Origin of the sequence: Faecalibacterium prausnitzii, from assembly GCF_049532945.1 — a bacterium.
GTDB classification, from domain to species: Bacteria; Bacillota; Clostridia; order Oscillospirales; family Ruminococcaceae; genus Faecalibacterium; species Faecalibacterium prausnitzii_N.
In genome coordinates this window covers 1,824,670-2,055,355 of record NZ_CP186691.1, presented here as the reverse complement: position 1 = coordinate 2,055,355, position 230,686 = coordinate 1,824,670, and the positions used below count along the sequence as shown (strand labels likewise).

189 protein-coding genes, 9 tRNA genes, 7 pseudogenes and 1 riboswitch (2 of these 206 running past the window's edge) are annotated in these 230,686 nt (G+C 59.8%); of the genes and pseudogenes, 58 read left to right on the top strand and 147 right to left on the bottom strand.

The annotated features are described in order from the left end of the window. On the bottom strand, nt 1–143 hold the 5' portion of the coding sequence (locus tag ACNQFG_RS10120) for a DUF951 domain-containing protein (RefSeq protein ID WP_097792148.1). 49 nt of this gene lie to the left of the window's left edge; the window shows 143 of its 192 coding nt (coding positions 1–143); it begins with the start codon at nt 141–143; its stop codon lies beyond the left edge, outside the window. Nucleotides 144–342: 199 nt separating this feature from the next. Between ACNQFG_RS10120 and ACNQFG_RS10115 the strand changes: the two genes are divergently transcribed. Further along, entirely contained in the window at nt 343–1,278 is a 936-nt protein-coding gene (locus ACNQFG_RS10115; protein ID WP_423404804.1) for a S1 RNA-binding domain-containing protein, read from the top strand. Nucleotides 1,279–1,345: 67 nt separating this feature from the next. After that, nucleotides 1,346–1,897 (top strand): DUF4364 family protein, encoded by a 552-nt coding sequence (locus tag ACNQFG_RS10110; protein WP_423404803.1) that lies wholly within the window; start codon nt 1,346–1,348, stop codon nt 1,895–1,897. A gap of 74 nt (nt 1,898–1,971) precedes the next feature. On the opposite strand, the gene yqeB is transcribed toward ACNQFG_RS10110, so the two are convergent. From yqeB to ACNQFG_RS10060, 10 genes and pseudogenes are all read right to left on the bottom strand, one after another. Continuing rightward, nucleotides 1,972–2,787, bottom strand: a complete 816-nt coding sequence (yqeB, locus tag ACNQFG_RS10105) for a selenium-dependent molybdenum cofactor biosynthesis protein YqeB (protein WP_118553070.1) — start codon at nt 2,785–2,787, stop codon at nt 1,972–1,974. 3 nt (nt 2,788–2,790) lie between these two features. Further along, a complete protein-coding gene (locus ACNQFG_RS10100) occupies nt 2,791–3,822 on the bottom strand; it encodes an XdhC family protein (protein WP_423404802.1) in 1,032 nt (343 codons plus the stop codon). Between the two features lie 23 nt (nt 3,823–3,845). Then, nucleotides 3,846–4,076, bottom strand: a complete 231-nt coding sequence (locus tag ACNQFG_RS10095) for a DUF3343 domain-containing protein (protein ID WP_423404801.1) — start codon at nt 4,074–4,076, stop codon at nt 3,846–3,848. A gap of 1 nt (nt 4,077) precedes the next feature. Beyond that, on the bottom strand, nt 4,078–5,214 hold the full coding sequence (locus ACNQFG_RS10090) for an aminotransferase class V-fold PLP-dependent enzyme (RefSeq protein ID WP_423404800.1): 1,137 nt from the start codon (nt 5,212–5,214) through the stop codon (nt 4,078–4,080). Beyond that, on the bottom strand, nt 5,211–5,813 hold the full coding sequence (yedF, locus tag ACNQFG_RS10085) for a sulfurtransferase-like selenium metabolism protein YedF (RefSeq protein ID WP_423406581.1): 603 nt from the start codon (nt 5,811–5,813) through the stop codon (nt 5,211–5,213). The genes ACNQFG_RS10090 and yedF overlap by 4 nt, the downstream gene beginning before the upstream one ends. 15 nt (nt 5,814–5,828) lie before the next feature. Next, nucleotides 5,829–6,859: pseudogene (selD, locus tag ACNQFG_RS10080) on the bottom strand (selenide, water dikinase SelD). Next, nucleotides 6,856–7,563, bottom strand: a complete 708-nt coding sequence (gene yqeC, locus ACNQFG_RS10075; protein WP_423404799.1) for a selenium cofactor biosynthesis protein YqeC — start codon at nt 7,561–7,563, stop codon at nt 6,856–6,858. The pseudogene selD and the gene yqeC overlap by 4 nt, the downstream one beginning before the upstream one ends. Beyond that, nucleotides 7,564–9,852: a xanthine dehydrogenase family protein molybdopterin-binding subunit gene (locus ACNQFG_RS10070; protein ID WP_423404798.1), complete on the bottom strand. Its 2,289-nt coding sequence runs from the start codon at nt 9,850–9,852 to the stop codon at nt 7,564–7,566. Further along, nucleotides 9,849–10,319 (bottom strand): (2Fe-2S)-binding protein, encoded by a 471-nt coding sequence (locus ACNQFG_RS10065; RefSeq protein ID WP_097792138.1) that lies wholly within the window; start codon nt 10,317–10,319, stop codon nt 9,849–9,851. The genes ACNQFG_RS10070 and ACNQFG_RS10065 overlap by 4 nt, the downstream gene beginning before the upstream one ends. A gap of 16 nt (nt 10,320–10,335) precedes the next feature. Next, nucleotides 10,336–11,115: an FAD binding domain-containing protein gene (locus ACNQFG_RS10060; protein ID WP_423404797.1), complete on the bottom strand. Its 780-nt coding sequence runs from the start codon at nt 11,113–11,115 to the stop codon at nt 10,336–10,338. Between the two features lie 144 nt (nt 11,116–11,259). On the opposite strand from ACNQFG_RS10060, the gene ACNQFG_RS10055 reads away from it, so the two are divergent. Continuing rightward, nucleotides 11,260–11,901, top strand: a complete 642-nt coding sequence (locus ACNQFG_RS10055) for a nucleotidyltransferase family protein (RefSeq protein ID WP_423404796.1) — start codon at nt 11,260–11,262, stop codon at nt 11,899–11,901. Between the two features lie 9 nt (nt 11,902–11,910). Here the strand turns inward: ACNQFG_RS10055 and ACNQFG_RS10050 are convergent, their stop codons facing one another. The 10 genes and pseudogenes from ACNQFG_RS10050 to coaD form a co-directional block, all read right to left on the bottom strand. Further along, nucleotides 11,911–13,311, bottom strand: a complete 1,401-nt coding sequence (locus tag ACNQFG_RS10050; RefSeq protein WP_423404795.1) for a uracil-xanthine permease family protein — start codon at nt 13,309–13,311, stop codon at nt 11,911–11,913. A 170-nt stretch (nt 13,312–13,481) separates the two neighbouring features. Next, complete coding sequence (locus ACNQFG_RS10045; RefSeq protein ID WP_423404794.1) at nt 13,482–15,002, bottom strand: DUF3794 and LysM peptidoglycan-binding domain-containing protein; 1,521 nt, start codon at nt 15,000–15,002, stop codon at nt 13,482–13,484. A gap of 122 nt (nt 15,003–15,124) precedes the next feature. Further along, a complete protein-coding gene (locus ACNQFG_RS10040; protein WP_423404793.1) occupies nt 15,125–16,243 on the bottom strand; it encodes a CAP domain-containing protein in 1,119 nt (372 codons plus the stop codon). A 162-nt stretch (nt 16,244–16,405) separates the two neighbouring features. Next, the gene (gene acrA, locus ACNQFG_RS10035; protein WP_423404792.1) at nt 16,406–17,500 is read right to left on the bottom strand and encodes an acryloyl-CoA reductase electron transfer subunit beta; all 1,095 of its coding nucleotides are present in this window, start codon (nt 17,498–17,500) and stop codon (nt 16,406–16,408) included. Nucleotides 17,501–17,521: 21 nt separating this feature from the next. Continuing rightward, complete coding sequence (gene acrB, locus ACNQFG_RS10030) at nt 17,522–18,316, bottom strand: acryloyl-CoA reductase electron transfer subunit gamma (RefSeq protein WP_005940175.1); 795 nt, start codon at nt 18,314–18,316, stop codon at nt 17,522–17,524. A 17-nt stretch (nt 18,317–18,333) separates the two neighbouring features. Further along, complete coding sequence (locus ACNQFG_RS10025; RefSeq protein ID WP_005940174.1) at nt 18,334–19,509, bottom strand: acyl-CoA dehydrogenase family protein; 1,176 nt, start codon at nt 19,507–19,509, stop codon at nt 18,334–18,336. Nucleotides 19,510–19,613: 104 nt separating this feature from the next. Next, nucleotides 19,614–20,486, bottom strand: coding sequence for a 3-hydroxyacyl-CoA dehydrogenase family protein (locus tag ACNQFG_RS10020; protein WP_005940172.1), 873 nt, complete (start codon nt 20,484–20,486; stop codon nt 19,614–19,616). Between the two features lie 42 nt (nt 20,487–20,528). Continuing rightward, the gene (locus tag ACNQFG_RS10015; RefSeq protein WP_097774828.1) at nt 20,529–21,314 is read right to left on the bottom strand and encodes an enoyl-CoA hydratase-related protein; all 786 of its coding nucleotides are present in this window, start codon (nt 21,312–21,314) and stop codon (nt 20,529–20,531) included. Nucleotides 21,315–21,436: 122 nt separating this feature from the next. Next, nucleotides 21,437–22,656, bottom strand: a pseudogene (locus ACNQFG_RS10010) (acetyl-CoA C-acetyltransferase). A 79-nt stretch (nt 22,657–22,735) separates the two neighbouring features. Further along, nucleotides 22,736–23,242 carry a pantetheine-phosphate adenylyltransferase gene (coaD, locus tag ACNQFG_RS10005; protein WP_044953444.1) on the bottom strand — a complete coding sequence of 169 codons (507 nt, stop codon included), beginning with the start codon at nt 23,240–23,242 and terminating at the stop codon, nt 22,736–22,738. A 396-nt stretch (nt 23,243–23,638) separates the two neighbouring features. Here coaD and ACNQFG_RS10000 point away from each other — a divergent pair, with 396 nt between their 5' ends. After that, nucleotides 23,639–24,985 carry a butyryl-CoA:acetate CoA-transferase gene (locus tag ACNQFG_RS10000; protein WP_423404791.1) on the top strand — a complete coding sequence of 449 codons (1,347 nt, stop codon included), beginning with the start codon at nt 23,639–23,641 and terminating at the stop codon, nt 24,983–24,985. Between the two features lie 36 nt (nt 24,986–25,021). Further along, complete coding sequence (locus tag ACNQFG_RS09995) at nt 25,022–26,245, top strand: AI-2E family transporter (protein WP_423404790.1); 1,224 nt, start codon at nt 25,022–25,024, stop codon at nt 26,243–26,245. Between the two features lie 169 nt (nt 26,246–26,414). On the opposite strand, the gene ACNQFG_RS09990 is transcribed toward ACNQFG_RS09995, so the two are convergent. From ACNQFG_RS09990 to ACNQFG_RS09980, 3 genes and pseudogenes are all read right to left on the bottom strand, one after another. Next, entirely contained in the window at nt 26,415–27,839 is a 1,425-nt protein-coding gene (locus ACNQFG_RS09990; protein ID WP_423404789.1) for a radical SAM protein, read from the bottom strand. Nucleotides 27,840–27,907: 68 nt separating this feature from the next. Further along, nucleotides 27,908–29,683, bottom strand: coding sequence for an oleate hydratase (locus tag ACNQFG_RS09985; RefSeq protein WP_423404788.1), 1,776 nt, complete (start codon nt 29,681–29,683; stop codon nt 27,908–27,910). Between the two features lie 144 nt (nt 29,684–29,827). Beyond that, a pseudogene (locus tag ACNQFG_RS09980) lies at nt 29,828–30,408 on the bottom strand (TetR/AcrR family transcriptional regulator C-terminal domain-containing protein). Nucleotides 30,409–30,761: 353 nt separating this feature from the next. Here ACNQFG_RS09980 and proC point away from each other — a divergent pair. From proC to ACNQFG_RS09960, 4 genes are all read left to right on the top strand, one after another. After that, complete coding sequence (gene proC, locus ACNQFG_RS09975) at nt 30,762–31,568, top strand: pyrroline-5-carboxylate reductase (protein WP_423406580.1); 807 nt, start codon at nt 30,762–30,764, stop codon at nt 31,566–31,568. 7 nt (nt 31,569–31,575) lie between these two features. Then, nucleotides 31,576–32,352 (top strand): glutamate 5-kinase, encoded by a 777-nt coding sequence (proB, locus tag ACNQFG_RS09970; RefSeq protein ID WP_423404787.1) that lies wholly within the window; start codon nt 31,576–31,578, stop codon nt 32,350–32,352. Between the two features lie 4 nt (nt 32,353–32,356). Beyond that, entirely contained in the window at nt 32,357–33,619 is a 1,263-nt protein-coding gene (locus ACNQFG_RS09965; protein ID WP_423404786.1) for a glutamate-5-semialdehyde dehydrogenase, read from the top strand. A 364-nt stretch (nt 33,620–33,983) separates the two neighbouring features. Continuing rightward, on the top strand, nt 33,984–34,424 hold the full coding sequence (locus ACNQFG_RS09960) for a methylglyoxal synthase (protein ID WP_423404785.1): 441 nt from the start codon (nt 33,984–33,986) through the stop codon (nt 34,422–34,424). Between the two features lie 107 nt (nt 34,425–34,531). Here the strand turns inward: ACNQFG_RS09960 and ACNQFG_RS09955 are convergent, their stop codons facing one another. Beyond that, nucleotides 34,532–36,562, bottom strand: coding sequence for an FAD-binding protein (locus tag ACNQFG_RS09955; RefSeq protein ID WP_423404784.1), 2,031 nt, complete (start codon nt 36,560–36,562; stop codon nt 34,532–34,534). Nucleotides 36,563–36,857: 295 nt separating this feature from the next. Continuing rightward, nucleotides 36,858–37,559 carry a response regulator transcription factor gene (locus ACNQFG_RS09950; RefSeq protein ID WP_097792118.1) on the bottom strand — a complete coding sequence of 234 codons (702 nt, stop codon included), beginning with the start codon at nt 37,557–37,559 and terminating at the stop codon, nt 36,858–36,860. Between the two features lie 117 nt (nt 37,560–37,676). On the opposite strand from ACNQFG_RS09950, the gene ACNQFG_RS09945 reads away from it, so the two are divergent. Beyond that, nucleotides 37,677–39,218 (top strand): sensor histidine kinase, encoded by a 1,542-nt coding sequence (locus ACNQFG_RS09945; RefSeq protein ID WP_423404783.1) that lies wholly within the window; start codon nt 37,677–37,679, stop codon nt 39,216–39,218. Between the two features lie 50 nt (nt 39,219–39,268). Here ACNQFG_RS09945 and ACNQFG_RS09940 read toward each other — a convergent pair whose 3' ends face one another. From ACNQFG_RS09940 to murD, 4 genes are all read right to left on the bottom strand, one after another. Continuing rightward, a complete protein-coding gene (locus ACNQFG_RS09940) occupies nt 39,269–40,585 on the bottom strand; it encodes an aminopeptidase C (RefSeq protein ID WP_423404782.1) in 1,317 nt (438 codons plus the stop codon). 72 nt (nt 40,586–40,657) lie between these two features. Then, nucleotides 40,658–41,923 (bottom strand): aminotransferase class I/II-fold pyridoxal phosphate-dependent enzyme, encoded by a 1,266-nt coding sequence (locus ACNQFG_RS09935; RefSeq protein ID WP_423404781.1) that lies wholly within the window; start codon nt 41,921–41,923, stop codon nt 40,658–40,660. Between the two features lie 61 nt (nt 41,924–41,984). Continuing rightward, the gene (locus ACNQFG_RS09930; RefSeq protein ID WP_423404780.1) at nt 41,985–42,749 is read right to left on the bottom strand and encodes a GNAT family N-acetyltransferase; all 765 of its coding nucleotides are present in this window, start codon (nt 42,747–42,749) and stop codon (nt 41,985–41,987) included. Continuing rightward, nucleotides 42,746–44,146, bottom strand: coding sequence for a UDP-N-acetylmuramoyl-L-alanine--D-glutamate ligase (gene murD / locus ACNQFG_RS09925; protein ID WP_423404779.1), 1,401 nt, complete (start codon nt 44,144–44,146; stop codon nt 42,746–42,748). The genes ACNQFG_RS09930 and murD overlap by 4 nt, the downstream gene beginning before the upstream one ends. Nucleotides 44,147–44,356: 210 nt before the next feature. Here murD and ACNQFG_RS09920 point away from each other — a divergent pair, with 210 nt between their 5' ends. Continuing rightward, on the top strand, nt 44,357–45,916 hold the full coding sequence (locus tag ACNQFG_RS09920) for a peptide ABC transporter substrate-binding protein (RefSeq protein WP_423404778.1): 1,560 nt from the start codon (nt 44,357–44,359) through the stop codon (nt 45,914–45,916). A gap of 188 nt (nt 45,917–46,104) precedes the next feature. Here ACNQFG_RS09920 and ACNQFG_RS09915 read toward each other — a convergent pair whose 3' ends face one another. From ACNQFG_RS09915 to ACNQFG_RS09815, 21 genes and pseudogenes are all read right to left on the bottom strand, one after another. Then, the gene (locus tag ACNQFG_RS09915) at nt 46,105–46,755 is read right to left on the bottom strand and encodes a thiamine diphosphokinase (RefSeq protein ID WP_423404777.1); all 651 of its coding nucleotides are present in this window, start codon (nt 46,753–46,755) and stop codon (nt 46,105–46,107) included. Nucleotides 46,756–46,825: 70 nt separating this feature from the next. Further along, nucleotides 46,826–47,704, bottom strand: coding sequence for a ribosome small subunit-dependent GTPase A (rsgA, locus tag ACNQFG_RS09910; protein WP_423404776.1), 879 nt, complete (start codon nt 47,702–47,704; stop codon nt 46,826–46,828). Between the two features lie 10 nt (nt 47,705–47,714). Beyond that, nucleotides 47,715–49,601: a Stk1 family PASTA domain-containing Ser/Thr kinase gene (gene pknB, locus ACNQFG_RS09905; protein ID WP_423404775.1), complete on the bottom strand. Its 1,887-nt coding sequence runs from the start codon at nt 49,599–49,601 to the stop codon at nt 47,715–47,717. Next, entirely contained in the window at nt 49,594–50,343 is a 750-nt protein-coding gene (locus tag ACNQFG_RS09900) for a Stp1/IreP family PP2C-type Ser/Thr phosphatase (RefSeq protein ID WP_423404774.1), read from the bottom strand. The genes pknB and ACNQFG_RS09900 overlap by 8 nt, the downstream gene beginning before the upstream one ends. 19 nt (nt 50,344–50,362) lie before the next feature. Then, nucleotides 50,363–51,403, bottom strand: coding sequence for a 23S rRNA (adenine(2503)-C(2))-methyltransferase RlmN (gene rlmN / locus ACNQFG_RS09895; protein WP_423404773.1), 1,041 nt, complete (start codon nt 51,401–51,403; stop codon nt 50,363–50,365). A gap of 35 nt (nt 51,404–51,438) precedes the next feature. Beyond that, complete coding sequence (rsmB, locus tag ACNQFG_RS09890; protein WP_423404772.1) at nt 51,439–52,761, bottom strand: 16S rRNA (cytosine(967)-C(5))-methyltransferase RsmB; 1,323 nt, start codon at nt 52,759–52,761, stop codon at nt 51,439–51,441. Beyond that, entirely contained in the window at nt 52,758–53,678 is a 921-nt protein-coding gene (gene fmt / locus ACNQFG_RS09885) for a methionyl-tRNA formyltransferase (protein ID WP_423404771.1), read from the bottom strand. The genes rsmB and fmt overlap by 4 nt, the downstream gene beginning before the upstream one ends. Further along, entirely contained in the window at nt 53,678–54,214 is a 537-nt protein-coding gene (def, locus tag ACNQFG_RS09880; RefSeq protein ID WP_291018674.1) for a peptide deformylase, read from the bottom strand. Before def ends, fmt begins: the two co-directional genes overlap by 1 nt. Before the next feature lie 16 nt (nt 54,215–54,230). Continuing rightward, a complete protein-coding gene (gene priA, locus ACNQFG_RS09875) occupies nt 54,231–56,489 on the bottom strand; it encodes a replication restart helicase PriA (protein ID WP_423404770.1) in 2,259 nt (752 codons plus the stop codon). A gap of 22 nt (nt 56,490–56,511) precedes the next feature. Then, the gene (gene gmk, locus ACNQFG_RS09870; protein ID WP_423404769.1) at nt 56,512–57,084 is read right to left on the bottom strand and encodes a guanylate kinase; all 573 of its coding nucleotides are present in this window, start codon (nt 57,082–57,084) and stop codon (nt 56,512–56,514) included. Between the two features lie 2 nt (nt 57,085–57,086). Then, nucleotides 57,087–57,356: an extracellular matrix/biofilm regulator RemA gene (gene remA, locus ACNQFG_RS09865; RefSeq protein ID WP_423404768.1), complete on the bottom strand. Its 270-nt coding sequence runs from the start codon at nt 57,354–57,356 to the stop codon at nt 57,087–57,089. Between the two features lie 30 nt (nt 57,357–57,386). Continuing rightward, complete coding sequence (locus tag ACNQFG_RS09860) at nt 57,387–58,265, bottom strand: YicC/YloC family endoribonuclease (protein ID WP_423406579.1); 879 nt, start codon at nt 58,263–58,265, stop codon at nt 57,387–57,389. 241 nt (nt 58,266–58,506) lie between these two features. Beyond that, nucleotides 58,507–59,912 (bottom strand): annotated as a pseudogene (locus ACNQFG_RS09855) (oxaloacetate decarboxylase subunit alpha). A gap of 16 nt (nt 59,913–59,928) precedes the next feature. Next, nucleotides 59,929–60,300 (bottom strand): biotin/lipoyl-containing protein, encoded by a 372-nt coding sequence (locus ACNQFG_RS09850; RefSeq protein WP_423404767.1) that lies wholly within the window; start codon nt 60,298–60,300, stop codon nt 59,929–59,931. Nucleotides 60,301–60,356: 56 nt separating this feature from the next. Further along, complete coding sequence (locus ACNQFG_RS09845) at nt 60,357–61,676, bottom strand: carboxyl transferase domain-containing protein (RefSeq protein ID WP_423404766.1); 1,320 nt, start codon at nt 61,674–61,676, stop codon at nt 60,357–60,359. A 170-nt stretch (nt 61,677–61,846) separates the two neighbouring features. Then, nucleotides 61,847–62,698 carry a pseudouridine synthase gene (locus ACNQFG_RS09840; RefSeq protein WP_423404765.1) on the bottom strand — a complete coding sequence of 284 codons (852 nt, stop codon included), beginning with the start codon at nt 62,696–62,698 and terminating at the stop codon, nt 61,847–61,849. A 174-nt stretch (nt 62,699–62,872) separates the two neighbouring features. Further along, nucleotides 62,873–63,292 carry a GerW family sporulation protein gene (gene ytfJ / locus ACNQFG_RS09835; RefSeq protein WP_423404764.1) on the bottom strand — a complete coding sequence of 140 codons (420 nt, stop codon included), beginning with the start codon at nt 63,290–63,292 and terminating at the stop codon, nt 62,873–62,875. Between the two features lie 112 nt (nt 63,293–63,404). Continuing rightward, nucleotides 63,405–64,064 carry a DUF2953 domain-containing protein gene (locus ACNQFG_RS09830; RefSeq protein ID WP_423404763.1) on the bottom strand — a complete coding sequence of 220 codons (660 nt, stop codon included), beginning with the start codon at nt 64,062–64,064 and terminating at the stop codon, nt 63,405–63,407. Next, a complete protein-coding gene (gene scpB, locus ACNQFG_RS09825) occupies nt 64,061–64,594 on the bottom strand; it encodes an SMC-Scp complex subunit ScpB (protein ID WP_423404762.1) in 534 nt (177 codons plus the stop codon). The genes ACNQFG_RS09830 and scpB overlap by 4 nt, the downstream gene beginning before the upstream one ends. Next, nucleotides 64,591–65,319, bottom strand: coding sequence for a segregation and condensation protein A (locus ACNQFG_RS09820; protein WP_423404761.1), 729 nt, complete (start codon nt 65,317–65,319; stop codon nt 64,591–64,593). Before ACNQFG_RS09820 ends, scpB begins: the two co-directional genes overlap by 4 nt. Continuing rightward, nucleotides 65,320–65,994, bottom strand: a complete 675-nt coding sequence (locus ACNQFG_RS09815) for a site-2 protease family protein (RefSeq protein ID WP_423404760.1) — start codon at nt 65,992–65,994, stop codon at nt 65,320–65,322. Nucleotides 65,995–66,184: 190 nt separating this feature from the next. On the opposite strand from ACNQFG_RS09815, the gene rpmB reads away from it, so the two are divergent. The 6 genes from rpmB to ACNQFG_RS09785 all read left to right on the top strand — a co-directional run bounded on the left by rpmB (nt 66,185) and on the right by ACNQFG_RS09785 (nt 71,525). Continuing rightward, entirely contained in the window at nt 66,185–66,373 is a 189-nt protein-coding gene (gene rpmB, locus ACNQFG_RS09810) for a 50S ribosomal protein L28 (RefSeq protein WP_082210844.1), read from the top strand. 69 nt (nt 66,374–66,442) lie between these two features. Continuing rightward, on the top strand, nt 66,443–66,619 hold the full coding sequence (locus tag ACNQFG_RS09805) for a DUF4250 domain-containing protein (protein ID WP_423404759.1): 177 nt from the start codon (nt 66,443–66,445) through the stop codon (nt 66,617–66,619). Between the two features lie 18 nt (nt 66,620–66,637). Next, entirely contained in the window at nt 66,638–67,408 is a 771-nt protein-coding gene (locus ACNQFG_RS09800; protein WP_423404758.1) for an esterase family protein, read from the top strand. Beyond that, nucleotides 67,401–68,237, top strand: coding sequence for a sugar phosphate isomerase/epimerase family protein (locus ACNQFG_RS09795; RefSeq protein WP_423404757.1), 837 nt, complete (start codon nt 67,401–67,403; stop codon nt 68,235–68,237). Before ACNQFG_RS09800 ends, ACNQFG_RS09795 begins: the two co-directional genes overlap by 8 nt. A gap of 483 nt (nt 68,238–68,720) precedes the next feature. Beyond that, a complete protein-coding gene (locus ACNQFG_RS09790; RefSeq protein ID WP_423404756.1) occupies nt 68,721–68,909 on the top strand; it encodes a metal-sensing transcriptional repressor in 189 nt (62 codons plus the stop codon). 42 nt (nt 68,910–68,951) lie between these two features. Beyond that, a complete protein-coding gene (locus ACNQFG_RS09785) occupies nt 68,952–71,525 on the top strand; it encodes a heavy metal translocating P-type ATPase (protein WP_423404755.1) in 2,574 nt (857 codons plus the stop codon). A gap of 63 nt (nt 71,526–71,588) precedes the next feature. On the opposite strand, the gene ACNQFG_RS09780 is transcribed toward ACNQFG_RS09785, so the two are convergent. The 6 genes from ACNQFG_RS09780 to ACNQFG_RS09755 form a co-directional block, all read right to left on the bottom strand. Continuing rightward, nucleotides 71,589–73,193, bottom strand: a complete 1,605-nt coding sequence (locus ACNQFG_RS09780; protein ID WP_423404754.1) for a hypothetical protein — start codon at nt 73,191–73,193, stop codon at nt 71,589–71,591. Next, nucleotides 73,183–73,902, bottom strand: a complete 720-nt coding sequence (locus ACNQFG_RS09775) for an ABC transporter ATP-binding protein (RefSeq protein WP_423404753.1) — start codon at nt 73,900–73,902, stop codon at nt 73,183–73,185. The genes ACNQFG_RS09780 and ACNQFG_RS09775 overlap by 11 nt, the downstream gene beginning before the upstream one ends. Before the next feature lie 156 nt (nt 73,903–74,058). Then, nucleotides 74,059–75,477: an amino acid decarboxylase gene (locus ACNQFG_RS09770; RefSeq protein ID WP_423404752.1), complete on the bottom strand. Its 1,419-nt coding sequence runs from the start codon at nt 75,475–75,477 to the stop codon at nt 74,059–74,061. After that, nucleotides 75,474–76,925 (bottom strand): thioether cross-link-forming SCIFF peptide maturase, encoded by a 1,452-nt coding sequence (gene scfB, locus ACNQFG_RS09765; protein WP_423404751.1) that lies wholly within the window; start codon nt 76,923–76,925, stop codon nt 75,474–75,476. The genes ACNQFG_RS09770 and scfB overlap by 4 nt, the downstream gene beginning before the upstream one ends. A gap of 65 nt (nt 76,926–76,990) precedes the next feature. Further along, nucleotides 76,991–77,137: a six-cysteine ranthipeptide SCIFF gene (gene scfA, locus ACNQFG_RS09760; protein ID WP_005926683.1), complete on the bottom strand. Its 147-nt coding sequence runs from the start codon at nt 77,135–77,137 to the stop codon at nt 76,991–76,993. A 222-nt stretch (nt 77,138–77,359) separates the two neighbouring features. Continuing rightward, nucleotides 77,360–77,644 carry a DUF2508 family protein gene (locus ACNQFG_RS09755; RefSeq protein WP_118552849.1) on the bottom strand — a complete coding sequence of 95 codons (285 nt, stop codon included), beginning with the start codon at nt 77,642–77,644 and terminating at the stop codon, nt 77,360–77,362. A 281-nt stretch (nt 77,645–77,925) separates the two neighbouring features. On the opposite strand from ACNQFG_RS09755, the gene ACNQFG_RS09750 reads away from it, so the two are divergent. Next, a tRNA-Gln gene (locus ACNQFG_RS09750) sits at nt 77,926–77,999 on the top strand. A 232-nt stretch (nt 78,000–78,231) separates the two neighbouring features. Here the strand turns inward: ACNQFG_RS09750 and ACNQFG_RS09745 are convergent. The 16 genes from ACNQFG_RS09745 to ACNQFG_RS09670 form a co-directional block, all read right to left on the bottom strand. Beyond that, nucleotides 78,232–80,586 (bottom strand): glycoside hydrolase family 3 protein, encoded by a 2,355-nt coding sequence (locus ACNQFG_RS09745; protein WP_423404750.1) that lies wholly within the window; start codon nt 80,584–80,586, stop codon nt 78,232–78,234. A 271-nt stretch (nt 80,587–80,857) separates the two neighbouring features. Beyond that, nucleotides 80,858–82,633: a bifunctional metallophosphatase/5'-nucleotidase gene (locus ACNQFG_RS09740; RefSeq protein ID WP_423404749.1), complete on the bottom strand. Its 1,776-nt coding sequence runs from the start codon at nt 82,631–82,633 to the stop codon at nt 80,858–80,860. A gap of 333 nt (nt 82,634–82,966) precedes the next feature. Then, entirely contained in the window at nt 82,967–84,739 is a 1,773-nt protein-coding gene (locus ACNQFG_RS09735) for an oleate hydratase (RefSeq protein WP_423404748.1), read from the bottom strand. Nucleotides 84,740–84,967: 228 nt separating this feature from the next. Continuing rightward, nucleotides 84,968–87,088, bottom strand: coding sequence for a ribonuclease R (gene rnr / locus ACNQFG_RS09730; RefSeq protein ID WP_423404747.1), 2,121 nt, complete (start codon nt 87,086–87,088; stop codon nt 84,968–84,970). A gap of 235 nt (nt 87,089–87,323) precedes the next feature. Continuing rightward, entirely contained in the window at nt 87,324–87,572 is a 249-nt protein-coding gene (secG, locus tag ACNQFG_RS09725) for a preprotein translocase subunit SecG (RefSeq protein ID WP_097792492.1), read from the bottom strand. A 99-nt stretch (nt 87,573–87,671) separates the two neighbouring features. Further along, nucleotides 87,672–89,057 (bottom strand): penicillin-binding transpeptidase domain-containing protein, encoded by a 1,386-nt coding sequence (locus ACNQFG_RS09720; RefSeq protein WP_423404746.1) that lies wholly within the window; start codon nt 89,055–89,057, stop codon nt 87,672–87,674. Between the two features lie 262 nt (nt 89,058–89,319). Then, entirely contained in the window at nt 89,320–90,525 is a 1,206-nt protein-coding gene (locus tag ACNQFG_RS09715; RefSeq protein ID WP_423404745.1) for a hypothetical protein, read from the bottom strand. After that, complete coding sequence (locus tag ACNQFG_RS09710; RefSeq protein ID WP_423404744.1) at nt 90,522–91,634, bottom strand: DUF58 domain-containing protein; 1,113 nt, start codon at nt 91,632–91,634, stop codon at nt 90,522–90,524. Before ACNQFG_RS09710 ends, ACNQFG_RS09715 begins: the two co-directional genes overlap by 4 nt. Beyond that, complete coding sequence (locus ACNQFG_RS09705) at nt 91,634–92,578, bottom strand: AAA family ATPase (RefSeq protein ID WP_207685401.1); 945 nt, start codon at nt 92,576–92,578, stop codon at nt 91,634–91,636. The genes ACNQFG_RS09710 and ACNQFG_RS09705 overlap by 1 nt, the downstream gene beginning before the upstream one ends. Before the next feature lie 371 nt (nt 92,579–92,949). After that, complete coding sequence (locus tag ACNQFG_RS09700; protein ID WP_423404743.1) at nt 92,950–94,104, bottom strand: tyrosine-type recombinase/integrase; 1,155 nt, start codon at nt 94,102–94,104, stop codon at nt 92,950–92,952. A 106-nt stretch (nt 94,105–94,210) separates the two neighbouring features. Next, a complete protein-coding gene (locus tag ACNQFG_RS09695) occupies nt 94,211–94,498 on the bottom strand; it encodes an excisionase (protein WP_005932579.1) in 288 nt (95 codons plus the stop codon). A gap of 212 nt (nt 94,499–94,710) precedes the next feature. Beyond that, nucleotides 94,711–95,826, bottom strand: coding sequence for a VapE domain-containing protein (locus ACNQFG_RS09690; protein ID WP_423406578.1), 1,116 nt, complete (start codon nt 95,824–95,826; stop codon nt 94,711–94,713). 111 nt (nt 95,827–95,937) lie between these two features. After that, on the bottom strand, nt 95,938–96,060 hold the full coding sequence (locus tag ACNQFG_RS09685) for a hypothetical protein (protein ID WP_423404742.1): 123 nt from the start codon (nt 96,058–96,060) through the stop codon (nt 95,938–95,940). A 19-nt stretch (nt 96,061–96,079) separates the two neighbouring features. Further along, nucleotides 96,080–97,105, bottom strand: coding sequence for a hypothetical protein (locus ACNQFG_RS09680; RefSeq protein WP_423404741.1), 1,026 nt, complete (start codon nt 97,103–97,105; stop codon nt 96,080–96,082). 1,121 nt (nt 97,106–98,226) lie between these two features. Then, the gene (locus ACNQFG_RS09675; protein WP_423404740.1) at nt 98,227–101,535 is read right to left on the bottom strand and encodes a DEAD/DEAH box helicase family protein; all 3,309 of its coding nucleotides are present in this window, start codon (nt 101,533–101,535) and stop codon (nt 98,227–98,229) included. Continuing rightward, nucleotides 101,535–103,550, bottom strand: a complete 2,016-nt coding sequence (locus ACNQFG_RS09670; protein WP_423404739.1) for an Eco57I restriction-modification methylase domain-containing protein — start codon at nt 103,548–103,550, stop codon at nt 101,535–101,537. Before ACNQFG_RS09670 ends, ACNQFG_RS09675 begins: the two co-directional genes overlap by 1 nt. A gap of 174 nt (nt 103,551–103,724) precedes the next feature. Between ACNQFG_RS09670 and ACNQFG_RS09665 the strand changes: the two genes are divergently transcribed. The 3 genes from ACNQFG_RS09665 to ACNQFG_RS09655 all read left to right on the top strand — a co-directional run bounded on the left by ACNQFG_RS09665 (nt 103,725) and on the right by ACNQFG_RS09655 (nt 104,849). Next, nucleotides 103,725–104,027: a helix-turn-helix domain-containing protein gene (locus ACNQFG_RS09665; RefSeq protein WP_118657350.1), complete on the top strand. Its 303-nt coding sequence runs from the start codon at nt 103,725–103,727 to the stop codon at nt 104,025–104,027. 112 nt (nt 104,028–104,139) lie between these two features. Continuing rightward, nucleotides 104,140–104,331 carry a type II toxin-antitoxin system HicA family toxin gene (locus tag ACNQFG_RS09660; protein WP_112114942.1) on the top strand — a complete coding sequence of 64 codons (192 nt, stop codon included), beginning with the start codon at nt 104,140–104,142 and terminating at the stop codon, nt 104,329–104,331. 140 nt (nt 104,332–104,471) lie between these two features. Next, complete coding sequence (locus ACNQFG_RS09655) at nt 104,472–104,849, top strand: type II toxin-antitoxin system HicB family antitoxin (protein WP_112114943.1); 378 nt, start codon at nt 104,472–104,474, stop codon at nt 104,847–104,849. Nucleotides 104,850–104,902: 53 nt separating this feature from the next. Here ACNQFG_RS09655 and ACNQFG_RS09650 read toward each other — a convergent pair whose 3' ends face one another. From ACNQFG_RS09650 to ACNQFG_RS09580, 15 genes are all read right to left on the bottom strand, one after another. Continuing rightward, entirely contained in the window at nt 104,903–105,082 is a 180-nt protein-coding gene (locus ACNQFG_RS09650; protein ID WP_423404738.1) for a hypothetical protein, read from the bottom strand. Nucleotides 105,083–105,228: 146 nt separating this feature from the next. Next, a complete protein-coding gene (locus ACNQFG_RS09645; RefSeq protein ID WP_423404737.1) occupies nt 105,229–105,744 on the bottom strand; it encodes an ImmA/IrrE family metallo-endopeptidase in 516 nt (171 codons plus the stop codon). Nucleotide 105,745: 1 nt separating this feature from the next. Beyond that, nucleotides 105,746–106,105: a helix-turn-helix domain-containing protein gene (locus ACNQFG_RS09640; RefSeq protein WP_423404736.1), complete on the bottom strand. Its 360-nt coding sequence runs from the start codon at nt 106,103–106,105 to the stop codon at nt 105,746–105,748. A gap of 273 nt (nt 106,106–106,378) precedes the next feature. Further along, nucleotides 106,379–108,022, bottom strand: coding sequence for a chaperonin GroEL (groL, locus tag ACNQFG_RS09635; RefSeq protein ID WP_005937290.1), 1,644 nt, complete (start codon nt 108,020–108,022; stop codon nt 106,379–106,381). 52 nt (nt 108,023–108,074) lie between these two features. Beyond that, entirely contained in the window at nt 108,075–108,362 is a 288-nt protein-coding gene (locus ACNQFG_RS09630) for a co-chaperone GroES (protein WP_005937287.1), read from the bottom strand. Nucleotides 108,363–108,608: 246 nt separating this feature from the next. Next, nucleotides 108,609–109,604, bottom strand: coding sequence for a diacylglycerol/lipid kinase family protein (locus ACNQFG_RS09625; RefSeq protein WP_423404735.1), 996 nt, complete (start codon nt 109,602–109,604; stop codon nt 108,609–108,611). An 85-nt stretch (nt 109,605–109,689) separates the two neighbouring features. After that, nucleotides 109,690–112,002: an ATP-dependent Clp protease ATP-binding subunit gene (locus ACNQFG_RS09620; RefSeq protein ID WP_423404734.1), complete on the bottom strand. Its 2,313-nt coding sequence runs from the start codon at nt 112,000–112,002 to the stop codon at nt 109,690–109,692. A gap of 121 nt (nt 112,003–112,123) precedes the next feature. Continuing rightward, nucleotides 112,124–112,384 (bottom strand): TIGR03905 family TSCPD domain-containing protein, encoded by a 261-nt coding sequence (locus ACNQFG_RS09615; RefSeq protein WP_097792504.1) that lies wholly within the window; start codon nt 112,382–112,384, stop codon nt 112,124–112,126. Nucleotides 112,385–112,431: 47 nt separating this feature from the next. Beyond that, the gene (locus ACNQFG_RS09610; protein WP_423404733.1) at nt 112,432–113,277 is read right to left on the bottom strand and encodes a PHP domain-containing protein; all 846 of its coding nucleotides are present in this window, start codon (nt 113,275–113,277) and stop codon (nt 112,432–112,434) included. A gap of 75 nt (nt 113,278–113,352) precedes the next feature. Continuing rightward, nucleotides 113,353–115,629, bottom strand: coding sequence for a hydratase (locus tag ACNQFG_RS09605; RefSeq protein ID WP_423404732.1), 2,277 nt, complete (start codon nt 115,627–115,629; stop codon nt 113,353–113,355). Between the two features lie 103 nt (nt 115,630–115,732). Then, nucleotides 115,733–116,932: an aspartate kinase gene (locus tag ACNQFG_RS09600; RefSeq protein ID WP_423404731.1), complete on the bottom strand. Its 1,200-nt coding sequence runs from the start codon at nt 116,930–116,932 to the stop codon at nt 115,733–115,735. 58 nt (nt 116,933–116,990) lie between these two features. Next, nucleotides 116,991–117,896 carry a homoserine kinase gene (gene thrB, locus ACNQFG_RS09595; protein WP_423404730.1) on the bottom strand — a complete coding sequence of 302 codons (906 nt, stop codon included), beginning with the start codon at nt 117,894–117,896 and terminating at the stop codon, nt 116,991–116,993. A gap of 19 nt (nt 117,897–117,915) precedes the next feature. Next, a complete protein-coding gene (locus tag ACNQFG_RS09590) occupies nt 117,916–119,151 on the bottom strand; it encodes a homoserine dehydrogenase (protein ID WP_423404729.1) in 1,236 nt (411 codons plus the stop codon). 30 nt (nt 119,152–119,181) lie between these two features. Beyond that, on the bottom strand, nt 119,182–119,622 hold the full coding sequence (locus tag ACNQFG_RS09585) for an ACT domain-containing protein (protein ID WP_005945891.1): 441 nt from the start codon (nt 119,620–119,622) through the stop codon (nt 119,182–119,184). 165 nt (nt 119,623–119,787) lie between these two features. Further along, nucleotides 119,788–122,241 carry a transglycosylase domain-containing protein gene (locus ACNQFG_RS09580; protein WP_423404728.1) on the bottom strand — a complete coding sequence of 818 codons (2,454 nt, stop codon included), beginning with the start codon at nt 122,239–122,241 and terminating at the stop codon, nt 119,788–119,790. Nucleotides 122,242–122,529: 288 nt separating this feature from the next. On the opposite strand from ACNQFG_RS09580, the gene ACNQFG_RS09575 reads away from it, so the two are divergent. Beyond that, nucleotides 122,530–122,901 (top strand): hypothetical protein, encoded by a 372-nt coding sequence (locus tag ACNQFG_RS09575; RefSeq protein ID WP_423404727.1) that lies wholly within the window; start codon nt 122,530–122,532, stop codon nt 122,899–122,901. A 41-nt stretch (nt 122,902–122,942) separates the two neighbouring features. Here the strand turns inward: ACNQFG_RS09575 and ACNQFG_RS09570 are convergent, their stop codons facing one another. Then, nucleotides 122,943–124,721, bottom strand: a complete 1,779-nt coding sequence (locus ACNQFG_RS09570; protein WP_423404726.1) for a Na/Pi cotransporter family protein — start codon at nt 124,719–124,721, stop codon at nt 122,943–122,945. Between the two features lie 222 nt (nt 124,722–124,943). Beyond that, nucleotides 124,944–125,405, bottom strand: a complete 462-nt coding sequence (locus ACNQFG_RS09565) for a CBS domain-containing protein (RefSeq protein WP_423406577.1) — start codon at nt 125,403–125,405, stop codon at nt 124,944–124,946. Between the two features lie 416 nt (nt 125,406–125,821). On the opposite strand from ACNQFG_RS09565, the gene ACNQFG_RS09560 reads away from it, so the two are divergent. Then, nucleotides 125,822–126,172 carry an Asp23/Gls24 family envelope stress response protein gene (locus ACNQFG_RS09560; protein ID WP_423404725.1) on the top strand — a complete coding sequence of 117 codons (351 nt, stop codon included), beginning with the start codon at nt 125,822–125,824 and terminating at the stop codon, nt 126,170–126,172. Nucleotides 126,173–126,201: 29 nt separating this feature from the next. Continuing rightward, on the top strand, nt 126,202–127,896 hold the full coding sequence (locus ACNQFG_RS09555) for a DAK2 domain-containing protein (RefSeq protein WP_207698984.1): 1,695 nt from the start codon (nt 126,202–126,204) through the stop codon (nt 127,894–127,896). 116 nt (nt 127,897–128,012) lie between these two features. Here ACNQFG_RS09555 and ACNQFG_RS09550 read toward each other — a convergent pair whose 3' ends face one another. The 8 genes from ACNQFG_RS09550 to pyrH form a co-directional block, all read right to left on the bottom strand. Continuing rightward, entirely contained in the window at nt 128,013–132,266 is a 4,254-nt protein-coding gene (locus tag ACNQFG_RS09550; protein WP_423406576.1) for a PolC-type DNA polymerase III, read from the bottom strand. 113 nt (nt 132,267–132,379) lie between these two features. After that, nucleotides 132,380–133,432, bottom strand: a complete 1,053-nt coding sequence (ispG, locus tag ACNQFG_RS09545) for a flavodoxin-dependent (E)-4-hydroxy-3-methylbut-2-enyl-diphosphate synthase (protein WP_423404724.1) — start codon at nt 133,430–133,432, stop codon at nt 132,380–132,382. A gap of 10 nt (nt 133,433–133,442) precedes the next feature. Further along, complete coding sequence (locus ACNQFG_RS09540; protein WP_423404723.1) at nt 133,443–134,603, bottom strand: M50 family metallopeptidase; 1,161 nt, start codon at nt 134,601–134,603, stop codon at nt 133,443–133,445. A 36-nt stretch (nt 134,604–134,639) separates the two neighbouring features. Next, nucleotides 134,640–135,791, bottom strand: a complete 1,152-nt coding sequence (gene dxr / locus ACNQFG_RS09535) for a 1-deoxy-D-xylulose-5-phosphate reductoisomerase (RefSeq protein ID WP_423404722.1) — start codon at nt 135,789–135,791, stop codon at nt 134,640–134,642. 25 nt (nt 135,792–135,816) lie between these two features. Next, nucleotides 135,817–136,677: a phosphatidate cytidylyltransferase gene (locus ACNQFG_RS09530; RefSeq protein WP_423404721.1), complete on the bottom strand. Its 861-nt coding sequence runs from the start codon at nt 136,675–136,677 to the stop codon at nt 135,817–135,819. A 50-nt stretch (nt 136,678–136,727) separates the two neighbouring features. Further along, nucleotides 136,728–137,441: a polyprenyl diphosphate synthase gene (gene uppS / locus ACNQFG_RS09525; RefSeq protein ID WP_423404720.1), complete on the bottom strand. Its 714-nt coding sequence runs from the start codon at nt 137,439–137,441 to the stop codon at nt 136,728–136,730. 110 nt (nt 137,442–137,551) lie between these two features. Continuing rightward, nucleotides 137,552–138,106 (bottom strand): ribosome recycling factor, encoded by a 555-nt coding sequence (gene frr / locus ACNQFG_RS09520; RefSeq protein ID WP_005945866.1) that lies wholly within the window; start codon nt 138,104–138,106, stop codon nt 137,552–137,554. Nucleotides 138,107–138,187: 81 nt separating this feature from the next. Further along, complete coding sequence (gene pyrH, locus ACNQFG_RS09515; protein WP_423404719.1) at nt 138,188–138,898, bottom strand: UMP kinase; 711 nt, start codon at nt 138,896–138,898, stop codon at nt 138,188–138,190. A gap of 181 nt (nt 138,899–139,079) precedes the next feature. On the opposite strand from pyrH, the gene ACNQFG_RS09510 reads away from it, so the two are divergent. Beyond that, nucleotides 139,080–139,154, top strand: a tRNA-Gly gene (locus tag ACNQFG_RS09510). A gap of 113 nt (nt 139,155–139,267) precedes the next feature. Here the strand turns inward: ACNQFG_RS09510 and ACNQFG_RS09505 are convergent. Beyond that, nucleotides 139,268–139,693, bottom strand: a complete 426-nt coding sequence (locus ACNQFG_RS09505; protein WP_423404718.1) for a hypothetical protein — start codon at nt 139,691–139,693, stop codon at nt 139,268–139,270. A 338-nt stretch (nt 139,694–140,031) separates the two neighbouring features. Here ACNQFG_RS09505 and ACNQFG_RS09500 point away from each other — a divergent pair, with 338 nt between their 5' ends. Further along, nucleotides 140,032–140,964 (top strand): AEC family transporter, encoded by a 933-nt coding sequence (locus ACNQFG_RS09500; RefSeq protein ID WP_423404717.1) that lies wholly within the window; start codon nt 140,032–140,034, stop codon nt 140,962–140,964. A gap of 62 nt (nt 140,965–141,026) precedes the next feature. Here ACNQFG_RS09500 and ACNQFG_RS09495 read toward each other — a convergent pair whose 3' ends face one another. From ACNQFG_RS09495 to ACNQFG_RS09425, 15 genes are all read right to left on the bottom strand, one after another. Beyond that, on the bottom strand, nt 141,027–142,073 hold the full coding sequence (locus ACNQFG_RS09495) for a sulfate/molybdate ABC transporter ATP-binding protein (protein ID WP_423404716.1): 1,047 nt from the start codon (nt 142,071–142,073) through the stop codon (nt 141,027–141,029). Beyond that, on the bottom strand, nt 142,070–142,744 hold the full coding sequence (gene modB / locus ACNQFG_RS09490; protein WP_423404715.1) for a molybdate ABC transporter permease subunit: 675 nt from the start codon (nt 142,742–142,744) through the stop codon (nt 142,070–142,072). The genes ACNQFG_RS09495 and modB overlap by 4 nt, the downstream gene beginning before the upstream one ends. Before the next feature lie 60 nt (nt 142,745–142,804). After that, nucleotides 142,805–143,689, bottom strand: coding sequence for a molybdate ABC transporter substrate-binding protein (gene modA, locus ACNQFG_RS09485; protein ID WP_423404714.1), 885 nt, complete (start codon nt 143,687–143,689; stop codon nt 142,805–142,807). Nucleotides 143,690–143,766: 77 nt separating this feature from the next. Next, nucleotides 143,767–144,699, bottom strand: a complete 933-nt coding sequence (locus ACNQFG_RS09480; protein WP_423404713.1) for a molybdopterin-binding protein — start codon at nt 144,697–144,699, stop codon at nt 143,767–143,769. 1 nt (nt 144,700) lies between these two features. Next, nucleotides 144,701–145,681, bottom strand: a complete 981-nt coding sequence (moaA, locus tag ACNQFG_RS09475) for a GTP 3',8-cyclase MoaA (protein ID WP_423404712.1) — start codon at nt 145,679–145,681, stop codon at nt 144,701–144,703. Then, nucleotides 145,674–146,177 carry a cyclic pyranopterin monophosphate synthase MoaC gene (gene moaC, locus ACNQFG_RS09470; protein WP_423404711.1) on the bottom strand — a complete coding sequence of 168 codons (504 nt, stop codon included), beginning with the start codon at nt 146,175–146,177 and terminating at the stop codon, nt 145,674–145,676. The genes moaA and moaC overlap by 8 nt, the downstream gene beginning before the upstream one ends. Nucleotides 146,178–146,222: 45 nt before the next feature. Beyond that, on the bottom strand, nt 146,223–147,242 hold the full coding sequence (locus tag ACNQFG_RS09465) for a molybdopterin-binding protein (RefSeq protein WP_423404710.1): 1,020 nt from the start codon (nt 147,240–147,242) through the stop codon (nt 146,223–146,225). 19 nt (nt 147,243–147,261) lie between these two features. After that, a complete protein-coding gene (mobB, locus tag ACNQFG_RS09460) occupies nt 147,262–147,780 on the bottom strand; it encodes a molybdopterin-guanine dinucleotide biosynthesis protein B (protein ID WP_423404709.1) in 519 nt (172 codons plus the stop codon). Beyond that, nucleotides 147,770–149,008: a gephyrin-like molybdotransferase Glp gene (gene glp, locus ACNQFG_RS09455; protein ID WP_423404708.1), complete on the bottom strand. Its 1,239-nt coding sequence runs from the start codon at nt 149,006–149,008 to the stop codon at nt 147,770–147,772. The genes mobB and glp overlap by 11 nt, the downstream gene beginning before the upstream one ends. A gap of 448 nt (nt 149,009–149,456) precedes the next feature. Beyond that, entirely contained in the window at nt 149,457–150,395 is a 939-nt protein-coding gene (locus ACNQFG_RS09450; RefSeq protein WP_423404707.1) for a hypothetical protein, read from the bottom strand. A gap of 27 nt (nt 150,396–150,422) precedes the next feature. Then, nucleotides 150,423–152,579, bottom strand: coding sequence for an aldehyde ferredoxin oxidoreductase N-terminal domain-containing protein (locus ACNQFG_RS09445; RefSeq protein WP_423404706.1), 2,157 nt, complete (start codon nt 152,577–152,579; stop codon nt 150,423–150,425). A gap of 12 nt (nt 152,580–152,591) precedes the next feature. Continuing rightward, nucleotides 152,592–153,236: a ferredoxin-like protein gene (locus tag ACNQFG_RS09440; protein ID WP_118552836.1), complete on the bottom strand. Its 645-nt coding sequence runs from the start codon at nt 153,234–153,236 to the stop codon at nt 152,592–152,594. 21 nt (nt 153,237–153,257) lie between these two features. Continuing rightward, nucleotides 153,258–154,166 carry an FMN-binding protein gene (locus tag ACNQFG_RS09435; RefSeq protein ID WP_423404705.1) on the bottom strand — a complete coding sequence of 303 codons (909 nt, stop codon included), beginning with the start codon at nt 154,164–154,166 and terminating at the stop codon, nt 153,258–153,260. Nucleotides 154,167–154,336: 170 nt separating this feature from the next. Continuing rightward, nucleotides 154,337–155,095, bottom strand: coding sequence for a formate dehydrogenase accessory sulfurtransferase FdhD (locus ACNQFG_RS09430; protein WP_423404704.1), 759 nt, complete (start codon nt 155,093–155,095; stop codon nt 154,337–154,339). A gap of 4 nt (nt 155,096–155,099) precedes the next feature. Beyond that, on the bottom strand, nt 155,100–155,324 hold the full coding sequence (locus ACNQFG_RS09425) for a DUF1653 domain-containing protein (RefSeq protein ID WP_423404703.1): 225 nt from the start codon (nt 155,322–155,324) through the stop codon (nt 155,100–155,102). Between the two features lie 333 nt (nt 155,325–155,657). Here ACNQFG_RS09425 and ACNQFG_RS09420 point away from each other — a divergent pair. The 4 genes and pseudogenes from ACNQFG_RS09420 to ACNQFG_RS09405 all read left to right on the top strand — a co-directional run. Beyond that, a pseudogene (locus ACNQFG_RS09420) lies at nt 155,658–155,792 on the top strand (hypothetical protein); the annotation flags it as partial. A 122-nt stretch (nt 155,793–155,914) separates the two neighbouring features. Then, complete coding sequence (locus ACNQFG_RS09415) at nt 155,915–157,471, top strand: glycerophosphodiester phosphodiesterase family protein (RefSeq protein WP_423404702.1); 1,557 nt, start codon at nt 155,915–155,917, stop codon at nt 157,469–157,471. Between the two features lie 23 nt (nt 157,472–157,494). Beyond that, a complete protein-coding gene (locus ACNQFG_RS09410; protein WP_179859500.1) occupies nt 157,495–158,679 on the top strand; it encodes an HD-GYP domain-containing protein in 1,185 nt (394 codons plus the stop codon). Nucleotides 158,680–158,944: 265 nt separating this feature from the next. Then, on the top strand, nt 158,945–159,829 hold the full coding sequence (locus tag ACNQFG_RS09405) for an HD-GYP domain-containing protein (RefSeq protein WP_423404701.1): 885 nt from the start codon (nt 158,945–158,947) through the stop codon (nt 159,827–159,829). 80 nt (nt 159,830–159,909) lie between these two features. On the opposite strand, the gene ACNQFG_RS09400 is transcribed toward ACNQFG_RS09405, so the two are convergent. The 7 genes from ACNQFG_RS09400 to ACNQFG_RS09370 form a co-directional block, all read right to left on the bottom strand. Further along, nucleotides 159,910–161,793, bottom strand: a complete 1,884-nt coding sequence (locus tag ACNQFG_RS09400) for an ABC transporter ATP-binding protein (RefSeq protein WP_423404700.1) — start codon at nt 161,791–161,793, stop codon at nt 159,910–159,912. After that, nucleotides 161,790–163,571, bottom strand: a complete 1,782-nt coding sequence (locus ACNQFG_RS09395) for an ABC transporter ATP-binding protein (protein ID WP_423404699.1) — start codon at nt 163,569–163,571, stop codon at nt 161,790–161,792. The genes ACNQFG_RS09400 and ACNQFG_RS09395 overlap by 4 nt, the downstream gene beginning before the upstream one ends. Before the next feature lie 96 nt (nt 163,572–163,667). Continuing rightward, nucleotides 163,668–163,743: transfer RNA gene (locus tag ACNQFG_RS09390), tRNA-Gly, on the bottom strand. A 30-nt stretch (nt 163,744–163,773) separates the two neighbouring features. Beyond that, a tRNA-Phe gene (locus ACNQFG_RS09385) sits at nt 163,774–163,849 on the bottom strand. 7 nt (nt 163,850–163,856) lie between these two features. Continuing rightward, a tRNA-Asp gene (locus ACNQFG_RS09380) sits at nt 163,857–163,930 on the bottom strand. A 3-nt stretch (nt 163,931–163,933) separates the two neighbouring features. Then, nucleotides 163,934–164,009: transfer RNA gene (locus ACNQFG_RS09375), tRNA-Val, on the bottom strand. Nucleotides 164,010–164,015: 6 nt separating this feature from the next. Beyond that, nucleotides 164,016–164,091 (bottom strand) — tRNA-Gly (locus ACNQFG_RS09370). 338 nt (nt 164,092–164,429) lie between these two features. Here ACNQFG_RS09370 and ACNQFG_RS09365 point away from each other — a divergent pair. Next, a complete protein-coding gene (locus tag ACNQFG_RS09365) occupies nt 164,430–165,272 on the top strand; it encodes a sulfide/dihydroorotate dehydrogenase-like FAD/NAD-binding protein (protein WP_044954207.1) in 843 nt (280 codons plus the stop codon). Between the two features lies 1 nt (nt 165,273). After that, on the top strand, nt 165,274–166,668 hold the full coding sequence (gene gltA, locus ACNQFG_RS09360; protein WP_423404698.1) for an NADPH-dependent glutamate synthase: 1,395 nt from the start codon (nt 165,274–165,276) through the stop codon (nt 166,666–166,668). A 51-nt stretch (nt 166,669–166,719) separates the two neighbouring features. On the opposite strand, the gene ACNQFG_RS09355 is transcribed toward gltA, so the two are convergent. Continuing rightward, nucleotides 166,720–167,490 carry an HAD family hydrolase gene (locus ACNQFG_RS09355; RefSeq protein ID WP_423404697.1) on the bottom strand — a complete coding sequence of 257 codons (771 nt, stop codon included), beginning with the start codon at nt 167,488–167,490 and terminating at the stop codon, nt 166,720–166,722. A 356-nt stretch (nt 167,491–167,846) separates the two neighbouring features. Here ACNQFG_RS09355 and ACNQFG_RS09350 point away from each other — a divergent pair, with 356 nt between their 5' ends. Genes ACNQFG_RS09350 through ACNQFG_RS09340 form a run of 3 tightly spaced genes read left to right on the top strand, consistent with a single transcriptional unit; the run spans nt 167,847 to nt 171,458 of the window. Beyond that, nucleotides 167,847–168,602, top strand: coding sequence for a DeoR/GlpR family DNA-binding transcription regulator (locus tag ACNQFG_RS09350; RefSeq protein WP_423404696.1), 756 nt, complete (start codon nt 167,847–167,849; stop codon nt 168,600–168,602). Next, nucleotides 168,599–169,504: a 1-phosphofructokinase gene (gene pfkB / locus ACNQFG_RS09345; protein ID WP_423404695.1), complete on the top strand. Its 906-nt coding sequence runs from the start codon at nt 168,599–168,601 to the stop codon at nt 169,502–169,504. Before ACNQFG_RS09350 ends, pfkB begins: the two co-directional genes overlap by 4 nt. A gap of 37 nt (nt 169,505–169,541) precedes the next feature. After that, nucleotides 169,542–171,458, top strand: a complete 1,917-nt coding sequence (locus ACNQFG_RS09340; protein WP_423404694.1) for a PTS fructose transporter subunit IIABC — start codon at nt 169,542–169,544, stop codon at nt 171,456–171,458. Between the two features lie 78 nt (nt 171,459–171,536). Here ACNQFG_RS09340 and bilS read toward each other — a convergent pair whose 3' ends face one another. The 4 genes from bilS to ACNQFG_RS09320 all read right to left on the bottom strand — a co-directional run bounded on the left by bilS (nt 171,537) and on the right by ACNQFG_RS09320 (nt 175,639). Then, the gene (bilS, locus tag ACNQFG_RS09335) at nt 171,537–172,028 is read right to left on the bottom strand and encodes a flavodoxin family protein BilS (RefSeq protein WP_423404693.1); all 492 of its coding nucleotides are present in this window, start codon (nt 172,026–172,028) and stop codon (nt 171,537–171,539) included. Between the two features lie 28 nt (nt 172,029–172,056). Continuing rightward, the gene (bilR, locus tag ACNQFG_RS09330; protein ID WP_097792375.1) at nt 172,057–173,172 is read right to left on the bottom strand and encodes a bilirubin reductase; all 1,116 of its coding nucleotides are present in this window, start codon (nt 173,170–173,172) and stop codon (nt 172,057–172,059) included. A gap of 2 nt (nt 173,173–173,174) precedes the next feature. Further along, nucleotides 173,175–173,585, bottom strand: coding sequence for a bilirubin utilization transcriptional regulator BilQ (gene bilQ, locus ACNQFG_RS09325; protein WP_097792376.1), 411 nt, complete (start codon nt 173,583–173,585; stop codon nt 173,175–173,177). 116 nt (nt 173,586–173,701) lie between these two features. After that, nucleotides 173,702–175,639 (bottom strand): diguanylate cyclase, encoded by a 1,938-nt coding sequence (locus tag ACNQFG_RS09320; RefSeq protein ID WP_423404692.1) that lies wholly within the window; start codon nt 175,637–175,639, stop codon nt 173,702–173,704. 252 nt (nt 175,640–175,891) lie between these two features. Here ACNQFG_RS09320 and ACNQFG_RS09315 point away from each other — a divergent pair, with 252 nt between their 5' ends. The 3 genes from ACNQFG_RS09315 (at nt 175,892) to ACNQFG_RS09305 (ending at nt 180,913) form a co-directional block, all read left to right on the top strand. Then, nucleotides 175,892–176,239, top strand: a complete 348-nt coding sequence (locus ACNQFG_RS09315) for an Hpt domain-containing protein (protein WP_097792378.1) — start codon at nt 175,892–175,894, stop codon at nt 176,237–176,239. A 69-nt stretch (nt 176,240–176,308) separates the two neighbouring features. Then, nucleotides 176,309–177,736: an extracellular solute-binding protein gene (locus tag ACNQFG_RS09310; protein ID WP_423404691.1), complete on the top strand. Its 1,428-nt coding sequence runs from the start codon at nt 176,309–176,311 to the stop codon at nt 177,734–177,736. A 42-nt stretch (nt 177,737–177,778) separates the two neighbouring features. Beyond that, on the top strand, nt 177,779–180,913 hold the full coding sequence (locus ACNQFG_RS09305) for an EAL domain-containing protein (protein WP_423404690.1): 3,135 nt from the start codon (nt 177,779–177,781) through the stop codon (nt 180,911–180,913). Here the strand turns inward: ACNQFG_RS09305 and ACNQFG_RS09300 are convergent. Continuing rightward, complete coding sequence (locus tag ACNQFG_RS09300; protein ID WP_423404689.1) at nt 180,840–181,664, bottom strand: TrmH family RNA methyltransferase; 825 nt, start codon at nt 181,662–181,664, stop codon at nt 180,840–180,842. The two genes, ACNQFG_RS09305 and ACNQFG_RS09300, sit on opposite strands and share 74 nt — an antisense overlap. 219 nt (nt 181,665–181,883) lie before the next feature. Here ACNQFG_RS09300 and ACNQFG_RS09295 point away from each other — a divergent pair, with 219 nt between their 5' ends. From ACNQFG_RS09295 to ACNQFG_RS09280, 4 genes are all read left to right on the top strand, one after another. Further along, nucleotides 181,884–182,570, top strand: a complete 687-nt coding sequence (locus ACNQFG_RS09295) for a YoaK family protein (RefSeq protein WP_302277315.1) — start codon at nt 181,884–181,886, stop codon at nt 182,568–182,570. A gap of 211 nt (nt 182,571–182,781) precedes the next feature. Further along, nucleotides 182,782–183,267, top strand: coding sequence for an RNA polymerase sigma factor (locus ACNQFG_RS09290; RefSeq protein WP_423404688.1), 486 nt, complete (start codon nt 182,782–182,784; stop codon nt 183,265–183,267). A gap of 3 nt (nt 183,268–183,270) precedes the next feature. Beyond that, a complete protein-coding gene (locus ACNQFG_RS09285) occupies nt 183,271–184,473 on the top strand; it encodes a hypothetical protein (RefSeq protein WP_423404687.1) in 1,203 nt (400 codons plus the stop codon). Nucleotides 184,474–184,693: 220 nt separating this feature from the next. Then, a complete protein-coding gene (locus ACNQFG_RS09280; RefSeq protein WP_423404686.1) occupies nt 184,694–186,184 on the top strand; it encodes a DUF1846 domain-containing protein in 1,491 nt (496 codons plus the stop codon). Nucleotides 186,185–186,227: 43 nt separating this feature from the next. Here the strand turns inward: ACNQFG_RS09280 and ACNQFG_RS09275 are convergent, their stop codons facing one another. After that, nucleotides 186,228–186,731, bottom strand: coding sequence for a CYTH domain-containing protein (locus ACNQFG_RS09275; RefSeq protein WP_423404685.1), 504 nt, complete (start codon nt 186,729–186,731; stop codon nt 186,228–186,230). Nucleotides 186,732–186,930: 199 nt separating this feature from the next. Here ACNQFG_RS09275 and ACNQFG_RS09270 point away from each other — a divergent pair, with 199 nt between their 5' ends. The 5 genes and pseudogenes from ACNQFG_RS09270 to ACNQFG_RS09250 all read left to right on the top strand — a co-directional run bounded on the left by ACNQFG_RS09270 (nt 186,931) and on the right by ACNQFG_RS09250 (nt 194,358). Beyond that, on the top strand, nt 186,931–188,160 hold the full coding sequence (locus tag ACNQFG_RS09270) for a class I SAM-dependent rRNA methyltransferase (RefSeq protein ID WP_423404684.1): 1,230 nt from the start codon (nt 186,931–186,933) through the stop codon (nt 188,158–188,160). Between the two features lie 246 nt (nt 188,161–188,406). Continuing rightward, nucleotides 188,407–190,494 (top strand): glutamine synthetase III, encoded by a 2,088-nt coding sequence (locus tag ACNQFG_RS09265; RefSeq protein WP_423404683.1) that lies wholly within the window; start codon nt 188,407–188,409, stop codon nt 190,492–190,494. Between the two features lie 145 nt (nt 190,495–190,639). Beyond that, on the top strand, nt 190,640–191,959 hold the full coding sequence (locus ACNQFG_RS09260) for a glutamine synthetase family protein (protein WP_423404682.1): 1,320 nt from the start codon (nt 190,640–190,642) through the stop codon (nt 191,957–191,959). A gap of 49 nt (nt 191,960–192,008) precedes the next feature. Further along, a complete protein-coding gene (locus tag ACNQFG_RS09255; protein ID WP_423404681.1) occupies nt 192,009–192,578 on the top strand; it encodes an ANTAR domain-containing response regulator in 570 nt (189 codons plus the stop codon). 149 nt (nt 192,579–192,727) lie between these two features. Next, nucleotides 192,728–194,358 (top strand): annotated as a pseudogene (locus ACNQFG_RS09250) (CTP synthase). A 201-nt stretch (nt 194,359–194,559) separates the two neighbouring features. Here the strand turns inward: ACNQFG_RS09250 and ACNQFG_RS09245 are convergent. Further along, complete coding sequence (locus ACNQFG_RS09245) at nt 194,560–195,462, bottom strand: RICIN domain-containing protein (RefSeq protein ID WP_423404680.1); 903 nt, start codon at nt 195,460–195,462, stop codon at nt 194,560–194,562. Between the two features lie 290 nt (nt 195,463–195,752). On the opposite strand from ACNQFG_RS09245, the gene ACNQFG_RS09240 reads away from it, so the two are divergent. From ACNQFG_RS09240 to ACNQFG_RS09230, 3 genes are all read left to right on the top strand, one after another. After that, nucleotides 195,753–197,372 carry a DUF5046 domain-containing protein gene (locus ACNQFG_RS09240; protein ID WP_423404679.1) on the top strand — a complete coding sequence of 540 codons (1,620 nt, stop codon included), beginning with the start codon at nt 195,753–195,755 and terminating at the stop codon, nt 197,370–197,372. 14 nt (nt 197,373–197,386) lie between these two features. Continuing rightward, complete coding sequence (locus ACNQFG_RS09235; protein WP_423404678.1) at nt 197,387–198,361, top strand: substrate-binding domain-containing protein; 975 nt, start codon at nt 197,387–197,389, stop codon at nt 198,359–198,361. Nucleotides 198,362–198,480: 119 nt separating this feature from the next. Next, nucleotides 198,481–199,041 (top strand): transporter, encoded by a 561-nt coding sequence (locus ACNQFG_RS09230; protein ID WP_423404677.1) that lies wholly within the window; start codon nt 198,481–198,483, stop codon nt 199,039–199,041. Nucleotides 199,042–199,105: 64 nt separating this feature from the next. Here the strand turns inward: ACNQFG_RS09230 and ACNQFG_RS09225 are convergent. The 6 genes and pseudogenes from ACNQFG_RS09225 to pheS all read right to left on the bottom strand — a co-directional run bounded on the left by ACNQFG_RS09225 (nt 199,106) and on the right by pheS (nt 205,903). After that, nucleotides 199,106–200,013, bottom strand: a pseudogene (locus tag ACNQFG_RS09225) (transporter substrate-binding domain-containing protein). A gap of 108 nt (nt 200,014–200,121) precedes the next feature. Beyond that, nucleotides 200,122–200,874: an amino acid ABC transporter ATP-binding protein gene (locus ACNQFG_RS09220; RefSeq protein WP_423404676.1), complete on the bottom strand. Its 753-nt coding sequence runs from the start codon at nt 200,872–200,874 to the stop codon at nt 200,122–200,124. 7 nt (nt 200,875–200,881) lie between these two features. Next, nucleotides 200,882–201,556: an amino acid ABC transporter permease gene (locus tag ACNQFG_RS09215; RefSeq protein WP_423404675.1), complete on the bottom strand. Its 675-nt coding sequence runs from the start codon at nt 201,554–201,556 to the stop codon at nt 200,882–200,884. Next, entirely contained in the window at nt 201,537–202,196 is a 660-nt protein-coding gene (locus ACNQFG_RS09210) for an amino acid ABC transporter permease (RefSeq protein ID WP_423404674.1), read from the bottom strand. The genes ACNQFG_RS09215 and ACNQFG_RS09210 overlap by 20 nt, the downstream gene beginning before the upstream one ends. A gap of 254 nt (nt 202,197–202,450) precedes the next feature. Then, nucleotides 202,451–204,862: a phenylalanine--tRNA ligase subunit beta gene (pheT, locus tag ACNQFG_RS09205; RefSeq protein WP_423404673.1), complete on the bottom strand. Its 2,412-nt coding sequence runs from the start codon at nt 204,860–204,862 to the stop codon at nt 202,451–202,453. An 18-nt stretch (nt 204,863–204,880) separates the two neighbouring features. Further along, a complete protein-coding gene (pheS, locus tag ACNQFG_RS09200; RefSeq protein ID WP_423404672.1) occupies nt 204,881–205,903 on the bottom strand; it encodes a phenylalanine--tRNA ligase subunit alpha in 1,023 nt (340 codons plus the stop codon). 735 nt (nt 205,904–206,638) lie between these two features. On the opposite strand from pheS, the gene ACNQFG_RS09195 reads away from it, so the two are divergent. Further along, nucleotides 206,639–207,850: an MFS transporter gene (locus tag ACNQFG_RS09195; RefSeq protein WP_423404671.1), complete on the top strand. Its 1,212-nt coding sequence runs from the start codon at nt 206,639–206,641 to the stop codon at nt 207,848–207,850. A 67-nt stretch (nt 207,851–207,917) separates the two neighbouring features. Here ACNQFG_RS09195 and ACNQFG_RS09190 read toward each other — a convergent pair whose 3' ends face one another. The 4 genes from ACNQFG_RS09190 to ACNQFG_RS09175 form a co-directional block, all read right to left on the bottom strand. Further along, nucleotides 207,918–209,099: an FprA family A-type flavoprotein gene (locus tag ACNQFG_RS09190; protein WP_423404670.1), complete on the bottom strand. Its 1,182-nt coding sequence runs from the start codon at nt 209,097–209,099 to the stop codon at nt 207,918–207,920. 140 nt (nt 209,100–209,239) lie between these two features. Next, nucleotides 209,240–210,595, bottom strand: a complete 1,356-nt coding sequence (gene rmuC / locus ACNQFG_RS09185; protein WP_423404669.1) for a DNA recombination protein RmuC — start codon at nt 210,593–210,595, stop codon at nt 209,240–209,242. A 60-nt stretch (nt 210,596–210,655) separates the two neighbouring features. Beyond that, nucleotides 210,656–212,137: a transglutaminase-like domain-containing protein gene (locus ACNQFG_RS09180; protein ID WP_423404668.1), complete on the bottom strand. Its 1,482-nt coding sequence runs from the start codon at nt 212,135–212,137 to the stop codon at nt 210,656–210,658. Between the two features lie 25 nt (nt 212,138–212,162). Further along, on the bottom strand, nt 212,163–213,263 hold the full coding sequence (locus ACNQFG_RS09175; protein ID WP_423406575.1) for an alpha/beta hydrolase: 1,101 nt from the start codon (nt 213,261–213,263) through the stop codon (nt 212,163–212,165). A 312-nt stretch (nt 213,264–213,575) separates the two neighbouring features. On the opposite strand from ACNQFG_RS09175, the gene ACNQFG_RS09170 reads away from it, so the two are divergent. Further along, the gene (locus tag ACNQFG_RS09170; RefSeq protein WP_097793414.1) at nt 213,576–214,094 is read left to right on the top strand and encodes a GNAT family N-acetyltransferase; all 519 of its coding nucleotides are present in this window, start codon (nt 213,576–213,578) and stop codon (nt 214,092–214,094) included. A gap of 82 nt (nt 214,095–214,176) precedes the next feature. Here the strand turns inward: ACNQFG_RS09170 and ACNQFG_RS09165 are convergent, their stop codons facing one another. The 6 genes from ACNQFG_RS09165 to ACNQFG_RS09140 all read right to left on the bottom strand — a co-directional run bounded on the left by ACNQFG_RS09165 (nt 214,177) and on the right by ACNQFG_RS09140 (nt 221,125). Further along, a complete protein-coding gene (locus tag ACNQFG_RS09165; protein ID WP_423404667.1) occupies nt 214,177–215,670 on the bottom strand; it encodes an Ig-like domain-containing protein in 1,494 nt (497 codons plus the stop codon). A 40-nt stretch (nt 215,671–215,710) separates the two neighbouring features. After that, nucleotides 215,711–216,823, bottom strand: coding sequence for an HlyD family secretion protein (locus ACNQFG_RS09160; RefSeq protein WP_423404666.1), 1,113 nt, complete (start codon nt 216,821–216,823; stop codon nt 215,711–215,713). Nucleotides 216,824–216,825: 2 nt separating this feature from the next. Next, a complete protein-coding gene (locus ACNQFG_RS09155) occupies nt 216,826–217,281 on the bottom strand; it encodes a hypothetical protein (RefSeq protein WP_423404665.1) in 456 nt (151 codons plus the stop codon). 353 nt (nt 217,282–217,634) lie between these two features. Further along, nucleotides 217,635–218,078 (bottom strand): hypothetical protein, encoded by a 444-nt coding sequence (locus tag ACNQFG_RS09150; protein ID WP_423404664.1) that lies wholly within the window; start codon nt 218,076–218,078, stop codon nt 217,635–217,637. 105 nt (nt 218,079–218,183) lie between these two features. Next, on the bottom strand, nt 218,184–220,574 hold the full coding sequence (locus ACNQFG_RS09145) for a peptidase domain-containing ABC transporter (RefSeq protein WP_423404663.1): 2,391 nt from the start codon (nt 220,572–220,574) through the stop codon (nt 218,184–218,186). A 474-nt stretch (nt 220,575–221,048) separates the two neighbouring features. Next, nucleotides 221,049–221,125 (bottom strand) — tRNA-Asn (locus ACNQFG_RS09140). Between the two features lie 213 nt (nt 221,126–221,338). Here ACNQFG_RS09140 and ACNQFG_RS09135 point away from each other — a divergent pair. The 3 genes from ACNQFG_RS09135 (at nt 221,339) to sigG (ending at nt 223,784) form a co-directional block, all read left to right on the top strand. Then, nucleotides 221,339–222,166, top strand: a complete 828-nt coding sequence (locus ACNQFG_RS09135; protein WP_423404662.1) for a sigma-E processing peptidase SpoIIGA — start codon at nt 221,339–221,341, stop codon at nt 222,164–222,166. Nucleotides 222,167–222,247: 81 nt separating this feature from the next. Continuing rightward, complete coding sequence (gene sigK / locus ACNQFG_RS09130) at nt 222,248–222,937, top strand: RNA polymerase sporulation sigma factor SigK (RefSeq protein ID WP_423406574.1); 690 nt, start codon at nt 222,248–222,250, stop codon at nt 222,935–222,937. 82 nt (nt 222,938–223,019) lie between these two features. Beyond that, entirely contained in the window at nt 223,020–223,784 is a 765-nt protein-coding gene (gene sigG / locus ACNQFG_RS09125; RefSeq protein ID WP_423404661.1) for an RNA polymerase sporulation sigma factor SigG, read from the top strand. A 54-nt stretch (nt 223,785–223,838) separates the two neighbouring features. On the opposite strand, the gene ACNQFG_RS09120 is transcribed toward sigG, so the two are convergent. Further along, nucleotides 223,839–224,087 carry a sporulation transcriptional regulator SpoIIID gene (locus ACNQFG_RS09120; protein WP_097793406.1) on the bottom strand — a complete coding sequence of 83 codons (249 nt, stop codon included), beginning with the start codon at nt 224,085–224,087 and terminating at the stop codon, nt 223,839–223,841. Between the two features lie 110 nt (nt 224,088–224,197). Then, a riboswitch (TPP riboswitch) is annotated at nt 224,198–224,299 on the top strand. Nucleotides 224,300–224,385: 86 nt separating this feature from the next. Between ACNQFG_RS09120 and thiT the strand changes: the two genes are divergently transcribed. After that, nucleotides 224,386–224,958, top strand: a complete 573-nt coding sequence (thiT, locus tag ACNQFG_RS09115) for an energy-coupled thiamine transporter ThiT (protein ID WP_423404660.1) — start codon at nt 224,386–224,388, stop codon at nt 224,956–224,958. A 151-nt stretch (nt 224,959–225,109) separates the two neighbouring features. Continuing rightward, nucleotides 225,110–225,185, top strand: a tRNA-Ala gene (locus tag ACNQFG_RS09110). A 242-nt stretch (nt 225,186–225,427) separates the two neighbouring features. On the opposite strand, the gene ACNQFG_RS09105 is transcribed toward ACNQFG_RS09110, so the two are convergent. Then, nucleotides 225,428–228,640 carry a response regulator gene (locus tag ACNQFG_RS09105; RefSeq protein ID WP_423404659.1) on the bottom strand — a complete coding sequence of 1,071 codons (3,213 nt, stop codon included), beginning with the start codon at nt 228,638–228,640 and terminating at the stop codon, nt 225,428–225,430. 464 nt (nt 228,641–229,104) lie between these two features. On the opposite strand from ACNQFG_RS09105, the gene ACNQFG_RS09100 reads away from it, so the two are divergent. Next, nucleotides 229,105–230,686 carry the 5' portion of an extracellular solute-binding protein gene (locus ACNQFG_RS09100; RefSeq protein WP_423404658.1) on the top strand. The gene runs 281 nt beyond the window's last position, so only the first 1,582 of its 1,863 coding nucleotides appear in the window; its start codon is at nt 229,105–229,107; the stop codon falls past the right edge of the window.

The following is a 230,686-nucleotide window of genomic DNA, read 5'->3' as shown; positions in this document are numbered from 1 at the left end:
TTAGCACGCGGCAGCATCACCTCGCGCCCACAGCCGGTACACCGGATCTTAAAATCCATGCCGACGCGCAGCACCTCGAAGCTGGACGCTCCGCAGGGGTGCTTTTTGCGGGTGAGGATGGTATCTCCAACTGCGATATCCATGAACAGCTCTCCCTCCTGCCTGTGCCCTCCGGCACAGGCCCGTATCGCGGCCCGCACCGATTTCGCATCGGCCGCCGCATACAGATATAGTATAATCCAAACTCGTATAAAATGCAATTGTCAGCGCATATGGTTTTACTGCCGCCGGGCAAAACGGCGGGTGCGCAAGACAAAAACAGCACAGAAAGAGGAATGAAGAATGATGCAGACTTATCGTACCGAAGGAAATTACCGCAGTGCAGACCGGCTTTCGGCTGCGGAGCTGCGGGCGGCCATGGCCAGCCGCGAAATATTGCAGAGCACTGCACTGGCGTTCGACACAGCCCGCCAGCTGCGGTTCGAGATCGGCGGGGTGAGGGCCGTGATGCCCTTTGAGCAGTGTGCCGACGGAGCCGAGACGGGCAGTGTGCGGGACATTGCGGTGCTGACGAGGGTGGGCCGCCCCACCTGCTTTGTGATCGAAGCGCTGGACACCGACGAGAACGGTCAGCCCTTCTACCGGCTCTCCCGCGCGCTGGCGCAGCAGATGTGCAAGGCCGACTATCTGGACACCCTGCAGCCCGGCGATATCCTGCCCTGCACCGTGACCCATATCGAGCCGTTTGGCGCGTTCTGTGATGTGGGCTGCGGCATCAGTGCCCTGCTGCCCATCGACTGCATGTCGGTGAGCCGCATCTCCTCCCCCGCCGACCGGGTGAGCGTGGGCCAGCAGATCTTGTGCGCCGTCAAGAACCGGGATGTACAGGGCCGCTTTGTGCTGACCATCCGGGAACTGCTGGGCACATGGGAGGAAAATGCGGCCGGGTTCACCGTGGGTGAGACCGTGGTGGGCATCGTGCGCAGCGTGGAGGAATACGGCACCTTTATCGAGATCGCGCCCAACCTCGCGGGCCTTGCCGAGAGCTGCACCGACCTTGTGCCCGGGCAGGCGGTGAGCGTCTACATCAAGAACATCCTGCCGGAAAAAATGAAGATCAAGCTGGTGATCGTGAACCACGCCCTGAGCCAGCGCCACCGGTTCGAGCTGAAGTATTTCATCACCGAGGGCCATCTGGACCACTGGGTGTACTCCACGCCGGAAAGCCCCAAGCGCATTGAGACAGATTTTGCCGCTGCGGCTTGCAATCCGGCGTGAAAGCCTTTATACTATAAAGAGAAGATGATTTTTCGCAATCTGAAACTTGAGGGGGATGTGCAGAACGATGGCCGCCAATGATGCTTTTACTGCCGGTGTACGTCCCGGCGGGTTGACCAGCAGCACCGAGATCCGGCTGCTGCTGTGCTATCTGGTCAAAAATGCCGGACCCATTACCCGGCAGGAGATCGAAAACGCCCTGATGGAAGAAGCGCTGGTGAACTATTTCGAGATCGGCTCCTGCCTGGATGACATCACCCAGCAAAAGCTGGTCACGCTGGCCGATGGGCGCTATACCATTACCGAGAAGGGCCGCAAAGTGGCGCAGGAGCTTGCCTACGACCTGCCCCGCAGTGTGCGGGAGCGCGCTGTGGCCGCTGTGCTGCGCTGCCAGACATGGGCCCGCAAGGAGGCACAGTATGCGGCCCGCATCACCGAAAAGCAGGATGGGCACTGCACCATCCGCTGCACCATCAAAGCGCTGGATCAGGAGCTGTTCTGCCTGAACATCGGCACCCCCGACCGGCTCAGCGCTGCCCTCGTGAAAAAGCAGTTCATCCTCAAGGGCAACGAGATCTACCAAATGCTCATCAATAAGCTGACCGAAGAGACGAACTGACCCCTGCAAGCAAAAATCGCCGCTGTTCCGGGAAGACCGGAAGGCGGCGGTTTTTCTTTTGCTCGTTTTTTTCGTTATTTCCAAAGCTCAGCAGCCACCAGCTCCAGCACACTGCCCGCGATGCAGCGGGCCTTGTCGGAGATGAGGAAGCAGTTTTCCAGCTCCTCGCGGCGGGGGTCTACATCGGCCACCTTGAAGCCCTTCGGCACCGGGTAGCCATCCCGCAGAAGGCCCCGCAGGATGCCGGAGATCTGCGTCGTGACGGGGACGGTCTCCCCTTCCGGCGTTTCGAGCAGGGCGATGGTCTCGCCAGCCTCCACAAAGTCCGCAATGGCACGGCGATTCCGGAACACACCGGCGGCAGGCGAATGGATGACCCGCTCGGCCCCATAACCGCCGATGACGCCTGGCACACCGGAGTTCGGCGCAGCAGAGCCTGCCCGGATGATGCGGCCCAGTTTGTGGCCGCGCTTGGTCTCCACCACCACGTCCACATCCTGCCCGGCCACAAAGCCGGGGCCGAGGGCAATGGTCAGCGGAGCCATATCCCGCGTGGTTCCGAGATTTTTCTTGGCAATGATGGCATCCACCAGCACGGCAGGCTTTGCCGCAGCCAGGCAGCTGCCCTTCGGGTCCACCAAAACCGGGACGGCGTTCTGCGCCCAGACGGCGTCGGCTTCGGCCAGTGAAGCCACCCGCACGGCCCGCAGGCCCTCCACAGTGGTCTCGCCCTCATAGACCGCCTCGCACAGGGACACCTGACGGCGGATGGCGGCGGGGTGCTCTGCTTCCAGCACCAGCACCCGCAGCCCGGCAGACCAGAGCCGGTGGATGGTGCCGGTAGCAAGGTCGCCGCCGCCGCGCACCACGATCCGTTTTTCCTGTTTCATCGTTCATTCCTCCGGTTCGATCCGCTGTAAAAAGACCTGCATGGAGCCGCCGCAGGCCGCAATGGCTACATCATCGCCTGTACCGTCGGTGGTGAGATCGACCAATTGGGCGGGCGCTGCCGCCCCGGCCAGCATCTTCCCGGCCAGCTGCTGGATGCGGTATTCCATAATGCCGCCGCCCACGCTGCCCACGGCCCTGCCATCCGGCAGGACCAGCATTTTGGAGCCGACTTCCCGTGGCGTGGAGCCGTGGCGGGATACGATGGTCGCCAGCACCGCAGGCGTTTGCAGCGCCCGGAATGCTTCCAGAATGGCGGTCGGGAAGCCCTCGGTCAGCGAGCGGGTACTCTTGACCTGCACGATCTGTGCCAGAATGGAAAGCGCGATCTCCTCCGCCGTTTTGGCCCCGATGGCAAGGCCGATGGGCGCATGGAGCTGCTCCACCCGCGCCGGGTCCAGCCCGGCTTCGGTCAGCTGACGGCGCACCAGAGCCACGCGGCCCCGGCTGCCCATCATACCGACATAGGCGGCGGGCTTTTGCAGAATGGCCGTCAAACACTGGACATCGCAGCTGTGGGCGCGGGTAACGACCACAAAATAGCACTCTGCTCCGCCGGAAACTGCTGCAAGGCCCTCTTCAAAGGGCAGGCAGAGCACCGGGTCGGCCCCGGCCTGCCGCAGCTGCTCGGCAAATTCCGGGCGGTCCTCTAAGGCGCAGACAGGCAGACCCAGCAGCTTTGCCAGCCGCACCACCGATGCCCCCACATGACCGCCGCCGCAGACCACCAGACGCGGGGCTGCACCGAACCGCTCGGCAAAAACACGAAGCGCCCCAAATGTCTGCACTCCGCTGGCAGTCACCTGCTGCAGCGCAGGCAGCTGTGCTTCCAGACACGCCGCCGGATGTTCCGGCCAGACGGGCACACCGCCGCACAACAGCAGCTGCGCCCCTTGCGCCGCGCCCTCCAGCACCGTAGCCAATAGGTAATCGCCCGCCTCACGGTTCAAAGCATCACAAAAAGTTCGGGGTTCCATGCAAGGGTCTCCTTTTTTTCAAATCATTGTTCCACCTGCGCAACGGCATCGTAGGCGGCAGGGTCAAAGCGCTCCCGCCAGCACTGCCAATCCTCCGGCAGCATCCGCCACGCCAGACCGCACCCGGCGGAAAGCTCCCGCGGCAGCGGAATGAGCCGGCCGGGGATGTGCTCAGCAAGGCAATGCTTTTCCCACGCCATGGCATCCACCGTGGCGCGGAACGAAAGCACGATATACGGTCGTTTTGCTCGCATTTTATTCCTCCAATGCCAGCGCGCGGACCGCCTTTACGGCGCACTGCACCTCGGCTTCGGTGTTCTGGTGCGAAAAGCTGAACCGCACCACGCCCTGCTCCACGGTGCCCAGCGCCCGGTGCATCTGCGGGGCACAGTGAGCACCGGCCCGCACACAGATGCCGTATTCCTCCCAGAGCGCATCCGCCACACGGGCGGAGTCCTCCCCGGCAAGGTTCAGCGAGACGATCGGCGCACGGGGGACTGCCAGCGTTCCGTACAGAACGACACCGGGGACCTCCCGGACGCCCTCCCAGAACGACCGGGTCAGCGCCATTTCTCTGGTGTGCAGCGCCTCGACCCCCTGTTCCAGCAGCCAGCGCACCCCGGCCCCCAGCCCGGCAAAGCCGGGGACATTCAGCGTACCGGCTTCCAGCGCCGTGGGCATCTCCGCAGGGTGGGCTTCGGCAAAGCTGTGCACCCCGCTGCCGCCCACAACGAGCGGCGCGACCCGCAGCCCCGGCCGGACATACAGCCCGCCGGTGCCCTGCGGGCCCATCAGCCCCTTGTGCCCGGTGAAGCACAGCACGTCGATGCCGAGGGCCTGCACGTCGATGGGCAGGCTCCCCGCCGTCTGGGCAGCGTCTACGATCAGCAGAAGACCGTGCTTTTTTGCCACCTGCGCCACAAAGGGCAGGTCGGTGGCATGGCCGGTCACATTCGATGCCCCGGTGACAACGATTGCTCTGGTATTGGGCCGGACCAGCTGCTCGAACTGCTCATACCGCAGAACGGCGCGGTCATCCACCCCCACAAAGCTGAGCTGTACCCCCTGTTCCCGCAGGCGGTAGAGGGGCCGCAGCACCGAATTGTGCTCGCAGACCGTTGCAATGACATGGTCGCCGGGCGAAAGCAGCCCGCCGATGGCGGTGTTGAGCGCCTGGGTGGCGTTGGCCGCAAAGGCGATGCAGGCCGGGTTCTCTGCGTGGAAGAGTTCTGCCAGCGCCGTGCGCGTGTCGTAAACGATGCGGGCCGCGTGAAGGGTCGGTTCATGCGCCCCGCGTCCGGGGTTGCCCGCCGTTTGCAAAGCCGCGAGCATCGCCTGCCCCACCACCGGCGGCTTTTGCAGCGTGGTGGCGGCATGATCGAGGTAGATCACGGCTTGACCACGTTCCCGGCATTCAGCATTTTTTCCGCAATGACGTACATATTCGTCACGGTGCCGATGCGCAGTTTCTCGGTCAGGCCATAGAAATTCAGGCAGGTGCCGCAGGTCATGATCTCCACGCCCTGTGCTTCCAGTGCCTTCAGGTCATCCAGCATGGGCGAACCATCACAGGTCAGGGACGCGCCGCCGTTGTAAAACAAAATGGTCCTGGGCAGCTTCTCCTGCTGGGTCAGCGAGAAGACGAACGCCTTGAGCAGGGTCTTGCCCAGCTCCTCGGCCCCCTCGCCCATCGTATCCGCTGCGATGGCCACCACGGTATCGGTGCGGGCATCGGGTGTGCAGACGGCAGGCTCTTCGGCCGCAGCGGAGGCATCGCCCAGCGTGAACCGGACACGGTACTCCCGTTCGGCCAGCTTCTCCGCGCTGGAGCCATAGCCCTTCTGCTGCGCCATCTTGGTCAGGTTCTGGACGGCGATCTCATTGTCCACCAAAACCTCCACCTCGCCTGCACCGTTCAGCGCAGCGATGGCCTTTTTTGCCTTGACAACGGGAAGCGGGCAGGCATCCCCGCGTGCATCTACGTTCAACATCATCGTTCTATCCTCTCAATACTTCACTGTGATCTCCGTGGGCTGTGCGTCCCGGATCTCGCCCACGATGGCGGCAGGCAGGCCCGCCGCACACAGTTCCCGCGCCAGTGCCTCCGCCTTCTGCGGGGCCGCCGCCAGCAGCAGCCCGCCGGACGTCTGCGGGTCGAACAGGATCTCTTCCATCGGGAAAGGCACGTTCTCAAACCGGACGAACGGGCCGGTATGGTTGCGGTTGCGCTGTCCGGCAGCGGTGTACAGGCAGGCGTCCGCCGCCTCCCATGCGCCGGGCAGCACCGGCACAGCTCTGGCATCCACGACGCAGGAGAGCCGCCCGCCCATCATCTCGTGCAGATGGCCCAGAAAACTGAAACCGGTCACATCGGTTGCCGCGTGGACCTCATACTTCCGCGCGATCTCTGCCGCTGTTTTGTTCAGCGTCGTCATGGAGCGGATGGCGGCTTCCATCTGTTCCGGCGCGGCTTCGCCCACACGGTTTGCCGTGCAGATGAGCCCAACGCCCAGCGCCTTGGTCAGGATGAGCTGGTCGCCGGGGCGGCCGGTGTCGTTGGCGGTCAGGCGGTGCGGGTCCACAAGACCCGTCACCGAGAGGCCGTATTTGACGCCGGTGTCCGCGATGGAGTGCCCGCCCGCGAGGATGCCCCCGCTTCGGCCACCTTCTTGGCTCCGCCGCGCAGAATCTCGCCCAGAATGTTCAGATCCATGCTCTCCGGGAAGCAGACAAGGTTCAGTGCAGTCTTAACCTCGCCACCCATGGCATAGACATCACTCAGGGCGTTGGCCGCTGCGATCTGCCCGAAGGTATAGGGGTCGTCCACCATCGGCGGAAAAAAGTCCACCGTCTGCACCAGCGCAAGGTCATCGGTGATGCGGTAGACCGCCGCGTCGTCTTTGCTGTCATAGCCGACCAGCAGGTTTGGGTCCTGCTCGCCGCGCGGCAGCTTTTCCAGAATACGGCTCAGCACCCCCGCGCCGAGTTTGGCGGTGCAGCCGCCGCCTGTACAGAACACGATCTTTTCTTCGCTCATTCGGCTCGTTCTCCTTTTGCAAAATGCGTCAGAACGCTTTGCACATGATATCGTTCCCACAGGATGGTCCGGGTCTTCTCGCCCAACGCCCGCCGGGCGGGGTCGTCCGCCTGGTTGAGCACCGCATAAAACGCCCGTTCTCCCACCAGCTTCCGCCCACCGGCTTCGCTGGCCAGCAGTGCAGCCAGAAGCTCCGGCGTCAGGGGGGCGTCCGGTGCGGTGTGCAGCAGTGCACAGGCTTCGTCCAGCCGGAAGCAAACCTCCCGCAAAGGGCGGCCCAGAGCTGAAAGCCCGGCCACGGCCAGCACGGTGTCGCATTCCGGCAGCAGCACTGGTTCCCGCGACGCCGGGGCCTTGCAGGGCATCCGTTTTGCGCCGTCCGCTTCCAGAAAAACGGCGTCGGCCTGCCGCATCCAGCGGTGCAGCAGGTCCGGCGGCGGGGCGGTCAGCTTGCCGCAGCCGTCCGGTGTGCCCAGGACAGCATACTCCCCCGCAGCCCAGAGGGCGCTGCATTCGGCTTCTGTATGGGCCATGTTGTGGTCCGGCTGCCGGATGTGGGTGGTGGTAGCGGCCAATACCCGCCAGCCCTTGCGGGCGCAGTGGGCCGACAGCTGATAGAGCAGCGTCGTTTTTCCGCCGCCGCCCACCAGCGAGACGACATGGCCCTTTTCAGCCAGAAATGGGAACTGTGCTTCGGACAGCATTCAGCGGGTTTCCTCCACGGCCATAGCGATCTGTTCCGGGGTAATGGGCAGCTCATAGAAACGGGTGCCAATGGCGTTGTACACTGCATCTGCAATGGCAGGCAGCGGTGTATTGATGACGACCTCGCCGATGGACTTTGCGCCAAAGGGTCCGTTGGGTTCATAGCTGCTCTCAAACTCCACCCGGATGCGGCCAATGTCCACACGGGCGGGGATCTTATACTGCATGAACGAGTTTTCCATCGGCCAGCCTCTGCTGTCGTAGGTGATGTTTTCGGTCAGAGTCATGCCGATGCCCTGCAGCAGACCGCCCTCAGCCTGCACACGGGTCAGGTTCGGGTTGATGGGCGTGCCGCAGTCCACACAGGCGGCATAATCCACGACCTTGACTTCGCCGGTCTCTTTGTCCAGCTCGATCTCGGCAGCACCAACCATGAACGGCGGCGGCGACAAAGGCGAAGTATGTGTTTCGGTGGCTTCCAGCGGAACCATGTGGCCGAACTGAGAGGCGAACGCCACCTCGCTCAGGGAGACCTTTTTCGTCGGGTCGGCGTCCACAGAGAGGGTCTTGCCGTCAAAGACCACTTCGCTCTCCTCGCAGTGGAGCAGCTCTGCGCCCAGCTTGCAGATCTGGCCGCGCAGCTTCATGGCACACTTTTCGGTGGCCTTGCCGGTAACGTAAGTGGTACTGGACGCATAGGAGCCGGAGTCATAGGGCGAGGTATCCGTATCAGCTCCGAAGACCGTGATATTGTCCAGCGGGCAGTCCAGCACTTCGGCGGCGATCTGCGCCAGTGTAGTGTCACAGCCGGTGCCCATGTCGGCCGCACCGATCATCAGGGTGTAGAAGCCGTCGTCATTCAGTTTCAGGGTGGCACTGCCCACATCCATGCCGGAAATGCCAGAGCCCTGCATCGCCATGCCCATACCGACAGCGCGCACCTTTCCGTTGCCGAGGTCGCGGACGGGATACTTGTTGTCCCAGTCGATCATGTCGTGGACTTTTTTCAGGCAGCGGTCCAGCGCGCAGCTGGTGTTGACAGCCCCATAGTAGGCGGGCATCACATCGCCTTCCCGGACGATGTTCATCTCGCGGATCTTGAACGGATCCATGTGGAGTTTTGCCGCCAGCTCGTTGACGGCAGACTCCACGGCAAACAGGCCCTGCGTTGCGCCGTAACCGCGGTAAGCACCGGCAGACATGTGGTTCGTATACACCACATCACTGATAAAGCGGAAGGCTTCTGCCTTGCCGTACAGCGGGATGGACTTGTGACCGGAAAGGCCCACGGTCGTAGGGCCATGCTCGCCGTAAGCGCCTGTGTTCGAGAGGGTGTACAGGTCGATGCCGCGCACGAGGCCCTCTTTGGTGGCACCGAGGCGGACGTGCATCTCCATCTCGTGGCGGGGCGAGGAAGCGGTCTGGCTCTCCTCGCGGGTGAAGATGAGCTTGCTGGGCTTTTTGGTCTTCCAGGTGACGAAGGCCGGGTAGATGGCCGAGACCGCCGTCTGCTTGGCACCAAATCCGCCGCCGATGCGGGGCTTGATGACGCGGATCATGGATTTGGGGATGTGGAGCGCGTTGGCCACGTTGCGGCGGGTATGGAAGACGATCTGGGTCGAGCTGAGGATGTTCAGACGGCCGTAGAGGTCCATATAGCAGTAGGTGCGGAAGGTCTCCATCATGGCCTGCTGGCAAGCCTTGGTGTGATACACATGGTCGATGACCACGTCGCAGTCGGCCAGCACGGCGTCGATATCGCCGCTTCCGCACTCATCGTGGGCGCAGAGGTTGCGTTTGTTGTCGGCTCCCACCGGGCACAGACTGGCCCAGTTGTCCTCCGGATGCACCAGAATGGGGTTGTCCTTGGCAGTGTGATAGTCCAGCACTGCTTCCAAAACCTCATATTCCACCTTGATGAGCTTGAGAGCCTTATCCACGCACTTTTCGTCCTTACCGGCCACAATGGCCACCACATCGCCCACAAAGCGGACGTGCCGGTCGATGACCAGACGGTCGTAGGGGCTGGCCTCCGGGTAGGTCTGGCCGGCCTGGGTGTAGCGGCGGGCGTTCTGGTCCACATCCTCCCATGTAAAGATTGCTTCGATCCCGGGCACCTTTTTGGCCACCGTGGTGTTGATGGTCTTGACGATGGCGTTGGGGTGGGGCGAGCGCAGCAGCTTGACGATGAGGCAGTCGGCAGGAGCGAGATCGTCCATGTACACCGGCTTACCGGTCACAAGCTGCATCGCGTCCTTTTTCCGGAACGGTTTGTTGACGTTTTTCATTCGGCGGCCTCCTTCGATCGTTTCCATGCGAGAAATGCCTGAATGCCCCGCAGCTGGCCCTCGTAGCCGGAACAGCGGCAGAGGTTGCCCGCAAGGTATTCTTTGATCTCGTCCTCGGTGGGGTACTCCTTCTCGCGGAAAAGGGCCAAGGCGTTCATGATGAAGCCGGGGTTGCAGAAGCCGCACTGTTCCGCTCCCTGATCGGCGATGAACGCGCCGAACTCTGCGGCTTCGTCCTGCAGGCCCTCCAGTGTGGTGACGCGGTGGCCGTCGGCACGGGCTGCCAGCACCGAGCAGGACAGCACCGGCTTGTCGTCCAGAAAGACGGTGCACAGGCCGCAGTTGGCAGTCTCGCAGCCGCGCTTGACGCTGTAGCAGCCGTGGCTGCGGACAAAGTCAATGAGCAGAGTATCCGGGGCGGCCTCGGCGGAAACTCTGGTTCCGTTCAGAATGATGGTGATTTGCATCGTGGTCTCCTTTCCGTTACCCTTCCAGCTGGCGGACCGCACGCTTGACCAGAACTCCGGCCAGATGGTTGCGGTATTCGGCGCTGCCGCGCAGATTGCTCTCGGTCTTGATCGCTGCCCGCACTTCTGCGGCAAAGCGGTCTGCCAGCAGCTCCGGCGTCTCGGCCGCGTTGGGCGTCAGGTCAAACCGCACTGCCTTGCCCGGCCGGGCACCGATGGCGAAGCGATAGCCCTCGGCCGTTTTGGCGGCGGCGCAGGTCAGCACCGGGAAATCGGTCTGGCTGTTCCGCACCGACTGGTAACAGAACGCAGCCGGTTCCTTCGGCACGATCACCCGCACGAGGAGATCCCGGTCGTAGGGGCGGGTGGCGTACTCGGCCAGCGGCACGATGCCGCCCTTGTACAGCTCCACCGAGGCGTTCAGTGCCAGGAACAGGGTCAGCACATCCGAGAACCCGAAGCGGCTGTAAATGCTGCCGCCCACGGTGGCAAGGTTGCGCAGCTGCACGCCCACGATATGCCGCACGGACTCCCGCACCGCTCCGTTCGTGTATGCGGCCAGCCCGGCGTCCAGCTCCAGCTGCCGCAGGGTGACCATGGCCCCGATGGAGAACTGCTCCTCCGTCTCCTCTATGGTGTCCAGTTCCAGACCGGACAGGTCGATGGCTGTACCGACATTGATGTTCTCCATTTTGAGCCAGATCATGCCGCCGATGATCCGATTGTTCTTCTTCTGGTTCAGCTGCCACGCTTCTTCCAGACTTTCGGCCTGCTTATATTCTCGGATCGTCATCATACGCAGTACCTCTCTTTTTTGCTGTTTGCTTTTATTTTAACACATTTTTCGCTATAATACCACTAGAATTATCGGTTCCGTCCACCCTGCGCTGCCGCCGTGTTCCCAGGGGAGAAGCGGAACCGTCAACGCGGAGGGATCCACATGTCTGAAACTTCTCATCCGATCGGGTGTGTCATCATGGCGTCCGGGCTGGCCCGGCGGTTTGGCTCCAACAAGCTGCTGGCCGATTTCGGCGGGCGGCCGCTGCTCTGCCGGGCACTGGACGCCACCGATACCCCGCAGCTGGCCTGCCGCATCGTCGTGACGCGGTCAGCAGAGGTGGAAACGCTCTGCCAAACGCTGGGGGTAGCCTGCCTGCGCCACGCACTACCGGGCCGGAACGATACCGTCCGGCTGGGGCTGGAAGCACTGCTCACTCTTCAGCCCGGCCTTGCAGGCTGCATCTTCCTGCCCGGCGACCAGCCCCTGCTGCGGCGGGAGACGGTCGAGGCGCTGGTGTGCGCCTTTGTGGCCGACACCCGGACACAAAAAGAAACAGAGCGGGCAATCTTCCGGCTGGCGTTCCAGGCCGAAAACGACCCGGAACCGCTTGTCGGAAGCCCCGTTCTGTTTGGATGCGGTTATTTTTCCGCCCTGCGCACCTTACCTGAAGGCAAAGGCGGCAGTGTGCTGCTCCGGCGTTACCCGGAGCGGGTCTGCAATGTGTTCACCGCAGACCGTGCAGAGCTTCTGGACGCAGACACGCCGGAGGCCCTGCGGGAACTAAAACAGTTTTTGATCTGAAGAGGAAGCTCAGGCGTTCTCTTCGTCCTTGGGCAGCAGAACGTTGAGCACGATGGCCACGAAGGCTGCGGGGACGATGCCGGACTCGCCGCAGATCAGCTGTAAAGCGTGCGGAGCCTGTGCCAGAATGCCGCTGTTGGCACCCATGCCGTAGCCAACACCCAGAGCCACCGAGACGATGGTAAGCTGACGCGGGGTCATCTTTTCCTTGGTGATGAGCTGGATGCCGCTGACCACGATGGAAGAGAACATCATAACGGCAGCACCGCCCAGAACGGCCTGCGGCATAATGGAGATCAGTGCGCCGAGCTTGGGGATCAGGCCGCACAGGATCAGGAAGATGGCACCGGAGGCCAGAGCCATGCGGTTGACCACTTTGGTCATGGCCACCAGACCCACGTTCTGGCTGAAGGAAGTGTTGGGCAGTACACCGAACAGAGCCGCAAAGGAGGAGCCCAGACCGTCACAGATCACACCGCCGGACAGCTCTTTATCGGTGGGCTCACGATTCACGCCGCCCTCCATGACACCGGAGATATCACCCACGGTCTCAACAGCGGTAACAACGAACATGATCATCACCGGCATAATAGCGCGCATATCAAACACGATCTTGACCGGCATCAGCTTGGGAATGGCAAACCAAGAGGCCTGTGCCACCTTATTCCAGTTGAGCACCCATGCCTTGGTGAACTCCACACCGTCGGCGGTGACACCGGTGGTGGGCAGGATAAAGCCCATGACAAAGGCCGCAACGTAACCGGCCAGAATGCCGATCAGGATCGCGGAAGAGCTGAGGAAGCCCGTGGTCCAGTGCTTGAAGATCAGAATGACCACCAGCACGAAGACGGCCAGCAGCAGGTTCTCCATGGAGCCGAAGTCCTTGGCTGCGTTGCCGCCGCCAAAGGAATTGATGCCCACCGAGATCAGCGAAAGACCGATGGAAAGTACAACCGTACCGGTGACGACCGGCGGGAAGAACTTGCGCAGGGGCTTGAGGAAGAAGCCCAGCACGCTTTCAAAAATGCCACCGATGATGGATGCACCCATAATGGCACCATAGGCCAGCACACCGCCGCCCATGGAAGCCGCGACGCTGTTGAACACGCCGATAAAACCGGAACTGGTGCCCATGATGATGGGCACGCTACCGCCCACGGGGCCGATGGTGAACAGCTGCACCAGTGTGACCACACCGGCCACGAACATGGCACTCTGCAGCAGCGTGACCTGCAGATCTGCGAACTCACCACCCGCAATGCCGCAGGCACTGGTGATGATCAGCAGCGGGGTCAGGTTGCCCACAAACATAGCGCAGACATGCTGCAGACCCAGCGGGATCGCCTGGCGAAGGGGCATCTTGGCTTTGAAGTCGTAAGCCGCCTTCTCCAACTCAATATTCTTGATCATAAACTTCTCCTTTGAACAAACCGGTTTTCAAACGACAGAAATTATTATAACAAAGCCTGTGTCGAATTGGGAGAGGGCTTGTTGTCTTTTTGTTCACTTTTTGTTCATAAGTCATACTTTACCAGAAAAAATGTCCGCACATGAGATACAAGTGCGGACATTTTTAATGGTCATACACCGGGAATCAGAAGCCGCTGTGCTTTTTCGATGGCCGTTGTGCCCTCAGCGAGGTCATTTGCGGCAAGCATCTGCCCCGGCGAAACATGGTAGCGTTTTGCAATGGCAAACAGTGCTTCCCCGGCCTGTGCGTAATAGATGCGGAGGGAGATCTCCGGGTCGGCAGGGGCCAGCTTCTCCCCCAGCGCAATGCTGCCCACGCAGGAAGCCTGCCTGCGGCTGAGGATGGCACCCTCCACCCGGACCGTCACCGAGACATCCAGCGCACCGCCCGTGCAGCTGCATTGCAGATCCTCGACGCTGAGCCAGCACTCCGGATAGAGCGCTGCGGTCTCGGCGGCTTCGGCCGGGATGGGCAGGGCCAGCTCCAGCGGCTTTTCGTAGCTTTCCAGCTCGGCAAGGCTGTTCTCGCCAAACGCCGTCACAAGGATCCGCGTCGCCACCACCCAGCCGGTTTCCTGCCAGACCAGCTGCGCCGGGCCGATGGCCGCAAAGCAGGCCAGGATCTTTGCCCCGGCATCCGGCAGCGGACCGGACCCGGTCAGGGTGGCCGTCTCGTTCAGGGCACAGAGCAGCGCTTCGGTGCGGAGATTCTGCATCACAGGCTCCGTCTCAAACTGCGTCGAGAAGGCATCGGCCACACATTGCAGCTGGTAGGGCCGCCATGCCCGCAGCCGCAGCATCACGGTGGCGCTGAGGGAGCCGGGGGCTTCCCCCTCCCCCTGTGTGGCCGTGAACCCGACCGGCTCGGCCACGCAGAGGCAGCGGCAGTCTTCGCTGAGGCCCTCCACATCCAACACCTGATTGAAGGGAAGGTCCAGGCTCTGGCTCTGCAGGGCGCTTTCCCCTTCTGCCCGCCAGGCGCAGAGAACGTGCAGCGTCCCCTTGGCCACAGCCTTGGCATTCAGGACCTTGAGGTCGTGGAGGGAGGCTGTCCCGGCAATGTCCAGGATGGCGGCAGGCGGCGACGGAAAGGCCAGCTCGCCTTCCACCGTGATGAGCTTGTCGAGCACGGCCGCGCGGCGGACGCCCTCCAGTGTGGTCAGCTGCTGCTCGATGCCGCCGTCGGCCAGCGCCGTGAGCACCTCGGTCTTCTGCTGGGTGTAGACCGACGCCACCAGACCAAAGGCTCCCCGCACCTCAATGCGGCGGGGCGTGACCGAGCGGCAGTTCAGGTATTCGGTCTGGCCCTCCACCTGAGCCGTCCATGCAGTAAAGGCAAACTCCGGCAGTTCCAGCACCTTGTTGAAGGGCAGCTTCTGCTCGGTCTGGCAAAGCCCGGCCCCATCCTCGCCCTGATAAAACACAGTGCAGCGCAGATAGCCTTCCAATGTAAGCCGCCCGGGCTGCAGCTGCTTTTGCAGCACCACCGGTTTTGCAAAGCATTTGACCAGCTTGAACACCGGCGGAAGATAATCTGAAATCAGGATCTCGGTTTCCAGCGGAAGTTCTGCCTTGACGGTGCAGCTCGTGCCTGCCTGCGGCAGCGTATCCCGAAAGATCTTCAGTTCCATGCAGTGTGCTCCTTTCCTGTCCGTTTGGCATGGCACATACCAGACTGTATGCACCGCGGCGGGCAGATATGCGCAAAAAACACCGCCGCACAGCGTTTCCACTGTGCGGCGGTGAAATCTTGTTAATTTGTAAAGATCTGGATCCAATAGTGGCCGTAATCCGTCCCATAACGATAGGCATAGCCAATGCCGATCTGATTGAAATCCTCACGCAGGATGTTGGCGCGATGGCCCGGCGAGTTCATCCAGCCTTCCACAACTTCCGCAGGCGTTTGATACCCCGCCGCCATATTCTCTCCTGTAGCACGCCAAAAGACATTGTATTCCGCAAGGACCGTGCTCCACCTCCGGCCATCCAGGCGGGTATGGGGCGGATTATACCGAACAGCGATCTCATTTGCACGGCGCTGGGCAGCCTTGAGCAGATTTGTGTTGGTCATCGTCAGCTCGTTCAAGCCTGCTTTTTTGCGCTCGATGTTCACCAAACGCAGGACTTCGTTCCGGTAGGCCACTGTATTCGGACTGAGCTGGTCAAGGGAAGCCGTATTTTCTTCGTCTTTGTCATCCGGTGCATCGGTATTTCCGGCGTTATCCGAATCGTTGTTTTCTCCGCTATTGCCCGAACCGTTTGTATTGTCATTCTGATTCGAGTCATCATTTTCATCGGTTCCTGGATCAGGAGTGTTCGACGACTTCTCAAAGTAGAGGTCCCAGTAATAGCCATACTCCGAATCTTTGCTGTAATAGAAACCCACACCCAGTTTGGTATAGCTTTCCCTGAGCAGGTACGAACCACCTTCACTCAAAAGTCCGCTTACAAGACATTCCGGCGTCTGATACCCTGCTGCGACCTGTTCCGTACAATAGTGATACGTAAAATTTCCCGGCAGTTTCTCCGCCAGTTTTTGCGCTTTCTCCGTTAACGCCGCATCGTCGTCCTTCAAAAGTACGATTCCCCGCTCCGCACGAGCCTGATTGATGAGCCGCAGGACTTCTGCACGGTAAGCTTCCAAGTTCGGGTTCGGGTCTTTTACCACGTTATTATTTCCAGTGCAATTTCCCGTTCCATTGGAACCGTTCCCGTTTGGCGTTGTTCCGTTAAACGTTCCGCCCGTCCAATTGCCGGAGCTGTTCCAACCCGGATATACACCGGGATACTCCATCCCGCTGCACGATGTCAACAGACTCAGCGCCAGCGCACCGGCCGCAAGACTGACGAAAAGCGTTTTTGCACGTTTCATTTGAGATTCCTCCTTTTTACAGCGATACCAATTTCATAGTAGCATGATTCTATCCCTCTGTCAAGCAGGAACAGCTGCTGTTTATCCCGCGCAAAAAACACCGCCGCACAGCGTTTCCACTGTGCGGCGGTGTTCCACAAATCAGGATCTCAGAAGATCAAATTATTCAGCGGCCTTTGCTGCCTCGATCTGCTTGATCAGCTCGGGCACGACCTTGAACAGATCGCCCACGATGCCGTAGTCAGCCACGCCGAAGATGGGTGCGCCCTCGTTCTTGTTGACAGCGATGATGCACTCGGAGTCCTGCATACCAGCAGTGTGCTGGATAGCGCCGGAAATGCCCAGAGCAACATAGATCTTGGGGTGCACGGTTTTGCCGGTCTGACCAACCTGATGGTCAGCGGTCATCCAGCCTGCATCGGTGACGGCACGGGAAGCACCCACAACGCCGCCGCCCAGAGCAGCTGCCAGCTGCTCAGCCAGCTCAATGCCCTTCTGGACATCCTTGCTGATGCCGCGGCCGACAGAGACGATCACGTCTGCGCCGATCAGATCGACCAGCTTTTCAGCGGCCTTCTCAACGCTCAGGACCTCGGTCTTGATGTCCTCAGCAGCCAGAGCGAATGCGGGCTTCACGATCTGGCAGGCATCAGCCTTGGCCTGATCGAAGGGAGCCTTCTTCATAACGCCGGGGCGCACGGTGGACATCTGCGGACGGAAGCGGGGGCAGATGATGGTAGCCATCAGATGGCCGCCGAATGCGGGACGGGTCATCTTCAGGTTGCGGTCTTCCATATCGAACTTCTGCTTGGACAGGTCGATGGTGGAGCTCTCCTTCAGGAAATCGATGTACTTTGCAGTGTCGATGTCCAGATGGGTAGCATCAGCGGTCAGGCCGGTGTGCAGACGAGCTGCGCAGCGGGGGCCCAGATCGCGGCCGATGTTGGTTGCACCGATCAGCAGGACTTCGGGCTTGTACTCGTTGACCATGTCGCACACGACCTTAGCGTATGCATCGGTGGTGTAATCCTTCAGCAGGGGGCTGTCGCAGACCATGACCTTATCGGCACCATAGCCACCCAGCTCCTTGGCAATGCCTTCCACGTTGTCGCCCAGCAGCAGACCGGTGACCTCGCAGCCCAGCTCATCAGCCAGCTTGCGGGCCTCGCTCACCAGCTCGAAATCAGTGGGCATCAATGCGCCCTGGCGCTGCTCGCAGAAGACCCATACGCCTTTGTATTCGTTAAAATCAGCCATTGTAATCCTATGCTCCTTTCATCAGATCAGGTGCTTCTTGGCCAGGATACCAGCCAGCTGTGCGGCAGTATCGTCGCCCTTGAGCATGGTGCCTGCGCCCTTCTGCGGAGGAGTGAAGGACTTAAAGACGTTCGTCGGAGAACCCTTCAGACCAATGGTATCGACCTCGATCAGCGGATCGTCCTTCAGTGCGTTGTAATCGAACACTTCCATCGGCTTGTCGTAGCAGGTGAAGATGCCGTTCACGCTCATGTAACGGGGCTGGTTCAGCTCCTTGATGCAGGTCAGCAGGCAGGGAGTCTGCACCTTGACCATCATGTAGCCGTCCTCCAGCATACGCTTCACGGTCAGGGTGTTGCCATCCTTCTGGATGTCAGCCACATAGGTGACCTGAGGCAGGTGCAGCTTCTCAGCGATCTGAGGACCGACCTGAGCGGTATCACCATCAATTGCCTGACGGCCGCAGAACACAACGTCCTCGGGGCCGACACCGATCTTGTTGACGGCAGCAGCCAGGATCTGGCTGGTTGCGAAGGTATCGGAACCGCCGAACTCACGGCCGGAGACCAGAACAGCCTTATCTGCACCGCGGGCCAGCAGCTCACGCAGCATGCCTTCTGCCGGCGGGGGACCCATGGTAACAACAACGACTTCGCAGCCGGTAGCGTCCTTGAGCTTCAGAGCAGCCTCCAGAGCGTTCAGGTCATCAGGGTTGGTGATGGTAGCCATCGAAGCACGGTCCAGAGTGCCATCGGGCTTGACGGACACCTTGCCGGAGGTATCAGGAACCTGCTTTACACAAACAATTGCTTTCATTGTAACTCTTGCCTCCCTTACTTCAGCAGCGCGCCGGAAATGACCATCATCTGCACTTCGCTGGTGCCCTCGTAGATCTCAGTGATCTTGGCATCACGCATCATGCGCTCGATGGGATAGTCACGGGTGTAGCCGTAACCGCCGAACAGCTGCAGGCAGCGGCGGGTCACATCGCTTGCGGTGCGGGCTGCGATCAGCTTTGCCTGAGCAGCCTCGACGCTGTAACGAACCTTCTTGCCGTCCATTGCTTCCTGCTTCTTCAGAGCAGCAGCGTAGACCAGATACTTTGCAGCCTCAACGCGTGCCTTCATCTCAGCCAGCTCGAACTGGGTGTTCTGGAATGCGGAAATGCTGCGGCCGAACTGCTTGCGCTCCTTGACGTAAGCAACGGTCTCTTCCAGAGCGCCCTCGGCAATGCCCAGAGCCTGAGATGCGATACCGATACGGCCGCCGTCCAGAGTAGCCATAGCCAGCTGGAAGCCGCGGCCACGCACACCCAGCATACGGTCAGCAGGGATGCGGCAGTCCTCAAAGATCAGCTCGCAGGTGGAAGAACCGCGGATGCCCATCTTGTCCTCAGCCTTACCGACGGAGAAGCCCGGGTCGGTGCGCTCCACGATAAAGGCGGAGCACTGCTTGGTGGGACGGCCCTTCTTGTCGGGCACGATATCGGTGACAGCAATAACGATAAAGACGTTTGCGTAGCCGGCGTTGGTGATGAAGATCTTGGAACCGTTCAGGATCCAATCACCGGTCTCGGGGTCCTGCTTTGCAAAGGTCTGCTGACCCTGTGCATCGGTGCCGGCACCCGGCTCAGTCAGGCCGAAAGCACCCAGCCACTCACCGCTGCACAGCTTGGGCAGATACTTTGCCTTCTGCTCGGGAGTACCATTTTCATAAATAGGAGCAGCACACAGGCTGGTGTGAGCAGAGACGATGACACCGGTGGTGCCGCAGACCTTGCTCAGCTCTTCCACTGCCATGACGTAGGACAGCACATCGCCGCCTGCACCGCCGACCTCAGTCGGGAAATAAATGCCCATCATGCCGAGCTTGCCCATCTTTTCGACGGTCTCTTTGGGGAAGTACTCTTCCGCATCAACCTTCTTTGCCAGGGGCTTGACTTCGTTCTCAGCAAACTCGCGGTACATTTTCTGTACCATCTGCTGCTGCTTGGACAGAGTAAAATCCATCGCTATATCCTCCTAACGGGTCTTTTTCATTTACCGGAATTGCCCGGTGCAAACAAATTCCTCCCGGCCGCTTTTCCACGGTCGGGAGAAACGTTTATCAGAATTTACAGCTGGTCAACAGGGGTCTTGGTGCGGTCTGCGTTGTAAACGTAGAAGCCCTTGCCGCTCTTGCAGCCCAGGTTGCCGCCACGGACCATCTTACGGATCAGCGGGCAGGCACGGTACTTGCTGTCGCCGGTCTCCTTGTACAGCACATCCATGATGGCCAGGCAGATATCCAGGCCGATGAAGTCGCCCAGCTCCAGGGGACCCATGGGGTGGTTGGCACCCAGCTTCATAGCGGTGTCGATGCCGGCGATATCGGAAACGCCTTCCATCTTGATGAAAGCAGCTTCGTTGATCATGGGGATCAGGATGCGGTTGACGACGAAGCCTGCAGCCTCATTGACCTGAACCGGCTGCTTGCCGATGGCAACAGAGATCTCCTTGATCTTCTCAACGGTCTCAGCGGGAGTGTTGCAGCCTGCGATGACCTCGATCAGCTTCATGCGGTCTGCGGGGTTAAAGAAGTGCATGCCGACCAGCGGACGGCTAACGCCCTTGCCGATCTCGGTGATGGACAGAGAAGAAGTGTTGGAAGCGAAGATGCACTCGGGCTTGCAGATCTTATCCAGCTCGCCGAAGGTGGTCTGCTTGACCTTCATATCCTCAAAAGCAGCCTCAACGACCAGATCGCAGTCAGCGCACAGGTCTTCCTTCAGGCCCGGGGTGATGGCAGCAACGATAGCGTCTGCCTTTTCCTGCGTCATCTTTCCCTTGGCAACCAGCTTCTCGTAGCCCTTCTTGATCTTTGCCAGACCATTCTCGGCCCACTCCTGCTTGATGTCGCACAGAGCAACGGTGTTGCCCTCAACCTGTGCAAATGCCTTTGCGATGCCCTGGCCCATGGTGCCAGCGCCGATAACACCGATCTTCATAGGAAACCTCTCCTTTAATATCAAAAATTATGTAGTGATGGATTAGTTGTTGGTGAACACTGCCTTGGGCTTCGGCTTCTCACGGCTCAGGAAGCAGGCCATGCCTTCCTTCTGGTCGTGGGTCTCGAAGCAGCTGCCGAACAGCTTTTCCTCGACCTCAACAGCCTTCTCGATGGGCAGGCTGATGCCGCCGTTGATTGCCTTCTTGCAGTTGCGTACAGCGATGGGTGCATTCTTTGCGATCTTGCCGGCCAGCTTCAGCACGTTCTCCATCAGTTCAGCCTGAGGATACACAGCGTTCACCAGACCAATGCGCAGAGCCTCGTCCGCCTTGATGTTCAGTGCAGAGTAGACCAGCTGCTTTGCCATACCCATGCCGACCAGACGTGCCAGACGCTGGGTGCCGCCGAAGCCCGGGGTGATGCCCAGACCCACTTCCGGCTGGCCGAACACAGCGTTGTCAGAGCAGATGCGGATGTCGCAGCTCATAGCCAGCTCGTTGCCGCCGCCCAGTGCAAAGCCGTTCACGGCTGCAATAACGGGGATGGGGAAGCTCTCGATCATCAGGAACACATCATTGCCCAGCTTACCGAAGGCCTCGCCCTCTGCCTTGGTCATGGTGCTCATGGAACCGATATCTGCGCCTGCCACGAAGCTCTTGTCGCCTTCGCCGGTCAGAACGATGCAGCGGACAGTCTCCTGATCCACAGCCTCAAAAGCTGCCTTCAGGTCTGCCAGAACTTCGGGGTTCAGGGCATTCAGTGCCTTGGGGCGGTCGATGGTAATGATCTCAACTGCACCCTGCACCTCGGTTTTTACAAATGCCATTGTGAAAACCTCCTATTCAAATCTTATCAATTATCACAAACAGCCCCCGGACGGAGGAAAGGCTCTCCGGTTCCCTTCCCCGTCCGGGTCTGTCATTCAGTCAGGATTCCAAGAGGTGGAGCTTAGTCCATCTCAACGATGGTAGCGCAGCCCATGCCGCCGCCGATGCACAGGGTAGCCAGACCCTTGTGAGCACCACGGTGCTTCATAGCATACAGCAGGGTGACCAGGATACGAGCGCCGGAAGCGCCGACCGGGTGGCCCAGAGCAATTGCGCCGCCGTTGACGTTCACCTTGCTCATATCAAAGTTCAGAGCCTGGCTGACAGCCACAGACTGAGCAGCAAATGCCTCGTTGGCCTCGATCAGATCCATGTCAGCAACAGTCAGGCCGGTCTTTGCCATGACCTTCTTGGTAGCGGCGATGGGGCCCAGGCCCATGACTTCGGGCTCAACGCCTGCCAGAGCACCGGCGACCCAGGTAGCCAGAGGCTTCACGCCCAGCTCCTTAGCCTTCTCCTCGCTCATGATGACCAGAGCAGCAGCGCCGTCATTGATGGCGGAAGAGTTGCCGGCGGTCACGATGCCGTCCTTAGTGAAAGCGGGCTTCAGCTTTGCCAGCACACTTCAGGAGCGCTCAGACGGGGGCCTTCATCAGTATCGAACACGGTGTCGCCCTTCTTGCCCTTGATCACAACGGGAACGATCTCGTCCTTGAAAGCGCCGTCCTTGATAGCCTTGTCAGCCTTCAGCTGGCTGTTGTATGAGAACTCGTCCAGCATCTCACGGGTGATGGGGCTGTAGCCGTACTTCTTCTGATAAGTCTCGTTGGTGCAGACATTCTCAGCGGTCATGCCCATGTGCTTGTTGAAGCCGCAGGCATCCCACAGAGCATCGTTGACCATGGTATCCACGATCTCGCTCTTGCCCATGGGTGCGCCCATGCGGTAGCCGTAACGAGCCTTCTGCAGTGCGAAGGGAGCCATGTCCATGTTCTCCATGCCGCCTGCGACCACGATGTCAGCATCGCCAGCCTCGATCATCTGAGCAGCCATATTGACGCAGTTCAGACCGGAGCCACACACCACGTTGACGGTGACAGCCGGGGTCTCGATGGGCAGACCAGCCTTCAGAGCAGCCTGACGAGCGACATTCTGGCCCAGACCGGCCTGAATGACGCAGCCCATGTAGACATGATCGACCTGCTCGGGAGCGACGTTTGCACGGCTCAGAGCTTCCTTGATGACGATGGAGCCCAGCTCAACTGCGGGAACGTTTGCCAGAGTGCCGCCGAACTTGCCAATAGCGGTACGGCATGCAGATGCGATAACGATCTTTTTCATGTGAATAGCCTCCTGAATTGTGTATGTGTTACTTTTCGTAAGCCATTTTTATCAAAACGCCCGTAAGCGCTTTTACAAATTAGGTCTCGGGGTCTTTTTTCTGCCGGATCAGCGCATACTTTTCGTTGACCGCCTTTTCCACATTGGGTGTGACGAACTTACCGATGTCGCTGCCGTAGTAAGCTGCCTCTTTTACAATGGTGGAAGAAAGGTAGCTCCACTTGATGCTCGTTGCCAGAAACATGGTCTCGATGCCGGGCATCAGTGCGTGATTGGTCTGCGCAAGCTGGATCTCGTTTTCAAAATCCGTCACCGCCCGCAGGCCCCGCACCATCACCGAAGCGTGCCGTTTCTTGGCGAACTCCACGGTCAGGCCGTCGAAGCTCTCCACCGAAACATTCTGGATGCCTTTGCAGCACTCCTTGAGCAGCTCTACGCGCTCCTCCACGGTGAACAGCGGATTCTTTGCGCTGTTGTTGAGCACCGCCACGATCAGATGATCGTTGATCTTTGCTGCGCGCTTGATGATATCGAGATGCCCTTTTGTGACCGGATCGAACGAACCGGGATAAACTGCTGTTGCCATCGTCTGGTGTCCTCCTTGAGCGCTGTGAAAAGCGCGTTCTGGTTCTGCCATGATAGCACTTTCCAGTTCGGGTTGCAAGACGTTGTTTGCAGCGCTGCGTCTCATCGCTATTTTTTTAACGATTCATGACGCACTGCTCCACACCGCCCTGCTACGCTATAAGTAAACCATATCGTCAAAATTTTATCAAGTCCTTTTTCGAAAAATTTTGTTTTTATCAGACCAAAGAATTCGGTTGAATCGCTAAGAATTTTAGTCATATTGCCATCCAGCCACTTTTTTGCCCCGATTTGCTCCGAAAGTATTGATTCCTTCCTTTGTTAATGTTATAACTAAGTTATCGGGTTGTAAGAATTTACAATTCCTTTATGTTATTATAGGAGAGGATGGTTTATAATGGATTTTACGGAACTGTATGCTCAGAAGAAAATGACCGCCGCTCAGGCTGCCGCACTGGTCAAAAGCGGTGACTGGGTGGATTACGGCTGGGCTGTGAACACCCCTGTGGCGGTGGATGCCGAGATTGCAAAGCGTCTGCCTGAGCTGGAAGGTGTCAACTTCCGCGGCGGCATCCTGATGTGGGTGCCCGCGATCTTCCAGATCGACGATCCCGCTGCACACATGACATGGAACAGCTGGCATATGGGCGGCATTGAGCGCAAGGCCATTGCACAGGGCTTCTCCTTCTACTCCCCCATCCGTTATTCCGAGCTGCCCCGCTACTACCGCGAAAGCCCGGATCCGCTGGATGTGGCGGTGTTCCAGGTGACCCCCATGGACGAGCACGGCTACTTCAACTTCGGCCCCAGTGCATCTCATCTGGGTGCTGTGTGCGAAAAAGCCAAGAAGATCATCGTTGAGGTCAACAAGAACATGCCCCGCTGCCTTGGCGGCATGGAGAACTGCATCCACATTTCTCAGGTCACCGGCATCGTGGAAGGCGAGAACCCGCCCATCGGCCAGATGGCCGCTCCCGGTGCTGCTACCGAAGTGGATCTGAAGGTTGCCAACCTGATCGTTCCGCAGATCCCCAACGGTGCCTGCCTGCAGCTGGGCATCGGCGGTATGCCCAATGCCATCGGCAGCCTGATCGCACAGAGCGATTTGAAGGATCTGGGCGTGCACACCGAAATGTATGTGGATGCCTTTGTGGATATCGCCAAGGCCGGCAAGATCACCGGTGCACGCAAGCAGCTGGACAAGGGCCGTCAGGTCTACGCCTTCGGTGCCGGCACCCAGAAAATGTACGATTACCTGAACGATAACCCGGAGTGCATGTCTGCACCCGTGGACTACACCAACGATATCCGCAGCATCTCCGCACTGGATAACTTTATTTCCATCAACAACGCTGTGGACATCGACCTGTTCGGTCAGGTGAACGCCGAGACTGCAGGCCTCAAGCAAATCTCCGGTGCCGGCGGTCAGCTGGACTTCGTTCTGGGCGCATACCTTTCCAAGGGTGGCAAGAGCTTTATCTGCCTGTCCTCTACCTTCTTTAATAAGAAGACCGGCCAGCTGGAGAGCCGCATCCGTCCCACTCTGGAAAACGGCAGCATCGTCACCGATACCCGTGCCAACATCCACTACCTGTGCACCGAGTACGGCTGCGTGAACCTGAAGGGCCTGACCACCTGGGAAAAGGCCGAAGCTCTGATCAGCGTAGCACATCCCGACTTCCGTGAAGACCTGATCAAGGAAGCCGAAAAAATGCACATCTGGCGCAGGAGCAACAAGCGCTAAACAATGCTGCGGGCGTTCCTGCTGTCCGCGGCTGAAATGGAGTCTATCATGATGGACAAAAAGCCGCACATCAAGCCTTATCTCTACGGGATGTTGGCAGGATTTGGAGCGATCTCCCTGAGCATCATCTTCTTTTTCCTGATCTACCGCTTCGATGGTTTTGGCGATGCCATCTCCACGCTGACCGGCATTCTGATGCCGTTCATCTACGGTGCCGTCATCGCCTACCTGCTCAAGCCTGTGTGCAACTGCGTGGAGGATTTTCTCCGCCGCCTTCTGCCCGAAAAGATGGGAACTGTGGCCAACATGCTGGCAGTCACCATCTCGCTGCTGTTCGGCATCCTGGTGGTGTATGCGCTGATCATGATGATCATTCCGCAGCTCATTACCAGCGTGACCACCCTGTACTACACGGCGCGGAACAACCTGAACGACTTTGTGGACTGGGCTTCCCATCAGGAGATCATCGCCAGCAACCAGAAGCTGCTGGATTTCATCGAGACGTCCTATGACAACCTGCAGGACACGCTGGACAACATCGTCCGGACGAAGCTGGTCCCCTCCATGCAGAGCCTCCTGAGCGGTGCAGCGCTGGGCGTGATGAGCTTCGTGACCTTCCTGAAGAACATCATCATCGGCGTCATCGTTTCGGTGTATCTGCTGGCCAGCCGGAAGAAGTTCGGCCAGCAGGGCAAGATGATCCTGTACAGCCTCATCAAGCCCCGCTGGGCGGATATCATTCTGGAAGAGATCCTCTATGCCGATAAGATGTTCGGCGGCTTCATCAACGGCAAGATCATGGATTCCGCCATCATCGGCGTGCTGTGCTATATCGGCTGCCTGATCTTCAAGTTCCCCAGTGCCCTTCTGGTTTCCGTGATCATCGGCGTGACCAATGTGATCCCCTTCTTCGGCCCGTTCATCGGTGCCGTGCCCGCCACCCTGCTGATCCTCATTCAGAGCCCCATCAAGGCGCTGTGGTTCGTCCTGTTCGTTCTGGTGCTGCAGCAGCTGGACGGAAACGTGATCGGCCCCAAGATCCTGGGCAACACCACCGGTCTTTCCAGTTTCTGGGTACTGTTCGCCATCCTGCTGTTCGGCGGTCTGTGGGGTTTTGTGGGCATGATCGTAGGTGTGCCGCTGTTTGCAGTCATCTATGATGTGATCAAAAAGCTGGTCGTCCACGGCCTGCGCCGCAACGAGGAGATGGAACTGGTCACGACCTACCACGACAATTTCGGCGACCCCGACGACGAATAAGTTCAGCCCTCTATATCAAATGCCCCGGCCCTGTCTCCTGCGGGAGATGGGGCCCATTTTATCGCGCAAAAAAACCTCCCGCTTCCCGGCGCTGTCGCAGCGCTCTGAGAAGCGGGAGGTTTTGGTTCAGGACGGCTGCACCCGATGCAGACCCAGCGCTTCTGCGTGCTTACTGCTGGCCTGGCTTCCAGTCCTTGTAGTTCTCGTAGCGGCTCTCGCGGATCTTGGTGTGGGACCAGATCTCGTCCGCCGTGGGCTGCCAGTTGGCCGCATAGTTCTTGCACTTCTCGCACAGGTGCTCCACGCTCTCCGGCGACTGCAGGTCGGTGCTGTGGGCACCGGTCTCGTGCACCATCTTCTGCAGCAGTTCGGGGTTTTCCAGCATCGGGCAGGGACGCAGATGGTTCTTGTTGAAGGGCTGGCCGTTGTGATAAGCCATGAACAGCGGGCTGTGCAGAATTTCCAGAATGCTCTGGTCGTGGATGTTTGCATTGGAGTAGTGGATGAACACGCACGGCTCTGCGTCACCGGCAGAGTTGATGTGGAAGTAGTTGCGTCCGCCGGCAATGCAGCCGCCCACGAACTCGCCATCGTTCTGGAAATCCATCGGGTAGAATGGGATATCGCACTCTTCCGAGCGCAGATAGCGGATGCGGTCGATCATATATTTGCGCTGCTCCGGGGTAGGCATCAGTTCCGGTGCTGCCTCGTTGCCCACGGGCATGTAGTGGAAGTAGAAGCCGAAGTGTGCGCCCTTCTCACACAGGAAACGCATGAACTCATCGTTGGTGACAGCTTCGATATTATCGCGGGTGTAGCAGATGGACGTGCCGAACACGATGCCGTGCTCCTTGAGCAGATCCATAGCATGCATAACAGCGGCATAGTGCCCCTTACCGCGGCGGGCATCGTTGGTCTCCGGGGTGCCCTCGATGGACAGCATGAAGGCAATGTTGCCCAGACGCACCACCTCTTTGCAGAAGGGCTCATCGATGAGGGTGGAGTTGGTGTAGATGGCAAACTGCACATCGTTGTGCTTCTCGGCCAGCTTCAGGATATCAGCCTTACGCACCAGCGGCTCGCCGCCGGTCAGCATGTACAGGTACACGCCCAGCTCCTTGCCCTCGGTAACGATCTTGTCCATATCCTCAAAGCTGAGGTTATTCTTGTGACCGTATTCACCGGCCCAGCAGCCCACGCAGTGCATATTGCAGGCGGAAGTGGGGTCGAACAGGATCAGCCAGGGGATGTTGCACTGATACTTCACGCGGTTCTCGCGGATGGTCTTGGTGCCGCGGAAGAAAGCCTCGTAGCCCAGATTCAGCGCCATAGTGCGGGCCACGTTGGGGTCGGTCTGATCCAGCACACAGTTGATGAGCTTGGACCACTTGCTGTCCGGGTTTGAGAGAGTCTGGCGGGCATGATTGTAAGTTTCCTCGCTGAAGGAATCGCCATAGAAGGTCTTGGCGACATCCACCAGCTGGATCACGGCCTTTTCGCGGTCCTTGTTGACGTGGGACAGCACGATATCCGCCGTCTTGCCCAGTGCGGCGCGCTGCATCTTATGAGTCAGAGAATCAAATGTGGTATTCATTCCAATTTCCTCCAATGCGTTGTCTGATGTGGGGAGCATCCTCCCCCGCCGGGATCAGGACCCGGCGTTCAGATGATTTTATATTCTTGCAGCAGGCGGCCGAGGTCGGTCTCCTGCACCCTGTCGATGACTTTGCCGAGCGCGAACCGCTCGATCCATCGCATCTTGAGGTCGCTCAGCGGGCGTCCATCCCGCAGCTGCACGGCTGCGTTCAGCAGGTCGCGGACGTCGTAGGTGCTGCCCCAGACCTCCGGTACGCCCCGGTCGATGTCCAGCAGGGTATACACCGCCTCCATGCCGGTGCGCATGGAGTATTCGGTGGTGAAGATGGTGTCACGCGGGGTCTCTGCGAACTGCCCCAGAAACGCGAAGTTCACCGCGCCCTCCGGCACCACAGCGGGCCGGTCGCCTGCTGCGCGGGGCATGAAGAAGGCCGTGATGTACGGCATCATGACGGGCACCGTGTTGGCGCTGTGTTCGGCCAGATCTTCGATCTCCGGTTCCGGCACACCAAGGTGATACAGCCACTCCATGCAGATCTCCTTGCCGGTGCAGTCCCGCATGGACTTCTTCACGTAGTTGCCAGGCGTGTTGCTGAACAGGCCGTAGAGCCAGCCCACGAGCTGGCCTTTGGGCTGATTCCGGAACTGCGGCTGGCGGTTGAAGGTCCAGCTCAGCAGCCAGTTGGAGTCCCGGACGGTCACGATGCCGCCGGTGACGACCCCGCCGCTGAAGGGGTCCCGCTTGCAGATGTTCTGGATGTAGGGCACGATCCGCTCGTCCAGCGTGGTCACGGTGGCGCTCATCCAGTTGGTCTGCTCCGGGTCAGAGCAGAATTTCTCCGGGTGGCCGAAGGCGGGGTCCTGCGCGGCGATCTTCTTCCACAGATCCCAGCCATTGCCGGGGTGGAGCACCGTGTCCAGCGCAGCGGGCTGGTCCTGCGCACCGATGGAGCTGTTCTCGACGCAGCCGCCGTTGGTGATGAAGACCAGATCGTTCTCGGTCAGGTCCACCCGCTCCTCGTGGTCGTCCACCAGAAGGCAGATGGTGCGGGCCTGCTTTTTGCCGTCCGCACAGTCGAACTCGATGTTCGTCACCTTCGTGTTGTAGTGGAACCGGACCCCGTAGCCTTCCAGATAGCGGATCATGGGCAGGATCATCGACTCATACTGGTTGTACTTCGTGAACCGGAGCGCCCGGAGATCCGGCAGTCCGCCCACATGGTGGACGTAGCGCTTGAGGTAGAGCTTCATCTCCAATGCGCTGTGCCAGTTCTCAAAGGCGAACATCGTCCGCCAGTAGAGCCAGAAATTCGAGCCGAGGACTTCTGCGTCGAACACGTCGGTGATCCGCTTGTCGTACAGCTGCTCGTCCGGGGTGAAGAAGAGCTTCAGGATCTCCATGCAGCCCTTGTCCGACAGGCCGAACCGGCCGTCGGTGTGGGCATCCTGGCCCTGTTGTTCGGTCGCACGGCAGAGCGAGACGTTCGGGTCTTTTTTGTTCAGCCAGTAGTACTCATCCAGCACACTGACGCCCTCGGTCTCGATCGATGGAATGGAGCGGAACAGGTCCCACATGACCTCGAAATGATCGTCCATTTCGCGCCCGCCCCGCATCACGTAGCCGATGCCGGGGTATTGATAACCATCGCATGCGCCGCCGGGGATGGCCCCTTTTTCAAAGAGGTGGACATGTTCGCCCTTCATCTGGCCATCCCGCACCAGATAGCAGGCCGCCGTGAGGGCAGCCAGCCCGGTGCCGACGAGGTAGGCCGACTTGCGGTCTACGTCCTTTGGTTTCCGCGGCCGCGCAAATGCTTCATAGTTACCACTGGAATAATACATGTTATTCCCTCCGTTTGTTGTGGTTTCTTTCGTCTTATAGTTTGCGCTGATGGTACTGTACCATGTTGTCAAAAAAGGTTCCATAAACAGAAAAAGCACCGTGATGGAAAACCCATCACAATGCTTCTTCTGTCTAAATTTTCATCAATCATCCAGTTCCGAGGGGCTGCGGTCGGTGCGGAACCGGTTCAGCGCACGCTGGAAATCGCCACGGATCAGGAGATTCAGCCGTTCCGTCATCCGGACGGGTCCTCTTTCATATCCTTGCGGATCCATTCCAGCGCCATGCCCACCAGCGCATACTTGTAGAAATCCACGATGAACTGTAGATCGTCATCCTGCACGGTGATCTCCTGCATCCCGCGTTCCATGAATTCCCGCAGCATGGGGTCCAGCAGCTTATATAAGTACTGTTCCACCTGCTCCCGGCTGATCGAGCGGTAGACGTTCATCACCAGCACCTTGTTCTCCTGCACCTGGTGCAGGAGGTCCAGAAACGCCTCCGTCCAGGTATCGAACGTGGGCTTGTTTTCCAGCGCCTTTGCGGCGTCTTCGACCATAATCCAGTCCACCAGATCGTAAATATCCTTAAAGTGGTAGTAGAAGGTCATGCGGTTCACGCCGCAGTCCTCGGTGATATCGTTGATTGTGATTTTATTGAGGGGCTTTTCCAGCAGCAACTTTTTCAGCGATGCTTCCAGTGCCCGCTTCGTTGTTTGTGACACAACCTCCATCCTTTCCCAGCCGCGCCGCGCGCACTGCTGTTTGTGGTGGCCGGCCTCCCAGCCGGAGAAGTGAGAACACTTCCTTTTATAATATACCTCTTTCCGAGGACGATTTGCAAGCAAAAATTCCAAATTCAGGGTAAATTTTCTGTTACTACGGCTCCGTATTGCGAAATTTTGTACCGTTTGTACCCCCATTCCAGCCCATTTTTTGAAACATTCTTTTTCAGCAGGCCCTTCCCCTCTTGATTTTCAGCCCCCGTCTGCTTACAATGGAGGCGGAGATGAAACGGCATCTCCCCTGCCCCAATGCGGGGCAGGCCGGGTGGAATTCAAGAAAGAAGGTTTTTGTTATGCTCAAGACCATTGGATTTTTAGGCTGCGGCAACATGGGCGGAGCCATCGCCCGCGCGGTGTGCAAAGCAGCAGACCCGCAGAACGTGTATCTGGCCAACCGCACCGCTGCCAAGGCGGAGAAGCTGGCCGCCGAACTGGGCTGCAATACCACGATCAACGACGAGGTGGCAGGCCGGTGCGACCTCATCTTCCTCGCTGTCAAGCCGCAGATGATGGAGGCCCTGCTGACCCCGCTGAAGTTCACGCTGGCCGAGCGGCCGGGCCGGTTCGTCCTGTGCAGCATGGCAGCGGGCCTTTCGATTGCCCGTATTCAGGAGATGGCCGGTGAGGACTTTCCTGTGATCCGCATCATGCCCAACACCCCGGCTTCGGTGGGCGAGGGTATGATCCAGTACTGTTCCAGCAATGTCACCGCCGAAGAAGAGGCCGAATTCTGCAAGCTGATGGCCCCCGCCGGGCGGCTCGACCCGGTGCCGGAAAGTCTGATCGATGCCGCCAGCTGCGTTTCCGGCTGCGGCCCGGCATGGGTGTACCAGTTTATTGAGGCTCTGGCTGATGGCGGCGTGGCCTGCGGCCTGCCCCGCGCCAAAGCGCAGGAATATGCCGCGCAGATGGTTCTGGGCAGCGCAAAGCTGGTGCTGGAAAGCGGAAAGCATCCCGGCGAACTCAAGGATGCTGTGTGCAGCCCCGGCGGCAGCACCATTCAGGGCGTCCGTGTATTGGAAGAGCAGGGGTTCCGTGGTGCCGTGATGGACGCCGTCCTCGCCGCTTACGATCGGACAAAAGAGATGGGAAAGGGTTAAGGATATCATGCGCATCGTTGTAAAAGTAGGCACTTCTACTCTGGCATACGCCACCGGACGGCTGAACATCCGCCACACGGAACAGCTGGTCAAGGTGCTCAGCGACCTGAAAAACGAGGGCCATGAGGTCATTCTGGTGTCCTCCGGTGCCATTGGCATGGGCGTGGGCAAGCTCTCACTGCCAACCCGCCCAAAGGACACCACCACCAAGCAGGCCTGCGCCGCTGTGGGCCAGTGTGAGCTGATGTACACCTACGACCGGCTGTTCAACGCCTACAATCACACCGTGGCGCAGATCCTGCTCACCGGTGTGGACGTTGAGGATGCCGACCGGCGGCAGAACGTGGAAAACACCCTGAATCGCCTGCTGGAGCTGGGTGCCCTGCCCATCATCAACGAAAACGACACCGTTGCCACCGATGAGATCACCTCTATTGGCGACAACGACACGCTGGCGGCCATCGTGGCCTGCTGCGCCAAGGCTGACCTGTTGGTGCTGCTGAGTGACATCGACGGCCTGTACACCGCCAATCCCCACACCCATCCGGAGGCAAGGCTGCTCCCGCTGGTGGAGCGCATCACGCCGGAGATCCTGGCGCTGGCCGACGGGGTCGGTTCATCGCTGGGGACCGGCGGCATGGCCACCAAGCTGCGCGCCGCCCAACTGGTGACGGAACTTGGCGCAGACATGGTCATTGCCAACGGCGCACACCCGGAGCTTTTGTACGACATTGCCGCAGGCAGATCCGCAGGCACCCGCTTTGCGGCCCGCAAGGAGGACTGAACACATGACCACACAGGAAATTCTGGAAGCTGCACGCGCCGCGAAGTCTGTACTGGCGCTGGCGGATGAACAGACCCGTAAACAGGCGCTCTGGGGCATGGCAGACTGGCTGTGCCACCCCGACCAGATGCAGGCCATTCTGGCCGCCAACGCTGAGGACATGGCTGCGGCCAAGGGGCACATCAGCGATGTGATGCTGGACCGTCTGGCCCTGACGCCGGAGCGCATCGGTGCCATGGCGCGGGGCATTCTGGAAGTGGCCAATCTGCCCGACCCGGTAGGCGCTGTGCTCAAGCGCATCGAGCGCCCCAACGGGCTTGTCATTGAAAAGACGGCTGTGCCCATGGGCGTGATCGCCATTATCTACGAGAGCCGCCCCAATGTGACCAGCGATGCCGCTGCCCTTGCCATCAAGAGCGGCAATGCCTGTATCCTGCGCTGCGGCCGGGAGGCCTGGCGTTCGGCCCACGCCATCGTGGAGGCTCTGCGCCGCGGCCTGAAGGAAAACGGTCTGCCGGAAGCCGCCGTCTCCCTCATCGAGGACACCACCCACGCTTCTGCCAACGCTCTGATGACCGCTGTAGGCTATGTGGATCTGCTGATCCCGCGCGGCGGTGCCGGGCTGATCCGTGCCTGCGTTCAGAACGCCAAGGTCCCCTGCATCCAGACCGGCACCGGCATCTGCCATGTGTACGTAGACGACACCGCCGATCTGGACAAAGCTCTGGACATCATCGAGAACGCCAAGGCCAGCCGCCCCAGCGTGTGCAACGCCGAGGAAGTGTGCCTTGTGCACTCTTCCATTGCGGCGGAGTTTCTGCCCAAGCTGGCCCGGCGTCTTGGCCCGGCCCGCGTGGCACGAGGCCTGCACCCGGTCGAACTGCGGCTGGATGAGCGGGCGGCAGCTGTCATTGACGGCACCCCCGCCGGGCCGAAGGATTTCGATACCGAATTTCTGGACTACATCCTCGCGGTCAAGGTCGTGGACAGCGTAGAGGAGGCCATCGGGCATATTGCTGAGCACTCCACCGGCCACAGCGAAGCCATCCTGACCCGGAACGAGGCCCATGCCGCCCTCTTCACAGCAGCCGTGGACAGTGCGGCGGTCTATGTCAACTGCTCCACCCGCTTCACCGACGGCGGCGAGTTCGGTCTGGGCTGTGAGATGGGCATTTCCACCCAGAAACTCCACGCCCGCGGCCCCATGGGACTGGCCGAGCTGTGCAGCTACAAGTATATCATCCATGGAGATGGGCAGGTGCGGTGAGGGAAATAAACCTCTCAGGCGCTTTGCACTCCCATTTGTACATTTGTTTTCTCCCATGGACTGTTTTTTCGTCGAAAACAGTTTCGTTCGATGGTTCGAATGTGTCTTTCGTCTTTGTCGATGGTTGCATCCAAGTTTTCGCTGTTCTCCACAAAACAAAAGTCGTACTTCCGGGTGGAAAATCGTAGAAAAAGACGATTTTTCTCTTGACAAGGCCCATTTTGGCGCGGTACAACTATAGTGGAAAGTTTGGAATAAATGTTGTGGGTTGAATGTTTCAAATTTGAAATTGTACGCTCAGTGAATCCAATCCAAAAAAGTGTTCGTCCGCAACCAGACATTGAGACAAAGGAGAGTGTGAATTATGACCATCGCAATCCTCGCACATGATTCCCGCAAAGAGCTCGCGCTTCAGTTCTGCACCGCGTACAGCGGCATTCTTTCCCGCAACACGGTCATCGCCACCGGCACCACCGGTCGTATGCTGAACCAGGCCACCGGCCTGCCAGTCCATTGCTACCTCTCCGGGCGGCTGGGCGGCATCCAGCAGATCACGGCGCGCGTCGCCTGCGACGAAGTGGATCTGGTGTTGTTCTTCCGTGACCCGCTCAAGACGGACAGCGGTAACTTCATCGAGCAGAATCTGCTCCGCCTGTGCGATATGCACAGCGTACCCATTGCCACCAACATTGCCACCGCCGAGGTCTTGCTGCGCGGTATGGATCAGGGCGACCTGGACTACCGCGAGGGGATGCATCCCGCTCTTGTGGAGCCGGTCGTTCCGGTCTCCCGCGCCGTGTGCTGAGGCAGACCGGCTTTTTGATTTGTGTATAGAGGGAAAAACAGCGCCGCAGAGGGCTTCGAACCTTCTGCGGCGCTGCTTTTTGAATTTGATTTCCGGGGAGATCCGCCTTACTCCAGACCTGCCATCTGCTTGACAGCCTTCATGGCGAAGGTCAGGGTGCGGCCCATGGCTACACCGGCCATCAGGCAGGGATAGTTGTTGGCAAAAAAGCTGCCGGACATATCACCGGTGATGTACAGGCCCTCCATGGGCTGGTTGTTGTTGTCCAGCGCCTGACCCTTTTCGTTGATGGCAATGCCCTGCTCGGTGGTCAGCAGAGAGGCACCCAGCCAGCAGCCATAGAAGGGCGCAGTGCGGATGGCACTCAGGCGGTAAGCGGGCTTGCCGAAATCCTCGTCGTTCTGCTTGTCGTACAGCTCATTGTAGCGCTCCACAGTAGCAAGGAAGGTGTCCTTGGCAGCGCCGGTAAAGCCCATCTTGTCGGCCAGCTCGTCGAGGGTATCAGCCTTGAAGAAGCAGCCCTCCTTCTCGCAGTTCTCGACCTGCTGGGCAAAGAAGTCCTCGCCGAGGTTGCGGGTCATGGCAGAGCAGCCGATGGTGTGAAAACGCTTTGCATCCTCGATAAAGTTTGCATCGCTGATCTGTGCGTACACACGACCCGGCTGGTGGGCAGCGGCGTAAACGATATCGTTGTAGGGGCTGCTCTCGTTGGCAAAGCGCTCGCCGTTGCGGTTCACCTTCAGGAAGGGCTGGGTGCCAGGGTTGAACTGGCGGATCTTGCCGGGGAAGGCCTTGCCGCCAAAGGCGCTCTCGCTGTCCACATAACCGGCATCCACACCGGGGGCAACGATGCCGCGGTCAAACAGCATGGGAGCGGCTTCCTTGTCCAGATTAGCGCCTGCCCACACTGCGGCACGGATGCCGTAGCCCTTGTCGGCGGGGGAGTAGGAGCAGGCGGTGGTCACGCTGGTGCCCAGCGGGTCCAGCTGCTCCATCATGTAGGGGTTGCCGGGGAAGCCGCCGCAAGCCAGCAGCACGCCCTTGTTGGCGTTGTAGCGGATAAAGTGGTCATCCTCGGTGCTCTGGGCGATGATGCCGGTAATGCGGCCCTCGCTGTTCTTTTCCAGCTTGGCCAGACTGGTCTTGAAGTCCACATCGTAGCCCAGCTCCTGAATGTACTGCAGCAGCAGCTCATTACGGGGCAGGCCGGATGCGCTCTCGCTGGCCATGTAGTTGTGCTCCTGCACAGGGTAGAGGTAGTCGGTGTTGTGCTCGGCATTCTCTGCAGGCCATGCAGCCTCGCTGCCGGAGGTGAAATCGCATACCCAGCCGTACTTATCTTCCAGAATGCTGCGCATGAAGTCGTGCATGGCGGCAGACTCGTTGATCCAGGTCTTGACAACGCGCTGATCGCACTTGCCGGAGGCGTAGCGGGAGATCTCGCTCAGCAGCTTTGCCTTATCGGTGGCGGGTTCGCCAGCCTCCTTAGCGGCAGCAGAATCAACAGCGCCGTACCAGTGACGGGTGTCCTGCACGTTGGCGTTCTGCTCGATAACACGGAAGTTCAGGCCGTTGGCAGCAGCATAGGCGGCAGCGAACATACCGCCGTTGCCTGCACCCACAATGAGAATGTCGGTGTCCACGGTCTCAGTGATGGCAGTCTCGTCGATATCAGGCTCTTTGCCCAGCCAGTCGTTTGCGTCGCCTGTGGGCAGCTGCACGCTGGACACCACGGCCTCACCCTTTGCCTGTGCGTAGCAGCTCTTGGCAGCCTTCATCACGGCATCGGAGGTGATGGTAGAGCCGGAAACGCCGTCGATCTCGGCAGAACCGGCAGCCATCAGCTGCTCACGCAGCTCATCGGCAGCGGCAGCGCCGAAAGAAGCGGTCTCGCCGGAGGTGTCCACCACCACGTCGGTGACAGTGCTGTCAGAGAAGGTCATGGTGACCTTGACGGTGGAGGAGATGCCCTCGGCGGTGCCCTCGTAGGTGCCGGGGATGTAGGTGCCGGATGCGGCAGAAGCGGCGGTGGAGGAGGAGCTTGCAGAGTTGCAGGCAGCCAGAGCACCGGCCGTGACGCCGGACATGGCAGCAGCGGCAGCGATCTTCAAAAAGCCTTTACGCGAGATCTTGTTCATTGCGGTGTTCCTTTCTTCTTTTCTTCGTGTGTTCTTCATTTGCCTTCCAATGCTTCTTCGGTCTGTGCAGTGTGTGCCTGCGCAGACTTCGTTCGATAATAATTTAACACAAAGTTTTGCCCCTGTCTTTTAAGATTTGTTAAGCGTCTCCGCCGTTTCTCTGCTTTGGAACGTCGTTTTTGTACTTTGTTTGTCAAATAACGGTCAAATTCAGGCAAAAAAATGCGCCCACCGCTTAAGTTTCCTTAAACAATGGGCGCATTCTGCTTAACGATCCTTCAGGTTTGGGCGCGAGTCAAAGCTCCGGCTGGCCATCCGGCCGGAACACATACCCCTTCCCCCAGACATTTTTCAGGTAGATGGGCTTTGCCGGGTCCGGCTCGATCTTGCTGCGCAGATTGTGGATGTGCACCTGCACCGTGCGCACATCGCCAAGGCTTTCCTTGCCCCAGATCTTCTGATACAGCTCGTTGGCCGTGAAGAACGTGTTGGGGTAGCGGACGAAAAGGGAGAGGATGCGGAACTCCATGTCGGCCAGATGGATGCTCCGGCCGTCCTTCTCGACGCAGTGGCTGTTGGAGTCCAGCGTAAAGGCCGCGCAGTGGTAGCCGTTGACGCTGGGCTCGGCGGCGTCCATCTGCACCCGGCGGATGTTCGCCATGATGCGGGCCAGCAGCACCTTGTGGTTGTAAGGCTTGGCCAGAAAGTCGTCGCCGCCCAGCTCCAGCGCCCGGACCACCGTGTCGGTATCATCCAGACAGGATGTGAAGATGATGGGGCAGTGATGCCAGCTCCGCAGCCGCTGGCACAGGTCCATGCCGTTGGTGTCCGGCAGAAGGATGTCCATCAGGATGACATCGAAGTTCTCGCGGGCATGGCTCAGCGCCTCGCCGCCGGTCTCCGCACAGACCACTTCATAATTCTGCTGGCTGTTCAAAAAGTAACGGGTCGTGTCCCGGATCACGGGATCGTCCTCCACCAGAAGCACACGGATCATCCCTGTTTGCTCTCCCCTTTTTCGCAAAACTTTGCTATACTAGAGTTAGTATACCTTATTTTACGGGCTTTCTCAACTGTTTTTCCGGAAGATCCGTTCGTTCGGGGGAGGTCAACTATGAAAACCAAACATCTTCTCACTGCACTGAGCGCGGTGGTGCTGGCGCTGGGCATCGCGCTGGCCGGTATCTGGTACAACGCCCAGCTTCCGCCGCTGGATCCGGGCACCGCCGCCAGCGGACAGGATGCCGAAGTCCTGTTTCAGGAATGGGCCGAGGCCTTCCCGGACGAAGGCTCCGATGTGCGCACCATCCGCACGACCTTGCAGTGGATGGCCATTACGGTCTTCTGCACGCTGGCGGCGACCGTGCTGGCACTGCACCACTACAAGCCTCAGCGGGAGCTTGGATATTTCCTGCTCTATCTCGTCATCCTCATTGCATGGTCGGCTGCGGTCATCCGCTCGCCGGAGCGAGGCAGCGGTATGGTGCTGTTTCTGCGGCAGGGGTATTTTTCCCTCACGGTGCTGGCCCCCATCTGGCTTAGCGCGGCGCTGACCGGCATAGCCCCCAGGACCAGACAGCAGAAGTCCCTCTCGCTGGCACTGACGGCCGGGTATGTTCTGCTCTCCCTCAGCACCTGCCCGCCGGTGCGGGCCATCGGGCTGCTGGGCGGCATGGCCTACTGCATCGGGCTGCTCATCGCGGCCTACTGGCGGGGAGACCGCGCGGTGCTGCTGCTCCTCTTCCCCTGTGCGGCAACGGTCGGCCTGCGGGTGCTGGTCATTCTGCCGGGGCTGGAGCTTCCCTTTTTCTCGGAGAGCATCCGCTTCTATGTGATGCGGTGTGCCCGCATCTACGATATCCCCTTCACCTTGGGCTGCATGACCTTTGTCTGCCGCCGGTTCGCGCTGCAATTCGACCGCACCGAGCAGCTGGCGCGGGAGTTGGACCAGCGCGTGGCCGACCGCACCCGCGCCCTGACCGAGGAGACCGAGGCCCGCAAGAGCATGATGCTGAACATCTTCCACGACCTGCGCAGCCCGCTGTTCGCGGTATCCAGTGGGCTGGACACGCTGGAAGCGGCCCCGGAGGCCCTGCCTGCCCTCCTGCCCGCTTTGCAGCAGCGGATGCGCTTTCTGCGGCGGCTGACCGAAGAACTCTTCCTGGCGGCCAAGCTGGAACAGAAACAGGTCCTGCTGAACGAAGACCGCGTTTCCCTGAGCGAGGCCGCGCAGGCGGTCTGCGAGAACTGCCGGAGCGAAGCGGAGAACAAGGGCGTTGCCCTTTGCGCACAATTCGACGCCGAACTGCCCGTCTGGGGCGATGCGGTGCGGCTGCAGCAGATCTTGCAGAATCTCGTGACCAACGCCATCCACTACACCCCTTCGGGCGGTACCATCACCGTCCACAGCTGGGAGGCGGAGGGCTCTGCTCTCGTCTGTGTGCAGGACACCGGCTGCGGCATTGCCCCGGAAGACCAGGCCGCCGTATTTGACCGCTACTTCCACACCACAGCCAACACCAAGCACGACTCCACCGGCCTCGGCCTGACCATTGCGCAGGAGCTGGCCCGCTTACATCATGGCGAGATCCTGCTGGAAAGCGAAGTGGGCAAAGGCAGCTGCTTCACGTTAAAGCTGCCCCTGCTCACGGATTGAAAAAAATGCTCTGCCGGAAAAGGCAGAGCATTTTGCGGTTAAAGATCAGTTTATGCCAGCGGGTCCCACAGCTTCATGGGCAGAGGTTCCTGCGCCAGCAGGGCGCGCTGGGCATCGCTCAGCAGGCTCTTGCGAACGGTGACCTGATAGACGTTGGCCTGGAACCACTTCTCGCTGCCGATGTAGTAGCCTTTCTGGCCGGACTCCTCGCCCCAGCTGTTCTCGATCTTCCAGCGGTTGGCGGTGCCGTTCTCGTCCAGATTGACGCCGCAGAACATCATGCAGTGGTTCATGGTGCTGTCGCGGGTGAGCAGACGCTCCGACTTGGTCATGCCAAAGGTCAGACCGCCCAGCACCTCGCCGTACTGGAAGCAGTCGGGGTCCCAGTAGCCGTTGGCGCGGTCGCCATCCGGGTGGCAGTCGCAGCTGAACATGACGCCCTCCCCGGCCTGCAGCTGGCGGATGGTCAGGTCTTCCAGCTCCTCCTGCGAGAGGTTGAGCCAGAACATGCCGTCCTCGACCACATCCCCCATAAACGGCTGGCAGTAGGTGCGGTTGACTGCATGGATGGGCGAAGCGATGATGACGGCATAGTCGTCGAAGTCGCTGCCGACGTACTTGTCGAGGAACTGCTTCGGGGTCAGGCCGCGGTCGCAGTGGTAGACCTTGTCGGTATCGGTGTACTCAAAATCGAAGGTCTTGGGCGGCTGGCCGTAGAGGATGCGCAGGGCATTGTAGACCTCTGCCAGCATCTCCTCGCGGCGGGCCGAGGGGTCCTTGCCTTCGCGGACAAGGGCGCGAAGCTCCAGCGCATCCTCGCGCAGCTTGCGGTTCAGGATGGGCAGGTACTTGGCCGTGCCGGTGGAGTGCACCGTCTCCGGCATCACCCAGGAGGGCACGACACCGTACTTTTTGATGAGGCTGACCGCCATATCCCACTGGCCGCCATCGGGCAGCGGGTTTCCCAGCAGGGTGAAAGTCTCGCGGTCGTCCAGTTCCTGCGCGGCAAAGTGAAGGATGTTCTCAAAGAAGAGGTTTGCCTTTTCCAGCTTGTCGTAGAAGGCCAGATAGGTGGGCGAGATGGAGAAATCCTCCAGTTTGCACTGCCGGATGACCCGCTCGCGCAGGACGTTCAGGGTGGAGAACATCCAGCAGCGGCCGCTCTGCTTCTGGTTGGTGATGTTGCTGGTCTGGACCAGAACGGAGAAATCCATCTGCAATTTGGCGGCGGCAGCGGGCACAAAGGCGGCATCCGGCAGAGCCGTGCGGGAGATGGCATTGGACATCACCTGCAGCTCCGGGCGGGCCGCATAGCCCTGCTCAAAACGTGCCAGCATTTCAGCGTCAATGGGAGTTACCTTGTTCATTGGTTTCACACTTTCTTCTTTTACTGCCCGGCCCGCTGCGCCCATGGAACGAAGCAGGCCGGGATCGTTACGTCAACGTTCTCCAAAGTAAGCGTTCTGCACGGCCAGCAGCACGCCTGCACGGCTGGCAGCAAAGTTCAGACCGCCCTGCAGGTAGCAGGTGTACGGCTCACGCAGCGGGCCGTCGCAGGAAAGCTCGATGGTGCTGCCCTGTGTAAAGCTGCCGCTTGCCATGACCACCTCATCAGTATAGCCCGGCTCCGGAGAAGGTTCCGGGGCGGCATAGCTGTCCACGGGACTTGCAGCCTGAATGCCCTGACAGAAGCCGATGAGCGCATCCGCAGTGCCTGCATCAAAGCAGGTGACGATGTCGTTGTGGTCGTCGCAGTAGCGCGGCACTGGATTCTTGCCCAGCAGCTCCAGCATACACTGGGCGTAAATGGCGGTCTTGATGGCCTCGCACACCACGCCGGGCGCATAGTAGAAGCCCAGATACATATCACGGGGCGTTTCCAGCGTGCAGCCCAGATCCTTGCCGAGACCGGGCGCATTCAGGCGGTAAGCGCACAGCTCCACAAGGTCTTTGCGGCCCGCAATGTAGCCGCCGGTGGGAGCGATGCCGCCGCCGGGGTTCTTGATCAGGCTGCCCACCACAAGGTCTGCGCCCATCTGACAGGGTTCCTGCGTCTGGGTGAACTCGCCGTAGCAGTTATCCACAAAAATAATGATGTCCGGGTTTGCGGCGCGGGCGGTATCCGCAATTTTTCGGATCGTTTCCAGATCAAAGGCATTGCGCTGCAGATAGCCGCGGCTGCGCTGGATGTGGCACACCTTTGCACCGGGGGCCTTTTGGGCGATCAGGTCATAATCCGGGGTGAAGTCGGCTTTCAGCGGAGCTTCATCGTACCGGATGCCGTAATCCATCAGGGTGCCGGTGCCCTTGCCCTTGCCGTCCAGACCAATCACACCTTCCAGCGTATCGTAGGGGCGGCCGGTGGCAGCCAGCAGGGTGTCCCCTGCCCGCAGCAGGCCGAACAGCGCCACAGCCAGCGTGTGGGTGCCGCTCTGGAACTGGCTGCGCACGAGGGCATCCTCTGCGCCCATCACCTCGGCAAAAATCTGCTCCAGCTTTGCGCGGCCGGTATCCCACAGGCCGTAGCCGGTGGTGCCCAGCATATCGGTGGAGGACATCTGGGTATCCGCAAAGGCTTTCAGCATTTTGAGCTGGTTAAAATCGCGGATCTCCTCCATATGGCGGAAGTAGGGCTGGCACAGCTCCATAGCCTTTTCGTCCAGCGCCAGAACTTCGGGTTTGAAATCAAAAAAATGGCTTAACATTGACATATTAGATCCTTTGGGTTTCTTATTATTTTTTACGTAGAGATATCCCCCGCCGATTTTACTTTGCGGGCGCTTCATAGCGCGCATACTCGCCCAGTTTTTCGAAGCCGAGGCGGGTATAGAAGTGCACCCGTTCGGGGGCGCAGAGGAAAACAGGCTGGAAGCCTTCTGCCGAGAGTTCGTTCGCCAGCCGGACAATGAGCCGCCCGCCGATGCCCTTGCCCCGCAAAGGCTGGGCTGTCTGCCCGCAGGCCATGTAGGCCTGCCTGTTCGCAAGGGTATAGGCCCCGACGGTGCAGGCAAGCGTCTCCCCCTGCCACAGCACCCAGACGCGGGCCCTGCCCCGGCTGCGCTTTGTGCAAAGCTCGGAGTAAAAGTCATCCCGCCGGGCAGGCCGGGCCGGAAAAAGCGCCTCTGCCACCGGGCGGGCCGGAGGGTCCCGGTCAAAGGTCAGCGAGGCCCAGAGCGCTTTGTCGGCCTCTGGCTCCGGAAGCTGCCGCCCCGGCGTCAGGCCGAAGATGGTGTGGGATCTTGCACGGGTCCACCCGGCGGGCGGGGCCGCCTCGGCTTCGTCCAGCACAACGGCGCCGCACCCGCAGAAGGTCAGGAACCCGGCCAGCTCTTCGGGGTTGGCGTGGCCTGCCATCCAGGCCGTGCTGCCGCCGACGTCCAGCGCCAGCGTAGGCCCGGCAAAAAAGCGGCCCGGCTGGCTCTTGCCCAGCAGCTCCAGCGCCAGCGGCATCGTGGCCCCCAGGCAGAGTTTGCCCCGGCAGGCGTTGTAAAAGCGCAGTTTTGCACGGGGTGTCGTGGCCTGCCGGATCACTTCAGCTCGTTGACGATCTTCTTGAACTCGCGGCCGCGCACCTCAAAGTTGGGGTACAGGTCAAACGATGCGCTGGCCGGGGACAGGATGATGATGTCACCGGGCTTTGCGCAGGCACGGGCCAGCTCCACAGCGTGCTGCATGTTGTCGGCATGCTGGATGGTCAGGCCGGACGCTGCAAAATCCGGATGCTCACAGACGGCCTTTTCGATGCGGGGGCCGGTGGCACCCATCAGCACAAGGTTCTTCACGTGGGCCACCACTTCCGGTGCCAGCGGCTCATAGGGAATGTGCTTGTCGTAGCCGCCAGCGATCAGAATGACCTTCTGGTTAAAGCTGCGCAGACCGGCAATGGTGCGCGTCGGGCTGGTGCCGATGGAGTCGTTGTAGTACAGCACGCCGTCCAGCGTGCGCACCGGCTCAATGCGGTGCTCCACACCGGTAAAGGTGCTGCCCACCTTCTGGATGGCTTCTACGGGCACCTCGCCCCACACGGCAGCGGCAGCAGCCAGCAGGTTTTCAATGTTGTGCAGGCCGCGCAGCTTCACGTCCTTCTGGGCCAGGAAGGGGGTCACAACGCCATCCTCGGCCATGCAGAGCATGTTGTCCTCCTTGCGCAGGAAGGCACCGTTGTCGGTATCGTGCAGGCGGGTGAACCACACCTGCTTGCCCTTGCAGTCGGACTGCATGGAGCGGCTGATCTCATTCTCATAGCCCAGCACAGCGCGGCAGGGCTGCTTCTGGTACAGCAGGATGTTGCGCTTGGCATCAATGTACTCCTGCATGTCCTTGTGGTGGTCCAGATGGTTGGGGGTCACGTTGGTGACGACCGCGATCTTCGGGCTCTTGCGCATACTGATGAGCTGGAAGCTGGAAAGCTCCACCACAGCCACATCCTCGGGAGCCACCTCGGGCAGCATGGGCAGCAGAGCTGCGCCGATGTTGCCGCCCAGATGCACCTTGCGGCCTGCGGCCTCGTAGAACTTGGAGATCAGGGTGGTGGTGGTGGTCTTGCCGTCGGAGCCGGTCACGGCTACGATCTCGCAGGGGCAGAAGTCGAAGAACAGCTCCACCTCACTGGTGACCATGGTGCCTGCGGCCATGGCATCCTGCAGGGGCTTCTGGTAATATTCAAAGCCGGGGGTGCGCAGGATGATGTCCTGGCCCCGGAAGCCGTCCATGTAATGCTCACCCAGGCTCAGGTCGATGCCCAGGCGGCGGATGGTCTCGGCGTAGCTGCCAAAGTCGTCCACGCTGTTCTTTTTATCGCACAGGGTCACATGGGCACCCAGCTCCACAAACTCCTTGATCAGGGTCTTGTGGCTGACGCCCGCACCGATGAATGCGACCTTTTTGCCCTTGACCAGCTCTGCGAGCTGCTGCTGTTCTTTCTGCATAAAAACAGAACCTCCTCTATAAAGTGTTTCTGTAACAAGCTCTTGCTGTTCTTCATTCTACACCTTTTCCGCACAATACGCAACGCCCAACCCGCACAGGCCGCAAAAATGCACTGAAAGGTCATCGAAATTCACAAAAAGATAATTGTCTTTTTCGACGCTTTCCGTTATACTGGACGTATCCATCATCATCTGCAAGGAGCGCTTTTTTTGAAACACCGTTTCCGCCTGGCCGCCGCGGTTCTGACGGCCCTTCTAATCCTGACCCTGACCGGCTGCGGTTCAGGCTCCAACAGCTTTACATGGTTCGTGGATACCATTCCCGCAAACCTCGACCCGCAGGTGGCTTCTGCTGCCCCGGACGTGATCGCCTGCGAGAACCTTTACAGCGGGCTTGTCCGCAAAGACCCGGACGGCCAGCTGGAACCTGCCCTGTGCGAACGGTGGGAGGTCTCCGCCGACCGGAAGACCTATACCTTTTATCTGAAGGACGGCCTGACCTACACGGCTGCCAAGGGCACGGCTGCTGACTGCGCCATCACGGCGGAGGATTTCGTCTTCGCCTTCCGGCGGATGTTCCGCGCTGCCACGAACTCTCCCTACGCCGTGGAGTTTGCCGCCCTTGAGAACAGCGCCGAAGTATTGGCCGGGCAATTGCCGGAGAGTGCCCTCGGTGTTTCGGCCAGCGGGCCGCTGACGCTGGTGTTCCGCCTGAGCAGCCCGGACGAGAATTTTCTCTCCAAGCTGACGCTGCCCGGCGCGATGCCCTGCGACGAGGAGTTTTTCAACTCCACCCGCGGCACCTACGGCCTGACCGCCAAGACCACCCTTTCCAGCGGCAGCTTCTATCTTTACAACTGGACGGCCAGCGGCCTGTTCCTGCGGCGGGAGCCTTCCGGCACCCGCATCGACAGCCTGCGCCTGGTCCAGAACACCAACAACGCCGACCAGTCGGCCATTGAGCTCATCAACAGCGAAAAGTGCTCGGCAGCGGTGGACGCCACCGGCAGCACCACCTCGCTGTCCTCCATCTCCTACTCCGACACCACCTGGAGTCTGCTGTTCAACTGCAATACGATCTTTTCCTCCACCGAGCTGCGGCAGGCGCTGGCCGGGGTGGCGCGGGACGCCGCTGAGGTCCCCTCCACCGAGTTGTTTGCCGCAGCGGACAACCTCATCCCCGCCGGGCTGAACGTAGACGGCATGAACTACCGCGACACCGTGGGGGAGGTCTCCCCTGCCGCTGTGGATGTCAAGGCGCTCTACCTTGCCGCGCGGCAGGGCATGGCAAACTCCGACTTCAATAAGATCACCCTGATGCTCCCCGCCGGGTGCGGCCTGAACGAGGCCGCCGAGACCATCAACGGGGCCTGGCAGAAGGAGCTTTCCCTCTTCTTCTCCATTGAGGAGGTGGACGAGGAGACCTTCTGCAAGCGCCTGGCCGAGGGAGATTATACCATCGCGCTGGCCCCCGTCAGCGCTGAGAGCGGCAGCGTGTACAACACGCTGGCCCAGTTCACCCCCGCAGGCGGCGGGCTGACCGGCTATTCCAATGCCCTGTACGCCACCCAGCTGGAAGCCAGCACCCACGCCAACGGTTCCACCCGCTGCCGCCTGCTGGGCGAATGCGAACGCCAGCTGCTCAGCGACTGCGTCGTGGTCCCCCTCTTCTCCCAGCAGAAGCGTCTGCTGATCGCTTCGGGCATCAAAAACCTCATCTTTGACCCCTTCGGCCCGGTGCTCGACCTGACGTATGCCACAAAGGAATGAAAACGCAAGACCCCCTGTGCGAACGGCACAGAGGGTCTTGTTGTTTCTTCAGGTTTTGATGCCGAACAACCGGCGCAGGATCCCGCGCAGACACTTCGGGCTTTTGATGACGACGACCTGCATCCAACTCCCGCCTTTCGTTGTGTGATACCACAGTATAAGCGGCAGCGGCGCAAAACGTGCATCGCTCAGCGCAGAATGGGCGTATCCGGCAGGGTCTCCACCACCACCAGCGCACCGCTGCGGGTGGAGATGGTGATGCAGTCCGACCCGGCAGCGTACTCGTTGCTGACGCCCAGCGGGTAGCTGGCGGTCAGCTCCGCATCGGTCAGCTCATAGTAGGAGCCGCGCTCACAGACGCCCTCGGCCCGGCCCTCCAGCGGGAAGACGGAAACGTAGAAGAACTCCGCCTTCGGGTAGGTGCGCTCCTCGCCGGCGCGGACGAAGGTGATGCGGCTGCGCTCATCCAGCAGGGTGGTGCGCACACCGCGCTGTTCCAGCCCAAGGCCGGTGCACAGGTTTGCAAGGGTGTGCTCCACCCGTCTGCCGCCAAGGCCGCCCAGCAGCAGCACCTCGTCAAAGCCCTTTTCCGAGACCAGCTTTGCGGCATACTCGGTGTCGGTATCGTCCTTCACATGGGGCAGCACGATGATATCGTCGTCCTGCTGTTCCGGGCAGGGGGCGGTGTCAAAATCGCCCACGATGATGTCCGGTTTGCAGCCCAGCGGCGCACAGTTGCGGTAACCCGCGTCGCAGGCGATGATGAGGTCATCGGGCCGCAGCAGGCGCTTCAGCTCCGGAGAAACCGGGCAGGCCGAAATGATCACACAGCGTGACATAAGTTTCCTCTCTTCACTCGAAGAAAGCTCCCCCGGCCGGAGGAGCTTTCTCTGGTTTGCAATGCAGCGGTCAGAACTTCGGGCGCTGCCAATCCTTCACGTCCTTGACTTCCTCGTACATGGCGCAGTAGCTGTCGTACCGGGTCTGGGAGAGCCTGCCCTCGGCCAGTGCGGCGCGCACGGCACAGCCTTTTTCGCTGCGGTGGGAGCAGCCGGTGAACTGGCACTGGCCCAGATAAGGCCCGAACTCCGGGAACGCATGCTCCAGATTTTCCTTGGGGATGAACCCGGCGCGGTTCGCTTCCAGACTGGCAAAGCCCGGCGTATCCGCAATGCGCCCGCCAAAGGCTTCAAAGATCGTCACCTCACGGGTGGTGTGGCGGCCGCGGCCCAGCTTCTGGCTGATGGCGCTGGTCTCCCGCTCTGCTTCCGGCAGCAGGTGGTTCAAAAGGGTGGATTTTCCCACGCCGGAGTTGCCGCAGAACGCACACAGCCTGCCGCCGATCCACTGCTTCACCTCGTCCAGCCCGCCGCCGGTGTCGTAGTGGATGGCGATGAAGGGCAGGGTCGAACGCTCGTATGCCTTGCGGAGGAACTCCGCCTCGCCGAGATCTGCCTTGGTGCACACGATCACCGGCTGCACGCCCTTGTCCACCGCAATGGCGGCAAGCTTATCCAGCACCAGCGTGCTGGGCGTGGGCTGGGTGGTGCTGGCCACAAGGAACAGCACATCCAGATTTGCCATCGGAGGCCGCACGAACACATTTTTGCGCGGTGCGATCTCGGCAATGACGGCTGCACCGTTCTCGGTCTCCAGCGTCACCTCATCGCCCGCCACCGGCGTGATCTTCTGTTTGCGGAAAATGCCGCGGGGCTTGCACTCGATGATGCCCGCTTCGGTCCGGACATAGTAGAAGCCGCCGATGCCTTTTACAATATAACCGTTCATGGCTCCTCCGTTACGACAGCAGCGAGCTCCACCAGTCGCTCAGGCTGGTGCCGGAGCTGGAACCGGAAGAGTCGCTGGAGGAGGAAGAGCTGCCGCCGCCCACAAGGCCGCTCCACCAGTCGCCGCTGGAGCTGCTGGCGCTGGAACTGCCGCTCTCCGAGGTGCTGCCGGGCTCCTCGGCCGGGGTCTCCGGCACAGGTTCGGGCCCTGCGCTGACGGTCACGCTGACGCGGCTGTTCACCTTGACGGTGGAACCGGCGGCAGGGTTCTGCCCGATGATGGTACCGGCAGGCTTGTCGCTGTACTGCTCGGTCTGGCTGCCAAGGCCCAGATGGTTCTGCACCAGCAGGGTGCGGGCATCGTTCACGTTGGACAGACCCACCAGAGACGGCACCTTGGCCGTGGTGCTGACCTGCGGGCGGCTCACATAGACCACAACGGTGGAGCCCACCGCCACCTGGCTGCCGGCGGCAGGGTCGGTGCGGATGATGGAGCCTGCCGCCACGGTGTCGTCCACGGCCTGGGTGATCAGCACCGAGACGCCGAGGCTCTTGAGCTGCTGCTCTGCATCGGCCTGCACATAGTTGGTCAGGTCCGGCACGGTAACGTACTGGGTGCCAAGGCTGATGGTCAGGGTCACGCTCTGACCCTCGCGGACGGTGCGGCCCGCCACCGGCGACTGCCGGTAGACATAACCGGCGGCATAGTCGTTGCTGTACGACTGCTCCCAGTTGACGGTGATCTGGCCGGAGGAGACCTGCGGCTGGGCGTTCACCTCATCCTGGGTCATGCCGCTGTAATCGGCCAGCACGATGTCGGCCTTTTCGCTCATTAGGGTGCTGGAATCGTTGAGGATGGTCCAGCACAGCGCCATGCAGGCCAGCGCGAACGCAACGGTGATGCCGAACAGCACCGGCAGGAAGATGGGCTTTTTCTTTTTGCTTTTGCGGGTCTTTTTCGGTTCCGGGGCTTCTTTTTTGGTTTTCACGGGGTGCTCCACCACCTTTTCAGGAATTTCATCGGGGAGATAGGTGTAATTGAACACGATGGACGGATCTTCCACGTAGGCGTTCAGTGCCCCCAGCATCTCGGCGGCGCTGGCGTAGCGGTTTTCGGGCCGCTTTGCCATGGCGCGTTCGGTGATCTCCACCAGGCCGTGGGGCACGGTGGGGGCCAGCTCCTGCAGGCTCTTTGGCTTGTCGGTGATCTGCTTGATGGCCACCTCCACCACATCGTCGGCGTCAAACGGCAGATGCCCCGAAAGCATCTCGTACATCATCACGCCCACCGAGTAGATATCGCTGGTGCAGTCGGTCTCATCGCCCTTGGCCTGCTCCGGGCTGATATAGTGCACGCTGCCCATGGCCTTGCCGCTCAGCAGCTGGTTCTCGGCACGGGAGATGCGCGCAATACCAAAATCCATCATGCGCAGCTGGCCGTTGTCCAAAAGCATGATGTTCTGGGGCTTGATGTCCCGGTGCACCACACCGTTGGCGTGGGCATGTTCCAGCGCCTTTAAGATCTGGGAGATGAAGTGCACGGTCTCCCGGTTGGTCAGCCTGCCGCCGCGCTGGTTAAGGTACTCGCGCAATGTCATGCCGTCCACATATTCCATCACGATATACTGCAGATCATCATTCACCGATACATCGTACACTTTTACGATGTTGGGGTGGTTCAGCAGCGAGATGGCCTTGGATTCATTTTTAAAGCGGCGCACAAGGTCCGGGTCGTGCATATACTCCTGCCGCAGCACCTTGACGGCTACGACCGTGCCCTCCGGCACCGGCCCGCCCGGCCCCACGACCGCCTTGTAGACGTTTGCCATGCCGCCGGAACCGATCAGCTCCCGGACGGTGTACAGGCCATCGAGGGTCTTGCCGATCAGATTATCCATGCTCCACCTCCGTCGGCTCCACGGCCAGCAGCAGCGCGGTGATGTTATCCGGGCCGCCGTGGGCGTTGGCTGCCTCGATGAGGCGGTCGGGCAGGTCGTAGAACGTACCCTGCGCCAGCAGCTCTTCCATCTCCTCCACCGGCACCATGTTGGTCAGGCCGTCGGTGCAGAGCAGCAGCCGGTCTTCCCGCTTGAGCTTCGCGGCGGTGAACTCCGAGTCCAGCCGGTAGTCCACGCCCAGCGCCTTGGTGATGATGTTCTTCTGAGGGTGGTGCTCGGCCTCCTCCACGGTAATGGTGCCGCAGTCCACCAGCTCCTGCACATAGGAGTGGTCGTGGGTGAGCTGGGTCAGCTTCCCATCCCGGATGAGGTAGGCGCGGGAGTCACCTGCATGGCAGAGGTAGACATTGCCGCCGCGCACCAGTGCGCACACAGCCGTGGTGCCCATGCCCGCCAGCGATTCCTCACGCAGGGCCTTCTGGAACACAAAGCGGTTGGCGTAGAGGAGCGCTTTTTTCAGAAATGGCTCCTCCTGCCCTGCCCCGCACTGGGCGTATTGCTCCTGAAAGAAATTCTCGATGACATTGCACGCCCCCTGCGAGGCTTCACGGCCGCCCTTTGCGCCGCCCATGCCGTCGCATACCAGCGCCCACACCGCGCCGCCGGGCAGCTCCCCGGCCCGATAATCGTCCTGATTATCCTGCCGGACCCTGCCGACATCCGTTTTTCCTGCAAGTTTCATAGGCTTCTCCCTTTGATATTTACGCTTTCCCGTTCATTTCGTCACGGCGCAGCTGGCCGCATGCGGCGCTGATCTCGCTGCCAAGGCGGCGGCGCACCGTAGCGTTCACGCCAAGGCTCTCCAGCTTCTGCTGGAAGCGGTGCACGTTGGCTGCATCGGTGGCCGAGTACGGGCTGCCGTCCACCGGGTTGATGGGGATCAGGTTCACATGGGCACCCATGCCCCGGATCAGGTTTGCCAGCTGTCTGGCGCAGGCATCGGAATCATTGACACCGCGCACCATGGAATATTCAAAGCTCACGCGGCGGCCGGTGGTGTCCTGATAGCGGCGCACGGCCTGCATCAGCACTTCCACGGGATAGGCATCGTTCACCGGCATCATGCCGCTGCGAATTTCATTGTTGGGTGCGTGCAGCGACACCGAGAGGGTCAGCTGCAGCTTTTTCTCGGCCAGCTGGTCGATCTTGGGCACCAGACCGCAGGTAGAAAGGCTGATGTTGCGCATCCCGATGTTCACGCCCTCGGGCGAGGTGATGTTCTCCAGAAACTTCATCACTTCGTCAAAGTTATCCAGCGGTTCGCCAATGCCCATGAGCACGATGTGGGAAATGCGCTCCCCGATATCCTTCTGGGCGGTGTAGATCTCAGAGCAGATCTCGCCTGCTTCCAGATCGCGCACGCGGCCCGCCTGGGTGGACGCGCAGAAGCGGCAGCCCATGCGGCAGCCCACCTGCGTGGACACACACACCGTGTTGCCGTAGTGGTAGCGCATCACGACGGTCTCGATGCAGTTGCCGTCCGCCATGCGCAGCAGATATTTTACCGTGCCGTCCTTTGCTTCCTGCCTGCGCTCGATCTTGGGCGCGGCAATGTAGAAGCTTTCTTCCAGCTTTGCCAGCAGGGTCTTGGGCTGGTCGGTCATGGCAGAAAACTCGGTGACCAGCTTCTGGTGCACCCAGTGGAAGATCTGCTTTGCCCGGAAGCCGGGCTGGCCCAGCGCCTTGAGCTCTGCGGCCAGTTGTTCCAGCGTCAGGGAGGAAATGCAGCGTTTTTGTTCCATTGTGTTCTCCTATTGATACGATTCAGGCGGCTGCCTCATTGCGCTTTTTGCATCGCACAGAGGAAAAAGCCGTCCATGCCGGTACGGGTGGGCACCGAAAGCGCGCCGTGCTCCCCTGCCGTCATCCCGGCAGGGAACGGCACCTCGGACGTCACGACGGAAAATTCCGGGTGACGAGCAAGGAAGGCCGCCACCTGCTCTTCGTTTTCTGCCGGGTCGATGGTGCAGGTGGAGTACACCAGCCGCCCGCCCGCCTTGAGCAGAGAGGACGCTGTGTCCAGAATGGCCGACTGCGTGGCCAATAATTCAGCTTCGCGGGCCGGTTCCAGCTTTTTGTAGCGCAGATCCGGCTTTTTTGCCAGAATGCCAAGGCCGCTGCAGGGGGCGTCCACAAGGATGCGGTCGGCCTGGGGCAGGCTGGGGTTCTGCCGGGTTGCATCGTTGCACAGGGCTTCCACATTGGTCAAGCCCATGCGCTGCACTGCCGTGCGGATCAGGCCCACGCGGTTCTCGGCGGCATCGCAGCTGACGAGACGGCCGGTCCCCTGCATTTCCTCGGCCAGCAGAATGGTCTTGCCGCCGGGCGCGGCGCACAGGTCGATGACTGTTTCTCCGGGCTGTGCGTCCACGCAGAGCGCCGCCAGCTGGCTGGCCTGCCCTTCCACATGGAAGTACCCCTGCCGGAACCACACGTTCTCGGCAGGGCTTCCCTCAAATGCGGCCAGCACACTGCCCGGCACAAGGCCCGGCTCGGCCGCTGCGCCCAGCGCCGCCAGCTTTTCGCAGAGGGTGGCGGCATCGGCCTTGAGCGGGTTGACCCGCAGGCTGGTCATGCCGCCGTCGGCCGCATAGGTCAGGATGCCCAGCGCCTCGTCCGGGTAATGGATGCGGAGGAAATCCGCCACATCCCGCCCGGCAGAGCCAAGCACCATCAGCCGCTCGGTCTCATTCCGGAACCGGGCGGTGCTCAGGTCGTAGCTGCACGCCTTGCGCAGCACGGCGTTGACCAGACCGGATGCGCTGGATTTTTTGAAGGCACGGGTCAGCTTGACGGCCTCGTTCACCGCAGCGGACACCGGCACCTGCATATAGCGGGCCTGCGCCAGAGCGGAGCGTAAAATCTCCCGGACGGGAGCGTCCAGCTTGGCAAGGCCCTTGGGCAGGAACTGGCACAGGATGTAGTCCAGCGTGCCCCGGTGTTCCAGCACCGTGTAAAAGATGGCGCTGGCAAAAGCTTTATCGCGGCCTTCCAGCTGCTGGCGCTTGAGTTCGGCATCCAGAACAAGGTTGGAAAAACCATCCTGCTCCTGCCGCACCAGCGCCGCCACTGCCGCCGCGCGGGGATTCGGCCCGCTCACAGGCAGTCCCCCGCTTTGAGCCGCAGACCTGCTGCAAACGAGGTGCCGTCCATGGGCTTTTTGCCTTCCGGCACCACATTCAGCAGCTGGACGGCCCCCTCACCGCAAGCCACCGTGAGCGGCTTTGTGGCCAGCACGGTGCCGGGCGCTTCGCCGTGAGCTTCCACGGCACGGCACTCCATCACCTTGAGCTTTTTGCCGCCGGAGGTGACGAACCATGCACCGGGCCACGGGTTCATGCCGCGCACCCAGTTGTGGATGTGGGCAGCCGATTCGGTCAGGCGGAACTCTGCCATCTCCTTGTCGAGCATGGGCGCGAGGGTCGCATGGGCGTGATCCTGCGGCTGGGGCCGGAGGGTGCCTGCCGCGATCTGCGGGATGGTCTCGCAGAGGACGCGGGCACCGACTGCCGTCACCCGGTCGAACAGTTCGCCGCTGGTCTCTTCGGGGCCGATGGCCATCTTCTCGCAGCAGAGCACATCGCCGGTGTCAAGGCCCTCGTCCATCTGCATGATGGAAACGCCGGTCTCGGCATCGCCGTTCAGCACGGCCCACTGCACCGGGGCGCTGCCGCGGTACTTGGGCAGCAGGGAGACATGCAGGTTGATGCAGCCATACCTGGGGGCTTGAAGCACGCTGGCGGGCAGGATGCAGCCGTAAGCCACCACCACGATCAGTTCCGGGGCCAGTGCGCGGATGTTCTCGTCCTCGCTGCCGTCCCGCAGGGTGCGTGGCTGGAACACCGGCGTGCCGTGGGCAAGGGCCACTTCCTTGACCGGGGGTGCGGTAAGCACCTGCTTGCGGCCAACCGGCTTGTCCCGCCGGGTGTACACCGCGCAGATATCATGCCCGGCGGCATACAGGGCTTTGAGGCACTCTGCGGCAATATCCGGCGTGCCCATGAACAAAATGCGCATTACTTGTTTCCTTTCGCTTCGCGGGCAGCTTTTTTGCCCTCTTCGGTATCCTCATAGAAATACTCGCTGGACTGCATGATGGTAATGCCGTCCAGATGGTCGTTCTCGTGCTGGATGCAGCGGCCCAGCAGATCCTCAGCTTCCAACTCGAACCACTCACCATGGCGGTCCTGTGCGCGCACCTTGACAGCAACAGGGCGGGTCACGGCGCCGTTGTGGCCCGGGAAGGACAGACAGCCCTCGTAGGCGGTCTCCTCTTCCTCGGATACAGCCAGAATTTCCGGGTTGACGAAGTCGATGAACTTATATTCGTAATCTTCGGGGATCTCCTCGGGCGCGTCGGTGGTGTCCCACACCACGAACAGACGGCGCAGCATGCCCACCTGCGGGCCGGCCAGACCCACGCCGTCGGCGGCGATCATGGTCTCGTGCATGTCGTCCAGCAGGGTAGCCAGACGGTCATCAAAGGTGGTGACGGGGCGGCAGACCTTGTTCAGGATGGGATCGCCCTCTTTTACAATATTGCGGATTGCCATTTATGGTACCTCCAAATCAGATGTCACCGTCCGAGTGCAGGTCCACCGCAACGGTGGCCTTGGACGGAAGTTTTTCCTGTTCATACAATTCCAGTGCGCTGCGCACGAGGTCGCGGAAGCGGCGGTCGTTGCGGCACTTGATGGTAAGTTTGTAGCGGTAGGTGTCGTTGATCTTTTCAATGCTGCCGGGCGTGGGGCCAAGCACCCGCAGCGGCAGGTCCGGCTGTTTTGCCGCCTGCTGGCCCAGCAGGGCCGCAAAGCGCGCCGCCGCCCGTGCTACCTCGATCTCCTTTGCGCCTGCAAAGCCAATGACGCACAGCCCGCAGAAGGGCGGGTACAGGCCCAGCTTGCGGTAGGCGATCTCCTGCTCAAAAAAGGCATCGTAGTCCTGCGCGGCGGCAAGGTTCAGCACCGGGTTATCGGGGTCGGTGGTCTGGATGATGGCAAAGCCGGGGTCTCTGGCCCGTCCGCTGCGGCCCACCACCTGCGTGATGAGGCTGAACACGTTCTCATACGCGCGGAAGCCCTGCGCAAATAGCAGCGAGTCGATGCCCAGCACGCCCACAAGGGTCACATCCTCAAAATCCAGTCCCTTGGCCACCATCTGGGTGCCCACCATGATGTCATATTCGTGGTTCGCAAACCTTGCCAGCAGCTTTTCGTGGGCATCCTTTGCGGCAGTGGAATCCTGATCCATGCGCAGCACCCGCGCATCCGGAAACAGCTTTGCCAGCTCTTCCTCCGCTTTCTGGGTGCCGAAGCCCCGGTACTGCAGCTTGCCGCCGCAGGCGGGGCACACAGTGGGCGGTTCCATCTGGCTGCCGCAGTAGTGGCACAATACCTTGTGCGCCGCTTTGTGGTACACCATCGGCACGCTGCACTTTGTGCACTTGAGCACCTCGCGGCAGTCCTCGCACTGGGCCATGGTCTGGTAGCCCCGGCGGTTCAGCAGCAAAATGGTCTGCTTGCCTGCATCCAGATTGCGGCGGATGGCATCTTCCAGCGACAGACTGATCTCCCGCGGGTTGCCTGCCGCCAGCTCTGCGCGCATATCCACGATCTGCACCGTGGGCAGCGGGTTGCCGCCGTAGCGCTGGGTCAGCCGCACCAGCTGGGTGCGGCCATGCTGGGCCGCGTAAAAGCTCTCGGTGCTGGGGGTGGCGCTTGCCAGCAGCAGCAATGCACCGCTTTCCGCCGCGCGCTGCCGGGCCACCTCGTGGGCAGAATAGCGGGGCGCGGATTCCGAGCGGTAGGTGTGCTCCTGCTCCTCATCGATGATGATGAGCCCGATGTTTTCTAGCGGCGAAAAGATGGCGCTGCGGGTGCCCACCACGATGTCTGCGCCGCCGTCCTGGATCATCTGCCACTGCAAAAGGCGTTCGGTGTGGTTGAGGGCAGAGTGCTGCACCGCCACCCGGCGGCCAAACTGACTCTTGAGCCGCAGGATCATCTGCGGGGTCAGGCTGATCTCCGGCACCAGCACCAGCGCACGCCTGCCCTGCTCCAGACAGCGGGCAATGAGTTTTAAGAACACCAGCGTCTTGCCGCTGCCGGTCACGCCGTAGAGCAGCGCCGAGTGGGGTTCGGCATCTTCGAGGTGCGGCAGCAGGGCATCGTATGCGGCCTGCTGTTCGCTCGTCAGAAGGATGGGGTCATTTTTCAGCGGGATGCTCGCATACAGGTCGATGGATTTATTCACCTTGCTGCATTCCAGCACGCCTTTGGCGCACAGGTTATCCAGCACGGCACGGCTGATGCCCTTGTCTTCCAGCTCGTTCAGGGTGTGCGGCCCACCGCCCAGCAGCGCCACTGCCGCCAATTGCTTGGCTGTCGGCTTCGGCTTTGGCGGCAGCCCGCCCACAAGGCGGTAGGAGTTCTCGGTGTGGCGGGTGAGCTGCTTTTGCAGCACCGGCGTTACGCCGTCTGCCGCCACGGCAGGCTTGTACTGTGCACCATAGGGAATGACCGCCTTGACCGCCTCGTAATAGGTGCAGAAGGTTCGTTCCTTCAGAAAATGCACCAGCCGCAGCAGTTCCGGGGTCAGGCAGGCGGATGCCGGGGCCACGTCGAAAAGATATTTCAGCTTTGCACTTTCCGGTTCGGCATCGCAGGCCAGCACCACGCCCATGCGGGCGCGGCTGCCGCGGCCAAAGGGCACCAGCACCATGCTGCCCAGCCGGACGGCGTCCTGCTGGTCCGGCATGACGGCATAGGTATAAAGCTTATCAAAGTGGAAGGTCGCATTGCTGACGGCAACGCCTACCGTTTTGGGCATTCAGCTTCCTCCGGGTTTGGTTTCAGTGTGCGAGGCCCGCCCGCTGGCAGATGGCCTGATACAGTGCATCGGCGCAGGTATCGACCTGGTCGTTGACCAGCTTCAGAGTGAATTTATCCTGCTGGGCCAGCTCCTGCCGGGCGGTGGCAAGACGTTCCTGAATGCTGTCCTCGGTCTCGGTGCCGCGGCCCCGCAGACGGCGCTCCAGCTCCTCCACCGACGGCGGCAGCAGGAACACGGTGGTCGCGCCCGGGAACATGCGGCGGATGTTCGCTGCGCCGTGCACATCGATGACCAGAACGACCAGCTTGCCGGCTTCCAGCCGCTTGTGGATCTCCTCTTTCAGGGTACCGTAGTAGTTGCCGTTGTAGAAGTTGTGCTCCACCACCTGATCGTTCTCGATCAGCTGCTGGAACTGCTCCCGGGTGCGGTAATAATAATCCACGCCCTCCTGCTCACCGGGACGCGGTGCGCGGGTGGTGGCGGAAACAGTCTTTTCGATCTCCGGGTGTGCTTCGCGCAGTGCCTTCACCACGCTGTCCTTGCCGGTACCGGCCGCGCCGGAGACCACAAACAGATACTTTTCATTTTCCATCTTTATTTCTGTTCCTCCTCTGAGCCTTTGCCCTCAGCTTGCCCGGCGGCGCGGCTGGCCACCGTTTCCGGCTGAAGCGCCGAGAGCACCACATGATCGGAGTCCATGATAAGCACTGCACGGGTGCTGCGGCCATAGGATGCATCGATCAGCATTCCGCGCTCCCGCGCTTCCTTTACAAGGCGCTTGACCGGGGCGGAATCCGGGCTGACCACTGCCACCACACGGCCTGCACTGACCATATTGCCAAACCCGATGTTGATGAGCTTCATCTTCTCCTCCGATCCGAATGTATCAATACGTTACTCCAGATTCTGGATCTGTTCGCGGATCTTTTCGATCTCCGCCTTCATATCCACCACGATGCGGGTGATATCCAGATCCTGACACTTGGAGCCGATGGTATTGGTCTCGCGGTTCAGCTCCTGCGTCAAAAAGTCCAACTTGCGGCCCACCGGCTCGTCCAGCTTGAGGATATCGCGGTACTGCGCAATGTGGCTGCGCAGGCGCACCGTCTCTTCATCCACAGCGGTCTTATCGCCAAAAATAGCGGCCTCGGTCAGCACGCGGGCATCGTCGATATCGCGGTCCTCCAGAATGACCTTGAGCTTCTCGTACAGGCGGTTGGTGTAGGCTTCCACGCGGCCTGCGCTCAAAGTCTCCACCCTGCCCACGCACTCCTCGAGGAAGTTCAGGCGGTTTTCCACGTCTGCCTTCATCTTGGCACCCTCGGCGGCGCGCATCTCCACAAAGCGGTCCAGCGCCTGTGCGGTAACGGCAGAAACATCTTCCCACAGCTGTTCCTCGTCCACATCCGCGTGGCGGGTGGTGAGCACATCCGGGAAGCGGGCAATGAGGCTGGCGGAGATGTCGTTCTTGATGCAGAGTTCCTCGGACAGGTCCCGCAGGGCCTGCTGGTAGCTTCTGGCCAGCTCCCGGTTCACGGTGACGACGGTGTCGGCAGCGTCCACATTCTGCACGGTCATGCTCAGCTCCACCTTGCCGCGGGAAATGCGCTCGTTGAGCTGCTTTTTCAGGCGGCTGTCCAGATAGCTGCAGGTGCGCGGGATGCGCGAAGAATACTCAAAGTAGCGGGAATTCACGCTGCGCAGCTCCACCGTGATCTCACGGCCATTGCGCACAGCAGTCCCCCGGCCAAAGCCGGTCATGCTTAAGATCATGGTCAAATTTCCTCTTCTGACATAGGTTTTTTGCGGACAAATTCCAGTATATGTATCCGCTTTTGGGCACACCCGCCCATGTTACGATACATATGCTATCATTTTACTCTGCTGGCCCCGTTTTTGCAAGCAATGCGGCGAAAAAATCAGCTTTTGCCACGAAAAAGTCACACAAACGGCACCGCTGCTCCGCAGACACAAAAAGCCCCCCGCAAAACTGCGAGGGGCCAGAGGGATTCAATTAGACAGGATGAGACTGATTGGTGTAGTCCACATGGTCGCCGTCCACGCCCTGCTTCTTGGCATTGCGCTTTTCAAAGAACTTGGGTGCCACCTGCGGGAACATTGCGTAGGTCAGCACATCCTCTTCCTGCGTTGCCCACTTGGCAGCCTCTGCCTTCAGCTTGTCCATCTCAGGAGCCAGAGTATCAGCAAAGCGGCAGGTAATGGGCTGCTCGTCGCCCAGGATCTTCTTGGTAAACTCGGGCTTGATGGGAGCGGGAGTCTTGCCGTAATCACCGTGGACCAGACCCTTGAACTCCTTGGTGACCATCTTGTAGCGCTCGCCCAGGATCACGTTGAACACAGCCTGCGTACCAACGATCTGGCTGGTGGGGGTGACCAGCGGCGGATAGCCTGCATCCTCGCGGACGCGGGGGATCTCTGCCAGCACTTCGTCCAGCTTATCTTCCTTGCCGGCATCCTTCAGCTGTTTGAGCATGTTGGAGAACATGCCGCCCGGCACCTGATACAGCAGGGTGTTTGCATCCACGCCGAGGCTCTTCGGGCTGATCTGGCCGTTGGCAATGTACTTCTCGCGCAGCTTTGCAAAGTATGCGCGCACAACGTTCAGCTGCTTCAGATCCAGACCGGTGTCGTAATCGGTGCCCTGCAGGGCAGCGACCAGACTCTCGGTGGGCATGTGGCTGGTGCCCAGGCTCAGGGGGCTCATGGCGGTATCGATGATGTCGGCACCTGCCTCGATGCCCTTCAGGATGGACATGGAAGCCAGACCTGCGGTGTAGTGGCTGTGGATGTCAACAGGGATGCTCTGACGGTCTCCTTCAGCTTCTTCACCAGATCGTAGCAGGTATAGGGGGTCAGCAGACCGGCCATATCCTTGATGCAGATGGAGTTTGCGCCCATCTCCTCCAGGGTCTTGGCGTAGGCTGCAAAGTACTCGTTGTTGTGCACGGGGCTGAGGGTGTAGCTGATGCAGCCCTGCACATGAGCGCCTTCCTTGTTGGCTGCCTTGATGGCGGTCTGCAGGTTGCGCGGATCGTTCAGTGCATCGAAAATACGGATCACGTCGATGCCGTTTGCAACAGACTTCTGCACAAAGTACTCAACGGCATCGTCTGCGTAAGGGCGGTAGCCCAGCATGTTCTGGCCGCGGAACAGCATCTGCAGCTTCTGGTGGGGCAGCTCCTTGCGCAGGATGCGCAGGCGCTCCCACGGGTCTTCGTCCAGAAAGCGGATGCAGCTGTCGAACGTAGCGCCGCCCCAGCACTCCACGGAGAAGTAGTTGATCTTATCCATTTCCGGCAGGATGGGACGCATCTCATCCATGGTCATGCGGGTGGCCAGCAGAGACTGGTGGGCATCGCGCAGGACGACCTCAGTAACCTTGATCGGCTTTTTGGCCATGATTGTCACCTCTCCCTTAGTTCATGGAAACCAGAACGTCACCGGAGTTGACGGTGTCGCCCTTGTTGACGTTGATGGAAGCCACAGTGCCATCCTGCGGAGCAACGATCTCGTTCTCCATCTTCATGGCCTCCAGGATCACCAGCACGTCGCCAGCCTTCACGGATGCACCGGCCTTGACCTTGACATCCAGAATGTTGCCGGGCATGGGAGCCTTGACGGCAACGGCACCAGCAGCGCCTGCAGCAGCCTTGGGAGCAGCAGCGGGAGCCGGAGCAGCCTTAGGAGCAGCGGGAGCGGCAGCAGCAACCGGAGCAGCACCAGCGGCAGTCTCCTCCACGGAGACGCTGTAAGCAACGCCATTGACGGTAATATTGTAGTACTTCATGGAAGGATCCTCCTGAATCAATCATTTATCCTATGTACGTTTTACGATCGGAACGCTTACAGAGCCATGTTGCCGTGCTTCTTGGGCAGGCGGGCAGCACGCTTGGTGCTCAGCAGCTCAAACGCAGCCACAACGCTTGCGCGTGCGTTGGCAGCGTCGCAGGTCATATCGGCAGCGCCGCAGGCCACAGCGTTGGCGGCACTGCACACCTCGGCGGTGTAAGCAGCAGCCTTTGCGTTGGTGGCTGCAATGATGTTGTCGGAAGCATCGATCTCTTCCTTGTACAGAACGGAGACGGCAGCGTTGGGCTCCAGAGCGCTGACCACGCAGCCGTTGACGGCGATCTTCAGGTCGGCATTGGCCAGAGCGGTGTAAACAGGGCCGACGGCCTTGCCAGCCAGCACAGCCACCTTTGCGGTGGTAGCGTCGGCATAGGTAGCAGCCAGACGGGCAGCCTCACGGATGCCGCCTGCAATGTCGTCGGTCGCGCTGGGCACAAAGCCTTCGGTATCCACAATGGTGATCACCGGCACGCTGAAGGCATCGCACAGGCGCACAAAGCGGGAAGCCTTGGCCACGCAGTTGTGGCACAGGGTCTTGCCGGTGGCCACAACGCCCACGGCGTTGCCGCCCACGGTGGCAAATGCGGTGTAAACAGACTTGCCAAAGCCTGCATACAGCTCCACAGCGCTGTCCTTATCGACCACGGCAGCAGCAGCCTTCTCCGGAGCGGCACCAGCGGCCAGGACCGCGGTGGGCTGCTCGAACTCAAAGATCGCAGGGCCGGTCAGGTTGTTGGCCGGCAGCAGGCCCACGATGTGAGCAGCCTTCTCGGCAGCCTCGGCAGCGCTCTCGGCCACGATGGCAGCAACGCCGGCCTTGGCAGCAGCCTCAGCGGAGCCTGCATCTGCCACCTTGTCGCCCTTGGCAGCAGAGGTGAACGGAGCGGTGAAGAACAGCTCTGCGCCCTCAGCCATGATGCAGACATCTGCATTGGCAGCGCTCAGTGCGCTGGTACCGCCGCACACGCCGGTGACGACTGCCACCTGGGGCACGACGCCGGACACCTTGGCGATGGCAGCATTCAGCTTTGCGCTGGCGGTCAGCACGTCCAGACCCTCAGCCAGCTTTGCGCCGACGGAGTTGTAGAAGGTGACGACCGGGCAGCCAGTCTGAGCTGCCATCTCCAGAACCTTGATGTTCTTTTCAACATCCTTTACGGTAACAGCTTCGCCGTTCTGGTAAACAGCGTAAGCCTGCTGACCTGCCGCATAGCCGCAGGCAGCGCTCACTGCACCGTCAGCAAACAGTGCAGTGTATTCCCCGTCATCAAAAAACTTGGCGAGGATTTCTCCCTTATTGATCTTTGAAGCCATGGTAAGACCTCCTGGTTGTCTGTGTGAGCTTTCAAAATTAGTTTTATTATACTATATTTTGTCAGGATTCTCAAGTGCCGAACGCCCCATTTTTGAGGGAAAATCTCACAATCTTTTCCATCTCAGGCCCGGCCGCCTTGGTCTGCCCGACAAAGATGCTGTGGGGACCATCATTTTCTCCGTTTTGCGGGTGCATTGCGCTCGCCGCGCTTTGCGCCCTGCCCCACCGGGCCGCGGGGGCGGCGCTCGGCAGCCTTGGACTGCACTGCGGCGCTGCGGGTCTGGGCGCGGCCCTTGGCGGCAGCGGCACGCAGACCGTTGATCTCTGCCTTGGTCAGCTCACGGTAGGTACCGGGCTTGAGCATTCCCAGCTTCACCACGCCCTCGGCGTTGCGCTTCAGGCGCACCACCTCAAGGCCCACGGTCTCGCACATGCGGCGGATCTCGCGGTTCTTGCCCTCTTTCAGGGTCATTTCCATCACGGTGCGGCCCGGCTCGTCGGTGACAACGTTGATGGCGCAGGGCATGGTCTTGGTGCCGTCGTCCAGCACAACGCCGCTGCTCAGCTTCAGGATCTGGCTTTCATCGGCGCGGGGCTGCACGGTGACGCGGTACAGCTTGGAGATGCCGCCCGACGGATGGGTGACGGCCTGCGCAAACGCGCCGTCGTTGGTCATGAGCAGCAGGCCCTCGCTGTCCTTATCCAGACGGCCCACCGGGTACAGGCGGGCGGGGATATCGCTCACCAGCTCCATCACGGTCTTGCGGCCCAGCTCGTCGCTGGCGGTGGTCACATAGCCGCGGGGCTTGTACAGGGCCAGATAGTACATCTGCTGATCCTTGCGGATATAGATGCGCTCGTCGTCCACGTGCAGCACATCGCGGTTGGGGTCCATCTTGTCGCCCACCTTGACGGGGTGGCCGTTGACCTTCACGCGGCCCTCGGCAATGATCTGTTCTGCCGCACGGCGGGAGCACAGACCCTGTTCAGCCATGATCTTTTGAATACGTTCTTCTGCCATAATAAAACTCCTTGTGCGCCTCCCGGCGCTCAAAATGCACCGCGCTGAAGAGCCCTGCCCTTGCGGGAAAGGATGCACGCAGTGCCGAATGAGGGTGCGCATTTTCGCGCGTTTGCCTCATCCATCTTGCTTCATTCGGCTGCTCCCCTCAAGGGGAAGCTCATGCGCCTTTTCTTACGCGTTGGGCGCTTCGGGGCTGGGCTCCGCAGGGGCCGCCTTGCCGCCCTTCCTGTCGATGAGGACGCTGACCTTCTCCACCAGTTCGGGGATCATGGTCAGGGCGCGGTCCACGGTGTTGGCCCCGTCGGACAGCTGGATGGTGCGCACGCAGCCGTCCTTTACCACAAGGAAGGCCACCGGCTGGATGTTCACACCCGCACCGGAGCCGCCGCCGAACAGGTCCTTGTTGGCGGCGTTCTTGCCGTCAAAGTCGGTGCCGCCGGAGGCAAAGCCAAAGCTCACCTTGGAAACCGGCAGGATGGTGGTGCCGTCCTCGGTGATGATGGGCTTGCCAATGATGGTGTTGGAGTCCACCATCTGGTGGATCTTCTCCATGGTAACGTTCATCAGGCCCTGAATGGGATGCTCAGCCATAAAATCGGCCTCCTTATTTCAATGAGTGGGAAAAAGCGGGAACACTTTCTCCGGAATTGCCCCCGCCGCAGCGGACAGGCAGAACACACCATACAGTTATATTATAACCAAATTATAGGAAGATGTCCAATACTTTTTTGCGCCAGAACTCGTACAGCACCCGCACTGCCGTGAAGACGATGGCATACGCCTGTGCCGACACCCGGAAAGACACCCGGTCCTGCACCGTCGGCTGGGCCGAGCCGAAATCCGGAAGCAGCCGCAGCTGCTCAAAATCGAGATAGACGAACCGGTCGAGGAAGCCCAATGCCGGATAGAGCCAGGCGTTCAGCCTGCCATAGCTGCGGGCAGCTTCGGCGGGGTCCTCGCCTCGGACGCCCAGCACGACGTCGATCTTCGTGATGCGCAGCGACCCGATGATGGCTCTGGTCAGCCGGCCCGCCCCCCGCAGGATGGTGCAGAGGATGTTCAGGGTCAGCCGGGCCTTTTTGCGGGGCGGGGTCTCCGGCCTGGGCTTCTGGTCCGCTTTCTGTCCGGCCGGTTTTTTCTTCTTTTTCTTTTTCGGCTTTTCCGGTGCAGGATACTGGAACACCGGCAGGGTCAGTCCCAGCGCACCGGCCCGGATGGTCAGCACATCGTTCTCCCACTGCACGTCCGCACAGAAGGGGCAGAACAGCAGCACCACCGCCAGGGTCAGGACCACCAGCAGCAGGATGCCGATCCCTTTCAAGAGAACGAGCAGCACCGCTCCCAAAACGCTCAGAACACTCATACCTCTCCCCCGCTTTCTTCACTGCTGTGGATGGGCGGCAGGTCATCCAGGCTGGACAGGCCAAAGCACCGCAGAAACACATCCGTCGTCCGGAACGCCACCGGCCGTCCGGGCAGGTCCAGGCGTCCGGCTTCCTCAATGAGGCCCTTTTCCAGCAGGCCCGACACGCTGGACGAGGAATCCACGCCGCGCACCTGCTCGATGAAGGCGCGGGACACCGGCTGGTTGTAGGCGATCACGGTCAGGGTCTCCATCGCCGCCGGGCCCAGCGGCACCGAGCGCCGGGTATCCAGCACCCGGCGGACCGGTTCGGCAAAGTCGGCCTTGGTGGCAAGCTGCCAGCGGGTGTTCAGGTGCAGCAGGCACAGGCCGCTGTCCTCCCGGGCGTAGCGGGTACGCAGTTCTTCCAGCACCGGCTCCACGCTGGAGACCGGCATCTGAAGCGCCTGAGCCAGTTTGTCGGCTCCGATGGGTTCCGCATAGGCAAAGAGCATCGCCTCCACGGCGGCTCGCAGTTTTTTCTGGTTCATTCGTTCTCCTTTGTGCGGTCCAGCCGCCCGCGGCGCATGGTCATCGCACCGTCCGGGCCGAGGGTGACACGCCCGCCGCGCACCAGCTCCAGCAAGGCCAGAAAGGTGGCCACATGGGTGCTCCGGCTCTGGCGGCGGGAAAACAGCTGCCCCAGCTTCCGGGCACTGCCCCCGATGAGCTGGCGCAGGATATAGACCACCCGGCTCGTCACCGACACCATGGGCGCTGTGACCAGCGGCTCGAACTGCTGCTGGGTGGGCTGCCGGACGACGGCCGCTTTCCGGCCCGCCAGCGCCTGCCAGCAGTCCGCCAGCACCTGCGGCGAGTGGAAGAGGTCGTAGGTGTTGTCCTGCTCCACTTCCAGCGGTCTCCGGACGAAGACCGGGGCCTGCTCCCCTTTTGCGCGCAATGCCCCGGCCATGCGGCGGCACTGGTCGTACTCGATCAGCTGGCCGGTGAACTCCTGCTTGAGCCGCTCGCCCTCTTCGCTGCGGGGCAAAAGCAGGTAGCTTTTCATCTCCACCAGCCGCGCGGCCATCTCGATGAAGGCGCTGGCCGTCTCCGGGTCGGCTCCGGCGTCCGCCGCCACAGTGCGGGTGTACTGGTCGATCAGCTCCAGAATGGGGATGTTATGCAGGTCCATCTTATGCTTCTGCACCAGCGTCAGCAGCAGTTCCAGCGGGCCCTCGAAGTCCGCCAGATGGAAGGTCAGTTCTTCTGCCACTCAGATCACCGTCCCGATGGATGCGTAATACATGGAATAGGCGATCTGGTCGATGTAGCCGGTGCCCAGATCCAGCAGGTCCCACACGGCATCGTTCAGCAGGGTGAGCGGGCCGTCCAGAAAGCCGCTCCAGACCACCGCCAGCATGACGATGAGGATCACCCGCTCATATTTCATGATGCCGAAGTAGATGCGCCGGGGCAGCAGCACCAGCAGGATGCGGCTGCCGTCCAGCGGCGGCACCGGGATCAAGTTGAACACTGCCAAACTGACGTCCATCATGACCAGATATTGCAGGAAGCGGGCTGCAAACACGGTTCCGACCGTGACCGGGGCCCAGTAATACAGCAGCTTCCAGACCACCATCGCGAGGTAGGCCAGGAGCAGGTTCGCCACCGGGCCAGCCAGCGCGGTGAGGGCCATGCCCCACTTGGGGTTTTTAAAATTACGGGGGTCGGTGGAGACGGGCTTTGCCCAGCCCACGCCCGCAAACACCATGCACAGCGTGCCCAGCAGGTCAAAGTGGGCAAAGGGGTTCAGCGAAAGCCGCCCCTCCCGCTTGGCCGTAGGGTCGCCCAGCAGCCAGGCTGCGAGGGCGTGGCCCGCTTCGTGGAAGGGGATGGCCACCAGCGCCACCAGCGCGCGGATAAAATAGTACAGTCCGCGTGAGGTCATCGTATTCTCCTAACAGTGGATTATTTTGTCTTATTGTACTATGTTTTTTGATTTCAGACAAGGGTTTGGCCCACAGATAAAAAAGGTTACAGAAATTTCAAAAAAATGCTTGCAATTTCTGCCCGACTCTGGTACAATAGTCAAGCTGATTATTTTGATTCCTTACTTCACTGCAGGAGGTGCAAGTACCATGGCTAAATGTGAATGCTGCGGCAAGGGTGTTGCCTTTGGTATCAAGGTTTCTCACTCTCATCGTCGTTCCAACCGTACCTGGAAGCCGAATGTCCGTCGTGTCAAGGCGGTCGTTGAGGGTTCTCCCAAGTACGTCTACGCATGCTCCCGTTGCCTGCGCGCTGGCAAAGTTACCCGCGCTGTCTAATTTGGTGTATGTGGCCGGTCACTTTGTCGAGTGGCCGGCTTTTTTGTTTTCCAGGAGGAGGTTTTTCAGATGGCTCTGCCCAACGATCCCATCATGCTGCTGAGCGTGGTGAACCTGAAGCTGCGCGACTTCTACCCCAGCCTCGACGCACTGTGCGACGACCTGGACGAGGACAAGGCCGCGCTGTGCGCAACGCTCGCTGCCGCCGGGTACGGATACGACCCGGTGCGGAATCAATTCGTATAAATTCAGGAGGATGCTTTCATGATGCAAGGTACCTATTACAAAGAGTGGAGCAGCGTGCTGAACCGCGAGATGGAGTTCAAGGTATACGGCAGCGCCGGTGTGCCGGTGCTGGCTCTGCCTGCCCGCGGCGGCCGCTTTTATGATTGGGAGAACAACGGTATGCCCGAAGCGGTGGCTTCCCTGCTGAGCAGCGGCAAGCTCCAGCTCTTCACCGCCGACGGCATCGACGCCGAGAGCCTGCTGGCCGGGGATGCTGCGCCCCGCCGCCGCGCCGAGATGGAGGAAAAGTATTTCAACTACCTGTCCACCGAGCTGGCCGCCCGCATCCGGGAACTGAACCGGACCGAGAAAGGCCAGCTCATCTGGTGCGTCGGCGTGGACACCGGTGCCTGTCAGGCCATCAACTGCCGCCTGCGCCGCCCGGAGGTGTTCGGCGGTGCCATCGGTCTGTCCGGCCTGTACGACATGAGCCGCTTTCTGGGCAGCGCCGAGGACGACCTCGTGCTCCGCAATGCCCCCCTCGCCTACCTGACCGAGACCGGCCTTGTGGACAAAAAGGCCTTTGCCAAGGCGGAGGAGAACGACCTCATCCTCTGCGCCGGGCAGGGCAGCTACGAGGAAGAGGCACAGGCCGACACCCGCGCCCTCTCCGAGGCCCTGACCGCCGCCGGTCTGCCCGCCCACTGCGAGTTCTGGGGCAGTGATGTCTCCCACGACTGGTACTGGTGGGGCAAGGAGCTGCACCTGTTCGCAGAACGCCTCTTTGGAGAAGGAGGAAGCCATGCCTGAATTTGTGATCGGTGCCCGCGGGCATGATTTTGGCCGTCACACCCCGGATGAGCTGTTCGCTTCCATCGGCAAGGCGGGCTTTGCCTGCACCCAGCTGGCCTACACCAAGGCCATTGAGGGCGTGAAGAGCTATGCCGATGTCACCCCGGAACTGATCGAGGCCACCCGCGCCGCTGCCGCCGCTGCCGGTGTTTCCATCGCGGTGAACGGCACCTATGTCGAGCTGAGCTATGCCGACGAGGACAAGCGCCGCGCCGAGGTCGCCAAGGTTCTGAGCCAGATCCCGGTCGCCAAAGTGCTGCACGCCGGCTGCATGGGCAGCGAGACCACCAACATGGCCAAGCAGCCCGGTGTCACCCGCAAGGAAGCGCAGGAAGCCCTTCTCCGCAGCCTGGGCGAGATCCTGCCCGTCTGTGAGGAGCAGGGGGTGCTGTTCGCCGTGGAGTGCGTCTACTACCACGCCATGAACACCCCGGAGGCCGTCAAGATGGTGCTGGACACCATCGCCAGCCCCAACCTGCGCGTCCTCTGCGATTTTGCCAACTACGTCAGCCCGGAGGACGCTTCGCTGGACGCGCAGCGCCGCATCTGGGACAAGGTGGGCAGCTGGTACGGCGACAAGATCACCGCCGTCCACTTCAAAGGCCAGAACTTCCGGCCGGACGGCACCCTGTACTCCACCAGCCTGGAGGATTCCTGCGTGGACTATGCAGGCGGCTTCGCCATGCTGAAGCAGATGCCGCAGGCCGCCTTCCCGGTCCTGCGTGAGGAAGCCGTCCCCGCCCGCGCTGCCAGCGATATCGCCTTTATGCGGAAATTCTGCGAATAAGCTTTTGTGTTTCAGGAGCTGAAGAAACTCCTTCCGTCATCGCTGATGCGATGCCACCTCCCTCAAGGAGGGAGGCAAGGCTCCCTCTCCGAGGGGGCTGTCGCCGCAGGTGACTGGGGGAGTCTCTTCAGCTCCTTCTTTTTTATCTTCTGTGTTCACGAAAAATTCACAATTGAAATTTCATTTCCTACTTGTTCTGTAGGACAAGCTGTGCTACAATGCCTTTGTACGAAAGATACCCCCAAGGGGTAATTTGAAAGGAGTTGTTCCCATGAGCAGCGAGATGGAACCCTGCCCCCGCTGTGCCCTGCACGAAGCGTCCCCTGCCCCTGCTGCGAAGATGCAGCCGCCGAAACAGCGCAGGCCGAAGCAGAGACCCTGCACGCCTGCTGCTGCCGCCACAAAAAGCGGAGCGAAGAGGAGTACAAGAGCCTCATCCACCGGCTGAACCGCATCGAGGGCCAGATCCGGGGCATCCGCGGCATGGTCGAAAAAGACGTCTATTGTGCCGACATCCTTGTGCAGGTGGCGGCGGCGAACTCGGCGCTGAACAGCTTTTCCAAAGAGCTGCTGGCACAGCACATCTCCACCTGCGTGGCGGACGACCTGCGCGCGGGCAGCGAGGCAAAGCTGGACGAGCTGGTGAATCTGCTGCCCAAGCTCATGAAATGACCCTTTTTCGGACAAGCTGACCCATCGCAAGGAGTGAAGACTATGGAACAATACAACGTTACCGGCATGAGCTGCGCAGCCTGCTCCGCCCGGGTGGAGAAGGCCGTGAGCAAGGTGCCCGGCGTTGCCAGCTGTTCGGTGAGCCTGCTGACCAACTCCATGGGCGTGGAGGGCACCGCGAGTGCCGCCGCCATCGTCAAGGCGGTGCAGGATGCAGGCTATGGCGCCAGCCCCAAGGCAGGCGGGCCCACCGCTGCCCCGGACCCCAGCGCCGACCTTGACGCGCTGGCCGACCACGAGACCCCCAAGCTCAAGCGGCGGCTCATTGCGTCGCTGGGCTTTCTGCTGGTGCTGATGTACTTCTCCATGGGCCACATGATGTGGGGCTGGCCCCTGCCCCGCTGGTTCGACGGCAACCACATCGCCATGGGCCTTGTGCAGCTGCTGCTGGCGGGCATCGTCATGGTCATCAACCAGAAGTTCTTCATCAACGGCTTCAAGGGCCTCCTCCACGGCTCGCCCAACATGGACACGCTGGTGGCCATGGGTTCCATGGCAAGCTTTGTGTGGAGCACCTACGCCCTGTTCGCCATGACCCGCGCGCAGGTGGACGGCAACAGTGAGCTGGTCATGCATTATATGATGGAGTTCTACTTTGAGTCCGCTGCCATGATCTTGACCCTCATCACGGTGGGCAAGATGCTGGAGGCCCGCTCCAAGGGCAAGACCACCGACGCGCTCAAGAGCCTGATGAAGCTTGCCCCCAAGACCGCCACCCTGCTGCGGGGCGGCACCGAAGTCAGCGTCCCCATCGCGGAAGTACGCAAGGGCGATGTTTTTGTCGTCCGCCCCGGTGAGAACATCCCCGTGGACGGCATCGTGCTGGAAGGCACCAGCGCCGTGAACGAGAGCGCCCTGACCGGCGAGAGCATCCCCGTGGACAAGGCTGCGGGCGATAAGGTGAGCGCTGCCACCACCAACCAGTCCGGTTTCCTGCAGTGCCGGGCCACCCGCGTGGGCGAGGACACCACCCTTGCCCAGATCATCCGGATGGTTAGCGATGCCGCCGCCACCAAGGCTCCCATTGCAAAAATCGCCGATACAGTGTCCGGTTTCTTCGTGCCTGCGGTCATTACCATTGCGGTGGTCACCACCATCGTGTGGCTGCTGCTGGGCCGGGAGCTGGGCTATGCGCTGGCCCGCGGCATCTCCGTGCTGGTCATCAGCTGCCCCTGTGCGCTGGGTCTGGCAACGCCGGTGGCCATCATGGTGGGCAACGGTCTGGGTGCAAAGAACGGCATCCTGTTCAAGACCGCCGCTTCGCTGGAAGCTGCAGGCCGCACCCAGATCGTGGCGCTGGACAAGACCGGCACCATCACCAGCGGTGAACCAAAAGTGACTGACATTCTGCCCACCGAGGGCGTTTCCGAGGCGGAGCTGCTCACCCTTGCCGCCGCACTGGAGCGCAAGAGCGAGCACCCGCTGGCAAAGGCCATTCTCGCTTACACCGAGGCCCATGCCATCGAGGCCCCGGAAGTCTCCGACTTTGCAGCCCTGCCCGGCAACGGCCTGACTGCAAAGTTGGACGGCAAAGAAATTTACGCAGGCCATGCGTCCTTCCTTGCGACAAAGGCCGCTGTGCCGGAAAGCCTGAAGGCAAAAGCCGCCGCGCTGGCAAGCGAGGGCAAAACGCCCCTGTTCTTCGGCGGAGCAGGCCGTCTGCTGGGCATCATCGCGGTGGCCGATACCATCAAGGAGGACAGCCCCCGCGCCATCCGGGAACTGCAGGCCATGGGCATCCGCGTGGTCATGCTCACCGGTGACAACCAGCGCACTGCCGACGCCATTGGCAGGCAGGCCGGTGTGGACGAGGTGATCGCAGGCGTGCTGCCCGACGGCAAGGAAGCGGTCATTCGCCAGCTGCAGGCATCCGGCAAGGTGGCCATGGTGGGCGACGGCATCAACGATGCCCCGGCCCTGACCCGTGCCGACACCGGCATCGCCATCGGCGCAGGCACCGACGTTGCCATCGACGCGGCGGACGTGGTGCTGATGAACTCCAAGCTGTCGGACGTGCCCGCCGCTATCCGCCTGAGCCGCGCTGCCCTGCGCAACATCCACGAAAACCTGTTCTGGGCGTTCATCTACAACATCATCGGCATCCCGCTGGCCGCAGGCGTGTTCATCCCCTTCGGCCTGACGCTGAACCCCATGTTCGGTGCTGCTGCCATGAGCCTTTCCAGCTTCTGCGTGGTAAGCAACGCCCTGCGCCTGAACCTGTTCGACGTGCACAGCACCAAACACGACCACAAGATCAAGACTTCCGCCCTGCCCGCTGCCGCGCAGCCGCAGGCTGAAGATACGACCGAACCCGTTTCGGAATCCACTGTCAAGGAGGAACGTTTTATGAAAAAGACCCTGAAAGTGGAAGGCATGATGTGCGGCCACTGCGAAGCCCGCGTGAAGAAGGCTCTGGAAGCCCTGCCCGAGGTGGACGAGGCCGTGGTCAGCCACGAGACCGGCACTGCCGTCGTCACCCTGAGCGCCGATGTCGCCAACGAGACCCTGAAGAAGGCCGTTGAAGACCAGGACTACAAAGTGACCGGCATCGAATAAGCCGCACCTGCCAAAAAGACCCTCTCCGGACATTGCAGTAAAGCAAGGTCGGAGAGGGTCTTTTTATAATCTCTGCAATCGTTCTGCGCCCTTCGTCTTCAGCCAGCGGAGCGCAGCCCCATCGGCCAGGGCAAGGATGCCCAATGCTGCCATCCATGCGGCCTCGACCGGCACGAACTGCGCCAGCACCAGCACCCCCACGCCCAGCACAAAGCCAGCGGCCCAGTTGACAAGCAGTGCCAGCAGAACACTGGGGTTCTGCTTGATGACGGCCATCTCGCTCGTCCAGTGAAAGCGCGGCATCGTCACGCCGAACATCAGCCCGGCGGCAGCTGTGAAAACAACATCCAATGCCACCAGCAGACCCGCCAGCAGGGCCGAAGTCCACGGCACGCGCAGAAGCACCAGCCCGCAAGCCAGGCAGAGCAGCGCGGGCGGCAGGGTGACCAGCAGATGCAGGTCCAGTTTCGCCCGCAGCACCTGCCATGGTGTCACCGGCAGACTTTGCAGCTGCCACAGCTGTTCCCCTTCCAGTGAGACGGACGGCACGGTGAGGAGGTTCATCCCGGCCACCAGCACTACCGTGAAGGTCAGAAGCACCGCGCCCAGCTCCTGCGTGGGCAGCCGCGCCGCCAACGCCCGCAGTGCGTCCGCCTTGTATCCCATTGCGCCGCTGAGAAGCAGCAGCGCCAGCGAACCCATGGCACAGTTGAGCAGATAGGACGCGCTGCTGCCCAGATGGAGCAGTTCCCGGCGCAGCAGCGTCCGCCGCAGCGAGGAACGGCGGGCCAGCCGCGCCCGCGTCCGTTTCACAGCCCCGCGCCGGGTCGTCATCAAGGTCAGATACGGCCCGGAAAGCGCCCTGCCCAGCGCGGCGCAGAGCAGCACGATGCCAACGGCCAGCACCAGCAGCGGAAGCGGTTCCCCGCAGGCCGCACGTCCCAAAAAGTGCCCCGCACCCGTTAGGGCCGTGTTGTTTTCTCCCAGCGCCGCCTGCCCCAGCACCTGTTCAAGGAGAGCCATTCCCCGTTGGTAGACGAGACCATACACCACCGCAAGCCCCAGTGTTGCCGCAATCGTGACCAGCGTTTTGTGTGCGGCCCGCGCAGTGCAGAGAGCGACCACCCACCCCAGCAGCGCCGCCAGAAGGGTCGCTGCCCCGGCCAGCACCAGCGCCATGGGGACTGCACTCAGCAGCCCGCCCAGCGGAGAAGCTGCATACAGCCCATACACCACCTCTGCCGGGACCCAGAGCAGCAGCAGATAGAACAGGCACATCGCGTACAGCCCGCTCATCCGGACGGCAAAGATCATCCACGGCGGGATGGGCATCGCCAGCAGCAGGTCGTTGTCCCTGGCCTGAAACAGGCTCCCATAGCTGGAAAATGCCCCGGCAAACACGCCGACAGCCAGCGCCAGAAGCTCCATCGTCAGGAAGTACAGTGCCTCCTGCCCGGCGGGCAGCAGCAGCTCCCCCAGCGGCCACGCCAGCGAGAAGAAACTGCCCATCACCAGCAGCACGATGCCCCCATACAGCGCTCCGAACGCCAGTCGGCCCGCTCTGGTGCGGTGTCTGCCGGTGCTGGCGCTCCGGACAAGGAAGGCCCCCTGCTCCCGCAGCTGTTTCCGGAACAGAGCGCGGAACAGACATCTGGTCTCAGTGTCCATCCTGCACCCCTTCCAGCTCCAGAAAGACCGATTCCAGCGAAGCATCGCCCCGCACCTCGGCCATGGAGCCAGCCCGCACGAGCCGCCCCTGCCGGAGGATGGCCACCTGGTCGCAGAGCTTTTCGGCCACTTCCAGCACATGGGTGGAAAAGAAGATGGCCCCGCCTGCATCGCAGAAGGCCCGCATGGTCTGCTTGAGCTGGCGGGAGGCCAGCGGGTCCAGCCCCACGAACGGCTCATCCATCAGGATGAGTTTGGGCGCGTGGAGCAGTGCCGCCAGAATGGCCAGCTTCTGCTTCATGCCGTGGGAGTAGGAACTGATGGGCTGGCCCAGTGCTTCGGTCAGCGCAAAGCGCTCGCCGTACACCCGCACCCGCTCGGCGCGGGCAGCCTCGCGGACGCCGAACACGTCCGCAATGAAATCCAGATATTGGATACCGGTCATGTAGCCATAAAGAGCCGGGTCATCCGGCAGATAGGCCAGCTGACGCTTGGCCGCAAGCGGGTCGTCCCGCATGGAACAGCCGTTCACCCGCACCTCGCCGCGATCCGGCTGCAAGATGCCGCAGCAGCATTTCAGGGTGGTGGTCTTGCCCGCCCCGTTCGGCCCGATGAAGCCGAAGATCTCTCCCGGCCGGATGGTCAGTGTGAGGTCATCCACCGCCGTTTTCTCGCCGTACTGTTTGGTCAGATGCCGGATCTCCAGCATTCGGATCTCTCCTTTCGGTCTTGACGCGCTCCTGTTTGATAGCCAAATCGTATCATCCGCGGAAGTGCCTGTCAAGCATTTCGGCGCAAGTCGGGATGCAAAAGCGGCACCAGCCCGCAAAGCAGTTTTGCTTTACAGACCGGTGCCGCTTTCTATTCATTTCAGGACTGCGACATTTTTGATGCCGTATCGTGCAAAAAGTTTCAGTGCTGCCGGGCCGATGCGTTCCCCGCTCACCACGATGGGGATCGCCGGCGGGCAGGAGACGGTGGGCATCGCGCAGATGCGGCCCAGCGCCGTTTCGGCGGGGATCAGCTCCTGCGGGGCGAACACCGCCTGCCGCACGGTGCAGACCGGCGCAGCCTCCGCCGCCAGTTCCGTGAAGACATCCGCTTCCGGTTCCGGCAGAGCCGGGGCCGACGGCAGAGCCGCGCAGAGCCGTGCCACTGCCGCTTCCAGCCGCTCATAATCCTGCGCCGGGTTTTCGGGGGTGAACATCAGCACAACATAGCGCGGGTCGGCATATTCGCACTCGATGCGTTCCTGCCGCAGAGCCTCGGCCAGCGCGGTGCCGGTCATGCCCAGTGTAGCAGCATCCAGCGTGAGTTTGAGCGGCTCACGGGCGGGGTCGTCCACCGCCAGCGGGAACGGACAGCCTGCCGCAGCGGCCTGCTCGTTCAGCACCCGGCGCATCCTGGTCAGCTGCCCGCAGCAGGAGTAGAGCCGCAGCGGATACCCCTCCGAAAGATACCGGTTGCACCGGTCGAGGGATTGCAGGATCAGATAAGACGGGCTTGTGGATCCGAACAGCGCCAGTGCATTGCGGACTGCCGTTTCCTCCTGCACGGGCGCTTTCGGCCCCAGATGCAGGTAGGCGCCGCCGGTGAGGACAGGCAGGGTCTTGTGCCCGGAATCGCAGCACATCGCCGCCCCCAATGCAATGGGGTGGCGGCTGCCGCCCACCAGAAAGTTCAGGTAGGCACCGTGGGCATTGTCCACCAGCAGCGGCACACCGTGCGCATCGCAGACCCTTGCAAGGGCCGCGATGTCCTGCATCCCGCCGAGGTAGTCCGGGCTGGTGAGGTAGACGCCGAAGGGGGGCTTCCCCTGCCCGGCCAGCCGGTCCAGCGCAGCGGCAAGCTGAGCTTCGGTCACGGGGCAGCTGTACAGCGCCCCGGCCGCGTCCGGCGCGGGCCAGAGCCACTGGATGTCAAGATCCAGCAGCGCGGCTGCATAGAGCAGCGCTTTGTGGGCGTTGCGGGCCGCCAGCAGCACCGGGCGCTGCCCGGCGGGGGCCGCCTGCATCGCCAGGCAGAGCATGGCCCGGATGCACTGGGACGAGCCCTCTGTGCTGTAATAGGTATGCACCGTGCCGAACAGCCGGGTAGCGTTGGCTTCGCTCTGGGCAATGATGCCATCGGCCTCGTACAACTCATCCGCGCCCCGGATCTCGGTGATGTCCAGCCCTTCAAACCCCAGCAGGGCCTGCCCCTTATGGCCGGGCATGTGAAGGCGGGAAGTCCCTGACTTTGCGTAGTTCTGCACAAAATCCACAATAGGCGTGGTCGTGCTCATTCGCAGGCTTCGCCGTCGGCGCAGGCGTTGCAGGTAGAGCCCAGCTCAATAGGCACCTCGATGCCCTTGGCGGCAAGTTCCTGATTCTCGGCTACTTTGATCATGATGGCGCACTCCATACGCTTTTTGAACAGCTCGCAGCCGTACTCGTACACGCCGGTAATGCTGCCGGTGGCATGGTAGGAGTTGGCAGCGCAGCCGCCGGAGCAATACAGCTTTGCCCAGCAGTCCTGACACTCCTTGCGGGCGTAGGCGTTGCAATGCTTGAACTCATCGCGCACGGCAGTGTTCGTAACGCCCTTCCAGATATCGCCCATCAGGTACTTGGGGTCGCCCACAAACTGGTGGCAGGGGTACAGATCGCCCCAAGGAGTAACAGCCATGTACTCCGTGCCGGAGCCACAGCCGGAAATGCGCTTGTAGATGCAGGGGCCGCCGGTGAGGTCGATCATGTAGTGGTAGAAGGTAAAGCCGCGGCCCTCGCGGTTGCGCTTGATCATTTCCTTGGCAAGGATCTCGTACTGTTCCTTCAGGATGGGCAGATCTTCCTCGGTCAGGGCACTGGGGTCGCCAGGCTTAGACACCACAGGCTCCATGCTCAGCTCAGTAAAGCCGAGGTCGGCCATGTGGAAGATATCGTTGGTGAAGTCGGTGTTGTAGTGGGTGTAGGTGCCGCGCATGTAGTAGTTCTTGTCGCCGCGCTTCTTCACGAACTCCTGGAACTTGGGCACGATGGTATCGTAGCTGCCATGGCCTGCATAGTCCTTGCGGAAGCGGTCGTTGACCTCTTTGCGGCCATCCAGACTCAGAACGACGTTGTGGCACTCCTTGTTGCAGAAATCGATCACATCGTCATCGATCAGCATACCGTTGGTGGTCATGGTAAAGCGGAAGTTCTTGTTGTGGATCTTCTCCTGCTCACGGCAGTAAGCCACCAGCTTTTTGACCATGTCAAAATTCATCAGCGGTTCGCCGCCAAAAAAGTCCACCTCAAGGTTGCGGCGGGTGCCGGAGTTTTCGATCAGGAAGTCCATGGCACGCTTGCCCACTTCAAAGCTCATCAGCGCACGGTCGCCCTGATAGCGGCCCTGCGAAGCAAAGCAGTAGGAGCAGTTCAGGTTGCAGGTGTGTGCAACATGCAGGCACAAGGCCTTGACCACGGTGTTGCGGTTTTTAAAGTCGAAAGCCATGTCGGCGTAGGTATCGGGGCTCCACAGCTTGCCCGCCTGTTCCAGCGCGGCCACATCCTCCAGGCACTGGCGCAGGTCGGCCTCGGTCACGTCGGGGCGGTCGCCGTACTTTTCGAGCATGGCCGCTACGATTGCATCGGCGGAGCGCTCCTTGTACAGAGCGATGACGTCATACGCCACATCGTCCACTACATGCACCGAGCCGCTGCAGGTGTCCAGCACGATGTTATAGCCGTTCAATTGATACTGGTGTACCATTTTACTCTCCATTCCAATTATACAAAAAAATGCCGCCCGGCAAAGGCGGCAGGGGGTTGCAAAAATTACTTGTTGCTGTTCTCGCACTGCTGGTTAGCCACGCCGCAGGAGGTCTTGCAAGCGGACTGGCAGGAAGTCTGGCACTCGCCGCAGCCGCCGGTCTTAACGCTCTTGGTCAGGTCACGAGTAGCAATGGTCTTAATACGTTCCATAATAGAAAACCTCTCTAGCTCAAAAGATTTGATGCGCAGAACCACCCACGCACGATATTACCTTTGTGTATAATACCACGGGCCGGGCTGGATGTCAAGATTTTTGTCACAGTTTGGCGGGAAGCGTCATCCTTCGTACAACTTCTCCGTCACCTTCGGTGACACCTCTCCTTGTAGGAGAGGCTTTGGCATTCCGCAGACTTCGCCTCTTCGGGAGAGGGTTCATCCTCCCATCGGCTGATATTTCTGCAAAATAGTATGCAGGCCAAGCTCCCGCGCCTGAGCCAGCAGATAGCGGTAGCGGCACAGCAGAGCCTGCCGCTCGTAGATGTGCTGTTCGATGAGGTCGGTGTCCACCTCCAGGTCGAACATCATCTCGTTCTGGCGCAGGCAGAACAGGCACTCTTTCAGCTCCTCTTCCAGTTCTGGGTGATAGCGTTCGTGCTCCGTATCCCGCGGGATGCGGTCGGACAACAAGGTTTTTTCTTTTTGCGCAGACTGTGCCATCGTAGTTCCTCCTCTTTGTGCATCTTTGCTTCTACTGATTTCCAGTATATGCAAAGAGAGTGAGAAGGATGACGGTTGATGGAGTCCTACCATAAGAAATCGTCTACCTCCCCGATGACTCTGCCCCATTGCTCTGACATTTCAATTCAAAATGTTCCGCGAAAGACCGTCTCTTTTCAAGATTTTGCAAAAAAGTTTGAAAAAGCGCTTGACAACTCCGGGCTTTTCCCGTATAATAGCACACGTTGAGCGGCTCACAAGCCAAACAGCAAAGCAGATCTTGGGGATTTGCATAGTGGTAGTGCGGTAGACTCTGACTCTACTTGTGGGAGTTCGATTCTCTCATCCCCAACCAAAAAGAACCAGTCGAACATGTTCGGCTGGTTCTTTTTCTCTTTGTTTCCCCTATGAACAGAAGTGCTCCGCTTTCAAGATTTACAGCATCTGTACAGAAGCCGCAAATCGAGACAGCGGAGCACTTTATTTTATGGTTTTGTGAAACGTTGTTCGAACAGCAGAATCAAGACCATCCTGCCAATTCCTCACCCTTTGGGAGAGGTGGCATTGCGAAGCAATGACGGAGAGGGTCAGTAGTTCAGACCGAACCCGCTGCGGTAATAGTTGCCGTCGGCGTCACAGTAAGCATAGCTGCCGCCGCGCACCCCGGCGAGGATGGCCGGGTCGATATACAGGTCCTTATCGTAGCCGGGCACATCGTTAGGCGAAGCGCAGATCTCACGCACCACACCGTCGATCTCCTGCTCGGTGATGGCGATGACGGCGGGGTCGGACACCATGGTCAGGCTCAGCTTGCCGGTGGGGGCAAAGTCGCCGCTGATGACGTCCACCTGTGCGTTCAGGGCGTTGTTCAGCGCCACCGTGCTGACGGTGTACTGGATGGTCAGCGCGTCGCAGTAGGGTTCCAGCTTGTCCAGCAGCCAGGGGTTGTTCACCACGCAGGTGCCCACGACCTTGCCGCCGCGCGCATGGATGGCATCGGCCAGCTCCCGGATCTTCTCGACGTCCTTCAGGGTGGTCACCGTGACCTGCTTGCCGGTCTTCTTCTGGCTCTTGTTGGTCTCGCGCTCGTCGGTGACGATCTCACCCATCTCAATGACGGGCATGGCGAACTGGTAGAACACCACGCCGTTGCTGATGGGCCACACGTGGAGGTACAGCACATCGGCCTCCTCCGGGGTGGCGACGACGGTGTAGCCCTTTTTCTCGAAGGCCTCCGCCAGTGTCTTGCGCAGCGCCTCGTCGGCATTGGCAGAGCCCAGACCGGCACCCATGGCCTGTGCCATTTTGGCAAAGCCGGAGTCCACGCCCTTGAAGGTGACGATGCAGACTTTCTTCTCTTTGGCCAGCGGCAGAACACCGCCGTGGTTTTTGACCAGAACGACGGCCTTCTGGTTGGCTTCGTAGGCCTTCTTCTTGGCACCATCGAAGTTGTCCTGCCGGGCCTGGTCGGCCTGGTCGGGGTCCAGATAGGGGTTGTCCACACGCTTGGTGCGGAACAGGCTCAGCAGACGATTGTAGCTAGCGCGGTCGAGGTCGGCCTTGGGCAGCAGACCGTCCTCCACTGCCTTGATGATGTTCTCCGGGTCGGTGTTGCCGCCGATGACATCGGTACCGGCGGAAATGGCCTTGGCGTAGCGCTGGGGCACCGTCAGGTCCTCCACGCCGTAGATCTGCACACTGGTGATGCCGGAGTCGGAGTTGATGTAGCCGTCAAAGCCCATCTTTTTGCGGGCCAGGTCGGTGAGCAGCTCCTTGCTGTATGCGCTGGGCACCGCCTCGGTGCTGGTCACCTCTCCCCGGTAGGTCTGGGGCACGGCGCGGCCATCAGCGGCGATGCGGGAGTAGTCGGGCATGATGGAAGATGCCTTGTGGTCGAAGGCGCGCTGGAACGGGGGCAGATGGTACTTTTCCATCGAGCCGGGGGTGCGGTAGATACGCCACTGACCGATGGGCACATGCGGCTCGAAGCCGTTCTCGGAGGGGGCATCGCCGGGGAAGTGCTTGACCGTCAGGACGACCGAACCCTCGTTCAGGCCGTCGTCGCCGTTCTGGTAGCCCTTGATGAGGGCTTCGGTGATGTCGCTTGTCACATCGGTGCGCTCGCCGTAGGTGCCGTTGGTGCGGGGCCAGCGGGGGTCGGTGGCCACGTCCACCTGCGGGCCGTACATGATGTGCAGGCCCTCGGCCTTCATCATCTTCCGGTCCGTGTCGGCCATTTCATAGACGAAATCTGCGTTGCCGTCTCCCAGCACCGCTGCACCGATGCCCAGAGAGTCCGGGTAGCCGATGTTGATGGGGTTGGTGTGCAGAGAGTACGGAATCGCCACGCCTCCCTTGCAGGCTTCGTATTCCAGCATCTGGGTGCCCGCATTGTGGTACAGTGCCACCATACCGGCCTCGCAGTGCATATCGCCGCGGTAAACGCCCGCCGTGATGTGCTTGTCCAGCACATCAGCGTCATCAATGCTCATGGTCATGCCGGGCAGCGGGCCGGGGATGGGCTTTTCGTCCGGGTCGTGGTGCTTGTAGATCTTGGACATTTCCAGCTTGCCATCGGCCCCAGTGGCCGCAGCGCGGGTGGGGGCCACCGGGGTGTTGAACAGGGTGTTCAGCACAAGGCCAGCCTGCTGGTCCAGGCGCAGATGGGCCACCATATCCTTTGCGCGCTCTTCGGGGCTGAGCCGCCAGTCCTTATAAGGGGCCAGCTCGCCGCTGTTGTCCATATCCTTGAAGTACAGGCCGTCCCTGACGATGACGCCGCAGGTGGTCACACCGATGTCGGGGCCATTTTCGTTGTGGAAGACCACCGGCTCCAGGTAACGGTCGGTGATGCTCTCCCCCGCTTCCAGAGCATAGGGTGCCGGAATGACGCCGTCGCGGGCGTCGGCCCACTGGGCAGCGCTGGTGTATCGAATCTCCATCTTGTTTCTCCTTTTTCGTGCGCGGGAATGCGCAGCTGATATATCACTTGTTCTTTTTTATTATACCCCACGGCCCAATCGTTCGCAAGCGAACAACCCGTGCTTTTTCTGAATTTCAGCATTGCTCACAAGGAACGTTCCAGGAATCTATGCAATTCCCCGAACCAGCGCAGCGTGTCCCCGCGCTCGGTCCGCTCCGCCGGGCACAAAAAGAGACCGCTGGCTCCGTCAATAACGGAAGGAGCACAGCGGTCTCTCTCGGTTCAGGGCATTACCAGATCATCTGGATGCGGCCTGCGCCGTAGGGATTCTCGTAATCCAGCAGATAGCCCGGGTAATCGGCCAGCGGGCTGTTGGCACTGGAAAGGTGCGGCAGACCGTTTGCATCCACGCCGCCGAACATGGCTGCGTAGCTGGACATGACGAGGTAATCCTCAGACACATAGTCCTTGATCAGCTCTGCGCCATCAAACATGGCAAAGCCATCGCCCAGATTGCGCAGAGTGTAATTCATACCGGCCAGCGCATAGGTGGCGTTCGGGTCCAGAGGCTTGTATGTGCCGGTGGTCTTGTCGTAGATCTCCACATTCGAAACACGCGGGGTCGTAGCACTGCCAATCCAGACATTCTTCTCGTCGGTCTGCACGGTGTTGGGGACCATGACGTGGATCTCATACTTGGCACCGGCAACCTGCAGGAAACCGCCGTTCTCCTTGCCCTCGGCACCGGCGAAGCGGGCACCAAATTCGAGGGCGTCCAGGATCTGCTTGCCGGTGACAGACATCAGACAGGCCACATTGCCAAACGGGCTGACCTGCTTGCAGGTCTTGAAGGTCCAGTAGCCGGCTTTCTCATCGGCGCGGATGCCGCCGCCGTTCATGATAGCGATGTCACAATGCAGCTGTTCCACCTCATTGAAGTAGGAGTAAATGCCGTCGGCCACGAAGTCGCCGAGATTCGTCTCTGCCATGCGGATGCGGCGCTTGCCAGTCTCGGGGTCGGAGATGTAGAAGTTCGTATCGGCAACAGCGATCTTCTCACCCAGCATGTCGTCCACTGCGCTCACCCACTCGCTGGTGGCAGCGGCCACAGCGGCGTCTGCGCCATCGTAGCTGGGCAGCAGCTCGGTGGTGATGGAGCCATCGGCACCGATGGTCATCTTGCCGACATTCTTGAAGTAGGAGCCGGTCTGGGTCAGGGCGACAGCCTTGCCGGAAGCATCGGTCACCTGCTTATTCTCCATCACGGTGTGCGAATGGCCGTCGATGAATGCATCGAAGCCGGAGGTGTGCTCGATGACTTCCTTGCTGGTCCAGGGCGAAGAGGAAGGATCAACGCCCAGATGGCCCAGACCAATGATAGTTGTTGCACCCAGCAGCTTTGCCTTGTCGATGGCCTTCTGGACAGCCTTGTACAGCTTCTGGCCATCATCGCCGCCGAGGATGTCATAGATGTACTTGGTCTGGCTGGCGTTCATGAAGTAAGCCGGAGTAGACTTGGTGAAGGTCTCGGGCGTGGTGATGCCCACAAATGCGATGACGCGGCCGCCGATGGTGAAGATCTTGATGCTGGGCAGCACCTTCAGGCCGGTGCGCAGGTCCACCCAGTTGCAGGAAACATAGGGGAAAGCGGCTTCCTTCATGGCTGCCTTTGCACGGGCCATGCCGTAGTCGAATTCATGGTTGCCGGGCGTAGCCAGGTCGTAACCGGCCTCGCTCATCAGCTTGATGATGGTCTCGCCGTCATCCATGGAGCCATAGGCCGTGCCCTGGATGTGGTCGCCGGCGTCCACCAGCAGAACGTTCTGGCCAGCGTCCACATAGCTCTGCTTCAGTGCAGCGATGCCGGCATAGGTCAGTTCGGGGGATTTCTTGTCGATGTAGGTGTGCACATCGTTGGTGTAGAGGATGGTAACAGCCGACTTTTCGCCCAGGAAGCAATTGGTCTCTTCGGCCGATGCGGCGGGTGCGCCGAGGGAGACTGCGGTCAGTGCAGTGGCAGCTCCGGCAGCCTTGAGGAAGCTGCGGCGGGAAATGAACTGTTTCACAGGAAATGACCTCCTTCAATTTACGGTACTCTCTTTTTGCGGCCTCTCTGCCGCCGCCCGCACAAAAGCTCCCCAACGGGGAGCCGTGGTGTGCAGCGCAGCCGCAGCGAGGTCTGCATTTCTGGATTAAGCATATCACAGAATGCCGCTCCGGGCAAGAGAAAACTGTAAAATCCGCGCAAATCCTTTTCACGAAAGTCGTACTATTTTGGAAATTTTCCGTAAAATCATACGAAAAAGGGCCGGGCCCTGCATCCTGTCTCAGGGTGCAGAGCCCGGCCGCATTCAGGGGGAGGTCCAAACTGGATCGGAGGAGACGTTTGAGAAAACGCCTTAAATGGCGTTGTATTCCTTGAGGAATTTCTCAAGGTCGGTACCCTCGATCTTCTTGAGCACTTCCTTGAGGGCCACCCTCTGGATGAAGGGCAGGTCCATATCGGTGATCTTCTTGCCGTCGCGCAGCTTGACCGTTGCATCGATCAGGGCACGTACATCATAGGTGCTGCCCCAGACCTCAGGCACACCACGGTCGATGTCCAGCAGGGTGTACACAGCTTCCATACCGGTGCGCATGGAGTATTCGGTGGTGAAGATGGTGTCACGGCCGGTCTCGGCGAACTGACCCAGGAAGGCAAAGTTGACAGCACCCTCCGGCACGATATCAGGACGGTCGCCCATCGCACGCGGCATAAAGAATGCATCGATATACGGCATCATGACCGGGATGGTGTTGGCACTGTGCTCGGCCAGCTCGGCGATGTCCTCAGTGGGAACGCCCAGATGGTACAGCCACTCCATGCAGATCTCACGGCCGGTGCAGTCGCGCATGGCCTTTTTGACGTAGTTGCCGGGCTTATCACTGAACAGGCCGTAGACCCAGACGCACAGCTGGTTCTTGGGCTGGTCTCGGAACTGCTGCTGACGGTTCAGCGTCCAGCTGAGCAGCCAGTTGGAGTCCTTAACGGTGACGATGCCGCCGGTGACGGTGTGGCCACTGAACGGGTCACGCTTGCAGATCTTCTGGATATACTGTGGGATTTTGTCGTCCAGCGTAGTGATGGTGGCGCTTTCCCAGTTGGAATGTTCGGGGTCGGAGCAGAACTTTTCAGGATTGCCGAATGCAGGGTCCTGTGCAGCGATCTTCTTCCACAGATCCCAGCCGTTGCCCGGCTTGATGGTGGGATCAAAGCCTGCTGCCTTGTCCTGTGCGCCCATCGTGCAGCTTTCCACGCAGCCGCCGTTGGTGATGAACAGCAGATCATTTTCGGTCAGGTCAATGGTGCTGATCTCACCTGCGTGCTCCACAACCACGCTGCTTGCCTGCTTGCGCTTGCCATTGATCTCAAATTTCACGTCCACGACCTTGGTCTCATAGTGGAACTGCACGCCGTGGTCCTTCAGGTAAGTGACCATGGGCAGGATGATAGATTCATACTGGTTGTAGCGGGTAAAGCGCAGGGCAGTGAAGTCCGGCAGACCGCCGATGTGGTGGATATAACGCTTGAGGTAGAGCTTCATTTCCAGAGCACTGTGCCAGTTCTCAAAAGCAAACATGGTGCGCCAGTACAGCCAGAAGTTGGAGTTCAGCACTTCATCATCAAAGAAATCGGTGATCTTCTTATCCTGCAGCTGCTCGTTGGGGGTGAAGAAGAGCTTCATGATCTCCATAGCACCCTTATCAGACAGGCCAAACTTGCCATCGGTGTGGGCATCCTCGCCGCGGTTGACGGTAGCACGGCACAGTGAATAGTTGGGGTCTTCCTTGTTCAGCCAGTAGTACTCATCCAGCACACTGGCACCCTCGGTCTCCAGAGACGGAATGGAGCGCAGCAGATCCCACATGACCTCGAAGTGGTTATCCATCTCGCGGCCACCGCGCATCACGTAACCGATATCGTATTTGTAGCCGTCGCAGGCACCGCCGGGGATGGGGTCTTTCTCAAACACATGCACATGCTCGCCCTTCATCTGGCCGTCACGCACCAGATAACATGCAGCTGTCAGTGCGGCCAGACCGGAACCAATGATATATGCAGATTTATGATCGACACCCTCCGGCTTTTTAGGAGTTGCAAATGCTTCATAGTTGCCACTGGAATAGTACATAACGCAAACCTCCTGAAGTTTTGGTTCTTTCCGGGCGGCATTCCCGCTCGCCCTTTCGTTGTGCTTAGTATAACCCATCCCCTGTGACAGAACAACATACAAAAGATGACCAGTGTATAAATTTTATACAAAAACCAACCTTTGTCGGAAATATGGCGAAAGTGTGAAGCGCAAAAAAGCTCCCGCCTTCCTGTGACAGAAGACGGGAGCGGATGAAATCCGTTTGGGTTACTGTTTTGCCTCCGGGGCGACCTCAAAGTCGATCTTGCCCAGGTTCACATCCGCACGCACAATGGTGATCATCATGGTGTCGCCCAGACTCCAGTTCTTGCCGGAGACGGGGTCGGACAGGCGGATGCCCTCGGTGAGCATGGTACCGGAGGGGATCAGGCTGGAAGCCGGCACAAAGCCCTCCACGCCATTGTCCAGCTCAATGAACAGGCCGCGCTGGGTCACGCCGGAAATGCGGCCCTCGTAGCACTCGCCCAGATGGCGGCGGGCATACTCGGCCTTGTAGCAGTCCTCAGCCTTGCGCTCGATCTGCATTGCAATGATCTCGCGCTCACTGGACTGCTTGCTTGCCTTCTCGGCAAAGTCGCTGTAGCGCAGCACCATGGTATCCTTATCCATGCCCTTGAGCTGGGCGGTCATGATGCGATGGATGGCCAGATCCGGATAGCGGCGGATGGGGCTGGTGAAGTGAGCGTAGTCCTTCAGCACCAGACCGTAGTGGCCCTTGGGTTTTTCCTCATACACAGCCTTGGACATGCAGCGCAGCATACCGGTATTGATGATCTGCTCATACGGGCCGCCGCGCACACCTTCCAGAATGGCGCTCAGCTCCTTGGGGGTGGGCACATCCTTGGCAAAGTGATCATTGATGCCGCAGGCCTGCAGCAGAGTGTGCAGACGCTCCAGCTTTTCAGCATTGGGTTCCTCGTGCACACGGTACACGAAGGGGATCTGCTTCACGCGGGCAAAGTGGGCAGCGCACTGGTTGGCCAGCAGCATGAACTCTTCGATCATAGCTTCGCTCTCGCCGGAGGTGCGCTTTTTCACATCGATGCAGTGGCCGTCCTCGTCGAGGATCAGCTTCACCTCGCCGCTCTCGATATCCATGCAGCCGCGCTCCTTGCGCAGGCGGGCGCGGTGGCCGTACAGCTCCTTCATGGCGGGCAGCTGGCTGAGCACTTCATGGTACTTGCCCTTCAGCTCGTCGTCAGCACTGCCGGCCAGCAAGGCATTGATCTCGGAGTAAACACCCTTGACGCGGCTGCGGATGACCGACTTGACAAAGCGGTAATCGATCAGGTTGCCATCCTTATCCAGATGCATCAGGCAGGAGAAGGCCAGACGCAGCACGCCCTCATTCAGGCTGCAGATGCCGTTGGAAAGCTGCTTGGGCAGCATGGGCACCACCTGATCGGCATAGTAGACGCTGGTTGCGCGGTTAAACGCTTCGTTGTCCAGTTCGCTGCCGGGCTTGACATAGTTGGAAACATCTGCAATGTGGACACCCAGCTCAAAGCCGCCCTCCGGGGTCTTGGTCAGGCTGATGGCATCATCGATGTCCTTGGTCTCAGCACTGTCAATGGTGAAGATGGGCAGGGCGCGCAGATCCATGCGGCCCTCGGTGTCCTTTTCAGAGACCTCAGCGTTCTCCAGCTTCTTGGCTTCCTCACGAACCTTATCCGGGAAGCGGCTGCGGATATCCTGCGCATAGAGCAGGGCCTTTGCGCAGCGCTTTGCTTCGTCCGAGCTGCCAAACCGCATGGCAACGCCCACGCGGTGATCTTCCTGCCGATTGCCGCGCTGCAGGATCTCCACGGCCACCTTGTCGCCGTCCTTTGCGCCGCCCTCGCAGTCACGCATCAACTGCATGGAGATGGCCGGGCAGTCGTCCGGCACGAACTTCAAGCGGCCCTCAATGCGGCGGGCAGTGCCCACCAGATCGTTCTTTTCGGTAAGCACCGCGAGGATGGCGCCCTCGTCGCTGCCCTCCACACGGGGGTGCTCAAACTTTTCCACAAGCACCATGTCGCCGGGCATGGCACCGCGGGTAAAACGGCCCGGGATAAAGATATCGCTGGTGCCGTCCTCCAGCATGACAAAGGCAAAATTCTTGCCCAGTTTTACCACCTTGCACAGCAGAGCCTTGTCTGCACGGCCGGAGCGCACCGTAAAGAACACGCCCTGACGCTGGCAGATGACCGCCTCGTGCACCAGCTGATCCACAGCCTCCATCACCTTGCGGTCCGAGCCGCGGTCCCCGCCGAAGCGGGCCTTCAGGTCCTTGACGGTGCAGGGCTGGTTCTGGATGGCATGCTCGATCTTATCGCGTAATGACATAGATTTTACTCCTTAACAACATTCTCAAAATTCTCCAGCGGAATCCTGAGTTTCCCACCTTCTGCCGGAGGCATCCGCACCCGGCAGTGTTTGCCCATCGGGCTTTTCTCATCCGATGCAGACCCACCCGGCCTGTCAGAGGCTCCCCTCAGAAGAAGAGCTGTCCGCAGCGCAGACAGAGAAATTTCAGACAGAAAAACAGCCCCGTCCTTTACACGGGGCTGTGCGCGGGTCCTCAAGCCAGACGGCTGGCGAACACACAGGCCAGGACGGCCACCACGAAGAAGACGACACCGGCGATGCGGGTCACCTTGGCCAGCATCTGGTCGGCAGGGGTCAGCCGTGCGTTGTTTGCGCCGTATGCGCCGCCGTTGATGGCACCGGAAAGGCCCTGACCGTGGGTGTGCTGCATCAGGGTAAGGACGATGATGACGACCGAGGCAGCAAGCAGGATGGCGCCGCCGACGATTTCAATAGCAGACATGGATGGAACGCTCCTTTTATTGTAAATTTGATTGAGACTGCATACAAATACAAGAATATGATAGCATACAACCGCGCAAATTGCAAGATGGACTCTGCCTCATCGGGCCAAATTTTCCAGCATTTCGGCCAGAGCGGCAAAGACTGCGGCGCTGGAATGGGCAGGTTCTGTCTGGGCGTCCTGCAGGACCACGATGGTATACCGGGGCTGTTCCGCCGGAAAAACGCCCGCAAACCAGCTGTTTTTCAGCTCTTCACCCGCCCGGAACTGGCCGGTCTGGGCCGTCCCGGTCTTCCCGGCGGCGGTGGTCTCCGGCAGGGCCGCCTCGCGGCCGGTGCCGTTTGCCACCACGCCCGCCAGCAGACCGCGCAGCGTTTGCGCCGTCTGTTCCGAGACGACCGGCTCCGCCCGCCGGTGGGCCAGCGTTTCCAGCGGCTCCCCGGTCGCCTCGTCCAGCGTGTTCCGCAAAAAGAGCGGCATCCGCCAGGTGCCGGTGACCAGCGCGTTCAGCATCCCGGCCACCTGCACCGGCGTTGCCAGCAGCTCCCCCTGCCCGAAGCAGAAATTTGCATAGGCCCCGGACGAGGTCAGGGCTTCCGCCGTTGACAGGATGCCCGCCGCCGTGCGGAAGCGGTCCGTCAGTTCCGCGGCCTGCCCAAAGCCCACCCGCTCAGCCAGCGCACGGACCCGCTCGGCCCCCAGCTGCTGCCCCAGCCGGATAAAATAGCCGTTGCAGCTTTTTTCCAGTGCGGCGGCAAGGTCTACCTCCCCATGCGGGATGCCGCCCGCACAGCGGAACACCTGCCCGTCCACCTCGCACCAGCCGGGGCAGGTGTAGACCAGACCGGTCTCCCCTGCTTCCAGCGCGGCGGCGGCCAGCACCGGCTTGAACACCAACCCCACTGTGTAGCTCTGGAAGGCCCGGTTCAGCATCGGGCTGTCCGCCGCATTCAGGCTGGCAGCCGGGTCTGCCGGGTCATACCCCGGCACACTGACGCAGGCGCGGACTTCGGCGTTTGCGGCATCCAGCACCACGATGCAGCCGGTGGTCATCATCCGACCCGCAACGGCTTCCGCCGCCCGCTGGACCGGCCGGGAAAGGGTCAGCTGGACCCCCACGGCCCCGCTGTCGGTGTGGGTCTGTTCCGGCTCGCTCCGCAGACGCCCCTGCGCATTGACAAGGCAGGTCAGTGTGTCGCCCTCCCCGGTGCCGGAAAGTGCCGCATCAAACGCGGCTTCCAGCCCGGCGGCTCCCCTGCCGTCGCCGTCCACATACCCGATGAGCTGCACAGCCAGCGGCGCGGCTGCATAGCGCACGGCCACCGGCCAGCAGGAAATGCCCAGCGGCGAAACATCACGGTCCACCGTGAGCAGGAACGGAGAGACTGCGTTTCGTTTCTGGTACAGCAGCGCCTGCCCAGCCGCATCGGTACAGGAAAAGAGCCGGGTATAGTTTCCCCGCCGGGCACACAGAGCGCCATCCACTTTGTGCCAAAGCCCGTCAGAAGATGGCCCTCGCAGTCGTAGAAATTGCCCCGCCGTGCCGGGAGCGCCAGCGTCACCACGCTCTGCGCCGCCGCGCGGGCTGCATAGTCCGCGTGGGAGCACAGCCAGTACAACCGGCAGACCACCGCCGCAAAACACCCCACCAGCAGCGCATACAGCGCCAGCACCCGCCGTCCGGACATAAAAACGCCCCCTTTGGCCTTTTGAAACAGTGTGGGCCAGACAGGGGGCGTTGATGCGGTCATTCGCAGATCTTTTTCACGAGCTCTGCCGCGCGGGCAGCGTCCTCGGCGGTAGCTGTTTCCGCATAGCGGGCGCGGAGGTAAATTTCGCGCAGTTCGGCCTCGGCAACGTAGTCCATGCCGGAGGCACGGCCCATGATGTCCAGGCTGGTATCTCCGCGCAGGATGGTCAGGCCGTGGGCCTCGCAGTAGTCGAGATAGGCCCGGTATTCCCGCCGGACACGGGCGTTCGGGCTAAGGAAGAGCCCCGGCCACCGACGGCGGGTGCGCAGGGAGGTCCGGCGTTTCGTCATCGGGGCAGCACCGGTCGGTTCCGCCGCGCGGCCCCGGCGCAGGATGTGCCGCACCGCTAAAATCAGCAGCACCGCCGCAAAGAGCACCGCCACTCCGGCCAGCACCCGTGGGCCGTCCATCAGCAGGCCGCTCTCCTCGCCGATGGCGTCCCGGACATCGCCCGCTCTGGATTCATACAAATCGCCCATTGCGACCTGCCGGTTTGCGAACAAGGCCAGCACCCACGCAATGGCATACCACAGCTTTTGGAACACCACGACGATGCCGTAGGCCACCACATTGTTCAGCACCAGTTGCAACACCGGCACCAGCAGCTTGAAATACACCGCTGCGGCCAGAGCTTTCACCCCGTTCATCACGGCGCTGCGGCTGAGCAGAAAGGCCGCGCCGCTCAGCGCCGCCAGAAGCCCGCCGGATATCAGCAGGTAGGATGGCGCACTATACACCTCCGGGTCCTGCCGGGTCGTCCGAGTAAACCAGACCAGCGCAAGCGCCGCCGTGATCGCCATGGGCAAGGCTGTGGTCAGCACCGCGTCTGCGTTCCACAGCAGCATCGCCGCACCGAACAGCGGCCAGATGCGCAGCAGCCAGCGGAACCGCTCCCCCTGCTGCACTGCGGAAAGGCCGAACTCTTCCCGCACCGCCAGCAGCGTCACATAGCACACCGCCGGGAGATAGACGAGCTGATCCGCCCGTGCAGGCAGAAACGGCAGCGCCGCCGCACTGGCCAGCGCCAGCACGGTGCGCAGGGAGGGATTTCCCCGGAAACAGGCCGCCGCCGCAAAACAGACAGCGGGCCAGAGAAGCGCCCAAATTGTGGGATGCCCGCCGAAGCCTGCCGCAAAAAAGCCTGCAAAGGCGTAGTAGAACGCGAGGTCGCCCAGGATGCGGAGTCCATGCAGTGCTATCATACCGGTCCCTCCTCTCCGCGTTGTTGCACACATTCCGGCGTGAGGACCAACAACTGGACCCCTGGCATCGGGTTCAGGCAGGCGCGGGCCTCTGCTTCCGGCTCTGTGGTCAGGAAGATGCAGCTCGTCTGCTCCTGCGCGTGATAATACCGGGCGCAGAACTCCCGGCAGGGCTGGGCGGTCTGCCCGGTGGCGCGGCCCAGCATTTCCAGCATGCGGCGGAAATGTTCTGGTCCGTACCCCTGCGGCACTTCCAGCGGCTTTTTCCACTCGTCGCCCGCCGTCACGGTCGCGTTCATCAGCAGGTCGAACGTTGCATTCAGCGCAAAGCGGTAGGACACCGCCTTTTCTTCCAGCATCCGGCAGACCGTCCGGGCCATGGAGTAGCACCGCTCCACCCGCTCCGGCTGGGTATAGCGCGACGAATCCGCATGGACCAGCACCACGACCCGTGGTTCGGTCGTGTAATCAAACTTTTTCACCATCAAGCCCCGCCCACGGACGCTCTGCTTCCAGGAGATGGCCCGCATCGGGTCGCCGCTGGTGTACTCGCGATAGCCTGCCGTCAGGATGGGGTCTTCGTAGAGGTAGCGGTTCACCGAGATGCCGCCCAGAAAGCCGCCCATCAGGCCGTCCAGTTCCGGCAGGTCGCACTCCCTGGGTGGAACGACGAGCTCATGGAAGCCCCTCTCTGTGCGGGATTGCGTCTTCAGGCCCAGCAGGTCGCCGCCGATCAGCTGTAGCGGCTCCAATACATAGCGGCCCCGCTGCCCGACGCGGACCGCGACTTTGAACGAAGCCTCCTGCTGCGGACGCAGCCAGGCCGTGCACCGCACAGTGTGCCCCTGCCCGGCGCAGTCTCTGGTCAGGTGGTCCATGCTGCACGGGGTGAGCTCCCGCCCCAGATGGAGCCGCAGGGCTGCAAATGACTTCCAGTGGGGGCCGCTGTTCCGTACGGTCAGCCGCAGGTTCACCGGCTGGTCTGCCTCGGCAAGGAAGTCCTCCGTTTCCAGCAGCCCCTGCAAATCGTCCAGACTGTGGACACAAGACTCCTGTTCCAGCCAGAAGAGTAGCCCCGCCAGCACCAGCGCAAATACGACCGCCGCCATCAGTGGTTCTCCAGCGGAACTTCAACATCGGATAGCAGCTTCCGCAGCCGCTGGGTTGCAGCTTCCGTGTTCATGCTGCCGCCCAGGACCACACGATGGCAGAGCACCGCCGGGGCCAGCCCCTTGACGTCCTCCGGAACAACGTAGTCCCGGCCCTGCAGAGCCGCGTAGGCTTGCGCCGCCTGATACAGCGCCAGCGCACCACGGGTGGACACCCCGCTCACGAAACCGCCCTGCATGCGGGTGGCCTCCACGATGTCCATCAGGTAGTTCTTCACATCGTCGGAGACCTTCACCTCACGGTAAGCCGTGCGGACATAGGCCGTTTCCTCCGGCGTGACCACCGGGTTCAACTGGCTAAGCACCGCCTGCGCCGACGGGCGGGACAGCACTTCCATCTCCTGCTCCCGGTTCATGTACCCCAGTGACAACCGCATGAAAAAGCGGTCCATCTGGGCATCCGGCAGCGGGAAAGTGCCAAAGGATTCCAGCGGGTTCTGGGTCGCCAGCACCATGAACGGCTCAGCCAGGCGGCTCGTCACGCCGTCCACCGTGATCTGCTTTTCCTCCATGGCTTCCAGCAAGGCCGACTGGGTGCGTGGCGTGGCGCGGTTGATCTCGTCCGCCAGCACAAAGTTGGTGAAGAGCGGGCCGGGCCGGAACTCGAACTCGCCGGTCTTCTGGTTGTAGAAGTTGATGCCCGTCAGGTCCGACGGGAGCAGGTCGGGCGTGAACTGTACCCGCCGGAAATCCCCGCCCACAGTCCGGGCAAAAGCGCGCAGAAGCATGGTCTTGCCGGTGCCGGGCTTGTCTTCCAGCAGGACATGGCCTCCGCACAAGAAGCTGACGAGGACTTTTTCAATGATGTCGTCCTTGCCCACGATGACCCTGGCACAGTTGGTGACGACCTTGTCCCGATAGGCGGTAAAAGCTGTTCGTTCCATAACGATACCCCTCTTTATTTTGATGAAACAGGTCTATTATATCACATTTTGCATCAGAGGGGCAGTGATTTGAAAAAAGGAGGCGGAGCCTCCCACATGGGAAACTCCGCCTCCTGCGGTGTATAAATTTGATTGCGCGCGAAGCGGCTTAGTACATGCCGCCCTTCCAAACCACACTTTTGGAGCCGAATCACGCATATCCGGAAACGTAGACTTTTGTAGAATTATCAAGGCCACAAGCCGATTTTTCCAGATTCTCCGTTTTTGCACGATCCACGCTTTTCTACGCAAATCTACGCCACTTACCGGGTGATTGGCGTAAGTTTTGGCGTAAGTTTCGGCGTAAGCAATTCCGCTTCATACGTCGAAAATCACAGGTTGCCGACAATCTGTTCAAAGGCCTTCTCAACTGATTCAAAGCTGCTGTGCGTGTAGACATCCAACGTCACACTGGCATTGGAGTGTCCCATCAGGTATTGCAGGCTTTTTACATCCAGCCCGGCCTGCTGAACATTGGTGCAGAAGGTGTGTCGCAGCACATGAGATGTAATGCGCGGAACAGGTTTGCCGTACGCCTTCTCAAACTTTCCCTGTACGCCACGCATATAGTTTTCCAAGTGCATTGCCACCTTTGGCATCCCGGACTTGTCCAGAAAGAGAAATCCGCTGCAACCATCTACCAACGCTTCCACTTTCGTGGACGCTCTGGCTTTTACTACACGCCGCAGCGCTGCACAAACGGTATCTGTCATGGGAACATTGCGGATACCGCTTTTTGTTTTCGGCGGTGTGACAAAGTAGGGCTTTTCAGCCGTCCGGCAAAGCTGCCGCCGGACATGGATACAGTGCCGTTCAAAGTCGATATCTGCTCGTGTCAGGCCATACAACTCGCTCACGCGCAAGCCGGTTCCCATAAGAATGACGATATCATCATAATAGTTGCCGCCATAGTCTTGAACGAATTGCAGATATTTCTCCTGCTGTTCTCTGGTCAGGGCATTGCGCACATAAGCGTCCTTCGGCACAACATCCGACAGCTTGAACTTGAATGGATTCTTGCGGATGATGTCATCCTCCACCGCCATCTCAAACGCCGGTCTGACAACGCTTTGCAGGATTCCTATGGTGTTTTGCTTGAAACCGCTGTCATGCAGAAACACGAACCAGCCTTTCGCATCGGACAATTTTACCGTTTTGATGGCTTTTTGCCCGAAAGGGTCAGCATGAATCCGCTTGACCGCTGTGTTGTACGACCGAAGTGAATTGGGTTTCAACCCACGTTTCAGGTTCATATAGCGGTCAACCAGATCAGCCACCGTCATCTCTCCGGCGGCGTAGTCGATGCCGTCTGCCAGATCGCGCCACAGTTCTTCCTCTTTTTTCCGCAGCTCTGTCAGGGATTTAGCGTAAATACAACGCCGTTTCTTGTGGATATCGGTATAACGATAGTCGTAGGTGCCGTTTGCTCTCTGGCTTTCGCCATCCTTCAAAACACGGCCCTTGCTATCCTTGCGCTTTTCAGACATTTAGAAACTCCTTTCTGTGAAAAGCGCATATAGGGGTTAATTTTAGTATACCATACCGACCATGCGATTTCCACCGATATCGAATAGAAAAGACGTTGCATCATTCTCAAATAGAATACGCCTGCTCGATAAAGCAATCAAACAGACGGCGCTTGATCAAACGCTTGTTGCCCACCCAAAGGACAAATTTGCACTTATCCTCGTTGGTAATCTCGCGCAGTTTATTGATGCCAATGCCGGAGTAAGCCGCAGCTTCCTCCAGCGTCAAATTGCTCTTTTCCCAGATCGGAACTTGTCGGGACTTGGTCCCTCCATCTTGCTGATGCAAGACCGTTCCGTCGCTTGAAGTCTCCACCGGGGACTTCATTGCTTCGCAAACGCGAACTTCCTTCATAGGCAGACCTCCAATTCCTTGTAACCGAACGCCTGTAACCGGGCAGGAAAACTCTCTTTTTCTGTACGCAGGACATTCGGTGGACTTTATACTTTTTCTTATCTTTTTAAGGTTACATGGTTACAGAAAGAGGAAAACGCAGCAGTCATGCGGCTTTTCCGCCGTAACTAAGGTGTAACCGAACCTGTAACCAGACGTGTAACCGCCATTCATCAGAAGGGAAAGCCCAGCTGCTTAGCTTCTGCATCCGTTATTTCGGAGAAATCTTCAGCCCCGGTTTCGGGGCTGGTTACGCGCTCCCAGCCTTTCTGAACGCCGTACTTCGGGTAACGCTTGGCGGTCTTGTGCGCCTGCCAGCCTTGGATATCGCCGCGCGAAATGCCGGTGTTCATGATCTCGCAGATAGCGCGGGTCTCCCACTCTGCCGGGATATTGGTGTTGCCCAGTGCTTCCGCATAGAGCTGCTTGGAACACACCCTGTCACCCGTGTAGTCCTCCAGAAAGGCATAGATCATGCCAGCCTGTGCATCCTCCTGCATGAAGTCCTGCTGATGGGCTTGCAGCGTTTCCTGCATGGCAGGGCTGAACGCCAGCTTGTAATTACCGCTGTTGTAAATCGTCATGGCTTCTGCCCAGAGCTGGTCGATATAGGTGCGAGATTCCTCCTCATTGTCCAGAATGTGGACTTCGGCCAGTTCCGCATCCACTGGGACAGGGATAAAGCGGCGGTTGCCCGTGCGGTCACGGGGCAAAAAATCCTGCCGATTGGTCGTACCAGCAAAGACGCACTGGCGCAGACGGTCGGCAGGATGGGTCTCGTAGGGGACTTTATAGGTTTCTTTCTGTTTGCTGAGAAAGCTCTTGATTTCCTCGATGCTCTTGGCATTGGCGGTGGCGATCATCTCCGACATTTCGATAATCCAGTGACCTTGCAGCTTGCGGTACACGTTGTCGTCGTCCAGCCGCCGCAGGTCATCCGAGAACCACTCGTCCTTAACGGCCAGCAGCCGAAAAAAGCTGGACTTCCCCGCACCCTGACCTCCCACCAGACAGAGCATGGTCTCAAATTTGCATCCCGGCTGGAACACCCGCTTGATGGCTCCCAGCAGGAAAATTTTCATAGCTTCGCAAGTGTACTCGTCCTCCGCAGCACCGAGGAAATGGTGCAGGACGTGGGCTATCCGTTCCGTACCGTCCCACTTTAGGCCATTCAGGTAATCCCGGATGGGGTGGTAGCGGTTCTCGTTGGCAATGATGCGGATGGCGGATTCAATCTTCTTTTCGCTGAAAATGCCGTACTTCTCCATTTGCCGCAGGATATACTTCATATCGGTGTCGTTCAGCGTCTTACCAGATCTCGGCCAGCCCACAGGCTTTACGATGTCGATGCGCTCACTCAACAGGTTCAGCCGGATGGCATCGGCCAGCACATGGTCGTTCTACAAAATCGTGATGCAGTTCTGGATCGTCCGCTGGATTTCGCCATTGGAGTGCTTGGACAGCATTTCCTTCACATCGGTAATGGTTCGGGGAGCGCGTTCTTCGTTGACTTCTTTGCTCAATAAACATCACCTCGTACTATTATTGAAAACGATTTTTTGACTTCTCGGCGGTAGGCGGTGCAGATGGATTCCGCTGCGCCTGTTCTGCCTGCAAGCGGCTCAGCAGTTGCAGAACGGAATCCCGTGCTTTCTCCTTGACCTGTTCCTTGCCTTTCTGCCGGGCCTCCGGCTTCAGCAGCTTCTCCTGCAAGCGGGCAGCGGTGGTCTGCATGGTCTTGAGAAACTTGTCCAGCACGGTGTCCAACCGATGGGCGGCGTATTCTCTCGTGGTCTGCGGAGCCTTACGTTCCGGGGACAGCACCCACTTCTTCGTGTCCTCGATCATCCGCATATCTTCCTTGCGGGTCTCGGTGCGCACCACGTCGGTCACGACCTCCACCGCCTTGTCATAGGCCGCAGCCGAAACATCTTCCAGCAGGGTCTCCATGTCCGAAACTTTCAGGGTCAGCTTGTCCAGCTTGTTCTGCTGGGCGGCAAGCTGCTCCTTCTGCTTGGCAAGAATGAAGTCCTGCTTTTCCAGATATTTGCGGTTTCCGTACTCCGCTTCTTCCTCCAATTCCAGCCCGTGCCGCTTGGCGATTTCAAATAGCATCTTCCGGCAGGCGGCATCAAAGGTGATCTTGCGGTTGTTGCGGCGGCTGAGGGGCTTGTCCGGGTCGGGCAGCTCGAAGCTCAGTGCTTCCAATGCCTTTTCCTGCTGGGGTGCCACCTCGCCGTACTTGTTTTCGCAGTCGAACACATGACGCTCATGGATGTGGGGAGTGCTTTCATCCAGATGCAATGCCCAGTCCAGCACATGAACATGGTCGCCATACTTGGCTTTGAACGCCTCGATGAACTCGGTGACGATGTTCAGCAAATCCTCCGCCGAAGCGTGTTCATCCAACGTTCCAAGTTGGTAGATGCTCTCCTCCGGGCAGGTCTTGCGGCTGGACAACAGGTCGGGAATGGAGCGGTTGCGCTCTGTGTGCCGGATCTTGGCGTTACGCTCATTCTGGCTTTCGACAAAGGCAGTGTAGTGGGTCTCATAGAATTGCCGTTCCACATCTGAAAAGGTCGCCGCCAGATCATCCGGGTCGGGTGGAGCGAGAGCCGAATGGAAGCCGTGGAAGCAGTCCCAGTAGATGTTGCCCTTGGCTCGTTCCGGGTCGATGTGCTCACTGTTAGCAAGGTTGAAACTGCGGTCATTGTGCTTGGGGTTGTAAGTGCCGTGTGCTCCGGCTCGTCCGTTGTGTCGTGTTAATTTCAGATAGACATCCCTCTTTTCCTATATTTTTTGTACGGTCACTCGTGCGATCAAATCACAGGAGTGATACAGTTCTTCTAAGCAACGGTTCTCGCATTTCAAGACCGTGTCTTGAAATCTTCTCTCGGAATCGAGAGGTAGTCCTTTCAGAAAAGGATTTATGTGTTTGTTATACTGCAAAGAAAGTGACCTACCGCTCCTTCCCTCAGTGGGAGATCATGGCGTTTGTCGCTTTCCGCTTAGAAGAGTTTGCTTTCGCTCTGCAAGAAAAGTATAGCAAAGAAACTCATACTCGAACAGGAACCGAGAGTTCCTAATTTTCGGTGAAAGTAGGAAGCATCGTTCCCATTTCTTGTTGCATCGTTATTCTTTCTTTGCAGAAAATCACTAAGATGCTGCATCTCTGCAATTATTATAGCACCTGAAATCACTAAATTCGTGGGCCTCGTAGGCCTATTATTGGCTCCCTAAGTGAACCTGTTTTGGTTACTTTTTCCTGATTTTGGTATAAGGTTTAGCGGAGGCTTCTTTCATTTCAACAGCTTGCCGGGAGAGTGCGCAGCAGCGGAGCTGCTGGATCTGCCGCCATTTTGCGCCAGATAATACCCAGTAGGATATGACGCACAGCATCATATCACTGGGCAAGGCGTTCCCCCTTGACTCCCTTCAAAGGGCAGCGGTCTCGCCTGTCGGCTCGGTCGGTGCTTCAAAAGGCCGGTGGCCTTTTGAGGTCGCCGCAGGCGACCCGCACCTCTCTGCACTCTTGCTCCGAGCAAGCTGTCCTGAACGGACAGCTCGTCCGGCTCCGATGTAACGAGAACTGACAAATTCGTCCGTTTTCGTAATCGTATAGCACAAAAAAGGCGGCCATCTGCACCCATGCAGACAGCCGCCTTTGGTTTTATGCCGTATTCTATTGGTCAATCTCTGAAAATCTTATCCAGTTCCCTTTCCATGGTGCCCGCCTTGGCAAATTCCAGCGTATCGGCCTGACGGATATGGTGGGCAGTGATGCCGTGATCCTTTGCAAAGCCCAGAATGTAGCTGATGGCAATGCGGTAGATGATCTCGGTCGGGGCAAGCCCATAGACCTGCTTGGCAAAGATATGTTCCAGCCGGGCGTTATCGTCCGGGAAGGCTTGCCGCATCTTCTCGCTGCGGTAAAGGCGCTTGACGATTTCCGTAATGTACAGGCCGGACTTCATGTAGGGGTCTAGGAAGGTCTTGCCGGGGTCATCGAAGCAGCCGGGGTTTTCCTGCTCCAGCAGGTCCACCATCTTTTTCACCACCCACTTTGGGGTGAAGATCTGGTTAGTCTTCTGAGGCGGGATGTAATCGAAGATATCCTCGGTGCGGCTCTCATCAAAGTAATCCGCCAGCCTGACCTTCAGGCTCAGGAATTCCTTCACCGAATCGTCAAACACCACCGGGTCGAACAGGTGGCCTGCAAAGTGTTCCTCCTGTCCGGTAGTCTGGTTGATGTACGGTCCGCCGTCCCGCAAAAAGCGGAACTGTTCCAACGTGATGCTGGTGACCTCCTGAAAGACCTTGTCCGGGATGATTTGGTCAAAATTTGCCAGCGTCACAGTCTCGTCGCCGTAGGCCATGAGGAAGGACGGGATGGTGCGGGAAAAGCCCCGCAGATGGTCACGGACGGTGTCCTCGTAGCCCTTTTTCTCCTGCTCCTTCTGGTTGGTCTCCACGGTGCGCACGATGGTCTGCTGCATTTCCTGCGCCGTCTGCTGGATGGTGGATTGCAACGTCTCCATCAGGGCGGCGGTGCTCTGCTGCTGCTTTGCATCAAATTCCCGGTTCACCTGCTGGCGCTGCTGGGCAGTGGTGCAGCTTTGCAGTTGCTGGGTGCGCTGGGTCTCCAACTGGCTCTGGTCGATGCGGTAGTTGTCCACCACCTTGTTCACCGCCACGTCCATTTTTGCTTTGGCGGCGCTCTCAAACCGCTTCTGGTCAGACAGCTTCAGATCCCGCCCATACTCCTGCTTTGCCTGCTCCACCATGGGGGTGATGATCTCCTTGGTGATGCTCTTTTTCAGGGGTTCCAGATGCTCTTCTTTGGTAAGAGCCGGAGCATCTGTCAGGTCTTGCAGGGCGGTGTCCAGTGCGGGGGTGCTCTCGTAAATTTTCGCCCCGAATACATCCGCTGCCTTGCCGATAACGTAACCCTCGTCCAGGTCTACCTCGCCCTTGTCGTTCAAGGAGAGGTCTGCGCCGGTGTCCGGGGTGATCTGGATGGGCTTTGCCTTAGCCTCGCTGACGGGCTGGAAGTTTTGCAGAATGTCCAGCACCTCCTGCGGCGCACTGAACACGTTGGAAATGTTCTGGAACAGGAAGTTGCTCTGGAAGCCCATCCGCACCACTTCCTTGGACTTGATCTTCCGGGGGATGCTGAGGACTTTTTCTGCATCCAGCGGGATCATCTCCCCTTCCTCGTCCTCGCCGATGACCGGGAAGAAGTTGAGCAGATTCTGAATGTGCGCCTTGCGCTCCTCGGTGTCGCCCTTGCCGCTGGCGGTGTCCTGTGAAAGATCGTTGGCGAACTGCTCGTAGATCAGCAGAGTGCGGGCGGGGTCAAAATCGAACACATAGGCGTTCTCTTTGCGGCGGAAGGTGCCGTTTTCGTGGAAAAGGCAGGGGTTCTGGGCACGGAACGCTGCCTGCATATACAGCGCCGGGCTTTTCAGGTTGGAGAGCATCAGCACTGCCGACCACTCCGGGATGGTGACACCGGTGGTCAGCTGCCCCACCGACAGGGTGATGGTCTTTTCGTGGTGGGCGATGGCGGCTTTTACCCGGTCAAAGCTCTTCTGGTTCTCGTCCGTGTCGTCCAGCTTGCCGTCACCGGCGGCAAGGATCACCTCGTAGTCCCGGAATACCGGGTGCGCCTGCAGCTTTTTCGCCAGCGCTCTGGCGCTGTCCACCCGGTTCAGCAGCCAGAAGGTGTGCTTCAGTTCGGCACGCAGTTCCGGGGTGGAAAACGGAAATTTGTTCTGAGTGGTCATGGCATCCAGAAAGCGGTCCACCTCGGCTTCGTGCTCAAAGCTGCCGCTGGGCTTTACCTTAAAGAACTCGTTCAGGTCAAAGGCAAATTCCTGCGTTTCGCCGTCGATCTCCACGCCCTGCTGAATTTCGTCCCGGATGATCTCGGACATCTGGTAGGTGTAGAGGTTGAGCATGGGGAGGTTTGCATAGGGGTTCTGCTGCCCCGGTGCGCCCTGCCAGTTCCGCTTGGCGGCCTGCTCGTCGGCATAGGTCCAGTTGAAGATGGCATTCCCGGCAAACTTATCGTTTGCCAGTGCCTTGAAGGGCGTGCCGGACAGGTGCAGCGTGAACTTGCGGCGAATACGGTCAAAGGCAAGGTCGGTCTTGTAGGTGTCCACGCCCTCATGGGCTTCGTCGATGACCAGCACATCCCAGTTCAGCTCGGTCAGGTGGCGCAGCTTGTCGTACTCGCCGCCGAAATACTTGGAGCCTTTCATGTCCTGCAGGCTGACAAACTCGATGCGCTTATACAGTTCCTCGCCCTGTGCGGCGGCATCCAGATAGCCCTGCTCGTCCAGCACATGGGGCTGCCCGGCAAGGGCATCCACATGGCTGACGAACAGATAGCCGGACTCCCTGCCCAGAAAGCGCACATAGTCGCTGTACCAGCTATTGGCGATGGCTGGGCGATTGGTGACGATGAGCACCGTCTGTGCATCGACCTGCTTGCAGAAATCGTAGACGGAGAGGGTCTTGCCAAAGCGGGGCTTGGCGTTCCAGAGATATTCTCCGCCGGGGTGGCTCTGGTAATAGGTCTTGGTGTCATGGACAGCCCTTGCCTGCTCCTCCCGCAGGGTGTAAGCGATGGCAGCATCCAGCTGCACCCGGCCCCGGTTCATGCGGAAATCCTGAAAATACCGCCGGGACTGCTGCCCATCCAGATGGAACCACTCGTTTTTACGGTCGTTCTCCACGTTCAGCTTGCGGAGGTAGGCGTGGAAATCGTGGTCGGTGAACACCTCGCCGCTGCCGTCATCGTAGACGGCATTGCCCCGCCACTCCTCGTGGAACAGCACATCGGCGGTGTGGGTCTGCTGTTTCAGGCGTTTGTCCACCGACTGCTCGGTGTAGCCGATCTTCGTCCAGCCGTTGTGCCGGGCAATTTCCGGGGTGGTATAGGCGTAGATCATGGGCACCACCTGCCGGGCAGTGCGCAGGGTTATGCCAGCCATTATGCCATCTCCTTTACATGGGTCTCGATAAATTCGATTTCGTCGGCGGTCAGGTCATACTTGCGGTAAAGCTGCCGGTCAATTTCCGCCACCGACTTGCTCCAATCAATGTCGGAATGGGCGGTAAAGTCTTGAAGGGGGACGTATTTCCATTTTGGTGCCGGACAGTCCTGCGTAATTTTTAGTACCCCAAGCATTGCCCTTGCAAATTTTGTTTTTACATACTTTGTTATTGCGATAGCTTCTTGTTCACTTTCGCATTTTCCAATAGACATAAATGTCTGCGTATGTCCTATGCCCGGTTCAGCAATTATCGGTGCTGAGAGAGTTTCGCCAAAAGCACCACTACCGTTTGCTTTGGAGATAAAAACCTTATAACTCTCAAAATTTTCAGGGACACGAACGTAATCTTTTCTAATCCATTTCTCTGTGCGCTTGCTTCCGTCCAGACCCAAAATTTTTATATAAGAACTTCCGTCCTTCGGCATTTCAGAGAAGAACACAATATTATTGAGTTTACTTAAAACATTCGACTTGAAGTCGTATTTATGACCTTTACTTAGCAGAGACTCCACGCTTGAGTTCTCTTTGTGCATCGTTTCTGTGAAACGATACGATTCTGCGGCATAAATCACCTTACTTAACGGTACATAGTCTGTTTTTCCAATTTTACGAGCAATACTTCTTAGTTCATCGAACACAATAAAATGCTCAATCGCACCGTAATTCTTCACTTTGTCGCGGTATGTAATTACAACACCGCCCTTAATATCTGTGTTTGCAAAGATTTTTGAACTATCAGATTCATAATGCAAGACTGTCAAGTGCGGATCACTCAGCATCTTCTCATTCCATGCCTTCGGCGTAGAGCCAGCATTGAACAAAAACCGTGCAGGGTGAATCATTTCCACCTTATCTGCAATTTCATAAGACGCATCCAGAAATTTGTTATATACTGGCGGTGCAAAGCCTTTGTTATCGCCAAGGGTTTCATCCTGATACGGCGGGTTTCCGATGACATAATCAAACTTCATGCTGGTACTCCCTTCCTGAATGGTTTCAAAGTTCTGGGTCGTTCCATGGCTGCCCTTGCGCCAGTTTTTCACTTTGCAGGATACCGTGGGCGGCTGCGGCTCTGCCGCCCCGAACATGGAAAAGAGGTCAAGCTGTTCTGTCTCCGGTTGAGGCTTGCCGCCGGGCACGGACAGGCGCAGGCCGTCCATCTGCCACAGGTTCCAGCTGATAATGTTTGCGATAGGTTGCAGTTCCTCTTTTGTGGGTTTGCGCTGCCACCGGGCTTGCAAGTGCTCTGCATAGGTCAGCAGCAGGTTGACCCGTGCCAGCAAAAGGTTATCGCCCTGATACTCATAGCCGTAGGTGGACTGCACCGCATGGGTGGCATATTTGCGCCACTCTTCCTCTGTGGCGGCGTTCTCGCTTACCACCCGCAGCTTGCGGTCCAGAATGCCAATGCGCCGGGCTACCGGGATCATCTCGCCGGTGGCGGCATCGTACCGGGATGCCAGAAAGGGTGCTTCGCCGCAGGTCACCTCCAAGCGGCGGCTCTGCACATACTGCACCCATGCCGGGGTCCTGCCCTTGCAAACCGGGAACTGCACCGGCGTTTCCACCGTCTGCCAGCCTTGGGGCAGTTCCACCGTGAACTGCCCGGCGGTCTCTCCTGCCCCCAGCCCACCGAACCAGTCGGCGTCCAGTGCGTTGTTCATCTTGTTGCAGACCCATGCGGGGCTGAACACCTCGCCTTTTTTGCGGGTGCGTTGCTGCTGGGTGTCGGTCTGCTTCATCATCCGGGGCAGCACCACCTCGTAGTGGGTCAGCCCAAGCTGCTGGGTGGTGATCTGAGATCTATCCGTCACCGGATCGTACATCACCGTTTGCAGTTCTTCCGGCGGGTCGGTTGCCCAGATGATGTTTTTACCGGTGGATTTATCTTTTAGTAGCGTATCCAGCACCGCCTGCACTTCCGGTGCGTGAAAGTCGATCAGTTGTTCCAACGGGGATTCCCTCGCTTTGCCTTAGCGTTGCAGCGGAAGTAGTATCATTTCACTAGTTTCGCCCTATACTAGTATTATACTGCTACTTTTGTTCATGTCTAGCATATTTACACCACTTTTTATAGAAAGTAGTAGTGCCACATATACTAGTAGGTAAAGAAGGGTGGGAAAACTATGTTCGGGGAACGGCTGGCTGAACTTCGCAAGTTAAATGATGACACACAACAAATCCTTGCAGATAAGATTGGCTTTTCAGTCTGGGCTGTTCGTGCATGGGAGCAAGAAAAGAACTTGCCGCCAAGTGACGCGCTGCTTGCCATCTGCAAGCTCTACGGCACCTCCGCCGACTACCTGCTGGGTCTGACCGACATCGACCCCTCGGACGAGGCCCGCAAACAGCGCCAGCGCCTGACCGAAGAAGAACAAAACGAGATGCACCGCTACGAAGAATATTTGCTCTGGAAACGCAAAAAATAAGCCGCCCAGCGAGACCGTAAGGTCGCTGGGCGGCTGTTTTTGCCTCTTGACAAATACGTAAAATACGTATACAATAAAACTGTAATCCTGAAAGAAAGGAGGGGCACCCGCCATGCCGATGACTCCCAAGCAAATGATTCGCTTGCTGGAGCAGAACGGCTTTGTTTTAGTCAGTGCAAATGGGTCACACTATAAGTACCATAACCCAACTACCAACAAAACCACTGTCGTTCCATTTCACGCAAAGGATCTAAAGCCCGGTACCGAGAAAAACATTCTCAAATTAGCCGGACTCAAAAAGTAAGAATATGATGATTGTAGACTTCATATTCTGAAACTGCGAAGCACTGCATAGGCTATTCTACAATTTCCAACCAATAATGTAGGCCTGTTATGTGAAGGTACATTGATTGTTTGTTGAATTATAAAAGGTGAGGTCACATTATGAACGCTATTTTCTATCCTGCAATTTTTCACCCGGAAGAAAGCGGGTACTCTGTTGAGATTCCCGATATTGAGGGCTGCTTCACCCAAGGCGATACCATGGACGAAGCCGTCCGCATGGCACAGGATGCCATCGGCCTTATGCTGGAAGATTGCAAAGTCTGCCCGGAGCCTTCTGTCCCTTCTGCGCTCCATGTTGACCCGGAAGATTTTGTGGTTATGGTACCTTTCGATATGGAAGAGTACGAAAAGCGGTACAGACCCGTAAAGAAAACCCTTTCTATTCCCGGCTGGCTCAACGATGCCGCCGAATCGGCACACATCAACTTTTCCGGCGTCCTTCAGGATGCGCTGAAAGAGAAACTCCATCTGGCGTAAACAGTAGAAAAGCAACGATGGAATCTCGACTGATTCCACCGCTGCTTTTTTAATTATTCTTTATCCTTTTCTGCGTCTTTATCAGACTCTTTCTTAGAATCATCATCAACCCAAATAGGAAATGCTTTTAGCCCATAGGTCTTAGCATAGATGCGTTTTCCGTCCTTGGTTGTCTTCCACGCTCTAAAAATCAACATTAAAATCCCTCCTTTGCAAGAAATATAGGTAGACATCTATATAAACATCTTGCAAAGGTTCTGAAAACGTGCTAGAATATGAGTGCTTACAAACATTCTAGGCCGACCGCGTTTCCTAGCCTTTGCAGAGGATGGGAACTTCGGTCAAAGAAGAGAGCCATTGCAGTGGCTCTCTTTTTTGTTTACATTTTTCCGTACTGATAACGGGCTGCTGACAATGAGACCCCACATTGCTCTGCAATGATTTCCGGGGGAACTCCCTTCATCAGATTTGCGGCTACTAGCAGTTCTCCTGCAAACGCATCCGCCTGCCACTCCGGATTCATGTACTCTGGTACACTCGTGCCTTGCTCCAGCTTCGCCAGCACTATTCTCGCAGGGGTATGCAAGAAATAATGTCCAACCTCATGAGCAACCGTGAAACGGTCACGTCCCTTACTATCACAAGCACCGTCATATACATCACGTCGAAGGCGTATAACGTGCTGTTCTGGATAAGTCAAGCCATGTGCATCCCCCATCTCCTGCTCCGAATAAATCTGTAGTTCAAACTTTTCGTCAAGCTGAGGGAGCAACAGCTCCAAAAATCTCATGATGGGGAAATATGGTTTGTCCTCGACACCTATCGCCTTACGAAGATTATACGTAAAGTCACGGATGTCATTGCGGGATAAAGGTTGTGCGATCTGTGAAGTCAAATTAGGGCCTCCCGTCTTTTAACAAGGATAAAATTTCTTTTTGATCTTTGGGGGTAAGATCGTTGAATCTTCTTGCGAATGCTACAGCAAGTTCCCTCGATTCATGGGTAGCGTCAGACAAATCCAATTTTATTTGAGAGGCAGAGGCTGTTGCAGCAGCTTCCAGATTCTCAATTTCTTCATCAGACAGGTCATACATCTTCCCAATTTTCCGAGGCCATTCTTCCGGAACGTTGCGCTTTCCAACCTCAACAGCTGACAGGTAGGACGATGTCACATCCAAATCCTGCGCCATATCCTTCAGAAGCATTCCACGATCCATCCTGATGTTTCGCAGACTCTTTCCGAACGGCGTAATCATATGGGCTTCCTCCAATTCTCCTTACGCGAGTGGGTACCTCCTCCTCGTTGATACCATTATAACACATGGTAGTTCATAGGTCAACTATTTTTGTTGATTTATCTTCTTATTTTTTGCGATTATAACACAAAAATCGGCACCCGCTTTTCAGCGAGTGCCGATTTTGTTACCCTATAGTGCGCTTTGATTTTTGGCGTAAGTGGCGTAAGTTTGGCGTAAAGCCGCCTTTGCACGCTCCAAAAATCAAGGATTCATGCGGTTTTTTGGCAGCCATTAGTACATGCCGCCCATACCGCCCATGTCACCGCCTGCAGCAGCGGGTGCAGCAGGGGGTTCCGGCAGATCAGCGACCAGGCTTTCGGTGGTCAGCACCATCTCAGCGACGGAGGCTGCGTTCTCCAGAGCGGAACGGGTGACCTTGGTGGGGTCAACGATGCCAGCAGCGATCATATCGTCCACAAAGACCTCGTTCTGAGCATCAAAGCCGTAGTTGGGCTTGTTGGCAGAGATGATCTTGTCGATGATGACACTGCCTTCCAGACCGGCATTCTTAGCGATCTGGCGCAGAGGAGCTTCCAGAGCCTTCAGAACGATCTTGGCACCGGTGCGCTCGTCGCCTTCCAGCGTGTCGCACAGCTCGCGCACAGCGGGGATCGCATTGATAGGAGCAGTGCCGCCGCCGGCAACAACGCCTTCCTGAACAGCAGCCTTGGTTGCGTTCAGAGCATCCTCGATGCGCAGCTTCTTGTCCTTCATCTCAACTTCGGTAGCAGCGCCGACCTTGATGACGGCCACGCCGCCAGCCAGCTTTGCCAGACGCTCCTGCAGCTTTTCACGGTCGAAATCGCTGGTAGCGGCCTCGATCTGGCTGCGGATCTGAGCGATGCGGGCTGCGATGGCATCCTTATCGCCTGCACCGCCAACGATGGTGGTGTTCTCCTTGGAGACCTTCACCTGACGGGCATGGCCCAGCATCTGGACGGTAGCATCCTTCAGCTCATAGCCCAGATCGGAGGAGATCACGGTGCCGCCGGTCAGGGTTGCGATATCCTGCAGCATTTCCTTGCGGCGGTCGCCAAAGCCGGGAGCCTTGACAGCGCAGACGTTCAGGGTGCCGCGCAGGCGGTTGACGATCAGAGTGGACAGAGCCTCGCCCTCGATATCCTCAGCCACGATCAGCAGCTTCATACCATTCTGCATGACCTGCTCCAGCAGGGGAACCAGATCCTGAATCACGCTGATCTTCTTATCGGTGATCAGGATAGCGGCGTTGTCCAGATCAGCCACCATCTTGTCGGTATCGGTGACCATATACGGGGTGAGGTAGCCGCGGTCGAACTGCATGCCTTCCACGATCTCGTTGTAGGTCTCAGCGGTAGTCTTATTCTCCTCAATGGTGATAACGCCATCGGAGGTGACCTTCTCCATAGCCTCGGCGATCAGACGGCCGATCTCGGGGTCGCCTGCAGAAATAGTGCCGACGCGGGCGATATCGTTGCTGTCCTTCACCTTCTGGCTGTGAGCCTTGATGGTCTCAACAGCCTTGGCAACAGCCTTGCTCATGCCGCGGCGGATATCCATGGGGTTTGCACCGGCGGTGACATTCTTCATGCCCTCGGTGACCATGGCCTGTGCCAGAACGGTTGCGGTGGTGGTGCCGTCGCCTGCTGCGTCGTTGGTCTTGGTAGCGACTTCACGCACCAGCTGTGCGCCCATGTTCTCGAACTCGTCCTTCAGCTCGATCTCCTTGGCAATGGTCACGCCATCGTTGGTGATGACCGGTGCACCGAACTTTTTGCTCAGCACCACATTGCGGCCCTTGGGGCCCAGGGTGATCTTAACGGTGTTTGCCAGGGTATCGATACCGGCACACAGTGCCTTGCGGGCATCCTCGCCCTGCTTGATCTGCTTAGCCATAATCAAATCGCTCCTTTAAAGCTCAATTTTCAAATATCAAAGGGGAAACCGCTCAGTCCTCAACGACTGCCAGGATATCGCCCTGACGGACGATGGTGCACTCTTCGCCGTCTACTTTGACCTCGGTACCGGAGTACTTGCTGGTGAGGACCTTGTCGCCGACCTTCACAGTCATCTTGACTTCCTTGCCGTCCACAACGCCGCCGGGGCCGACAGCGATGACCTCAGCCACCTGGGGCTTTTCCTTAGCACTGCCGGTCAGGATCAGACCGCCCTTGGTGGTCTCCTCAACCTCAACAGCCTTAATGACAACACGGTCTGCAAGAGGAATGATCTTCATAGTTCTTGCCCTCCTATTATAAAAATAAAATGAAAACATCGTTGTGCCCGGAGGCTCTGGTTTACCGGCCTCCGGTTGTTTAGCACTCCATTTCTCTGAGTGCTAAGTGTATTGTACTCATCTTGACCCAAAAAATCAAGAGGTTTCGGAACTTTTTTTGTTAAATATTTATGACGATTCCAAAATTCCTCCGCACCACGTAAAAATCCCTGTACGGAATGGACTCCCGCACAGGGATCTCTGCAGTCATTCTGTCACATCAGCCGGAGTGCTGCGCGCCGCACAGAATCGCTCATAGGCAGGCTTTGGCAGAAGGATGCGCCCTGCCAGCGGCTGAAGCACTGCCGTCACTTCGCTACAAGGGGCGCACTCGCCGTCCGCCGTGGCCACGATGGGCCCGCGCCCGTCTGCCGAGCGGAGCGACACACGCTTTGCGCGGCGGTAAATGAAATACGGTTTTGCCGCCTCAGTCAGCTGGCCATTCACGAAGTGGCGTCCGTTTTTGTACATGCTCAGCAGCTTGGCAATGGTCAGCCGCCCGACCTTGCGGACGATGAAGACATCCAGCCAGCCGTCGTCGGGCACTGCCTCCGGCCCGGCCAGGAAGCCGCCGCCATACGCCTTGCCGTTGCAGATGGCACACATCAGGCAGTCCACGGTCAGGGTTTCCTCGTCGATGGTGAAGGTCAGCGTCCGGCCGATGTGTCCGCACAGCTGTTCCACAATGGAAAGCACATAGGCCATCTCGCCGCCGCACAGCGGGATGCGCCGGAACTTCGGGATGCCGTAGGCAACCTGCGCATCCAGACCGGCAGCGCAGATGGTGGCGGACAGACCCAGATTCGTCTGGAGCAGGTCGATGGCCACTTCCCCGCCTGCCAGCTGCGCGTCCAGGTCTGCAAACTCTTCCTTTGTACCAAAGGTGCGCAGAAAATCGTTGCCGCTGCCGTAAGGCAGGCATCCGACCGCCGCACCGGAGATGCCCTGCACCCCGGTCATCGCCTCCATAAAGGTGCCGTCGCCTCCGGCGGTATAGATGCGGAGGGGCACGCCCTCCGCTGCGGCCTGCTGTGCTGCTGCGCGGGCCAGTTTCCGCGCGTGCCCGGCGTATTCGGTGACATGGATCGTGACCTCTTCCGGGGCAAGGCCCGCCCGCCGGGCAGCGGCTTCGATCTGCGGAATGAGCCGAGCCGTACAGTCCTGCTTGCCCGCAGCGGGGTTCAGTAAAAATAAGGTGCGCATGGCGTCCTCCTGCAATTTCGATTACCTCTATGATAACAGAAATCGCAGAAGTTTCAAGGGGGTCTTTCAGCAGAACATCGGGTCGTCAGCCGGTGGTCTGCCCCATGGCTGCTGTTTCCGTTTGGAGCAGCGTCACCTGCCCATCGGCCGTGCAGTCCGCCGTCCAGTGCTGGCCGGTGTGGGCGGCACCGGCGGCGATCTGGTCGGCCAGTGCCTGTTCGACGGCGCGGTCCACCTGCCGCCGCAGTTCGCGTGCCCCATAGGGCGAACGCGCCCGCGCCGCCAGCGCCGGGCCTACGCGGGACGTATGGCTCAGCTGATAGCCGCTGTGAGCCGCCCGCTCTTCCAGCTGGCACAGCATTTTTTCGGCAATGGCGCACAGGCTGTCGTCGGCCAGCGGACGGAATACGATCATCTCGTCCAGACGGCCTGCCAGCTCCGGCCGGAACCACTTTTTTGCCTCCTCAATGGCCTGTGCAGACTGCTTTTCAAACACGGCTTCGCTGCCCGCCGCAAAACCCAGCGGCGTGCTCTGACCCGCCAAAAAACGTGCGCCGAGGTTTGAGGTGAGCAGTACGATGGTGTTGCGGAAATCCGCCTTGCGGCCCATGGCATCGGTCAGCTGGCCATCTTCCAGTATCTGCAAAAGGATGTTCTGAATGTCCGGGTGTGCCTTTTCGATCTCGTCAAACAGCACCACACTGTAAGGGCGGCGGCGCACTGCTTCGGTCAGCTGTCCGCCCTCGTCATGGCCCAGATAGCCCGGCGGCGCACCCAGCAGCCGGGCAGCGGTGTGCTGCTCCTGATACTCCGACATATCAAATTTGAGCAGGGCCTTTTCGCTGCCGAACCAGCTGCGGGCCAGCGCCTTGGCAAGGGCCGTCTTCCCCACGCCGGTGGGTCCCAGAAAGAGCAGCGCCCCGATGGGACGCCCCGGCTCGCCAAGACCGGTGCGGCTGCGCCGGATGGCACCTGCCACTGCAGCCACCGCTTTCTGCTGGCCGACGATCTCCGCGTTGAGGCGTTCTTCCAGCCGGTCAAGCCGCTCCCGCTCTTTCTCCCCCACCCGCTCGGCGGGGACCCCGCTGGCCTGCGCCACCACGCGGGCGATCTCCTCCCGCGTCAGTTCCGGGTCCCGGATGCCCTCCCGCTCGGCCCGGATGCGTGCCGCCGCACAGGCTTCGTCCACAAGGTCGATGGCCTTATCCGGCAGAAAGCGCCCCGGCAGATACCGCACCGAAAGCTCCACGGCCTCCTGCAGGGTCTCCAGCGGCAGGCGCACATTGTGGTAGCGCTCGTAGCGGGGGGCCAGCCCTTCGAGGATGGCCACTGCCTGCTCCGGCGCAGGCTCCTCGATCTGCACCCGGCCAAAGCGGCGTTCCAGTGCGGCATCCTTCTGGATGTGGGTGCGGAACTCCTGATTCGTGGTCGCACCGATGAGCTGCAGCTCCCCGCGGGCCAGCACCGGTTTTAAGATGCTGGCAGCATCGATGGCACCCTCCGCTGCACCGGCACCCACGATGGTGTGGAACTCGTCCACGAACAGGATGGAGCTGCCGTCCCGCACCAGCTCTTCCAGCAGGTTCTTGAACCGCTCCTCAAAGTCACCGCGGTATTTGGTGCCCGCCACAAGGCTGGCCATATCCAGTGCCAGCAGACGGCGGCCCTTGAGCGCACGGGGCACACGATCCGTGGCAATGCGCTGGGCCAGCCCTTCGGCAAGGGCGGTCTTGCCCACGCCCGGCTCCCCCACAAGGCAGGGGTTGTTCTTCTGACGGCGGCATAAGATCTCCACCATGCGGTCCAGCTCTGCTTCCCGGCAGAACACCGGGTCCAGTTCCCGTTCCGCAGCACGGCGGGTCAGATCCCGGCAGTACTTATCACTGGCGCGGCTGCCGCGCGGCATGGCCGAGGCGCGGGGCTGGCTGGGCAGGATGAACTGCCCGGACAGCTGGCGGCACTCCCGCACGGCATCTGTGAGCTGCACGCCCATGGATGCCAGCAGGATGCCTGCTGTGCAGCCGTCATCCTCCAGCATGGCGCAGAGCAGATGTTCCGGCTCAGCGCGGGGCTGGTGGGCATTCTGCGCCCCGATGAGGGCATAATCCATGGCCCGGCGGAGGTCCGGTGCCAGCGCGCGGCGGTCCAGATGCTGCACCGGGCCGGGGCGGTCCTCGGCCAGCTGCCGCCGGACGGCCAGCTCGGTGATGTTCTTTCCGGCCAGGAACCGCCCTGCCGCGCCCCGGTCTGTCTGGAGCATGGCGAGGAGAAGGTGGCCGGTATCTGCCTTTTTGCAGCCAAAGCCGCCCGCCAACTCCACTGCCTCGTCCAGCAGCAGCCCCGCCTCCCGCGAAAAGCCCTTGTATCTGCCCATGCCGAATGCTTCCCAAATGCTCATTTGCCTGCTCCCTGTCGTTTGATATGACTCAGCAGAAGTATAGCCCCATCGGGCCGGAAAAAATCAGCAAAAAAGGCCGAACCGCACAAAACATGCAGTTCGGCCTTTGGAACACGGCAGATTACAGCTCTGCCAGTGCCTTTTTCAGGTTCTTTGCGATCTGGTCGGGGCAGCTGGTGGGGCGGGGGCCGCAGGTGGTGCCCTCCATCCGCTCAATGGCGTCCTCTGCCTTCATGCCCTTCAGCAGGCGGCTGATGCCCTTCAGGTTGCCGTTGCAGCCACCGACGACCTCGATGGACTCGATGGTGTGGTCGTCGTTCAGGACGATCTTGGTCAGCTTGGAGCAGGTGCCCACATTGGGGAACTCGAACGATTTGCTCATATCGGAAACATCCTCTCTTTTTACATTTTGGTGTTTTTATTATACTATTATTTCCGCTTCTGCGCAAGCGCTTCGATCCGGGCGATCTGGTCGTCCGGGGTCGTGCAGGTGCCGACCGGGTGGGGGTGCTTGTGGTTCGAGCCGTGAAAATCCGTGCCGCCGGTGCGGATCAGGCCGTACTGCGCACACAGGGCGATGCACTCGGCGCGGTCTTCCGGGCTGTTGCGGGGGTGCTCCACCTCAATGCCATCGATGATGCCCTCTTTGGCCAGCTGACGCACCAGCGGCATGCTCTTGTAAACGGTCGGGTGTGCAAACACCACGACGGCTCCCGCCGCTTTGGCCGTGGCCAGCACCTCCTGCACCGGCGGATACTCCGGCGAGTGCAGCACCACGCCGCGCGGCTCCCAGCCGAACAGACGGTGGTACTCCTCGCCGTAGATGCCCTCGGCCAGACCCAGCTCACACAGCGCCTGCATGATGCCGCTCTTGAACAGCACCCCGCTGTCCTTTGCATATTCCAGCGCCTGCTCGGTGCGGAACTGCGGGTAGATCTGCTCGATCTCCCGCGCACTTTGCAGGCAGCACTCGTTCCGGCGCTGGCGCATGATGTCGCAGTGGCGGATGAGCTCTGGGCTTTCCGGGTCGGGCCAGAAGGTCAGCAGGTGCACCCGGTGGTGCCGCTCGTAGTCGTAACCGGTCAGCTCGGTGGCCGGGATGAGCCGGACGCCGTCCTGAGTGGGGTGTTCGTAACAGTACCGGACGCTCAGGAGCGTGTCGTGGTCAGAAATGGCCATGGTGTCCAGCCCCGCACGCGCCGCCATGAGCGGCAGGCGGTGGATGGGCACAGAGCCATCGGAACAGGTGGAATGGTTGTGAAGATCGCCGGGCATTGTGTTTCCTCCCATGAAAGCCCAAAAAGCACCCGTCCCAAAAGGGCGAATGCTTTTTCGGCATCGTATCAATGCTTAGTGCTTATAGAAATTGATCAGGCAGCCGTCGGCCAGGATCTTGCGCTCGTCGGCGGTCAGCGGGGCCATGTACAGGCTGAACTCCTTTGCGGTGTCGCCCAGCACATAGGCCTTGATGTCCTGCAGGTCGCCCTTGAGGGCCTCGCGGACATTCGGGATAAAGACATAGTCGCCCAGACCGAACGGCGTTGCGCCCACCAGCTGCAGCGGCAGCATACCCCAGTTGATGAGGTTGGAGCGGTAGCGCTTGGTGGCGTACTCGGCAACGATGTTGGCACCGGCCCCCAGCACACGCTGGCAGCTGGCCGCCTGCTCACGGGCAGAACCATCGCCGGGCTTGACGGCAAAGATGGTAGACGAGAGCTGCACATCCTCCCAGGTCAGCTGCTCACAGCCGGGCACGGTGCGGATCTGTTCCAGCAGGGCCGCATCCCCCTGCCCGGCGCGGCGGGCGGCTTCTTCGGCCTGCACGGCCTTGGCACGGCCCACATACTCCGGGTCCTTGCGGCTGAGGGTGAACTCGGCCAGACCCAGAGGATTGGAACGGTAAGACGAAGTCTCACCGGAGGGGATCAGCTCGTCGGTGGTGGTGACAGGGTCGGTGATGTAAGATGCCACCTTCAGCAGCAGGTTATCGCCCAGCGGTGCAATTTCGGGCCAGTCCTTGATGTTGGGGCCAAGCTTGAGCAGGGCATCGTAATCGCCCTTGCCAAAGCCCTGATACACGCGGGTATCGTAGCTGGAAGGATCGTACTGATACTCCGGCACGGTGGGATCATAGTCGATATCGGTAGCCGGGGTCAGAATTCCGCCGTTGGCCGTGGTGGCCGCAATGCTGCGGGCATCCATCAGTGCCACTCCGGAAAGCTGGCCGTTGCCGGGCTTGGAGCCTTCGCGGCTGGGGAAGTTGCGGGTGGTATGGCGGATAGACAGCGCGCCGTTGGCAGGCACGTCGCCTGCGCCGAAGCAGGGGCCGCAGAACGCAGTGCGGACGGTGGCACCGCTGGCCATCAGGTCGTGGATGACTCCGGTGCGCACCAGTTCCATCATGATGGGCTGGCTGCCGGGATACACGCTCAGGGCGTAGTCACCGCAGCCGCCGGTGTGGCCCTTGAGGATGGAGGCAGCTTCATAAATGCTGTCGTACAGACCGCCTGCGCAGCCTGCGATCACGCCCTGATCCACACGCAGTTTACCGTTCTCGATCTTGCTGCACAGGTCAAGGCTGACATCCTTACGGCCGATCAGCTTCTGCACATCCTGCTCGCAGGCATGGAGAATATCCTCAAGGTTTGCGTTCAGCTCTTCAATGGTAAATGCATTGGAGGGATGCATGGGCAGTGCGATCATGGGGCGGATGGCAGAAAGGTCTACCTCTACCACACCGTCGTAATAAGCAAGGTCGGCCGGAGCCAGCTTCTTATAGTCGGCGGCACGGCCATGCACCGCAAGGAATTTCTGCGTCGTTTCGTCGGTTTCCCAGATGGAGGACAGGCAGGTGGTCTCGGTGGTCATGGCATCGATGGCGTTGCGGGTATCCTGACGCAGAGACGCAACGCCGGGGCCGACAAACTCCATCACCTTGTTCTTGACATAGCCGCTCTTGAACAGCTTGCCCACCAGCGCAATGGCCACATCGTGCGGGCCGCAGCCTGCAGGCAGAGAACCGGTGAGATAAATTGCAACAACACCCGGACGGGCCACATCGTAGGTGCGGCCCAGCAGCTGCTTTGCCAGCTCGCCGCCGCCCTCACCAATGGCCATAGTGCCCAGAGCACCGTAGCGGGTGTGGGAGTCCGAGCCAAGGATCATCTTGCCGCAGCCCGCAAACTTTTCGCGCATGTACTGGTGGATGACCGCCAGATGCGGGGGCACAAAAATGCCGCCGTATTTTTTGGCGGCGGACAGGCCGAAGCGGTGGTCGTCCTCATTAATGGTGCCGCCCACGGCGCAAAGGCTGTTGTGGCAGTTGGTGAGCACATACGGAATGGGGAATTTCTCCAGACCGGACGCACGGGCCGTCTGGATGATGCCCACAAAGGTGATGTCATGGCTGGCCATGGCATCGAACTTGATCTTCAGGTTTTCGGCATCGCCGCTGGTGTTGTGGGCCTGCAGAATGCTGTAGGCCATGGTGCCCTTGGGGGCATCCGCCACAGCGGCGGCATCAAAACCCTGCGCAGCCAGTGCCGCCGGGGCGTCTGCATCTGCGTTGACCCATGCGCCGCGCACATAGTACGCGCCGCCCGTGCTGCATTTGATGGATTCCAACATTTTCCTTCGCCTCTCTCTATCAGACCGGGGCTTTTCCCGCCTTTCCCTGCGGACGCCCTGGAGCCGGAGCCCTTACACCGCGGCTCCGCACTTCCGATGGTTCTTAGTCGAACAGCATCTCGTGGATGGCGCTGACGGCCTTGTCGGCATCGTCGCGGTTGATGATGCAGGAGATCTTGATCTCGCTGGTGGAGATCATCTTGATGTTGATGTTGTTGTTGGACAGTGCCTCAAACATCTTGGAAGCAACGCCGCTGTGGCTCTGCATACCGGCACCCACAATGGAGACCTTGGCGCAGGTCTCGTCACAGGTGGCGTTTTGGAACTTGCCGCTGTCCTTCAGCACACGCAGTGCGGTGTCTGCTTCGCCCTCAGAGCAGGTAAAGCTGATATCCTTCTTGCCGTCACGGCCGGTGGACTGCAGGATGATGTCCACGTTGATGTTCTTCTGGGCCAGCAGACCGAAGATCTTGAAGCTCATGCCCGGCTCATCGGGAACGTTCAGAATCGTGATAACAGCAACATCAGTGTCCTTTGCGACACCCTTGATCAGCATACCTTCCATGTCTTTTGTAACCTCCTTGACCACCGTACCGGGCACGGGATTCAGGCTGGAGAGCACCTCCAGCTCCACATTATACTTTTTGGCCAGCTCCACGCTGCGGTTGTTCAGCACCTGTGCACCCAGAGATGCCAGCTCCAGCATCTCGTCAAAGGTGATCTCATCCAGCTTGCGGGTGTTGCGCACCTTGCGCGGGTCGGCCGTGTAAACGCCTTCCACATCGGTAAAGATCTGGCAGCGGTCTGCGTGCAGGGCTGCTGCAATGGCAACAGCGCTGGTGTCGGAGCCGCCGCGGCCCAGAGTGGTGATGTCATCCATCTTGTTCAGGCCCTGGAAGCCCGCCACAACGACCACACGGTTGCGCTCCAGCTCAGAAGAGATGCGCTCTGTCTCCAAGCGGGTGATGCGCGCCTTGGTATAGGCGCGGTCGGTGCGGAAGCCAGCCTGCCAGCCGGTCAGGCTGATGGCATGGCAGCCCAGCTCATTCAGTGCCATGGCCAGCAGCGAAATGCTGATCTGCTCGCCGCTAGCCAGCAGCATATCCATTTCACGGGCCGAAGGGTTGTGGGTGATCTCCCCAGCCTTGGCGATCAGGTCATCGGTGGTATCGCCCTGAGCGGACACCACCACAACTACGTCATTGCCCGCGTTGTGGGTGTTTGCCACAATGCGCGCCACGTTGAAGATACGGTCACGGTCCTTCACCGAAGAACCGCCGAACTTCTGTACGATCAACGCCATATCTTGTCACTCTCCTCTTCTTCTGCCCTGCTTTTCTGCGCAGGGCGTACGCCTAATATCATTCCACCGTTGCGCCGGTGTTATCGGCATCCAAACGCAGCAATGTAAATGCTTCACATCCGTCCAGACCTTCCAGCTGTTCGAGGCCTGCCTCCAGGCCCTTGTAAAATTTCTCTGCGTCGGCGCGCTCGGCCACCGCCATCACGGTGGAACCGGCACCGGACACATACACGGCCTTTGCCCCGCACTGCTTTGCCAGCGCGAAGGCTTCCTTGGATCCGGGCATCAGCGGCATACGGTAGGGCTGGTGCAGCTTATCCTCGGTGGCAATGGCCAGCAGGTCGTGTCTGCCCTCGCAGAAGGCGGCGGGCACCAGCGCAGCGCGCGAAAGGTTATATACTGCGTCCTTGTGGGAGACCTCTTTGGGCAGGGCCGCACGAGCGGCTTCCGTCAGCAGCTTGTAGTCCGGCACGATGGCCGCGAAGCAGAGGCTCTGGTCCACATCCCGCTTGACGGAGTAGACCACACCGTCCTCGTAGACGCTGCTGGTCAGACCGCCCAGAAGAGCCGGGGCCACGTTATCCGGGTGGCCCTCAATGGAGGTGGCCAGCGTGAGCAGCTCCTGCGTGTTGAGCACATCGCCCAGCATCCGGTTTGCACCCAGCAGTCCCGCGATGATGCAGGCCGAGGAAGAACCAAGGCCGCGCGCCATGGGGATGGGGTTGGTCTGCACGATGCGGAGCGGCGGGATCTTCTTTCCCACCTTGTCGAACAGGCCCTTGGCCGAGCGGTAGACCAGGTTGGACTCGTTGCGGGGGATGCGAGTCCCGTCCGCTGCCGAGATGTCCAGCTTCTCGCTCTCTTCAAAGGTGACCGTATTATACAGCGTCACCGCCAGACCCAGCGCATCAAAGCCGGAGCCGATGTTTGCACTGGTGGCCGGGACAGAAACCTTGATCTTCATGATGGCTGCACCTTCCCTTTTATGCTTCCTCCGGCAGACGCTTGAGCACCAGCTTCACGCTGCCGCCCACGGCTTCCACCTTGCGGGCTGCTTCGGCCAGCGCTCTGGCGTCGGCCTTCTCGACAAAGTACGAGCAGCCGTCGAACCGCTCCTCCACGACTTTTCCGGTGCCGTAGATGGCTTCCACCACCGCCGGAGCAATGCCTGCTACACGCACATAATATGCAGCAGGAGCCGGGTCGGTGAGCATTCCCTCCACCGGCTCAGCAGGCTGCCAGAACAGGCTGTCGTGCACCTTGGAGCCATGCTTCAGGGCATCCACAACGTCGGCCACCACGGCGCTGGCGGTAGGCAGCTTGCCTGCGCCCTTGCCGTAGAACACCACGTCGCCCAGCATATCGCCCTTGACCAGCACTGCATTGAACACATCGTCCACGCTGGCCAGCTGGTTTGCCTTGGGCACCAGACACGGCTCCACACCGGCAGCCACGCTGCCGTCGCCACCCCGCTTCATCCATGCGATCAGCTTGATCACACAGCCCAGCTTTTCCGCCGCTTCCACATCTGCCGTGGTAATGGCACGGATGCCGCGGGTGGGAATGTTCTGGGGGTAGATCTGATGGCCGCACACCAGCGAGGACAGAATGGCGATCTTGCGGCAGGCATCACGGCCGTCCACATCGTCGCTGGGGTCCTTCGTCTCGGCGTAGCCCAGCTCTTGCGCGATCTTCAGCGCATCGTCAAAGCCCAGATTTTCGCGCACCATCTTGGTGAGCATGAAGTTGGTGGTGCCATTCACGATGCCCTCCACCTCGGTGATGACGTTTGCCGCCAGACACTGGTGCATCGGGGTAATGATGGGCGTACCGCCGCCCACAGAAGCCTCGAACAGGAAGGCACAGCCGTGCTCTTTGGCAAGGCCCAGCAGCTCTGCGCCGTAGGTGGCCACCATCTCCTTGTTGGAAGTGCATACGCTGCGGCCGCTCTCAAGGCAGGCCTTTACATACGGATACGCAAAGCGGGTGCCGCCGATGGTCTCCACCACCACCTTGATCTCCGGGTCTTCCAGAATGGTATCGAAGTTCTTGATGAAGAGATGCGCGGCCGGGTGGCCGGAGAAATCCTTCGGGTCAAGGATGTACTTGACCTCCACCGGCTCACCTGCACGGCGGGAGACACCCGCAGCGTTGCGGCACAGTACCTCGTACACGCCGCTGCCCACCGTGCCAAAACCTAAGATCGCGATTTTTGCCATGGTAAACCCTCGTTCCTCTCTCTTAGTTGTTTACAGATTGTACCCGCAGTGCACGCCTACCACCATACGCTGACGCGAAAGTTTTTCGGTCAGCTCTTCGGGGGTCATCTGCATGGTATCGGTGCGGATGGTGACTGCCACCAGTGCGGCACCGTTTTCCGGTGTGGACTGGTTGATGGTCACAATGCTTGCACCTGCGGCGCTGATGCCGGCCAGCAGGCTCTGCAGTGCACCGGTCTCGTCCCGCAGAGTAGCCATGACGGTGATCACCTCACGGCCATTCTCGGAGTCAAAAATGCAGTCCTTATACTTATAAAAAGCGCTGCGCGAAAGATCGACTGCGCGGGTGGCAGCGGAAATGCTGCGTGCCTCCCCGCTGGCCAGAAGTTCCTTGGCGCGCACCACCTTGAGAAAAACCTCAGGCAGCACCTGCGCATCTACCAGATAAAAGCGGCGTTCCAACTTGTTCACCTCACAAACACAAGTGTTCTTGCAGTGAATATAATAGCATCCGGCCCCCTGCAATGCAAGAGGTCGGATGCGTTTTTGTCAGATTATCCAGTTTTGATGCGTGAAGTGGCGCATCGCCTTGCCGGAATGGCACCCATCCCATGGGAAAAAGTATGAGTTTTGCGCTCAGTCGGTGTCGAGACCGGAAGTGTCCGCCGGGATGGTGGTCTGGTCGGCTGCGGGCTGGGCCGCCTGCGTCACGCCCGAAGAGTGGGAGTAATTGCAGGTATCGGGCAGGTCGTCCGCACGGTAATAACCAGTAGCGCGGCTGGGGCAGTTGGGGCCTGCCAGCAGACCGCTCTGGGTGCAGTAGCGGCGCTCCACCACGCCGTCTGCCGCCGGGAACGCCTTATAGGGCAGGTTCTTCTGGACCTCTTCCATATAGGCCTTCCACGCCATAACACAGGTACGGGTCTTGGCCTGCTGCTTACCCAGCGTCTTGGTCATATCATAGGGTGCATCGTAGCCCCACCACACGGCGGTAACGTAGTACGGCGTGCCGCCCACGAACCACAGATCCTTTTCGTCGCTGGCGGTACCGGTCTTGCCAAAGGCTTCCATGCCGTTGGAGTTGGGGTAGCGGCCGCCGGCGGTGCCCACGCTGGAGTACAGAACGTTCTTCAGCAGGCGGTTCATCACATAAGCGGTATCCGGGGTCAGGGCCTGATAGCTGGTGGAGTTGTTCTCCAGATAGATATTGCCGTCACGGTCCAGCACGCGGGTATACAGGTGCGGGGTGGTGTACTGGCCATCGTAGAAGATCTGGAACGCAGCTGCCAGCGCCGTGGGCGTAACGCCATGAGTCTGACTGCCCATGACCATCTGCGCCAGACCCACATCGTTTACCGGGTCCAGCGTGTTCAGCTGCAGGGTGTTGTACACAAAATTGAAGATGTTGCTTGCGCCCACCAGATCACCCACACGCACCGCAATGGTGTTCAGCGAGCGGGCCAGACCGTTCCACAGCGGCACATCACTGTTGTCGCCGTAGTTGCCGCCATAGTTGCGGGGCCAGCTGCGCCATGCGTTGGGATAAGCGCGCAGCTGCTTGTCGGAAAGGCCCATCAGGCCGTTCTTGCGGCAGTAATCCTCATCGCGGATCACCATATCCTGCTTCTGATACAAGGGCGAGTTGTTGAGCATGGTGGACCAGTTCACCAGACCATACTCTACACCCAGTGCATACGCACCGATAGGCTTGATGGTAGAACCCGTCTGACGATTGACACTGTAGGCACGGTTCAGCGAGAGGCTCTTGTTCTTTTCGCCCAGACCACCCACAATGGCGATCACATTGCCGTCATAGTCCAGCGTGACCATGGCTGCCTGAGTACGCACATTGCGGTAATAGTAAACGGTACCGTCGTCGCCGGTGCGGGTCTTGGGCGTACCGTCCTCGTTCATCACCTGTACATCGTCGTCCGAGATGGAGGTCACCTCTTCCTCATGCCAGCCGGCCGGGAAGTAGGCATCATCCGTGTTGAGCATCAGGTTTTCCATGGCAGTCTGCATCTTGGGGTTGACCGTGGCTTCGATGGTGTAGCCGCCGGTGTAGAGCATGTTCTGGGCCGTGGCTTCGTCCACGCCCTCCTTCTCCATGATGTCGCCGACCACCTCGTTGAACAGGGCATCGGTGAAGTAGCTGGTCACGGAGGAGGTGTTCTTCTTGCTGGTATCCTCGGCCAGTACCAGCGGCTGGGCCGCTGCGTTGCGGTAGTCCTCTTCGCTGATCACGCCCTGCTGCCACATGTTGTACATGAGGAAGTTACGGCGGTTGATCAGGTTTTCGGGGTTAGTGTAGGGGTTATAGTTGGTGGGGTTTTTGGTGATGGACGCAATGGTCGCACACTCCCACAGGGTCAGCTGACTGACATCCTTATTAAAGTATTCGTTGGCCGCAGTCTGCACGCCCTGAATGGTGCCGGTAAAGCTGATGGTGTTCAGGTACGCTTCCAGAATGGTCTCCTTGGAATAGCTGCGGCTCAGGCAGAGGGCGCGGTAGATCTCGCGCAGCTTGCGCAGTGCGCCTTCAATGCCGCTGGCGCTCTTGTCGTCGGTCAGGTTCTTGATCAGCTGCTGCTCCAGCGTGGATGCACCCTGCTTGGAGCTGTAGATGGGCAGCAGGTATTCGTTGACCATTGCGCCGATGGTGCGCTTGAAGTTGACGCCGGGCTCGTTGTAAAAGTCCTTATCCTCGGTGCAGATGAACGCATACTGCAGGTTCGTGGGGATCTGCTCCAGATCCGCCCACACGCGGTGGCTGTTGGAAGAGCGCAGCGTGGCATACTCCACCTGTGCACCGGTGTCCGGGTCGGTGGCCATCACCACACTGGACTGGCTCAGCTCAATGTTGTCCAGATCCAGCAGGTCGCCGTCGTTGGCGGTAGCCTGCACCACGTAATAGACCATACCCACCATCAGCAGGCTGCCCGCCATAATGCCCAGACAGATCAGCGTCGCGAGGGTGCGGCCCAGGAACCGCAGCAGGGGGTGCCTGCTCTTCTCCTTCGGCTCCTTGGGGGGCTTCCCGCTGGGAGCCGGGTCCCGGCGGCTGTTGTTCACATTGACTTGACGTCCCACGGAAGGCTGGGGTACTCTCTTCGCCCCGCTCTGGTGGATCTTTCTTGGTTCGATAAGGATCGCCTCCTGACCGGCCACTGGGCCGATGATTCGCTGGTAATACGACAAACTGCCCCGCCCGGTCCGACCGGCAAAAGGACAGGATTTTCCCCGGATAAGGGTAGTATAGCACATTTTGCCCTGCAAAGTACAGCATTCTGCTGTGAAAATTCTGTTCTTCTGTCTGGAAAACTTTCTTTTTGCGCATACTACCGTTTGAAACTTTCCCTGCAAAGGAGTGATTTCCCTGTGCGCAAGCTCGTTCTCTGCCTGTTTTATGCGCTCTGCGCCTTTGCCATCGTGTTCAGCCTGTTCTGGATGGCCCTCCCCCGGCTGACGCTGCCCTCCCCTGCCCCGCAGGACGAAGCGCCGGACTCGGTGCCGCTGAGTCTGGCGGCGCAGGCTCTGCCGGAGCGGACAGCCCTCTACTATCTCTGCGACGAGGGCGGGATGCTGACGGTCTATGCCTGCGGGGCCGACGGGGAACCCGCCGACCGGTTGGAGGAGACCGGCATCTACGTCAACCTTCTGCCCGAAAACGACGCCCTCCGCATCAAGCAGGGCCTTGCGGTCTACAGCGAGACCGAGCTGCGGACCGTGCTGGAGGACCTGGGAGAATGACAGAGACCCTCCCGCCGGGGAGGGTCTCTGTCATCGGTGCATTACGCTTCCATGGCTTCCAGCGGCACAAGGTAGTCCTTGCAGCACTGTTCGTAATGGAGCGAGTATTCCTTGGTGGGGTTGTGGTGCATGATGCTCTTGAGGGTGTGGGAGTCGTAGTCCTCGCCGGCATCCATGCCGATCAGGCGGGCAGCAACGTTGGAGCAGTGATCCGAGATGCGCTCTGCATTGTTCAGCACATCCAGGAACACGACGCCGGTGTCGATGGAACAGATGCCATTCTTCAGGCGCTTGATGTGCTGATCGCGCAGCTTTTCGACCATGATGTCGATGACCTCTTCCAGCGGCTCCACCTGGCGGGCCAATGCGACGTCAGTGTTCTCAAAGGCGTCGTTCGTCAGGTCCAGCACACGCTCCATCGCGCCGGTGAGGAGCTTGAGCTCCTCCTTTGCATGGTCGCTGAAGGACGCTTCCTTCTCATAAAGCTCCTCGGATTTTTCCATAATGTTCACCGCATAGTCGCCGATGCGCTCGAACTCGGTAACAAAATTCAGCAGTTCGGTCACAGTGTGGCTCTCATCGTCGCCCAGCTCCTGATCGGTCATCTTGATCAGATAGTTGGAGATCGCTACCTCCATGCGGTCGATCAGGTTCTCCCGGACGTTCACCGCGCTCACGACGTCTTCGTCCATCTTCAGCAGCAGCGGTGCAGCCAGATTCACATTGCGGGCAGCACGGCGGGACATCTTGATCACAGCGCTCTTAGCCTGCTGCAGGGCCACAGCCGGGCTTTTGAACAGACGTTCATCCAGCACCGGCATGCTCAGCTCCTGTGCTTCCTCGGCGCTGTCCGGCACAGTGAGCAGTGCCAGCTTGGACAGCACGCCGCTGCACGGCAGGAACAGCAGCATGGCGCACACGCTGGAAAGGGTGTGGATGTTTGCGATGGTGCTCTTGTTCATCACATCGCCCCAGACGGGGATGCCGATGGTGTAACGCACCGCATAGATGGCCGCCAGCAGCACCACGCTGCCGATGATATTAAAATAAAGGTGGATCAGCGCGGTGCGCTTGCCGTCCTTGGAGGAGCCGCCAATGGTGAGCAGCGGCGTAAAGGCCGTGCCGATGTGTGCGCCCAGAATAATGGGGATGGCAGAGCTGAAGGTGACCAGACCCGTGCTGGACAGTGCCTGCAGGATACCCACCGATGCCGAGGAGGACTGGATGATCACCGTGACCACCACGCCCACCAGAATGCCCAGAACGGGATTCGTCATGGTAACGAACAGATTCTGGAACACGGCGCTCTCACGCAGAGGAGCCACACCGGTGTCCATCAGGCTCATGCCGGTAAACAGGATGCCGAAGCCCAGCATGATCTGGCCGATGTTCTTCCTTTTAGCGCTGCGCAGGAACACATAAAAAATGCAGCCGATAAACGCCACCACGGGCGCAAAGGTCTTGGGCTGGATCAGTGTCAGCCAGAGACTGTCACCGGAGATATCCGCCATGCGGATCAGCTGGCCGGTAACAGTGGTACCAATGTTTGCACCCATAATGACACCTACCGACTGCGTAAGGGTCATGATGCCGGAGTTTACCAGACCGACACAAATAACGACCGTGCCGGCCGAGGACTGGATGACACCCGTGATGAGGGTGCCAAAAATAACGCCCTTGAGCGTTGAGGAGGTCAGCTTTTGCAGCACGCCCTGCATTTTGCCGCCCGCCAGCTTCTCCAGGCCGGCGCCCATGATCGACATGCCGTACAGGAACAGCGCAATACCGCCCAACAGAGAGGTGATGTGTGTGATATCCATCTCGATACTCCTAAAAATGTTCTTCCTTTTCTTTCTGAACAGACAAAGGACGGCCGCCGGGCTCTTTCTGCCTGAACGCCGTCCTTTTTATTATAGCATCGAGCGGCCCGTTTCAACAAGCCTTATTTTACATGTTTTTTGCGTTTTTGATACATTTTTGCGCGGTTCGCCGGGTTTTGGCACAGTTCTTTTCGCAGATTTTACATGGATTTTACAAATGATTCAGTTTGCCGCAGCTGACGCCATTTCCCGCCGCCGGGCCGGTTTTGCGGCGGACTGCTCGGCGCGGGTCTTATCGTAGCAGTAACGGATGATCGCCTGCCTGCGCACGATGCCAATGAAGATGCCGCGGTCATCCACAACCGGCACAAAGTTCTGGTTCATGGCCGCTTCGATCAGCTGATCCATGCTGGTGGTCACGGTGACAGCCTTGTAGTCGCGCTTGTGGGCAAAGCTGGAAATGGGGACATCCTCAGCCGCTTCCAGATCCAGACCATGGAACTTTTTCAGCCCCCAGAGAATGTCGCCCTCGGTCAGGGTGCCCACATATTTTCCCTGCCGGTTGAGCACCGGAATGGACGCGTAGCGGTTATTCTCCCACTTTTCCAGCGTCTGCCGAAGGGTGAAATCGTCGTAAACATACATCAGATCCTGCTTGGGTGAAAGGAAAAACAAAATGTTCATCATCAGCTCTCCTATCGAAAAACAAATTCTGCCGTTGTGGGCGCAGCGCCCCGTCTCTCTGATTTGATTTTAGCACTTTTTCACAGCGAGTTAAAGGGAATAATCATACTTTTTAGATTTTATTCACAGTCATTTTTCGCTCTTTTTCAAAACATGCGGAAAAACCATGCACTCTGGCGCATTTTGTGCTATACTAAGCAGAAAGGAACTGCCCACCAGGCCCTCTGGCACTGCGGCCCTGTTCTCAGGATACCCACTGCGGCGCTCGAAATCGGGTGCAATGGGGTATGTCCGGCACAGGAGTTGCAATTTTCCGCTGTACACCGGGCCGTTAAAGAGGTATAATAAGCGTGTAAGATTCCTTTCCCGGTTCGCCGGGCCAAATCAAATAATCTGATAAAAGGAGCAGAGCGACTATGATCACTTCCCGTTTCCCTCTGGGGGATGTCAGCTTCTCCGCCGAGTATTTTTCGACGCTCGTGGGCGAAGCAACCAAACAATGCTACGGTGTGGCCGCAATGACCCCCCGCGATCTGACCGACAAGGTGCGGAGCATGGTGCGCGGCGCTGATTTTTCTGCAAAGGGTGTCCGTGTCACGCAGGAGGATGGTCGTCTGGTGATCGAACTGCACATTGCAGTGAGCTATGGCCTGAACATTTCCACCGCCGCACGCAGCATCTCTCACCGCGTCAAGGACGAGGTAGAGCAGGCTACCGGCCTGAAGGTTGCCCGCGTGATCGTCTCCGTGGACGACGTGATCGCCTGATCGGACAAGAGAATAAGGAGAAAATTCAAATGATTTCTGGTAAGATTTTGCGTGACGCCATTATCTCTGGCGCCAACAACATCAACAATCAGCGCTCCCGCGTGGACGAGCTGAACGTTTTCCCTGTTCCTGATGGCGACACTGGCACCAACATGGGCATGACCGTGGGTGCTTCTGTGCGCGAGCTGGAAGCATTGGACGACAGCTGCACCGTGGGTGAGGCTTCCAAGACCGCTGCTTCCGCCATGCTGCGCGGCGCACGCGGCAACTCCGGTGTTATCACCAGCCTGCTGTTCCGCGGCTTCTCCAAGGCGCTGGAAGGCAAGAAGGAAGCCACCGCTGCCGACATTGTCGAGGCTCTGAAGAAGGGTGTCGAGGGCGCTTATAAGGCCGTTATGAAGCCCACCGAGGGCACCATCCTCACGGTTGCACGCATTGCCTCTGAGGAAGCTGCTGCCTGCGGTGCCGAGGATGTGCCCGCTCTGTGGGATGTGGTGATGACCGCCGGCCAGAAGGCTCTGGAGGACACCCCCAACCTGCTGCCTGTTCTGAAGAAGGCCGGCGTTGTGGATGCCGGCGGTCAGGGCATCATGATTATCTTTGAGGGCATGGGCAAGGTGTTCCATGGCGAAGGCATCGTGGCAGGCGGCGAGGCTGCTCCCAACAAGGCAAAGCTCTCCACCGAGAACGCCGGCAAGGGCGTGTTCACCGACGACCTGATGAAGGTGGAGGACATCAAGAACGGCTACTGCACCCAGTTCCTGATCAACAAGTATGAGGGTGCAAGCGCCGCAAAGATGCGTGCCTTTGCAGAATCCAACGGCGACAGTGTGGTGTGCATCGAGGATGACGATGTGATCAACCTGCATGTGCACACCGCTGATCCCGGCAAGATCCTGAGCGAAGCCATCAAGTATGGCTACCTGACCAACTTCAAGATCGAGAACATGCACGAGCAGTTCCTGGCCCGTCAGAAGCAGGGCAAGAGCCTGGAAAAGCAGGCTTCTGCTGAGAAGGCCCCTTCTCAGTCCAGCGAGTTCGTCTACGCTGCTGTGGACCCCAGCCGTGACTATGGCTTTGTTGCTGTTGCCGCCGGTGAAGGCCTGAAGGCCGTGTTCACCGATCTGGCTGCAGACGCAGTGGTCTCCGGTGGTCAGACCATGAACCCAGCCACCGAGGATATCCTCGCCGCCATCCAGAGCGTGCCCGCAAAGACCGTGTTCGTGCTGCCCAACAACAAGAACATCATCATGGCTGCTGAGCAGGCCCAGAAGCTGGCCGACCGTCAGGTGGTCGTTCTGCCCACCCGCACCGTGCCCATGGGCATTACCGCCATGCTGAACTTTGATCCCTCTGTGAACGCCGAGACCAACACCATCAACATGATGGCTGCTGCCGACAAGGTGTCCACCGGTCTGATCACCTATGCTGCCCGCGACAGTGAGTACGACGGCAAGCGCATCAGGAAGGGCGAGATCATGGCTCTGGAGAACGGCAAGATCGTTTCCACCTCCAACGATATCACCAAAGCTACCTACCGTCTGGCACGCGGCATGTGCAAGAAGGATTCCAGCTTCGTCACCATCATTTCCGGCTGCGACGTGAGCGATGAGGATGCCGAGAAAGTGACCGAGATCGTAAAGGCAAAGTGCCCGAACCACGTTGAGGTCAGCCACATCCGCGGCGGCCAGCCCGTTTACTATTATATGATCAGCGTGGAGTAAACACTCCCCCGTTCTGCTGAATTTTTAAGCACCTGCGATTTTTGCCGCGGGTGCTTTTTTAAAGCAAAAGTGCCTGCACAGCTAAAGCCGTGCAGGCACTTTTGCTTTCAGAATCCTCAGAAGAAGCTCACCTGACTGCTCTCCGGCAAGTCGCCCAGAGCGCCCACCTGACGCAGACGGTCCAGAATGCTGCTGCCGACACCGGAAGCCTGCTGCAGCTCTTCCACCGAGATATATTCTTCGCCGTGGATGGTCACCTTTTCCAGTGCATCGGCGGCAGCACCGCCAAGACCCTTCAGCGAAGAGAAAGGCAGACGCACCTTGCCGTCCTCCACCACATACTTGGAGCCGCGGCTCTTGCCCAGCTCAATGGGCAAAAACTCGTAGCCGCGCACCAGCATCTCGTTGACGAGCTGCAGGCTGACCAGCACATCTTCGTCCTTGGCGTTCTTCTCTTCCTTCAGGCGGCGCTTGACTTCTTCCATGTGAGCGCGGGCCACTGCCGCACCGCCCACAGCGGCCTCATAGTCGATGTCGTCGCCGCGTACGGTAAAGTATACCGCATAGAACTCCGGCGGACGGTAGATCTTGAACCACATCAGACGAATGGCCGACATCAGGTAGGCCACGGCATGGGCCTTGGGGAACATATACTTGATCTTGCGGCAGCTCTCGATGTACCAGTCCGGCACCTCGTGCTCCCGCATGGCTTCCTCCCAGCCATCCTTGAAGCCGCCCTTGGCCACCTTGCCCTTACGCACAGCCTCCATGATATCAAAGGCCATCTTGGGTTCCAGACCCTTGCGCAGCAGGTACAGCATGATGCTGTCACGGCAGCCAATGACCTCCGCAATGGTGCAGGTGCCGCTGCGGATCAGCTCGTCCGCGTTGCCGGTCCACACATCAGTGCCGTGGGACAGGCCCGAGATCTGGATCAGTTCGGAAAAGTTCTTGGGGCGTGCCTCCACCAGCATACCGCGCACGAAGTTGGTGCCCATTTCCGGGATGCCGAAGGTGCCGGTCTGGCTGTCGATCTGCTCCGGGGTCACGCCCAGCGCTTCGGGGCTGGTCAGCAGGCTGTACACCTTGGGGTCGTTCATGGGGATGCTGTCGATGGGGATACCGGTGTACTCCTCAAAATACTTGTAGAAGGTGGGCATATCGTGGCCCAGTTCGTCCAGCTTGAGCAGGGTATCGTGCAGGTACTTGAACTCGAAGTGGGTGGTCAGCAGGCCGCCTGCCACATCGTCCGCCGGGTGCTGGATGGGGCAGAAATCGTAGATCTCGTAGGTATCCGGCACAACGACCATGCCGCCGGGGTGCTGACCCGTGGTGCGCTTGACGCCGGTGCAGCCCAGAGTCAGGCGGTTCTCCTCCGCATGGTTCACCGTGCGGCCGCGCTCATCCAGATATTTTTTGACATAGCCGTAGGCGGTCTTGTCCTGAATACCGGACACGGTGCCCGCCTTGAACACGTTGGCTTTGCCGAACAGCTCCTCGGTATAGCGGTGCACATTGGACTGATATTCGCCGGAAAAGTTCAGGTCGATATCCGGCTCTTTATCGCCGTAGAAGCCGAGGAAGGTCTCGAAGGGAATATCGTGGCCGTCCACCAGCATCCGGGTGCCGCAGTTGGGGCAGTTTTTATCCGGCAGGTCAAAGCCGTCGTCCACGCTGCCGTCGGTGATGAACTCGCTGTGCTTGCACTTGGGGCAGCGATAGTGGGGCGGCAGGCTGTTCACCTCCGAGATGCCGGAGAAGTGGGCCACGGCCGATGAGCCGACCGAACCACGGCTGCCCACCTGATAGCCGCCCGCGTTGGAATAGGCCACCAGTTTGACCGCAATGACGTACAGCACGGCGTAGCCATGGCCGCAGATGGAGTCCAGCTCCTTCTGCAGCCGCTTTTCCACAATTTCGGGCAGCGGGTCACCGTAATCGCGCTTGGCGTGTTCCCACGTAGCATCGCGCAGCTGCTGCTCTGCACCCTCGATGCTGGGCGGGTAGGTGCCGCGCGGGATGGCGCGGACATTGCCGTCGATGGAAGCCGCGATCTTGCGCGGGTTGGTCACGACGATCTCATACGCCTTTTCTTTGGGCAGATAGCTGAACTGTTTCAGCATGTCCTCGGTGGTGCGGAAGAACAGCGGCGGCTGGTTGTCGGCATCTTTAAAGCCGTTGCCCGCCTGCAGCACGGCACGGTACGCCGCATCCTCCGGCTCGGTAAAGTGCACGTCGCCGGTGGCAATGACCGGCTTGTGCAGATCTTCGCCCAGCTTGATGACCGTGCGGTTGAAGTTTTTGATGTCCTCTTCGCTGTCCACCTTGCCGTCCCGCACCATGTAGGCGTTGTTGCCCAGCGGCTGGATCTCAAGAATATCGTAGTAGGACGCGATCTTCTTCAATTCCTCGTAGGAGCGTCCCTCCACGATGGCCCGGTACAGCTCGCCGGCTTCGCAGGCGGAAGTGAGCAGCAGGCCGTCCCGGTATTTGTTCAAAAGGCTCCGGGGCACCCGGGGCTTTTTGAAAAAGTAGTTCACATGGGCTTCGCTGACGATCTTGTACAAATTTTTCAGGCCCATCTGGTTCTTGACCAGAATGATGAGGTGGTAATACTTCTTTTTCAGCACCTCGCGGTTGCCGCCAAGGCCGGTGTTGATCTCACTGACCTTTGCTACCTGCTTTTCTTTCAGGTCGTTCAGCATGACCCCGAAGATGCGGCCCAGCGCGGCAGAATCTTCACAGGCACGGTGGGCCTCGTAGGCAGGCAGCTCCAGATGCTTGTTGATGGTGCCCTGCTTGTAGTTGTGCAGGCCGGGGTACATGGCCTGCGCCATGGTCAGGGTGTCGATATAGGTCGGTTCAAACGAGATGCCGCTCCGTTTGGCCGCGATGCGGAGGAAGCGGATGTCGAACGAGTGGGCGTTGTGGGCCACCAGAATGCGCCCGCCTGCAAAATCCAGGAACGCCTGCAATGCCTCGGCCTCACTGGGGGCATCGGCGACCATTTCGTTGGTGATGCCGGTCAGCTCGGTGATCTTGGGGGTGATGGGCTTGCCGGGCTTGACAAAGGTATCAAATTCCTCCACCACTTCGCCGTTTTTCACGATGACGGCACCGATCTCGGTCATATACTCCACGCCGGGGTCAAGGCCTGTGGTCTCGGTATCAAACACGCAGAACTCCCCGTCCAGCGGCTGATCCTTCACACCGTATACACAGGGGATCATGTCGTCCACAAAGTAGGCTTCGCAGCCGTAGATCAGCTTGAAGTCCGGGTCTGATTTATGGATATCGTCCGCTGCCAGCATGGCTTCCGGGTAACCCTGACACACACCGTGGTCAGTGATGGCAACGGCCGGATGTCCCATGCGGTGGGCCAGCTTGACGATGCCGCCGGGGTCACAGAAGCCGTCCATGCTGGAAAGCTTGGTGTGCAGATGCAGCTCTACACGCTTGACCGGTGCGGTATCCTCCCGCTTTTTGCGCTCCACGATGAGCACATCGTAGGGGTAGACGATATAATCGTGTTCGTACTTGTCGTAGGAGCAGTCGCCGCGCACGATGAGGGTGGTGCCTTTGCCAAGGCTCTCCCACTTGGAGCAGTCCTCACCTTCCTGCGCGCGGATCTTCAGGTTGATGGAGCCCTGATAATCGGTGATGGATACGGTATAAATTTTGCGGAAGTTGCCCTTGACCTCCGAGAAGAACACATCGCCCCAGATCGTGCACTTGCCGCCCTCGCCGCCAAGGTCTTTCAGCGGGGTGAGGTTCTTGGGGGTGAACATCTTGCCGTGGAAAATGGTGACGGGCTTATCGGTCAGGTCCAGACCATCCACCTTGATGGACGGTGCTGTGTTCTTTTTCTCAAACTTGACCACCGGTGGCGCGATCTTGCGCTCCAGCTTTTCTTCCATCTGGTGCTGCTCGGCTTCGCTTACAGCGCTTTGCAGCGTTACCTGCGGCGTTACCCCGGTGTGGGCTGCAATGCGCTCTGCCAGCAGCTTTTCAAAGTGCATCTCCTGCAAAAACTTGGTGCCATGGCATACGCCGATGGTGATCTTCTGTCCGATGATGTTGATCTTGCACCGGTCCAGAAAGCCGTTGATGGGCACGCCGTCCCGCTTCATCTCTTCCATCAGATCGCGCAGGGCCGCTTCGTCCAGCATGGCATAGCCAAACAGGTTCTGGATGCGCAGCTCAAAGCCCTCATAATCCGGCTGCAGGGATGCCAGCAGCCGGGCACAGAGATTTTTGTCCAGCGGCGCACCGCTGCGCAGGGTAAAGATGACCTGCCGCTCCTGCCGCAGCATCTGCGCATGCTCCACAATGACCTGCCCGAAGCAGGCCGCAAATGCCGGGTCCACCATGAACTGCGGCCACAGGTTGGATACGAGTGGTGTCACAAATGGTACTCCTTTTTATACAGCACAAACTGCCGCACCCGTTTTTTGCAGGTGTGGCAGCTGTGAAAAAAGCCAAATTACAGTTTATAGATCTCATCCATGAACTGATCCAGGATGTTGTCTCCGGTCAGCTTTTTGATGGGCTTGCCGTGGATGAACAGCACCGCCTCGCCTTTGCCGCCGGCAATGCCGATGTCTGCTTCGCGGGCTTCACCGGGGCCGTTGACCACGCAGCCCATCACGGCCACCTTGATGGATTTTTTGCAGCCCTGCAGCCGCTTTTCCACCTCATTGGCGATCTCGGTGCAGGGATACTGGGTGCGGCCGCAGGTGGGGCAGGTGATGACCTCCGGGCCTGCTACCGGGAAGCCCACGGCGCGCAGGATGTTGTAGCCCGCTTCCACTTCCTTTTCCGGCTCTGCGGCCAGCGAGACGCGGATGGTATCGCCAATGCCTTCCAGCAGCATTCCGCCGATGCCCATGCCGCTTTTCAGCAGACCCATCTGGTAGGTACCCGCCTCGGTAACACCCACATGGAGCGGGTAATCCGTGACAGCGCTGAGCTGGCGGTAGGCCTCCATCATGCGAGGCACATTGGAGTTCTTGATGGAAATGACGATGTTGTTGAAATCGAATTTTTCCAGCAGGCGCACATGGTACAGTGCACTCTCCACCATGGCCTCCGGCGTGGGTGCGCCGTATTTTGCAAGGATGTGCTTTTCCAGACTGCCGCCATTCACGCCGATGCGGATGGGAATGTTCTTGCGCTGACAGGCATCCACCACAGCCTTCACCCGGTCATCGTCGCCGATGTTGCCGGGGTTGATGCGGATCTTATCCACGCCTACATCTGCGCAGGCCAGAGCCGCCTTGTAGTCAAAATGGATGTCTGCCACAATGGGGATGTTCACCGCATTCTTGACGGCTTCGATGCATTTTGCATCCGCCGGGCTGGGGCAGGTCACGCGCAGGATCTGACAGCCAGCAGCTTCGCACCGCTTTGCCTGCGCCACATTGCCCTCAATATCCTCCACCGGCACGTTGAGCATCGTCTGCACCGCAACAGGATTCTTGCCGCCGATGGTCACATTGCCGATTTTCACTTCCCGTTTTAACTGCCGCATTGTCATTTTCCTTTCTTTAGACCGCCCCGGTGATGAGCCGGATGATATCATTATAGGTTGCAAAGAGCATCAGGCCAAAGAACAGCGCGAACGCCGCCAGCGTCAGCCCGCTCTGGATCTTTTCCGGCACTGCATGGCCGGTAACGCCCTCAATGATCAAAAATACCACCTTGCCGCCATCCAGTGCCGGGAAGGGCAGCAGATTGAACACGCCCAGATTGATGGTGATGAGGGCCAGCAGCTCCAGCAGATCCTGCCAGCCGTAGCTTGCCGCCTGACCGATCGCTGTCACGATACCCACCGGGCCGGACAGATTGTTGATGCTCTCCCGGCCCCGCAGCAGGTCCATCAGGGAGGTGAAGATGATGCGCCCATAATAGAGCACACTGTTCCATGCTTCTTTTAACACATTGAGCGGTGTTTTTTTGATGCCGTACACCGTAAAGCCAAGGGTCATATGGGTCTGGCCGTTCTCGTCCTGCCAGGTGTCGAACCGGACGCAGGGCAGCTCCACCTTTTCGCCGCCGCGCAGAACGGTGAAGCGGGCGGAGTAGTCCTCGGTGCGCATCAATTCATAGAGCATGTCGTTCGCCACAAAGCACCGGCGGCCATTGACGGCCAGCACCTTATCCCCTGCTTCCAGACCCGTCTGGCCGCAGAGGGCACCATCGTCGATGGCGTAGATGACCCGGCTGGTGATGGGTTCGCTCTGTGCCGCAATGAGGATGACCATGACCACGAATCCCAGTAGGAAGTTCATGAACGCACCCGCCGCCATGATGAGGGCCCGCTGCCAGACCGCCGCCTCGTTCAGCGGCTTGCCGACAGGCTGCGCCGGTACTTTCTCGTTTCCGGCTCCTCCATCTGGGGAGCCGTCCGCGTCAGCGCACGAAGGGGGCGTCTGGGGTTCCGCATCGGGACACTCCCCTTTCTCCGCCTGCTGGCTCTCGGGGCTTTCCTCGCCCTCCAGCGCCACATAGCCGCCTACCGGCAATGCACGCAGGCTGTACTGGGTGCCATTCTGCGTCTTTTTGAGCAGAACAGGCCCCATGCCGATGGAAAACTCGTTGACCTGAATGCCGCAGAGCTTTGCCACGGTAAAGTGCCCGAATTCATGAATGGCGATCACAGCGCTGAACACGAGCACCGCAGCCAAAAGAGTAATGATAAAAGACATAGCTTCTCCAAAAATGAATTCATAAGCCGTGCGCGCTTACAGGTGGCTGCGCACGAAGGCGCGGGCCATTCTGTCGCACTCATACACGTCGGCCAGCGTGTAGTCGCCGCCAAAGCTGTCGCTGTCCACGACTGCTTCCACCAGACGGCCAATATCGAGGAAGCCAATTTTGTCCTCAAGGAAGAGCTTGACAGCTTCCTCATTGGCACCGTTGGCGGCGCATGGGCCGAGACCTCCCTTTTTGATGGCCTTTTTGCAGGCGGCAAGGCAGCGGAAGGTCTCGTCGTCTGCCACATCGAAGGTGAGCACCTTGAGGGTGGTGAAATCCAGCTCCGGCACCACGCCCGGCACACGGGCCGGGTAGGTCAGTGCATACTGGATGGGAATGCGCATATCCGGCACACCCAGCTGGGCAATGACCGAATTATCGCTGAACTGCACCGCCGAATGCACGATGCTCTGGCGCTGCACCACGATCTGGATCTTCTCCGGCGGCAGGCCGAACAGCCACACTGCCTCGATCAGCTCCAGACCCTTGTTCATCAGGGTGGCAGAGTCAATGGTGATCTTTGCGCCCATGTTCCAGTTGGGGTGCTTGAGGGCATCCGCCTTGGTCTTACCGCGCAGCTCCTCGGTCTTCATCCCGAAGAAGGGGCCGCCGGATGCCGTGAGCAGGATCTTGGTCAGGCTGGGGGCACTCTCCTTATCCTGCAGGCACTGGAAGATGGCCGAATGTTCACTGTCCACCGGCAGCAGCTTTACACCATGCTTTGCCACGGCCTGTGTGACCAGACGGCCGCCGGTGACAAGGCTCTCCTTGTTGGCAAGGGCCAGATCATGCCCGCTTTCAATGGCGCACAGGCTGGCACCAAGGCCTGCAATGCCCACAACGCTGTTCAGCACCACATCGGTGCCGTCCAGTGCGGCCAGCTGCTTGAGGCCCTCCGGGCCGGTCAGCAGCCGGGGCGCCTGGGCGCGGCCTGCCAGTGCAGCGTCCAGCCGGGCCGCTGCGCCGGGGTCCGTCATGCAGACGTACCGGGGGTGGAATTCTTCGATCTGCTGCAGGATCTTATCTACATGGCTGTGGGCAGAAAGACCGAACACCTCATAGCCCTGTGCACGGATCACATCCAGACTCTGGGTGCCGATGGAACCGGTAGAACCCAGCAGAGTGATTTTTTTCGACATCGTGTTTCCTCCTAAATTGAGCAAATCAGCGATAGAACACAGCGATAATGACCATCGTGACGAAAGGTGCGATGAACATCACACTGTCAAAGCGGTCCAGAATGCCGCCGTGCCCCGGGAAGATGGTGCCGTAATCCTTGATGCCGCACTGGCGCTTGACCACGCTGGCAAACAGATCGCCATAAATGCCCAGCACCGCCGCCACGCAGCCCAGCAGCGCGATGACGACATACATCGAGACACCGATGTTCGAACGGGTGAAGGCCTCCAGCCGGTCGGCTGCGATGGAGTAGATCACCGTGACGACCACGCCGCAGACCATGGTGCCCAGAACACCGCCAATGGCACCTTCCACGGTCTTTTTGGGGCTGACCACCGGGCAGAGCTTGTGCTTGCCAAAGGCACGGCCTGCAAAGTAGGCACAGGTATCGCCGCCCCAGGCAAAGCAGAGGATGAGCAAGATAAAGAACACCGCATCGTAGCCGTACTGCTCCACCGGCAGCAGCTCCTTGAGCCGGATAAAGGAATAGAAGCAGAAGATCACGATACCGGAGAACATCAGCAGGCCGCTGGCCTTCTGATAGCTGATGGTGCCATTGCGCACCACCAGATAGATGGCGTAGAACAGCACGAGCAGGAACGAAGCCGGCATGACCAGCGCCCGCCAGACGGAATAGCTGGACAACATGATCAGCAGCGTATACGGCACAGTGACGGCGTACAGCAGCCAGTCCTTCTTCTCGAAGCCGAGGGCCATATAGATCTCGTGGATGGCGATGAGGGTGATGGCAGCGATCACAAGGTTGAAGATCATCGTGTCAAAGGTAAAGAGCACACCGATCAGAACGAGGATACCCACCACTGCGGTTATGATTCGTGTTTTCATAGAGTGTTTCTCCTTGGTTGTGTTTGCCGGTTGTGTTTGCCGGGGATGGTTCAGATGCCGCCGAACCGGCGGGAGCGCTTGTTGAACTCCGTGATGGCGGCGTCGAGGTCATCGCGGGTGAAATCCGGCCACAGAACGTCCATTTCTACCAGCTCCGAGTAAGCTGCCTGCCAGAGCATGAAGTTGGACAGCCGCTTTTCTCCGCTGGGACGCAGGATAAAATCCGGGTCCTTCTGGCCAGCGGTATACATGGCATCGCTGAGCAGTTGTTCCGTGATCTCTTCGGGCTTTATCTCCCCTGCCGCCGCCTTTGTCGCCAGTTGCTGCGCCGCCCGCACGATCTCCGGGCGGCCGCCGTAGTTGATGGCAATGTTCAGGGTCATGCCGGTCTTGGAGGCAGAGTCGCCTTCCAGCTCATTCATCAGCTTCTGGAGCTTGGGGTCCAGCGCAGCGCGGTCGCCCATGAACTTGATGCGGATATTGCGGTTCTTGTAGTCAAAGCCCTTCAGCAGATATTCGCCGAACAGCCGCATGATGGCGTTGACCTCTTCCAGCGGACGCTTCCAGTTCTCGGTGGAAAACGCATAGAAGTACACCGACGAAACGCCCAGCTCATCGCAGTAGTTGGCGATATCCTGGAAGACGGCTGCACCCTTTTTGTGCCCGGCAGTGCGGGGCAGGCCGCGGTTCTTTGCCCAGCGGCCGTTGCCGTCCATGATGATGCCGATGGAAAGGCCCTCGGCAAATTCTTTAGGATGTTCCATTGTACTTCTCCTCTCTGCGGCAAAGATCTTTTGCCTCTGCCGGTCGGCAAAAAGTGCCGCGCACTACGACCAGCACACGGCACTTGGAAAGGTCTCGTTCGCCGCGGCGATCAGACAGACATGATCTCCTTCTGCTTTTCTTCCACCGCAGCATCGATGTTCTTGATATACTTGTCGGTCAGCTTCTGGACATCCTCTTCCATGGTCTTCTGGCTGTCCTCGGTCAGCTCGCCGGCCTTCTTCATGGCCTTGGCCTTATCCATAGCCTCGCGGCGGATGTTGCGCACTGCCACCTTAGCCTCCTCGCCCAGCTTGGAAACTTCCTTTGCCAGCTGCTTGCGGCGCTCCTCGGTGGGAGCCGGGAAGTTCAGGCGGATGGTAGAGCCGTCATCAATGGGAGTGATGCCCACATCGCTGGCCATGATGGCCTTGCTGATGGGGCGCAGCAGAGTACGGTCCCACGGGGTAATGGTCAGGGTGCGTGCTTCGGCCACAGCCACGGATGCCACCTGCTGGATGGGAGTGGGGGCACCATAATAATCCACGCTGACCTTATCCAGCACAGCGGGATTTGCGCGGCCTGCGCGCACAGCGCCCAGTTCGCGGCCCAGATGTTCGACCGAGCTCTTCATCTTGTCTTCGTAAACCTTGGTGTTGCTGCTCATTGCGGTAGTCTCCTGTTCCTTTTTATCTTGGGGCTGCGCTGCAATGCGTCTGCCCTATAATGTATGTCGGCTGCAGGCGTTTCAGCCCTCGTAAACCAGTGTGCCCACATTCTCGCCCTGCACGGCACGGGCAATGTTGTCCGGGTCGGCCAGATCGAACACGAGGATGGGCAGCTTGTTGTCGCGGCACAGAGTGGCAGCAGTGCCATCCATAACAGCCAGCTGGTCTTCCAGCACCTTGGTAAAGGTGAGGGTATCATACTTCTTTGCGTCGGCGTACTTGTGGGGATCCTTATCGTAAATGCCATCCACCATAGTAGCCTTGAACATCACATCGGCGCTCACTTCCACAGCGCGCAGAGCGGTTGCCGTATCCGTGGAGAAGAACGGGTTGCCGGTGCCGCCGCCGAACACGGCGATCTTGCCCTCATCCATGGCGTGCAGGGCGTCCTTGCGGGTAAAGGGCTGTGCCACCTGCGGCATGGTGATGGAGGTGAACACCTCAGTGGGCACACCCAGCTGTTCCAGCTTATCGGAAACAGCCAGTGCGTTCATCACGGTTGCCAGCATACCGATCTTATCGGCCAGAGTGCGCTCCATCTTGCCGCTGGAACGGCCGCGCCAGAAGTTGCCGCCGCCCACAACAATGCCGATCTGCACGCCGAGGTCGTGTGCTTTCTTCACGCCGCCGCAGATCGCGTCCATGGTGGGCTCGTCAAAACCCATGCCCTTTTCGCCGCCCAGTGCTTCGCCGCTGATCTTCAGAAGGATACGCTGATATTTCAATGCCATAATCCAAACACCACCTATGATATTTGAGCCGCCGGGAAGGACGGCCTTGTTTCTTCTGTCTATTTTACAATAAAATGCCTGCAAAGTAAACAGAAAAAGCAATTTGTCCCGCCAAACGACGCAAAACTAAAATTTATGCTGGACATTTCGGCCAAACCATGCTATACTATTTCTTGCATTCGCGGGCATCGTACATCGGCTAGTATATCAGCCTTCCAAGCTGAGGAGGTGGGTTCGATTCCCATTGCCCGCTCCATGCAGACAAAAAGAGCTCAGGTCATTTGGACCTGGGCTCTTTTTATTTGTTTTTGTTCATGCAAAAAAGGGGCCGCGCATTTGTTTCTGCGCGGCCCCCTGATTTTTATGCACTCAGACGAAGGAGAAATACAGAGCGCCTGCTGCTGCGCCCACGTTGGCGACGCCGAGCAGTGCACCGCCCAGCGAGCTGAAGTAGATCTTGGCCGAGTCGACCATGAGGTTGCCGTTGATGGTGCCCTCTTCTTCGGGGTACTGCTCCGGATACTGCTTCTGCACCTGCGCTGCAATAGAGCCGATGTTCGCAATGTTCACATAGGTCAGCAGACCCGCACCGGTGCCGAGTGCCGACGCCAGCACGCTGCTGATCTGGCCTTTCTTGATGGCATTCACAACGTTCACGATAGCAAGCACACCCATGGTCACGTTCATTGCCGTCGAGATCCATTTGCCGACCGTTTCCGCATCGAGTGCGCCGCCAGTCGTATATTCCAATTCCTCTTCGCTGAGGAGTGCGTAGCTGTTGGGATAAGTCATCATTTTTTCTTTACCTCCAAATGATCGTTCGAGAGGGGTCCATTTGTCCCCATTATAGAGGCTGCGGAAAAATCTGTCAAGAGACGAAACTTTTGTCCAAACATACAAAACCGCCGCACAGCGAAGTTTTTGTGCTTCGCGTACAGCGGTTTCACGAGGATTTCACGTTTTACTTCGGAATCGTGATGTTATGACAGAGTACCCGAAACGATAAAAGCCACCGGCTCTGCGAAACGATGACGGAGAGGGGTTTTATGATTCCTCTTGCCAAATCCCCTGTTTTGTGCTATACCTTTTCTTGTATTCATGCTTGTATTTATGGAGTCGGGAGGAATTTGAAAATGGAACTGGCACTTATCTGCGCACAGCAGGTCATCGTGTTGTTTTTGCTCATCGGGGCGGGCGCTGCCGCCATCAAGACCGGTGTGCTGAAGCCGGAAGGGCGGCAGACTCTCTCGAACCTGCTGGTCTATCTGGTCGTTCCGGCCATGATCGTCCACTCCTATATGATGGACTTCAGCGAGGAGATTCTGCACAACCTGCTGGCCGCGTTCGGGCTGAGCGTTCTGGCCATCCTCATCGGCACTGTGCTGACGCTGGCCCTGACTGCCCGGCAGAAAGACCGCCGGGCCCCCATCTTCCGGTTCGCATCGGTCTTCTCCAACGCAGCCTATATGGGCTTTCCGCTCATTTCGGCGCTGTTTGGGTCGGAGGGGCTGCTCTACGCCAGCGCCTACGTGACCGTGTTCAATATCCTGCTCTGGACCATGGGCTACGGCATGGTCAGCGGCAGTTCCAGCCCGAAGGAAGTGACCCGAAGCCTGCTGCGCACCCCGGTGCTGTATGCGATGGTGGTGGGCCTCGCCGTCTACCTGCTGCAGATCCCGGTGCCCGCCCTCATCGCCCAGCCGCTGGAACTGCTGAGCAACATGAACACCCCGCTTTCCATGCTCATCACCGGCATCCTCATCGCCACGGGCGACCTGAAGCAGATCGTCTGCGACCGGCACATCTGGAAACTGGCCGGGCTGCGGATGCTGGTCATCCCGGCAGTGTGTCTGGCGGCCTTTGCGGCGCTGGGTCTGCTGCGCTTCGGCATGAGCGCACAGGTGGTGCTGCTGTTGGAGTGCTGCCCTGCCGCTGCAATCACCTCAGTGTTCGCCGTTCAGTTCGGCCACGATGAGCAGTTCGCGGCCGGATGCGTGGTCCTCACCACCCTGCTCAGCATCGTCACCCTGCCCCTGTGCGCACTGGTGCTGACGGCGCTGATGTAACACGCGACGCAAAAAGGAACCGCTGCGTTTTGAACGCACAGCGGTTCCTTTTTTGTTTTCCATTATACCAGCGGCATGATGTTTTCCGGCGCCGCCCGGAGGAAGGCCGGGGTCTCCGGCGGGGGTGAAGAAAGGGACGTTTTGGAGACCTTCCACCACAGCTTTGCGCTGCCATCCACCGAGGTGCAGATGACATTCCAGTCGAACGGATTCTCGCTCGAAGCGCCCACACGCACCGGCAGCCGGTTGTCGCTGTCCGCTGCGGCGGGCACGAGGTCATGGGCGCGGATGCCCACGGCGGTGCAGGTTTCCGGCACCGGGAGCGCCACTGCAAGCTCCTGCTCCCAGCCGGTGAGATGCACCCGGTGCGCGTCCACTCGGACGCAGGGCAGGATGTTCTTGCAGCCGGTCAGGCGGGCGACGGTCAGGCGGCGGGGATCTGCAAAGACCTCTCTGGTCGTGCCGGCCCGGAGCACCTCGCCGCCATCCATCACGATCATATCCCGGCACAGGCGGTAGGCTTCGTCACGGTTGTGGGTGACCAGCAGCGCCGTGCCGCCAAACCCGGCCAGCAGGCCGCCCACTTCGCCCTCCACTTCCTCGCGCAGGTAGCTGTCCAGCGCACTGAACGGCTCGTCCAGCATCAGGATACGGGGCTTGCCCGCCAGAATGCGGGCCAGTGCAGCGCGCTGCTGCTGCCCGCCCGAAAGCTCACTGGGCAGGCGGTGGGCCAGTTCCTCCAGCCGCATGGCGCGCAGGGCCTCCGCACAGGCCGCTTTGCGGGCAGCGGGGTTCTTCTCCTTTTTCAGCGCGCAGAGGATGTTCTGCTCCACGGTCATGTTGGGGAACAGTGCGTAGTTCTGGAACAGCAGGCCCACGCCGCGCTGCTGCGGCGGCAGGTCGATGTGCTGGGCGCTGTCAAACAGCACCCGGCCGTCCAGTACGATGCGGCCCGCATCCGGCTTTACGATACCGGCAATGCAGCGCAGGGTCATGCTTTTGCCGCAGCCGGACGCGCCGAGGATGGCGGCGGTGGTATTGCCCGCTGTGAACTCCGTGCGAAGGGTAAAGCCGTCGAACCGTTTGGTGATCTTGACGTCCAGGCTCATGTGTGCTTTCCTCCCTGCTTCTGTTTGCGTTCCAGCAGGTTGACCGCCAGCAGCACCACTGCCGAGATCACGATATCCACCAGTACCCAGCGCATGGCACCGGCTTCGTCGTTGGTGCGCCACAGCTGGTACACGGTGGTGGCAATGGTGGCGGTCTTGCCGGGGGTGTAGCCTGCGATCATGCTGGTGGCACCGTACTCGCCCAGCGCGCGGGCAAAGGCCAGCACCGTGCCGGCCAGAATGCCTTGACGGCAGCAGGGCATCCGCACCCGCCAGAAGATCCACACGCCCGACTGGCCCAGCGTTTGCGCCGACCATGCCAGCGTTTCGTCAAAGCTTTCAAACGCGCCGCGCGCCGTGCGGTACATCAGCGGAAAGGCCACCACGATGGATGCAAAGATGGCACTGTACCAGTTCATGACCAGCTTCACGCCGAAATGCTCCATGAAAAAGATGCCCAGCGGCCGCTTTGCGCCGAACAAAAGCAGCAGAAAATAGCCCACCACCGTGGGCGGCAGCACCATGGGCAGGGTGAGCACCACGTCCAGCGCGCCTTTGACAGTGCGCGGCAGCTTGGCAATATAGTAGGCGGCAAAAATGCCAAGGAAGAACACCGCCGCGCAGCTGACGAGGGCGATGCGCAGGCTGTTCCAAAGGGGATACCAGTCCATAAATGATACCTCCGAATAAAAAGGCTTCCCCCAGAGGGGAAGCTCTGAAAAACAACGGATTTACAGTGCGGTGAAGCCCACGCTCTCGAACACGGTCGCGGCGCGGTCGGTCTGCAGATAGGCCAGAAACTCCCTGGCAGCCTCGGCGTTGGGGGCGGCCTTCAGCACGGCGGCAGGATAGATGACCTGACCGCACATCTCTTTGGTGGCCTCATCCACAGGGGTCAGGCCTGCGCTGTAGGCATCGGTGCAGTACACGACACCGGCATCCACGCTGGCTTCGGTGATCTGGGTGGTGACCTCCTTGACGTTGGAGCCGTAGGTGATGACACCGGCTGCGGCCAGTGCTTCCTCGTCCAGAGCGTAGTAGGCAAGGATCTTCTGGGTGTACTGGCCCACGGGCACATCGCTGTTGCCCATGCAGAACAGAATGTCCCCGGCCTTGAGGTGCTCGGCCAGAGAATCGAAGCTGTCGATGCCCTTATCGCCATTCTCGGGCACGCACAGAACGACCTTGTTCTCCAGCAGGTCCACGCGGGAATCGCTGTCCACGAAGTCCAGTCCTTCGGTGTTCACATCGGCGGAAGCGGTGCTGTCCAGCTGGTTCATCTGCTTCTGACCGGCGGAGATGAACAGGTCGCAGTCCGCGCCTTCCTGAATCTGGGTCTTGAGGGTGCCGGAGGAGTCGAAGTTGAAGCTGAAGGTCACGCCGGGGTTCTCGGCAGAGTAGATCTCGCCGATGGCGGTCAGCGTCTCGGTCAGGGACGCTGCAGCGAAGACGATCAGCTCGACGGACTCGCCCGAAGCAGCCTCCGAAGAGGCAGCGGCAGAGCCTGCCACGGAGGAAACGGAGCTGCTGGAGCCGCCGCAGGCGGTCAGGGCAGCAGATGCGGACGCGATGCCGGCAGCGCACAGGAAGCCGCGGCGGGAGATCTGGGTATTCATGGTCATTTCTCCTTCTGTTGTTCTCATGGATCTATCGTTTACAGCGTCTCCCGCAGGGCGGGGCTGTAAAGGCCGCATTACTTCCGGGCGCATTCGCCGTCCAGCCCGGCGGCAAGGCGGATGCCGTGCGCAAGGCTGGGCAGGATGTACTCGAGGTTTTCTTTTACGGCCTTAGGGCTGCCCGGCAGGTTCACGATCAGGGTCTTGCCGCGCAGCACACTGGCGGCACGGCTCAGCATCCCGCGCGGTGTGATGGTAAGGCTATGGTACCGCATGGCCTCGGCAATGCCGGGGGCGCTGCGGGTGGCCACGGCATAGGTGGCCTCCGGGGTGATGTCGCGCGGGGAGAAGCCGGTGCCGCCGGTGGTGAGGATCAGGTTCACCTGTCGGCCGTCGGCCAGCCGGATGAGCTGGGCCTTCAGCGCCTTGGTCTCATCGGGCAGGATCATGGTCTCCTCCACTTTGTACCCGGCGGCGGTGAGCATTTCCACAATGAGCGGGCCGCTTTTGTCCTCCCGTTCGCCGCGGGCGCCTTTGTCCGACAGGGTGATGACGGCTGCGCGCAGCGGCGGGTCTTCTTCCGGGGGCAGCAGGATCATCTCATCGCCCACATGGAGCGTGCCGCCGTGGAGCACACGGGCGAACACGCCCTCCCGCGGCATGATGCAGTCGCCGGTCTGCCGGCGGATGGCGCAGTCGCTGTGGCACTCCTTGCCGATCTGGGTCATTTCCAGCACGACCTCACCGACCTGAAAGCGGCTGGTGACGGGCAGATTGCGGAAATCGAACCCTTCCACTACCAGATTTTCGCCAAAGGCACCGTAGTCCACCCAGATCTTCTTGCGGAAGTTCTCGATCTTTTCCGCGCTCAGCAGGCTGACCTGCCGGTGCCAGCTTCCGCCGTGGGCGTCGGTCTCAATGCCCCATTCCGGGGTCAGGGTGGCTTCGGGCACCTCGGTCTTGACGGTGCCGCGCTTCGGGCTGGTGCAAATGGCCAGGATCTTTCCCATATTATCCTCCGATCCGGTACATCCCGCGCGTAGCCGGGACATCCTGTTTCAATTCAAAGTGGTGCTCCTGGGGCTTTTCCCAGATGGTGGTGCGGATGGCGCTGAGCAGCTCTTCGTCCGACGCGCCGCTACGCAGGAGCGTTTTCAGGTCGCAGCCCGCCTCGCTGGCAAGGCACGGACGCAGAAAGCCCTGACTTGTCAGCCGCACCCGGTTGCAGGAAGCGCAGAATTTGCCGTGCACGGCTGCAATGAAGCCTACGCTCCCCTGCCAGCCCGGCGCGGTGTAGTAGACTGCCGGGCCGTCGCCGATGCCTGCCGTTTCCTGACGGGAAAGCGGGGCCAGCTCCGGCCAACGCTTCCGGAAGCGGGCCAGCAGGTCCGGCCCGGAGATGCAGGGCATCGCGGCTCCATAGCCGATGGGCATCATCTCAATAAAGCGCACCTGCAAAAACTTTGTCTCCGCCAGAGCAGCCAGCGCTTCCAGCTCGCCCTCGTTCACGCCGGGCTGCGGCACACAGTTCAGCTTGACGGGCAGGCCGCTTTCCAGCGCGGCCCGGATGCCCGCCATCACGTCCGCAAAGGCGTCCCGTGCGGTGATGCGGGCGAACACTTCCGGTGAAAGGGTGTCCAGACTGATGTTCACGCTGTCAAGGCCCGCCGCCAGCAGGGCGGGCAGCTTCTGGGCCAGCAGCACGCCGTTGGTGGTCATGGTGACACGGCGGATGCCGGGAATGGCTTTCAGCTGCGCCACCAGATGATCCACGCCTTTGCGGACCAGCGGCTCGCCGCCGGTGACGCGGACCGTATCCACCCCGCACTGCGCAAACAGTGCGGCAAGGCGGAGAAATTCTTCGTACGTCAGGATATCTTCCCGTTCCAGTTTCTCCACACCGTCCGGCATACAGTAGCGGCAGCGCAGGTTGCACAGGTCGGTGACCGAAAGGCGCAGATAGTGGATATTGCGGCCGTATGCATCAAACATAGCCGCCCTCGGCCCGCACATAGTGCCCGCTCTTGCCGCCGGTCTTCTCGACCAAGTGGATCTCGCCCAGCTCCATGCCCTTATCCACGGCCTTGCACATATCGTAGATGGTGAGCAGCGCGGCAGAAACGCCGGTCAGAGCTTCCATTTCCACGCCGGTCACGCCGATGGTCCTGGCGGTGCAGCGGGCCTCCACCGCCCGGCGCTCCGGCAGCAGTTCGAACTCGATCTGCACCTTGGTCAGCGGCAGCGGATGGCACAGGGGAATCAGCTCGCTGGTGCGCTTGGCCGCCATGATGCCTGCAATGCGGGCCACGCCAAGCACGTCGCCTTTTTTCACCGTGCCGTTCTGCACGGCGGCAAAGGCGTCTTCGTTCATGGTAATGATGCCGTGGGCCGTGGCCTCGCGGGAGGTGACAGGCTTGCCGCTCACGTCCACCATCACCGCATTGCCCTCGGCATCGAAATGGGTCAGTTTATTTTCTGTTGTATTCATAAAATTCACGTTATCCTTCGTGTCGCCTTTCACAACGGAGCTGGTTCAGCAATGCCCGAAGCCGCAGTTGGGCCAGGTGCAGGTGCCGCAGCCCAGGCAGAGGCCGCCCTCGCCCAGCCGGGCAATGTCCTCGGCAGTGATGGGGTCGTCGGCCAGCAGGCGCGGCAGCAGCAGGTCAAAAATGGTGCGCTTGGCGTACATCACGCAGCCGGGCAGGCCGCACACCGGCACACCGTCCAGATAGCTCACAAGGAACATGGCACCCGGCAACACCGGTGCGCCATAGGTGATGATCTCGGCACCGGTGTTCTTGATGGCAAGCGGCGTGCGGTCGTCGGGGTCTACGCTCATGCCGCCGGTGGTAAAGATCAGCTCGCAGCCTGCGGCCTTTGCTTCCAGAATGGCCGCCGTAATGCCCGCCGGGTCGTCATCGCAGACCTTGTGGAAGACCATCTCGCAGCCGTATTCGGCCAGCTTGCCCACCAGAATGGGGGTGAATTTGTCCTCGATGCGTCCCTTGAACACCTCGCTGCCGGTGGTGATGACCGCAAACTTTTTCGGGTGGAAAGGCAGCACGTTCAGGATGGGTTCGCTGCCTGCCGCAGCCTGCATGGCATCCATCTTCTCCTGCTCGATCACCAGCGGGATGATGCGGGTGCCGGCCAGCTTCTGGCCCTTTTTCACGGGCAGGTCGCCGTGGATGGCAGCGATCATCATTTGGGGTGTGCGGTTCACGGCCAGCAGGGCGGCGCGGTCGATCTTCAAAAGACCGTCGCAGTCGGCAACCAGTTCGATCTTGCCTTCCTTCGGCTCAGTGCCGTGGATGTTCCTGCCCGCAGCGGCCCGATAGAGCAGCGCGGCGGCTTCGTCCTCATGGAGGATGCCGGGCGTCTTTTCCCAGACGTACAGGTTCTCCTTGCCGATGCTCAGCAGCACCGGGATATCCTCCGGCTGGACGATGTGCCCTTTGCGGAAGCGTGCTCCCTTGAACTGGCCGGGAATGATCTGTGTAATGTCGTGGCAGAGCACCTGCCCGACAGCGTCTTCGGTACGGATGAGTTTCATATTCGCTTTCCTCTCTTCCTCACAGCGCGGGCATCTGGGCTGCGATCCAGTCGGCCAGTGCCTCCGGCTCATCCAGTGCAAAATCAGCGCCCGGCACATCGCCCACGATGGCCAGCGGCTCAAAGGAAGCCGGCTCATTGGAGATGGCGCTGCGCACCACTTCGATCTTGGCCCAGCCGCTCTCCTTGAAGCCCTCCATCAGCACCAGATCATAGCCGTGGCGCTCGAACAAAGCCAGCAGGTCCTGCTCGTTCAGGCGGAACGCTTCCGTGAGCAGATAGCGCTGCCCGGAAAAGACGGCCACGCCCTCGGCTCCGGCTTCGCGCAGGCGGAAGCTGTCGGTGCCGGGGACATCGGGGGTGAAATCGTGGCCGTCGTGCTTGATGACGCCCACCTTCAGCCCCCGCGCCCGCAGCAGCGGGATGAGCTTTTCCAAAAGGGTGGTCTTGCCGCTGTTGTGCACCCCGCTGACGGCAAGCACCGCCGGGTGTTTCAGGCTCAGCTCTGCGGCCAGAGCCTCTTTGCGTTCAGTATACAAAGGAAAGCACCTCCACTTCCTCGCCCGGCTCCACCGGGCCGCTGCCAGCAGGCAGCTCCACCAAAGAATTGCAGCCGATCATAGCCGACAGGCTGCCGGACGAATGGGCCTCGGTGTTGCCCTCGCCGGGGATGGCAACGGTGCCGCCCGATGCTCTGGCCCGCAGGTAGCGGTTCCCCTTGCTGGGCTTGGAAAAGCCGGTGGTCAGGGTGCGGCGGGTGCGGGGCAGGATGCAGGCTTCCTCCTGCCGCCCGGCGGCCCGCAGCAGGGCCGGGACGGCGTATTGTTCCAGAGTGGCTGCGGCGGCAAAGGGGTTGCCCGACAGGCAGAACACGAGTTTTCCCTCGACCTCTGCGGCCAGCATCGGGCTGCCGGGCTTCTGGGCGACCCCCGCAAAAATGCTTCGGGTACCCAGCATTTCCAGCACTACGGGCAGATAATCCTTCTGCCCGACCGACACGCCGCCGCTGGTGATGACGGCATCGCACCCGGTGAGCAGTTCTTCCAGCTCGGCGGCGATGCGGGCCGGGTCGTCCGAGCAGTGGCGGCGGCGGACGGCGAAACCCAGCTGGCGCAGGCGGGCCGCATTCTGGATGCCGTTGGCGTCGTAGATCTTGCCGGGCGCCCAAAGCTCTCCGGGGGCCAGAAGCTCGCTGCCGGTGGCCAGCACACCGATGGTGAGCGGCTTGTACACCGGCACTTCGGCATAGCCCTGCCCGGCCAGCACACCGAGGTGGGCAGGCGTGAGTACCGTGCCCACTTCGGCGACCAGCGCTCCGGCGGCGATGTCCTCGCCCCGGAAGACCACGTTCGCGTTGTGGGAAAGTTCGGCGTAGATGTGCACGGTCTCTTCCCCGCCGTCGGTCTGCTCCTGCATCAGGACGCAGTCGGCCCCGGCGGGCAGCGGTGCACCGGTCATGATGCGGGCCGCGCACCCGGCAGGCAGCTCTGCCGTGGGGGCGTCCCCGGCATAGAGCTTCATCACCACCGGCAGGGCTTTGGGGGTCATCTCCCCGGCCCCGGCGGTGTCGGCGCTGTGAAGCGCGTAGCCATCCAGCGGGCTCCGGTCAAAGGGGGGCTGGTCCATCCGGGCGCAGAGCGGCGCAGCGGCGATTCGTCCGCAGGCCTCGTCCAGCCCGACATTCTCGACCGCAGGCCGGGGCAGTGCCGCCGCGGCATCCAGCACCCGGCGCAGCGCCTCGGCAGGCGCACAAAAAGGCTGTTTCATCGAAAATATCCTCCATTTTATCCCGCAGAGAGCCGCCGTCCGCTATGGCCCGGACAGCATGCCCCTCGGCGGGTTCCATCGTTTTCAAACGGCAGGTAAAAAATGCGGGGACGTCTTGACCGAAAATCAAAACGCCCCCGCAGAAAACACGACGCACACCCCGCGCGGCTGTTTGCAGACAGCTGTGCCGGGCGGGGACTCGCTCCGCGCGGGCTGTTGCAGCAGCCATGCACAGGGCAGGCCCCGGTGTCGGGTCGATGGGAGGAGTTCTTTTTTTCAAATTGCAGCGTTTCTTCTGCGGGAAGGCGGCCGGGTTTCCCCTGCCACCCTTGAATGCCGGTCTGCGGTGCAGGCCCTTAGCATTGCGGCGCGGCGTCAGTGCCCTGCGGGTTTAGACGCCTTTGCTCAAAGAAGCTCTTATACCCTATTCAGTTTTGATCTGGAATGTTTAATCGCAGAACTCATCCACGTCGCTGATGGCTTTGGCGTAGCGGCGGGTGAGATACTGGGTGGAAAAGAGGAACCGCTCGTTCTGGTTGTTGGTCAGCTCCTCAATGTCCGCAAACTCCGGCCTGCCCTGCATGGTCTTCCAGGTCTGCTCGATCTCGTCCGGCGCAAGGCCGTAGGGGGAGCGCTGGAAGTAGCGCAGCGGGGTGGCGCTGGGGTAGATGCGGGCATTGAACCGCACCATCTCCGCGAACATCACACACAGGTCCCGGTCCTCAATGAGCTGCGCGATCATCGCGTAGTTGTCGCTCATGTTGGCGCTGGAATAGTAGTAGGTGTCCTTGGCACCGGTGCGGGAGACGATGTCCTCACACTGGGGGTCCTGCGGCATCTGGGCCAGCAGCTCGTCGGCGTTTTCCACCTCCGAGGCCAGCTGGGCATGTGCCGTGACCAGAGCGGCCGCCGAGCGGGAGCGGATGAACCCTGCCAGCTGCTGCGCCGGGGTCAATTCCGGCAGTTCCGGAGCCGTTTTGGTGGGCTGGTCTGCGTAGGGGTCGTTCTCCGCATCGGGGGCAGCGGCCAGAAAGTCCAGCAGCTCCGGCTTGGCGTCAGCCGCGTCGGTGCCTTCCGGCACAGCGGGGGCCTCAGCGGCTTCGGGCGCGGCCTCGGCGGCCTGCTGCTTTGCAGCCAGCTCGCTGGTCTCGCGCTCCACCACAGCCATCACGTCCTCGCCCGCCTTGGCGGCGCTGCCATCGAAGGTGCTGCCCGTCTCTTTCAGGCGGCGGGCGGTCTCGCTGGCGGCGTCGATGCTGAACACCTCTGCCTTGGGCTTTTTCTTTGCGGCCATCTCCGCCTTCTGCAGATCCAGCACGACCTGTTCGGGGTCGGCTGCGCCATCCACAGTGGTGGTATAGCCGGGTTTGCGTCTGCCAAACAACATGGCAAATTTCCTCGTTTCTGTGGGATTTTACTCAGCGGCCTCGGTGGTCTGGGCATAAATGCCGCGCTTTTCGAGGTCGTCGGCCATATCGGCCAGGTCGAACTTCTCCAGAGTCTCGCGGGTGGGCACACCGGTGGTCAGATCCCAGCCAAAGATATTGTAGAACAGATCCTTGGCCTTTTCCATATCCGCGCGGTCCAGCTTGGTGGTGCCGGCCTCGAATGCCTTGAAATCCGGCTCCTTGTCGAAGACCCAGTCGCAGATAGCGTCGTGCTCCTGGCGCAGGTTTGCACTGCCGCAGTTGTTCTGGAAGCTGATGGCGGTCATGGCGCGGAGCATCTGGGTGATGCGCTCGCCAGCCTCCTGCAGGCCTGCCTGGGTGTAGGTCTCGCCGGTAACAGCAGTCATAAAGTCTGCCTGCAGATCCAGGTCGCCGTGGTACTCACGCTCCTTGGAGGGAGACTGGGTCATGGGCCACATCCAGTTGCAGAGAGTAGCAGAGTCGTGGAAGTTCTTGTCGTTGACGCAGTAAGCCGCCAGCTTTGCCTTGTTCTCGTTGATGGGGGTGTAGCTCTTGGCCTTGTCGTAGCAGCCCTCGCCGAAGAAGTCTTCCATGACCTTCTTGGTCACTTCATACGGAGCGCCGGAACCGGTCTCGCAGACGATCTCGTGGATCATGCAGTCACGGTTGTAAACGAGGTTGTACAGCATACCAACCTGCCATGCCTCAGCAGGGCCGTGGTGGTTGGGGAAGCCGTTGTAGATCAGGTTGGAGTTGGTTGCACCATCGTCGCGATCCAACCAGCTCTTGGGCAGGCCGAACTTTTCCATCATAGCCAGCGTACCCTTGGCGATGACCGACAGGTCGCCCTCGCCGTAGGCCATGCGGCGGATGAGCTCGACCTCCCAGCGGGGGTCACCGGCCTTCTCCCAGGACCAGGGCAGCGAATCGTACTCTTCCTCGCTGATGTACTGGGTGGCCTCCTCGCGGGGCATCCGCAGGATCCACAGCAGATCGCGGTTCAGGTTGCCGTAGTTGTCCCACAGGCCCATATCGTCCACAGCGTGAGCCCAGGCCAGATTGATGACCATGGTGCCGTCGCCCTCGTACTTGAAGTCATGGACGCCGTCCGGGTACACGCGGGTGCCGTACAGCACGGGCATGCAGGTGTTGGAGTTGTGGGTGGGCAGGTCGTAATCGGCCAGCGGGTCCACATCGTACTCGGTGTAGCAGCGGATGGGGCAGGAAGAGCAGCCGCCGTTCTTCACGGTGTACTCCGCAGCCGGTGCGCCGAAGTCAAAGTAGCCCTTGAAGCAGCGCAGCGCCACCTTGTTGATGTCGTTGTAGGGCTGCTCACCGGTGTCCACGGGGCCGCCGGGGGCCTTTTTCCACATGCGGCCGGGTGCGCCGGACCAGCGGTTCTTGCCGGAGGTGGCGCTGTATTCCGCCCAGCTCTGGGGCTGTGCGGGCACGTTGTGGTTGTTGTTGCCGCCGATCAGGTTGCCCATCATGTAGTTGGACAGCTCCAGCACCTTCTTGGGGTCAGCCACCTTGACGCTGCCGGTGCCGCGGATGGCCAGGCCCTTCAGCTTCTTGTTGCCCATGGCAGCGCCCAGACCGGCACCGCCGGAGTTGCCGAAGCTGGTGTTCAGGGTGGAGTAATCCACCAGATTCTCACCGGCGGGGCCGATGGAAGCAGTCTCGAACTCACGGCCGTTCTGCTCCACCATCCACTTGTTGGCAGCAAAGGTGCCCTTGCCCCAGATCGCGCTGGCATCTTCCAGAGAGACGTCGCCGTCCTCGATGCGCAGGTAGACGGGCTTTTCGGAGATGCCGCTGATGATGATGCCGTCGTAGCCGGCATACTTCAGCATGGGGCCGATGTGGCCGCCCATGTGTGCATCGATGATGGAGTGGCCCTTGGACCAGGTGGAACGGAAAGTCACGTTCATGCGGCCGGAGCAGGGCACACCGGAGCCGGTCAGGGGGCCGACACCGAAGATGACCAGTGCCTTTTCGTCATAGGGGTCGAGGTCCATGGGAGCCTCGTCGTACATGATGCGGTAGGCCATGCCCATACCGCCGATGTATTTATGGTATTGGGTGTCATCCTCCGTCGTGATCTCGCCGGTGGTCAGATTGACACGCAGGAGCTTGCCTGCCCAGCCATAAGATTCAGCCATTGTTTTTCCTCCTTACAGGTCCATGTAGGCAGCCTGTGCTGCGCTGGTGACGGCGTCCCAATCCACGATGGACAGAGCGCCGGACGGGCAGCCTGCGACGCAGGCACCGCAGGCGATGCACTTGGACGACTTGCCGGTCTCCGGGTTGACGGTGGGCATGTGCCAGGGGCAGGCCTCGTGGCAGGCACCGCAGCCGATGCACTTGTCGGTATCCACGACGCGGATGCCCTGATCGTTGGTGGTGATGGCCTTCTGCGGGCAGGCGTTGCCGCAGGCAGGGTCCTCACACTGGCGGCAGGTGTCCGGGAAGTAGACCCAGCAGTTGTCCGTGCCGGAGAGCAGGCCGTTGCCGGCGCCATCCAGATTGAGGCGGCGCTGGATCTTGACGCGGCTGATGTAGGAAGAGCAGACGCCGTCGTTGGTCAGGGTGCAGTTGATCTCGCAGCGCTGGCAGCCGGTGCACAGATCTGCGTTGACGACCAGCAGGCCCTGGGGCAGTGCCCAGGTCGCCACTGCGCCGGCATCGACCTGCTGCTGCGAGCAGCCGAACAGCGACAGCATGGATGCGGAAAGGCTCAGCCCTGCAAGGCTTTTGCCCGAAATTTTCATGAATTGACGGCGGGTCATATCCGCTGTCAGGAAATCGGTTTTTGCCATAGGTTCCATTCCTCCGTGAAGTTACTCTGCGCTGAGCACTTCGGTCACATAGAAATAACTGTTGTTGACGATGTTCGTCACGGCGGTCGAGGTGATCGTTGCACCCGTCAGTGCATCCACCTCGGTCAGGTCGGCGCTGGCGGCACCGGCGTCCTCACCGGAAGTCGTCAGTTCGGCCTGTTCCAGACGGTAGGCCGCCTGTTTTTCTGCCGACCAGTCTGCAAAGGGCGATGCCTGGTCCTCGCCGTCCTGTGCGCTCTTGCTCAGGCCTGCCGCATAGAGCTTGCGGCGTGCCACAGCCTCAGCGCTGGAATCCAGCGGAGGTGCCAGCTCGTCGTCCAGCGGCTGACCGTTCAGAGCCGAGAGCGTGAGGCCCGCCTCGTACATCTTACGGGTGGCCTCGGCCTCCGGGGAAGCATCGCTGACCCGCCAGTTGGCCGGGTCAAAATCCTCTGCGGGGGCTTCTGTTTCGCTGCTGCCTGCGGCGGCATAGCTCGTGCCGGTGGCCGGGTCGGTCACCGTGTAAGCCTTGCCTGCCAGCGCGAAAGGAGCTGCGCCCTGGTACTGGGACGTGAACTCCGGGTCTACGCACTGGCCACCGAGGTTGTCGGTCTCGCCCTGCGCCAGGATGGCAACGCTTTGCACATTGCCCGTGCTGTCAAGGGTCACGCCTGCCTCTACATCGCTCTGGAAGCCCTTCTGGGTGCCCACCACATAATAGGTGTTCTCGTCCAGCTGGTACACCGCGCGGATGCCATAGGTAGCGGCGTCGGCATCTGCCAGGGGCAGAAGGGTGCCTGCCACCGTGGTGCGGGCACTCATCAACCCATGCAGACCCAGCGCCATTGCCAGTGTGGCCGCGCCCATGGCGGCATAGCCCGGCAGCCGTCTGCGCCACAACGGCTGCGGCGCATGATTTGCCTGCTTCATTGTTTCACCTGCCTATTCTTATCGTCATGCACGGAGAGCTTCCATGCACGAAAAACAGCCGCTCAGCCTGCTGCAACAGTGCCGAACGGTATCTTCGTTATAAGAATAACATCATCCGCACAGGTTAGTCAACGTATACCCGCTTGATTTTCCAGATTTTTATGGAACCTTCACGAAATTCTTGCGTGAAATTCGTTCTTCTTTTGGATGAGCAGCCTCAATCCGTATTCTTCCGCCAGCTCCACCGACTGAACGGTGGGCATCGTCTTGCTGACGAGGGCGGGAACACCGGCGCGGATGGCCTTGCGTACCATATCCACTGGCACCCGGCCGCTGGTGTAAAGGACGCACTCCCCCAGCGGCACTCCGTCCGCCAGTGCGCAGCCGACGGCTTTGTCGAGTGCATTGTGGCGGCCCAGATCCTCGCACTGGTACAGGATACGGCCCGCCCGCAGCAGAAAACAGCTGTGCACAGCGCGGGTGGCGCGGTAGAGCGGCAGTTCCCCGCCCATGGCTGCGGCCAGCATCCCGACCCAGGCCTCCGGCACATCCAGCTGCGGCACCGGGGCCAGCGGGCGGAGTACCACCGGAGAGGCCACGGTCAGGTTGTCGGTGCAGCAGCTCGGCACCTCCTGCCCGGCGGCGGGGGCCGCAGCCAGCGGGTGGGTCAGGTGGACGCTGACCTTGAGCCCCTCAGCGCAGACAGCCACCTGCTCGACCTCGTCGGCGGAGGCGATCCACCCTTCGGTCAGCAGGCGGCCCAGCGCCAGCTGCGGCAGAAGCTCCGGGGTGCACACCACCCGGAACGCCGTCTGCTCGTTGACGAGGAGGGATGCGGCGTGTTCAACGGCCAGCAGCCGTTCCCCGCCCTGCGGCAGGCGGACCAGCTCGGCCCCCGGCCGGCTCCCAAAACGGTCTACGATCTTCATCCGCTCACTCCCCGATGTAGGCAAAGCGGGGTTGAACTCTGCCGTCCCGCTCCACGGTCTCGCACCACATGGCGGCAGGACGCACCCAAAGCCCGCGTTCCCCGTACAGGGCGCGGTACACCACCATTTCCTCTTCGGTCTCGCTGTGGCGGGCCATGCCCAGCACTTCGTATTCGTTGCCCTTGAAATGCCGGTAGCGGCCGGGCCTGATCTCATAATGGAATTCCATCCCGTTTTCCTCCTGCTGATGTTTTTCTTATTGTATCATGATTCCGCTCCGCTGAAAAGATGCCAGAAAAATCGCCTCAAATTTTGGGCGAAACGGTCGGGAAGAGTCGTTTTCTTTTGCCGTTTTTTGTGGTATACTACTTATAAATATATAACGTTCTGAAAAAACGGATCTTTCAACCGAGGTGAGATCTTATTGAGCCGTTCCAACTGCACCCTGCGGCAGGCAAATGCCGCTTACCGGGCGCTTCGGCAGGAAACACAGGCCCTCGTCCGGCGGGCCGAAACTGCCCTCATCACCGCCATCGTACTGTATAAGCTCCTCACCGAGCTTGTGTTCCTCCCCGCCATGCGGGGCATCTGGAGCCTGACGCTCCGCGTTTCGCCGGTGAACTACCTGACGAACACCAACGCGCACCAGATCTTTACGGCCCCCAGCATTCTGGGCGGCATCGCGCTCATCGCCATTCTGGTGGCGCTCTGGAACCTGTATGAATTTTCCATCGTGCTGCACGGGCTGGACCGGGCCCGCCGGGGGAGCCTTCCGGTCTGCCCGCCCTGTTCCGGGCCTCCCTCGCGGACATCCGCCACGTGCTGCACCCGAAAAACTGGCCCATCCTGCTCTACTGTGTGCTCCTCATCCCGTTCACGGACATGTACGTCACCGCCAGCTACATCACCCAGCTGGCCGTGCCCGAATATATCCTGGGCGTCATCCGGGCAAAGCCGGGCATTCTGGCGCTGTATGGGGCAGGCATTCTGGCCGTTGTGCTGCTGACCGTCTTCTTTGCTCTGGTGCTGCCCCTGTTCATGCTGGAACGCAAATCGTTCGGCTCTGCCGTGAAAGAGAGCTGCCGCTGTGTGAAGCAGCGGTTCTGCGAAGTCCTGACTGCGCTGGCCCGGTGGAACATCGGGGTGCTGCTGCGTACCGGCCTGCTCTTTGCGCTGGCCGCTGCCCTGCTGTACGGCATCGCGGCGCTGGTAGGGCTGGAAAGCACCCGCGCCATGCTGCTGCTCTCCCGCGCACTGCAGCTGGTGGAGCTGCCCTTCTTCGGCTTTCTGCTGGACTGCCGGGTCACTGTGGCCCAGTGCACCATCCTCGGTCTGCTCTACTTCCGGATGCAGGGATTGCCCCAGCCGGACGTGCCGCCGGATCATAAGCCCGCCCGCCGCAGCGGCCGTCTGCTGCTGACGGCTCTTGTGGCAGGCGTCACCCTCGCGAGCTGCGCCGCCACGGTCTATCTGCTCAGCCTGCCCCAGGACGACGCCCTGCTCTCGGCGGTGGGCGGTGTGACGCCCCTTGTCACCTACCACCGCGGCGACTGCTCCATTGCCCCGGAAAACACCATCCCCGCTTTCCGGTCCGCCATCCGGAAGGGCGGCGACCGCATCGAGCTGGATGTCCAGATGAGCTGGGACGGCGTGGTGGTCGTGACCCACGACACCAGCCTGAAGCGCTGCACCGGCAAAAACGCCAAGGTGTACGATCTGACCTTTGCGGAGATCGAAACGCTGGACGCGGGCCGCTGGTTCAGCGCCCGCTTTGCCGGGACGCGCATCCCCTCGTTTGAGGAAGTGCTGCAGCTCTGTCAGGGCCGCATCGACCTGAACGTGGAGATCAAGCCCAGCGCCGCCACCCCGACGCTGGAAGCTGAGACCGTCCGCCTGCTTCGGGCGTACGGTTTCGAGGGGCACTGCGTCATCACCTCGCAGAGCTATGAGACGCTGCACAAAGTCAAGGAGCAGGCCCCGGATATCCCCACCGGCTACATTCTGGCGCTGGGCGTCGGTAACTACTACGACCTGCCGGATGCCGACTTTTTCAGCGTGGAGCATACGTTCATCACCTCCGGCATGGTCAATCAGATCCACCTGCGCGGCAAGACCATCTCGGCCTGGACCATCGCCCAGGAGGACGACGCCCGCCACATGATGGAGCTGGGCGCAGACGACCTCATCACCGACAAGCCCGACCTGGTGCATGAGCTGCTGCGCCAGAATGCCGAGATGGATACCACCCTGCTCTCGCTCCGCGATGCGATCCAGGGCTGGTTCTTCCCTGCCCCGGACGAAGAAGTTTCGGACGAGGCGGAGGATGTCATCGAAGATGTCATCGAGGACCCGGAAGAGTTCCTGGATGCCGCATGATCCCCGCCAAAAGGAGGCCCGCCATGTTCCAACGAATCCGCGATCTGGTCGCCGATGTCTGCCGCTACGAAGAAACGGCCCCCATCAACAGTGCCTGTATGCGCTGCATCCTGCTCTGGTCTGCGGTGGTGCTGGTGATGCTGAACCTGAGCTACAACAGCTTTGACCGCCCCATCGTCTTTGTCTCCACCTTGTTCATCTGCCTGACGCTGTTCGGGGTATCGCTGCTGCTCTCCCATGTGCGGCACCCGAAGCGCACCGTCCTTGCGGGGGCCGTTCTCATCGTTCTGATGAGTCTGTGCAGCTTTGTCTCGAACGAAAACGACGGCTTCCAGACCCTGTGGCTCTTCCTGCTGCCCGCCATCCTGCTCATCCAGCTGGGCCTGAAGCAGGCGGTGCCGATCTGCTCGGCCTATGGGCTGTGCGCCATGGTACTGCTCTGGGGCTCCCCGGAGCGGCTGGCCAACGCCTACCCCAGGGATTACCGCATCTACTACCCGGTCTTCTACTGGGAGTTCCTGCTGGCCATGGTGGTGGCCGACCTGTTTTATAAATCCTACCGCATCCGCCGGGAGCAGACCGAGCAGGAGATGGAGGCCGAAGTGCAGGCCACCATGGGCAAGGCACAAAAGCTGATCCTCAGCTCGGTGGCCGCCATCAACCAGATGATCGACGAGAAGGACCACTACACCTCCGAACACTCCCGCCGGGTGGCGCAGTATTCCCGCATCATTGCAAAGCATCTGGACCCCACTCTCTCCGAAGAGGAGTTGGAGCGGCTTTACCGGAGTGCCCTGCTCCACGACATCGGCAAGATCGCCGTGCCGGATGCCATCCTCAACAAATCCAGCCGCCTGACGGATGCGGAGATCGATGTGATGCGGCAGCATACCCTGTGGGGCAAAAAAATACTGGCCGGGCTGGAATTTCTGCCCCAGGCCGACCTGGGGGCCAGCTACCACCACGAGCGGTACGACGGCACCGGCTACCCCGCCGGGCTGATGGGCGAAGATCTGCCCCGCATGGTGTGGGTCATCGCCGCAGCCGACGCACTGGACGCCATGAGCTCCAATCGCTGCTACCGCAAGCGCTGCGACCTCGACTACATCCTCTCTGAATTTGAGCGGGGCCGCGGCACCCAGTTTTCGCCCGAAGTTGCCGATGCGGTCATCGACCTGCTGAAGACCGGCGGCATCCCGCTGGCCTGACCCCCGGAGGAACTGCCTATGAAACGCTCGTTTTTTCCCTTTTTCTCCAGACCATCCGCATCCACTACCAGGACCCGGAGCTGGCATTCTATACCAAAGGGGTCTTAGGGCTGCTCTGGCTGGTGCAGCTGCCGGTGGCGCTGTGGTATGGAGCCCCAGCCCAGTTCTACGCCCTGCTTGGAGCCATGCTGCTGGCCATCGGCGTCGATCTGGTACCTTTCCCCGCCAACACAGCCGCGCGGACGATTACGTCACCTCTGCCGTGATGCTCGTCTGCTGTTTTGTGCTATTCTGGAAGGCTTCCATCGGGTATTTCAGCGTCTTTTTCCTGCTCATCTACCTGTTCTGCAATGTGTTCATCCTGGGCATCGCGGGCAGTGCTCCCTTCAGTCTGCTGGGGCTGACGGGCGTCATGCTCTGCCTGCGGGGCGTCCTTGTGGCAGACCCCGCCGCCCGCTATGGGGCGGATTTTGTGCCCCGCCTGCCCTTCCTGTTCCTCTGCATTCTGGGCATCGCCTACATCATCACCTTCTTCATCCAGCGCTACTGGGTGGAAAAGCTGCAGCAGCACGTCACTCTGCAGGCGCGCATCGACGCTGAGCGAGCCAGGCTCTCGGAGATGTCGCTCAAGGTCATCACGGCCATGTACAGTGCCCTCAGCTCCAAAGTGCCGGAAGTGGACCTGCACTGCGAACAGGTGGCCGCGCTGACGCAGGAGCTTGCCCGCCGGATGGGGCTGGACGAAACGGCCTGCCGGGATGGCTACTATGCGGGCCTGCTGCATGAGGTGGGAGCCGTCGGCCTGCCGGACGCTGTGCTGCAGAACCGGCAGCTGACCGAGGAGCAGTTCCAGCTTTACCAGACCTATGTAGAGCGGGGCTATGCCATCATTTTGCAGCTTCAGATCGTAGACCGGGTAGCCGAGACGGTACGCTTCCACCGGGAGTGGTACGACGGTACCGGCTACTGCACCGGCCTGCGGGGCGAGGAGATCCCCCTGCTGGCCCGCATCCTTGCCGTGGCGGACTTCACCGACCGCCACCGCCGCTGGGACGAGACGGACGCCGAGATTGCCGCGGCCCTCACCGCCCGCGCCGGGACGGAGTTCGACCCGGTGTGTGTCGAAGCAATGAAAACGCTGCTGCAATGAAACGAACCCCCTCTTCCGCCGAAAACGCAGAAGAGGGGGTTCCTGTTTTGTTCAGATTCTCTGCCGGGCAGGGGCGGCGGTCACTGGCTCAGCTGCTCTTTGTGGTACTGCAGCATATAGAGCTGATAGTACCGGCCGTGGTTGGCCAGAAGCTGCTGATGGGTGCCCTGCTCCAGAATCTTGCCGTGGGAGAGGACGATGATGTTGTCCGCATGCTGGATGGTGGACAGACGGTGTGCCACGATGAGCATGGTGCCGACGGTGCGCATCTTTTCCAGCGAGTCCTGGATGAGCAGCTCGGTCTCGGTGTCGATGTTGGCGGTGGCCTCGTCCAGGATCATCACGCTGGGCTTGTGGATGATGGTGCGGGCAAAGCTGAGCAGCTGGCGCTGACCGGCCGAGAAGTTGTTGCCGCGCTCGCGGACTTCCTCGTCCAGGCCGTGGTCGAGCTTTGCGATGAACTTGTCGGCGTTGACGTAGCGGCAGACCTCCAGGATCTCGTCGTCCGAAATGCCCTCTTCCCGCAGGACGATGTTGCTGCGGATGGTGCCGGAGAAGAGGAACACATCTTGCAGCATCTGGCCGAAGTGGCGGCGCAGCGAGGAAATTTTGATTTTCCGGATGTCGATGCCGTCGATCAAAATCTCACCCTTCTGGAACTCGTAGTTGCGGCAGATGAGGGACAGGATCGTGCTCTTGCCGGAGCCGGTGGAGCCGACGAAGGCGACGGTCTCGCGGGGGTCAACGTGGAAGGAGACGCCCTGCAGCACCCACTCGCCGGGGACATAACTGAACCAGACGTCGCGGAACTCGATCTCGCCCTTCACCTCGTCCAGCTCGATGGCATCGGGGGCATCCACCATCTTCGGTTGCAGGTCCATGATGGAGAAGACCTTCTCCGACGAGGCCAGCGCCGATTGCAGCCAGTTGAACTGCTCGGCCAGATTCTGGATGGGGGTAAAGAACTTGGAGATGTACATATAAAAGGTAACGACCGTGCCGCTGGAAAGGGTCTGGCCCAGAAAGCTGACGTTGTTCAGGTAGCCCATGCCGCCCAGATAGAACAGGCAGAGGATGGAGCTGATGTAGAGCATATACACCAGCGGACGGAACACACTGAACACGAAGATCTGCTCCTGATTGGCCCGGGCCAGATTCTGGCTCTTTTTGCGGAAGTCCGCCATCTTCTCGTCCTCGCGGCCAAAGATCTGGGTGACCTTGATGCCGGACAGGTTCTCAGAAAGATAAGTGTTGATATCGGTGGTCGCGTTCTTGAGCTTGCGGTTGGCCCGGCGGGAGAACTTGCGGAAGATGACCGTGAAGAGCACGATGAAGGGCACAAAGCAGAGCACCATCAGGGTCAGCTCGTAGTTCAGGCAGATCATCGCGATGAGGATGCCCAGGATGACGAAGCAGTTCTTGGTCAGCTGCACCAGCAGGTTGGTGAACATCATCGAGATGGCGTTGGTGTCGTTGGTCACACGGGTGACCAGCTTGCCCACGGGGATCTCGTTCAGCTGCTCATGGGAGAGGGACTCGATGTGGGTGAAGAGGTCCTCGCGCAGGTCGGAAATGATGCGCTGGCCCACCCGCTGCAAGATCACGGCCTGCAAATAGGTGCTGGCCATGGAAAAAACCAGCACACCCGCATACACGGCCACCCCCGCAAAGAGAGCGTTCAGCTCAAACTCGCCGACGACCATCTCTTCGATGGAGCCGACGATAAGGGGCGAAACGATGTCGTAGGCGATGGAGAAGAGCATCAGAAAGCCCACGAGGACGAACCGGCCCAGATAGGGCCGGGCATACCCGGCGAGACGGCGCAGGATCTCACCGTCGTCCATGTTGCGCTCGAAGCCCACGGAGGTCTTCTTATCCTTCACGCCGACATAGGCAGCGATGAGCAGCGCGGTGATGACGCCGATGACCGCGCCCACCAGCAGAAGCGGATTCAGGTTGCTCATGCCTCGTCACCTCCCGTTTCGTCTTCCAGCCGCTGCAGATCGACCATGCGGCGGTATTCCCCGCAGGAGGCATAGAGTGCGTCGTGGGGGCCAACGGCCTCGACGCAGCCGTCTTCGAGGAAGATGATCTTATCCAGCCGCTCCACCGTGGAAATGCGGTGGGCAATGAGCAGGGTGGTCTTCCCTGCCCGGCTGGCCTTCAGGTTGTCCAGAATGATCTTCTCCGTCCGGGTATCCACCGCCGAGACGGAGTCGTCCAGAATGAGGATGGGCGCATCCTTCAGCAGGGCGCGCGCAATGGAGATGCGCTGCTTCTGCCCGCCGGAAACGGTGACGCCGCGTTCGCCGAGGACGGTCTCGTAGCCGTCCTTGAAGTCCACGATGTTGTCCCGCACATCGGCCAGGCTGGCGGCCCGCTCGATGTCCTCCTGGGTGGCATCATCCACGCCGAATGCGATGTTGTGGGCGATGGTGTCTGAGAAGAGGAAGTTCTCCTGCGGCACATAGGCGCAGGCATTGCGCACCGAGTGGATGGACACGCGGTTCACATCCTGCCCGTCCACGAAGAGGGTGCCGTCCGGCACATTGTAGGTGCGGAGCAGCAGGTCCACCAGCGCGGTCTTGCCCGCACCGGTCTTGCCCACGATGCCCACGCTCTCGCCGGGTTCAATTTTGAAGGAAATGTTCTTGAGCACGTCGAACTCACCGTCCGGGTAGCGGAAGGTCAGGTCCCGGAACTCGATGGCGCCCTTCGGGTCCTTCAGGTCGGGCACACCGGGGCGGTCGGCCACGTCGATGGGGGCATCCAGCAGCTCGGTGATCCGGTTGAGGGACGCCTTGCCGCGGGAGGTCTTCTCGATGAGCATGGACACGGCCATGATGGGCCAGACGATGGCTTCGAAGTAGCCGATGTACTCCACGAGCTGGCCTGCATTGAACCGGCCGCAGTAGACCAGATAGCCGCCGTAGCCCAGGATGATGCAGATGACCGACTCAACGAAGAGGGTCACGAGGACTTCCAGCAGGGTGGCGATCTTGGTGTAGGTGACGTTGATCTCCTCGTTCTCCTTGTTCAGCTTCCGGAAGGCCAGCAGCTCTTTCAGCTCCTTAACGAAGGCCTTGATGACTGCGATGCCGGAGAAGTTCTCCTGTGCAAAGTCGGAAAGATCCGAGAAAGCCTGCTGGCGTTCCTCCCAGCGCCGGGTCATCACCCGGCTCATCAGCGTACCGATGAGGAACATCATGAGGGCCGGGATGAGGGCGAGCATCGTCAGCCGGACGTCCATCCGCCACATCTTATACAGAGCCAGCAGGCCCAGCGTCAGTGCGTCGAAGAACATCAGCACACCGTCGCCGAAGCACTCCTGGATGGTGTCGAGGTCGTTGGTGTACAGGCTCATCAGGTTGCCGACCTTATTCACCTGATAATACTGCTGCGAGAGCTTGCGGCTGTGGTCGAACATCCGCTCGCGCAGGTCTGCCGTGACCCGCACGGCCGAGCCGAAGAAGCAGACGCGCCACAAAAAGCGCCCGATGACCATCAGGACCACGATCCAGATCATGGGCCGGCAGATGTGCTGCAGCAGCACCTCTTTGGTGAAAGCCAGCGTCTCGCCGCCCACTACCACCTGCCCCAGGTTCATGCCGTTGATGACCAGGCGGTACAGCTGCGGGATGAGCAGCTGGATGTAGTCCACCGTCAGCAGCGCCGCAAGCCCCAGCAGCAGCGCCGGGGCGTACCTGAGGTAGTAGCGGTTGATATACTTGCCAAAGATCATAGGTGCAGTTTTCCCTCCTGTTCCGATTCCGAACCAATTTTGAACGACTGTGCGAAAAAAGCCACCGCATCGCATTGGATGCAGTGGCTTCTCGTCTGGAGCGGCCGACGAGGCTCGAACTCGCTACCTCCACCTTGGCAAGGTGGCGCTCTACCAGATGAGCTACGGCCGCAGATGCGGCACACTTGCGTGTGCCGGTTTTTGGTGCCTCCGATCGGAATCGAACCAATGACACGGGGATTTTCAGTCCCCTGCTCTACCGACTGAGCTACAGAGGCATAAAAGCGACCCGGATCGGGCTCGAACCGACGACCCCCAGCGTGACAGGCTGGTGCTCTAACCAACTGAGCTACCGGGCCAAATGGTGGAAGTTAACGGGCTCGAACCGCTGACCCTCTGCTTGTAAGGCAGATGCTCTCCCAGCTGAGCTAAACTTCCACAAAATGGAGCGGCCGACGAGGCTCGAACTCGCTACCTCCACCTTGGCAAGGTGGCGCTCTACCAGATGAGCTACGGCCGCACATTCCATGTGTCGTGCCGGGGTTTCGTTCCCGGCGACGTTGGTTATTATACCGCATGGCGGGGGCTTTGTCAACCATAAATTTTCAAAAAAGCTCAATTTTTGCAAAAACAGCCCATCAGCGCGAAAAATTTTTTCACGATGGCTGCGCGGGGGCCGGGGCTTTGCCCGTTCTTCACCTGTGCCGGGGCAGACACAAGCAAAATTCAATTGCATTCCCTTATAAAAGAGTTTATAATAGAGTTGTCAAATGCTGCATGTTTCTGCGTCTGCACCGCCGTGCGGGTGGGCAGGCGTATTTTCATGCCGAGATTCTGCCAGAAAAAGGAGCAAACACAATGTATAAGATCACTGAAAAAGTCGCGCTGAATCCCACCGTGACGAAGATGGTCATTGAAGCCCCGCTGATCGCCAAAAAGGCAAAGCCGGGCCAGTTTATCATTGTGCGCCCGTTTGAGGACAGCGAGCGCATCCCCCTGACCGTGGCCGGTTACGACCGCGAAAAGGGCACTGTGGATATCATTTTCCAGATCGTGGGCGGTACCACGATGGAGCTGAACAGCCTGCAGGTGGGCCAGAGTGTCCACGACTTTGTAGGCCCGCTGGGCCGCGCCACCGAGGTGGAAGGCCTGAAGAAGGTATGTGTCGTGGGCGGCGGCGTAGGCTGCGCCATCGCTCTGCCCATTGCCCGTGAGCTGCACGAGCAGGGCTGTGTGGTGCACAGCGTGGTGGGCTTCCGCAATAAGGACCTGCTGATCCTTGAGGACGAGTTCAAAGCCTGCAGCGACGAGCTGCGCATTATGACCGACGACGGCAGCTATGGCACCAAGGGTGTTGTTACCGCTGCACTGGACGAGCTGGTGGCCGCCGGCAACCAGTACGATCTGGTCATCACCATCGGCCCGCTGATCATGATGAAGTTCGTGGTCAAGACCTGCCAGAAGCATGGCCTGAAGAGCATCGTTTCCATGAACCCCATCATGATCGACGGCACCGGCATGTGCGGCGGCTGCCGCCTGACCGTTGGCGGCGAGACCAAGTTCGCCTGCGTGGACGGCCCCGACTTTGACGGCGATCTGGTGGATTTTGATGAGGCAATGGCCCGCGGCACCATGTACCGCCCGTTTGAGGCACACGCCCGTGAAGCGGCATGCAATCTGCTCAATCAGGAGGTAAAATAAGATGGCTTTCAATATGGACCCGAAGAAGTGCCCCATGCCCACGCAGGACCCCAATGTGCGCAACAAGAACTTTAAGGAAGTTGCACTTGGCTACACCGAAGAAATGGCCGTGAACGAAGCAAAGCGCTGCGTGCACTGCAAGAACAAACCCTGCCAGACCGGCTGCCCTGTGGGCATCGATATCCCCGAGTTCATCGGCCATGTGGCCGAGGGCGACTTTGAAGCCGCTTATCAGGTGATCAACCGTTCCTCTTCCCTGCCCGCTGTCTGCGGCCGTGTATGCCCGCAGGAGAGCCAGTGCGAGGGCAAGTGCACCCGCGGCATCAAGAACGAGCCAGTGGGCATCGGCCGCCTGGAGCGCTTTGTTGCCGACTGGCACCGTGAGAATGTGCACACCGCCCCCATCGTGCCCGAATGGAACGGCCACAAGGTGGCCATCATCGGCGCAGGCCCTGCCGGCCTGACCGCCGCAGGCGATCTGGCAAAGCTTGGCTACAAGGTCACCGTTTACGAGGCCCTGCATGTGGCCGGCGGCGTGCTGATGTACGGCATCCCTGAGTTCCGTCTGCCCAAGGCCATCGTGCAGCAGGAGATCGACGGCCTGAAGAAGATGGGCGTTGATTTTGAGTGCAATATGGTCATTGGCAAGGTGCTCACCATCGACGAGCTGATGGACGAGTACGGCTACGAGGCCGTGTTCGTAGGCTCCGGTGCCGGTCTGCCCCGCTTCATGGGCATCCCCGGCGAGAGCCTGAAGGGCGTCTACTCTGCCAACGAGTTCCTGACCCGCTCCAACCTGATGAAGGCTTATCTGCCCACCAGCAAGACCCCCATCCGCACCGGCAAAAAGGTCGCCGTTGTGGGCGGCGGCAACGTGGCTATGGACGCTGCCCGCAGCGCCTTGCGTCTGGGTGCCGAGACCGTGTACATCGTCTACCGCCGCGGCATGGCTGAGCTGCCCGCCCGTAAGGAAGAGGTGGAGCACGCCGAGGAAGAGGGCATCATCTTCAAGACCCTGTGCAACCCTGTGGAGATCCACGCCAACGACGAGGGCTTTGTCAAGTCCATCACCTGCATTGAGATGGAGCTGGGCGAGCCGGATGCTTCCGGCCGCCGCCGCCCCATCGAAAAGAAGGGCAGCGAGTTCGAGCTGGACGTGGACACGGTCATTATGAGTCTGGGCACCAGCCCCAACCCGCTGATCCGCTCCACCACCCCGGGTCTGGAAACCAACAAGCACGGCTGCATCGTTACCGACGGCGACGACGGCAAGACCAGCCGCGATGGTGTGTACGCCGGCGGCGATGCCGTGACCGGCGCAGCCACCGTCATCAAGGCCATGGGCGCAGGCAAGGCTGCTGCAAAGGCCATTGACGAGTACATTCAGAATAAGTAAACCGGTCCTATAAAAAGCGGAGGTGCTGCGATGCAGCACCTCTGTTTTTATTCAGAACAAGTTGTGTTCCAGACAGTACCAGTAGACGCCGTCCTCTTTTACGTCACGGCAGGTATCTGCGGCAACGGCTTTCAGCCGGTCGGAGGCGTTGGCCATGGCGACACCGGTGCCGACGGCCCCGAACATCTCAATGTCGTTGTTGCCGTCGCCAAACGCCATGCTGTCGGCCTTGTCGATGCCGTAAAATTCCAGCACCTTTTCCACCGCGATGCCCTTGCCGCCGTTGGCCGGGATGATGTCCACTGCGCGGTCCCACCAGGCGGCGATCTTGGCATGGGTGACGTCTTTCAGGATGGCGAGATACTCTTCCTCCCGGCCGCCCATCAGCACCTGAAACACTTCGCCCTGTGCCACTTCGTCAAAGTCGTCGGCCACGACCAGCTTCACGCCACCGATGGCAAAATATTCTTCGAGGTCTGGTTCGGTGCCGTTGGCCACCAGACGCCTGTCCGTGGCCAGTGCAAGGGGCCGCCCCAGTGCAGCCGCGTTCCGGCGAAGGGTCGCAATGTCCCCCTTCGGGATGAGGTTCTTGAAAATATCGCGCTCCTGCGTAAAACAGTACGAGCCGTTGTAGGTCAGGAGCGCATCAAAGGTCACCCCTTCGAACTTCGGCACCTCCATGGGGGCACGGCCTGTGGCGATGCAGATCCGGATGCCGTTCTGCCGCAGTTTTTGCAGAGCTTCCACCGTTCTGGGGCGGATGCTCTCTTTCAGGGGCACCAGAGTGCCGTCAATGTCAAAAAAGATGATCTTGGGCTTCATCGTATCGCTCCTCTTTTTGCACAGATGTAGATATAGAACACCTTTATTATACCACACGCAACTCAACTGCCAAAGATTCTTTTTCCTTCAGATCCAGAAACCACAATTCCGTCAAAATCCGTCACAAGCAAGCAGCCACTTTGCGCATTTTGCGTGAAGAACGGCTCCATTTTTCTGCAAAATCGTTTCATGTATCCCACTTCTTGTGCGAGATGCTCAAATTTTTCCGTTTATTTTTGTTGATTCTTTTTGGCATTTCGTGATTGATTTTGACGTATTTTTTGCTATAATAGGGGCAGAGAAACGCAGAAAGCTTCAAATAAAATCACAATCCACCAAAAGGAGTGAAGATTCCCATGTTGGCAGAAGAACGCTTCGCCCTCATCCTGGATCTGCTGGCCCGCCAGCGGACGGCCACGGTGCAGGAACTGTGCGAGGCGCTGAACACCAGCGAATCCACCATCCGGCGCGACCTGACCGAACTGGACCGGCTGGGCAAGCTGAACAAGGTGCACGGCGGTGCCACCCTGCCGGACAGCCCCTTCCGCACCGACGAACCCACCATGGCCGCCAAAGAAGAGCTGGCTGTGGAGCAGAAGCACAGCATCGCGCGGGCCGCTGCGGCCCTGATCGAGCCGGAGGATTTCATCTTTCTGGATGCCGGTTCCACTACACTGGCGGTGGCGCGGGCGCTGACCGGCCCGGCCCTGCATGCCTGCTATGTGACCAACGGCGTGGCCCATGCCCGGGCACTGGCCCGAAAGGGCTGCCGGGTGTATCTGCCCGGAGGACTGCTGCGGCCCCAGACCGAGGCCATCATCGGGGCGGCGGCGCTCAGCGCCATCCAGCAGTACAACTTCACCAAGGCGTTCATGGGTGCCAACGGTGTGGCGCTGGATGCCGGTTTTACCACGCCGGACCCCGAGGAAGCCGCTGTGAAGGCGGCTGCCATCCACCGGGCGCGGGAGGCCTGGTTCCTCGTGGATGACTCGAAGTTCACCAAGGTCTACCCCGCCGTCATCACCGACCTGCAGGGCGGTGCCATTCTCACCAACCGCTGCCCCAACCCCAAATACAAACAATTCACGCTGGTAAAGGAGACGGAAGTATGATTTATACCGTAACATTCAACCCGGCCATTGACTATGTCGTCCGCCTGGACAAGGCTCTGGAAGTAGGCGAGGTGAACCGCGCCAAAGGCGAGGACTGCGTGCTGGGCGGCAAGGGCATCAATGTGTCCGGTGTGCTGGCACAGCTGGGCTGCGAGAGCGTGGCGCTGGGCTTTGTGGCCGGTGAGACCGGCGCATGGCTGGAACGCGGTCTGGCCGCGCAGGGCCTGCGCACCGACTTCATTCATCTGGAACAGGGCATGACCCGCATCAATGTCAAAATCAAGGCAGGGCAGGAGACCGAGCTGAACGGCGCGGGCCCCGCCATCCCGGCTTCGGCCCTGCACGCGCTGGAAGAAAAGCTCGATGCGCTGACCGAAAGCGATGTGCTTATCCTCGCAGGCAGCATTCCGTCCAGTATGCCGCAGGATACCTACGAGCGGCTGCTGGCCCGACTGCAGGGCAGGGGCGTGCGTGCTGTGGTGGATGCCACCCGCGACCTGCTGGTGAACGTGCTGCAGTACCACCCTTTCCTCATCAAGCCCAATAACCACGAGCTGGGCGAGATCGTGGGCAGAGTCCTGACCGGCGACGAGGAGATCACCGCCGCCGCCCGCGCCCTGCAAACGCAGGGTGCCCGGAACGTTCTGGTGAGTATGGCGGGCGATGGTGCTTTGCTGGTGGACGAGACCGGTGCCGTGCACCGCATCGGCTGCCCCAAGGGCAAGGTCGTAAACAGCGTGGGCGCAGGCGACAGCATGGTGGCCGGCTTTGTGGCCGGATATTTGCAGACCGGCCGCTATGACGACGCCCTCCGTCTGGGCACCGCCTGCGGCAGTGCCACCGCATTCAGTCTGGGTCTTGCCAAAAAATCGGAGATCGACGCACTGCTCGCAGCGCTCTGAGCTGTGACGCTTTGAACGAAGGAAAGGAGAATCCCCTATGCGTATCACCTCGCTTTTCTCCCTGAATGCCATTGCGCTGGATGTTGCAGCATCCAATCAGGATGAGATCATCGACAAGGTCGTGGAGCTGCAGTCCACCCACAACAACATCCTGGATAAAGAGGCCTATAAAAAGGCACTCTACGCCCGCGAAGAAGAAGGCTCCACCTATGTGGACAACGGCATCACGGTGCCCCACGCCAAGGCCAATGTAGTCACCCGGCCCAGTCTGGCGGCGCTGCGGCTGAGCAGCCCTGTGCAGTACAATGCCGAGGACGACGGTACCACCGACCTGCTGTTTGCCATTGCGGCTCCGGAAAACGGCAGCCTGCATGTGGACATGCTGGCCCGTATGATGCAGATGCTGATGAACGAGGAGTTCGTGGAGCAGCTGCGCACTGCCAAAACGCCGCAGGCATTTTTGGACGCCATCGACAAGCAGGAGGAAGCACAGTTCGGCAACGAAAGCTTCACCGACCAGTCCATCCCGCAGGACGGCTTCCGAGTGCTGGCTGTAACGGCCTGCCCCAACGGCATCGCCCACACCTATATGGCAGCGGAAGCCCTGACCAAGGCGGGCACCAAGCTGGAGCTGCCCGTGAAGGTCGAGACCAACGGTTCCGACGGTGCCAAGAACATCCTGACCCGCGAGGAGATCGCGGCCTGCGACGGCATCATCGTGGCAGCAGAAAAGAAGGTGGAGACCGCCCGCTTCGACGGCAAGCCGGTGCTGTTCACCCGGGTGGACGATGGCATCCACAAGCCGGAGGAGCTCATCAAGAAGATCGTGCACGGCGAGGTGCCCATCTACCACAGCAAGGACAAGGCCGCGGGCGATGCGCCCGGTGCCTCCGACAGCGCGGCTCACACCGTGTACAAGAACCTGATGAACGGTGTCTCCCACATGCTGCCCTTCGTGGTGGGCGGCGGCATCATGATCGCACTGGCGTTCCTGCTGGACGATTACACCATCGATCCCTCCAACTTTGGCATGAACACCCCGGTCGCTGCCTTCTTTAAGACGGTGGGCAGCGCAGCCTTCGGTTACATGCTGCCTATCCTGTCTGCCTTCATTGCCATGTCCATCGCGGACCGTCCGGGTCTGGCGGTCGGTTTTGTGGGCGGTGTGCTGGCCATGAACGGCACCAACTTTGCAGGCATTGCAGCGGGTGAGACCACCGGTGTTTCCGGCGGCTTCCTTGCTGCACTGCTGGCCGGTTTCGTGGCCGGTTATGTGGTCGAGTTCCTGAAAAAGATCACCGAAAAGCTGCCTGCCAGCCTGAATGGCATCCGTCCCATGCTCATCTACCCGCTGGGCGGTATGCTCATCCTCGGCGCGGTGATGTGCGGCATCAACCCGGTCATGGGCATGATCAACACTGCCATGACCGATTGCCTGAACGCCATGGGCGGCACCTCCAAGGTGCTGCTGGGTGCCATCGTGGCCGGTATGATGAGCATTGATATGGGCGGCCCGTTCAACAAAGCAGCTTACGTCTTTGGCACGGCAGCCCTTGCCTCCGGCAACTATGAGGTGATGGCCGCTGTCATGGTGGGCGGCATGGTCCCTCCCATCGCCATCGCCCTGTCCACCACCTTCTGCCCCAAGAAGTGGACTGCCGACGAGCGCCGCAACGGTATCGTGAACTACGTCATGGGCCTGTGCTTCGTCACCGAGGGTGCGATCCCTTATGCAGCAGCAGATCCGCTGCGCGTCCTGCCCAGCTGCGTGGCCGGTGCAGCGGTGGCCGGTGCGCTCTCCATGACCTTCGGCTGCGCTCTGCGTGCACCGCACGGCGGCATCTTCGTGTTCCCAGTCGTGGACCACGCCCTGATGTATGTGGTGGCACTGGCCGCTGGCAGCATCGTGGGTGCTGTGATCCTGAGCCTGCTCAAGAAGACCCGCACCGAGTAACTCCCTTCCGGTTTTATTGAATCCATAAGCAAAACGGCTGGCCCTCCGTACTCCAGGAGGGCCAGCCGTTTTTACGTTTTATTGCACTGCCTGCTTCAGGCGTTCGAGGTCTCCGGCATCCGGATGGGCCAATGCACGGTCAAAGTTTTCGATCAGCATGTCCAGATTGGAGGCCGGGTTCGGCTGCTGCTTCATCGCTTCGTACCGCTGCCGCACCGACTGGGGCATCCGGCCCTGACACATATAGGTTCCCACAACGGTATTGCTGGGGTCCAGCTCCGCCTGCACGGCGTTCAGGATCGTTGCAAAATACTCCGCGCTGCCGCCGAAGCCTGCTGTGCCGAACAGAAAGACCTTTTTGCCGCGCAGCGTTTTCAAAAAGGCGTTGCAGCCTGCATCTGCATGGCCCCGGTCGGTCCAGAAGCCCACATACAGGGTGTCGGCCTCCGCTGCGGCTTCTGCCGGTGTGCCGAAGTAGCGGCAGCCTTCCTGCGGCAGCGTTTCCCGAAGGGTCTCTGCCAGCTGCTTTGTGTTGCCGGTCTGGCTGCTGTAGACGATCGCGTAGCTCATACGATTCTCCTTTTTCATCGGTGTGTGTTTATTTTTCTTCCCGCCGTGCGTCGTAGATGCAGCGGGTGCCCTGGTGCGCCATCAGGCCGCCGAGGCACTTTTTGTTGCAGCGGACGCAGCGGTGGATCGTTTTTGCCTGCCCCTTTTGCAGTTTGTTCACCCACTCCGGGTCGGCCAGAAGCTGGCGGCTCATGGCGGCGCACTGGATACGCCCGGAGGCAAGCTGCTGCTCCACGAAATCGGGGTCGTTCAGGCCGCCCACGCCGCAGAGGGGCAGGCGGGTGTACTGCCGCACGGCATCGCAGAACTTGAGGAAGCAGCCCGGCTGGCCGAAGGCAGGGTGGCTGGCGGGCGGGATGGTGTTTTCCAGTGCCGAGTGGTTGGCCAGCGTGACATGGAAGCTGGTCACGCCCGCCTGTTCCAGTAGCGGCACAAAGACGGGCAGTTCTTCCACCAGAACGCCTGCGTTGCCGTAGTGGGGGTCTTCCTGCCGGACGGCCAGCTTGTAGTCAATGGGAAATTCCGGCACGGCAGCGTGGACGGCCTTGACCGCTTCCACGGCAAAGCGGGCGCGGTTCTCGGCGCTGCCGCCGTATTCATCGGTGCGGTGATTGAAAATGGACGAGCTGAAGCTGCCGCACATCCGGTCGCCGTGCACCTGCACCATGTCGAACCCGGCCTGTTTTGCCAGCACCGCCGCCTTGCCGAAGCCTGCGAGGATGGCCTCGATCTTCCGCTTCGGCATTTTGGTGATGTAAGGCTCCACTTCGGCGTTCAGCTTTTCGCGCAGCTGGTCCGGGGTGAGCTTTTTGGCCAGCACGGCGGGGATGTATTTGAGCATCGCCAGCATGTTGGAGTCGCTCTGGTGCAGCTGGGCGCAGACCTTGCAATCCGCCTTGTGGGCGATCTCCACGATCTGCTGATAAAACGCGAACCCCTTTGCATCGAAGAGGGATTTTTCGAACTTGCTCTTCCCCACCGGCACATCCCCGATGATGAGCATCGCGCAGCCGCCCTCGGCCAGCCGCCGGATCTCGGCAAGGTATTCTTCGTCCGGCAGGCCGAAGGTAGTGGGCGCAAAAATGATGCGGTTCTTCAGCTGCAGGCCCCCATAGTTCACAGGGCTCAGGATGGTCTCGTACATGATCACATGCTTCCTTTCTGTGCTGCTTTTTGCAGCAGATCCAGCAGCTGGCGCTGCTCATCGGCGGTCAGGCCGGTCAGGTTCCGGGCGTCCCAGCCATAAAACACCCGGTGGCAGGCCGCAAAAGCCGTCCGGCCCTTTTCGGTCAGTTCCAGATGGTAGCTGCGGCCGCTCTTTTCTTTGGTGAGAAATCCATCCTCGGCCAGCTTGGTGAGGCTACGCTGGGAGTGGCCCCAGTCCAGATGCAGTCTCTGCGTCAGCTCCGAGGGGGTGCAGCCGGGGTGCTTGCCCACATAGATGATAAAGTACATCATCCCGAAGCTCAGGCCCAGCTCCTGCAGCCGCTGGGTGGTGTAGGCGGCAAATCTCCTGTGCAGTGTCAGAATGCAGGAGGATACCGTAGCCGGTTCCATGTAATCCGCTCCTTTCGTTCTCAACGGCCTGAGTATAGCACGTTCACTTGACAAAGTCAAGTATTTTTGCAAAGAAAAAACTCCGCATCTGTACGCGAAGTTTTTTCGGGCTGTTGTCAGGCTTTGTTACGGCGCTCTTCTTCCAGCTCCCGCTTGAGGTCGTCTTTGATCTCGACAAAGCATTCCAGAAGCATGGGGTTGAACGCGCCGCACTCACCGTTCAGGATCATCTCCACCGCCTGTTCGTGCGGGTAGGCTTTTTTATAGCAGCGGTCACTGGTCAGTGCGTCGTACACATCGGCCAGTGCCACCACCTGTGCTGCAATGGGGATCTCGTCGCCCTTGAGCCTGTCTGGGTAGCCGCCGCCGTCCCACCGCTCGTGGTGCCAGCGGGCGATGCTGTAGGCCGTCTGGAGCAGCGGCTCCACGCAGAAGTTGTCCAGCTTGCTCAGCATATCCGCACCGATGGTGGTATGGGTCTTGATAACCTCGAACTCCTCCGGGGTCAGGCGGCCGGGCTTGTTCAGGATCTTTTCGTCGATGGCGATCTTGCCGATGTCGTGCAGGGCCGAGGCCAGCGGGATGTTCTCCTGCATCTCGGAGGTGATGTGGTAGATGTTGGGGCGTTCGAGCAGTTTTGCGAGCACCCGCTCGGTGAGGCGGTGGATGTGCTGGACGTGCAGCCCGCTCTCGCTGTTGCGGAACTCCACCAGCTGGCTCAGCACCCCCACCAGCATGGAGGTGTTCCTCTCCCGCGCGCGGATCTGTTCGGACAGCAGGCTGACCAGCCGCCGCTGCTTGGCATAGAGCTTGATGGTGTTGAACACCCGGCGGTAGACGACGCGGGCGTCGAACGGGCGGGCCACGTAATCCGAAACACCCATTTCATAGGCGCGGCGGACGGAAGCCTCGCTGTCCTCGCCGGAGATCATGATGACCGGCAGATCCTCGATGGCGTGGTTGCGGTTCATGAAGTCCAGCACCTCAAACCCGTTCATCTTGGGCATCATAAGGTCCAGCAGCACCAACGCGATATCGCCCATGTACTGCTGCATCTTTTTCAGGCACTCCTCGCCGTCCGCAGCTTCGAGGATGCGGTAATCCCCGCACAGGATCTCCGACAGGATGGCGCGGTTCATCTCGGAATCGTCCACGATGAGGATCTGCGGCTTTTCCTCCCGGCGGCCCGGCGCATCCTCCTGAAGCATCTCGCCGGAGACGACGACGCAGTTCTTCCGGACCTTGGCCTGATACATCAGCCGGTCGGCCTGCCGGACCACGGCGTCCATGCTGTCGCTTGGCATCTGGATCAGCCCGCCGATGCTGGTCGAAAGCCGCATGTGGCTGTAGCCGGGCACGATGGCGTCATGGATCTTTTCGCAGATCCCCTCCAGTTTGATTTTGAAGTAATCCTCCGGGATGCCAGGCAGGATGAGCAGAAACTCGTCGCCGCCGAAGCGCACCAGCGCATCGGTCTGGCGGATGCAGCCGCGCACGATGGTGGCGGCGGTCTTCAGGGCCATATCGCCCGCGTGGTGGCCGTAGGTATCGTTGTAGACCTTGAAGTCGTCCAGGTCCATCAGCGCCACGCCGATGGGGCCTTTCATGCCGCGGACGATCTCCTCGTAATAGCGGCGGTTGTACATGTCGGTCAGAGGGTCGTGGTACAGCTTGGTATTGTAGCCGGAGAGTGCGCTGAACAGTGCCTCGGTGTCATCGGGTTCGACGATGGTATCGCTTTGCATCCGCTGCAGCAGTTCCAGCACATAGGGAGCTCCGTCCACCTCCATATATTGGGCCGACACCTGCACGATGTCCGGCGAGAAATATTCCAGCTTGGTGCGCTGGTCATGGTTCTCGAACGCACTCTTCACCGCGCAGTGGTGGCAGCGGCGGCTCCTGTGGCGGCAGGCATAGCACAGGTCTTCCGCCTTGGGGTTTGAGCGCACACCCTCTTCGATCCGCTCAATGGCGGCTGCGTCCAGCAGACGCACATCCGTATAGAACTGCTGCAGATCGCTGATGAGCGTCTGCACTTCCTGCATTGTTTTCATCTTCGCCGTTTCCTACGCCTTTCTGCGCACCTCTCCGAATGTTGGAACAGAAAAGGCGCTTTTCTTTCCTATTATAGACGGTATTCAGCCCAAATGGAAGGGATTTTCCAAAACTTTTCTGCAAAACAGAATGCTGCCCCGCCGTTTTGCCAAAATCTGAACTTTTTCGGCACAAATGGTAGCCCTGTGAAACAAAAGGTGTTATAATAATTTTATCTATCACAAGCCATTTGACAGGAAGGGGTCCCCCACATGACGATCGAAGAATGCTACACGGCCATGGGCGCAAATTATCAGGACGTGCTCCGGCGCTTTTATAAACCCGATATGATCCGGCGCTTTGCCCGGATGTTTTTGCAGGACACCAGTTTTCAGCAGCTGACCGATGCCATGGCCCGGCAGGACGTCAAGGATGCGTTTCTTGCGGCGCACACCCTGAAAGGGGTCTGCCTCAACCTCGGCTTCAGCAACCTCATGCCCTCTGCAGTGGCCCTGACGGAGATCCTCCGCGCGGGGAGCTTTGACGGTGCCGCCGAGCAGTATGCCCTTGTAGAGAAGGAATATCACAAGACCATCGAGGCCCTCAACGCCCTCGATTGAGTGCCGGATGGAGCCGCGGGGAGCCGGGGCTCCATTTTCAGACCGGCTCGTTTTGGGGAAGGAGACATCATGCGATCTCGTTTTCGTCCGCTCGTCAGTCTGGTGCTGAGCGCTGCGCTGCTGCTGGGCTGTGTGGGCTGCGGCGGCAGTGCCAAGGCACCCACCACCATCACGGTGTGGAACTATTACAGCGGCGACCTGCTGAGCAGCTTCAACGCTCTGGTGAACCAGTTCAACGCCACCGTCGGCAAAGAGAAGAACATCGTGGTCGAGAGCTTCAATCAGGGCAGCGTGACCGACCTGGAAGCGAGCGTTCTGGCCGCTGCGCAGGGCAAGGTGGGCGCTGCGGCCCTGCCCAACCTCTACTCCGGCTATGCCGACATGGCCTATGACCTCGACCTGCTGGGCGAGGTCGTGGACCTGGCCCCCTATCTGACCGCAAAGGAGAAGGCCGCCTATGTGGACGGTTTTCTGGCCGAGGGCGACCTGATGAACAACGGGGAACTGAAGGTGTTCCCGGTGGCAAAATCCACCGAGCTGCTCTACCTGAACGCCACCGACTGGGCCCCCTTTGCTGCGGCCACCGGTGTGACCTACGACGACCTGGCCACTATGGAAGGCGTCGTGGAGGTGGCCCGCCAATACTACGACTGGACGGATGCCATGACCAGCACCCCCAACGACGGCAAGGCTTTCTTCGGCCGCGATGCGCTGGCCAACTACCTGCTGTGCGGTGCGCAGGAGATGGGCCTGACCATCTTTGATGCCGAGAACGGCGTCATGACCCTGCATTTTGACAAAGACGTCATCCGCAAACTGTGGGATAACTTCTATGTGCCCTACATCAAGGGCTGGTTCGGTGCCAGCGGCAAGTTCCGCAGCGACGACGTGAAGACCGGCAATCTGCTGGCCTACGTCGGCTCGTCGGCCAGCAGCCCCTTCTTCCCCACCCAGGTGATGACCAACGACACCGAGAGCCACGCCATCGAACCGGCCATCCTGCCCTGCCCATCCTTTGCAGGCTGCGCCCCGGTCGCCGCCCAGCAGGGTGCCGGCATGATCGTGGCCAAAGGCACCGACGCCCAGATCCGGGCCTGCGTTGAATTTCTGAAGTGGTTCACCCAGCCGGAAAACAACATCGCGTTCTCCGTGAACTCCGGCTATCTGCCCGTGACCCACGCCGCCGCAAGCCCGGACGCCATTCAGGCCAGCGGACTGGAGCTGGCCGACCTCATCACCCAGGTGCTAGACCTCTCGCTGGATGCCGTGGAGCATGACGCCCTGTACACGACCCACGCCTTCCCGGAGGGTTCCACGGCCCGCTTCACCCTGCAAAATGCCATGACCGATGCGGCGGAGGCCGACCGGGCCATCGTGAAAGAGCGGCTCGCCGCCGGGCAGACGCCCGAAGAAGCCGAAGCCGAGTTTTTGACCGACGAATACTTTGACCAGTGGTACGAATCCACGAAGGCCGCGCTGGAAGCCTACGCCGGCTGACCATCTGCCGCCCCCAACCCTTTTTGAAAGGAGCACCGGCCCATGAACCACTTCACCCGGCACAAACCGTCCGGGACCCGCGCAGAGCGCTCCATTTTCGGCACCATCTTCAAGGCGATGGTCAGTGTGCTGCTGGTGGAGGTCGCACTGCTCGTCGCGTCCATCTATGTGATGCGGGTCGGCCCCCAGCTGGACCAGAACGCGGAGGACATCCTCGCCATGCAGGTGGAGAACCGCAGCCGATACATCCAGACCATCCTGAACGATGCGCAGGAGCTTTCCACTCTGGAAAGTGAGATCAACGCCCTGACGCAGGAGCTGCTGGACAGCGGCAGCATCGACCTTGCCACGCTGGACAGCGGCAGCATCACCGCCTACCCCCTGCTGGAAGCGGCCACCCCAAAGCTCATCGCCGCTCTGCGCAGCAGACCGGTGACCGGCATCTTTCTGGTGCTGAACACCCACGACCTGAACGAGCGCTCCGCTGGCAAGCGCCTGCCCTCCATCTATCTGCGGGATCTGGACCCCGACGCCTCGCCCTCCGATAACAATTCCGACCTGCTGTTCGAGCGGGCACCGGCCCAGCTGGTGCAGGAGCAGAGCATCGCCACCGACAAGAGCTGGTCCCCCGCCCTCACCTATCGGGCAAAAGCCAGAGGCTATCTCTATGCGCCGTTCCAGGCGGCCTATGACGATGGTGCCCAGCTGAGCCCGGCTGATTACGGCCACTGGACCATCACCCCCTATGCTCTGAAAGGTGACGACCGGCAGGCCATTTATTACAGCCAGCCCCTCATCCTGCCGGACGGCACCGTCTACGGCGTCATCGGCGTGGAGCTTCTGACCAGCTACCTCGCCGAGAATCTGCCCTGCGCCGAACTGCAGGGCGACGGCTCCGGCCTCTATCTGCTGGCCTGCTCCAATGCGCCTTTGAACCTGGACACCCTCTCGCTGGATCTTGCACCGGTCCTGTGCAGCGGCAGTTCGGCGTTTGCCAGCGGCACCACCGTTGCGGCATCCCGGCGCGGCATCGGCTGCTTCCGTCTGGTGCAGGACCATGTGCCCTACACAGCCTCCGTGATGCCGCTGAATCTCTACAACCGGAACGCCCCCTTCTCCGGGGATCACTGGTATCTGGTGGGCATGGTGCCCACGGCCAACCTCTCGGCCTTCTCCAACCGGGTGCAGCAGCTGCTCTTCCTTACCGTGCTGCTCACCCTCATCGCAGGCTTTCTGGCGAGCTTTCTGGTCAGTGAGCGGATGTCCAAGCCCGTCCATCAGCTCTCCGCTGCCGTGGCCAAAGCACAGGAAAACGCCGTGGCCATGCCGCAGCTGCCCACTACCGGCATCATGGAAGTAGACCAGTTTGCCTCAGCCATCACCCACCTTTCGGAGGATGTGCTGGCCTCCTCCACCCGCTTTCTGCGGATCATGGAGATGGCCACGGTGGAGCTGGGCGGCTACGAGCTGCGCAACGACAGTGTCTTTGCCACCGACAACTTCTTCCAGATGCTGGGGCTGGCCACCCCGGAGCCGCTCACGCCCCGCAGCTTCCGCAACGCCCTCTCCCGGATCGCGCATTCCAGCCTCTACCGCACCACGGATGCAGGCAACTCCATCTTCCTCGTCCAGAAAGAGGACGGGGTGCGGTATGTGATCCTCCGTGTGACCCGCATCTGCGGCGAGACCGCCTCGGAGGTGGGCCTGCTCGAAGACGTGACCAACTCCACGCTGGAGCAGCAGCGCATTGAGCGGGAGCGCGACTACGATTTCCTCACCGGGCTGTACAACCGTCAGGCGTTCAACCGGGTCTGCGCCGACCTCTTTGCCCACCCGACCCAGCTGCACTGCTCGGCTCTGCTGATGATGGATCTGGACAACCTCAAGGAGATCAACGACACCTACGGCCACGACTGGGGCGACCAGTACATCCACCAGACCGGCCAGTGCTTCGCCGCCAACACCCCAAAGAACACCGTCTGCTCCCGCCTGTCCGGCGACGAGTTCCTGCTGCTGTTCTATGGATACGATACACAGGACGCCATCCGCGCCGAGCTGGACAAGCTGAGCGCCGCCCTGCGGGCCAGCTGCTCCACTCTGCCCAACGGCAAAACGCTGAACATCAGCATCTCCGGCGGCGTGGCCTGGTACCCGGAGGACGGCAAAGACCTGAAGACCCTGAAAAAATACGCCGACTTCGCCATGTATCAGGTCAAGCAGTCCCGCAAGGGGCAGGTGGGCGATTTTGACATCGGCGTCTACCACCGCGAGGAGTATGCCGCCCAGACCCAGCGCGAGTTCCTGCAATTGCTGCGGGAAGAGCAGGTGTACTACTACTTCCAGCCCATCTTCAGCGCACAGACCGGACAGGTGGTGGCCTACGAGGCGCTGATGCGAGTGAACACGCCCACCCTCACCTCGCCTTCGCAGGTGATGGCGCTGGCCCACGAGCTGGACCGCCTGTACGACATCGAGCGGATCACCATGTTCCATTCCAGCGAGGCATTCGAGAAGCTGCAGAGCCGGGGCCTCATCCAGAAGGACGCCCTGCTCTTCGTCAACTCCATCGCCAATGTGGACCTGAACGATGCGGACATCCAGGAATATCACCGCCGCTACCCCGACCTGCTCAAACAGCTCGTCGTGGAGATCACCGAACAGGAAGACCTGGACCGCGCATGTCTGGAGCGGAAGCGGAACATTCCGGGCTTCTCCGGTGCCTTCGCGCTGGATGACTACGGCACCGGCTACAGCAACGAGCTCAATCTGCTGGAGCTGTCGCCCCAGTACATCAAGATCGACATCTCCATCATCCGCGGCATCGAGAAGGATCTCGACAAGCAGCAGATCGTCTCGAATATCGTGGCCTACGCCCACGCCCGCAGTATGCAGATCCTCGCCGAGGGCATCGAGGAAGAGATCCAGCTGCGCAAGGTCATCGAGCTGGGCGCGGATGCGCTGCAGGGCTACTACCTCAGCCGCCCGGCAGCCGTGCCCTCCCCATCGCATCCGAAGCGCTGGATGTCATCCGCGCTACCAGCGCCGCGCATTCGGATGTCGGCTAAGTGCAAAAAGAAACGGCCTTTCGGCCGTTTCTTTTTTGTTATCGACCCAGCTGCCAGAAAGCAACAGCGCTGGCAGCGGCAACGTTCAGGGAATCCACGCCGTGGGACATAGGGATTTTTACGGTGTAGTCACAGGCGGCAATGGTGCTGTGGGCAAGGCCGTCACCCTCTGTGCCCAGCACGATGGCGAGCTTCGGCTCTGCGGCCAGCGCTTCGTCGTCGATGGGGACCGAGCGGTCACTCAGAGCCATGGCTGCCGTTTTGAAGCCCATGGCGCGGAGGCGGGCTAGCCCCTGTCCGGGCCAGTCGGCGGGCGTCTCGCCCAGCTGGGCCCAGGGCACCTGAAACACGGTGCCCATGCTTACACGCACGGCACGGCGGCACAGCGGGTCGCAGCAGGAAGGAGTAACGAGCACGGCATCCATGTTCAGTGCAGCGGCGCTGCGGAAGATCGCTCCCACATTGGTGGAGTCCACAATGCCTTCCAACACCGCGACGCGGCGGGCCGCTTTGCACAGCTCCTCGGCGCTGCGGGGGGCCGGGCGGCGGAAGGCGCACAGCACACCCCGCGTCAGCTCAAACCCGGTGAGCCCGGCCAGCAGCTCCCGGTCCGCCGTGTACACCGGGGCATCACCGCAACGGGTCAGGATCTCCGCCGCCGGGCCGGTGATCTGCCTGCGCTCCATCAGCAGCGAGACCGGCTCATACCCGGCGTCCAGTGCGCGGGAGATCACCTTGGGGCTCTCGGCGATGAAGATGCCTTTTTCGGGTTCCAGCCGGCAGCGCAGCTGGTTCTGCGTCAGGCGGGCGTAGGGGTCCAGCTCCGGCGCATGGAAATCGGTGATCTCGACGATGTTCGGCATGAGAATTTCTCCTTTTGGTTCCAGAATCAGTCTTATTGTAGCACAATCGGCGTTCCTTTGCAAAACATGGTTGCCATGTTCGTTTTACATGGTCGAATCCGCCAAAAATGCCGCCAAAATTTTGACAAATCCTCCAAAATGCGCTATCATAGACAGGAACTTGTGAAGAGGGGGAACCATTCCGTGTCCATCAGTCGAAAATTGTCCCACAATGGGCAGATGTCCGAAGCGTTCTGCACCGCCATGTTCCTATCGGTCTCCGGCGGCCTGCAGGACGTTTATACCTATTTATATCGCGGTAAGGTGTTTGCAAATGCACAGACCGGCAACATCGTGCTGTGCAGCGTGAAGCTGGTCGAGGGCGACTGGAGTGCAGTGCTGCACTATCTGGTGCCGCTGTGCTTCTTTGCGCTGGGCGTGTTCACGGCGGAACTGCTGCGCCAGAAATTCCAGCAGATGCAGCGGCTTCACTGGCGGCAGCTGGTGGTGCTGTGCGAGATCGTGATGCTGTTCGTGGTCGGCTTCTTCCCGCAGGAGTGGAATCTGGTGGCCAACGCGCTGGTCTCGTTTGCCTGCGCAATGCAGGTGCAGGCGTTCCGCAAGGTGAACGGCTATGCATTTGCCAGCACCATGTGCATCGGCAACTTGCGCAGCGGCATGGATTCGCTGTGCAGCTGGCTCGTGGCGGGCAACCGCGCCGCCCGGAGCAAGGCCTTCCACTATTTCGCCATCATCCTCCTGTTCGCGCTGGGCGCGGGTCTGGGCAGCGTGGCGCTGGGGTTCTGCGGCGCAAAGGCGATCTGGTTCTCCTGCCTTCTGCTGGCCGTGAGCTTCTGCCTGATGTTCCTCAAGGAAGACATCGAGGAGCTGGAAGAGGACATTGAAAAATTGGAAGCCAAGCATTGAAATTAAATCATCGAGAGATTGCTGAACTCCTTCCGTCATCGCTTGCGCGATGTCACCTCCCTCAATGAGGGAGGCTTTAGGCCCCCTCTCCGAGGGGGCTGTCACCGTCAGGTGACTGGGGGAGTTCCGCAATCTCTTTTTCTTTTTTCCGAACACTTTGCCCCTGCCGTTCGTCTAACAGGCAGAACGATGCAAGAAAGGAGGAAGCCCCATGTGGGAGCTGCTGTACGAGACCTTCTGGGACCGGCTGGAACATTTCTGCTACAAGCTCTGCCGGGACGAAGCCCGCGCCGAGGACCTGACCCAGGAAGTCTTTCTGCGGGCGCTGCAGAACCGCACCTTAATCGATGCGTTCACCGAGCGCCAGTGCAAGGCCTGGCTGTTTGCCGCAGCGCGGAACCTCTACTGCGACCAGGTCCGCCGGGCGGCCAAGGAAGAAGCCCTGCTCACCTCCCTGCTGCCGCCGGACGGTGACGACTCCGCCGATGAGACGGCCGCGTCTGCTCTCGGCTCGGTGGAACTGGGCACCCTGCTGGATCAACTCTCCGAACTGGACCGCCTGCTCTTCACCCTGCGCTACGACGAGGGCTATACGTCCGCCGAGCTGAGCCGCTTGTTCGAGCTGCCGCCCGGAACCGTCCGCCGCCGCCTTTCCCAGACACGCCATCTGCTGAAAACGAACCTTACGGAGGATTGAACCATGAAAAAGAAACTGAATGCCAACGCCATCGTGCTCGACCTGCGCCGCCTGACCGAAGAGACGCTTTCTGCCTACGAGCACATTTCGCTGAACGCGGTCATCACCCTGACCAACCCCCGCGCCCAGGCCCTGCTGAGCCAGTATAACGTCAAGCTGAACACCGTGCTGTGCAAAAATCTGCCGGACGACGCGGACATCCGCGCCAGCGTGACCAACGGCAAGACCACCCTGAGCGCCGCCTCCAAGCCGGAGGCAAAGCAGGTGCTCGTCATCAACGGCAAAGTCACCGTCCTGCCCGACGCCGCCGAGACCCTGCGCCAGTACGAAGCGCTGGTCGTGAACGGAAAAGCGACCTGCCCGGCCTCGCTCGCGGCGCTGTTCACCGAGGCGGCCACCGTCAATGGCAAGCTGGTGATCTACCCGGACGAGGCCGTGGTGCTGAGCGGCCGTTCCGTCAAGCTGGACCGTGCCTTCCTGCTGCGGGCACAGGAGCGGCTGTACTGGAACGAGCGGCTCTTCGTCGCCGTGGACCCGAAGCTGGATGCCGCCGCGCTGGCTGCAAAGGGCTGCCGCTTCGCCGCGCCCAAGGCGGTGTTGGCCGAATCGCTGGCCGAGACGCTGGCCCCGCTCTTCACCGAGGATACCGAGCTGGTCATCCTGCCCGACGGCACCGCCGTGGTGGATGACGACCTCGACCTGACCGCTGCGGCCCTGCGCCGGTATGGTACTAAGCTCTACGTGCTGGGCGACGTGACCGTCTCCGCCGACTGCATCGCGGCTTTGGGCAAGCTGGAATTCTTCCACGCCAGCGGCACCGTGACCCTGCCGCAGGAAGCCGAAGAGACGTTCTGTGCCATCCCCGACCTCGCATACGACAAGCTGCGGGTCCTGTCCGGCCACCTGTTCAGCGGCCTGCCCAAGCTGACCCTGACTCCCGATTTGCTGGCACAGTACCCGGAGGGCATCGCCTGTGTGGACTGCGCCATGGTCCGGCTCGACCCGGCCCTTCTGCCGGATGAGATTGCGAAGCACTGCCAGTTCGACGGCTGCGCGCTGGTCCAGTGCACCGAAGTCCAGCAGAATGCCGTGGCCGCCGTTTCCCGCAATGTGGCGCAGATTCACGCCAGCCAGAAGGACGGCCCGCTGAACGGCCTGTTCGACCCCGATACCGCCTCCATGCAGGCCCTTCAGTTGACGCTGTAAGCACCCTTCCTCCCTGAAATGATGCACCTCCCGCACTGCTGCCCTTCCCTCCGGGCAGGCGGTGCGGGAATTTTTGCAGCGAAACGCGGTTTGACAGGGATTTTTTCATTGCGCTGCCGGGCTTGATATGGTATACTGATTCCATGTGTTAAAAACGCCCCGGCGGCCGGAACGGTGTTGGCTGCCGCTGCGGGTTTTCTTCGAGGAATAGGAGCAACGAATGAAAAAAGGATTTGACAACGACAAATACCTGCAGATGCAGTCCGAGCACATCCGCGAGCGGATCGCACAGTTCGACAACAAGCTCTATCTGGAATTCGGCGGCAAGCTGTTCGATGATTACCACGCGTCCCGCGTACTGCCGGGCTTCCAGCCCGATTCCAAGCTGCAGATGCTGCTGCAGCTGAAGGATCAGGCCGAGGTGGTCATCGTTATCAGCGCCGAGGACATCATCAGCAACAAGATCCGCGGCGACTACGGCATCACCTACGATCTGGATGTGCTGCGCCTGATCGATGCCTTCCAGGAAGTAGGCCTGTATGTGGGCAGCGTGTGCGTGACCAAGTACGCCGCTGCACCGGAGGTGGAGGCCTTTGAAAAGCGGCTGAACAGTCTGGGCATCCGCACCTTCCGCCACTACAAAATTCCCGGCTATCCCAACGATGTGGCCCGCATCGTCAGCGACGAGGGCTACGGCAAGAACGATTACATCGAGACCCAGCGCCCACTGGTGGTCATCACGGCCCCCGGCCCCGGAAGCGGCAAAATGGCCACCTGCCTTTCCCAGCTGTACCATGAGTACAAGCGCGGCGTGAAGGCCGGTTACGCCAAGTTCGAGACCTTCCCCATCTGGAACATTCCCCTCAAGCACCCGGTGAATCTGGCCTACGAGGCCGCTACAGCCGACCTGAACGATGTGAACATGATCGACCCGTTCCATCTGGAAGCCTACGGCGTGACCACCGTCAACTACAACCGCGATATTGAGATCTTCCCGGTGGTGAACGCCATGTTTGAGCTGATCGCCGGCAAAAGCCCGTATAAGTCCCCCACGGACATGGGCGTGAACATGGCAGGCAACTGCATCGTGGACGATGCGGTCTGCCGCGAAGCCTCCCGCAAGGAGATCCTGCGCCGCTACTTCAAGTCTCTGTGTGCGCTCAAGAACGGCGCACAGGTCCAGAGCGAGGTCTACAAGCTGGAACTGCTGATGAATCAGGCAGGCCTTACGCTGGGCAGCCGCCCCGTGGAGCAGGCCGCTCACGCCGTCTCGGAGAAGACTGGCGGGGCACCGGCCGCCGCCATTGAGCTGCCGGACGGCACCGTTGTTACCGGCAAGACCGGTCCGCTGCTGGGTGCAGCCGCCTCGGCGCTGCTCAATGCGCTGAAGAAGCTGGCCGGCATCGACCAGGAAATGGACCTCGTCTCTGCGGCCGCCATCGAGCCCATCCAGACCCTCAAGACCAACTATCTGGGCGGCAAGAATCCCCGCCTGCACACCGACGAGATCCTGATCGCACTGTCAAGCTCCGCTGCCACCAACCCCACCGCTGCGATGGCCCTGCACCAGCTCTCCAAGCTGAAGGGCTGCGACATGCACTCCACGGTCATCCTGTCCAGCGTGGACGACGACACCGTGAAGAAGCTGGGCATCTACCTGACCTGCGAACCCGCCTACGAGGAAGAGGACCGCAAGTACCACAAGAAATAAGCGCAACAAAAAGAGAACTGCCGCGGCGGTTCTCTTTTTGCATTCACAGGCGGGTCTGCACCCAGTATTCGCCCATGCTCTGGCCGGGCTGGTCGGTGACATCGTCGTTCAGGTAGTCCGCCAGACCGCAGGACGCCGGGTCCCACCCGCGCGCCTGTTCGACCGAATCGTACTCCACCTCGGCATACCAGAACTCGGTGGGCTGGCCTTCGTCCACATGGTTCACTTCCAGCACCAGCCCGTCCGGCAGCAGATAGCTGCGGCGAAGTTTCGGGATGAGCGGCCTGCCGATGATCTTCGTCTCTAAATCGTCAAACAACGCTTTGTCGATGCTGCGCTCGATCTCCTCACGGGCAAGGCCGCCCCCGGATTTGAAGCAGAGGATGTAGTCCGTTCTGCCGCCGGTGAGGGCTTCTTCCCGGATGCGCACAGTGGGCCGCACACTGATATAGCCCTGCCGCATGGCAAATTCCTCCTGCAGCGGCATCTCCGGGAAACCCGCTCCCTCCGGCCAGCCCTTCACCATCCATTTGCGTTCGATCTCCATTGCTTTGCCCTCATTTCTGTTGGATTTTGTATTTATTCTAACACGGTTTTATGATATTATAAAGAGGATCTGAATCAAAAAATACAGCGCTGAAAGCGGGCCGCATCGCCGGGAGCATTTTCCTCGTGCGGCGGAGAGCGCACCTCTGCAATACAGCCGCCCCGCTCAGCCTGTCGTATCTCAAACACAAGGAGTTTCTATGAAATCGACCCGCAACTATCCCATCTACAAAGTCAACAAACACGCCGAGGGCCTGCTGGTGGGCGGGCACCCCTGGGTGTATGAGAACGACATCCTCCATTCCCCGGAAAATGAGCCGGAAAACGGCACGCTGGCCGATGTGGTCAGCACCAAGGGTTCCTACCTTGGCACCGGCTTTGTCTCGCTCAAGAGCAAGATCCGCGTGCGGCTGATCTCCCGTAATGCCAACGACACCTTTGATGCTGCGTTCTGGCGCCGCCGGGTGGAATATGCATGGAACTACCGCAAAACCGTGCTGGAGCCCGCCGACCTTTCCGCCTGCCGCGTCATTTTTGGCGAAGCCGACCAGTTCCCCGGGCTGACTGTGGACCGGTTCAGCAACATCCTCGTCACGCAGACCTTGAGCGTGGGCATGGAAAAGCTCAAGCCCGTCCTCTTCCCCATTCTGGCAGAAGTCCTGCGCGCCGACGGCCAGACCATCGACGGCATCTACGAGCGCAACGATGAGGCTCTGCGCGCAAAGGAAGGTCTTGAGCAGAACAAAGGCTGGTTTGAGCTGCCCGGTGAGACTCACCCGGCAAGCACCCAGACCGAGATCTGCGAGAACGGAGTTTACTATCATGTAGATTTCGAGAACGGCCAGAAGACCGGCTTCTTCCTTGATCAGAAGTATAATCGCCGGGCGGTGGCACGCCTTGCTGCAGGCCACACCGTGCTGGACTGCTTTACCCACACCGGCAGCTTTGCACTGAACGCCGCTGCGGGCGGCGCTGCCCGTGTGACCGCCGCCGACATCAGCGCCGAGGCCATTGCCATGGCGCAGCGCAATGCCCAACGCAACGGCCTCGACAACATGGACTTCCTCTGCGAGGACACCTTTGAGCTGCTGCCCCGCTTGGAAAGAGAGGGACACCCCTACGATTTTATCATTCTGGACCCGCCGGCCTTTACCAAGGCGCGCCGCACTGTGGAGAACGCCATGCGCGGTTACAAGGAGATCAACTACCGTGCCATGAAGCTGCTGCCCCGCGGCGGCTATCTGGCAACTGCCAGCTGCTCCCACTTTGCCACCGAGGAGCTGTTCATCAAGATGCTCAAGGCGGCGGCAAAAGACGCCCACCGTCAGCTGCGGCAGATCGAAGTCCGCCAGCAGGCCCCCGACCACCCCATCCTCTGGGGCGTCCCGGAGACGAACTACCTGAAGTTTTTCCTGTTCCAGGTCATCTAAAAGTCATACCAAGCGCGCAAATCTCCAAAAAAACGAGAGCGTGTTTGTACAGAATCGTCAGATTTGTCAATTGCCTTTTTGCCCGGCAAAGGCTATAATCAAACCATAGACAGCAACGGCGCTGTGGGTCACCTCCTGACTCGCAGCGCCGTTTTGTTTAAGCAAGTTTTCGCGTGAAAACGCATCGGCGTGGATGGGTTTTTGCGATGTGTGGAAAGAAACAAGATCAAGTAAGGAGTAGGATTTATGGCAGCGAATGTTATGGAAATCTACGGCAGCAAGGTCTTTAACGAACATGTGATGAAGGAGCGCCTGCCGAGCGCAACTTATAAGAGCCTGAAGAACACCCTGCACAAGGGTGCTCCGCTGGACATTGAGGTGGCAAACGTCGTGGCCAGCGTGATGAAGCGCTGGGCCATGGAGCTGGGTGCCACCCACTACACCCACTGGTTCCAGCCGCTGACCGGCATCACCAGTGAGAAGCACGATGGCTTTGTTTCCCCTGTGGGCGACGGCACCGCCATCATGGAGTTCTCCGGCAAGGAGCTGGTGCGCGGCGAGCCCGATGCATCTTCCTTCCCCTCCGGCGGTCTGCGTGCCACCTGCGAGGCCCGCGGCTACACTGCATGGGACCCCACCAGCTACGCATTCGTGAAGGATGACGTGCTGTGCATCCCCACCGCATTCGTCAGCTACACCGGCGAGGCTCTGGATAAGAAGACCCCGTTGCTGCGTTCCATGAACGCACTGTCCAATCAGGCGGTCCGTATCCTGAAGCTGTTCGGCAAGGATGTGGATTACGTCTCCACCACCGTCGGCCCCGAGCAGGAGTACTTCCTTATTAAGAAGGAAGATTACGAAGCCCGTCAGGATCTGATCCTCACCGGCCGCACCCTGTTCGGTGCCCCCTCTGCCAAGGGTCAGGAGCTGGAAGAGCACTACTTCGGTGTCATTCGTCCCGAGGTCTCCGAGTTTATGAAGGAGTTGGACGAAGAGCTGTGGAAGCTGGGCATTCCCGCCAAGACCAAGCACAACGAAGTTGCTCCCTGCCAGCATGAGCTGGCTCCCATCTTCGACACCACCAACGTTGCCATCGACCACAACCTGCTGACGATGGAGATGATGAAGAAGATCGCTCCCAAGTACGGTCTGGTCTGCCTGCAGCATGAGAAGCCTTTTGAGGGCGTGAACGGCAGCGGCAAGCATAACAACTGGTCCATGTCCACCACCCACGAGAACCTGCTCGACCCGGGCGACACCCCCATGGAGAACCTGCAGTTCCTGGTGTTCCTGGCTGCTGTCATCAAGGCTGTTGACGAGTACGCCGATCTGCTGCGCACCTCCGTTGCCACTCCCGGCAACGATCACCGTCTGGGTGCCAACGAGGCACCTCCGGCTATCATTTCCATCTTCGTGGGCGAAGAGCTGGAAGCTGTCATCGATGCTATCGCATCCGATTCCCCCTATGCCGGCCCCGTCAAGATGAAGATGGATCTGGGCGTTGATGTCCTGCCCAAGTTCAGCAAGGATACCACCGACCGCAACCGTACCTCTCCCTTTGCCTTCACCGGCAACAAGTTCGAGTTCCGTATGCCCGGTTCCGCTGAGAACCTGAGTGATGCCAACACCATCCTGAACACCGCCGTTGCAAAGGAACTGAAGGGCTACGCCGACGAGCTGGAGGGTGCTGAGGACTTTACCAGCGCTGTGATCGCTCTGGTCAAGCGCACCATCCGCGACCACCGCCGCGTCATCTTCAACGGCAACGGCTACACTGCCGAGTGGGAAGAGGAAGCCGCAAAGCGCGGTCTGCCCAACAAGAAGAACACCCCCGCTGCTCTGCCTGCCCTGATCGAGCCCAAGAACATCGCCCTGATGGAAGAGTTCGGCGTGCTGACCAAGGTAGAGATGGAGAGCCGCTACGAGGTGGAGATGGAGCACTACTCCAAGATCATCAACATCGAGGCTCTGACCATGCTGGAAATGGCCCGCAAGCAGCTGCTGCCTGCCGTCAACTCCTACATGAGCGAGCTTGCCAATACCGCAGCATCCAAACTGGCCGTCAGCGAGAACATCAGCGTGCGCAGTGAGACCAAGACCCTGACCAAGCTGAGCGCCGATGCCGACGCCATGAGCGACGCCATCGACGTGCTGCAGGATGTGGTGGACGCTGCCGAGGCTCTGACCAGCGAGAGCGAGAAGGCTGTGGCCTTCCACGACAACGTGCTGCCTGCAATGGATGCTCTGCGTGCCGCTGCGGACGACGCCGAGACCATCTGCGGTGAGGATTATTGGCCTCTGCCCAGCTACAGCAAGATGCTCTACTACGTCTGATCTTCCAGCGCATTTCATAAAGCATCTTAGGCTGTCGAACTTCATTCGCCATTCTCCTTTTCCTATTTCTTACACCAGCCTAAAGACCTGCTCCCATTCTGAGGGCAGGCCTTTAGGCGTTTTATTTGAAAGGGAAACCATCCTTATGAGCTATTCGACCCAACAGGACATCCTTGATTTTGTGGAGGACAACAACGTCAAATTTGTGCGCTTTGCCTTCTGCGATATCTTTGGCACTCAGAAGAACATTGCCGTGCTGGCAAACGATCTGCCCAAAGCTCTGGAAGACGGTGTCTGCTTCGACGGCAGCTCCATTGCCGGCTTCATGAAGGTGGAGGAAAGCGACCTTGTGCTGCGGCCGGATCTTTCCACCGTGACCATTCTCCCCTGGCGGCCTACCGAGGGCCGGGTGATGCAGTTCTTCTGTGATGTGGAAAAGCCGGACGGCCAGCCCTTTGGCGGCAACTGCCGCGGCTTTCTGCGCAGCGTGAACCGAAAATTCAAAAAGCTGGGCATCACCTGCAATGTGGGCGCAGAGTGTGAGTTCTACCTGTTCGAGAATGATGACCGGGGCCGCCCCACCCGTATCCCCATCGACTTTGGCGGCTACTTTGACGTAGCCCCGCTGGATGCAGGCGAGAACCTCCGCCGGGACATCTGCCTGACCATGGAGCAGATGGGCATGAGCCCTCAGCACAGCCATCACGAAAGCGGCAACGGCCAGAACGAGATCGACTGCCACCACGCAGGCCCCCTCAAGACCGCCGACAACGTGATGATGTTCAAGCAGATCGTGCGCGCCATTGCCACCCGCAGCGGCATCCATGCAAGCTTCCTGCCCAAACCCCTGCCGGATCAGGCAGGCAGCGGCCTGCACATCAACCTGTCCCTTTACATGGATGGCCGCAACCTGTTTGAGGGCGACATTGCCCCGGACAGCATTGCAGGCAGCTTTATGGCCGGTGTGCTGGCCCACAGCCGGGAGCTGACCGTGTTCACCAACCCTCTGCCCAACAGCTATCAGCGCTTTGGCTGCGATGAAGCGCCCCGCTATGTGAGCTGGAGCCGCCAGAACCGCAGCCAGCTGGTGCGCATCCCGCAGGTAAAGGGCGACAACTGCCGCATGGAGCTGCGCAGCCCGGACCCTGCCTGCAACCCCTATCTGGCCATCGGCCTCATCCTGGCCGCCGGTCTGGACGGCATTGAGCGCCGGTTGGAACTGCAGGCCCCCATCAACAAGAATCTGTTCGACCCCGCCGTGGCCGCTGGCCTTGGGCTGGAAAAGCTGCCTTCCACGCTGGAAGAAGCCGTGCAGGCCGCGCAGGAGAGTGACTTCCTGCGCGCCGTGCTGCCGGAGGAGCTCTCTCACCGCTACTACGAGGAGGAACTGAAGCGCTGCGCTGCCCTGAAGAATGCCGCCGACCCGGCAGAGTACGAGCGTACCCATTACTTCAACGCCATCTGAGCGGCAAGCTACCGGAAAAAGAGAGGGAAAAGGAAAGGAGCGATTCCGAATGGGACGTGCTCTGATCGTCAGCGCCGGAGCCAGCTCAAACGAGTATATCTCGGCACGACTGGCGGAGCTGGGATACCCCCGGCCTCTGATCGTGCCAAGCGGAGCCGAGGCCCGGCGCAGGATGTTAGAATCGGATTTTGAGCTCATCGTGGTCAACGCGCCGCTGCCCGATGAGTTTGGCCATGAGCTGTGCGCTGCCGCCGTGGAAAAGACCGACGCGGGCGTGATGCTTCTGGCCAAGGCCGCTGCGGCCGATCAGCTGCTGGGTTCCATGAGCGACGAGGGCGTGCTGCTTTTGAGCAAGCCGTTCTCGAACACGCTGTTTTTGCAGGCCATCCACATGGCAGCAGCCAGCAACCATCGCCTGCTGCGCCTGCGGCAGGAAAACGCCAGGATGCAGGAAAAGATCGCGCAGGTGCGTCTGGTCAGCCGCGCCAAATGCTGCCTCATCGAGCGGGAAGGCATGACCGAGGCCGATGCCCACCGCCTGATCGAAAAGCGAGCCATGGACACCCGGCGCGACCGTACCGAGATTGCACAAGAAATCCTTGATTCTTACGAGGATTAGGATTATAATTTTATGTCGGAAAACGAGCTCCCCACAGTCTGCTTCGCAGACAGCCCCCTCCGGGAGGGCGGCGGCATCGCCTGCGCGGTGCCGAAGGGAGCTTCTGGGAAAAGTATCAGAATCAAACGAGATAGAGGAGGACCATTTTTATGGCAAAATTCATCTTTGTCACCGGCGGTGTCGTCTCCGGCCTTGGCAAGGGCATCACAGCCGCATCGCTGGGCCGTCTGCTCAAGTGCCGCGGTCTGAAGGTGGCCAGCCAGAAGCTGGACCCCTATGTGAACGTAGACCCGGGTACCATGAGCCCGCTGCAGCATGGCGAAGTGTTCGTGACCGACGATGGCACTGAGACCGATCTGGATCTGGGCCACTACGAGCGCTTTATCGACGAGAATCTGAACAAATACTCCAACCTGACCACCGGCAAGGTGTACTGGAACGTACTGAACAAGGAACGTCAGGGTGCATATCTGGGCCAGACCGTGCAGATCATTCCCCACATCACCAACGAAATCAAGAGCTACATCTACAATCTGGCCTCTTCCACCGAGGCTGACGTGGTCATTACCGAGATCGGCGGCACGACCGGTGATATTGAAAGCCAGCCCTTCCTCGAGGCCATCCGTCAGGTGGGTCTGGAGCAGGGCCGCGACAACTGCTGCTACATCCATGTGGTGCTGGTGCCTTACATTTCCGGCTCGGACGAGTACAAATCCAAGCCTGCACAGCACTCTGTGAAAGAGCTGCAGGGCATGGGCGTGAACCCGGACATCATCATCCTGCGCGCAGACGGCAGTGTGGGCGGCGACATCCGCCGCAAGATCAGCACTTTCTGCAATGTGAAGCCGGAGTGCGTGATCGAGAACCTGACCATGCCCAGCCTGTACCAGTGCCCGCTGATGCTGCACACCGGTGGTCTGGACGAGGTAGTGGTGCAGAAGCTCAAGCTGGATGTGCCCGCTGCCGACCTGACCGAGTGGAAGCAGGTGGTCAGCCGCATTGCTACCCGCAGCAAGACCTGCACCATCGCGCTGGTGGGCAAGTACGTCAAGCTCCACGACGCCTATCTCTCTGTGATGGAGAGCCTGTACCACGCAGGCTTCGAGAATGACAGCCAGGTGGAGATCAAGTGGGTGGAAAGCGAGGACCTGACCGACCAGGCCGCCTGCAAGGAAGCCTTTGCAGATGTGGACGGCATCATCGTACCCGGCGGCTTTGGCGACCGCGGCATTGAGGGCATGATCCAGGCTGCACAGTATGCCCGCGAGAACCATGTTCCCTACTTTGGCATCTGCCTTGGCATGCAGATCATGGTGATGGAGTTTGCCCGGGGCGTTTTGGGCTACAAGGATGCAAATTCCAGCGAATTCACCCCGGATGGCAAGCATAATGTGATCGCCCTGATGGCCGACCAGCAGGGCAACATTCCCAAGGGCGGCACCATGCGTCTGGGTAAATACCCCTGCAAGGTGATGCCCGGCACCAAGATGGCCGAGTGCTACGGCGAGGCCGAGATCTGGGAGCGCCACCGTCACCGCTACGAGTTCAACAACGAATTCCGCAGGAGATGCAGGACGCCGGTCTTGTTATTTCCGGCACCAGCCCCGACGGTCGTCTGGTAGAGACTGTAGAGCTGCCCGGCCGTGACTTCCATTTGGGCGCACAGTTCCACCCGGAGTTCAAGAGCCGTCCGAACCGCGCGCATCCCCTGTTCAAGGGCTTCATCGCAGCAGCTCTCCAGTTCCGTGCCGCCGCGCAGCGCAGCATGATGAATGTGTGATACCCTCTCAGTCTGCTGCGCAGGCAGCTCCCCCAGAGGGGGAGCCACTGGCGAGCCGGTTTTGACTGTGCTGAAATGAACAAAGCCCCATAAAACCATAAACAAAAGTGCTCCGCTGTTTCGATTCACAGCATCATTCCCATTGCTCTTTGTCAGAGCATGGTACAGATGCCGCTGGTCTTGACAGCGGAGCACTTTCGTTTACGATATCAAAATGCCTTCATCATTCAGCAGGAGTTGCCCGACCTGCCAAAGGCTCCCCCTTTGGGGAGCTGGCATCGCTGCGCGATGCCTGAGAGGGTCACTTCTTTGCAGCAGCCTTCTTGCGGGCGGCGCGGCTGGTCTTCCGGGCAGCAGGCTTCTTGACCGGAGCCTTGACCGCTGCGGGGCAGCCTTTTCTGCGGGCTTTGCCTCCGTCTTAGCCGGTTCGGCCTTGACTTCCTCGGCCTTGGGTGCCTCAACAGCAGGAGCAGCCTCTGCGGGCTTCTCTTCCGCCTTGACCGGCTCTGTCTTGACTTTTTCCGCCTTGGGGGCCTCGACAACAGGAGCGGCTTCTACGGGCTTCTCCTCTGCCTTGACTTCGGCCTTCTCCTCAACGGGAGCGGCGGCAGGCTCGTCCTTCTTGGCAGCGCGCTTTGCGCTGGCGCGGTCCTTCACCTCGGAGATGGTCCAGAGCTGGTCTTCCCCAGCGGTCTCCTGCCAGATCTGCAGCTGTGCGCCATCGGAGACGCCCATGCCAACGGTGTCCACGCACTTGCCGCCGGCCCAGGAAGAGCGCAGGCGCACAGTTCCTTCCGGGGTGGGCTGAACAGTCCACATCTGAGAGGTGCCGCCCACATCCTCCCACAGGTGCAGCCAGGTGCCGTTGGCGGTGCCGGTCATGGTCAGGTCCAGCAGCTTGCCGGATGCGCGGTTGCGGATGCGGTAAACGCCGTCACCCACGCGGATAAAGCTCCACTCCTGCTCAGGCTTATGCTCGTACTTGCCCAGACGGACGGTCTCCTCGTTCTTCGTGGAAGCAGCCGCCTCGATGACGCTGCCGGTGCGGGCAGCGATGGTGTAAAAGTGATCGGCTTCGATCACGGTCTGTGCAACAGTTTTCATGATAATTCCCTCCAAACGTTTTTCTCACAAACAAATCTATCTTTTTGTCTTGTTAAATTATACCACTTGTCGTAATTTTTTACAAGGATTTCGACATTCCTTTAGCACTTTGACCAAAAAGCGTCCGCTTTTCATCTGCTTTTGCAAACTTCGACTGAACTTTCGGCCGTAACCAAATTGTAACCGTGCCCAAATGTTCCAATGCAATGGAATGTCCGGGTGTTTCGTATTATAATCAAATGGGAAAGCCCATCCGCATTTCGTCCCTGTGACCTGTGAGGTACTGCATTATGAAACAGAATCTACTCCGCATCGGCTGCGCGGCGGCGGGCCTGGCACTGGCGGCGGGGGTGTTCACCTCCTGTTCGCTGCTGCCCACGCCATCCCGGCCCGTGTCCCACCCCCAGCAGGAGGAGGAACCGCCCAAATACGACGCCTCCTCCCTGCGGGACGGCAGGCTGCGGCTCTTCTCCAGCTATGACTCCCTCGGCGGGAACACCATCCTCTGCGGCGACAAGGTGGTGCACCAGTCCCCTGCCAGCGAGACGTCCTATCTGCTGACCGACAGCCAGACCGGCGAGACGAACTGGTTCGTCTGCACCTGGTCTGACCCGGACACCGCCGCCGGGCGGCGCAGCGGCATCTTCGACCGGACGGGTGAGGCGCTCTACACCTTTGACCGCGAATACGACGTCCGCCTTTCCGGCGGCGTGCTCGTTCTGACCACACCCACCAGCTTCGCCTATTCGCCCCTGCACGACCATGCAGCGGGCGACGTGCGGGTGCTGGATTTTGCTTCGGGCACCGAGTACCCTGTGCCCGAAAACGCCTACACCTGCCTTGTGGCGGGCGACCGGCTGGCCTTTGGCCTCTATGCCCCCGGCGATGCTGCGCCCGATGAAGAGAACGACGACCTCTACCAGTATGCTGCCGTTCAGATCCAGGAAAAGGACGGCACCGTAGTCTACCAGAACTTCCACGGCCTGCTGTACAGCCTTTCCGCCGGGATCGACGACCCGCTGGCCCCCGCCGACTGGGTGGAGATCGACACCTACAACGCGGACGGCACAAGCCTGGAGTCCACTTCCCTGCTGAACGCAGCCACCGGCGAGGAGCGGGACGGCTTTGTCACCTATCTCCACGCGGGCCTTGCCAGCTTCCGGACCGACGAGGGCAAGTATCAGCTCGTGGATCTGGTCAGCAACATGACCAGCACCGTGCTGTGCGAATTTGACGACTCCATCAGCGGGTACGCGCCCGGCGTGACCGTGCTCTACCGGGAGGGCGGCTACCTCCTCTACGACCTGACCACCGGCGACACCCTCGACCTCTACAACATGGCCCTGGGCACCAACACGCTGGACATCTACGCCAGGGACGGCACCCTCCGCGTCTACGACATGGACACCGGTGCCATCCGGACCGACACGACGGTTGCGCCGCTGGAAGCGCTGCACCGCACCGACCTCTACGACCAGGGCGGCGGCTGGGTCAACCTGCGCCAGTACGACAACGACAACTACGATGTGACCACCCTGACCCTCGCCGGGCCGACGCTGAGCAAGACCCTTTCGATGGCCGACCTCACCGCCCGCTACGGCGACGACTTTGACGGCTACCTCTGGCCCGTGGCTGCCACGGAGGACGACTTCTATTTCTCCATCAGCTACCGCGGCCCTGGCAGCACCTGGCTGTACGACCTGCTGGACAGCGACGGCGCGGTCGTCCTGGCCGGGCTGGGCAGCTGCGGCGAGTACTCCCGCTACAACAGCAGTGCGCCCCTGCCTGCAGGCGTCTTCGTGGCGCGCAAGGGCTTCGATTACGGCTGGATGGACGTGGAGGGCAACTGGATCTACTGCCAGAGCATCTTCACTTCCACCAGCGACGAGACCGACAACTACTTCTATTGAGGGAGGGTTTCACCATGAAACAGTCTAAAATTTCCCGCCGTTCCTTCCTGCTGGGGCTGGGGGCCGTCTCCACGGCGGCGCTGCTGGCCGCCTGCGGAGAGGCTGCTTCCAGCGCACCGGCATCGAGTGCCGCTTCGTCCGAAGCACCCGCCTCTTCCGCCAGCGAAGTGTCCGCAGCACCCATTCTCACCGAGGACGAGTTTCCCGTCACCGACGGCTCCACGGCCTGCATCCCGCTGATGGCCCAGATGATGGCCGATACCACCGGCATCGATCTGGAAGTAGCCCAGAGCGCCGTGACCACCAACACCACCGCCTGGGCCTGGCGGAACCTGGGCCTTTACGGCGACACCGAGAACGGCACCCGGCTCATCATCGCCTACGAGGCCCCGGAGTCAGTCAAGGAAGAGTTGAAGGCCGATGGTGCCCCGCTGGAACAGAAACCCATTGGCCGGGACGCACTGGTGTTCATCGTGAACGAGAACAATCCGGTCAAGAGCCTGACCCGGCAGCAGCTGAAGGATATCTATGCCGGTAAGATCACCAACTGGAAGGAAGTGGGCGGCGAGGATCTTGCCATCGTGCCCTTCCAGCGGGGCGAAGACTCCGGCAGCCAGACCCTGTTCCGCAAGCTGCTCATTCAGGGCAGCGAACTGATGGACCCGCCCACCGAGCTGGCTCCTGCCATGGGTGAGCTGGTGGACAGCATCGCCGCCTACAACAACAGCGCCAATGCTATCGGCTTCTCGGTCTACTACTACATCGACCAGATGTACTCCCAGCCCGGCCTGCGTCTGCTGGCCGTGGACGGCGTGACCCCTTCCAACGACACCATCGCCAGCGAAAGCTACCCGCTGTGCAACGAGTTCTATGCCGCAGTCCGGCAGGATTCCGGCCCCGACACCCCGGAGCGCAAGGTCTACGACTGGCTCTCCACCGATGCAGGCCGCGCCTGCATCCAAAAGTCCGGCTATGTGGCCGCCCAATAATTTTTACTCGCGTGTTCCATTCGTTTGACTTCGTTTCCATTCTTTGCTACAATGAAGAAAAGTCTGGCGCTCTCGGCCAGATCTGCCGCAAGACGTGAAGATGCGAAGGAGAATGAACCATGCTCAAACCCCACAACCACCCTGTGGAAAGCCACGGCCGCACCGCGCTGCGCAACTACATCATCCAGGCATCCACCCTGCTGGAGATCACGCTCTCCGGGCTGGTCCTCATCGGCCTGCTGTTCAGCATCGTGCCGCTGCTGAAATGGATGCCCGGCCTGCTGTTTGACGGCAACGAAGTGGAGATCCGCATTTTTCTGGAGCGGAGCCTTGACATCGTGATCGGCATCGAGTTCATCAAAATGCTGGCCAAGCACAGCCCCGGCAGCAGCCTGGAAGTGCTGCTCTACGCCATTGCCCGTCATCTGGTAGTGGGCCATGACTCGGCAGTAGAAAACCTGCTCAGCGTGGGAGCCATCGCCCTGATTTTTATTGTGCGCAAGTTCTTCTTTGTGCCGGCCTTTGGTGCCCACCTGCCGGACGGCAACCCTGCCCCCGACCTGACCCCGAACCAGAGCGGCATCCCTGCCCAGGAGTTCCGCCAGCGTCTGCATGACCGCATCCACGCCGAGGACCTCGACGAAGAAGAGAACGCCTCGGAATATGAGGATATCGAGTGAGCCCTCTCCCCGGAACGCACACAGCCCCCGTGCCAAAGCACGGGGGCTGTTGTTTTGGCTCAGTTTATGCGTTCACGACGCCGCCCTCGACGACGAGTTCGTCCTCGTAGTCGGCACCGTAGGTATCCACCAGAGTCTCCTCATAGTCTTTGTGGAAGAACTGCTCATCGGCCAGCGCGGTGATCTCCTCATTGATCCAGTCCAGCAGGGTGGCGTTGCCCTTGCTGACGGCCGGGGCGATGGTGTCGGCGCTGCCCAGAGAGGGAATGCCGACCGTGTAGCCGGTGTTCTGCTTTGCAAATGCAATGACCTCGGTGTTATCGTTGGCCCATGCCACGCCGTTGCCGTTCTCCAGTGCATTCTTGGCCGTTGCATAGGAATCGTACTTCTGCAGCGGAATGTCGGGGTACTCCTTGGTCAGGTAGGTCTCGGCGGTGGTGCCGGAAATGACGATCATCTGGTCGTCAGCGTTCCAGTTGTCCAGAGTGGTGATAACATTGCTGTCCGGAGAAATGACACCCAGAGCCACGTTCATATAAGGCAGAGCAAAGTCCACTTCCTCTGCGCGCTCCGGGGTCACGGTGAAGTTTGCCAGGATCACATCCGCCTTGCCGGTCTGCAGGTACTCGATGCGGTTTGCAGCCTCGGTGGAAACGAAGTTGATCTCCACGCCCAGATCCTCGCCCAGACGGCGTGCAAAGTAGACATCATAGCCCTGATATTCGCCGTTCTCGTCCACATAGCCGAACGGGTTCTTATCGGAGAACACGCCGATGTTCACGGTGCCGTCGGCCTTGATCTCATCGAGGGTGCGGTAAACGGTGTCGCTGCCGCAGCGGAACCAGCGGCAGAACTGGAAGCGGAAGCCGCCGTGGAGCTGGACGAACCGCCGCAGGCGGTCAGTGCGCTGGCAGCTGCTGCGGCCCCCAGGCCCAGCAGGAAAGAACGGCGGGTGATCTTGTTGGTTTTCATCGTTTGTTCTCCTTTGCTTTATGATGACTTTCCCATATGATTTATCTGAACTGCACACAGTTGCAGTTGCTGGCTTGGAACCTCTCAGTCTGAAAAATGAGCGAGCCGTTACTTCACTGCCTCAAACGTGAAGGTGTTCAAAAACTTCTTTGCACGTTCGGTCTGCGGGTGGTCAAAGAACTGTGCGGGCGGGGCCTCCTCGACGATGCGGCCTCCATCCAGAAAGAGCACACGGTTCGCGACGGCACGGGCAAACTGCATCTCATGGGTGACGATGACCATCGTTTTGCCCTCGCGGGCCAGGTCCAGCATAACGTCCAGCACCTCGCGCACCATTTCCGGATCAAGGGCAGCAGTCACTTCGTCAAACAGAAGGATCTCCGGGTGCATACACAGTGCGCGCACGATGGCAACGCGCTGCTTCTGGCCGCCGGAAAGCTCCCGCGGGTAGCTGTTTTTCTTGGCAAGCAGGCCCACACGGTCCAGCAGAGCTTCGGCCTCCTGCTGCACTTCCGCTTTGGGGCGCTTCTGCACCTTGGTGGGTGCCAGAAGCACATTGTCCAGCACCGTCATGTGCGGGAACAGCTCGTAGCTCTGGAACACCATGCCGATGCGCTGGCGCAGCTGGGTCAGATTTTTACCGCCGTAGGCAACGGTCTCATTGCCCAGCCGCACCCGGCCTGCCTGCACCGGTTCCAATCCGTTCAGACAGCGCAGCAGGGTGCTTTTGCCGCAGCCCGAAGGGCCGACCACCACGATGACCTCGCCGGGCTGAACGCCAAAGCTCACGTTATCCAGAATGTTCGTCTGACCATCGTAGCTTTTCACCAGATGGTCCACGGTCAGGATCGGTTCTGACATGTCCGGGTCACTTCCATTTCTTTTCGAGATAGGATGCCAGCAGACTGATGGGCCAGCATACGAAGAAATATAACACGAAAACCGTGAGATAAATGCCAAACGCTGCGTTGGGGCTGGCGGTGCGGTTGGCCTCGATGATCTGCTGTGCTACCTTGATCACTTCCACCACACCGATCATCAGCACAAGGCTGGTGGTCTTGATCATGCGGGTAATCAGGTTGATGGACAGCGGGATCAGGCGGCGCACCGTCTGCGGAATGATGATGTACCAGTAGGTCTGCGCACGGCTCATGCCAAGGGCCTCGGCGCTCTCATACTGGTGCTTCGGAATGGCGATCAGCGCACCGCGCACAAGGTCGCTCATTTCTGCGGTGCCCCACAGCACAAACACGATGATGGATGCCGTCTCGCCGGAAAGGTTCCACCCAAAGGCACGGGTGGTGCCGAAGTAAACGAGGAACAGCAGCACCATCTGCGGCATGATGCGGACGAACTCCAGATACACCCGGAGGATGGCTTTCAGGATGGGATTTTTGAAGGTCATGAGCACGCCCAGCAGGATGCCCAGCGGCAGGCCGATGATCACCGAGACGGCACTGATTTTGAGTGCAACGCCAAGGCCGCCTAGCAGGCGGACCATGTTTTTGCCCTTGAACAGGACATCAAGACCCAAATCCAGCATAGCGCAGCCTCCTTTCGATCAGGCTGCCCACAATGGACACCGGCAGCAGAATGATAAGGTAGAACACCACCAGCAGGAACAGACATTCGATGGTTTTGGAGTACATGCCGATGAGGTCCTTTGCCGTGAACATCAGGTCCATCAGGCTGATGGCGCTGAACACGCTGGTCTCCTTGAGCAGGAAGATCACATTTGCCATGAAAGCCGGCATACTGGTGGACATGGCCTGCGGCAGAATGATGTAGCGCATGGTCTGCCAGCGGTTCATGCCAAGGCTGTAGGCACTCTCGGTCTGGATGGGCTCAATGGCTTCCAGACCGCTGCGGAACGCTTCGGCCATGTAGCTGCCGCCCAGAAACGCCAGACCGGCAATGCCGCAGATCTCGGCATTGGTGCGGATGCCCACCTTGGGCAGGCCATAATAAATGAAGAACAGCTGCACCAGCAGCGGTGTGTTCCGGCTGAGCTGGATGTATGCCCCCACAAGGCGGCGCAGCACCGGCACTTTATCGTATTGGAGCACGGCGCAGACCAGCCCGATGCCAATGGCCCACACGATGCCGATGACACCCAGCCGCAGCGTCAGCCACGCCGCTTTTTCGTACTGCGGCAGGAAGCTTGCGATGACGTCCCAGTCCATGCCTGTCCCCTCCTTTTTGCATTGATTTTTTCGTTGGCCGTATGATAAACCTATTTCCCTAGAATGTCAATAGGATTATAGGGGATTTTGGCGTTCGTTTTTTCAGGTTTGCCCTGATTCCACCTTTCAGCGCGTTTTTTCACCTTTTCATTTTTCGCAAATTTCATACAATATTGGTATGTTTGCACAAAGGCAAAGGCCGCCCATGCAGCTTGCACAGACGGCCTTTGCCCTGTTCTATTTCTTGTTTTGAATCAGCGGATCTCGATGCCCAGCTTGAACTTCAGGTTGCCCAGCACCTTTTTGACGGTGCGCTCGACCTGTTCGGCAGAGACTTCTGCGCTGGGGTCGGACAGAGACAGGGTGAACGCCATGCTCTTCTTACCCTCGCCCAGATTTGCGCCGCGGTAGATATCGAACAGCTTCACGTCGGTGATGAGCGGGCTGGCCTTCTTGATGGTCTCTTCGATCTCGCCGCAGGTGGTCTTTTCATCGCAGACCAGTGCCAGATCACGCTTGACAGCAGCGTAGGGACTGAGCGGCTGATAGCGCAGCTCGCCGTCCACGCAGGACATCAGAGCCTCGTAATCCAGCTCGCCCAGATAAATATTCTGGCTATCCTTCTGATCCTTTGCAATTTCCAGCTCGCCGTTGATCTCGTTGGACAGCTTGCCAAACACACCCAGACGCTTGTCACCACAGTAAACAGCGGCGCTGATGCCGGGGTGCAGCCACGGGGTGGTCTCGCGCTTGTAGTCAAAGCTCAGGCCAAAGCCAGCTGCCAGTGCTTCCAGTGCACCCTTAACGGTGAAGAAATCTTCTTCAGGGCCGAATGCGCCGATGCAGAGGGTCTGGCGCTCGTGCGGATGCTCGTTGATGGGCAGTTCCTTTGCAAGATACACCGGTGCCATCTCGAACAGACGGCCTTCTGTGTTGCCCTTCTTGAGATTGTCCACAATGACATTCAGCATGGAGGGAGCCAGCAGGGTGCGCATGATGGACAAATTCTCGCTGATGGGGTTCAGGATGCGGATGGCCTTGCGGGCTTCATCATCCGCCGGGATGTGCAGCATATCCAGTTCTGCGTTGGAGTAGAAGGCCAGCGTGGAGGCCTCATAGAAGCCCTGTGCGGCCAGCAGACGCTTGGTCTTGAGCTGCTGCTTCTGGTCATAGTTCAAACCGCCATTTGTAACGGAGGCAGTGTTCAGGAAGGTGGGCACAATGTGGTCGTAGCCGTACTCACGGATGACCTCCTCGGCCAGATCCGGGAAGCTCTCCACGTCCTCGCGGTACAGGGGTGCGGACACGTCCCAGCTGCCATCGGCCTGTACATCCACCGTGAACTCCAGACGCTGCAGAATGTCGATCATGGTCTGATCCGGCACGGTGATACCCAGCACGCCGCAGATCTTAGCCGGAGTGGTAACGATGTGCTTGCGCTCCATCGGGCGGCCATCGGTCAGGTCATATTCCAGTGTGGTGATGTCGCCGCAGTCCAGCTCCTGGATCAGGTGCAGGGCACGGGCAAGGCCCAGTTCAGGAGAGTGACGGTCCACGCCCTTCTCGTAGCGGGCAGAAGAGTCGCTGTTCTGGCCCAATGCGCGGCTGGTCTTGCGCACGCAGTCGCGGGCAAAGGTGGCACACTCAAACAGCAGGCTGGTGGTGTTCTCATCCATGCCGGAGTTTGCGCCGCCCATGATGCCGGCAAGTGCCACCGGCTTTTCGGCATCGCAGATGACCAGATTGTTGGGGTTCAGAGTGAACTCCTTCTCATCCAGCGTGACGATCTTTTCGCCCGCATGGGCGCGGCGCACATCGATGGTGCGGCCGGCGACCTTGTTCAGATCAAAGGCGTGCATGGGCTGACCCATTTCCAGCAGGGTGTGGTTGGTGATATCCACCACATTGCTGATGGAGCGCAGGCCGCACAGAGCCAGATGGCGCTTCATCCAGCGGGGAGACTCGCTCATGCGGATGTTGCGCACATAGTGTGCCATATAGCGGGGGCACAGGTCCGGAGCCTCCACCTTGACGGTGATGGGCGCATCCGGCTCGCAGACGGCCTTGTAGTCCATTGCGGGCATGTGCAGGGGCTTGCCCAGAACGGCAGCCACCTCGCGGGCGATGCCCAGAACGGACTGGCAGTCCGGGCGGTTGGCGGTGATGGAGATATCAAAGATATAGTCGTCCAGACCCACCACCGGCGCAATATCGGTGCCAGGGACAGAGTCCTCGGGCAGAATGAGCAGGCCGTAGACCTCAGAGCCCGGGAACAGGTCATCGTTCAGGCCCAGCTCTTCGCCGGAGCACAGCATACCGTTGGACTCCACGCCCTGCATCTTGCGGGCCTTGATCTTGATGCCGCCGGGCAGGGTGGAGCCATCCAGAGCCGCGGGCACGCAGTCGCCCAGCTTCATGTTGGCGGCACCGGTGCTGATGCGGATGTCGTGGCCGTAGTCGCCGCAGTCCACCACACACTTGGTCAGGTGGGTGCCCTCCTGCTTTTCCATCTCCACGATCTTGCCGACGACCACCTTGCTGATGCCGGCATCCAGCGGGATCAGCTCTTCGACCTCAAAGCCGCAGGAGAAGAGCTTTTCCTCCAGTTCCTGCGCAGTAACGTCGATATCTACAAATTCTTTTAACCAGCTGAAAGGTACTTTCATTGTCTCTTCTCTCCCCTCTTATTCGTGGAACTGCTTGAGGAACTGCAGGTTGTTCTCGAACATCAGGCCGATGTTGTTGATGCCATACTTCAGCATGGCGATACGCTCGATGCCGATGCCGAAGGCGAAGCCGGAATACTCGTCCGGGTCGATATTGCAGTTCTCCAGCACCTTGCGGTTGACGACGCCGCCGCCCAGCACCTCGATCCAGCCGGTGTGCTTGCACAGCGGGCATCCCTTACCGTGGCACTCGAAGCAGCTCACGTCCACCTCCACGCTGGGCTCGGTGAACGGGAAGTAGGAGGGACGCAGGCGGGTGCGGGTGTCAGCGCCGAACAGCTTCTGCACGAAGGTATTCAGTGCGCCCTGCAGGTCGCCCAGCGTGATGCCCTTATCCACGACCAGACCTTCCATCTGGTGGAACATGGGGCTGTGGGTGGCATCGGAGTCGGAGCGGAACACACGGCCGGGCATCAGGATCTTGATGGGCGGCTTCTGAACGTCCATGGTGCGGATCTGGCCGCCGGAAGTCTGGGTACGCAGCAGGAACTCATCGGACAGGTAGAAGGTATCCTGCATATCGCGAGCCGGGTGATCCTTGGGCACGTTCAGGCGGGTAAAGTTGTGGTCATCGTCCTCGATCTCCGGGGAGTACCCCACCGAGAAGCCCATGCCGGAGAACACGTCGATGATCTGGTTGGTGATCAGGGTCAGCGGGTGCAGGCCGCCCATGGGGCGGGTCTTGGCGGGCAGCGTGATATCCACCGTCTCGGCGGCGTTGCGGGCGGCCAGCTCGGCTTCCTTCACCTTGGCAGCGGCAGCGTCGTAATCTGCCTGAACCTTTGCCTTGAGTTCATTGATGATCTTGCCCATAGCGGGGCGCTCTTCCGGCGCAACGGTGCGCAGGTTCTTCATCAGGGCAGGGATCTTGCCGTTTTTGCTGAGGTACTCCTGCCAGAAGGAGGCCAGCGTTTCCTTGCCGGACACCTGACCAAGGCTTTCAGCGGCCTGTTTTGCCAGCTCGTCGATCATTGCTTGCATGGATGTTCTCTCCTTCTCGGTTTTCTTCTTGTTCAGCGGGTAACAAAAAAGCTCCGCCCCACTCTGCCTTTCGGCAAAGGGGACGAAGCTGTAAACTTTACTCCGCGGTACCACCCGGTTTCCGCTCTTTTTTATAAGGAGCGGCGCTCAAACGCCGTAACGGGGCGCACCGTCCCGCACTAGCAGGCTGTCTTCAGCCGTTCACGCGGGCCGCTCAGGAGCGAACTTCGGTGCACGTCTCTCTCGGAAGCCCTCTCAGCCGGTGAAGCTTCTCTCTTTGCCGGACACACTGCACGTACTTTCTCCGTCGCTGCGTTTTTGCATATCAGGTTTTCATAACCAGAAATCATCTTACCACATTTCGGCGCGGTTTGCAAGCGCAGAAGCGGATTTTATGGCAATTTTCCGTTTTTCGCTTGTGTTTTCCGCCGGGATATGGTATGCTGAGCGCAACGTTTTACTGGAAGGAGGGTGCACCCACATGGGTTGGAACGGCTGCGTTTTCTTCAAAAAAGGAAACCCTTAAGCATTTCCGGCTCGAAGTGCGCCCATTTTTAGGAATCACCCTCTCAGTCTGCTGTGCAGCCAGCTCCCCCGAAGGGGGAAAGATGGAGTTTGCGCAATGCCAAGGCCTCTCCTACCAGGAGAGGTGTCACCGAAGGTGACGGAGAGGTTGTACAAAGAGACTCTAAGGATGGGCACTGTTTCATCTTGTAAAAATGAAAGGTGCTTTCCATGAAATCAAACAAAAGATCAACGCTCAACATCAAGCGGCAGCTTGGCTGTGTGTATACGGCCGACTTCTTCTCCGGCCTGCGGATCACCGACGCTGTGTGGGTCGCGCTGCTGGCCGCGCGGGGGTTCTCCCTGTGGGAGATCGGCCTGGCCGAAAGTGTTTTCCATATCGTCAGCCTGCTGTGCGAAGTGCCCAGCGGCATGGCGGCAGATCTGCTGGGCCGCAAAAAAGCCCTTGTGTCCGGCGGTGTGCTGGCCGTCACCTCCAACCTGCTGATGGCGTTTGCACCGAACCTGTTTGCCATCTGCTTCGCAATGGCGCTGAACGCGCTGTACGGTACCCTGTTCTCCGGCACCTTCACGGCCCTTGTCTACGACAGCCTCAAGACGGAAGACCGCGAGGACGAATACCTTCAGATCTCCGCCAACAGTTCCCAGATCTCCATGCTGGCCAGTGCGCTGGGTTCGCTGGCCAGCACGGTCCAGCGGTTCCTCGGCTTTGCAGGCTTTTATCTGCTCAGCGCCCTGTTCGAGGGCGTCTCCACCCTCGCCTGCCGATGGATGAACGAACCCATCGTCACGGCAGCGCAGGCCAACCGGGCCCGGCAATCCCTGCACGACCTGCCCGGTCAGTTCACCCAGCTCGTGCAGGACAGTCTGCATGTTCTGCGCACCTGCCCGCTGGCCGCGAAGCTCATCGTATCCAGTGCGATCATCTCGGTACCCAGCTACCTGACCAAGATGTTTTTGCAGCAGCGTCTCATTGAGCTGGGCTGGCCCACCGAAGTGCTGTTCCTTCCCCTGCTGCTGGGCGGCATCGCCTGCGTCCTCGGCACCGAGGCCGGACGCCGGGTCCGGTTCCGCTCCATGCGGCGGTTCTACGCCGTCTGTGCCCTGCTCTGCGGTGCGGGCACCCTTCTGGTGGGCACCGCACCTGCCTGGGGCGGCATCTTCGGCATGATGCTGGTGCAAGGCGTTTTGGAGGTCTACCTCCTGCATGAAAGCCAGCAGCTCAACGACGCCATCCCCAGCGACCAGCGCGCCACCCTCATCAGCGTGGACAGCATGGCCTACAGCCTGCTCATGATCCCCGCCAGCCCCCTCGTCGGTGCGGTCGGTGACGCCTTCGGTCAGGCCGGTGCCGGTCTCGCCCTCCTCGGCGGCCTTGTCGCCGTGAGCGGACTGGTGCTTCTGGGGCAGAAGAAGCGATAAGAGAACAAGAGAAAGAGCAAGGACCCGACACTTCCGGTGCCGGGCCCTTGTTTTTGCTGTGTATTTCTTATTTTGCAATCAGCTCTTCCGCCAGCTGCTCCATCTGTGCCTCCGATGCGGCACTGACTGCCGAACGGATGGTAACGACGTTCTCACACACGGCGATGTTCTTCATGCTTTCCAGCTCGGCGCGCATGAGCTTTGCGGCCATGGGTGCCCATGTGCCATTCTCCATCAGACCCACCGTGCGGTTCTGGAAGCTCTTGGTCTTGAGGTGGGTCAGCAGATTCTCCATCGGCGGGAAGAGGAAGCCGTCGTAGGTGGCGCAGGCCAGCACGATCTTTCCGCAGCGGAAGGCTTCTGTAACGGCATAGGACACATCGGTGCGGGTCAGGTCCATCTCCACGACCTTTGCGCCCTTTGCACGCAGCTTTTCGGCCATGAGGTGGGCTGCTGCACGGGTGTGGCCGTGGATGGAAGCACTTGCCACAAGGATTTTTTCCGGCTCCTCGGGCTTGTAGCTGGACCAGATGTCGTAGTAGTTCAGATACTTGCCCAGATCGCCGGTCAGCACCGGGCCGTGCAGCGGGCAGATGGTCTGGATGTCCAGAGCCGCGGCCTTTTTCAGCAGTGCCTGCACCTGCGGGCCGTATTTCCCCACGATGTTCAGGTAGTAGCGGCGGGCTTCGCTGGCCCAGTCGGCCTTTTCGTCAAACTTTGCCACAGCACCAAAGCGGCCGAAGCCATCCGCGGAGAACAGCACCTTTTCGGTGGATTCATAGCTGACCATGACCTCCGGCCAGTGCACCATGGGGGCAAACACAAAGGTCAGGGTGTGGGTGCCAAGGCTCAGGCTCTCGCCGTCCTTCACCACCACGCGGCGCTCCTTTGCCACAGCATCAGCACCAAAGAACTGATCCATATACAGGAAAGTCTTGGCGTTGCCCACCACCTGCATCTCAGGATAGAGTGCCGCCAGCTTTGCAATGTTGGCACCGTGGTCCGGCTCCATGTGGGAGACGATGAGGTAGTCGGGCTGGGTGCCGTTCAGGGCCTCGGCCAGATTTTCCAGCCACGGCTCGGTGGCGCGGGCATCCACCGTGTCCAGAACGGCGGTCTTTTCGTCCAGAATGACATAGGAATTATAGCTCACGCCGGTGGGCACCGGATACTGGCTCTCGAACAGGTCGATGGTGGTATCATCCACGCCAACGCCCAAAATGGCTTCACTGATCTTGTTTACGCTCATAACAGACATCCTCTTTTCTGTTGTATCGCTGTTCCGGCGAACCGGAAATATTTACCAAGAACTTTTCCTATTATAACACAAGGGTTCTCATTTTGCAAGCCGCTTATCCCTCTCCGTCACCTCCTGCTTTTTTGCCCAGCTCAGAGTTCGCCGTCCTGCCACTGGCTCCCGCTCTGGGGGAGCTGCCCGCCGGAAAGCGGACGGAGCGGGGCGTCCAGCTCCAGCAGGGTGGCCGCTGCGGCCTCATCGAGGCTCTGGACGCTGCGCAGTTTCCGACTGATGGCACGGCTGCGCACGCCAATGAGATTATCCAGCTCTTCGTCGGTCTGGCGCAGGCGCTGCTGCATCTTGGAAAGTCCCTGCCCGAACTTGTCAAATTCGGTCTTCACCGCACCCAGCAGCTGCCATACCTCACCGGAGCGCTTCTGGATGGCAAGGGTCTTGAAGCCCATCTGCAGGCTGTTGAGCAGCGCTGCCATGGTGCTGGGGCCTGCAATGTTCACCTGATAGTCCCGCTGCAGCACTTCCAGCAGGCCCGCGTTCACCACCTCGGCATACAAACCCTCGAAGGGCAGGAACAGGATGCCGAACGCCGTGGTGTAGGGCGGCTCCACATATTTTTCCCGGATGTCCTTGGCCTCGGCCCGCAGCACCAGCTCCAGTGCGTGGCGGGCGTTCTCCACGGCCTGTGCGTCGCCGGATGCCTGCGCATCCTGTAAATGGGCATAGGTGTCGCCGGGGAACTTGGAGTCGATGGGCAGCCACACCGTGCCGCCGTCCGCGCCGGGCATCCGGATGGCGTACTCCACCCGCTGGGTGCTGCCCGGAATGGTGGCCACGTTGGTGTCGTACTGTTCCGGGGCAAGGATCTCTTCCAGAATGGCTCCCAGCTGGATCTCACCCAGAATACCGCGGGTCTTCACACCGGAAAGCACCTGTTTCAGCCCGCCCACATCAGCGGCAAGGTTCTGCATTTCGCCAAGACCCTTGTACACCTGTTCCAGCTGGTCGTTCACCGCCTTGAAGCTTTCGGTCACCCGCTTCTGCAATGCATCCTGCAGCTGTTCGTCCACCGTATGGCGGATCTCGTCCAGCTTCTGGGCGTTCTGGGCCTGCAGGGCAGTCATGCCCTCGGCAAGGGTGCGGCGCATCTCTTCCAGCTTCTGGGTATTGGATGCTTCCAGCGAACGCAGACGGCGTTCCAGAAGCTGCTGCTGGCTGTCCTGCCCCTGTGCCAGCGTCGTGCTCATGTTCTGCACCGCAGTCTGCAGCGTCTCGCTGACACTGCGCAGGGCGATGTGATTCTGCTCGGCGAGGGCCGACTGCCTGGCCGCAAACTCCTTAGCCTGCGCATCCAGCTGCTGCTGCATCCAGAGCTTGAGCTCGTCGTGATCCGGTGCACCGCCCTGCTTTTTGCCGGTGCGCCAGAGCACCACGGCCAGTTCCAGGCAGATGACGACCAGCAGAAGGGTGTAAAGTCCTGCCAGATATTCCATAAATGGTTTTCTCCTATCATCAAAATCCGGGTCCCGCAGAAGGCAGGGCCCGGTGTTTTTTTACAGTAATTCGTAGTTCACAAGTTCCTTGCGGGTGTCAAGGGCATCGCCGTACAGGCCCACGCCGTCCACCTCGCATTCGCCGGACTGGTTGTCGTAGGGGTCGGAGCGGAAGCCGGTCATGGGCGGGTCGAAGGGGGCCTCGAAAGCGCGGTTCGCCACCATCCGCCCGGTGTCCAGACTGCCGAAGTAGTGGCGACGCATCTTTTCATCGCCCTGCCGCGCCATCGACGCACCAAACGAGCAATCCGCATACATCCAGCCCTTGGGCGCGATGTAGAACATAGCCCAGTCGTGGCAGCCCACACCTGTGAGCGAGACGGACAGGCCGCTCTGCCACTGGGCCGGGATGCCCACCAGACGGCAGAGGGTGATGAAGGTCAGCGCCATGATGCCGCAGTCGCCCCGGCGGTTCCGGGCGCACTGGTCGGGCAGGCACTCCTGCACGAAGTAGGCGGGCTGATAGTGGTAGCGCACGTTCAGGGTGACGTAATCGTAGATGCGTTTTGCCTTTTCCGCCGGGTCGGTGATGCCGTCGGTCAACTGGTGGGCCAGCGCCCGCAGATAGGGCGTGAAGACGATGTGCGGCGCTTCCTCGCCGGTGTCAAAGGTCGGCTGCTGTGCATCCGGCCGGATGTCCATCGGGTCTGTGTAGACGGCCGTGGTCCGGTAGCGGTACTCCACCCCAAAGCGGCGGTTCTCGGTGAGGTCTGCCTCCCAGAAGACCGTCCGCTGAGGCGCGTTCTCGTCCGCGATACGGGCAGGCGGCTCGGTGCAGTCCAGCAGCTCGATCTCGCTCTGGGAAAGGCAGGCGGCCGGGATTGGCAGCCAGGCGCGGACATGCACACTGTTCCGCCCCTCCGCCTTCACCTCGGCCAGTGCGGCGGCAAAGGCTTCGTCCGACATGCCAACGCTGGTCTTCAGGGTGATGCGGGCGCTTGCCTGGCCGTCCCGCTCCATCTGTTCATGCTGGCGGTTGCGGAACTCCCGCGCCGAAGTGCCGGGGGCAGGCGGGTCGATCTGGCGGGCGGCGAGGTCGGCATGGGTCGCCAGCAGCGTTTCGGCAAAGCGGTCGAGGTAGTGCTTCTCCCCTTCCACGAACCGCCAGTCCACCCGGCCCTCCTTCACGAGAAGCCGGAACTCCTCGCGCGTGAAGTCCCGCACCATCCCCTGCATCCGGGCCACGGCTTCGTCCTCGGTGTAGCAGTATTCTGCCGGGATGCGGCGCATGATCTCCCGCTGGGCCAGCATCGCATCCCGCAAGGCCTCCACACCGTGGGGCGTGGGGTTCTGGGGCAGCTCCTCTCCCACCGGTTCCGCGCCCTGGCTGCGGGGGCTGTTCTGGGTCACCGTCCAGTCCTCGGCCAGATAGGCGTCGATCCGCTCGATGGCCTCCTGATAGTACCCGGCGGCTTTCAGCCGCTCCACATCGTCCGGCAGGCCCACATTCAGGCTGCGGAACGTCTCGTTCCAGTTCTTCATCCTACAACGCTTCCTTTCTTGATCCTTATGCGGCAGGCTGCTGCGCCTGCGCGGTCTGCTCTTCCCAGAAGGCGGCGGCATCGTTGAGCCAGCCTTCTGCATCCGTTCCCTCTGCTATGCCAATACCGTGGAACGCACGTTTGTACACACTTTCGTGGTACGGAACACCATTTCTCGCCAGTGCTTTTTGAAGTGCCGGGCCCTGCTCATAATAATTGAAGGCCATCAACAAAATGTCATTCAACCCATACCAGAAATATGTTGGCGGAAAATCCGGTGTCACACAGCCGGAAATATTATAATCGTAGTAGCGCAGATCTTCCGAATACGTATCGATCAGCCAACGGTAAATCGGTTTTGCTTCATAGAAATTATTGATCGGATACGCCAACAGCAGTACGCCGGGCCGAGGCACATTGTAACGAGGATATCCCACTTCTTGCCCGCAGAATACGCCCGCAATCTGACCACCGGAAGAATATCCCAGCAGCGCATAATCTTCCGTCTGGACCCCGAATTTTTCTGCGTTGGCCGTAATCAGTTGAATCGCACGGCCAAGGTCCTGAATCGGTGCGTTGTCCTTTGCTTCACTTCCGATCCGATACCGAAGTGCAAATACCGCATATCCTTTTTGATGCAGTTCCCATGCAGTGGAAACACCGCCCCGCATCTCGCCGCTGTAAAACAGAGCGTTGCCCGAAAGCACGACCGCATATTTTGCATTGGGCTTATCTGCCGGGAAATAATAGAGTTCCGCATGGTCGCGCGTCTTGTCCTCTGCAATTTCTTCCGGCGTATAGAGTTTGTACGTAATTTGTGTTCCTGTATTATACGTGTCGATCAGAAAGTTCATCCCAGCCACACAGCTGTTGATGGATTCTTTTCCGATCACATCCAGCATCGTATCGTTGTCTTTGCTGTTTTTCAGCAGTCCACAATCCCGCTCCCAGACATATACATAGGTGTAAATGCCCGACCCCTTGATGCTGGGGTTTTCGCGCAGTTCCTTCATCGTGGTCTGCGGGGTGATGTTGGCTTCGCCTTTTTCCCCTTCGGCAAAGGCGGGCAGGGCCAGTGCCAGCATCAGGCAGAACAGCACGGCCAGCCGTCTCAGGATGTTTTTCATCGGCACTCTCCTTTACGCTGCCCCGGCCCGGAGCGCACGTCTCCTCCAACCGGGCTGTCATCATGCTCTGCACGAGCGAAAACAGCTGGAATTTTCTTCTATTGTAGCACAACCGACCGTTTTCGAAAAGGTATCTCGGATAAAAAAAGACCACCTCCTGCCCAAAGCCACCGCGCCCGGCGGCCAACTGCCGGGCAAGCGTGCAGTTTCCGGCTAAAAACATTGTACTTTGCCGGAAAGTCTGCTATACTGAAAGAATCGGAAGAATTTTTGAGGAATCGCGGAGCATTGCGGCTCCGTTCAGGGGAACGTATGAATAAGATCACAGTCCGGCCCATGACGCCGGAAGATTGGCCGGCAGTATCCAAGATCTATCTGGAAGGCATCGCCACCGAGCACGCCACCTTCCAGACCGACTGCCCGCCCTATCCCGCGTGGGATGCCTCCCACATCAAAGAATGCCGCCTTGTGGTGGAGGACGATGGCGTCCTGGCGGGCTGGACGGCCCTGCACCGGGTCGACCCCCGCTGGTGCTACCGGGGCGTGGCCGAGGTCAGCATCTACATCGGCGAACGGTTCCGGGGCCGAGGGCTGGGGTATCACCTGCTCACCACCCTCTGCCAGCAGGCCGAAGCGGCCGGTTACTGGACGCTGCAATCCACGGTCTTGCAGGACAACGCAGCGTCCAAAGGCCTGCACCTGAAATGCGGGTTCCGCCTGGTGGGCCGCCGCGAGCGCATCGCGCGGGATTGCCATGGCCGCTGGCTCGATACCTTTTTGATGGAACACCGCAGCCAGGACGATGAACCGGCGGGGTATTTCAAACTCTAAGGCAAAACTCTTCAACGCAAAAAAAGCGATGGCTCGAAACGGCCATCGCTTTTTGCGTTTTCTGTTTTGATTGCCTGCGGAATTACCAGAACCAGTACCGCTTCTTGACCGCGACATACGCGATGAGGCAGGCCACCACAAGGATGCCTGCGCCGATGAAGAAGGTCCAGTTGATGCTGGTGAAGCGCAGATTCTGGTTGGTCAGCAGATACTCGCCCGCCACGTCGGCATGTGCCACGCCGTCCTTGTAGCTGTTGAGGAACTGCCACTTCCCGCTCACGGCGTTGTGCAGGTACAGGCGGCTGTACCCGGCATTTTCGCCGGTCATGGTGATGGTCACGCCGCAGGGCATGTCCTCGCCCTCGTTCAGGGTGAAGCGCAGACCGTACTCGTCGGGCGCAAAGGTCAGCGCGGTGTTCACCTCGCTGGTGGTGTTGCGGATGGTGGAGCCGTCCACGGTCAGGGTGTAGTCCTCCGCTTCTAGCACGAGGGTGCGGCCCGTGGTGCGCAGGGCGTTCAGCATCGCGGTGGTCAGCACCGGGACCTGACTCTGCGGGTAGGAGATGGTATCGGAAGCCGCATTCTCGATGGAGGCCACGATGGGGTCGGTCTCCGCCGGAGCCGTCCCCTCCCCGGTGCTGTCCGTGCCGCTGCTGGACGCAGACGCCGTGCGGTTGACGATGACCGTCACCGACGAAGAGACCTTGCCGTTGGAGACGATGATGGAGGTCGCGCCGGTGGCAACGCCGGTCACGACGCCGCTTCCGTTCACGGTGGCGATCTTTTTATCCTTGCTGGTAAAGGTCAGCTTCTGGGAGGCCGAAGACGGTGCCACCGAACCGGTGATGGTGCTGGAAGCCCCCGGCTTGAGCACGATGTAGTTCGTGTTCAGGGAGATGGACTCCACCGGGCCGGTGGACGCCGAGCTGGAGGAGGCTGCCACAACGGTCACGGTCGCCGAGCAGGTCACATCTCCGGCGGTGGCCGTGATGGTCGCCTTGCCGGGGGCCACGCCGGTCACTTTGCCGAAATTGTTCACAGTGGCCACGCCGGGATCGGAGGAACTCAGCGAGACACTGATATAATTTGCTGCCGTGGTGGGCAGCACCGCCAGCGAGAGCGACGTGGTGTCGCCCACGGCAATGGTGCTGGACGCCAGCGTGATGTCCATCTCGGTCGCGATCATCGTGCTGTCGGGCTGGGTGGTGATGGTATAGGTGCAGCTGACATCGCCACAGGTGGCCGTGATGTTCGCCGTGCCCAGACCCACCGCCTGCGCCACGCCGTCCTCCCCGACCGAAACGATGTTCGGGTTATCGGAAACGTAGCTCACGCCGTTGCGGCTGGCGGCTTTCTGCGGCTGGACCACCGGCGAAAGCTGCTGGGCCGTGCCCACGGTCATGGTGGGGGCATAGTCCCCTGTTTCCACGCTCTCGGCCGCCACAGGGCTCCACGGGAAGGTGATGGCAGCCGGGGCAGAAATGGGGCTGGCTGCGGCTGCGGGCAGCGCTGCGCCTGCGGCCAACAGGCCCAGCAGGGCGGCGCTTACGGCCAGCTGTTTCGGGTTCAGTTTCATTCTATCGTACCTCTTTGGGCGTTGAGTTTGCGGACGCTGTTTAACGGAACAAAACGCCCAGGGCCTCCATGACATATTCAAAGTAAGTCAGCTTGTCGTACTCGACACGGGCGGTCACGCTCATGCCGTTGGCCAGATCGACCTTGTCGCCGCTGTTGCTCACCACGTAGGTGCTGTTGGGCTTGATGGTCATCTTGTAGTACGAGCCGGACTCGGTGGAGGTCACATCGCTGTCAATGGAAGTCACCGTGCCGGTCAGGTTGCCGTAGGAATACTCCGACAGGCCAGTGATGGCGATCTTGCAGGGGTCGCCCACATTGATGAGCGGCCGGTCGCTGACGGTCAGGGCCGCCACGATCTCCTGATCGCTGTTCTCGCTGGCCACGGTGGCCAGTGCCGAACCGGCGCTCAGCACCATGCCCACCTTATAGGGGGTGTCCATGTGGATGACGCCGGACGTGGGCGCATAGATGTAGTAATCGTTCGCACCGCTTGCCAGCGTATCCAGCTGGGCCTGAATGTTGTCGATGTTAGTCTGCACACTGGTCAGGTTGCTGGTGATGGACTGCAGCGTGGAGTAGTACAGCGCCTCGATCTCGCTCTGGTTCTGCTCCATCAGGGCCTTGATCTGCTCGTCGGAGTAGCCCGCCGCCTGATAGGGCGAAGCGTCAAAGGCCTTCTGCTGCACCTGGCTCTTGTAGCTCTCATACTGGTAATAATAGGGCTGGTCGTCCAGGTCGGTCTCGCTGAAATAGTTCGTATCGTCCTGAATGGACTTCAGCAGCTTTTCATACTGTGCCTTCTGCTTCTGATAGATCTCCAGCTGGCTCTTGTAGCTGTCCTGCTGCATGTCGATATCCGTGCTCTTGATGTGGGCCACGAGGTCGCCCTCGTTCACATAGCTGCCCTCCGAGATGTTGAGCTCGGTAATGGAGCCGGAATAACTGGACATGATATAGGTTTTATTGCTGGCCTGCACGGTGCCGGTCGACTGGCTGACGTAGGTGCGGTAGTTCTGGGTGCTCCAGATGGTCAGGAAGACCAGCAGGCCCGCCACCAGAAGGATCATCGCGTAGCCAAAGGGCGGCACACGCTTTTCCATCATGATGCGGCGATCCTGCAGATCCGAAAGGTTCTGAACTTTAATCGTCATAATTACTTGGTCTCCATAAAGACGTCGAGCACACCGTTGTCGTCGTCCTGATTGACATAGACGCTGTACGAATCGCCGGTCGTCTCGATCTCATGCTCGAACGCATAGATATCCAGTTTCTGGCTGGCGAGGTTGCTGTAGCTCATGGGGCCGGTGTAGTGGGCATACAGGCAGTTGCGCACCCGCAGCAGAGCGTCCATCTGGTAGCCAGGGTCCAGCCGGGGGATCAGCTGGTTGACCTGCTGCATGAAGTAGATCTCCGCCGTGGGGTTGGGGCCCTTGCGCATCTTCACGCACTGCACGATGGGGCCAACCGGCATGGCGTCATGGCTGCGGATAAAGTTGTGCATCTGGGTCAGCACAATGGCCAGATTGCCCATATCCTCAACTTCCACCTTGCGCGACAGCACATTGGTGAGCTTCAGGGTCTTGTGTTCTGCAACTTGAATTTCTCTCATGGTATCGTCCACCTGTTTCTTTAGATTTTGCAATAGGTCATCGTCTATGGAAAATAGATCGGGGCTTCATTTTGGCCGGAAGGTCTGCCGTTGTACAACCTCTCCGTCACCTGCGGTGACACCTCTCCTTTTTGCTTCTTATTTTCCACACACGATCACCTATTACACCCCTCCGGTGCCGCAGACAGACCGTCTGCATCCACGCTTTTCAAGGGGATATAATAAGTGACATTATAAAAATAAGGTGTGCCAGAAGGCTTACGCCTCCTGGCACACCATTACGAGGCATTATCATCAGCCCCGCCTACAATGTAGGGCGGTGCGAATGAAATACACCAACTATTCAGCTAAGATTAGGCCTCGGTGATGAAGAAATCCTTACCGTTGAAGCTGCCCTTGTATGCCTTCTTATCGGCAGGACCCTTGAACAGAACAGTGTCGCCAGCCTTGTTAGCAACAGTAGCAGTGCCCAGGTTGTAGACAGCAGCAGCAGTGCCCAGAGTGGTAGCAAAAGAATCGCCGAAGTGGCCGTTCGCAGCAACGAACAGACCCTTCAGGTTCTGGCCCAGCTGCTTCCAGTTAGCATCGCCGCTGAAGACATAGCCCAGAGTCTTGTTCACAACGTTCTGGAGCTTAGCGTTACCAACGATGGTCACAATGTTGGTGTTGAAGGTCTTGACGTTGTCAAGAGTCCAGATCGGAGCGGTAACAGCGCCGATAGCCTCGATCACGCCACCACCAACAACGTAGGTCATCTCGTTTTCTGCAACAGCAGAGAAGTTTGCAGGCATCATCATAATGAATTTCTCCCTTCAAATGATTGAATCGAATTTAGGACTTCTTCAGGCTGCGCAACCATCCAAAGCCATTTTTATGTAATCGAGTGCGCACTCGATTGCAACTTAATAAGTGATCGCCTCACCGCCGTCGTCGTCTTCCTCGACCACTGCGGCGTGAGCAATGGGTTTCGGCTCTTCCTTCTTGCGGCGGAAGATGCCCTGCTGCAAGTTCCAAAGCTCGTAATACTTGCCCTGTTTTGCCAGCAGTTCATCGTGTGTGCCGCGCTCCACGATCTCGCCGTGATCCATGACCAAGATCTGGTCACAGTCACGAACGGTGGACAGGCGGTGTGCCACGATGAGCATCGACTTGTCAGCCAGCTGGTTGTAGATCATATCAAAAATGGTATTCTCTGTGCCAAAGTCCAGATTACTGGTGGATTCATCCAGAATGTAGAGGTTGGAATCTTTCAGGAAAGCGCGTGCCAGCGCAATGCGCTGCTTTTCACCGCCGGACAGGCCGTTGCCTGCTTCCTCCAGATAGGTGTTATACTGCAAGGGCAGATGACGGATAAAGTCGTGAGCATCTGCCTTCTTGGCAGCGTCCTTGACCTGCTCAAGGGTAGCTTCCGGACGCGAGATCCGGATATTCTCAAACAGAGTCTTGCTGAACAGCTCAACATTCTGCGGCACATAAGAAATTGCACGACGTACCGATGCGTTGGTATACTCATTGAGGTTGATACCGTTCACATCAATTTCGCCGCTCTCCGGCTCATAATACTTGAGCAGAAGCTTGGTGATCGTGGATTTGCCGCTGCCGCTGCTGCCCACCAGCGCGACCTTCTGTCCCTGCGGGATGGTGAAGGAGATGTGGTTCAGTGCGGGGCTGCGGTTGCCATAACGGAAAGTGACATCCTTGAACTCGATATCGCCTTCGATCTGTTCCATCTCGGTGTGCTCTTCATCTTCGGCCTGTTCCGATTCATAATCCATGATCTCGGTCAGACGTTTCATGGAGATATCGGCTTCCTGAATCGACATCTGCATCGAGATCAGGTTGCTCAGCGGGGAAGTAAAGTAAGAGGACAGCGTGCTGAAGGCCATATAGCCGCCCAGTGTCAGCTCACCGTTCAACACCTGCATGATGCCCACGTAAGTGGTCACCATATTCAGCAGGGTGGAGATCACCATCGACACCAGAGACTGGCCGGTGCTGATCTTGCTGGAGCGCAGGCTGATCTTCAGGCTCTTGATGTACTCGCGTTCCAGAGCTTCCAGCTCGCGGTCTTCGCAGGCATTGCACTTGACCGTCTCAATGCCGCGCAGGCTTTCGATCATCTGGCTGTTCAGCATTGCGGACTGCTGCATCGTCTCTTCATTGATCCGCTTGTACGGCTGCTTGAAGATGATGACGAGGAGCAGGCTCAGCGCGGTGCTGAACAGGGTGAGCGAGAACAGCGAGGAGTTCATCCGGAACAGTACGATGCCAACGCCTACGGCCATCACCACGTCCATCACGATGGTCATCGCGATGTTGGTCAGGACCGATTTGATGGTGTTTGCATCCGAATAACGGGTGGTGATATCACCAGTCTTGCGGGTGGCAAAGAACTTCATCGGCAGTTTGTACACATGCTCGAAGTAGCCCAGCATCAGCGGAATGTCGATCCGGATGGACAGGAAGATCAAGATCCACTCGCGAACCGTGCTGAGCAGGTTGCTCGTGAGGTTGACCACGCTGAACACGAGGATCAGGGTGATGAGTAAGTTCTTCAACCCATACGGAAGCACCTCATCCATCAGTGCTTTGTTGAACACTGTAGAGACGATGCCAATGACCGTAAGGATCACCGAACAGAGGATTGCATAAATAAAAAGTTTTTTCTGGGGCCAGAGCAGGTCGAAATACCGCTTGAGCATGTGGTACTTGCCGGTGTTCTTATTCCCCTTGGCGTTTGCATCGGTGCTGGTGCCGTTGATGCTGGTGCCAGCTTTCTTTGCCTTGCCGCCCTTGAACTCCGAGGTAGGGTTCATCAGCAGCAGAACACCGGTGAAGTTTTTATAGAAGTCGTCCAGGCTGATCTTTTCGAGGTCCTTGGCAGGGTCACCGATGACGACGTAATCCTTGCACTTGTACTTCTTGGAAGTGTCAGCCTTTTTTTCTTCTTCCTTCAACACATGCTTGCGGCGGGCATCATCGTCCTTGATGGTGGTCTTTTTAAAGACGACCACAAAGTGGGCCAGACCCTGATCGGTGATGACCTGCGCAATGCAGGGAAGTGTGAAATCACTTAGAAAATTCTCGCGGTCCACTCGGACAGCGGCCGTATTGAAGCCAAGCTCATTAGCGGCTTTCTGCAAACCAACAAGGTTCGTGCCTTTCAGGTCGGTACCCATCATATCGCGCAGGCGGGTGATGGTAACTTCCTTTTTGTAATGGAGGCACACCATTGCGAGGCAGGCAGCCGCACAGTCAGTGGTGTCGTGCTGCCGGACATAGGTATAACGCATAGATGCTTCCTTTACAAGAGACCGACAACCTTCGGAAACGATCTCTTCTCTGTGTTCTAATATTCAAAACTGCCTTCCATATTCTAGCACATTGTGCGGAAATGTACAAGTAAAACTTTGTACGCATCACGCAGACAGCAGACAGGATGCAGATTTTGACGCAGGAGATAAGGTTCTGTCACGCTCCATCTAAAGCAGCGCATAGCCCTCTGCTTTGCCCTGCCCTGCGGAGAACCAGGGCAAAGCAGAGGCCAAGCTGCTATCAAAAGAAGGGAGCACCTACCCTTTGATCTACCAAACGCTTCAGAAAATTTCCTAAAGCTTATAAGCAGTATACCACAATGTGACATCTTCTTCAAGAGGACATTTTTTAAGAAACCGTTAATTTTGAAGAAAGTGTGAAAAATGTCACAAAATAGTTACAGCCTGCATCTATGAAAAAGGCGGCAGGTGTGATCCCCGCCGCCGATTTGTTGGCGCCTCTTGCCTGACTCGAACAGGCGACACCCTGATTAACAGTCAGGTGCTCTAACCGACTGAGCTAAAGAGGCATGTATTCAGAGCTTTACAGCGGTAAAAGCTGCTGCGAGTAGGATTATACCTCTTTTGCCTATATTTTGCAAGTCTTTTTTGAAAATTTATGAAAAAAGCTTTCAGGTGGGGGTTTGTGCGCCTCGCAGAAAGTCCACCTCCCCCGTTTCCTGCAAATTTTTCGTCCTCCTCCTGCTATAATCTCCCAAAAGGGGGCGGGGCTTATCCGGGCCGTGATCTATCTCGATGTTCTTCTGCTGGTCAACTTTCTCACGACTGCGCTGTTTCTGCTGGCGGCGGGGCTGTTGTGCGGCGTGAGCACGTCGGGCGGGCGGGTCGTAGGCGGGGCGCTGGCCGGGGCGGCAGCCTCCCTCATCCTGCTGGCCCCTGCCCTGCCGTGGCCGGTGTCAGTCGGGTATCAGCTGGCCTCCGGGGCCGGCATCGTCCTGCTTGGCTATGGGTTTCCGGGCGGGCGGTGCTTTCTGCGGCTTCTGGCATGGTTCGCAGCCCTTCATTTTGCGCTGACGGGAGCCGTGCTCCTGCCCGGCGCACAGGCCAACAATTTCAGCATCTACCTTCCCCTCTCGCCGGGGCTGCTGCTGGTCTGTGCCGGGGGCGTGTATCTGGCTGTGCAGGGCATCCTGCGGTTTCTGGGCCGGAACGGCGGGCAGACGTTTCCCGTCACTCTGCAAATTGGCAGCACACCCCTCCCGCTCCGGGCCTTCTGCGACACCGGTTTCTCGGTGCAGGAACCGCTTTCAGGCCGGGAGGTCATACTCGTGCGCTTTGCCGCCGTGCAGAACGCCCTGCCCGGCCCGCTGCGCACCTACTTATCCGCTTACTTCGCGGCCCCTTCCACCCCGCCGCCGCCCGAACTCGGCCTGCGGTTCGTCCCCTGCACCACGGTGTCCGGGCGCTGCATCCTGCCCGCCGTCCCGGCTGTACTGGCTTCGGCTCCGGCTCAACCGCTCTATGCAGCCTTCTGTGACCTTCCGCCTCCGCCGGGCGGCTGGGATCTGTTGCTCTCGCCAGCCGTTGTGCCCGATGCTGCGTTCCGATGAGCCGTTGAACCTCTCAGTCTCGCCCTCATTGGCAGCACCCAAGAATCCCGCCCACAAAAAGGAGGCTTTTCGTTGAATCACCTGTTATCGTTTTTCCGTCGGCTGTACGTTCTGTTCGTCTGCCCCGGCGCCGCCCACTATGTTGCTGGGGCGCCCAGCCTGCCCCCGCCCCTGACCCCGGAACAGGAAAAAGTCCTGCTCGCCCGGATGATGGCAGGCGACCGCACCGCGCGGGACGACCTGATCACCCACAACCTACGGCTGGTGGTGTATCTTGCCAAAAAGTACGAAAGCAGCGGTGTGCCTGCCGAGGACATGATCAGCATTGGCACCATCGGGCTGATCAAGGCGGTGAACACCTTCACGCCGGAGCGCAGCATCAAGCTGGCCACCTACGCCAGCCGCTGCATCGGCAATGAAATTCTGATGTACTTACGCAAAAGCTCCAACCGCCGTCAGGAAGCCAGCATCGACGAACCGCTGAACGTGGATGGCGACGGCAACGAGCTGCTTCTCTCCGACATCCTCGGCAGCGACGAAGACCTGGTCAGCCAGCGGCTCGAACAGAGTGCCGAGCGGGCCACCCTCCGGCAGTCGGTAGCCCTGCTCTCCCCGCGGGAACGGCAGATCATGGAGCTGCGCTTTGGTCTGGCGGACGGCATTGAGCGCACCCAGAAGGAGGCCGCCGACGCACTGGGCATCAGCCAAAGCTACATTTCCCGGCTGGAAAAACGGATCATCCGGGAATTGAAAAAGAAGCTGGAGGACTGAGCGGGCAAAAATTCCCACGCATGATTCCCCTGCCCACGCCCCATACTTCCGGTAACGTCAAAACGAAACCGGAGGGGCGCGGATGTACAACAAAGTGGAGCTGTGCGGCATGAACACTGCAAAGCTGCCTGTGCTGACCGAAGCACAGAAGCGGGAGCTGCTGACGCGGGCCCATGCGGGCGACGCCGCCGCCCGCCAGCAGATGATCGAGGGCAACCTGCGGCTGGTGCTCAGCGTGGTGCAGCGGTTCGCCCAGCGCGGCGAAAATCTGGACGACCTGTTTCAGGTGGGGTGCATCGGCCTGATCAAGGCCATCGATCATTTTGACCCCGCCCAGCCGGTGCGCTTCTCCACCTACGGCGTGCCCATGATCATTGGCGAGATCCGGCGTTTTCTGCGGGACAACAATGCCCTGCGGGTGAGCCGGTCGCTGCGGGACACGGCCTATAAAGCCATGCAGGCGCGGGAGATGCTGGAAAAGCAGCTTGGCCGCGAGCCGACCATGGACGAGATCGCGCAGGCGGCGGGCCTTGCCCGGCGCGAAGTGACGGCGGCGCTGGAATCGGTGGTGGAGCCGATCAGTCTGGAAGAGCCGGTGTACACCGATGGCGGCGATGCGATGTATGTGATCGATCAGGTGCGGGACCCGGACGGCGAGGACAGCTGGATCAGCGGGCTGCAGTTCCGGCAGACCGTGGCCGGGCTGACCCCGCGGGAAAAGCGGATCATGGAGCTGCGCTACCTGCAGGGCAAGACCCAGATGGAGGTGGCGCGGGAGATCGGCATCAGTCAGGCACAGGTCAGCCGGCTCGAAAAGGCCGCGCTGGAACAATTCCGCAGCAAATAGCAGCAAAAGCGGCACACCCTTATATAACCTATATATAAGGATGCGCCGCCGCTCTTATTTTTTGCCGTATTTCCGGCGGGTGGCCGCACCGCCGCGCAGATGCCGCTCTGCCTTGTTCCGGGCCAGCACTGCCTGCACCCGCTGGAACAAGTCGGGGTCCACCCGCCGCAGCCGGGACGAAACGTCCTTGTGCACGGTGGACTTGCTGCACCCGAACGCCCGCGCTGCGGCCCGCACCGTTGCGCTGTTTTTTGCGATGTACTCCCCCAGCAGTGCGGCCCGCTGTTCCGGTTCCACTTTCATGCCCTGTCCCCTCCTCCGCAAGACTCCTTGGTAAAAAATATGAGGCGGAGGGGCGCAATATGCCCGCCGGGGCTTGACTTTTGGCGTCGGACGACTATACTGGGAAACGGACATAAAAACAGGGGTGCCGAAAGGCTGAGATCCGCACACTGCGGAGTACCCTTGAACCTGATCCGGGTAATGCCGGCGTAGGTAGTTTGCGGAATGTTTCCATCTTTCACAAACGAAGCCTCTACGCCTGCTGATCGCAGGCGTATTTTGTTTTTGTGTACTATATTTTTAGAGGAGCGAATCCAAAATGTCGAATTCCTATTCCAAAACCCGCATTCTGGTGGAGGGTGCGCTGATGATCGCCATCGGCACCGTGCTGTCGAACATCAAGATCTTCACCATGCCCAACGGCGGCAGCGTCACCCTGCTGAGCATGCTGCCCTTTGTGCTGGTGTCCTTCCGCCATGGCGTCAAGTGGGGCCTGTTCACCGGCCTGGTCAACGGCTGCCTGCAAATGCTGCTGGGCTTCTGGGCACCCCCGACGCCCACCTTCCTGTACTTCCTGGGCGAAGTCCTGCTGGACTACCTCATCGCCTTTATGGCGCTGGGCACGGCCGAGCTGTTTGCCCGCCCCTTCAAGAACCGGATGGTCGGCGTGGCTTTCGGCACCTTTATGGCCGGTGTGCTGCGCTTCCTGTGCAGCTTCCTCTCCGGCGTACTCGTCTGGGGCAACCTGAACGAGGGCCTGAGCGCCTGGACCTACAGCCTGGTCTACAACGCCAGCTACATGCTGCCGGAGACCCTGCTCACCGTGGTGGCCGCTGTGCTGCTCATCAAGGTGGCCCCGCAGATCTTCGACCGCCAGTACACCAAAGCCTGATTTTTCACGCACCATCGCGCCCTGGCAGGTTCACCGCCCGCCGGGGCGCTTTTCTCTGCAAAAACTTCGCAGGAAATTCGAAAAAAGTGTTGACAGCGTCCCTTCATGCTGGTATAATAACTCACGTTGCAAGACACGAAACCAAACATCTGGGGGATTAGCTCAGCTGGGAGAGCGCTTGCATGGCATGCAAGAGGTCAGCGGTTCGATCCCGCTATTCTCCACCAAAAAAGCACTGTACTTCGTTTGAAGTACGGTGCTTTTCTTTTTGCTGAAGCCGATTCTGGGGAGCTGCATTGCTTCGCCTGCACCGTTTTCAGGCTTTTGCAGGCGGTTCCGATACACCCCCAACGTTTGACGTTACATCGTTTTCCAAAAAACGCCGAGGACGCCTCCCACAGTGGAAAGGTTCCTCGGCGTTCTTCATTTCATGCTTTTTGATGATTCGGCCAACTTGCAGCGCAGCAGCTTACAGCCACTGTTTCAGCACGTCGTTCAGCTTATTCAGGTCCAGCGGTTTGGCGATATGTTCGTTCATGCCGGTGTTCTTGGCCAGCTGCACGTCCTCGGCGAAGGCGTTCGCCGTCATGGCGATGATGGGCACTTTGCCCCGGCTGCCGGGAAGGGAACGGATCGCCGCCGTTGCTTCGTAGCCGTTCATGACCGGCATCTGGATGTCCATCAGGACGAGGCTGTACCAGTTTTCCGGGGCCGCCGCGACCTTTTCGACGGCGATCTTTCCGTTTTCAGCCGTTTCGACCGTCACACCGGTCATGCCTAGGATCTCGGTCGCGATCTCGCGGTTCAGGTCGTTGTCTTCCACCAGCAGGAGCCGCTTGCCCGTGTAGTCCGTTTTTGCAAAGTCTTCCAGATAATTCCGGGCGTTTTTCTCTTTCTTGCCGGAGGTGAACTGCCGCAGGGTCGCCGTCAGGCGGGAGCGGAACAGCGGTTTTGCTATAAACGCATCCACGCCCGCCGCTCTGGCTTCTTCCTCGATCTCGCTGAACTCGAAGGAGGTCAGGATGATGATCGTGACGTCTTCCCCGACGCATTCCCGAATCCTTCTGGCCGTTGCGATGCCGTCCATCTCCGGCATCTTCCAGTCCAGGATCACCGCAAAATAGTCGCGGCCGGTCTTGTGCCGCGCCGCGCAGCGCTCCACGGCTCCCTTGCCGGTCAGGACCCATTCGCCTGCGATGCCGATCTCCTGCAGGGTATCGACGGTGCTTTCGCAGCAGGTCTGGTCGTCGTCCACGACCAGCACCGGCAGGTCGAACAGCTCTTTTTCCTGCTCTTTCTCGTCTTCCTGCAATTTCAGATAGACCGTGACCGTGATCTTCGTGCCCTTGTTGGGGGCGCTTTCGACCTGAATGTCGCCATTCATCAGGTTGACGATGTTTCGGGCGATGGCCATGCCCAGACCGGTGCCCTGCACCTTGGTCGTCCGGTGATCGTCCGCCCGGCTGAACGGCTCGAACATGATCTTCTGAAATTCCGGCGTCATGCCGATGCCGTTGTCCTCGATGGAAAACTCGTAGCAGCCCAGCTCCGAGAAGCCGTTCGGCTTTTCCTTGATGGAGAAGGTGATGCTGCCTCCATCCGGGGTGTACTTGATGGCGTTGCTCATCAGGTTCACAAAGACCTGCTGGATGCGCAGGCTGTCACCGCAGACGGCCTCGTGCTCGATGTGCTCCACGTGGACTTCGAGCTGATGGTGGTGCTCGTCGATTGCCGGTTTTGTGAGGGTGAGCAGGTTATCGACCAGCTCCGGCAGGCTGAAATCCTCCTCGGCAAGGCTCATCCGCCCGCTCTCGATCCGGGCCATGTCCAGCACTTCGTTGATCAGGCCCAGCAGATGGCGGCTCGCCTTGGTGATCTTGCCAAGGCATTCGACGACTTTGTCCTGATTTTCGATGTTGGCCCCCGCAATGGCCGTCAAGCCCACGATGGCGTTCATCGGCGTCCGGATGTCGTGGGACATATTGGAGAGGAAATCCGTCTTGGCGCGGCTTGCGTTCTCGGCCACGCGGTACGCTTCCTTCAGTGCCTTATGGGATTCGATCTCGGCCTTTTTCTCCTGTGACACATCCATCGATGCCAACAGTGCTTTGACCAGCTTCGTGCCGTCCCACTCCAGCGGGATGAAGGACGCGATCTTATAAGTGTTTTCGTCCAGCGAGCAGTATTCAAATTTGTAGATGTCGTTCTCGCACTGCAAATTCCTGCGGATATTTTCCGGCGAGATTCTAGCATCCAATGCGTCCAGCGATTCCAGTGTCTTATACTTTGCAGCTACCTGCTCCACAAAATCATGGTAGGTTCCGGTCGGCGCGTATATCATTTCACCTTGCAGGTTATAGAACCGATAGCGGTCATTTTCCAGATCGCAGACGACGAAGCGGTCCAGCAGGCGCACCATGCTCTGGATCAGCAGCTCCATGGATGCGTTGTCCGAAGCCATCTGCATCCGCTGTGCCATCTCTGCTTTGGACTCTGTGATATCCCGCAAAAAGATCATCGCATAGTCCGAGTCCCCGATCTCGCCGCGCATGACCACATTGCTGACCCATCGTTCCTCCCCATTCAGAACGATGCGGCAATCCTGGCACAGCTCGGTCTCAAGCCCCTTCAATTTTTCGGTGATGTAGGCGCGGTCGTAGAAATCCGTGACCTTCTGTTTGTCCTGTTCGACCACATAGTTGTCCACAAAGAATTTGATCAGCTCGTCCCATGTCTGGCTCTGCTCAAAGGCCGTCATCAGGGAGGCCTCCACCTTGAAAGCATCAAAGGTGTTCTGTTCCAGATTCACATAATATTCGCAGAGGTTCGCGTTGGTGAACGCGCGGTGGAACGCTGCCGCCCGCTGCGCCTGCATCCGGCTTTGCTTTTCTTCCTCAATGTTGTAGATGATGCCGGTGATGCGGCTGGCCGTGCCATCCAGACGGCGGATCACTTCTGCCGAGGCCCGGAACCACTGATATGGGCCGTTTTGCAGCTTCAGCCGGTACTCCACGCTGAACTTTGTGGTGTTGGTCTTGTCGGCCACCGTTTTCAAAAGCAGCGTCATCACCCGGTCTTTGTCCTCCGGGTGCAGAAGCTCCGACCACGCATCCAGCTGGTTCGGGAAATCCAGAGCGTCATGGTACCCCAGGAGCTGCCGGAAGGCATGGCTCCAGCTCGCACGGACGATCCGGCCCGTTTCATCGCATTCCAAGATCCACGGTGCCGAGTGGATGGTCTCATTGACCAGCATAAGGTCTTCATACGCCCAGTTCACCTGCACCGACAGCACCCAAAGCGGCCTGCCGTCTGCGTCCACGGTATCTTCCTTATAAAAATGCACATAGACTGGTGTTCCATCGGCTGTGAGGATCTGGCCCTCCCCTGCGCCCCGGATCTGACGAAAGCGTTCCGGTTCGAGGAAGCTGACGTTTTCCCCATAAAACAGGTTCTTCAGCAAGCCCTTCGTCTGCTCCATCAGGGACGCATAGCTGTGGTTCAGGTTATGCAGCAGCAGTTCGCTGACCGACAGGATCGGCAGGCCCGCATCATAGTACCCGGTCATGGTCCCGACGCCGCCATTCTGATGGATCGTGTTCTGCATCGCCTGAAGCACGTTCTCTCCCAATTTTTCCGTATCGGATGTATAGATCTCATCCGTAAGTCGATTGTTAAACTTCATTTTCATCCTCGCACATGTTCGAATCTGCCGTGCGTTCCGGCCTCGCCAGACGGCATACAAAAACAATTATAGTATACAACCGTCCAGTCACCCGTTCAAGCCATTTTTTCAATCAGGTAAACAATTTTCCGGTGCCCCGCGCTCCCCCCATTTTTCGGGCAGATTGCAACAAAAGTCCGGAATTTTCCGCAAAGGGCTCCATTTTTCATTGCTTTTTCCTAAAAACACGTTAAGATTTCTTGAAATGCCGTTGTCGGGGTGGTAGAATGGTCTTATGTCTCGATCGTGCTGCGCCTTTTTTCCGGCTCTCGAACGGCTTTTTGCCAGAGTGCCGGGCAGGCCGCACGCAGGGGGGGCGGTGGCGTCATTCCCGTGGGGTGGGCTGTATCATCATACAAGAATCCGGGCCAGCCCGCTGCACTGCGGCGGCTGGCAGCGGGCCGTGAGGAAGAGGAACATACAAAATGAAGAAGAACACACTGCACAGCCTGTTTGCCCTGGTGACCGCCCTGGTGATGGCGGTCTGTCTGCTGACCGGCTGCGGCGCAGCGGATACCGAGCAGGTGGAAGCACAGGAAGACGCTCAGACTATTCAGGTGTATCTGTGTACTGCCGCCCTGTACGAAAACTATGCCCCCTATGTCCAGTCCCAGCTGCCGGACGTGAACATTGAATTCATCGTAGGCAACAACGATCTGGATTTTTACAAGTTTTTGCAGCAGAACGGCGGTCTGCCGGATATCATCACCTGCTGCCGCTTCTCGCTGCACGATGCGGCACCGTTGAAGGACAGCCTGATGAACCTTGCCATGACCAATGAGGCGGGCGCTGTGTACAACACCTACCTCAACAGCTTCAAAAACGAGGATGGCAGCGTGAACTGGCTGCCGGTGTGCGCGGATGCCCACGGCTTTGTGGTCAACCGCAGCCTTTTTGAGCAGTACGATATTCCCCTGCCCACCGATTACGCAAGCTTTGTAGCGGCCTGTCAGGCTTTTGAAAAGGTAGGCATCCGCGGCTTTACCTCCGATTATACCTACGACTACACCTGCATGGAAACCCTGCAGGGGCTTTCCGCTGCCGAGCTTACCACCACCGCGGGGCGCAAGTGGCGCACTACCTACAGCGACCCCGCCAGCACCGCGCGGGTGGGCCTGGACGACACCGTATGGCCGGGGGCGTTTGAGCGGATGGAGCAGTTCATTCAGGATACCCACCTTACAGCAGATGATCTTGCATTGAATTACGACGATGTGACCGGAATGTTCCGGAACGGAGAAATTGCCATGTACTTTGGCAGCTCTGCCGGCGTGAAGATGTTTCAGGATGAGGGCATCGACACGATCTTTCTGCCCTTCTTCAGCCAGAACAGCGAACCGTGGATCATGACCACCCCCTATTTCCAAGTTGCCCTGAACCGGGATCTGGAGCAGGACACCGCGCGCCGCGAAAAAGCCATGAAGGTGCTGAACGTCATGCTCTCCGAACAGGCGCAGAACCGCATCGTCTCGGAGGGGCAGGACATACTGAGCTACAGCCAGAACGTTCCCCTGCGCCTGACCGAGTATCTGAAGGACGTCCGCAGCGTGGTGGAAGAAAACCACATGTATATCCGCATCGCCTCCAACGATTTCTTTGCCGTTTCCAAAGATGTGGTCTCCAAAATGATCGCAGGTGAGCTTACCGCTGAGCAGGCGTATCAGGCCTTCAATGCCCAGCTCCTTGCCGATGAGGAGCCTGCCGACAACGAGACCGTGCTGACCTCCGGGAAGGCCTATTCCAACGTATTCCACGCAAACGGCGGCAGCGCTGCCTTCTCCGTGATGGCAAACACGCTGCGCGGCGTGTATGGCACCGATGTGCTGCTTGCCACCGCAAACAGCTTTACCGGCAGTGTGCTGCAGGCGGATTATAACCAGAAAATGGCAGCTTCCATGATCATGCCGAACGGTCTGATGTCCCGCCAGCGCACCATGACCGGTGCGGAGCTGAAAGAGACCGTCCGCGCCTTTGTGGAAGGCTGCGAGGGCGGGTTTGTGCCCTTCA

Excerpts from the sequence above, each read along its gene's own strand:
- ACNQFG_RS10115 (WP_423404804.1), top strand. The coding sequence starts at position 343 with ATGATGCAGACTTATCGTACCGAAGGAAATTACCGCAGTGCAGACCGG.
- ACNQFG_RS10110 (WP_423404803.1), top strand. The coding sequence starts at position 1,346 with ATGGCCGCCAATGATGCTTTTACTGCCGGTGTACGTCCCGGCGGGTTG.
- yqeB (WP_118553070.1), bottom strand. The coding sequence starts at position 2,787 with ATGAAACAGGAAAAACGGATCGTGGTGCGCGGCGGCGGCGACCTTGCT.
- ACNQFG_RS10100 (WP_423404802.1), bottom strand. The coding sequence starts at position 3,822 with ATGGAACCCCGAACTTTTTGTGATGCTTTGAACCGTGAGGCGGGCGAT.
- ACNQFG_RS10095 (WP_423404801.1), bottom strand. The coding sequence starts at position 4,076 with ATGCGAGCAAAACGACCGTATATCGTGCTTTCGTTCCGCGCCACGGTG.
- yedF (WP_423406581.1), bottom strand. The coding sequence starts at position 5,813 with ATGTTGAACGTAGATGCACGCGGGGATGCCTGCCCGCTTCCCGTTGTC.
- yqeC (WP_423404799.1), bottom strand. The coding sequence starts at position 7,563 with ATGCTGTCCGAAGCACAGTTCCCATTTCTGGCTGAAAAGGGCCATGTC.
- ACNQFG_RS10070 (WP_423404798.1), bottom strand. The coding sequence starts at position 9,852 with ATGAAAAACGTCAACAAACCGTTCCGGAAAAAGGACGCGATGCAGCTT.
- ACNQFG_RS10065 (WP_097792138.1), bottom strand. The coding sequence starts at position 10,319 with ATGCAAATCACCATCATTCTGAACGGAACCAGAGTTTCCGCCGAGGCC.
- ACNQFG_RS10060 (WP_423404797.1), bottom strand. The coding sequence starts at position 11,115 with ATGATGACGATCCGAGAATATAAGCAGGCCGAAAGTCTGGAAGAAGCG.
- ACNQFG_RS10055 (WP_423404796.1), top strand. The coding sequence starts at position 11,260 with ATGTCTGAAACTTCTCATCCGATCGGGTGTGTCATCATGGCGTCCGGG.
- ACNQFG_RS10050 (WP_423404795.1), bottom strand. The coding sequence starts at position 13,311 with ATGATCAAGAATATTGAGTTGGAGAAGGCGGCTTACGACTTCAAAGCC.
- ACNQFG_RS10045 (WP_423404794.1), bottom strand. The coding sequence starts at position 15,002 with ATGGAACTGAAGATCTTTCGGGATACGCTGCCGCAGGCAGGCACGAGC.
- ACNQFG_RS10040 (WP_423404793.1), bottom strand. The coding sequence starts at position 16,243 with ATGAAACGTGCAAAAACGCTTTTCGTCAGTCTTGCGGCCGGTGCGCTG.
- acrA (WP_423404792.1), bottom strand. The coding sequence starts at position 17,500 with ATGGCTGATTTTAACGAATACAAAGGCGTATGGGTCTTCTGCGAGCAG.
- acrB (WP_005940175.1), bottom strand. The coding sequence starts at position 18,316 with ATGAAAGCAATTGTTTGTGTAAAGCAGGTTCCTGATACCTCCGGCAAG.
- ACNQFG_RS10025 (WP_005940174.1), bottom strand. The coding sequence starts at position 19,509 with ATGGATTTTACTCTGTCCAAGCAGCAGCAGATGGTACAGAAAATGTAC.
- ACNQFG_RS10020 (WP_005940172.1), bottom strand. The coding sequence starts at position 20,486 with ATGAAGATCGGTGTTATCGGCGCTGGCACCATGGGCCAGGGCATCGCA.
- ACNQFG_RS10015 (WP_097774828.1), bottom strand. The coding sequence starts at position 21,314 with ATGGCATTTGTAAAAACCGAGGTGCAGGGTGCAGTTGAGATCATTACC.
- coaD (WP_044953444.1), bottom strand. The coding sequence starts at position 23,242 with ATGGCAACAGCAGTTTATCCCGGTTCGTTCGATCCGGTCACAAAAGGG.
- ACNQFG_RS10000 (WP_423404791.1), top strand. The coding sequence starts at position 23,639 with ATGGATTTTACGGAACTGTATGCTCAGAAGAAAATGACCGCCGCTCAG.
- ACNQFG_RS09995 (WP_423404790.1), top strand. The coding sequence starts at position 25,022 with ATGGAGTCTATCATGATGGACAAAAAGCCGCACATCAAGCCTTATCTC.
- ACNQFG_RS09990 (WP_423404789.1), bottom strand. The coding sequence starts at position 27,839 with ATGAATACCACATTTGATTCTCTGACTCATAAGATGCAGCGCGCCGCA.
- ACNQFG_RS09985 (WP_423404788.1), bottom strand. The coding sequence starts at position 29,683 with ATGTATTATTCCAGTGGTAACTATGAAGCATTTGCGCGGCCGCGGAAA.
- proC (WP_423406580.1), top strand. The coding sequence starts at position 30,762 with ATGCTCAAGACCATTGGATTTTTAGGCTGCGGCAACATGGGCGGAGCC.
- proB (WP_423404787.1), top strand. The coding sequence starts at position 31,576 with ATGCGCATCGTTGTAAAAGTAGGCACTTCTACTCTGGCATACGCCACC.
- ACNQFG_RS09965 (WP_423404786.1), top strand. The coding sequence starts at position 32,357 with ATGACCACACAGGAAATTCTGGAAGCTGCACGCGCCGCGAAGTCTGTA.
- ACNQFG_RS09960 (WP_423404785.1), top strand. The coding sequence starts at position 33,984 with ATGACCATCGCAATCCTCGCACATGATTCCCGCAAAGAGCTCGCGCTT.
- ACNQFG_RS09955 (WP_423404784.1), bottom strand. The coding sequence starts at position 36,562 with ATGAACAAGATCTCGCGTAAAGGCTTTTTGAAGATCGCTGCCGCTGCT.
- ACNQFG_RS09950 (WP_097792118.1), bottom strand. The coding sequence starts at position 37,559 with ATGATCCGTGTGCTTCTGGTGGAGGACGATCCCGTGATCCGGGACACG.
- ACNQFG_RS09945 (WP_423404783.1), top strand. The coding sequence starts at position 37,677 with ATGAAAACCAAACATCTTCTCACTGCACTGAGCGCGGTGGTGCTGGCG.
- ACNQFG_RS09940 (WP_423404782.1), bottom strand. The coding sequence starts at position 40,585 with ATGAACAAGGTAACTCCCATTGACGCTGAAATGCTGGCACGTTTTGAG.
- ACNQFG_RS09935 (WP_423404781.1), bottom strand. The coding sequence starts at position 41,923 with ATGTTAAGCCATTTTTTTGATTTCAAACCCGAAGTTCTGGCGCTGGAC.
- murD (WP_423404779.1), bottom strand. The coding sequence starts at position 44,146 with ATGCAGAAAGAACAGCAGCAGCTCGCAGAGCTGGTCAAGGGCAAAAAG.
- ACNQFG_RS09915 (WP_423404777.1), bottom strand. The coding sequence starts at position 46,755 with ATGTCACGCTGTGTGATCATTTCGGCCTGCCCGGTTTCTCCGGAGCTG.
- rsgA (WP_423404776.1), bottom strand. The coding sequence starts at position 47,704 with ATGAACGGTTATATTGTAAAAGGCATCGGCGGCTTCTACTATGTCCGG.
- pknB (WP_423404775.1), bottom strand. The coding sequence starts at position 49,601 with ATGGATAATCTGATCGGCAAGACCCTCGATGGCCTGTACACCGTCCGG.
- ACNQFG_RS09900 (WP_423404774.1), bottom strand. The coding sequence starts at position 50,343 with ATGAAACTTGCAGGAAAAACGGATGTCGGCAGGGTCCGGCAGGATAAT.
- rlmN (WP_423404773.1), bottom strand. The coding sequence starts at position 51,403 with ATGGAACAAAAACGCTGCATTTCCTCCCTGACGCTGGAACAACTGGCC.
- fmt (WP_423404771.1), bottom strand. The coding sequence starts at position 53,678 with ATGCGCATTTTGTTCATGGGCACGCCGGATATTGCCGCAGAGTGCCTC.
- def (WP_291018674.1), bottom strand. The coding sequence starts at position 54,214 with ATGGCAATCCGCAATATTGTAAAAGAGGGCGATCCCATCCTGAACAAG.
- priA (WP_423404770.1), bottom strand. The coding sequence starts at position 56,489 with ATGCCCAAAACGGTAGGCGTTGCCGTCAGCAATGCGACCTTCCACTTT.
- gmk (WP_423404769.1), bottom strand. The coding sequence starts at position 57,084 with ATGGAAAATGAAAAGTATCTGTTTGTGGTCTCCGGCGCGGCCGGTACC.
- remA (WP_423404768.1), bottom strand. The coding sequence starts at position 57,356 with ATGAAGCTCATCAACATCGGGTTTGGCAATATGGTCAGTGCAGGCCGT.
- ACNQFG_RS09860 (WP_423406579.1), bottom strand. The coding sequence starts at position 58,265 with ATGATCTTAAGCATGACCGGCTTTGGCCGGGGGACTGCTGTGCGCAAT.
- ACNQFG_RS09850 (WP_423404767.1), bottom strand. The coding sequence starts at position 60,300 with ATGAAGTACTACAATATTACCGTCAATGGCGTTGCTTACAGCGTCTCC.
- ACNQFG_RS09845 (WP_423404766.1), bottom strand. The coding sequence starts at position 61,676 with ATGGCTTCAAAGATCAATAAGGGAGAAATCCTCGCCAAGTTTTTTGAT.
- ACNQFG_RS09840 (WP_423404765.1), bottom strand. The coding sequence starts at position 62,698 with ATGGCAGAAGAACGTATTCAAAAGATCATGGCTGAACAGGGTCTGTGC.
- ytfJ (WP_423404764.1), bottom strand. The coding sequence starts at position 63,292 with ATGGCTGAGCATCCCATTCAGGGCCTGATGAACGTTACCATGGAGAAG.
- ACNQFG_RS09830 (WP_423404763.1), bottom strand. The coding sequence starts at position 64,064 with ATGAGTGTTCTGAGCGTTTTGGGAGCGGTGCTGCTCGTTCTCTTGAAA.
- scpB (WP_423404762.1), bottom strand. The coding sequence starts at position 64,594 with ATGAACCAGAAAAAACTGCGAGCCGCCGTGGAGGCGATGCTCTTTGCC.
- ACNQFG_RS09815 (WP_423404760.1), bottom strand. The coding sequence starts at position 65,994 with ATGACCTCACGCGGACTGTACTATTTTATCCGCGCGCTGGTGGCGCTG.
- rpmB (WP_082210844.1), top strand. The coding sequence starts at position 66,185 with ATGGCTAAATGTGAATGCTGCGGCAAGGGTGTTGCCTTTGGTATCAAG.
- ACNQFG_RS09805 (WP_423404759.1), top strand. The coding sequence starts at position 66,443 with ATGGCTCTGCCCAACGATCCCATCATGCTGCTGAGCGTGGTGAACCTG.
- ACNQFG_RS09800 (WP_423404758.1), top strand. The coding sequence starts at position 66,638 with ATGATGCAAGGTACCTATTACAAAGAGTGGAGCAGCGTGCTGAACCGC.
- ACNQFG_RS09795 (WP_423404757.1), top strand. The coding sequence starts at position 67,401 with ATGCCTGAATTTGTGATCGGTGCCCGCGGGCATGATTTTGGCCGTCAC.
- ACNQFG_RS09790 (WP_423404756.1), top strand. The coding sequence starts at position 68,721 with ATGGTCGAAAAAGACGTCTATTGTGCCGACATCCTTGTGCAGGTGGCG.
- ACNQFG_RS09785 (WP_423404755.1), top strand. The coding sequence starts at position 68,952 with ATGGAACAATACAACGTTACCGGCATGAGCTGCGCAGCCTGCTCCGCC.
- ACNQFG_RS09780 (WP_423404754.1), bottom strand. The coding sequence starts at position 73,193 with ATGGACACTGAGACCAGATGTCTGTTCCGCGCTCTGTTCCGGAAACAG.
- ACNQFG_RS09775 (WP_423404753.1), bottom strand. The coding sequence starts at position 73,902 with ATGCTGGAGATCCGGCATCTGACCAAACAGTACGGCGAGAAAACGGCG.
- ACNQFG_RS09770 (WP_423404752.1), bottom strand. The coding sequence starts at position 75,477 with ATGAGCACGACCACGCCTATTGTGGATTTTGTGCAGAACTACGCAAAG.
- scfB (WP_423404751.1), bottom strand. The coding sequence starts at position 76,925 with ATGGTACACCAGTATCAATTGAACGGCTATAACATCGTGCTGGACACC.
- scfA (WP_005926683.1), bottom strand. The coding sequence starts at position 77,137 with ATGGAACGTATTAAGACCATTGCTACTCGTGACCTGACCAAGAGCGTT.
- ACNQFG_RS09755 (WP_118552849.1), bottom strand. The coding sequence starts at position 77,644 with ATGGCACAGTCTGCGCAAAAAGAAAAAACCTTGTTGTCCGACCGCATC.
- ACNQFG_RS09745 (WP_423404750.1), bottom strand. The coding sequence starts at position 80,586 with ATGGAGATTCGATACACCAGCGCTGCCCAGTGGGCCGACGCCCGCGAC.
- ACNQFG_RS09735 (WP_423404748.1), bottom strand. The coding sequence starts at position 84,739 with ATGTACTATTCCAGTGGCAACTATGAAGCATTTGCAACTCCTAAAAAG.
- rnr (WP_423404747.1), bottom strand. The coding sequence starts at position 87,088 with ATGTCATTACGCGATAAGATCGAGCATGCCATCCAGAACCAGCCCTGC.
- secG (WP_097792492.1), bottom strand. The coding sequence starts at position 87,572 with ATGTCTGCTATTGAAATCGTCGGCGGCGCCATCCTGCTTGCTGCCTCG.
- ACNQFG_RS09715 (WP_423404745.1), bottom strand. The coding sequence starts at position 90,525 with ATGATAGCACTGCATGGACTCCGCATCCTGGGCGACCTCGCGTTCTAC.
- ACNQFG_RS09710 (WP_423404744.1), bottom strand. The coding sequence starts at position 91,634 with ATGGCGGCGGTCGTATTTGCGCTGGTGCTGGCGGGGCTACTCTTCTGG.
- ACNQFG_RS09705 (WP_207685401.1), bottom strand. The coding sequence starts at position 92,578 with ATGGAACGAACAGCTTTTACCGCCTATCGGGACAAGGTCGTCACCAAC.
- ACNQFG_RS09700 (WP_423404743.1), bottom strand. The coding sequence starts at position 94,104 with ATGTCTGAAAAGCGCAAGGATAGCAAGGGCCGTGTTTTGAAGGATGGC.
- ACNQFG_RS09695 (WP_005932579.1), bottom strand. The coding sequence starts at position 94,498 with ATGAAGGAAGTTCGCGTTTGCGAAGCAATGAAGTCCCCGGTGGAGACT.
- ACNQFG_RS09690 (WP_423406578.1), bottom strand. The coding sequence starts at position 95,826 with ATGAAGTATATCCTGCGGCAAATGGAGAAGTACGGCATTTTCAGCGAA.
- ACNQFG_RS09675 (WP_423404740.1), bottom strand. The coding sequence starts at position 101,535 with ATGGCTGGCATAACCCTGCGCACTGCCCGGCAGGTGGTGCCCATGATC.
- ACNQFG_RS09665 (WP_118657350.1), top strand. The coding sequence starts at position 103,725 with ATGTTCGGGGAACGGCTGGCTGAACTTCGCAAGTTAAATGATGACACA.
- ACNQFG_RS09660 (WP_112114942.1), top strand. The coding sequence starts at position 104,140 with ATGCCGATGACTCCCAAGCAAATGATTCGCTTGCTGGAGCAGAACGGC.
- ACNQFG_RS09655 (WP_112114943.1), top strand. The coding sequence starts at position 104,472 with ATGAACGCTATTTTCTATCCTGCAATTTTTCACCCGGAAGAAAGCGGG.
- ACNQFG_RS09650 (WP_423404738.1), bottom strand. The coding sequence starts at position 105,082 with ATGTCTACCTATATTTCTTGCAAAGGAGGGATTTTAATGTTGATTTTT.
- ACNQFG_RS09640 (WP_423404736.1), bottom strand. The coding sequence starts at position 106,105 with ATGATTACGCCGTTCGGAAAGAGTCTGCGAAACATCAGGATGGATCGT.
- groL (WP_005937290.1), bottom strand. The coding sequence starts at position 108,022 with ATGGCTAAGCAGATCAAGCAGGGCGAGGATGCCCGCAAGGCACTGTGT.
- ACNQFG_RS09630 (WP_005937287.1), bottom strand. The coding sequence starts at position 108,362 with ATGAAGATCATTCCTCTTGCAGACCGTGTTGTCATTAAGGCTGTTGAG.
- ACNQFG_RS09625 (WP_423404735.1), bottom strand. The coding sequence starts at position 109,604 with ATGCGCACCTTATTTTTACTGAACCCCGCTGCGGGCAAGCAGGACTGT.
- ACNQFG_RS09620 (WP_423404734.1), bottom strand. The coding sequence starts at position 112,002 with ATGAGCATTTGGGAAGCATTCGGCATGGGCAGATACAAGGGCTTTTCG.
- ACNQFG_RS09615 (WP_097792504.1), bottom strand. The coding sequence starts at position 112,384 with ATGAGCAAATCGTTCGAGTTCCCCAATGTGGGCACCTGCTCCAAGCTG.
- ACNQFG_RS09610 (WP_423404733.1), bottom strand. The coding sequence starts at position 113,277 with ATGCCCGGCGATCTTCACAACCATTCCACCTGTTCCGATGGCTCTGTG.
- ACNQFG_RS09605 (WP_423404732.1), bottom strand. The coding sequence starts at position 115,629 with ATGTTGGAATCCATCAAATGCAGCACGGGCGGCGCGTACTATGTGCGC.
- ACNQFG_RS09600 (WP_423404731.1), bottom strand. The coding sequence starts at position 116,932 with ATGGCGTTGATCGTACAGAAGTTCGGCGGTTCTTCGGTGAAGGACCGT.
- thrB (WP_423404730.1), bottom strand. The coding sequence starts at position 117,896 with ATGAAGATCAAGGTTTCTGTCCCGGCCACCAGTGCAAACATCGGCTCC.
- ACNQFG_RS09590 (WP_423404729.1), bottom strand. The coding sequence starts at position 119,151 with ATGGCAAAAATCGCGATCTTAGGTTTTGGCACGGTGGGCAGCGGCGTG.
- ACNQFG_RS09570 (WP_423404726.1), bottom strand. The coding sequence starts at position 124,721 with ATGGATATCACACACATCACCTCTCTGTTGGGCGGTATTGCGCTGTTC.
- ACNQFG_RS09565 (WP_423406577.1), bottom strand. The coding sequence starts at position 125,405 with ATGAACATTTTGTTTTTCCTTTCACCCAAGCAGGATCTGATGTATGTT.
- ACNQFG_RS09560 (WP_423404725.1), top strand. The coding sequence starts at position 125,822 with ATGATCACTTCCCGTTTCCCTCTGGGGGATGTCAGCTTCTCCGCCGAG.
- ACNQFG_RS09555 (WP_207698984.1), top strand. The coding sequence starts at position 126,202 with ATGATTTCTGGTAAGATTTTGCGTGACGCCATTATCTCTGGCGCCAAC.
- ACNQFG_RS09550 (WP_423406576.1), bottom strand. The coding sequence starts at position 132,266 with ATGGTGGACCCGGCATTTGCGGCCTGCTTCGGGCAGGTCATTGTGGAG.
- ispG (WP_423404724.1), bottom strand. The coding sequence starts at position 133,432 with ATGACAATGCGGCAGTTAAAACGGGAAGTGAAAATCGGCAATGTGACC.
- ACNQFG_RS09540 (WP_423404723.1), bottom strand. The coding sequence starts at position 134,603 with ATGTCTTTTATCATTACTCTTTTGGCTGCGGTGCTCGTGTTCAGCGCT.
- dxr (WP_423404722.1), bottom strand. The coding sequence starts at position 135,791 with ATGTCGAAAAAAATCACTCTGCTGGGTTCTACCGGTTCCATCGGCACC.
- ACNQFG_RS09530 (WP_423404721.1), bottom strand. The coding sequence starts at position 136,677 with ATGAAAACACGAATCATAACCGCAGTGGTGGGTATCCTCGTTCTGATC.
- uppS (WP_423404720.1), bottom strand. The coding sequence starts at position 137,441 with ATGGAACATCCTAAAGAATTTGCCGAGGGCCTTTCCATCGGCATCATC.
- frr (WP_005945866.1), bottom strand. The coding sequence starts at position 138,106 with ATGAGCAGCAACACCAAGGTTTACGAAGACAAGATGAAGAGCTCGGTC.
- pyrH (WP_423404719.1), bottom strand. The coding sequence starts at position 138,898 with ATGGCATTGAAATATCAGCGTATCCTTCTGAAGATCAGCGGCGAAGCA.
- ACNQFG_RS09505 (WP_423404718.1), bottom strand. The coding sequence starts at position 139,693 with ATGATGACTTATCCCAACAGCTACGCACTCCTCAGCGAAGAGGAATTG.
- ACNQFG_RS09500 (WP_423404717.1), top strand. The coding sequence starts at position 140,032 with ATGGAACTGGCACTTATCTGCGCACAGCAGGTCATCGTGTTGTTTTTG.
- ACNQFG_RS09495 (WP_423404716.1), bottom strand. The coding sequence starts at position 142,073 with ATGAGCCTGGACGTCAAGATCACCAAACGGTTCGACGGCTTTACCCTT.
- modB (WP_423404715.1), bottom strand. The coding sequence starts at position 142,744 with ATGGACTGGTATCCCCTTTGGAACAGCCTGCGCATCGCCCTCGTCAGC.
- modA (WP_423404714.1), bottom strand. The coding sequence starts at position 143,689 with ATGAATACCCAGATCTCCCGCCGCGGCTTCCTGTGCGCTGCCGGCATC.
- ACNQFG_RS09480 (WP_423404713.1), bottom strand. The coding sequence starts at position 144,699 with ATGGGAAAGATCCTGGCCATTTGCACCAGCCCGAAGCGCGGCACCGTC.
- moaA (WP_423404712.1), bottom strand. The coding sequence starts at position 145,681 with ATGTTTGATGCATACGGCCGCAATATCCACTATCTGCGCCTTTCGGTC.
- moaC (WP_423404711.1), bottom strand. The coding sequence starts at position 146,177 with ATGAATACAACAGAAAATAAACTGACCCATTTCGATGCCGAGGGCAAT.
- ACNQFG_RS09465 (WP_423404710.1), bottom strand. The coding sequence starts at position 147,242 with ATGAAACTCATCCGTACCGAAGACGCTGTCGGGCAGGTGCTCTGCCAC.
- glp (WP_423404708.1), bottom strand. The coding sequence starts at position 149,008 with ATGAAACAGCCTTTTTGTGCGCCTGCCGAGGCGCTGCGCCGGGTGCTG.
- ACNQFG_RS09450 (WP_423404707.1), bottom strand. The coding sequence starts at position 150,395 with ATGTTGTTTGGCAGACGCAAACCCGGCTATACCACCACTGTGGATGGC.
- ACNQFG_RS09445 (WP_423404706.1), bottom strand. The coding sequence starts at position 152,579 with ATGGCTGAATCTTATGGCTGGGCAGGCAAGCTCCTGCGTGTCAATCTG.
- ACNQFG_RS09440 (WP_118552836.1), bottom strand. The coding sequence starts at position 153,236 with ATGGCAAAAACCGATTTCCTGACAGCGGATATGACCCGCCGTCAATTC.
- ACNQFG_RS09435 (WP_423404705.1), bottom strand. The coding sequence starts at position 154,166 with ATGAAGCAGGCAAATCATGCGCCGCAGCCGTTGTGGCGCAGACGGCTG.
- ACNQFG_RS09430 (WP_423404704.1), bottom strand. The coding sequence starts at position 155,095 with ATGAAGATCGTAGACCGTTTTGGGAGCCGGCCGGGGGCCGAGCTGGTC.
- ACNQFG_RS09425 (WP_423404703.1), bottom strand. The coding sequence starts at position 155,324 with ATGGAATTCCATTATGAGATCAGGCCCGGCCGCTACCGGCATTTCAAG.
- ACNQFG_RS09410 (WP_179859500.1), top strand. The coding sequence starts at position 157,495 with ATGTTCCAACGAATCCGCGATCTGGTCGCCGATGTCTGCCGCTACGAA.
- ACNQFG_RS09405 (WP_423404701.1), top strand. The coding sequence starts at position 158,945 with ATGCTCGTCTGCTGTTTTGTGCTATTCTGGAAGGCTTCCATCGGGTAT.
- ACNQFG_RS09400 (WP_423404700.1), bottom strand. The coding sequence starts at position 161,793 with ATGAGCAACCTGAATCCGCTTCTGCTGGTGGGCGCGGTCATCGGCGTC.
- ACNQFG_RS09395 (WP_423404699.1), bottom strand. The coding sequence starts at position 163,571 with ATGATCTTTGGCAAGTATATCAACCGCTACTACCTCAGGTACGCCCCG.
- ACNQFG_RS09365 (WP_044954207.1), top strand. The coding sequence starts at position 164,430 with ATGTATAAGATCACTGAAAAAGTCGCGCTGAATCCCACCGTGACGAAG.
- gltA (WP_423404698.1), top strand. The coding sequence starts at position 165,274 with ATGGCTTTCAATATGGACCCGAAGAAGTGCCCCATGCCCACGCAGGAC.
- ACNQFG_RS09355 (WP_423404697.1), bottom strand. The coding sequence starts at position 167,490 with ATGAAGCCCAAGATCATCTTTTTTGACATTGACGGCACTCTGGTGCCC.
- ACNQFG_RS09350 (WP_423404696.1), top strand. The coding sequence starts at position 167,847 with ATGTTGGCAGAAGAACGCTTCGCCCTCATCCTGGATCTGCTGGCCCGC.
- pfkB (WP_423404695.1), top strand. The coding sequence starts at position 168,599 with ATGATTTATACCGTAACATTCAACCCGGCCATTGACTATGTCGTCCGC.
- ACNQFG_RS09340 (WP_423404694.1), top strand. The coding sequence starts at position 169,542 with ATGCGTATCACCTCGCTTTTCTCCCTGAATGCCATTGCGCTGGATGTT.
- bilS (WP_423404693.1), bottom strand. The coding sequence starts at position 172,028 with ATGAGCTACGCGATCGTCTACAGCAGCCAGACCGGCAACACAAAGCAG.
- bilR (WP_097792375.1), bottom strand. The coding sequence starts at position 173,172 with ATGTACGAGACCATCCTGAGCCCTGTGAACTATGGGGGCCTGCAGCTG.
- bilQ (WP_097792376.1), bottom strand. The coding sequence starts at position 173,585 with ATGGAACCGGCTACGGTATCCTCCTGCATTCTGACACTGCACAGGAGA.
- ACNQFG_RS09320 (WP_423404692.1), bottom strand. The coding sequence starts at position 175,639 with ATGAAAACAATGCAGGAAGTGCAGACGCTCATCAGCGATCTGCAGCAG.
- ACNQFG_RS09315 (WP_097792378.1), top strand. The coding sequence starts at position 175,892 with ATGACGATCGAAGAATGCTACACGGCCATGGGCGCAAATTATCAGGAC.
- ACNQFG_RS09310 (WP_423404691.1), top strand. The coding sequence starts at position 176,309 with ATGCGATCTCGTTTTCGTCCGCTCGTCAGTCTGGTGCTGAGCGCTGCG.
- ACNQFG_RS09305 (WP_423404690.1), top strand. The coding sequence starts at position 177,779 with ATGAACCACTTCACCCGGCACAAACCGTCCGGGACCCGCGCAGAGCGC.
- ACNQFG_RS09300 (WP_423404689.1), bottom strand. The coding sequence starts at position 181,664 with ATGCCGAACATCGTCGAGATCACCGATTTCCATGCGCCGGAGCTGGAC.
- ACNQFG_RS09295 (WP_302277315.1), top strand. The coding sequence starts at position 181,884 with ATGTCCGAAGCGTTCTGCACCGCCATGTTCCTATCGGTCTCCGGCGGC.
- ACNQFG_RS09290 (WP_423404688.1), top strand. The coding sequence starts at position 182,782 with ATGTGGGAGCTGCTGTACGAGACCTTCTGGGACCGGCTGGAACATTTC.
- ACNQFG_RS09285 (WP_423404687.1), top strand. The coding sequence starts at position 183,271 with ATGAAAAAGAAACTGAATGCCAACGCCATCGTGCTCGACCTGCGCCGC.
- ACNQFG_RS09280 (WP_423404686.1), top strand. The coding sequence starts at position 184,694 with ATGAAAAAAGGATTTGACAACGACAAATACCTGCAGATGCAGTCCGAG.
- ACNQFG_RS09275 (WP_423404685.1), bottom strand. The coding sequence starts at position 186,731 with ATGGAGATCGAACGCAAATGGATGGTGAAGGGCTGGCCGGAGGGAGCG.
- ACNQFG_RS09270 (WP_423404684.1), top strand. The coding sequence starts at position 186,931 with ATGAAATCGACCCGCAACTATCCCATCTACAAAGTCAACAAACACGCC.
- ACNQFG_RS09265 (WP_423404683.1), top strand. The coding sequence starts at position 188,407 with ATGGCAGCGAATGTTATGGAAATCTACGGCAGCAAGGTCTTTAACGAA.
- ACNQFG_RS09260 (WP_423404682.1), top strand. The coding sequence starts at position 190,640 with ATGAGCTATTCGACCCAACAGGACATCCTTGATTTTGTGGAGGACAAC.
- ACNQFG_RS09255 (WP_423404681.1), top strand. The coding sequence starts at position 192,009 with ATGGGACGTGCTCTGATCGTCAGCGCCGGAGCCAGCTCAAACGAGTAT.
- ACNQFG_RS09245 (WP_423404680.1), bottom strand. The coding sequence starts at position 195,462 with ATGAAAACTGTTGCACAGACCGTGATCGAAGCCGATCACTTTTACACC.
- ACNQFG_RS09240 (WP_423404679.1), top strand. The coding sequence starts at position 195,753 with ATGAAACAGAATCTACTCCGCATCGGCTGCGCGGCGGCGGGCCTGGCA.
- ACNQFG_RS09235 (WP_423404678.1), top strand. The coding sequence starts at position 197,387 with ATGAAACAGTCTAAAATTTCCCGCCGTTCCTTCCTGCTGGGGCTGGGG.
- ACNQFG_RS09230 (WP_423404677.1), top strand. The coding sequence starts at position 198,481 with ATGCTCAAACCCCACAACCACCCTGTGGAAAGCCACGGCCGCACCGCG.
- ACNQFG_RS09220 (WP_423404676.1), bottom strand. The coding sequence starts at position 200,874 with ATGTCAGAACCGATCCTGACCGTGGACCATCTGGTGAAAAGCTACGAT.
- ACNQFG_RS09215 (WP_423404675.1), bottom strand. The coding sequence starts at position 201,556 with ATGCTGGATTTGGGTCTTGATGTCCTGTTCAAGGGCAAAAACATGGTC.
- ACNQFG_RS09210 (WP_423404674.1), bottom strand. The coding sequence starts at position 202,196 with ATGGACTGGGACGTCATCGCAAGCTTCCTGCCGCAGTACGAAAAAGCG.
- pheT (WP_423404673.1), bottom strand. The coding sequence starts at position 204,862 with ATGAAAGTACCTTTCAGCTGGTTAAAAGAATTTGTAGATATCGACGTT.
- pheS (WP_423404672.1), bottom strand. The coding sequence starts at position 205,903 with ATGCAAGCAATGATCGACGAGCTGGCAAAACAGGCCGCTGAAAGCCTT.
- ACNQFG_RS09195 (WP_423404671.1), top strand. The coding sequence starts at position 206,639 with ATGAAATCAAACAAAAGATCAACGCTCAACATCAAGCGGCAGCTTGGC.
- ACNQFG_RS09190 (WP_423404670.1), bottom strand. The coding sequence starts at position 209,099 with ATGAGCGTAAACAAGATCAGTGAAGCCATTTTGGGCGTTGGCGTGGAT.
- rmuC (WP_423404669.1), bottom strand. The coding sequence starts at position 210,595 with ATGGAATATCTGGCAGGACTTTACACCCTTCTGCTGGTCGTCATCTGC.
- ACNQFG_RS09180 (WP_423404668.1), bottom strand. The coding sequence starts at position 212,137 with ATGAAGAACTGGAACGAGACGTTCCGCAGCCTGAATGTGGGCCTGCCG.
- ACNQFG_RS09175 (WP_423406575.1), bottom strand. The coding sequence starts at position 213,263 with ATGAAAAACATCCTGAGACGGCTGGCCGTGCTGTTCTGCCTGATGCTG.
- ACNQFG_RS09170 (WP_097793414.1), top strand. The coding sequence starts at position 213,576 with ATGAATAAGATCACAGTCCGGCCCATGACGCCGGAAGATTGGCCGGCA.
- ACNQFG_RS09165 (WP_423404667.1), bottom strand. The coding sequence starts at position 215,670 with ATGAAACTGAACCCGAAACAGCTGGCCGTAAGCGCCGCCCTGCTGGGC.
- ACNQFG_RS09160 (WP_423404666.1), bottom strand. The coding sequence starts at position 216,823 with ATGACGATTAAAGTTCAGAACCTTTCGGATCTGCAGGATCGCCGCATC.
- ACNQFG_RS09155 (WP_423404665.1), bottom strand. The coding sequence starts at position 217,281 with ATGAGAGAAATTCAAGTTGCAGAACACAAGACCCTGAAGCTCACCAAT.
- ACNQFG_RS09150 (WP_423404664.1), bottom strand. The coding sequence starts at position 218,078 with ATGATGATGCCTGCAAACTTCTCTGCTGTTGCAGAAAACGAGATGACC.
- ACNQFG_RS09145 (WP_423404663.1), bottom strand. The coding sequence starts at position 220,574 with ATGCGTTATACCTATGTCCGGCAGCACGACACCACTGACTGTGCGGCT.
- sigG (WP_423404661.1), top strand. The coding sequence starts at position 223,020 with ATGTACAACAAAGTGGAGCTGTGCGGCATGAACACTGCAAAGCTGCCT.
- ACNQFG_RS09120 (WP_097793406.1), bottom strand. The coding sequence starts at position 224,087 with ATGAAAGTGGAACCGGAACAGCGGGCCGCACTGCTGGGGGAGTACATC.
- thiT (WP_423404660.1), top strand. The coding sequence starts at position 224,386 with ATGTCGAATTCCTATTCCAAAACCCGCATTCTGGTGGAGGGTGCGCTG.
- ACNQFG_RS09105 (WP_423404659.1), bottom strand. The coding sequence starts at position 228,640 with ATGAAGTTTAACAATCGACTTACGGATGAGATCTATACATCCGATACG.